General features: G+C 65.4%; 221 protein-coding genes, 4 tRNA genes and 4 pseudogenes (2 of these 229 running past the window's edge). 148 read left to right on the plus strand and 81 right to left on the minus strand.

The annotated features are described in order from the left end of the window. The 3 genes in view from NY08_RS22540 to NY08_RS22550 are tightly spaced (at most 22 nt apart) and all read left to right on the plus strand, a layout consistent with a single transcriptional unit that may run on beyond the window. Positions 1-442, plus strand: the 3' portion of a protein-coding gene (locus NY08_RS22540; RefSeq protein WP_256981153.1) for an NAD-dependent epimerase/dehydratase family protein. 686 nt of this gene lie to the left of the window's left edge; only the last 442 of its 1,128 coding nucleotides appear in the window; its start codon lies off the left edge, out of view; the stop codon is at positions 440-442. Further along, positions 439-1,488: a lysophospholipid acyltransferase family protein gene (locus NY08_RS22545; RefSeq protein WP_045198911.1), complete on the plus strand. Its 1,050-nt coding sequence runs from the start codon at positions 439-441 to the stop codon at positions 1,486-1,488. The genes NY08_RS22540 and NY08_RS22545 overlap by 4 nt, the downstream gene beginning before the upstream one ends. A gap of 22 nt (positions 1,489-1,510) precedes the next feature. Next, positions 1,511-1,999 carry a GNAT family N-acetyltransferase gene (locus tag NY08_RS22550; RefSeq protein ID WP_045200986.1) on the plus strand — a complete coding sequence of 163 codons (489 nt, stop codon included), beginning with the start codon at positions 1,511-1,513 and terminating at the stop codon, positions 1,997-1,999. A gap of 19 nt (positions 2,000-2,018) precedes the next feature. Here NY08_RS22550 and NY08_RS22555 read toward each other — a convergent pair whose 3' ends face one another. Further along, the gene (locus NY08_RS22555) at positions 2,019-2,954 is read right to left on the minus strand and encodes an HAD family hydrolase (RefSeq protein ID WP_045200988.1); all 936 of its coding nucleotides are present in this window, start codon (positions 2,952-2,954) and stop codon (positions 2,019-2,021) included. A 205-nt stretch (positions 2,955-3,159) separates the two neighbouring features. Between NY08_RS22555 and NY08_RS22560 the strand changes: the two genes are divergently transcribed. From NY08_RS22560 to NY08_RS22635, 17 genes and pseudogenes are all read left to right on the plus strand, one after another. Further along, positions 3,160-3,441, plus strand: coding sequence for a glutaredoxin family protein (locus NY08_RS22560; RefSeq protein ID WP_032393880.1), 282 nt, complete (start codon positions 3,160-3,162; stop codon positions 3,439-3,441). A gap of 156 nt (positions 3,442-3,597) precedes the next feature. After that, positions 3,598-4,427, plus strand: a pseudogene (locus tag NY08_RS22565) (redox-sensing transcriptional repressor Rex). After that, positions 4,424-5,836, plus strand: coding sequence for a glutamyl-tRNA reductase (locus tag NY08_RS22570; RefSeq protein ID WP_032393882.1), 1,413 nt, complete (start codon positions 4,424-4,426; stop codon positions 5,834-5,836). The pseudogene NY08_RS22565 and the gene NY08_RS22570 overlap by 4 nt, the downstream one beginning before the upstream one ends. Beyond that, positions 5,833-6,810 carry a hydroxymethylbilane synthase gene (gene hemC / locus NY08_RS22575; RefSeq protein WP_045198913.1) on the plus strand — a complete coding sequence of 326 codons (978 nt, stop codon included), beginning with the start codon at positions 5,833-5,835 and terminating at the stop codon, positions 6,808-6,810. Before NY08_RS22570 ends, hemC begins: the two co-directional genes overlap by 4 nt. Then, positions 6,803-6,973, plus strand: a complete 171-nt coding sequence (locus tag NY08_RS26155; RefSeq protein ID WP_156516050.1) for a hypothetical protein — start codon at positions 6,803-6,805, stop codon at positions 6,971-6,973. The genes hemC and NY08_RS26155 overlap by 8 nt, the downstream gene beginning before the upstream one ends. Next, entirely contained in the window at positions 6,970-8,532 is a 1,563-nt protein-coding gene (locus NY08_RS22580) for a uroporphyrinogen-III synthase (RefSeq protein ID WP_032401867.1), read from the plus strand. The genes NY08_RS26155 and NY08_RS22580 overlap by 4 nt, the downstream gene beginning before the upstream one ends. A gap of 49 nt (positions 8,533-8,581) precedes the next feature. Beyond that, positions 8,582-9,556, plus strand: a complete 975-nt coding sequence (gene hemB / locus NY08_RS22585) for a porphobilinogen synthase (protein WP_045198919.1) — start codon at positions 8,582-8,584, stop codon at positions 9,554-9,556. Then, positions 9,553-10,191: a hypothetical protein gene (locus NY08_RS22590; protein ID WP_052683915.1), complete on the plus strand. Its 639-nt coding sequence runs from the start codon at positions 9,553-9,555 to the stop codon at positions 10,189-10,191. Before hemB ends, NY08_RS22590 begins: the two co-directional genes overlap by 4 nt. Positions 10,192-10,288: 97 nt before the next feature. Further along, positions 10,289-10,462 (plus strand): hypothetical protein, encoded by a 174-nt coding sequence (locus NY08_RS26160; RefSeq protein WP_155290783.1) that lies wholly within the window; start codon positions 10,289-10,291, stop codon positions 10,460-10,462. 71 nt (positions 10,463-10,533) lie between these two features. Next, complete coding sequence (locus NY08_RS22600; RefSeq protein ID WP_052683916.1) at positions 10,534-10,974, plus strand: hypothetical protein; 441 nt, start codon at positions 10,534-10,536, stop codon at positions 10,972-10,974. A 52-nt stretch (positions 10,975-11,026) separates the two neighbouring features. Further along, positions 11,027-11,452, plus strand: coding sequence for a hypothetical protein (locus tag NY08_RS22605; protein ID WP_045200992.1), 426 nt, complete (start codon positions 11,027-11,029; stop codon positions 11,450-11,452). Next, complete coding sequence (locus NY08_RS22610; RefSeq protein WP_032393889.1) at positions 11,449-11,700, plus strand: hypothetical protein; 252 nt, start codon at positions 11,449-11,451, stop codon at positions 11,698-11,700. The genes NY08_RS22605 and NY08_RS22610 overlap by 4 nt, the downstream gene beginning before the upstream one ends. A gap of 16 nt (positions 11,701-11,716) precedes the next feature. Then, complete coding sequence (locus tag NY08_RS22615; protein ID WP_032393890.1) at positions 11,717-11,998, plus strand: metal-sensitive transcriptional regulator; 282 nt, start codon at positions 11,717-11,719, stop codon at positions 11,996-11,998. A 20-nt stretch (positions 11,999-12,018) separates the two neighbouring features. Then, positions 12,019-12,222, plus strand: a complete 204-nt coding sequence (locus NY08_RS22620; RefSeq protein ID WP_032394170.1) for a heavy-metal-associated domain-containing protein — start codon at positions 12,019-12,021, stop codon at positions 12,220-12,222. A 117-nt stretch (positions 12,223-12,339) separates the two neighbouring features. Continuing rightward, the gene (locus NY08_RS22625; protein WP_082074076.1) at positions 12,340-13,515 is read left to right on the plus strand and encodes a PQQ-dependent sugar dehydrogenase; all 1,176 of its coding nucleotides are present in this window, start codon (positions 12,340-12,342) and stop codon (positions 13,513-13,515) included. A 163-nt stretch (positions 13,516-13,678) separates the two neighbouring features. Further along, positions 13,679-14,857 (plus strand): PQQ-dependent sugar dehydrogenase, encoded by a 1,179-nt coding sequence (locus NY08_RS22630; RefSeq protein WP_045198926.1) that lies wholly within the window; start codon positions 13,679-13,681, stop codon positions 14,855-14,857. Further along, positions 14,857-15,654 (plus strand): cyclase family protein, encoded by a 798-nt coding sequence (locus NY08_RS22635; RefSeq protein WP_045198928.1) that lies wholly within the window; start codon positions 14,857-14,859, stop codon positions 15,652-15,654. Before NY08_RS22630 ends, NY08_RS22635 begins: the two co-directional genes overlap by 1 nt. Positions 15,655-15,667: 13 nt before the next feature. On the opposite strand, the gene NY08_RS22640 is transcribed toward NY08_RS22635, so the two are convergent. Genes NY08_RS22640 through NY08_RS25325 form a run of 3 tightly spaced genes read right to left on the minus strand, consistent with a single transcriptional unit; the run spans position 15,668 to position 19,275 of the window. After that, positions 15,668-17,635 carry an acyl-CoA dehydrogenase family protein gene (locus NY08_RS22640; protein WP_045198929.1) on the minus strand — a complete coding sequence of 656 codons (1,968 nt, stop codon included), beginning with the start codon at positions 17,633-17,635 and terminating at the stop codon, positions 15,668-15,670. Positions 17,636-17,678: 43 nt separating this feature from the next. After that, positions 17,679-17,885 (minus strand): hypothetical protein, encoded by a 207-nt coding sequence (locus NY08_RS22645; RefSeq protein ID WP_045198931.1) that lies wholly within the window; start codon positions 17,883-17,885, stop codon positions 17,679-17,681. A gap of 46 nt (positions 17,886-17,931) precedes the next feature. Beyond that, positions 17,932-19,275: a serine hydrolase gene (locus tag NY08_RS25325; RefSeq protein WP_052683917.1), complete on the minus strand. Its 1,344-nt coding sequence runs from the start codon at positions 19,273-19,275 to the stop codon at positions 17,932-17,934. Between the two features lie 87 nt (positions 19,276-19,362). On the opposite strand from NY08_RS25325, the gene NY08_RS22655 reads away from it, so the two are divergent. The 4 genes from NY08_RS22655 to NY08_RS22670 are packed head-to-tail and all read left to right on the plus strand — an operon-like array spanning position 19,363 to position 23,114. Continuing rightward, positions 19,363-20,634: an adenosylmethionine--8-amino-7-oxononanoate transaminase gene (locus NY08_RS22655; RefSeq protein ID WP_442970853.1), complete on the plus strand. Its 1,272-nt coding sequence runs from the start codon at positions 19,363-19,365 to the stop codon at positions 20,632-20,634. A gap of 24 nt (positions 20,635-20,658) precedes the next feature. Further along, a complete protein-coding gene (locus tag NY08_RS22660; protein WP_045198932.1) occupies positions 20,659-21,792 on the plus strand; it encodes an 8-amino-7-oxononanoate synthase in 1,134 nt (377 codons plus the stop codon). After that, positions 21,789-22,487 (plus strand): dethiobiotin synthase, encoded by a 699-nt coding sequence (gene bioD, locus NY08_RS22665; RefSeq protein ID WP_045200999.1) that lies wholly within the window; start codon positions 21,789-21,791, stop codon positions 22,485-22,487. The genes NY08_RS22660 and bioD overlap by 4 nt, the downstream gene beginning before the upstream one ends. A 42-nt stretch (positions 22,488-22,529) precedes the next feature. Continuing rightward, a complete protein-coding gene (locus NY08_RS22670; protein WP_045198934.1) occupies positions 22,530-23,114 on the plus strand; it encodes a hypothetical protein in 585 nt (194 codons plus the stop codon). Between the two features lie 46 nt (positions 23,115-23,160). On the opposite strand, the gene NY08_RS22675 is transcribed toward NY08_RS22670, so the two are convergent. Beyond that, positions 23,161-23,667 (minus strand): pyridoxamine 5'-phosphate oxidase family protein, encoded by a 507-nt coding sequence (locus NY08_RS22675; protein ID WP_032394174.1) that lies wholly within the window; start codon positions 23,665-23,667, stop codon positions 23,161-23,163. Between the two features lie 117 nt (positions 23,668-23,784). Here NY08_RS22675 and hemL point away from each other — a divergent pair, with 117 nt between their 5' ends. From hemL to ccsB, 6 genes are read left to right on the plus strand one after another with little or no spacing between them, the layout of a single operon-like run. Then, a complete protein-coding gene (gene hemL, locus NY08_RS22680; protein WP_045198936.1) occupies positions 23,785-25,104 on the plus strand; it encodes a glutamate-1-semialdehyde 2,1-aminomutase in 1,320 nt (439 codons plus the stop codon). A gap of 35 nt (positions 25,105-25,139) precedes the next feature. Next, positions 25,140-25,802: a histidine phosphatase family protein gene (locus NY08_RS22685; RefSeq protein ID WP_045198939.1), complete on the plus strand. Its 663-nt coding sequence runs from the start codon at positions 25,140-25,142 to the stop codon at positions 25,800-25,802. After that, positions 25,795-26,391, plus strand: a complete 597-nt coding sequence (locus NY08_RS22690) for a TlpA disulfide reductase family protein (RefSeq protein ID WP_045198940.1) — start codon at positions 25,795-25,797, stop codon at positions 26,389-26,391. Before NY08_RS22685 ends, NY08_RS22690 begins: the two co-directional genes overlap by 8 nt. Beyond that, positions 26,388-27,206 carry a cytochrome c biogenesis CcdA family protein gene (locus tag NY08_RS22695; RefSeq protein ID WP_032393900.1) on the plus strand — a complete coding sequence of 273 codons (819 nt, stop codon included), beginning with the start codon at positions 26,388-26,390 and terminating at the stop codon, positions 27,204-27,206. Before NY08_RS22690 ends, NY08_RS22695 begins: the two co-directional genes overlap by 4 nt. After that, the gene (gene resB, locus NY08_RS22700; RefSeq protein ID WP_045198942.1) at positions 27,203-28,822 is read left to right on the plus strand and encodes a cytochrome c biogenesis protein ResB; all 1,620 of its coding nucleotides are present in this window, start codon (positions 27,203-27,205) and stop codon (positions 28,820-28,822) included. Before NY08_RS22695 ends, resB begins: the two co-directional genes overlap by 4 nt. Positions 28,823-28,825: 3 nt before the next feature. Next, positions 28,826-29,791 (plus strand): c-type cytochrome biogenesis protein CcsB, encoded by a 966-nt coding sequence (gene ccsB / locus NY08_RS22705; RefSeq protein WP_032393902.1) that lies wholly within the window; start codon positions 28,826-28,828, stop codon positions 29,789-29,791. Between the two features lie 186 nt (positions 29,792-29,977). On the opposite strand, the gene NY08_RS26520 is transcribed toward ccsB, so the two are convergent. Beyond that, positions 29,978-30,208, minus strand: a complete 231-nt coding sequence (locus NY08_RS26520; protein ID WP_235386998.1) for a hypothetical protein — start codon at positions 30,206-30,208, stop codon at positions 29,978-29,980. Between the two features lie 331 nt (positions 30,209-30,539). Here NY08_RS26520 and NY08_RS26525 point away from each other — a divergent pair, with 331 nt between their 5' ends. Next, positions 30,540-31,766 (plus strand): nucleotide-binding protein, encoded by a 1,227-nt coding sequence (locus NY08_RS26525; protein WP_442970854.1) that lies wholly within the window; start codon positions 30,540-30,542, stop codon positions 31,764-31,766. A gap of 12 nt (positions 31,767-31,778) precedes the next feature. Here the strand turns inward: NY08_RS26525 and NY08_RS22720 are convergent, their stop codons facing one another. Both NY08_RS22720 and NY08_RS22725 read right to left on the minus strand, forming a co-directional pair. Further along, positions 31,779-31,976: a hypothetical protein gene (locus NY08_RS22720; RefSeq protein ID WP_032393904.1), complete on the minus strand. Its 198-nt coding sequence runs from the start codon at positions 31,974-31,976 to the stop codon at positions 31,779-31,781. A 135-nt stretch (positions 31,977-32,111) separates the two neighbouring features. Continuing rightward, positions 32,112-32,327: a BldC family transcriptional regulator gene (locus NY08_RS22725; protein ID WP_008713732.1), complete on the minus strand. Its 216-nt coding sequence runs from the start codon at positions 32,325-32,327 to the stop codon at positions 32,112-32,114. Between the two features lie 199 nt (positions 32,328-32,526). Between NY08_RS22725 and NY08_RS22730 the strand changes: the two genes are divergently transcribed. Together NY08_RS22730 and NY08_RS22735 are read left to right on the plus strand one after the other, a co-directional pair. After that, positions 32,527-32,880, plus strand: coding sequence for a DUF4229 domain-containing protein (locus NY08_RS22730; RefSeq protein ID WP_082074078.1), 354 nt, complete (start codon positions 32,527-32,529; stop codon positions 32,878-32,880). Then, positions 32,877-33,959, plus strand: a complete 1,083-nt coding sequence (locus NY08_RS22735) for a PLP-dependent cysteine synthase family protein (RefSeq protein WP_045198946.1) — start codon at positions 32,877-32,879, stop codon at positions 33,957-33,959. The genes NY08_RS22730 and NY08_RS22735 overlap by 4 nt, the downstream gene beginning before the upstream one ends. A 6-nt stretch (positions 33,960-33,965) precedes the next feature. Here NY08_RS22735 and NY08_RS22740 read toward each other — a convergent pair whose 3' ends face one another. From NY08_RS22740 to NY08_RS22750, 3 genes are read right to left on the minus strand one after another with little or no spacing between them, the layout of a single operon-like run. Further along, on the minus strand, positions 33,966-34,277 hold the full coding sequence (locus NY08_RS22740; protein ID WP_082074079.1) for a hypothetical protein: 312 nt from the start codon (positions 34,275-34,277) through the stop codon (positions 33,966-33,968). Positions 34,278-34,282: 5 nt separating this feature from the next. Next, on the minus strand, positions 34,283-36,742 hold the full coding sequence (gene pepN, locus NY08_RS22745; RefSeq protein ID WP_045198950.1) for an aminopeptidase N: 2,460 nt from the start codon (positions 36,740-36,742) through the stop codon (positions 34,283-34,285). Positions 36,743-36,768: 26 nt separating this feature from the next. Then, entirely contained in the window at positions 36,769-38,163 is a 1,395-nt protein-coding gene (locus NY08_RS22750; protein WP_045198953.1) for an HNH endonuclease signature motif containing protein, read from the minus strand. A 254-nt stretch (positions 38,164-38,417) separates the two neighbouring features. On the opposite strand from NY08_RS22750, the gene NY08_RS22755 reads away from it, so the two are divergent. From NY08_RS22755 to NY08_RS22770, 4 genes are all read left to right on the plus strand, one after another. Next, on the plus strand, positions 38,418-38,759 hold the full coding sequence (locus NY08_RS22755; protein ID WP_045198955.1) for a nitroreductase/quinone reductase family protein: 342 nt from the start codon (positions 38,418-38,420) through the stop codon (positions 38,757-38,759). A 65-nt stretch (positions 38,760-38,824) separates the two neighbouring features. Then, positions 38,825-39,040, plus strand: a complete 216-nt coding sequence (locus NY08_RS22760; protein WP_032393909.1) for a hypothetical protein — start codon at positions 38,825-38,827, stop codon at positions 39,038-39,040. A gap of 6 nt (positions 39,041-39,046) precedes the next feature. Further along, a complete protein-coding gene (locus tag NY08_RS22765) occupies positions 39,047-39,556 on the plus strand; it encodes a Clp protease N-terminal domain-containing protein (protein WP_045198957.1) in 510 nt (169 codons plus the stop codon). A gap of 32 nt (positions 39,557-39,588) precedes the next feature. Next, on the plus strand, positions 39,589-39,969 hold the full coding sequence (locus tag NY08_RS22770; protein ID WP_032393911.1) for a phage holin family protein: 381 nt from the start codon (positions 39,589-39,591) through the stop codon (positions 39,967-39,969). Here the strand turns inward: NY08_RS22770 and NY08_RS22775 are convergent. Beyond that, the gene (locus tag NY08_RS22775) at positions 39,966-40,835 is read right to left on the minus strand and encodes a 1,4-dihydroxy-2-naphthoate polyprenyltransferase (protein ID WP_032393912.1); all 870 of its coding nucleotides are present in this window, start codon (positions 40,833-40,835) and stop codon (positions 39,966-39,968) included. The two genes, NY08_RS22770 and NY08_RS22775, sit on opposite strands and share 4 nt — an antisense overlap. A gap of 47 nt (positions 40,836-40,882) precedes the next feature. Continuing rightward, positions 40,883-42,139: an Hsp70 family protein gene (locus tag NY08_RS22780; protein ID WP_144407417.1), complete on the minus strand. Its 1,257-nt coding sequence runs from the start codon at positions 42,137-42,139 to the stop codon at positions 40,883-40,885. 159 nt (positions 42,140-42,298) lie between these two features. Here NY08_RS22780 and NY08_RS22785 point away from each other — a divergent pair, with 159 nt between their 5' ends. Further along, complete coding sequence (locus NY08_RS22785; protein WP_144407418.1) at positions 42,299-45,544, plus strand: BTAD domain-containing putative transcriptional regulator; 3,246 nt, start codon at positions 42,299-42,301, stop codon at positions 45,542-45,544. Here NY08_RS22785 and NY08_RS22790 read toward each other — a convergent pair. From NY08_RS22790 to NY08_RS22800, 3 genes are all read right to left on the minus strand, one after another. Further along, positions 45,541-46,374, minus strand: a complete 834-nt coding sequence (locus tag NY08_RS22790) for an ABC transporter permease (protein WP_032393914.1) — start codon at positions 46,372-46,374, stop codon at positions 45,541-45,543. The genes NY08_RS22785 and NY08_RS22790 overlap by 4 nt on opposite strands. Continuing rightward, positions 46,371-47,324 (minus strand): ATP-binding cassette domain-containing protein, encoded by a 954-nt coding sequence (locus NY08_RS22795; RefSeq protein ID WP_235387000.1) that lies wholly within the window; start codon positions 47,322-47,324, stop codon positions 46,371-46,373. Before NY08_RS22795 ends, NY08_RS22790 begins: the two co-directional genes overlap by 4 nt. 68 nt (positions 47,325-47,392) lie before the next feature. After that, a complete protein-coding gene (locus tag NY08_RS22800) occupies positions 47,393-48,172 on the minus strand; it encodes a PIG-L family deacetylase (protein ID WP_045198964.1) in 780 nt (259 codons plus the stop codon). A 62-nt stretch (positions 48,173-48,234) separates the two neighbouring features. Here NY08_RS22800 and NY08_RS22805 point away from each other — a divergent pair, with 62 nt between their 5' ends. After that, positions 48,235-49,911, plus strand: coding sequence for an alpha/beta hydrolase (locus NY08_RS22805; protein WP_235387001.1), 1,677 nt, complete (start codon positions 48,235-48,237; stop codon positions 49,909-49,911). 145 nt (positions 49,912-50,056) lie between these two features. Next, positions 50,057-50,431: a nuclear transport factor 2 family protein gene (locus NY08_RS22810; RefSeq protein ID WP_045198965.1), complete on the plus strand. Its 375-nt coding sequence runs from the start codon at positions 50,057-50,059 to the stop codon at positions 50,429-50,431. 177 nt (positions 50,432-50,608) lie between these two features. Here the strand turns inward: NY08_RS22810 and menE are convergent, their stop codons facing one another. Then, the gene (gene menE, locus NY08_RS22815; protein ID WP_045201009.1) at positions 50,609-51,697 is read right to left on the minus strand and encodes an o-succinylbenzoate--CoA ligase; all 1,089 of its coding nucleotides are present in this window, start codon (positions 51,695-51,697) and stop codon (positions 50,609-50,611) included. Between the two features lie 147 nt (positions 51,698-51,844). Between menE and NY08_RS22820 the strand changes: the two genes are divergently transcribed. Further along, positions 51,845-53,194, plus strand: a complete 1,350-nt coding sequence (locus tag NY08_RS22820) for a hypothetical protein (protein WP_045201011.1) — start codon at positions 51,845-51,847, stop codon at positions 53,192-53,194. Between the two features lie 105 nt (positions 53,195-53,299). Then, complete coding sequence (locus tag NY08_RS22825) at positions 53,300-54,583, plus strand: sensor domain-containing phosphodiesterase (protein ID WP_235387003.1); 1,284 nt, start codon at positions 53,300-53,302, stop codon at positions 54,581-54,583. Here the strand turns inward: NY08_RS22825 and NY08_RS22830 are convergent. The 3 genes from NY08_RS22830 to NY08_RS22840 are packed head-to-tail and all read right to left on the minus strand — an operon-like array spanning position 54,580 to position 57,031. After that, the gene (locus NY08_RS22830) at positions 54,580-54,960 is read right to left on the minus strand and encodes a VOC family protein (protein ID WP_032393920.1); all 381 of its coding nucleotides are present in this window, start codon (positions 54,958-54,960) and stop codon (positions 54,580-54,582) included. The two genes, NY08_RS22825 and NY08_RS22830, sit on opposite strands and share 4 nt — an antisense overlap. 48 nt (positions 54,961-55,008) lie before the next feature. Then, the gene (locus tag NY08_RS22835; RefSeq protein ID WP_235387005.1) at positions 55,009-56,130 is read right to left on the minus strand and encodes a GGDEF domain-containing protein; all 1,122 of its coding nucleotides are present in this window, start codon (positions 56,128-56,130) and stop codon (positions 55,009-55,011) included. A gap of 7 nt (positions 56,131-56,137) precedes the next feature. Beyond that, entirely contained in the window at positions 56,138-57,031 is an 894-nt protein-coding gene (locus tag NY08_RS22840; RefSeq protein ID WP_032393921.1) for a 1,4-dihydroxy-2-naphthoyl-CoA synthase, read from the minus strand. Positions 57,032-57,098: 67 nt separating this feature from the next. On the opposite strand from NY08_RS22840, the gene NY08_RS22845 reads away from it, so the two are divergent. The 3 genes from NY08_RS22845 to NY08_RS22855 are packed head-to-tail and all read left to right on the plus strand — an operon-like array spanning position 57,099 to position 59,208. After that, positions 57,099-57,743: a PaaI family thioesterase gene (locus tag NY08_RS22845; RefSeq protein ID WP_045198970.1), complete on the plus strand. Its 645-nt coding sequence runs from the start codon at positions 57,099-57,101 to the stop codon at positions 57,741-57,743. Beyond that, positions 57,740-58,711, plus strand: coding sequence for an o-succinylbenzoate synthase (locus tag NY08_RS22850; RefSeq protein WP_045198972.1), 972 nt, complete (start codon positions 57,740-57,742; stop codon positions 58,709-58,711). Before NY08_RS22845 ends, NY08_RS22850 begins: the two co-directional genes overlap by 4 nt. Before the next feature lie 53 nt (positions 58,712-58,764). Continuing rightward, positions 58,765-59,208 carry a DUF6918 family protein gene (locus NY08_RS22855; protein WP_032393924.1) on the plus strand — a complete coding sequence of 148 codons (444 nt, stop codon included), beginning with the start codon at positions 58,765-58,767 and terminating at the stop codon, positions 59,206-59,208. A 42-nt stretch (positions 59,209-59,250) separates the two neighbouring features. Here the strand turns inward: NY08_RS22855 and NY08_RS22860 are convergent, their stop codons facing one another. From NY08_RS22860 to NY08_RS22875, 4 genes are read right to left on the minus strand one after another with little or no spacing between them, the layout of a single operon-like run. After that, entirely contained in the window at positions 59,251-60,648 is a 1,398-nt protein-coding gene (locus NY08_RS22860) for a DUF2252 domain-containing protein (protein ID WP_045198973.1), read from the minus strand. A gap of 22 nt (positions 60,649-60,670) precedes the next feature. Continuing rightward, positions 60,671-61,501 (minus strand): siderophore-interacting protein, encoded by an 831-nt coding sequence (locus NY08_RS22865; protein WP_045198975.1) that lies wholly within the window; start codon positions 61,499-61,501, stop codon positions 60,671-60,673. A 46-nt stretch (positions 61,502-61,547) separates the two neighbouring features. Next, positions 61,548-62,612 (minus strand): AbrB family transcriptional regulator, encoded by a 1,065-nt coding sequence (locus tag NY08_RS22870; RefSeq protein WP_045198978.1) that lies wholly within the window; start codon positions 62,610-62,612, stop codon positions 61,548-61,550. Next, a complete protein-coding gene (locus NY08_RS22875; RefSeq protein ID WP_032393928.1) occupies positions 62,609-63,196 on the minus strand; it encodes a flavin reductase family protein in 588 nt (195 codons plus the stop codon). The genes NY08_RS22870 and NY08_RS22875 overlap by 4 nt, the downstream gene beginning before the upstream one ends. A 62-nt stretch (positions 63,197-63,258) precedes the next feature. On the opposite strand from NY08_RS22875, the gene menD reads away from it, so the two are divergent. Continuing rightward, positions 63,259-64,869 (plus strand): 2-succinyl-5-enolpyruvyl-6-hydroxy-3-cyclohexene-1-carboxylic-acid synthase, encoded by a 1,611-nt coding sequence (gene menD, locus NY08_RS22880; protein WP_045198981.1) that lies wholly within the window; start codon positions 63,259-63,261, stop codon positions 64,867-64,869. Between the two features lie 14 nt (positions 64,870-64,883). Here menD and NY08_RS22885 read toward each other — a convergent pair whose 3' ends face one another. Further along, the gene (locus tag NY08_RS22885) at positions 64,884-65,387 is read right to left on the minus strand and encodes a DUF2505 domain-containing protein (protein WP_045198983.1); all 504 of its coding nucleotides are present in this window, start codon (positions 65,385-65,387) and stop codon (positions 64,884-64,886) included. Between the two features lie 55 nt (positions 65,388-65,442). Between NY08_RS22885 and NY08_RS22890 the strand changes: the two genes are divergently transcribed. From NY08_RS22890 to NY08_RS22905, 4 genes are all read left to right on the plus strand, one after another. Then, entirely contained in the window at positions 65,443-65,883 is a 441-nt protein-coding gene (locus NY08_RS22890; protein WP_045201015.1) for a hypothetical protein, read from the plus strand. Next, positions 65,876-66,334, plus strand: a complete 459-nt coding sequence (locus NY08_RS22895; RefSeq protein WP_045198984.1) for a glutaredoxin domain-containing protein — start codon at positions 65,876-65,878, stop codon at positions 66,332-66,334. The genes NY08_RS22890 and NY08_RS22895 overlap by 8 nt, the downstream gene beginning before the upstream one ends. Before the next feature lie 63 nt (positions 66,335-66,397). Further along, positions 66,398-67,537 carry a glycosyltransferase family 4 protein gene (locus NY08_RS22900; protein WP_200893146.1) on the plus strand — a complete coding sequence of 380 codons (1,140 nt, stop codon included), beginning with the start codon at positions 66,398-66,400 and terminating at the stop codon, positions 67,535-67,537. A gap of 48 nt (positions 67,538-67,585) precedes the next feature. Further along, positions 67,586-68,281, plus strand: a complete 696-nt coding sequence (locus NY08_RS22905) for a demethylmenaquinone methyltransferase (RefSeq protein WP_082073920.1) — start codon at positions 67,586-67,588, stop codon at positions 68,279-68,281. A 6-nt stretch (positions 68,282-68,287) separates the two neighbouring features. Here the strand turns inward: NY08_RS22905 and NY08_RS22910 are convergent, their stop codons facing one another. Then, on the minus strand, positions 68,288-69,535 hold the full coding sequence (locus tag NY08_RS22910) for a geranylgeranyl reductase family protein (protein WP_082073921.1): 1,248 nt from the start codon (positions 69,533-69,535) through the stop codon (positions 68,288-68,290). Between the two features lie 128 nt (positions 69,536-69,663). On the opposite strand from NY08_RS22910, the gene NY08_RS22915 reads away from it, so the two are divergent. The 8 genes from NY08_RS22915 (at position 69,664) to htpX (ending at position 76,731) form a co-directional block, all read left to right on the plus strand. Beyond that, entirely contained in the window at positions 69,664-70,350 is a 687-nt protein-coding gene (locus NY08_RS22915; RefSeq protein WP_045198988.1) for an HAD family hydrolase, read from the plus strand. After that, positions 70,347-71,360: a phosphate/phosphite/phosphonate ABC transporter substrate-binding protein gene (phnD, locus tag NY08_RS22920; protein WP_045198991.1), complete on the plus strand. Its 1,014-nt coding sequence runs from the start codon at positions 70,347-70,349 to the stop codon at positions 71,358-71,360. Before NY08_RS22915 ends, phnD begins: the two co-directional genes overlap by 4 nt. Positions 71,361-71,364: 4 nt before the next feature. After that, positions 71,365-72,153 carry a phosphonate ABC transporter ATP-binding protein gene (gene phnC, locus NY08_RS22925; protein WP_045198993.1) on the plus strand — a complete coding sequence of 263 codons (789 nt, stop codon included), beginning with the start codon at positions 71,365-71,367 and terminating at the stop codon, positions 72,151-72,153. Continuing rightward, positions 72,150-72,944, plus strand: coding sequence for a phosphonate ABC transporter, permease protein PhnE (phnE, locus tag NY08_RS22930; protein ID WP_045198995.1), 795 nt, complete (start codon positions 72,150-72,152; stop codon positions 72,942-72,944). The genes phnC and phnE (NY08_RS22930) overlap by 4 nt, the downstream gene beginning before the upstream one ends. Beyond that, a complete protein-coding gene (phnE, locus tag NY08_RS22935) occupies positions 72,941-73,777 on the plus strand; it encodes a phosphonate ABC transporter, permease protein PhnE (protein ID WP_045198997.1) in 837 nt (278 codons plus the stop codon). The genes phnE (NY08_RS22930) and phnE (NY08_RS22935) overlap by 4 nt, the downstream gene beginning before the upstream one ends. A gap of 7 nt (positions 73,778-73,784) precedes the next feature. Continuing rightward, positions 73,785-74,642, plus strand: a complete 858-nt coding sequence (locus tag NY08_RS22940) for a MurR/RpiR family transcriptional regulator (protein ID WP_045198998.1) — start codon at positions 73,785-73,787, stop codon at positions 74,640-74,642. Between the two features lie 126 nt (positions 74,643-74,768). Beyond that, positions 74,769-75,788 carry a polyprenyl synthetase family protein gene (locus NY08_RS22945; protein WP_032393941.1) on the plus strand — a complete coding sequence of 340 codons (1,020 nt, stop codon included), beginning with the start codon at positions 74,769-74,771 and terminating at the stop codon, positions 75,786-75,788. Positions 75,789-75,861: 73 nt separating this feature from the next. Further along, complete coding sequence (gene htpX, locus NY08_RS22950; RefSeq protein WP_045199000.1) at positions 75,862-76,731, plus strand: zinc metalloprotease HtpX; 870 nt, start codon at positions 75,862-75,864, stop codon at positions 76,729-76,731. 79 nt (positions 76,732-76,810) lie between these two features. On the opposite strand, the gene NY08_RS22955 is transcribed toward htpX, so the two are convergent. Further along, positions 76,811-77,311 (minus strand): YajQ family cyclic di-GMP-binding protein, encoded by a 501-nt coding sequence (locus NY08_RS22955; protein ID WP_045199002.1) that lies wholly within the window; start codon positions 77,309-77,311, stop codon positions 76,811-76,813. Between the two features lie 174 nt (positions 77,312-77,485). Between NY08_RS22955 and NY08_RS22960 the strand changes: the two genes are divergently transcribed. The 11 genes from NY08_RS22960 (at position 77,486) to rplA (ending at position 82,196) form a co-directional block, all read left to right on the plus strand. Beyond that, positions 77,486-77,568 (plus strand) — tRNA-Tyr (locus NY08_RS22960). Positions 77,569-77,717: 149 nt separating this feature from the next. Next, positions 77,718-77,790, plus strand: a tRNA-Thr gene (locus tag NY08_RS22965). 62 nt (positions 77,791-77,852) lie between these two features. Then, a tRNA-Met gene (locus NY08_RS22970) sits at positions 77,853-77,925 on the plus strand. 81 nt (positions 77,926-78,006) lie between these two features. Then, a complete protein-coding gene (gene rpmG / locus NY08_RS22975) occupies positions 78,007-78,174 on the plus strand; it encodes a 50S ribosomal protein L33 (protein ID WP_027498281.1) in 168 nt (55 codons plus the stop codon). Between the two features lie 141 nt (positions 78,175-78,315). Further along, positions 78,316-78,828: a (3R)-hydroxyacyl-ACP dehydratase subunit HadA gene (gene hadA / locus NY08_RS22980; RefSeq protein WP_045199004.1), complete on the plus strand. Its 513-nt coding sequence runs from the start codon at positions 78,316-78,318 to the stop codon at positions 78,826-78,828. Further along, complete coding sequence (hadB, locus tag NY08_RS22985) at positions 78,815-79,240, plus strand: (3R)-hydroxyacyl-ACP dehydratase subunit HadB (protein WP_032393945.1); 426 nt, start codon at positions 78,815-78,817, stop codon at positions 79,238-79,240. Before hadA ends, hadB begins: the two co-directional genes overlap by 14 nt. A 186-nt stretch (positions 79,241-79,426) precedes the next feature. Then, positions 79,427-79,499 (plus strand) — tRNA-Trp (locus tag NY08_RS22990). A 30-nt stretch (positions 79,500-79,529) separates the two neighbouring features. Beyond that, a complete protein-coding gene (gene secE, locus NY08_RS22995) occupies positions 79,530-80,006 on the plus strand; it encodes a preprotein translocase subunit SecE (protein ID WP_045201020.1) in 477 nt (158 codons plus the stop codon). Between the two features lie 65 nt (positions 80,007-80,071). Next, positions 80,072-80,896, plus strand: coding sequence for a transcription termination/antitermination protein NusG (gene nusG, locus NY08_RS23000; RefSeq protein WP_045199006.1), 825 nt, complete (start codon positions 80,072-80,074; stop codon positions 80,894-80,896). Positions 80,897-80,960: 64 nt separating this feature from the next. Next, positions 80,961-81,395 carry a 50S ribosomal protein L11 gene (gene rplK / locus NY08_RS23005; protein ID WP_008713829.1) on the plus strand — a complete coding sequence of 145 codons (435 nt, stop codon included), beginning with the start codon at positions 80,961-80,963 and terminating at the stop codon, positions 81,393-81,395. Between the two features lie 81 nt (positions 81,396-81,476). Beyond that, positions 81,477-82,196: a 50S ribosomal protein L1 gene (gene rplA / locus NY08_RS23010; protein WP_027498276.1), complete on the plus strand. Its 720-nt coding sequence runs from the start codon at positions 81,477-81,479 to the stop codon at positions 82,194-82,196. A gap of 77 nt (positions 82,197-82,273) precedes the next feature. On the opposite strand, the gene NY08_RS23015 is transcribed toward rplA, so the two are convergent. After that, positions 82,274-83,179, minus strand: coding sequence for an alpha/beta fold hydrolase (locus NY08_RS23015; RefSeq protein ID WP_045199008.1), 906 nt, complete (start codon positions 83,177-83,179; stop codon positions 82,274-82,276). Between the two features lie 10 nt (positions 83,180-83,189). Further along, the gene (locus tag NY08_RS23020; RefSeq protein ID WP_045199010.1) at positions 83,190-85,136 is read right to left on the minus strand and encodes a CocE/NonD family hydrolase; all 1,947 of its coding nucleotides are present in this window, start codon (positions 85,134-85,136) and stop codon (positions 83,190-83,192) included. Positions 85,137-85,372: 236 nt separating this feature from the next. Between NY08_RS23020 and NY08_RS23025 the strand changes: the two genes are divergently transcribed. The 5 genes from NY08_RS23025 to NY08_RS23045 are packed head-to-tail and all read left to right on the plus strand — an operon-like array spanning position 85,373 to position 90,942. Beyond that, on the plus strand, positions 85,373-86,611 hold the full coding sequence (locus NY08_RS23025; protein WP_045199011.1) for an SDR family oxidoreductase: 1,239 nt from the start codon (positions 85,373-85,375) through the stop codon (positions 86,609-86,611). Between the two features lies 1 nt (position 86,612). Further along, positions 86,613-86,810 (plus strand): hypothetical protein, encoded by a 198-nt coding sequence (locus tag NY08_RS23030; protein WP_032393950.1) that lies wholly within the window; start codon positions 86,613-86,615, stop codon positions 86,808-86,810. Beyond that, positions 86,810-87,550, plus strand: coding sequence for a phosphatidylserine decarboxylase (locus NY08_RS23035; protein ID WP_045199012.1), 741 nt, complete (start codon positions 86,810-86,812; stop codon positions 87,548-87,550). The genes NY08_RS23030 and NY08_RS23035 overlap by 1 nt, the downstream gene beginning before the upstream one ends. Further along, complete coding sequence (locus tag NY08_RS23040; RefSeq protein ID WP_045199013.1) at positions 87,547-88,701, plus strand: hypothetical protein; 1,155 nt, start codon at positions 87,547-87,549, stop codon at positions 88,699-88,701. Before NY08_RS23035 ends, NY08_RS23040 begins: the two co-directional genes overlap by 4 nt. After that, positions 88,702-90,942 carry an MMPL family transporter gene (locus NY08_RS23045; RefSeq protein WP_045199015.1) on the plus strand — a complete coding sequence of 747 codons (2,241 nt, stop codon included), beginning with the start codon at positions 88,702-88,704 and terminating at the stop codon, positions 90,940-90,942. Here NY08_RS23045 and NY08_RS23050 read toward each other — a convergent pair. Next, positions 90,921-91,661: a hypothetical protein gene (locus NY08_RS23050; protein ID WP_045199017.1), complete on the minus strand. Its 741-nt coding sequence runs from the start codon at positions 91,659-91,661 to the stop codon at positions 90,921-90,923. The genes NY08_RS23045 and NY08_RS23050 overlap by 22 nt on opposite strands. Continuing rightward, a complete protein-coding gene (locus tag NY08_RS23055) occupies positions 91,658-92,191 on the minus strand; it encodes an RNA polymerase sigma factor (RefSeq protein WP_045199019.1) in 534 nt (177 codons plus the stop codon). Before NY08_RS23055 ends, NY08_RS23050 begins: the two co-directional genes overlap by 4 nt. 144 nt (positions 92,192-92,335) lie before the next feature. Here NY08_RS23055 and NY08_RS23060 point away from each other — a divergent pair, with 144 nt between their 5' ends. The 18 genes and pseudogenes from NY08_RS23060 (at position 92,336) to NY08_RS23145 (ending at position 118,164) form a co-directional block, all read left to right on the plus strand. Further along, positions 92,336-93,085, plus strand: coding sequence for a CHRD domain-containing protein (locus NY08_RS23060; protein WP_045199020.1), 750 nt, complete (start codon positions 92,336-92,338; stop codon positions 93,083-93,085). A 98-nt stretch (positions 93,086-93,183) separates the two neighbouring features. Beyond that, entirely contained in the window at positions 93,184-93,684 is a 501-nt protein-coding gene (locus NY08_RS23065; protein ID WP_235387007.1) for a class F sortase, read from the plus strand. Between the two features lie 339 nt (positions 93,685-94,023). Next, positions 94,024-94,605 (plus strand): 50S ribosomal protein L10, encoded by a 582-nt coding sequence (rplJ, locus tag NY08_RS23070; protein WP_045199024.1) that lies wholly within the window; start codon positions 94,024-94,026, stop codon positions 94,603-94,605. Between the two features lie 93 nt (positions 94,606-94,698). Further along, positions 94,699-95,088: a 50S ribosomal protein L7/L12 gene (gene rplL / locus NY08_RS23075; RefSeq protein WP_032393957.1), complete on the plus strand. Its 390-nt coding sequence runs from the start codon at positions 94,699-94,701 to the stop codon at positions 95,086-95,088. A gap of 446 nt (positions 95,089-95,534) precedes the next feature. Further along, the gene (locus NY08_RS23080; protein ID WP_094718929.1) at positions 95,535-96,710 is read left to right on the plus strand and encodes an ABC transporter ATP-binding protein; all 1,176 of its coding nucleotides are present in this window, start codon (positions 95,535-95,537) and stop codon (positions 96,708-96,710) included. Positions 96,711-96,715: 5 nt separating this feature from the next. Then, positions 96,716-97,510: an MlaE family ABC transporter permease gene (locus NY08_RS23085; protein ID WP_027498224.1), complete on the plus strand. Its 795-nt coding sequence runs from the start codon at positions 96,716-96,718 to the stop codon at positions 97,508-97,510. Between the two features lie 5 nt (positions 97,511-97,515). After that, complete coding sequence (locus NY08_RS23090; protein WP_027498223.1) at positions 97,516-98,376, plus strand: MlaE family ABC transporter permease; 861 nt, start codon at positions 97,516-97,518, stop codon at positions 98,374-98,376. Further along, positions 98,373-99,728 carry an MCE family protein gene (locus tag NY08_RS23095; protein ID WP_008713865.1) on the plus strand — a complete coding sequence of 452 codons (1,356 nt, stop codon included), beginning with the start codon at positions 98,373-98,375 and terminating at the stop codon, positions 99,726-99,728. Before NY08_RS23090 ends, NY08_RS23095 begins: the two co-directional genes overlap by 4 nt. Beyond that, the gene (locus NY08_RS23100) at positions 99,725-100,792 is read left to right on the plus strand and encodes an MCE family protein (protein WP_027498222.1); all 1,068 of its coding nucleotides are present in this window, start codon (positions 99,725-99,727) and stop codon (positions 100,790-100,792) included. The genes NY08_RS23095 and NY08_RS23100 overlap by 4 nt, the downstream gene beginning before the upstream one ends. After that, a complete protein-coding gene (locus NY08_RS23105; RefSeq protein ID WP_045199027.1) occupies positions 100,789-101,787 on the plus strand; it encodes an MCE family protein in 999 nt (332 codons plus the stop codon). Before NY08_RS23100 ends, NY08_RS23105 begins: the two co-directional genes overlap by 4 nt. Further along, on the plus strand, positions 101,787-103,070 hold the full coding sequence (locus NY08_RS23110) for an MCE family protein (protein ID WP_027498221.1): 1,284 nt from the start codon (positions 101,787-101,789) through the stop codon (positions 103,068-103,070). Before NY08_RS23105 ends, NY08_RS23110 begins: the two co-directional genes overlap by 1 nt. Before the next feature lie 29 nt (positions 103,071-103,099). After that, the gene (locus NY08_RS23115) at positions 103,100-104,368 is read left to right on the plus strand and encodes an MCE family protein (RefSeq protein WP_027498220.1); all 1,269 of its coding nucleotides are present in this window, start codon (positions 103,100-103,102) and stop codon (positions 104,366-104,368) included. Next, complete coding sequence (locus NY08_RS23120; RefSeq protein WP_045199029.1) at positions 104,365-105,612, plus strand: MCE family protein; 1,248 nt, start codon at positions 104,365-104,367, stop codon at positions 105,610-105,612. The genes NY08_RS23115 and NY08_RS23120 overlap by 4 nt, the downstream gene beginning before the upstream one ends. Positions 105,613-105,696: 84 nt before the next feature. After that, positions 105,697-106,374, plus strand: a complete 678-nt coding sequence (locus NY08_RS23125) for a hypothetical protein (protein WP_045199031.1) — start codon at positions 105,697-105,699, stop codon at positions 106,372-106,374. A gap of 58 nt (positions 106,375-106,432) precedes the next feature. Next, a complete protein-coding gene (locus tag NY08_RS25705) occupies positions 106,433-107,323 on the plus strand; it encodes a hypothetical protein (protein ID WP_045199033.1) in 891 nt (296 codons plus the stop codon). A gap of 212 nt (positions 107,324-107,535) precedes the next feature. Beyond that, complete coding sequence (locus tag NY08_RS23135; protein WP_045201022.1) at positions 107,536-110,112, plus strand: aminotransferase class III-fold pyridoxal phosphate-dependent enzyme; 2,577 nt, start codon at positions 107,536-107,538, stop codon at positions 110,110-110,112. A gap of 492 nt (positions 110,113-110,604) precedes the next feature. Next, positions 110,605-114,111 carry a DNA-directed RNA polymerase subunit beta gene (gene rpoB, locus NY08_RS23140; RefSeq protein ID WP_032393968.1) on the plus strand — a complete coding sequence of 1,169 codons (3,507 nt, stop codon included), beginning with the start codon at positions 110,605-110,607 and terminating at the stop codon, positions 114,109-114,111. A gap of 97 nt (positions 114,112-114,208) precedes the next feature. Beyond that, positions 114,209-118,164 (plus strand): annotated as a pseudogene (locus NY08_RS23145) (DNA-directed RNA polymerase subunit beta'). A gap of 135 nt (positions 118,165-118,299) precedes the next feature. Here the strand turns inward: NY08_RS23145 and NY08_RS23150 are convergent. Continuing rightward, on the minus strand, positions 118,300-119,124 hold the full coding sequence (locus tag NY08_RS23150) for an alpha/beta fold hydrolase (protein WP_045199036.1): 825 nt from the start codon (positions 119,122-119,124) through the stop codon (positions 118,300-118,302). 22 nt (positions 119,125-119,146) lie between these two features. After that, positions 119,147-120,175, minus strand: a complete 1,029-nt coding sequence (locus NY08_RS23155; protein WP_082073923.1) for a GlxA family transcriptional regulator — start codon at positions 120,173-120,175, stop codon at positions 119,147-119,149. Positions 120,176-120,234: 59 nt separating this feature from the next. Between NY08_RS23155 and NY08_RS23160 the strand changes: the two genes are divergently transcribed. Continuing rightward, positions 120,235-120,624, plus strand: a complete 390-nt coding sequence (locus tag NY08_RS23160; RefSeq protein ID WP_045199038.1) for a VOC family protein — start codon at positions 120,235-120,237, stop codon at positions 120,622-120,624. A gap of 12 nt (positions 120,625-120,636) precedes the next feature. On the opposite strand, the gene NY08_RS23165 is transcribed toward NY08_RS23160, so the two are convergent. Beyond that, the gene (locus NY08_RS23165) at positions 120,637-120,834 is read right to left on the minus strand and encodes a hypothetical protein (protein WP_045199040.1); all 198 of its coding nucleotides are present in this window, start codon (positions 120,832-120,834) and stop codon (positions 120,637-120,639) included. A gap of 252 nt (positions 120,835-121,086) precedes the next feature. Beyond that, complete coding sequence (locus NY08_RS23170) at positions 121,087-121,509, minus strand: VOC family protein (protein ID WP_045199043.1); 423 nt, start codon at positions 121,507-121,509, stop codon at positions 121,087-121,089. A 121-nt stretch (positions 121,510-121,630) separates the two neighbouring features. Here NY08_RS23170 and NY08_RS23175 point away from each other — a divergent pair, with 121 nt between their 5' ends. Next, a complete protein-coding gene (locus NY08_RS23175; RefSeq protein WP_045199045.1) occupies positions 121,631-123,250 on the plus strand; it encodes an alkaline phosphatase D family protein in 1,620 nt (539 codons plus the stop codon). A gap of 6 nt (positions 123,251-123,256) precedes the next feature. Here NY08_RS23175 and NY08_RS23180 read toward each other — a convergent pair whose 3' ends face one another. After that, complete coding sequence (locus tag NY08_RS23180; RefSeq protein WP_045199047.1) at positions 123,257-123,598, minus strand: hypothetical protein; 342 nt, start codon at positions 123,596-123,598, stop codon at positions 123,257-123,259. A 47-nt stretch (positions 123,599-123,645) separates the two neighbouring features. Beyond that, complete coding sequence (locus NY08_RS23185; protein WP_045199049.1) at positions 123,646-125,286, minus strand: GMC oxidoreductase; 1,641 nt, start codon at positions 125,284-125,286, stop codon at positions 123,646-123,648. 132 nt (positions 125,287-125,418) lie between these two features. Here NY08_RS23185 and NY08_RS23190 point away from each other — a divergent pair, with 132 nt between their 5' ends. Beyond that, complete coding sequence (locus NY08_RS23190) at positions 125,419-126,357, plus strand: endonuclease/exonuclease/phosphatase family protein (RefSeq protein ID WP_045199051.1); 939 nt, start codon at positions 125,419-125,421, stop codon at positions 126,355-126,357. On the opposite strand, the gene NY08_RS23195 is transcribed toward NY08_RS23190, so the two are convergent. Beyond that, complete coding sequence (locus NY08_RS23195) at positions 126,358-126,732, minus strand: VOC family protein (RefSeq protein ID WP_045199053.1); 375 nt, start codon at positions 126,730-126,732, stop codon at positions 126,358-126,360. Between the two features lie 93 nt (positions 126,733-126,825). Here NY08_RS23195 and NY08_RS23200 point away from each other — a divergent pair, with 93 nt between their 5' ends. After that, positions 126,826-127,788 (plus strand): MsnO8 family LLM class oxidoreductase, encoded by a 963-nt coding sequence (locus tag NY08_RS23200; RefSeq protein WP_176459368.1) that lies wholly within the window; start codon positions 126,826-126,828, stop codon positions 127,786-127,788. Here NY08_RS23200 and NY08_RS23205 read toward each other — a convergent pair. Next, positions 127,764-128,663 (minus strand): LysR family transcriptional regulator, encoded by a 900-nt coding sequence (locus NY08_RS23205; RefSeq protein WP_032393977.1) that lies wholly within the window; start codon positions 128,661-128,663, stop codon positions 127,764-127,766. The genes NY08_RS23200 and NY08_RS23205 overlap by 25 nt on opposite strands. A 130-nt stretch (positions 128,664-128,793) precedes the next feature. Here NY08_RS23205 and NY08_RS23210 point away from each other — a divergent pair, with 130 nt between their 5' ends. Next, positions 128,794-130,116, plus strand: coding sequence for an NAD(P)/FAD-dependent oxidoreductase (locus NY08_RS23210; RefSeq protein ID WP_045199057.1), 1,323 nt, complete (start codon positions 128,794-128,796; stop codon positions 130,114-130,116). A 10-nt stretch (positions 130,117-130,126) separates the two neighbouring features. On the opposite strand, the gene NY08_RS23215 is transcribed toward NY08_RS23210, so the two are convergent. Genes NY08_RS23215 through NY08_RS23225 form a run of 3 tightly spaced genes read right to left on the minus strand, consistent with a single transcriptional unit; the run spans position 130,127 to position 132,662 of the window. Continuing rightward, positions 130,127-130,777, minus strand: coding sequence for a response regulator transcription factor (locus NY08_RS23215; RefSeq protein ID WP_045199058.1), 651 nt, complete (start codon positions 130,775-130,777; stop codon positions 130,127-130,129). Beyond that, positions 130,774-132,072, minus strand: coding sequence for a sensor histidine kinase (locus NY08_RS23220; protein WP_052683918.1), 1,299 nt, complete (start codon positions 132,070-132,072; stop codon positions 130,774-130,776). The genes NY08_RS23215 and NY08_RS23220 overlap by 4 nt, the downstream gene beginning before the upstream one ends. Continuing rightward, positions 132,072-132,662, minus strand: a complete 591-nt coding sequence (locus NY08_RS23225) for a hypothetical protein (RefSeq protein WP_052683919.1) — start codon at positions 132,660-132,662, stop codon at positions 132,072-132,074. Before NY08_RS23225 ends, NY08_RS23220 begins: the two co-directional genes overlap by 1 nt. Positions 132,663-132,824: 162 nt before the next feature. Between NY08_RS23225 and NY08_RS23230 the strand changes: the two genes are divergently transcribed. Then, positions 132,825-133,025, plus strand: a complete 201-nt coding sequence (locus NY08_RS23230; protein ID WP_032393980.1) for a hypothetical protein — start codon at positions 132,825-132,827, stop codon at positions 133,023-133,025. Positions 133,026-133,042: 17 nt separating this feature from the next. Here the strand turns inward: NY08_RS23230 and NY08_RS23235 are convergent, their stop codons facing one another. The 3 genes from NY08_RS23235 to NY08_RS23245 are packed head-to-tail and all read right to left on the minus strand — an operon-like array spanning position 133,043 to position 134,762. Beyond that, on the minus strand, positions 133,043-133,567 hold the full coding sequence (locus NY08_RS23235) for a SixA phosphatase family protein (RefSeq protein WP_032394193.1): 525 nt from the start codon (positions 133,565-133,567) through the stop codon (positions 133,043-133,045). Continuing rightward, positions 133,554-134,096 (minus strand): GtrA family protein, encoded by a 543-nt coding sequence (locus tag NY08_RS23240; protein WP_032393981.1) that lies wholly within the window; start codon positions 134,094-134,096, stop codon positions 133,554-133,556. Before NY08_RS23240 ends, NY08_RS23235 begins: the two co-directional genes overlap by 14 nt. 60 nt (positions 134,097-134,156) lie before the next feature. After that, the gene (locus NY08_RS23245) at positions 134,157-134,762 is read right to left on the minus strand and encodes a TetR/AcrR family transcriptional regulator (protein ID WP_045199059.1); all 606 of its coding nucleotides are present in this window, start codon (positions 134,760-134,762) and stop codon (positions 134,157-134,159) included. A gap of 66 nt (positions 134,763-134,828) precedes the next feature. Here NY08_RS23245 and NY08_RS23250 point away from each other — a divergent pair, with 66 nt between their 5' ends. The 3 genes from NY08_RS23250 to NY08_RS23260 all read left to right on the plus strand — a co-directional run bounded on the left by NY08_RS23250 (position 134,829) and on the right by NY08_RS23260 (position 136,848). Further along, the gene (locus NY08_RS23250) at positions 134,829-135,485 is read left to right on the plus strand and encodes a GAP family protein (protein WP_045199060.1); all 657 of its coding nucleotides are present in this window, start codon (positions 134,829-134,831) and stop codon (positions 135,483-135,485) included. Positions 135,486-135,520: 35 nt separating this feature from the next. Then, positions 135,521-135,787, plus strand: coding sequence for a hypothetical protein (locus NY08_RS23255; protein ID WP_045201033.1), 267 nt, complete (start codon positions 135,521-135,523; stop codon positions 135,785-135,787). A 140-nt stretch (positions 135,788-135,927) separates the two neighbouring features. Further along, entirely contained in the window at positions 135,928-136,848 is a 921-nt protein-coding gene (locus NY08_RS23260) for a CPBP family intramembrane glutamic endopeptidase (RefSeq protein ID WP_045201034.1), read from the plus strand. Here NY08_RS23260 and NY08_RS23265 read toward each other — a convergent pair. Then, on the minus strand, positions 136,838-137,347 hold the full coding sequence (locus NY08_RS23265; protein WP_045199061.1) for a GNAT family N-acetyltransferase: 510 nt from the start codon (positions 137,345-137,347) through the stop codon (positions 136,838-136,840). The two genes, NY08_RS23260 and NY08_RS23265, sit on opposite strands and share 11 nt — an antisense overlap. A gap of 98 nt (positions 137,348-137,445) precedes the next feature. Between NY08_RS23265 and NY08_RS25335 the strand changes: the two genes are divergently transcribed. The 7 genes from NY08_RS25335 (at position 137,446) to NY08_RS23300 (ending at position 145,188) form a co-directional block, all read left to right on the plus strand. Continuing rightward, the gene (locus NY08_RS25335) at positions 137,446-139,482 is read left to right on the plus strand and encodes an HNH endonuclease signature motif containing protein (RefSeq protein WP_052683921.1); all 2,037 of its coding nucleotides are present in this window, start codon (positions 137,446-137,448) and stop codon (positions 139,480-139,482) included. Between the two features lie 151 nt (positions 139,483-139,633). Beyond that, positions 139,634-140,185: a biotin transporter BioY gene (locus NY08_RS23275; RefSeq protein ID WP_200893149.1), complete on the plus strand. Its 552-nt coding sequence runs from the start codon at positions 139,634-139,636 to the stop codon at positions 140,183-140,185. Continuing rightward, complete coding sequence (locus NY08_RS23280) at positions 140,182-141,303, plus strand: AMP-binding protein (protein WP_045199063.1); 1,122 nt, start codon at positions 140,182-140,184, stop codon at positions 141,301-141,303. The genes NY08_RS23275 and NY08_RS23280 overlap by 4 nt, the downstream gene beginning before the upstream one ends. Next, positions 141,300-142,433, plus strand: coding sequence for a thiolase family protein (locus tag NY08_RS23285; RefSeq protein ID WP_144407419.1), 1,134 nt, complete (start codon positions 141,300-141,302; stop codon positions 142,431-142,433). Before NY08_RS23280 ends, NY08_RS23285 begins: the two co-directional genes overlap by 4 nt. Positions 142,434-142,443: 10 nt before the next feature. Beyond that, on the plus strand, positions 142,444-143,124 hold the full coding sequence (locus NY08_RS23290; protein WP_032393986.1) for an energy-coupling factor ABC transporter ATP-binding protein: 681 nt from the start codon (positions 142,444-142,446) through the stop codon (positions 143,122-143,124). Further along, positions 143,121-143,747, plus strand: a complete 627-nt coding sequence (locus NY08_RS23295; RefSeq protein WP_045199066.1) for an energy-coupling factor transporter transmembrane component T family protein — start codon at positions 143,121-143,123, stop codon at positions 143,745-143,747. Before NY08_RS23290 ends, NY08_RS23295 begins: the two co-directional genes overlap by 4 nt. Then, the gene (locus tag NY08_RS23300) at positions 143,737-145,188 is read left to right on the plus strand and encodes an AMP-binding protein (protein ID WP_045199068.1); all 1,452 of its coding nucleotides are present in this window, start codon (positions 143,737-143,739) and stop codon (positions 145,186-145,188) included. Before NY08_RS23295 ends, NY08_RS23300 begins: the two co-directional genes overlap by 11 nt. Here the strand turns inward: NY08_RS23300 and NY08_RS23305 are convergent. The 5 genes from NY08_RS23305 to aroQ form a co-directional block, all read right to left on the minus strand. Further along, positions 145,092-145,883, minus strand: coding sequence for an acyl-[acyl-carrier-protein] thioesterase (locus NY08_RS23305; protein ID WP_371828352.1), 792 nt, complete (start codon positions 145,881-145,883; stop codon positions 145,092-145,094). The two genes, NY08_RS23300 and NY08_RS23305, sit on opposite strands and share 97 nt — an antisense overlap. Positions 145,884-145,919: 36 nt before the next feature. Beyond that, positions 145,920-147,458, minus strand: a complete 1,539-nt coding sequence (locus tag NY08_RS23310) for a C40 family peptidase (protein WP_045199071.1) — start codon at positions 147,456-147,458, stop codon at positions 145,920-145,922. Positions 147,459-147,577: 119 nt separating this feature from the next. Then, on the minus strand, positions 147,578-148,150 hold the full coding sequence (locus tag NY08_RS23315; RefSeq protein WP_032393990.1) for a vitamin K epoxide reductase family protein: 573 nt from the start codon (positions 148,148-148,150) through the stop codon (positions 147,578-147,580). Positions 148,151-148,169: 19 nt separating this feature from the next. After that, on the minus strand, positions 148,170-148,919 hold the full coding sequence (locus NY08_RS23320; RefSeq protein ID WP_235387009.1) for a DsbA family protein: 750 nt from the start codon (positions 148,917-148,919) through the stop codon (positions 148,170-148,172). A gap of 64 nt (positions 148,920-148,983) precedes the next feature. Continuing rightward, positions 148,984-149,463, minus strand: a complete 480-nt coding sequence (gene aroQ / locus NY08_RS23325; RefSeq protein ID WP_045199075.1) for a type II 3-dehydroquinate dehydratase — start codon at positions 149,461-149,463, stop codon at positions 148,984-148,986. A gap of 44 nt (positions 149,464-149,507) precedes the next feature. Here aroQ and NY08_RS23330 point away from each other — a divergent pair, with 44 nt between their 5' ends. Both NY08_RS23330 and NY08_RS23335 read left to right on the plus strand, forming a co-directional pair. Beyond that, the gene (locus NY08_RS23330) at positions 149,508-150,788 is read left to right on the plus strand and encodes an MFS transporter (RefSeq protein WP_032393993.1); all 1,281 of its coding nucleotides are present in this window, start codon (positions 149,508-149,510) and stop codon (positions 150,786-150,788) included. Positions 150,789-150,879: 91 nt separating this feature from the next. After that, the gene (locus tag NY08_RS23335; protein WP_045199077.1) at positions 150,880-152,574 is read left to right on the plus strand and encodes an MDR family MFS transporter; all 1,695 of its coding nucleotides are present in this window, start codon (positions 150,880-150,882) and stop codon (positions 152,572-152,574) included. Positions 152,575-152,652: 78 nt separating this feature from the next. On the opposite strand, the gene NY08_RS23340 is transcribed toward NY08_RS23335, so the two are convergent. Continuing rightward, a complete protein-coding gene (locus NY08_RS23340) occupies positions 152,653-153,333 on the minus strand; it encodes a TetR/AcrR family transcriptional regulator C-terminal domain-containing protein (RefSeq protein WP_045199079.1) in 681 nt (226 codons plus the stop codon). Between the two features lie 390 nt (positions 153,334-153,723). Here NY08_RS23340 and NY08_RS26320 point away from each other — a divergent pair, with 390 nt between their 5' ends. The 3 genes from NY08_RS26320 to NY08_RS23355 all read left to right on the plus strand — a co-directional run bounded on the left by NY08_RS26320 (position 153,724) and on the right by NY08_RS23355 (position 158,091). Next, positions 153,724-155,181, plus strand: a complete 1,458-nt coding sequence (locus NY08_RS26320; RefSeq protein ID WP_235387011.1) for an ice-binding family protein — start codon at positions 153,724-153,726, stop codon at positions 155,179-155,181. A 3-nt stretch (positions 155,182-155,184) separates the two neighbouring features. Then, complete coding sequence (locus NY08_RS23350) at positions 155,185-155,862, plus strand: class F sortase (protein WP_052683923.1); 678 nt, start codon at positions 155,185-155,187, stop codon at positions 155,860-155,862. A 102-nt stretch (positions 155,863-155,964) separates the two neighbouring features. Next, on the plus strand, positions 155,965-158,091 hold the full coding sequence (locus NY08_RS23355; protein ID WP_200893150.1) for a glycosyltransferase family 39 protein: 2,127 nt from the start codon (positions 155,965-155,967) through the stop codon (positions 158,089-158,091). A gap of 83 nt (positions 158,092-158,174) precedes the next feature. Here the strand turns inward: NY08_RS23355 and NY08_RS26620 are convergent, their stop codons facing one another. From NY08_RS26620 to NY08_RS23370, 3 genes are all read right to left on the minus strand, one after another. Continuing rightward, complete coding sequence (locus tag NY08_RS26620) at positions 158,175-160,052, minus strand: DUF222 domain-containing protein (RefSeq protein ID WP_144407420.1); 1,878 nt, start codon at positions 160,050-160,052, stop codon at positions 158,175-158,177. A gap of 181 nt (positions 160,053-160,233) precedes the next feature. Then, a complete protein-coding gene (locus tag NY08_RS23365; protein WP_235387013.1) occupies positions 160,234-160,530 on the minus strand; it encodes an ASCH domain-containing protein in 297 nt (98 codons plus the stop codon). A 108-nt stretch (positions 160,531-160,638) separates the two neighbouring features. After that, entirely contained in the window at positions 160,639-161,691 is a 1,053-nt protein-coding gene (locus NY08_RS23370; protein ID WP_235387269.1) for an endonuclease/exonuclease/phosphatase family protein, read from the minus strand. A gap of 100 nt (positions 161,692-161,791) precedes the next feature. Between NY08_RS23370 and NY08_RS23375 the strand changes: the two are divergent. From NY08_RS23375 to NY08_RS23460, 18 genes and pseudogenes are all read left to right on the plus strand, one after another. Further along, positions 161,792-162,603: pseudogene (locus tag NY08_RS23375) on the plus strand (TIGR03084 family metal-binding protein). After that, a complete protein-coding gene (locus NY08_RS23380) occupies positions 162,600-164,294 on the plus strand; it encodes an acyclic terpene utilization AtuA family protein (RefSeq protein ID WP_045199082.1) in 1,695 nt (564 codons plus the stop codon). The pseudogene NY08_RS23375 and the gene NY08_RS23380 overlap by 4 nt, the downstream one beginning before the upstream one ends. Then, positions 164,291-165,439, plus strand: coding sequence for an acyl-CoA dehydrogenase family protein (locus NY08_RS23385; RefSeq protein WP_045199084.1), 1,149 nt, complete (start codon positions 164,291-164,293; stop codon positions 165,437-165,439). The genes NY08_RS23380 and NY08_RS23385 overlap by 4 nt, the downstream gene beginning before the upstream one ends. Next, positions 165,436-167,034 (plus strand): acyl-CoA carboxylase subunit beta, encoded by a 1,599-nt coding sequence (locus tag NY08_RS23390; RefSeq protein ID WP_045199086.1) that lies wholly within the window; start codon positions 165,436-165,438, stop codon positions 167,032-167,034. Before NY08_RS23385 ends, NY08_RS23390 begins: the two co-directional genes overlap by 4 nt. 4 nt (positions 167,035-167,038) lie before the next feature. Beyond that, a complete protein-coding gene (locus NY08_RS23395) occupies positions 167,039-169,009 on the plus strand; it encodes an acetyl/propionyl/methylcrotonyl-CoA carboxylase subunit alpha (RefSeq protein ID WP_045199088.1) in 1,971 nt (656 codons plus the stop codon). Further along, the gene (locus NY08_RS23400; RefSeq protein ID WP_045199090.1) at positions 169,006-170,166 is read left to right on the plus strand and encodes an acyl-CoA dehydrogenase family protein; all 1,161 of its coding nucleotides are present in this window, start codon (positions 169,006-169,008) and stop codon (positions 170,164-170,166) included. Before NY08_RS23395 ends, NY08_RS23400 begins: the two co-directional genes overlap by 4 nt. Continuing rightward, on the plus strand, positions 170,166-170,918 hold the full coding sequence (locus NY08_RS23405) for an enoyl-CoA hydratase family protein (RefSeq protein ID WP_045199092.1): 753 nt from the start codon (positions 170,166-170,168) through the stop codon (positions 170,916-170,918). Before NY08_RS23400 ends, NY08_RS23405 begins: the two co-directional genes overlap by 1 nt. Before the next feature lie 55 nt (positions 170,919-170,973). Continuing rightward, positions 170,974-171,597 carry a TetR/AcrR family transcriptional regulator gene (locus NY08_RS23410; protein WP_032394207.1) on the plus strand — a complete coding sequence of 208 codons (624 nt, stop codon included), beginning with the start codon at positions 170,974-170,976 and terminating at the stop codon, positions 171,595-171,597. 47 nt (positions 171,598-171,644) lie between these two features. Continuing rightward, the gene (locus NY08_RS23415) at positions 171,645-173,063 is read left to right on the plus strand and encodes a guanine deaminase (RefSeq protein ID WP_235387016.1); all 1,419 of its coding nucleotides are present in this window, start codon (positions 171,645-171,647) and stop codon (positions 173,061-173,063) included. Between the two features lie 42 nt (positions 173,064-173,105). Continuing rightward, a complete protein-coding gene (locus NY08_RS25345; RefSeq protein ID WP_052683924.1) occupies positions 173,106-173,627 on the plus strand; it encodes a hypothetical protein in 522 nt (173 codons plus the stop codon). A gap of 14 nt (positions 173,628-173,641) precedes the next feature. Continuing rightward, positions 173,642-174,160, plus strand: coding sequence for a DUF3558 domain-containing protein (locus tag NY08_RS23425; RefSeq protein ID WP_032394208.1), 519 nt, complete (start codon positions 173,642-173,644; stop codon positions 174,158-174,160). Continuing rightward, the gene (locus NY08_RS23430) at positions 174,157-174,684 is read left to right on the plus strand and encodes a DUF3558 domain-containing protein (RefSeq protein WP_045199094.1); all 528 of its coding nucleotides are present in this window, start codon (positions 174,157-174,159) and stop codon (positions 174,682-174,684) included. Before NY08_RS23425 ends, NY08_RS23430 begins: the two co-directional genes overlap by 4 nt. Before the next feature lie 293 nt (positions 174,685-174,977). Next, entirely contained in the window at positions 174,978-175,352 is a 375-nt protein-coding gene (rpsL, locus tag NY08_RS23435) for a 30S ribosomal protein S12 (protein ID WP_008714048.1), read from the plus strand. 1 nt (position 175,353) lies between these two features. Next, complete coding sequence (gene rpsG / locus NY08_RS23440) at positions 175,354-175,824, plus strand: 30S ribosomal protein S7 (RefSeq protein WP_003941856.1); 471 nt, start codon at positions 175,354-175,356, stop codon at positions 175,822-175,824. Between the two features lie 95 nt (positions 175,825-175,919). Next, the gene (gene fusA, locus NY08_RS23445; RefSeq protein WP_045199098.1) at positions 175,920-178,022 is read left to right on the plus strand and encodes an elongation factor G; all 2,103 of its coding nucleotides are present in this window, start codon (positions 175,920-175,922) and stop codon (positions 178,020-178,022) included. Between the two features lie 102 nt (positions 178,023-178,124). After that, the gene (gene tuf / locus NY08_RS23450; RefSeq protein WP_008714056.1) at positions 178,125-179,315 is read left to right on the plus strand and encodes an elongation factor Tu; all 1,191 of its coding nucleotides are present in this window, start codon (positions 178,125-178,127) and stop codon (positions 179,313-179,315) included. Between the two features lie 203 nt (positions 179,316-179,518). Continuing rightward, positions 179,519-180,814 (plus strand): 3' terminal RNA ribose 2'-O-methyltransferase Hen1, encoded by a 1,296-nt coding sequence (locus NY08_RS23455; protein WP_235387017.1) that lies wholly within the window; start codon positions 179,519-179,521, stop codon positions 180,812-180,814. Continuing rightward, a complete protein-coding gene (locus NY08_RS23460) occupies positions 180,811-183,336 on the plus strand; it encodes a polynucleotide kinase-phosphatase (protein ID WP_045199102.1) in 2,526 nt (841 codons plus the stop codon). Before NY08_RS23455 ends, NY08_RS23460 begins: the two co-directional genes overlap by 4 nt. 65 nt (positions 183,337-183,401) lie before the next feature. Here NY08_RS23460 and NY08_RS23465 read toward each other — a convergent pair whose 3' ends face one another. The 6 genes and pseudogenes from NY08_RS23465 to NY08_RS23485 all read right to left on the minus strand — a co-directional run bounded on the left by NY08_RS23465 (position 183,402) and on the right by NY08_RS23485 (position 187,229). Further along, positions 183,402-183,791, minus strand: a complete 390-nt coding sequence (locus tag NY08_RS23465; protein WP_045199104.1) for a hypothetical protein — start codon at positions 183,789-183,791, stop codon at positions 183,402-183,404. Positions 183,792-183,824: 33 nt separating this feature from the next. Continuing rightward, complete coding sequence (locus NY08_RS25350; protein ID WP_052683925.1) at positions 183,825-184,343, minus strand: hypothetical protein; 519 nt, start codon at positions 184,341-184,343, stop codon at positions 183,825-183,827. Between the two features lie 276 nt (positions 184,344-184,619). Next, entirely contained in the window at positions 184,620-185,237 is a 618-nt protein-coding gene (locus NY08_RS26535) for a hypothetical protein (protein WP_144407421.1), read from the minus strand. A 135-nt stretch (positions 185,238-185,372) separates the two neighbouring features. Beyond that, positions 185,373-185,858 (minus strand): annotated as a pseudogene (locus NY08_RS26750) (GAF domain-containing protein); the annotation flags it as partial. Then, positions 185,746-186,297 (minus strand): hypothetical protein, encoded by a 552-nt coding sequence (locus NY08_RS23480; RefSeq protein ID WP_045199109.1) that lies wholly within the window; start codon positions 186,295-186,297, stop codon positions 185,746-185,748. The pseudogene NY08_RS26750 and the gene NY08_RS23480, both read right to left, overlap by 113 nt. Beyond that, positions 186,297-187,229, minus strand: a complete 933-nt coding sequence (locus NY08_RS23485; protein ID WP_045199110.1) for a DUF6286 domain-containing Asp23/Gls24 family envelope stress response protein — start codon at positions 187,227-187,229, stop codon at positions 186,297-186,299. The genes NY08_RS23480 and NY08_RS23485 overlap by 1 nt, the downstream gene beginning before the upstream one ends. Before the next feature lie 185 nt (positions 187,230-187,414). On the opposite strand from NY08_RS23485, the gene ilvA reads away from it, so the two are divergent. Next, on the plus strand, positions 187,415-188,578 hold the full coding sequence (gene ilvA / locus NY08_RS23490; protein WP_217901372.1) for a threonine ammonia-lyase: 1,164 nt from the start codon (positions 187,415-187,417) through the stop codon (positions 188,576-188,578). Positions 188,579-188,600: 22 nt separating this feature from the next. Here the strand turns inward: ilvA and NY08_RS23495 are convergent, their stop codons facing one another. Continuing rightward, positions 188,601-189,737 (minus strand): hypothetical protein, encoded by a 1,137-nt coding sequence (locus NY08_RS23495; protein WP_235387020.1) that lies wholly within the window; start codon positions 189,735-189,737, stop codon positions 188,601-188,603. Positions 189,738-189,856: 119 nt separating this feature from the next. Between NY08_RS23495 and NY08_RS23500 the strand changes: the two genes are divergently transcribed. From NY08_RS23500 to NY08_RS23510, 3 genes are read left to right on the plus strand one after another with little or no spacing between them, the layout of a single operon-like run. Beyond that, entirely contained in the window at positions 189,857-192,988 is a 3,132-nt protein-coding gene (locus NY08_RS23500) for an arabinosyltransferase domain-containing protein (protein ID WP_052683926.1), read from the plus strand. 55 nt (positions 192,989-193,043) lie between these two features. Then, the gene (locus NY08_RS23505; RefSeq protein WP_045199112.1) at positions 193,044-194,012 is read left to right on the plus strand and encodes a daunorubicin resistance protein DrrA family ABC transporter ATP-binding protein; all 969 of its coding nucleotides are present in this window, start codon (positions 193,044-193,046) and stop codon (positions 194,010-194,012) included. Next, entirely contained in the window at positions 194,009-194,803 is a 795-nt protein-coding gene (locus NY08_RS23510) for an ABC transporter permease (protein WP_032394017.1), read from the plus strand. The genes NY08_RS23505 and NY08_RS23510 overlap by 4 nt, the downstream gene beginning before the upstream one ends. Before the next feature lie 69 nt (positions 194,804-194,872). Here the strand turns inward: NY08_RS23510 and greA are convergent, their stop codons facing one another. Both greA and NY08_RS23520 read right to left on the minus strand, forming a co-directional pair. Further along, a complete protein-coding gene (greA, locus tag NY08_RS23515) occupies positions 194,873-195,367 on the minus strand; it encodes a transcription elongation factor GreA (RefSeq protein WP_032394210.1) in 495 nt (164 codons plus the stop codon). A 225-nt stretch (positions 195,368-195,592) separates the two neighbouring features. Further along, complete coding sequence (locus NY08_RS23520; RefSeq protein WP_045199113.1) at positions 195,593-196,033, minus strand: DUF4307 domain-containing protein; 441 nt, start codon at positions 196,031-196,033, stop codon at positions 195,593-195,595. Between the two features lie 103 nt (positions 196,034-196,136). On the opposite strand from NY08_RS23520, the gene mca reads away from it, so the two are divergent. From mca to NY08_RS23540, 4 genes are all read left to right on the plus strand, one after another. Next, positions 196,137-197,012, plus strand: a complete 876-nt coding sequence (mca, locus tag NY08_RS23525; RefSeq protein WP_179275446.1) for a mycothiol conjugate amidase Mca — start codon at positions 196,137-196,139, stop codon at positions 197,010-197,012. Continuing rightward, entirely contained in the window at positions 197,009-197,281 is a 273-nt protein-coding gene (locus NY08_RS23530) for a hypothetical protein (RefSeq protein WP_045199114.1), read from the plus strand. The genes mca and NY08_RS23530 overlap by 4 nt, the downstream gene beginning before the upstream one ends. After that, positions 197,281-199,290 carry a thioredoxin domain-containing protein gene (locus NY08_RS23535; protein ID WP_045199115.1) on the plus strand — a complete coding sequence of 670 codons (2,010 nt, stop codon included), beginning with the start codon at positions 197,281-197,283 and terminating at the stop codon, positions 199,288-199,290. Before NY08_RS23530 ends, NY08_RS23535 begins: the two co-directional genes overlap by 1 nt. A gap of 111 nt (positions 199,291-199,401) precedes the next feature. Then, entirely contained in the window at positions 199,402-200,322 is a 921-nt protein-coding gene (locus NY08_RS23540) for a sensor domain-containing diguanylate cyclase (RefSeq protein WP_052683927.1), read from the plus strand. A 7-nt stretch (positions 200,323-200,329) separates the two neighbouring features. On the opposite strand, the gene trhA is transcribed toward NY08_RS23540, so the two are convergent. Continuing rightward, positions 200,330-200,995 carry a PAQR family membrane homeostasis protein TrhA gene (gene trhA / locus NY08_RS23545; RefSeq protein ID WP_032394022.1) on the minus strand — a complete coding sequence of 222 codons (666 nt, stop codon included), beginning with the start codon at positions 200,993-200,995 and terminating at the stop codon, positions 200,330-200,332. A 133-nt stretch (positions 200,996-201,128) separates the two neighbouring features. Between trhA and NY08_RS23550 the strand changes: the two genes are divergently transcribed. After that, a complete protein-coding gene (locus NY08_RS23550; RefSeq protein WP_032394023.1) occupies positions 201,129-201,911 on the plus strand; it encodes an isoprenyl transferase in 783 nt (260 codons plus the stop codon). 12 nt (positions 201,912-201,923) lie between these two features. Here NY08_RS23550 and coaA read toward each other — a convergent pair whose 3' ends face one another. Beyond that, entirely contained in the window at positions 201,924-202,847 is a 924-nt protein-coding gene (coaA, locus tag NY08_RS23555; RefSeq protein WP_037191653.1) for a type I pantothenate kinase, read from the minus strand. Positions 202,848-202,982: 135 nt separating this feature from the next. Between coaA and NY08_RS23560 the strand changes: the two genes are divergently transcribed. The 3 genes from NY08_RS23560 (at position 202,983) to NY08_RS23570 (ending at position 207,265) form a co-directional block, all read left to right on the plus strand. Continuing rightward, positions 202,983-204,179 carry a hypothetical protein gene (locus NY08_RS23560; RefSeq protein WP_045199117.1) on the plus strand — a complete coding sequence of 399 codons (1,197 nt, stop codon included), beginning with the start codon at positions 202,983-202,985 and terminating at the stop codon, positions 204,177-204,179. 47 nt (positions 204,180-204,226) lie between these two features. Beyond that, the gene (gene glyA / locus NY08_RS23565; RefSeq protein ID WP_045199118.1) at positions 204,227-205,510 is read left to right on the plus strand and encodes a serine hydroxymethyltransferase; all 1,284 of its coding nucleotides are present in this window, start codon (positions 204,227-204,229) and stop codon (positions 205,508-205,510) included. Between the two features lie 429 nt (positions 205,511-205,939). Further along, positions 205,940-207,265, plus strand: a complete 1,326-nt coding sequence (locus tag NY08_RS23570) for a PhoH family protein (RefSeq protein WP_176459373.1) — start codon at positions 205,940-205,942, stop codon at positions 207,263-207,265. A 117-nt stretch (positions 207,266-207,382) separates the two neighbouring features. Here the strand turns inward: NY08_RS23570 and NY08_RS23575 are convergent, their stop codons facing one another. Beyond that, a complete protein-coding gene (locus NY08_RS23575; protein ID WP_082073927.1) occupies positions 207,383-207,790 on the minus strand; it encodes a limonene-1,2-epoxide hydrolase family protein in 408 nt (135 codons plus the stop codon). Continuing rightward, positions 207,787-209,379, minus strand: coding sequence for a serine hydrolase (locus NY08_RS23580; RefSeq protein WP_045199120.1), 1,593 nt, complete (start codon positions 209,377-209,379; stop codon positions 207,787-207,789). Before NY08_RS23580 ends, NY08_RS23575 begins: the two co-directional genes overlap by 4 nt. A gap of 129 nt (positions 209,380-209,508) precedes the next feature. On the opposite strand from NY08_RS23580, the gene NY08_RS23585 reads away from it, so the two are divergent. Further along, entirely contained in the window at positions 209,509-210,366 is an 858-nt protein-coding gene (locus tag NY08_RS23585; RefSeq protein WP_045199121.1) for an acyl-ACP desaturase, read from the plus strand. Positions 210,367-210,467: 101 nt separating this feature from the next. On the opposite strand, the gene NY08_RS23590 is transcribed toward NY08_RS23585, so the two are convergent. Beyond that, positions 210,468-211,868 carry a class II fumarate hydratase gene (locus NY08_RS23590; protein ID WP_032394030.1) on the minus strand — a complete coding sequence of 467 codons (1,401 nt, stop codon included), beginning with the start codon at positions 211,866-211,868 and terminating at the stop codon, positions 210,468-210,470. Between the two features lie 47 nt (positions 211,869-211,915). Then, the gene (gene glpX / locus NY08_RS23595; RefSeq protein ID WP_045199122.1) at positions 211,916-212,956 is read right to left on the minus strand and encodes a class II fructose-bisphosphatase; all 1,041 of its coding nucleotides are present in this window, start codon (positions 212,954-212,956) and stop codon (positions 211,916-211,918) included. Between the two features lie 135 nt (positions 212,957-213,091). Between glpX and NY08_RS23600 the strand changes: the two genes are divergently transcribed. Further along, the gene (locus tag NY08_RS23600) at positions 213,092-213,664 is read left to right on the plus strand and encodes a DUF4245 domain-containing protein (protein ID WP_045199123.1); all 573 of its coding nucleotides are present in this window, start codon (positions 213,092-213,094) and stop codon (positions 213,662-213,664) included. Here NY08_RS23600 and NY08_RS23605 read toward each other — a convergent pair. The 3 genes from NY08_RS23605 to NY08_RS23615 are packed head-to-tail and all read right to left on the minus strand — an operon-like array spanning position 213,661 to position 215,773. Next, positions 213,661-213,882 (minus strand): exodeoxyribonuclease VII small subunit, encoded by a 222-nt coding sequence (locus NY08_RS23605; protein WP_032394033.1) that lies wholly within the window; start codon positions 213,880-213,882, stop codon positions 213,661-213,663. The genes NY08_RS23600 and NY08_RS23605 overlap by 4 nt on opposite strands. Before the next feature lie 14 nt (positions 213,883-213,896). Beyond that, entirely contained in the window at positions 213,897-215,159 is a 1,263-nt protein-coding gene (gene xseA / locus NY08_RS23610) for an exodeoxyribonuclease VII large subunit (protein ID WP_045199124.1), read from the minus strand. Then, a complete protein-coding gene (locus NY08_RS23615) occupies positions 215,156-215,773 on the minus strand; it encodes a lipid droplet-associated protein (RefSeq protein WP_045201051.1) in 618 nt (205 codons plus the stop codon). Before NY08_RS23615 ends, xseA begins: the two co-directional genes overlap by 4 nt. A gap of 122 nt (positions 215,774-215,895) precedes the next feature. On the opposite strand from NY08_RS23615, the gene NY08_RS23620 reads away from it, so the two are divergent. Continuing rightward, the gene (locus NY08_RS23620) at positions 215,896-216,903 is read left to right on the plus strand and encodes a 4-hydroxy-3-methylbut-2-enyl diphosphate reductase (RefSeq protein ID WP_045199125.1); all 1,008 of its coding nucleotides are present in this window, start codon (positions 215,896-215,898) and stop codon (positions 216,901-216,903) included. A gap of 86 nt (positions 216,904-216,989) precedes the next feature. Here NY08_RS23620 and NY08_RS25355 read toward each other — a convergent pair whose 3' ends face one another. After that, entirely contained in the window at positions 216,990-218,105 is a 1,116-nt protein-coding gene (locus tag NY08_RS25355; RefSeq protein ID WP_052683928.1) for a DUF6542 domain-containing protein, read from the minus strand. A gap of 20 nt (positions 218,106-218,125) precedes the next feature. After that, a complete protein-coding gene (locus tag NY08_RS23630; protein ID WP_045199127.1) occupies positions 218,126-219,292 on the minus strand; it encodes a DNA recombination protein RmuC in 1,167 nt (388 codons plus the stop codon). Between the two features lie 123 nt (positions 219,293-219,415). On the opposite strand from NY08_RS23630, the gene NY08_RS23635 reads away from it, so the two are divergent. Next, positions 219,416-220,606: an exonuclease SbcCD subunit D gene (locus tag NY08_RS23635; protein WP_045199129.1), complete on the plus strand. Its 1,191-nt coding sequence runs from the start codon at positions 219,416-219,418 to the stop codon at positions 220,604-220,606. Further along, positions 220,603-223,611 carry an AAA family ATPase gene (locus tag NY08_RS23640; RefSeq protein ID WP_045199131.1) on the plus strand — a complete coding sequence of 1,003 codons (3,009 nt, stop codon included), beginning with the start codon at positions 220,603-220,605 and terminating at the stop codon, positions 223,609-223,611. Before NY08_RS23635 ends, NY08_RS23640 begins: the two co-directional genes overlap by 4 nt. On the opposite strand, the gene NY08_RS23645 is transcribed toward NY08_RS23640, so the two are convergent. The 6 genes from NY08_RS23645 to NY08_RS23665 form a co-directional block, all read right to left on the minus strand. Then, positions 223,593-224,834 (minus strand): AI-2E family transporter, encoded by a 1,242-nt coding sequence (locus NY08_RS23645; protein WP_045201053.1) that lies wholly within the window; start codon positions 224,832-224,834, stop codon positions 223,593-223,595. The two genes, NY08_RS23640 and NY08_RS23645, sit on opposite strands and share 19 nt — an antisense overlap. 106 nt (positions 224,835-224,940) lie before the next feature. Continuing rightward, positions 224,941-225,438 carry a methylated-DNA--[protein]-cysteine S-methyltransferase gene (locus NY08_RS23650; RefSeq protein WP_045199133.1) on the minus strand — a complete coding sequence of 166 codons (498 nt, stop codon included), beginning with the start codon at positions 225,436-225,438 and terminating at the stop codon, positions 224,941-224,943. Continuing rightward, entirely contained in the window at positions 225,435-226,901 is a 1,467-nt protein-coding gene (locus NY08_RS23655; RefSeq protein WP_045199134.1) for an AlkA N-terminal domain-containing protein, read from the minus strand. The genes NY08_RS23650 and NY08_RS23655 overlap by 4 nt, the downstream gene beginning before the upstream one ends. 57 nt (positions 226,902-226,958) lie before the next feature. Then, positions 226,959-227,129, minus strand: coding sequence for a YbdD/YjiX family protein (locus NY08_RS25710; RefSeq protein WP_072692145.1), 171 nt, complete (start codon positions 227,127-227,129; stop codon positions 226,959-226,961). Then, positions 227,130-229,403, minus strand: coding sequence for a carbon starvation CstA family protein (locus NY08_RS23660; RefSeq protein ID WP_045201055.1), 2,274 nt, complete (start codon positions 229,401-229,403; stop codon positions 227,130-227,132). Positions 229,404-229,545: 142 nt separating this feature from the next. Beyond that, positions 229,546-230,686: the 3' portion of an ROK family protein gene (locus NY08_RS23665; protein ID WP_442970766.1), read on the minus strand. Its footprint extends 50 nt past the window's final position; only the last 1,141 of its 1,191 coding nucleotides appear in the window; its start codon lies beyond the right edge, outside the window — the gene reads right to left on this strand; the stop codon is at positions 229,546-229,548.

Below are 230,686 nucleotides of genomic sequence, written 5' to 3' on the forward strand. Positions count from 1 at the left end.
CGAGCGCGCCACTCTCGGCGGGTCGGCGGGCACGTTCAACATCGGAGCCGACGGCACGATCATGCTCTCCCAGGCGATTCGCCGAGCCGGCCGCGTTCAGGTGCCGGTACCGTTCCCCCTCTTCAAGAGCGTCGGCCGCGCCCTGATGGGCGGCATGATGCGCGAGTTCACCACCGAGCAACTCGACTACTTCCACTTCGGCTGCGGACTCGACACCACCCGCATGCGGTCCGTCCTGGGATTCGAGCCGCGGTGGACCACGGTTCAGGCATTCGACGACTTCGTCCGAGGCGCAGCGCTGCGGCCGGTCATCAGAACCGAATGGGTGGACAGCGTCGAGGATCGACTGGTCTCGGCCGTCGAGACGGGCGCGTCCACGGCGCGTGCACTGGCAGCACTGCCGCGTTCCGGAGCGGTACGTAGTTCGGGAGGGGACGGGTGAGCGAAGTGGCCAAAGTGATTCCATTGCACGGCGGCACCTCGGGACGCTCGGCCCGAGCGGCTGCGGGCTCGCGTGAGCGGCACCCCTCCGCCTACACCGATCCCCGAGAGCCGACGCCGTTGCTGGACCCGGCGCCTACCGCCGCATCGACCGTGACGCCGTCGATACCGGCTCCGCTGCTGTCGATGATCGACGACACCAAGTCCACGATCGTCGACCAGATCTCCTCGGTCGCCGAGTTCGTACGCAGGCGGCTGGCCGGTGACTACAGCGTCGACGAGTTCGGCTACGACCCGCACTTCGCCGACGCGATCTGGCTTCCGTTGCTGCGGCCGCTGTTCGACAAGTGGTTCCGCGTCGAGGTCAAAGGCATCGAGAACATTCCGTCCGACGGCGGCGCACTGGTCGTTGCCAACCATGCAGGCGTGGTGCCCGTCGATGCGTTGATGGCGTCGGTCGCCGTGCGCGATCACCACCCGGCGCACCGGCCCCTGCGAATGTTGGCCGCCGACATGGCATTCGAGATGCCCGGCGTCGGCACGATCGCCCGCAAGGCCGGGCACACGCTGGCCTGCAACCCCGACGCCGAGCGTCTGCTGCGTACCGGCGAGGTCGCCGCGGTGTTCCCCGAGGGGTTCAAGGGCATCGGCAAACCGTTCAGTGAGCGCTACAAGTTGCAGCGATTCGGCCGCGGCGGATTCGTCTCGGCTGCATTGCGGACGGGTGTGCCGATCATCCCGTGCTCCATCGTCGGCTCGGAGGAGATCTACCCCAAGATCGGCGACATCGCACCGCTGGCCCGACTGATGGGAATGCCCTACTTTCCGGTCACGCCCTTCTTTCCGCACCTCGGTCCGCTGGGTCTGATTCCGATGCCGTCCAAGTGGTACATCGAATTCGGCAAACCGATCCCCACCGACGGGTACGACTCCACCGCGTTCGAGGATCCGATGGTGCTGTTCGAGTTGACCGACCACGTCCGCGAGACCATCCAGCACACGCTGTATCGACTGCTTGCCAAGAGGCGCAACGTCTTCCTGGGTTAGACGCTCGGGTTACCCTGTGGCAGTGCATATCCGCGACACCACCGCTGCCGATCTACCCGAGATTCTCGACATCCACAACGATGCGGTCGCCAACACCACCGCCATCTGGGACGAGGAACAGGTCGATCTCGCCGATCGCACGGCCTGGTTCGAGGGCCGGATCGCCGCGGGATACCCGGTCCTCACCGCAGAGGTCGACGGACGGGTGGCCGGATACGCGTCGTACGGGCAGTGGCGGGTCAAGAGCGGCTATCGGCATTCGGTGGAACACTCGGTGTACATCCACCGAGACTTCTACCGTCGCGGACTGGCCAGTGCGCTCCTGAGCGAACTGATCGAGCGGGCCGAGGCGAGCGAGGTGCACGTGCTGGTCGGGTTCATCGAATCCGAGAACACCACGTCGATCGCACTGCACGAGAAACTCGGGTTCGTCACCGTCGGGCAGATGCCGCAGGTGGGCGTGAAGTTCGGTCGCTGGCTGGACCTGACGCTGATGCAGCTCACGCTCTGACCGTCGTCACCGGGATGGATCAGGACTTGCGACGGCCGATCACCGCGGCGAGCCCACCGCCCACCGCTCCCAGGGCCAACGCCGTGGGCACTCCGATCTTGGCTGCCTTGCGTCCGGTGCGGTAGTCGCGGATCTCCCAACCCCGGTTCTTGGCCAGCTCACGCAGGTCGGTATCGGGGTTGATCGCCACGGCGGTGCCGACCAGGGAGAGCATCGGCACATCGTTGTGGCTGTCCGAGTACGCGGTGCAGCGCTTGAGGTTGAGACCTTCGCGCACCGCCAGCGAACGCACCGCGTGCGCCTTACCGATGCCGTGCAGGATGTCGCCGACCAGACGGCCGGTGAACACCCCGTCCTTGCTCTCGGCGACCGTTCCCAGAGCCCCGGTCAAGCCGAGGCGCTTGGCGATGATCTGGGCCAGTTCGAGAGGAGTGGCCGTCACCAGCCAGACCTGCTGACCGGCGTCGAGGTGCATCTGCGCGAGAGCCCGGGTACCGGCCCAGATCTTGTCCGCGATCAACTCGTCGTAGATCTCCTCACCGAGCCGGGTCAGCTCCGAGGTGGGACGGCCGGTGATGAACGAGAGCGCCTTCTCGCGGCCACTGGCCACGTCCTCGCTGTTCTCCTTGCCGCTGACCCTGAATTTGACCTGCTGCCAAGCGAATTGGGCCAGATCGCCGCTGGTGAAGTACTTTCGCGCGGCCAACCCGCGAGCGAAGTGAATGATCGACGCGCCCTGCACCATCGTGTTGTCCACGTCGAAGAAGGCGGCAGCAGTCAGATCCCGCGGAACGGCCGCCTCGGACTCGATCTGCAACGCCAGGGCGGCATCGGCACTGGCCTGGCCTGCCACGTTGGCGCGGACCTCGGCGTCGGTCGGACCGAATGGATTGCGAATCCTGCGGATGCGGCGTTTGAACTGCTTGTCCTCGCTCGGATCGTTGGTATCGACCATGTCGATATCGGGCGTGTTCTCGATCGGCAGGTCTGTTCCCCCGTCGCTCACCATGTCCACCTCCCAGTCGAGTCGCTCGCCGCAAGCCTAGTCGGGGTCGTCCGGACGACAGGCGAAGGGCAGTACTGCGCGCCCGTCGTTCGGCCCCCGATCGGACCGGGGACTGTGACCTTCGTCTCCACCGAGCTCGTGTCACAGTGGATTCATGCAGACGACTCCCACCGGCGTGGCTCTTCTCACCCGCGCAGGCTGCCATTCCTGCACGCACGCGTTCGAGGTCTTGAGCGAGGTGTGCCGCGAATTCGACGTGCCGGTCACCGTCGTCGACGTCGACGAGGCTGCAGCGGAATCGCCTGACCTGCGTGCGGAGTACGGGGATCGAGTGCCCGTGGTGCTCCTCGACGGCATCGAACACAGTTACTGGGAGGTAGACGTGCCGCGGTTGCGAGCCGATCTCACCCGGGCAGGACACCCTAAGAACGTGTGATTGCTCTCGCGTGTGCAGGTGAGGGCCGGTGTGCGCAACTTTGTTCATTCGTTCACAAGCAGTTACCGTGGTGTGAACAGCGTCCGTGAAATAGACACGAACGCAGGATCAGCGTGAAGACCGGCATCGACGCCGTTCGGACGAGGAGCCCCAGACGTGACCGAAGAGCGCCCGTCGCCCAGCGGCGTAGAGCGGGTCATCCCTCAGGCTACGGTCACCCGTCTGGCGACGTACCTGCGGGTCCTCTCCATCCTCGCAGACGAGGGCGTTCTCATCGTCTCCAGTGAAGAACTGGCCACCGCAGCAGGCGTCGGATCGGCCAAACTCCGCAAGGATCTGTCCTTTCTCGGCCCCAACGGCGTTCGCGGAGTCGGCTACGACGTGGCGCGCCTGCGCGCCAAGATCGACAGCGCACTCGGACTCGATCGCGGCCATCGCGTCGTCCTGGCCGGAGTCGGCAACCTCGGACAGGCGCTGGCCGGCTACGGCGGATTCGCCCGACGCGGCTTCACGATGGTCGGACTGTTCGACAACGACCCGGCGCGCGTCGGCATCGACATCGACGGACTGACCGTCCGGCACGTCGACGAACTCGTGGTCGCCTGCCGTGAACTCGAAGCCACTATCGGCGTCATCGCCACCCCCGACGAATCCGTGCACAGCGTCGCCGAGCAACTCGTCTCCGGTGGCGTCGAATCCATCCTGAGCTTCTCGCCGATGGTTCTCGACGTCCCCGAGCATGTCGAGGTGCGGCGCGTGGACCTGGCAGTGGAGATGCAGGTGCTCTCCTTCAACAGCTCCCGCAACGTCTCGGGACCGACCGACATCGACGGTCCGGCCATCGTCACCGCCCCCCGGCCGCAGCCGGTATCGCCGCCCCGCTCACCTCAACGGCACGCCTCGGCCGCAGTCACGGCCCGCGCATCGCCGGCAATCCAAGCCCAGTCAACAGTTCGACAAGAAACGGATCGGTGATTGCACCGTGAGTGTCCTTCTCGTCGGGATTTCGCACCGTAGCGCTCCCGTCGCAGTTCTCGAGCGTGTCGCCATCACGGACACCGATCGCCCGAAACTGACCGACAAGCTGATGGCCAGCGGAAGCATCTCCGAGGTCATGGTGGTGTCCACCTGCAACCGGGTCGAGATCTACGCCGTAGTCGACGCCTTCCACGGCGCGCTGACCGCCGTCGGCGAAGTTCTCGGCGAACACTCGGGGCTCGAGATCGCGGACCTGACCAAGCACGCGTACGTCCGCTACAGCGAGGCCGCTGTCGAGCACCTCTTCGCCGTGGCCAGTGGCCTCGACTCGATGGTCATCGGCGAGCAGCAGATCCTCGGCCAGATCCGTTCGGCCTACGCCGCCTCGGACGGCCAGCAGGCCTCGGGCCGCGTGATGCACGAACTGGCTCAGCAGGCCCTGCGCGTGGGCAAGCGCGTGCACAGCGAAACCGGAATCGACGCCGCCGGAGCCTCGGTGGTCTCGGTCGCCCTCGACCGCGCCGCCGACAAGTTCGACGGCTCCCTCGCCGGCCGCAAGGCCGTCGTCCTCGGAGCCGGAGCGATGGGCGGCCTCGCCGTCGCCCACCTCGGCCGCGCAGGCATCGGCGCGCTGACAGTCGTCAACCGCACCCGTGAGCGAGCCGACCACCTGGCCGAGAACGCCGTCTCCAACGGGATCGCAGCAACCTCGGTCGCCATCGAGGACCTGGCCGACGCAGTCGCCGAGGCCGACATCCTCCTCACCTGTACCGGAGCGGTGGGGGCCGTGGTCTCCATCGCCGACGCCCACCTCGCGCTCGCCCGCCGCGGCTCGGATCGACCGTTGGTGATCTGCGACCTCGGTCTGCCGCGCGACGTCGACGCCGCGGTGTCGGGTCTGCCGGGCGTCACCGTCTTCGACATGGAGTCCCTGCAGCGCGATCCTGCTGCCGGTGCCGCGGCCAACGACGCGTCGGCCGCCCGCGAGATCGTCTCCAGTGAACTCTCGGGTTACCTTGCCGGACAACGACTTGCCGAGGTCACCCCCACCGTCACGGCGCTGCGCCAGCGCGCTGCCGAGGTGGTCGAGGGAGAGCTGCTCCGTCTCGAATCGCGACTGCCAGGGCTCGACTCGCCGCAGCGCGACGAGGTGGCGCGCACCGTGCGCCGCGTCGTGGACAAGCTCCTGCATTCGCCCACCGTGCGGGTCAAGCAGCTCGCCAGCACACCGGGTGGAGATTCCTATGCCGCTGCGCTGCGGGAGTTGTTCGAGCTGAGCCCCGGCTCGGTCGATGCCGTCGCCACACCCATGGAGATCGGCTCGCTGGAACTGGTGGACGATTTCACCGCCAGCCGCACCGATCTACGCTCGGACTCCTACCCCGGCGGAACCACCGGTCAGGAGCGTGCCGAATGACCGCCGTCGTCAAGATCGGTACTCGCGGAAGTCTTCTCGCGACCACCCAGGCCGATACCGTTCGGGTGGCCCTGGCCGCAGCCGGAGTCGAAGCGGAACTGGTGATCGTCAAGACAGCGGGCGACCTGTCTGCTGCTCCCGTGCAGACGATCGGCGTCGGTGTCTTCACCGCGGCGCTGCGTGAGGCGCTGGCCGACGGCACCGTCGACATCGCCGTCCACTCGTACAAGGATCTGCCGACTGCGGCCGACGACCGGTTCACCATCGCCGCCATCCCCGCTCGCGAGGACCCGCGCGATGCCCTGGTCGCCCGTGACGGTCTGGTTCTCGGCGAGCTACCGGCCGACGCGAAGGTGGGTACGTCCGCACCCCGACGCATCGCTCAATTGCACGCTCTCGGACAGGGATTGGACGTCCGTCCGCTGCGCGGCAACCTCGACACCCGGATCGGCAAGGTGGCCTCGGGCGAGCTCGACGCCGTCATCGTCGCCCGCGCCGGACTGGCCCGTATCGGTCGGTTGGATGTCGTCACCGAAGCGCTCGACCCGGTGCAGTTGCTCCCGGCACCCGCACAGGGCGCGCTGGCAGTCGAATGTCGCGTCGAGGACACCGATCTGGTGACCGCAATCGCCACCCTCGACGACGCACACTCGCGCGCCGCGGTAGCAGCCGAACGCGGACTGCTGGCCGAACTCGAAGCCGGCTGCACCGCTCCGGTCGGCGCAATCGCCGAGGTCGTCGAATCCATCGACGAGGACGGTCGCATCTTCGACGAACTGTCCTTGCGGGGCTGCGTCGCCGCGATCGACGGCAGCGACACCATCCGCGCGTCGATCGTCGGATCACCCGACCGAGCCGAGGAGCTGGGCCGGGAATTGGCCCGCGAATTGCTCGATCTCGGTGCGCGCGAACTCGTTTCAGTCACCGAACCAGCGCAGGCCGGTTCTCAGGTACAGGGTGGATCTCATGTCTAGGGCCATAACGGCACCCGTCCGCGGACGCGCCAAACGCAAGGCGACTCGTCCGGTGGTGCGAAGAGAGTCGATCGCCACCGCTCGACTGATTCCGAAACGGGGCACCGCAACCCCGATAGAACTGCAGTACCCACACAAGACAGCACTGGAGAACAACCGATGAGCCCAGTCCGCAAGAACACCAACGGACGGATCCTGTTCGTGGGATCCGGGCCGGGTGACCCGGCTCTGCTCACGGTCCGGGCACGGGAAGTGCTCGGAGCGGCCGAGCTCGCATTCACCGATCCCGACGTCGACAAGGGCGTCACAGCGCTCGTCGGTGCCGATGTCCCCAGGGACGCGGAGACGGGCGAGAACGGTGTCGAGGTTCGTCCGGCACTCGGTGAGCCTGCCGAGGTCGCCAAAACGCTTCTCGCCGAAGCCAAGAACGGCCACGACGTGGTTCGCCTGGTCTCCGGTGATCCGCTCACGACCGACTCGGTGATCGCCGAGGTCAGTGCTGTCGCTCGCACCCACGTGCCGTTCGAGGTGCTTCCCGGCCTGCCCGCAGGATCGGCCGTCCCCAGCTACGCCGGAATGGCACTCGGTTCGGGTCACACCGAGGCCGATGTCCGCGGCGAGGTCGACTGGGCAGCGCTCGCTGCTGCTCCCGGCCCGCTGGTGCTGCACGCGACGTCGGGTCACCTGGCCGAAACCGCCAGTGCCCTCGTCGAACACGGATTGGCACCGCAGACGCCTGCAGCCATCACCGTTCGTGGCACCACCCGTCAGCAGCGGACGGTCGAGGCCACCCTCGCCACCCTGAACGACGCCGGATCCGAGCTCGTCGGTTCCCTCGTCGTCACCGTGGGCAAGGTCGTCTCGGGCCGAAACAAGATGTCCTGGTGGGAATCTCGTGCACTGTACGGCTGGACCGTGCTGGTGCCGCGCACCAAGGACCAGGCCGGCGAGATGAGCGATCGCCTCGTCACCCACGGAGCCATCCCCATCGAGGTTCCGACCATCGCCGTCGAGCCCCCGCGCAGCCCGGCCCAGATGGAACGGTCCGTCAAGGGCCTGGTCGACGGTCGATACCAATGGGTCGTCTTCACCTCCACCAACGCCGTGCGCGCCGTGTGGGAGAAGTTCGAGGAGTTCGGTCTCGACGCTCGCGCGTTCTCCGGCGTCAAGATCGCGTGTGTCGGTGAAGCAACCGCGGCGAAGGTGCGTTCGTTCGGCATCAACCCCGAGTTGGTGCCGTCGGGTGAGCAGAGCTCGCTCGGACTGCTCGAAGACTTCCCGCCGTACGACGAGGTGTTCGACCCGGTCAACCGAGTCCTTCTTCCCCGCGCCGACATCGCCACCGAAACCCTCGCCGAGGGTCTGCGTGAGCGCGGCTGGGAAATCGACGACGTCACCGCGTACCGCACCGTCCGGGCAGCACCGCCCCCCGCCGAGACCCGCGAGATGATCAAGACCGGCGGCTTCGACGCAGTGTGCTTCACGTCGAGCTCCACCGTCCGGAACCTGGTCGGCATCGCCGGAAAGCCGCACGCTCGTACCCTGGTGGCGTGCATCGGCCCCAAGACCGCCGAGACGGCCGTCGAATTCGGTCTGCGCGTGGATGTGCAGCCCGAGTCGGCACAGGTCGGACCGCTGGTCGAGGCTCTCGCCGAGCACGCGGCCCGCCTGCGGGCCGAGGGCGCACTGCCCCCGCCGCGCAAGAAGTCGCGCCGCCGGTAACTCGGCCGCCGATCTCACGCTCAGCACACCCGGTCCGTAAGGAGTTCGCTTGTTCCCCACCGACCGTCCCCGACGCCTGCGCCGCACCCCGGCACTGCGTCGACTCGTGGCCGAGACCTCGCTCGAGGCACGGCATCTGGTGCTGCCGATGTTCGTGGCCGACGGCATCACCGAGCCGCGGGCCATCGGCTCGATGCCGGGAGTGTTCCAGCACACGCTGGATTCGCTCAGTGCTGCCGCCGAGGAGGCCGTCTCGGCAGGCGTCGGCGGCGTCATGCTGTTCGGAGTACCGAGACCCGAGGACAAGGACGAAACCGGCTCGGGGGCAACCGACCCGGACGGAATCCTCAATCGCGGCCTGGCGCGGCTGAAGGCCGACCTCGGGGATTCGACGGTCATCATGGCCGATACCTGCCTGGACGAGTTCACCTCCCACGGGCACTGCGGAGTCCTGGGGGAGAACGGTTCCATCGACAACGACGCCACCCTGCTGCGCTACGTCGACATGGCCGTCGCGCAGGCGGAGTCCGGTGCGCACCTGCTCGGACCCAGCGGAATGATGGACGGGCAGGTCGGGGCCATTCGCGCCGGACTCGACGCTGCCGGCCACGTCGAGGTCGGTCAGCTGGCGTACTCGGCGAAGTACGCCTCGGCGTTCTACGGACCGTTCCGCGAAGCAGTGGGGTCCTCGTTGCAGGGCGATCGCCGGACGTACCAACAGGATGCAGCCAACCGCCGCGAGGCCACCCACGAGGTGGAGCTCGATCTCGCCGAGGGTGCCGACATGGTGATGGTCAAGCCGGCGATGTCGTATCTCGATATTCTTCGCGACGTCGCCGAGATGTCACCGGTTCCGGTTGCGGCGTATCAGATCTCCGGGGAATATGCCATGATCACCGCCGCCGCTCAGAACGGGTGGATCGACCGCGACGCAGCGGTGCTGGAATCGCTCGTCGGCATTCGACGCGCCGGTGCTGATGTCGTACTGACCTATTGGGCTACCGAAGTGGCGGGCTGGTTGTGAACGAATTTCCTCCGAACAACAACCCGGACGGCACCAACCCAGACAGCAACAGGCCGGGTAACCCACCGCCGCAGCCGGATTGGCAGCGCTGGGAGCTCGAGCACGGGTTCCCTCAGACAGGACCGGAGCTCGAGCCGACCCCGCGTCCGGCGCCCGTCGACGTAGAGACCGCACGCCACCTGTGGTGGGGAGTGGCGCTGATCGGGGCGCTCTCGGCGCTGTTCTCGGTGTGGACGCTGTTCGGTGCGCGCGAGGAATTCGCGCAGTCCCTGCTCGACGACCTCGCGGCGCAGGACGCGGCCGCCGACATGACGGTGGAGTCCACGCAGTCGATGGTGACGGTGATGCTCGTCGTCACGGTGTTCGTGGTCATCGGTTTCGGGGCGTTGTTCCTGCTCTGGGTAGAGCGAATGCGCGCAGGCAAGATGTGGGCGCGCATGCTGCTCACCATCATCGGATCGTTCACCGTGTTCACCATGATCCTCGAACTGTTCGCCATTGCGTCGAGCGCAGGAGCAATGAACATCGTGATGAGTGTGCTCGGCATCGGCCAGGGAGTGCTGGCCGCCGGGGCGATCTATCTGATGCACCGTCGGGAATCCAACGAATACTTCGTCGCTTCGGGGCAGTGGTAGTTTTCAGAACTCGATAGTTTTGGGCGCGTTCGAGGCTGCGGTACCGGCTGTGTGACTAGCATCACTGTCGATATCGTCTCGAGTGATCGGAACCGACATGGCAGAGCACACCCCTGCAGCAGCGAGCATCACGCAGCCGACCGCAGCACCGGCCGTCGATCGCGAGCCCTGTCCCGCCGAGAGCGGTCGCCCCGGCTGGGCCCTGCTCGGGCTGCTGCTCGCCGTCTCGGCCGCCATCGCGATCATGGCACTGGGAATTTCTGCAGGCTGAGCACGTCGCGTCGGCGCGGAAATCTCTGCCGGCCGAACGCACAGCTCGCCCCCGGTGGCAGGATGTCTGGCGTGAGCGCAGACACCGACACACCGATCGCCCGGCCCCGAGTGGTTTCCGCCGCCTACTGGCTGTGGCTGACCTCCGCGGTGCTGCTGATCGTCGTGTGCATGATCGCCCTGACGCTCCCCGCCGACCAGATCCGCGCGTCGTTCACCACCGGCGGTGCGACGGACGAACAGGTCGATTCCTTCCTGACTGTCTTTCGTGGACTCGGCGTGATCTTCGGTGTGGTCGGGCTGGCCGTCGGCCTGATGTCGGGCCCGGTCCGGGGCGGAGATCGCCGTTTCCGACGCGCCCTGGTCGCCCTGTCCGGAGCCGCCGCGCTGCTGCTGACCTTCGCCGCGCTGGTGTTCCCGTTCGTGCTGCTGGTGATCACGGTCGCGTTGGTGGTCGCAGCGGTCCTGGTCTACCGGCCGTCGGCACGGGAGTGGTTCGTCCGTGAGCAGTGATACCCCCGCCGACGAGACCGTGCTCTTCCACGAGCCCGGTGGCCGGTGGCGGATGCTGGCCTGGGGGCCGGTGTTCTGCCTCGTGGTACTCGCGGTCGAGCTCGCATCAGGACCGGTGGTCCACTGGTTCGCTCTCGCTCTCTTCTCGCTGATTCTCGTCGGTTTCACGTACGTCCAGCTCCGCGCCGCGCGGATGCACGTCAGCGTCGAACTCACCACCCGTCGGCTGCGCCAGGGAACCGAGACCGTCGACCTCGACGAGATCGACGACATTCTGCCCCCTGCCGAGTACGCCGACGGCGAATACGAGCCGAAGAAGTGGGAGACCGCGCGGGTACTCGGCGAGCTGTCGGGCGTCCCGCGCAAGCGGCACGGCATCGGGCTGCGTCTGGTGGGCGGCGGACTGGTGCAGGCCTGGGCGAAGGACGACGACGGTCTGCGCGCGGCTCTCGAAACGGCGAAGCGGGAGTACCTGTGAGGAAGTCCCTCGGGTGGGCGGAGTTGGTGCTGGCTCTGCTCGCGGTGATCGGAGCGGTCGCGTGCTGGAACGCCGGGGTGCGCACCACGGAGTTTCCCGCGGTTCCGGAGGTGTCCCCGGCATATTCGGGGACGTTCTACTCGGGGTCCTGGATCGCGCTGGCCGCTCTCGCCGCCATCGTGGCCGGACTGCTGACGGTCGACGGCGTCCGTCGACTCGTGTCCGGAGGCGCACCCCCTACCGGGTAGGGGTATCATGGCCGGTATGAGCAGCTACAGCGCCGAGCAGGACGACCTGCTGAAGCGATTGCGTCGTATCGAGGGCCAAGTGGCCGGGATATCGAGAATGGTCGCAGACGATCGCTACTGCATCGACGTTCTCACCCAGGTGTCCGCGGTGACCAAGGCTCTGCAGTCGGTGTCGTTGAAGCTGCTCGACGCCCACCTCGCTGGATGCGTGGTGGAAGCCGCGAAACACGGCGGACCCGAGGCGGACGCGAAAGTGAAAGAGGCCTCCGAGGCCATCGCGCGCCTGGTTCGTTCCTGACTCGAGAGGGAAGAGTGAAGATGCAGACGACATATTCGGTCGAGGGCATGACGTGCGGGCACTGCGCCGCATCGGTGACGGAAGAAGTATCGGAGATCTCGGGAGTCACCGGCGTCGACGTCGATGTGGATTCCGGTGCGGTCGTGGTGAGCAGCGATTCGACGCTCGACACCGCGGCGGTGGACGCCGCAGTCGCCGAAGCCGGGTATCGACTGGTGTCCTGACGCACTCGGTCGGTGGTTCGGAAGTCGCGAAAACGGTGATACCGGAAAAATGGGACTCATCGAACATCGTCAGGAGCGCTCGTGAAGAAACCTGTCACCGGCGCAGCCGTCCTCGCCATGAGCGTCGCCCTGGTGGCGGCCTGTTCGGCGGACACCACCGACCAGGGCAGTAGCGCAGAGCCGAGCGAGTCGTCCGCGACCGCGTCGCAGAGCTCTTCCGACGCTGCTCCCTCCCCGGCCGCGCCTGCCGGGCCGCTGCCGAACCTGTCGGTCACCACCGTGCTCGATGGCCTCGACAAACCGTGGGACGTGGTGGTCGCTCCCGATGGAACGGTGCTGACGGGGGAGCGCTCCGGCCGGTTCGTCATCCGCGACTCGGCCGGAGTCCAGCGTGAACTGAATGCGGACCTCGGCGATCTCTACGCCGCCGGTGAGACCGGACTGATGGGGATCGCACTGGCTACCGATTTCGCTGCGTCGCGAACGATCTACACCTGTCAGGGTGTGCGCGGCGACGACGGTAACCACATCGGCGTCATGTCGTGGACCGTGGACCCGCAGTGGACGGCCCTCACGCGCACCGGCACCCTCGTCGACGACATTCCCGTTGCCGACGGCGGGCGTCACGGTGGCTGCCGCATCCTGGCCCATCCCGACGGCACGCTGTACATCGGCACCGGGGACACGGCGAGCCCCACTGTTCCTCAGGATCGAAACTCACTGGGCGGCAAGGTGTTACACGTCAACACAGACGGCGCCGCCGCAGCCGATGCCCCGGATCGGATCTTCACTCTCGGTCATCGCAATGTGCAGGGATTGGCGATCCGTCCCGGAACCGACCAGATCTTCGAGGTCGAGCAGGGGACGAGCCGAGACGACGAGCTGAACCTGTTGGTGCCGGGCGGCAACTACGGTTACCGCCCCGATCGACGGTCGTCGGTCTACGACGAATCGGTCCCCATGACCGACCCCGACCGGGTTCCCGGTGCCCTGCCCGCAGTGTGGAGTTCGGGTGATCCCACCATCGCCACCCCCGACGTCACGTTCACCGACGGTGAGCAGTGGGGTTCCTGGAACGGTGCGGCGGTGATCTCGAGTCAGCAGGGCGAGAAGCTCGTCTTCCTGGCACTGTCAGACGACGGAACCGAGTACGTCGCCGAGGCCGAGGCACTGGAGGGCACGTACGGCAGGCTGCGGTCGCTGACCCCCTTCGGAAGCGACGGCGGCTTTCTGCTCACCACCGACAACGGCTCCGACGACCAGGTGCTGCTCGTCACCCCCGAGGTCGGCTGACCAGGGGTTGCCGCCACTACGTGGGACGGAGGATTGCCGGGGATTCGTTCTGCTGCCGGGAACCGAATCGCGTCATGAGTCGGCGGTTTGCCCGAAGAGTGTGTTTAAGATCATGTGATACCGGTCATATCGGGCCGGTCGCGGATCGTCGTCAGGAGTGTGGATGAACAAGCTGGTGTCCAGTTCCGGAGTGATCGCTGCCAGCGTCTTCCTGACGCTCGCCGGTACGACCACCGCGACGGCGCAGGCCGACCCGCTCCCCGATCTGACGGTCACCACCGTGCTCGACGGACTCGCCAAGCCGTGGGATGCGGTGGTCGCGCCGGACGGAACGGTGCTGACGGGTGAACGCTCGGGACGGTTCGTGATCCGCGACGTCGGCGGTGCCACCCGCGAACTCGCCGCGGACCTCGACGACCTGTACGCGTCCGGCGAGACGGGCCTGATGGGCATAGCTCTCGCGACGGATTTCGCCGCATCCAGAACCATCTACACGTGCCAGGGTGTGCAGGGCGGCAGTAGTGGCGGTACCGGTAGCGCCGGAACCGGAAGTGCGGGAGGCGCGAGCGAGAACCACATCGCCGTGCTCTCGTGGACCGTGGATCCGGAGTGGACCGCTCTGACCCGCACCGGCACCCTCGTCGACGACATTCCCGTTGCCGACGGCGGTCGTCACGGTGGCTGCCGCATCCTGGCCCACCCCGACGGCACCCTGTACGTCGGCACCGGAGACACGGCGACGCCGACGGTTCCGCAGGATCGGAACTCGTTGGGCGGCAAGGTGCTACATATCAATGCAGACGGCACCGCCGCACCCGACGCCCCGGATCGCATCTTCACTCTGGGACATCGGAACGTGCAGGGCCTGGCGATTCGACCCGGCACCGGTCAGATCTACGAGGTGGAGCAGGGCACGACCCGAGACGACGAGATGAACCTGCTGGTGCCCGGCGGCAACTACGGCTACCGCCCAGATCGACTCCCGTTCATCTACGACGAGTCGGTACCGATGACCGATCCGACCCGCGTGCCCGGTGCACTCGCCGCCGTGTGGAGCTCGGGTAGTCCCACCATCGCCACACCCGGTCTGACCTTCGCGAACGGCGCGGGATGGGGTTCCTGGAACGGGTCCGCGGTGATCTCGAGTCAGCAGGGCGAGAAGCTGACGTTTCTGAAGCTGTCCGAGGACGGCACGGAATACGTCGACGAGGCCGACGCCCTGGTGGGTACGTACGGTCGACTGCGCTCGCTCACCAGCTTCGGCGACGACGGCGCATTCCTCCTGACCACCGACAACGGAGCGGACGACAAGGTCCTGCTGGTCACCCCCGCTGCCGACTGATGTGCGGCCCCGAGGTCATCGAGACCGTTCACCGCAGAATCGGCCGTAGGGCGCTGTTCGGATCGTTGGGGGCCGCCGCGTTGACCGTTGCGACGGCCGGGGCGGTGCGCGCCGAACCCGTAGTCGGTTCGGCGGTTCCGGCGGGCCGCCTGGTCGATCTGACCCACACCCTGAGCCCGACGTTTCCGGTGTGGCCGGGCAGCGAACCGTTCACGATGCGGCCGGTCGCCGCCTACGAACTGGGCGGGTTCCTGGTGAACGAACTCTCGTACTGGGAGCACACGGGAACGCACATCGATGCCCCGGCGCACCGCATTCGGGGCGGCGCGACGGCCGACATCCTGCCCCTGGAGGATCTGATCGCACCGCTGGTGGTGGTGGACATCTCCGCCCGGGCCGCGTCCGACCCCGAGGCCGTGGTGACGAGCGGGGACATCGCGCAGTGGGAGCGCGAGCACGGCCGGATTCCGGACCGCGCGTTGGTGGTGATGCACAGTGGCTGGCAGAACAGGCTGGCCGAACGTGCGGCCCCCGGCTTCGGCGCGGACGCGGCGCAGCTGCTGGTACGCGAGCGGGGCATCGTCGGAATCGGAGTGGACACCCTGAGCCTCGACCGGACGAACGACCGCGAATACCCGGCTCACACAGCGGTTCTCGGGGCAGGCCGATACGGAGTCGAGGCACTGGCAAATCTGGACGCGGTGCCCCCGGCAGGGGCGACGGTCGTCGTCGGCGCTCCGAAGCACGCAGGCGCGACCGGCGGTCCCTGCCGGGTCTTCGCAGTGACTCCCGGCTGAACCCGGCTACGCGTCAGTGCGCGTGACTGGGGTTCGCGGCCGGCTCTTCCTCGGTTCCGGCCCCGGGCTCACCGAGCATCGCGGCACCGACCAACGCCTCGGGCACTCCGAAACCGTCGACGAGCAGTTCGGCGTGCGGACGCAGGGTGCGGCACCGCTCGTTGATGGCGCGGGTGACGGCCTTGGATCGCTCGGTGGACAGGTAGCGGTGTTCGATGAACCAGGCCTTGTCCGCCTCGATCACCGACAGCGCGTAGAGGTCGCAGACCTCGTCGAGCAGATCCTTGGTGGTGGGGTCCTCACACGATTCGATGCCGGCGATGAATGCCTCGAAGATGATCCGATCGATGTGCGCGCTCGCGGCATGCAGAACGTGATCCTGCACCGCGTTGAACGCCTCGAACGGGCTGGTCTCCTTGGACTTGGACTGCAGCCGGCGGGCGACGGTGGAGAGCAGGTACTCCTCGCGATCCTCGAACATCTTGACCTGGGTGCCGCGGTTGAACAGCGAGCCCTCTTCCTCGTTGTCCTGACGCCGATCGAGGATGGTCTGCATGATCGCTTGGGCCGCAGTGCGTTTGACGACGCGGTCGCCCACCATGTCGGCGGCGAACTTGACCCATTCGACCGGGCTCATGGACTTGACGTCGTCGGCGTACGCGGTGAGCAGCTCCTTCGCGACCAGCTGCGTCAACACATGATTGTCGCCCTCGAACGTGGTGAACACGTCCGTGTCGGCCTTGAGCGAGATCAGCCGGTTCTCGGCGAGATAGCCTGCGCCGCCGCACGCTTCGCGTGCCTCCTGAATCGCGGCGGTGGCGTGCCAGGTGTTCGCCGCCTTGAGGCCGGCAGCCCTCGATTCGAGCTCGCGCTGCTCCTCGGCGTCGGGATTGTCCGAGGTCTGCAGCTCGTGCATCTTCGACACGAGCTCGTTCTGCGCGAACTGCAGGGCGTAGGACTTGGCGATGAGTGGGAACAGTCGACGCTGATGCACCAGGTAGTCCATGATCAGGACCTCCTGATCGGAATCGGGCGCGGAGAACTGCCTGCGCTGCAACGCGTATCGCGTCGCGATGTCGAGGGCGACACGGGCAGCCGCCGCGGCACTGCCGCCGACCGTGACACGTCCGCGGATCAACGTGCCGAGCATCGTGAAGAACCGTCGAGACTTGTTCTCGATCGGGGAGGAGTACGTACCGTCGTCGGACACGTCGGCGTACTTGTTGAGCAGATTGTCTCGCGGGATGCGGACGTGATCGAACATCAGGCGGCCGTTGTCGACTCCGGGAAGACCGCCCTTGTACTGGCAGTCCGAGGTGGTGACACCGGGCAGGTCGTCGCCGTTCTCGTCGCGCAGTGGAACGAAGAAGCAGTGCACGCCGTGGCTCTCGGGCTCCTCGCCCGGGCCTGCGGTGATGAGTTGGGCGAACACCGCGGCGACCGTCGCCGTTTCGGCGGCACCACCGATGTAGTCCTTGCGCGAGGACGGCGTGGGGGAGTTGATGACGAACTCGTCGGTCTTCGGGTCGTACGTCGCCGTGGTCTCGAGCGACTGCACGTCACTGCCGTGTCCGGTCTCGGTCATGGCGAAACAGCCGAGCAGGTCGAGACTGATGATCTTGGGGACGTAGGCCTCGTGGTGGCGTTCGGTGCCGAGATTCTCGATGGCACCGCCGAACAGCCCCCACTGGACGCCGGCCTTGACCATCAGCGACAGATCGCTCATCGCGAGCATCTCGATCATCGTCACCGCTGCACCGACATCACCGGTGCCGCCGTGTTCCTTCTTGAAGCCGTTGTCGGCAGCGCCTGCAGCGGCGAGAACCTTGAGCTGTTCCATCGCCTTGGTGCGGGCGATGACGGTGTTCGGCGTGTAGTGCGGACGGAACTCGTCGCGGGCAAGCTGCCTGCGCGCCTCGTTCTTCACATCTCGCCAGCGGCCGTCCAGAGTGTTCCGAAGGTGATCCGTTGTGGTTGCCATACTCGACGGTAACCTTTTGCAGCCGCCTGTGAAGGCCGGAAACTCAGACCGGCCAGACGAATTCTTTCCACACCGCGCGGACGGTGCGCCAGAAGCCCGATTTCGCGTACGGACCGTCGTGGAACAGGGACGCGCAGTTGTCCTCCAGAGCCCTGTTCACCAGGGGGCTGAAGTCGGTGAACTCACCGACCAGGAACTCCTTGAAGCCCTCCGGCCACGCGTATTGGGCTGGTTCGTGTTGTGCCTCCACGACCGCGAGTGTAATGCAGCAGTAACACCGATGTTACAAATCCCACTCACTTCAGCAGTGCGAAAGCCTGCTGGGCGACGAGGAACGCGTAGCTGGACGGGATCGGATCGATCGCGTCGTCGGCCCGGAACTGCTCGGTGACGATCCAGTCCTGACCGGAGGAATCGGTGGCCAGGAACGCGCCCGCCAGATCGCCGGGAGCGCTGCCGCCCTTGAACCCCGAATACGGCCACAGCGCCGCATCGAGCTGCACCCCCGGAGTGATCGCCAGGATGCGACGGTTCTCCTCGGCCGACTCACTCGTCGCCAGGTAACCCATCGCGGCACAGACGTCCTGCGCGTTGGCGAACCATTCGACCCCGTCGGCCGACGCCGGGTTGTCCAGGAAGTTCTCGAAGTCGATCTCGAGCGGCCTCGCGTCCGCCTGCGCCAGCAGCTCAGCCCGGGTGTCGGGGTCGGCCGCGGACCACTCGGCCCGCATGTTCGGATCGCCGAACCCGATGACGAAGAACTGCCGAGTGTCCATCATCGGCGTCATCACCGACGGATCGTGATGACCCATGACCGAGAGCTGGCGCTCGACCCGGTCGCGGCCGAGGCGATCCATCAACAGATCCGTTGCGGTGTTGTCGGACAACGAGATCATCTTCTCGGCCGCGTCGCGGACCGACACCTTCGTGCCGTCGGGCAGATTCTGCAGTTCGCCGGACGGCGCGCTCTTGGTGGCGTCGCGAACGGTGAGCTGCTCGTCCCATCGGACCGTGCCTGCCTCGATCTCGTCGGTGAGAGCGCCGAGGACGTACAGCTTGAACACCGACCCGAGGGGCAGCACCGAGTCCGCATCGGTGGAGTAGATCGACTCGCAGTCGCCGCCGTTGAGCCGTGACGCGCTGTAGGAGTAGTTCGGAGCCACCTTCGACAGTGCCGCGTCGAGATCGTCGAACGACGAGATCGTCGGAAGGTCCGGCCGGGCCAGGAAGCCGTCGAGCTTGCCGTCCGCATCGATCGACGTCGTGATCGTGGCCGGGATGCCTGCGGTGGTGAAACGCAGAACGCCGGAATCGGGACCGGCCTCGAACCCCATGGCCACGTTCGGAGCGCCTGCGCGCAGCTGTTCGAGTGGCCCGGCGAGACCACCCAGCGGAGCGACAGCCTCGGCCAGCTCGGGTCCGGTGACGGCGTCGACCTCGGCGGGGTCGGGTGCCTCCTCGGCGTTGATCCATCGCAGGATGCGTTCGTTGAGGGCACCGACGGGGGTGGAGGTGTCGACGGCGAAGTCCGGAACGGTCGTGGTGGGCACGGGCGCTGCGGCCGTGCCCCCGCAGGCGGCAAGCGTCAGCGTTGCGGCCACGACCACCCCCACGAGTCTCGTCACGGTCCGCGTCGTCATGCTGCGATGCTAATGGATTCGGACATTTCGCCACCTCGCCAGTCTCGGGACGGCCGGTCGGGTGCTGTGGCAGTGTGCTCTGGCGTGCTGACTTCCGAAGACGTCCGTCGACTCGACTCCGACCATCTCTGGCACCCCTACAGCCGGTTTCCGGCGAGTGCGACCCCGCTGGTGGTCGACAGTGCGTCGGGCGTGCGGCTGACGTTGGCCGACGGTCGGCAGCTCATCGACGGCATGAGTTCGTGGTGGGCGGCAGTGCACGGCTACCGCCATCCTGTGCTCGACGCCGCCGCGCACGATCAGCTGGGCCGGATGAGCCACGTCATGTTCGGCGGACTGACACACGCTCCGGCGGCCAGGTTGGCCGAGTTGCTGGTCGACATCACCCCCGCCGGGCTCGACAAGGTGTTCCTCGCCGATTCCGGCTCGGTCTCGGTCGAGGTCGCGGTGAAGATGGCGCTGCAGTACTGGCGTGGGCGCGGCGAGAACGGCCGCACGCGGCTGTTGACCTGGCGCGGCGGGTACCACGGAGACACCTTCGCTCCGATGAGCGTGTGCGACCCGGACGGCGGGATGCACACGCTGTGGACCGATGTTTTGGCGAAGCAGGTGTTCGCTCCGGCCCCGCCCGTGGCGTTCGACGCCGACTACGTCGCCGAATTCGAGAAGATACTCGGTGAACACGCGAGCGAACTGGCAGCGATCATCGTCGAGCCGATAGTGCAGGGCGCCGGTGGAATGCGGTTCCACGACCCGCGCTACCTCGTGGAACTACGCCGCCTGGCCGACGAGTACGGCCTCCTGCTGATCTTCGACGAGATCGCCACCGGCTTCGGCCGAACCGGGGAGTTGTTCGCAGCCGACCACGCCGGTGTCGCGCCCGACATCATGTGCATCGGCAAGGCGTTGACCGGCGGATATCTGACCCTGGCGGCCACGCTGTGCACCACCGAGGTGGCCGAGACGGTCTCGGCCGGCGAGGCCGGCGGCCTGATGCACGGGCCGACGTTCATGGGCAATCCGCTCGCGTGCGCGATCGCGGTGGCCTCGGTGGATCTGTTGCTCTCGCGTGACTGGCGCGCCGAGGTCGCGGCTCTGGCATCGGGACTGGCCGCCGGCCTCGCGCCGGCCCGGTCGCTGTCGGGAGTCGCCGATGTTCGCGTTCTCGGCGGCATCGGCGTCGTCGAGATGCACAGTCCGGTGGACATGGCACGGGCCACGGCAGCGGCCGTCGACGCGGGAGTGTGGCTGCGGCCGTTCGGGCGTCTGGTGTACGCGATGCCGCCGTTCATCTGTACCGATGCGGAGGTGGCTACCATCGCCGAAGCCCTGGTGGCGGTGGCGCGGCACCATACTTGAACGGCGTTCAAGTATGGTGCTGCCATGACCGCTCTGGACTGGCTCGACGCCACCGCGCACGCCCGACGCGAGGACGGTCTCGAGCGCATCGTGATCGCCCGCACCGCCGAGGACGACATCCTCGATCTGGCGTCGAACGACTACCTCGGACTGTCCAGGCATCCGGCCGTCATCGACGGAGCCTGCGCCGCTGTGCGCCGATGGGGCGGCGGATCCACCGGATCGCGGCTGGTCACCGGGACGACGACCGCACACGAGCGCCTCGAGGAGGATCTCGCGGAGTTCGTCGGAGCCGAGGCCGGACTGGTGTTCTCCTCCGGTTACACCGCCAATCTCGGGATCGTGACGGCACTGGCGGGCCGAGACGCGCTGGTGATCTCCGATGCCGCGTCGCACGCCTCGCTCATCGACGCCTGCCGCCTGTCGCGGGCCCGGGTGGCCGTCGCTCGACATTGCGATACCGGCCACGTCGACCTGCTGTTGCGCGAGCGTCGCGAACAGCGGGCCCTCGTGGTGACCGATTCGGTGTTCAGCGCCGACGGCGATCTCGCGCCTCTGGCCGAGCTGTACGCGGTGTGCCGGAGACGGAACGCGGTGCTCGTCGTCGACGAGGCGCACGGATTGGGTGTACGCGGGGACGGTGGCAGGGGAGCCGTCCACGAAGCAGGCCTCGCCGGAGCGCCGGACCTGGTGATCACCGCAACGCTGTCCAAGGCCCTCGGATCGCAGGGTGGAGTGGTGCTGGGGCCTGCAGCGGTGCGCACGCAGGTGATGCACGGTGCACGCACGTTCGTGTTCGACACCGGACTCGCACCCGCCTCCGTCGGAGCGGCGTCGGCCGCGCTGACCGTCCTGCGGGGCGAACCCGACCGGGTGCACTCGATCGGTATACGTGCAACACAACTCGCCGCCGCAGCAGGCGTCGAACCGACGACATCGGCGGTCGTTCCGGTGATCCTGGGCGACGCACAGCGGGCAGTGCGCGCGGCGGCGGACTGCCTCGAGCTCGGCGTCCGCGTCGGATGCTTCCGGCCGCCGTCGGTTCCGGCCGGCGGTTCTCGACTGCGACTGACCGCGCGCGCCGATCTCACCGACACCGACATCGATCGTGCCGCGTCGGTCCTCGCGGCGGTGTCGAATGCGGCGGTTGTGTGGTGACGGTTCTGCTGGTGACCGGAACGTCGACCGGCGTCGGCAAGACCGTGATCACCGCGGCACTCGCGGCGGCAGCGCGGGCAGGCGGGCGGTCCGTCGCGGTGTGCAAGCCGGCGCAGACCGGCGTCGGAGACGGTTACCCTGACGAAGCCGATATCGATGTGGTGCAACGCCTTTCGGGCGTTCGGGGAGTGGAGCTGGCGCGGTATCCCGAGCCGCTGGCCCCGGACGTCGCGGCCCGCCGATCGGGTCGGCCGATGCTCGAACTCGACGCTGTGATCGGAGCCGTGCGCGAGCTCGACGCAGCCAACGACCTCGTGCTGGTCGAAGGCGCAGGGGGAGTGGCGGTGCGTTTGGGCGCAGGAGGGTTCACCGTGCTCGACGTCGCCAAGGCCATGTCTGCGCCGATCGTGATCGTGGCCGGTGCGGAGCTGGGAACGCTCAACCACAGTGCTCTGACCGTTGCGGCAGCGCGGGCGGCCGGCGTCGACTGCGCAGGTCTGGTGATCGGGTCGTGGCCCGCCGCACCGAGCCTGGCCGCGCGGGTCAACCTCGACGAGCTGCCGCTCGTGACGGGTGTCGGGCTCATCGCGTGTATCCCGGAGGAGGCGGGTCTGCTCCCGTTGCGCGCTTTCGAAGCCGTGGCGGTCGGTGCCTTCGGTGAGTTTGTCGAGTCTTTACTCGGGTACCCGGCATAGATCGACTGCCGGTCCGGCAGTCGAGAACATGGGAGTCCGCCAATGAGCACCACCGTATGGATCATCGTCGCAGTAGTAGTCGTACTCGTCGTCGTTGCCCTCGCCGTCGTCGTCGCACGCAAGGGCAAGGAACGTAAGAGGTTGGAAGCGAACGAGATTCGCGAAAAGGCAGCCAACGACGCAGCAATCGTCGAAGAGCGTGAACTGCTGGCGAGGGAAAGCGAGGCCAAGGCACGCCGGGCCCGGGCAGAAGCGGATGTCAAAGCAGCCGAGGCCGACAAGCTCGCGCAGCAGGCTCAGTCACATCAGGGTGTTGCGGCGAAGTCGCGCGATGAGCTGGACGCCGAATTCGCTCGCGCGAACGAACTCGATCCGGACGTCGATCACCGATCGGGTGCCGAGGCCGCACACACGGACAACGACGGCCGGTCGGATGATCACGATCGAGCGCATCACCGCGGGGCAGACATCGGCGAGACCTTCCCCGGCCGGCACGACTCCGGGACACGAAACGCCGCTGATCATGATGCCGCCACGCACACCAGCGCCGACCCGCGTAGCACCGGGGAGAAGGTTCGCGACACCGTCGACCCACGCACGGACAACGGACACCACCGCACGAACTGACCGGTAGAAGCTGCTGCCGTCCGGGGCGAGCCCGGCACGATCGGTACTAGCCGGTCGAATTGTGCGGTAATTCGAGTTCGACGACGTCGTGCTCGCCGAGGTCCGGTCGCTCGTTGGTGATCTTGGCCTTGGCGTAGGCCAACAGGTTCGAGACCTTCGACCCAGGGGTGGACCAGTACTCGGCTCCCTCAGCGGCCACGTGGATCAGGTCGACCTCGCGCGAATCGGGGTTCTTCTCGAACCACGCGGCCGCTCGGGTGTTCCACAGTTCCTCGGCCTTGGTGGTGTTGTCGACCACCGCGGCCGTACCGGACAACGACACCCAGCCCTCGCCGGACTGGAACGAGACGTTGACGGTCGGGTTCGCCGCGATGTCGCTCACCTTCCGCGAATCGTGAGCGGCGAAGAACCACAGGTCGCCGTCGAACTCGGCTTCCTGCAGCGCCATCGGGCGCGAGATGAGGTGACCGTCTCGGCCGACGGTGGTGAACATGCAGAGCCCGGCTTCGGACATCAATTCGGCGACTTTGCTGACGCCATCGGTGTTGGTCATCGGCATCGATTACCCGGCGCACTCGCCGTTCAATCACCGAAACAGGCCGATCGCCCGCTTTCCGGATTATTACGCCCTGTAGTTGGTGATTTCGCCGAACCTGGGACACTGGAAGTCGTGACTGTTTCCCCCGGCAACGACGCCCCCGTATCGGCCCAACTCTTCGCCCGCGCGAGCGCGGTCATTCCCGGCGGCGTCAACTCGCCGGTACGTGCCTTCGCGTCGGTCGGCGGAACGCCCCGCTTCATCACGCAGGCCAGCGGATACACCATGACCGACGCCGACGGAAACTCCTACGTCGACCTCATCTCGTCCTGGGGTCCGATGATCCACGGACACGCCCACCCGGCCATCGTCGAAGCCGTCCAGAAGGCAGCCGCGACCGGCCTGTCGTTCGGTGCACCCACGCTCCGCGAAATCGAACTCGCCGAGGAAATCGTGCGTCGCGTCGGCCCCGTCGACCAGGTTCGTCTTGTGAATTCGGGCACAGAGGCCACCATGAGCGCGGTGCGTCTGGCTCGCGGCTTCACCGGCCGCACCAAGATCGTCAAGTTCTCGGGCTGCTACCACGGCCACGTCGATGCCCTCCTGGCCGACGCAGGCTCGGCGCTCGCCACGCTCGGACTGCCGACCTCGCCCGGCGTCACCGGCGCACAGGCGTCGGACACCATCGTCGTTCCCTACAACGACCTCGCCGCCGTCACCGCGGCCTTCGAGGCCAACCCGGGCCAGATCGCGTGCATCATCACCGAGGCAGCCGCAGGAAACATGGGTGCCATCCCTCCGGTCACCGGCTTCAACGAGGGACTGCGCCGCCTCGCGACCGAGCACGGCGCACTGCTGATCATGGACGAAGTGATGACCGGCTTCCGCGTCAGCGCATCCGGCTGGTACGGCATCGACGGAATCGCAGGCGACCTCTACACCTTCGGCAAGGTCATGTCCGGCGGATTGCCGGCCGCGGCATTCGGCGGTCGAGCGGACGTGATGGCCTATCTCGCGCCCGCCGGACCGGTGTACCAGGCAGGCACGCTGAGCGGTAACCCCGTCGCCGTCGCGGCCGGACTGACCAGTCTGCAACTGGCCGACGCAGCCGTCTACGAGAAGCTGCAGACCAACTCGCAGCGACTCGGAACACTGCTCGGCGACGCCCTCACCGCCGAAGGCGTCACCCATCACGTGCAGTTCGCGGGCACTATGGTGAGTGTGTTCTTCGCCGATGGACCGGTCACCGACTACGCGCAGGCCAAGGCCGCGCAGACGTGGCGATATCCGGCGTTCTTCCACGCCTTCCTCTCCCGCGGGGTGTACCCGCCGCCGAGTGCATTCGAGGCCTGGTTCGTCTCCGCTGCCCTCGACGACCGAGCCTTCGAGATCATCGCCGACGCGGCCCCGGCCGCCGCGAAAGCCGCAGCTGCCGCCACCGCAACGAACTGATTCACCACCCGACTAGCGAGAAACAGGACCCCGACGTGACCGAGGCCCCCGCAACACATCCGCACTCGACGACGCGCACCATCGTGCACGTCCTCCGGCACGGCGAGGTGCACAACCCCAAGGGCATCCTGTACGGGCGGTTGCCGGGCTTCAAGCTGTCGGTGACCGGCCAGTCGCAGGCCAAGGCAGTGGCCGATGCGCTCTCCGGCCACGACATCACTCACGTCGTGGCATCACCTCTGCTGCGCGCGCAGCAGACCGCCGCGCCGATCGCAGCGGCCCACGGTCTGTCGATCGCCGAGGACGAGAACCTCATCGAAGCAGGCAACGAATTCGAGGGCCTGCGCGTGGCCGTCGGTGACGGTGCCCTGCGCCGACCACGGCACTGGTGGAAGCTGCGCGACCCGTTCACCCCCTCCTGGGGCGAGCCGTACCTGCAGATCGCGCACCGCATGCTCGCCGCCGTCAACGCGGCCCGCGTCGAAGCCGTCGGGCACGAGGCCGTGTGCGTGAGCCACCAGCTCCCGGTGTGGACGCTGCGCCGGTTCCTGCAGGGCGACCGGCTCTGGCACGACCCGCGCAATCGTCAGTGCGGGCTCGCGTCGCTGACCTCGCTCGTCTACGAGGGCGATCAGCTCGTGGACCTCGTCTACTCCGAGCCCGCGGGAGCATCCGATCCGAGGATCACCGGTGCGTAGATTTTTCCTCGCCGTCTGTGCAGCGTCTGCCATCGCTCTTGTCGCAGGATGCTCGACCGGCACCGACGCGGTGGCGCAGGGCGGCACTTTCCAGTTCGTCTCACCCGGCGGGCAGACCGACATCTTCTACGAGCCCGACGAACGCGGCACCATCGGCGAACTGTCCGGGCCGGATCTGATGACCGAGGGCAAGACGACCTCGTTGTCGGACTACGACGGTGACGTCGTGGTTCTCAACGTCTGGGGCCAATGGTGCGGTCCGTGCCGCGGTGAGGCCGACGACCTCGAGGACGTCTACGAGGCCACCAAGTCCCTCGGCGTCGAGTTCCTCGGCATCAACGTGCGCGACGAGTCGCAGACCGCCGCACAGGACTTCGTGGTCAGCAACAACGTGAGCTACGCCTCGATCTACGACCCGCCCATGCGCACCCTGACCGCGCTCGGCGGCGTCCCCACCTCCGTCATTCCGACGACCGTCGTGCTCGACCGACAGCACCGAGTCGCAGCAGTGTTCCTGCGTGAGCTGCTCGCCGAGGACCTGCAACCCGTCGTCGAACGCGTGGCAGCCGAGGAGCCAGTGCAGCAGTGAACGTGACTCACCTGGCCGGGATCGGCGCGAGTTTCCAGGAAGCTGCGGCCTCCGGGCCACTGATCCTGGCCCTCGGAGCCTGCGTGCTGGCCGGGCTCGTCTCCTTCGCGTCGCCGTGCGTGGTGCCCCTGGTGCCCGGCTACCTCTCGTACCTCGCCGGAGTCGTCGGAGCCGACGCTCCGGCCGTCAGCGCCGACGAGGCAGCTGTGCAGACGAAGGTGCGCAGCGGTCGATTGCGCGTCGCCGGGGCGGCGGGACTGTTCGTTCTCGGATTCACCGTCGTCTTCGTTCTCGCCACCGCGTCGGTGTTCGGAGCGATCTCCGTCCTGGCGATCAACCGCGAACTGCTCATGCGGATCGGCGGCGTCGTCACCATCGCCATGGGCCTGGTATTCGTCGGACTGATCCCGGCCCTGCAGCGCGATGTGCGCTTCGAGCCGAAACAGATCGGCTCACTGGCCGGAGCACCGCTGCTCGGCGGCGTCTTCGCACTCGGATGGACCCCGTGCCTCGGGCCGACGCTCGCGGGCGTCATCTCGTTGGCCGCAGGTACCGACGGTACGACGGCAGCGCGCGGCGTCGTCCTGATCGTGGCGTACTGCCTCGGTCTCGGCTTACCGTTCGTGATCCTCGCGTTCGGTTCGGTCAGCGCGCTGCGAGGCGTCGGCTGGCTACGTACACATGCACGACAGATACAGGTGTTCGGCGGAATCATGTTGATAGCAGTAGGAATTGCACTGGTCACCGGTGCCTGGGATCAGTTCGTCGGCTGGGTGCGCGACGCCTTCGTCTCCGATGTGGTGTTGCCGATATGACCGCCGACACCGAAGAGCGCACCGAAGCGTCGCCGCCGCACAAGCAATCGGTGCTGGGCAGGGGAGTGGCCCTGGTTCGCAACACCTGGCGCGGCCTGACCAGCATGCGCACCGCGCTGGTTCTGCTGTTCCTACTTGCCTTCGCCGCTGTGCCCGGTGCCCTGGTGCCGCAGCGCAGCCTCAACGCGGGCAAGGTCGACGAGTACATCGCCAACCGCCCGACCCTCGGCCCGATCATGGACAAGCTGGAACTGTTCGACGTCTTCGGCAGCTTCTGGTTCACCGCGATCTACGCACTGTTGTTCATCTCGCTGATCGGCTGCATCCTGCCGCGCTGCATCGAGCACGCGAAGCAACTGCGCACCAAGCCGGTTCGCGCGCCCCGTAACCTCTCCCGCCTGCCGCACCACACCCGCTACGACGTCGACGGAACGCCGGAGGAGATCGCCGCACAGGTGCGCACTCAGTTGCGCGGTTGGCGCGTCGCCCAGAGAACCGAGGACAGCGGAGCAGTGACGCTGTCGGCGGAGAAGGGCTACGTCCGCGAACTCGGCAACCTCGTCTTCCACCTCTCCCTCGTCGGACTGCTCGCCGCCATCGCCATGGGCAAGCTGCTCGGCTACGAGGGCAACCGCATCGTCATCGCCGACGACGGCCCGGGCTTCTGCACCTCGACCCCGGCGAACTACGACTCGTTCCGCGCAGGCAACCTCGTCGACGGCACCGACCTCGAGCCACTGTGCGTGCGCGTCAAGGACTTCACTGCCGACTACCTCGACACCGGCCAGGCCGAGATGTTCACCTCCAACATCGAGTACCAGGCGGGCCAGGACCTCACGAACAACGTCTGGCGCGACGACCAACTTCAGGTCAACCACCCGCTGCGCGTCGCTGGAGACCGCGTCTACCTGCAAGGGCACGGCTACGCACCCACCTTCACCGTGACGTTCCCCAACGGCGAAACCCGCACCGACACCATCCAATGGCAGCCGACGGACGCCACGACCTTCCTCTCCAGCGGAGTGCTGCGCGTCGACCCGCCCGGCGGCCTGTATCCCGACCCTCTGGACCGGCGCAAGAATCAGATCGCCATCGAGGGTCTGTTCGCGCCGACGGCGTCGTTCCACGGCAGCCTGCTGTCGTCGAGCTTCCCCGCCATGAACGACCCCGCCGTCGCCATCGACATCTACAAGGGCGACACCGGACTCGACACCGGACTGCCGCAGTCCATCTTCTCGCTCGATCAGGAAATGATCGCCCAGGGCAGACTCGTGAAGCAGGACCGCGTCAACCTGATGCCGGGAGAATCCGCGACCCTGAGCGACGGAACGATCGTCACGTTCGACGGAGCGGAGGAATTCGTCAACCTTCAGGTCTCGCACGACCCGGCTCAGACCTGGGTACTCGTCTTCGCGCTCACGATGATGGGCGGACTGCTCGTCTCACTGGTGATCAAACGTCGCAGAATCTGGGTCCGACTCACCGCCGACGCCCAGGCACGACGTACTGTAGTAGACCTCGGCGGACTTGCACGCACCGATCAGGCGGGGTGGGGCGAAGAGTTCGACCGCCTGTGCACCCGCCTGCTCGGCGATACCTCGAAACAGGAGAACTGACCGATGCCGATCAACGAGACCCTCTCGCAGTACAGCGACTGGTCCTTCGAATCAGCGTTCACCATCTACGTGCTCGCATTCGTCCTGCTCATCGCCCAGTACGCCTCCGCCAAGGCGACGGCAGTACAAGCCAAGGAACTCGTCGGTGCCGGTGCCCCCATTGCCGACAGCCGACCCGGACGCGTCGTCGAAACACCGAAGCGACCGCTGTCCGAACGACTCGCAGGCATGGGCTTCGCGTTGCTCGCCCCAGCCCTCGCCCTGCACGTCGCCTCGGTGGTACTCCGCGGCTTCGCCACCCACCGCTTCCCGCTCGGCAACATGTACGAGTTCGTCACCATGGCCACGGCAGCCGCCGCCCTGACCTCGGTGATCGTGCTGCGCAAGAAGACGATGCGCCCGATGCTCGTGTTCGTCCTCGCGCCGATCATCGTGCTGATGTTCTTCGCCGCCACCAAGCTCTACGCCGACGCCGCACCGGTCGTCCCCGCTCTGCGCTCGTACTGGCTGCCCATCCACGTCACCATCGTCAGCGTCGGAAGCGGCATCCTGCTGGTCTCCGGCGTCGCGAGCCTGCTGTTCCTGCTCCGCATCAAGCAGCCCCTGGGAGAGGAAAGCGTCGGTTTCTGGGGCAAATTCGCCTCCAAGCTGCCCGACGCCCAAGCTCTCGACCGACTCGCCTACAAGACGACGATCGTCGCCTTCCCGCTCTTCGGAGCAGGCGTCATCCTCGGCGCAATCTGGGCCGAAGCCGCATGGGGACGTTTCTGGGGCTGGGACCCCAAAGAGACCATGTCGTTCATCACCTGGATCATCTACGCCGCCTACCTGCACGCCCGCGCCACCTCCGGATGGCGCAACACCCGCGCAGCGTGGATCAACATCGCCGGATTCACCGCCATGCTCTTCAACCTCTTCATCATCAACATGGTGGTCTCGGGACTGCACAGCTACGCGGGACTGAACTGACCTTCGCTCGTTCCACAGCCTCCACGCTGGACCTCCAGCTGGTAGCGTCCGATCCGGCTCGATGGGGGACACATCCGAGCTCGGATCTTCGATGTGGGACGCGAACTGGGGGGAATCGGTCATGGCCGATCGGCACGAGGACAACTGGCAACCCGTCCGGCCACTGGACGACGATGTACCGGAAGATCATGCAGCGCCGCCCACGGGGTCCGAACCGATCGCCGTCGCAGCGACGACGGAGGCCATACCCACACCGCCGCGCGAGCCCTTTCGATCGACCCCCATCACCATGCCGCCCGAGAGCATCTCGAGCCCGCCCGCGCCGCAGTCCGAGACCGCGCCGACACCTCCGCCGAATCCTGCACCGCGCGCTTCCCGACCAAAAGACCCGTCTGGGCCGGTAGAAGGTGACGGCAAGGATGCCGGGGTCGCCGCGACCCCGGCCGAGGAAGGCAAGACCGCGACGGCAACACCGACGACACCGGTGCAAGCGCCGAAGGCTCCCGTGGCGCCGACCGTGAAACCGACTCCTCCACACACGCCCCCCGAGGCGAGCCCGCCCGTCGCGTCGGCACCACCCCCGCCGCAGGGTCCGATGCCGTCAGGCCCGGTGCCTTCGGGCCCGGTGCCTTCGGGCCCGGTGCCTCAGAACTCGGCTCCGCAGAACTGGGCTCCTCAGAATTCGCTGCCTCAGAACTGGGCCCCTCAGAACCCGGGGCCCCAGAACCAGTGGGCTCCGCAAAATCAGTTGGCTCCGCAGAATCAAGCTGGGCCGCAACACAATTGGTCACCGCAGAACCACGGCGATCCGCAGCAGCACTCGGTGGCGGAGGGCCAGTGGCATACCCAGAATCAGTGGAACCCTCAGACACAATGGGGACCTCAGCCCGGCCAGTGGCCCGGTCGGCAACATCCGAATCAGCCGCATCCTGGTCAGCCCCAGCAGCTCAGGCAAGCCCCGGGTGACGCGATGGTGGTCGCACCGGCACCGGCACCGGCGGCCTTCGACCAGAGTCGGTCGGCGGAGCAGCAGGTCTCTTCACTCGATCTCGGCAGTTCGTTGCTCGTCCGATCGGGGAATGCGCCGCCGCTGGGAGGGTGGCGTCGGGCGTTGTATCTGATGACGGGTGGTCGTGTGGATGTCGGAAACAGTGCCGCCCAGCAGCGACGCTCGGCCTTGACCGCGCAGGTGGATCGGCCTCTTGTCGGATGCCATCGCGTCGCGGTGCTGTCGCTGAAGGGCGGTGTCGGCAAGACCACGACGACGGCCACCCTCGGCTCGACGTTCGCCGAGATTCGAGGTGATCGGGTGATCGCGATCGACGCCAACCCCGATCGCGGAACGCTGGGTCAGAAGGTGCCGCTCGAGACGACCTCCACCGTCCGTAATCTGTTGCGCGACATACAGTCTCTGGACCGCTACAGCGACGTGAGGGCATACACGTCGCAGAACGTGCATCGACTGGAGGTGTTGGCATCCGATTCGGATCCGGCAGCCTCGGAGGCATTCAGCGGTGAGGATTACGATCGTGCGGTGTCGCTGTTGGAGAAGTTCTACAGCATCGTCATCACCGATTGCGGCACCGGTCTGATGCACTCGGCCATGGAACGAATTCTCGAGGGAGCCGACACTCTGGTGGTGGTCAGCTCGGGGTCGGTGGATGGTGTGCGCAGCGCGTCGGCAACGCTGGATTGGCTCGATGCGCACGGCTACCGGGAACTGGTCGCCACATCGGTTGCGGTCGTCAACGGCGTTCGGCAAAGGGCCGGAAAGGTCGACCTGCAGAAAGTTGTCGAACACTTCGAGCAGCGTTGCGCTCGGGTTCGCACGATCCCGTTCGACCCGCATCTCGAGGAGGGGGCGGAAATCGAACTCGATCGTCTTCGTGGGCGCACACGAAAGGCACTGCTGGAAGTCGCGGCGGCGGTAGCGGCGGGATTCCCCGACGCGCCCACCGCTGCCCAATGCAACTGAGAACCACCGGACCTATTCGCTGGGTTCGGTGCCGGCCTCGGTTCCGTCTTTCCCTCCGCGGCGAGCCTCACGGTTGATCCGCCACAGAAAATCGGGATCGTCATCGGGTCCCACAGTGCGGGTGGGTGGAGCCTGCGTACTGGGTCCGAATGCCTTCCAGAACAGCACGATTACTGCCACCAAGCCGATCAACGCCAAAAGATAGATCACGACGCACCTCCTACTACGAGAGTAGCTGTGATGCAACCACCTCCGCACCCGTCGAGCGTCGAAGATTCCTGAGAATGTTCGATGAGTTCGTACGGGTGCGGATACTGCGGGTGGATCGGCCTCAGAGCCAGCCGATCAGTGGTGTGTGCCGGCTTCCGTCGTCAGTGAGGTCAGCAACTGCATGACCTCGGTCTCGCGGAATCGACGGTGCCCGCCCGGAGTGCGGAGGGATCCGAGGCGGCCGGCATGTGCCCAGCGCGTCACTGTCTTGGGGTCGACGTGGAAAAGCGCGGCTACCTGACCCGGAGTGAGCAGTGAGTCCTGAGCCTTGTGAAATGTGGGTGCGCTCATCTTGTCGTGTCCTCCTACGATGCGGTTCGGTGCATATGCGTCGAACCGGAGATATCGGTCTGCTGCGTTCGATCCCCATGGTTGCACTCGAACCCCTAGGTACTCGACTGATACAAGGTTGGTAAAGGGGAGGTAATGGACAAATCGGTCATGCCGGGGGTGGGTCGGAGTGGCTGCCGAGCCCGGTAGATTGGGACCCGTGAGCGACGCGACGAATGCCGAGAGCAACGATCCCACCAGCGGAAATGCCGCGCCAGGAAGGTCGGCGAAGAAGTCACTCGCCGTGAACCTCGGTGTCTACACCTTCGCGCGACTGGCGCTCGTCGTCGTGATCGCGGCCGTCATCGTCGGCGTCGGTTTACTCTTCGGCGTCGAGGTCCCGGTACTCGTGGCCGCGATTTTTTCGGTGCTGATCTCACTACCTCTCTCGCTGCTCCTGTTCAAGAACATGCGCATCCGCGTCAACGAGTCCATCGCAGCCGTCGACGAGGACAGGCGCGCCGCGCGCGCGGACCTGCAGTCGAAGCTGCGCGGTGAAGACGGCAAGAAGTGACCAGGTCGGTCGATCATTCGGGATCCCGGGAGTGGGTCGACAACGCGGTCCGGTTGATCGAGGCCGATTCCCAGCGCAGCGCCGACACGCACCTGCTGCGATACCCCCTCCCCGCGGCCTGGGGAATCTCGCTGTATCTGAAAGACGAGTCGACGCACATCACCGGCAGCCTGAAGCATCGGTTGGCTCGGTCGCTCTTCCTGTACGCGATCTGCAACGGCTGGGTCACCGAACGCACCACGGTGATCGAGGCCTCGTCGGGCTCCACTGCCGTCAGTGAAGCGTATTTCGCCGGACTGCTCGGACTGAAGTTCGTCGCCGTGATGCCACGCAGTACCAGTCCCGCCAAAGTCGCACTCATCGAGTCTCACGGCGGAAGATGTCACTTCGTCGACAAGCCCGGTGAGATGTACACCGAAGCGCATCGACTCGCGGCCGAGCCCGACAGTCACTACATGGACCAGTTCACGCACGCCGAACGAGCCACCGACTGGCGCGGAAACAACAACATCGCCGAGTCCATCTTCGACCAACTTCGGCTCGAGGAGTGCCCCATTCCCGACTGGGTGGTCGTCGGTGCGGGGACCGGTGGGACCAGTGCCACCATCGGCCGCTACATCCGATATCGAAGGCATGCAACGCAACTGGCCGTGGTCGACCCCGAGAACTCCGCGTTCATCGGCGGCTACGAGTCGGGAGACGCGGGCTACGAAACAGGGCAGTCTTCACGCATCGAGGGCATCGGTCGACCGCGCGTCGAACCCTCGTTCGTCGGCCAGGTGATCGATCGAATGATCGCAGTACCCGACGCCGCCTCCGTGGCCGCCGCACGATTCACCTCGGACGCACTCGGCAAACGAGTGGGCGGATCGACGGGCACCAACATCTGGGGTGCGTTCGGATTGATCGCGGAAATGATCGCCGCCGGCCGCAGTGGGAGCGTGGTGACACTGCTGTGCGACGGCGGAGATCGGTATTCGCAAACCTATTTCGACGACACATGGGTCTCGAACCAGGGCATGGATCTCGACGAACCAACAGCAGCGCTCGAACAGTTCGTTCGTACCGGGGTGCTCTGAGCGGACCTACTTGCTCACCGCCATCGATGCCGCTGCAGTTGCGGCAGACACCGCGGCGACCGCCGGCCAGGCACCGATCTTCTTGGCCAGCGGGTGCGAGGCACCGAACGCGACGAGGTAGGTCCCGAGCAAGGCGCCGGCACGGACCGAACCCGAGGATCTCTGCCAACGGGTCGTGCATACCACCCCGACGGCTGCGAGCACCGCTCCGCCGAGCTGACGATTGTGAGACTGCCGGGCAACGGCGAAGCCGCCGAGCAGACCGCCGGCAGCGAGCGCAGAAGTGGCAAGCGAGCGGCGAGTGTCGTTGGTGGACATGGCCATCACCCTAGCCGCGCCTGCACTCGGAGGCTTCTCGCCAGGTGGTCTCGTTGCTCGATCACCAAGCGCCGCAGGGCAGCCGGTGCCCACTCGTGCTCGGCGAGCCAGCTGTCCGCGGCCTCCGTCGACGACTGCTGCGGGAACAGACGGACCACGATTCGCCTGGCGATCTCGATGCTGCGCGAGGTCCACAACGAGGAGATGGTCTCGAAGTAACGATTGCCGTAGGGCTGGGTCAGATCCGGTCTGTGCCCGGCCCCGAAACCGGTGATGAAGGCGTCGAGAACGTCGTTGGACGCATCGTCGCGCTCGGTGATGGCAGTCCACGCCCTCGCCTTGACCTCGGCATCGGGTATCGCCGTCGATGCCGCGGTGTGTGCGGTGCGTCCCGACAAGGTGTTGTCGGTGGCCAGCTCGGCGTCGAGCTCGGCTGCGGTCGCGTTCCCGGTTGCGGCCAGGGCCAACCAGAACGACCAGCGCTGATCGGGATCGAGACGTAGACCTGGCACCGTCGCTGTGCCGTCGAGAAGTGCGCGCAGTTCGGCTGCGCGGGAACCGTCGAGTTGGGCGGCGGCCGCGGTGGCTCGCCCCCACACCAACTGGGCGTCGCTCCCCGGCTCGCTCGCGTGCAGTTGCGTCCACGACGCCTCGAGCCACTGCCGGGTCGGTTCGTCCCGTCGGTCCTCCGGGAGGTAGTGCTCGAGGGCGTACGCCACGTTCGCGGTGACCGCCGACAGAAGGCCGATCTTGGGCTCGTTGGGCGCGAATCTGGTTGCGATGTCGATGTATTCGAGTGCGGACATCTCGGCGTCGCGGGTGGAGTTCCACAGTGCCGACCACACCAGGCCTCGGGCGAGGGGATCGACGATGCGATCGAGGTGGTTCCGCACGGTGGTGATCGAGCGCCCGTCGAATCGGATCTTGGCGTACGTCAGGTCGTCGTCGTTGAGCAGCACCAGTGCGGCATCGGGAAAGTCGACCGGCGTTCGTGCATCGGTGATGTCGAGTTCTCGGCGGTGCGTTCTCGTCAAATCCCCCGCTTCGTCGAGATCGTAGAGCCCGACGGCGATTCGGTGAGGCCGCGGGTCTGTCTGCTCGACGGCATCGCCGGTGTAGCTGAGCGTCGAGACGCCGGTGGTCTGCAGCCATGCTGCAGCCCAGGTATCGAGGTCGCGCCCGCTCGCCGCGGACATCTCGCTCAGTAGATCCGTCAGCGTGGTGTTTCCGAAAGCGTGGGTGCGAAAGTAGTTGCGGGAAGCGGCGAAGAAGGCATCTGCACCCACGAAGGCTCCGAGTTGTTTGAGGACGCTCGCCCCCTTGGCGTAGGTGATGCCGTCGAAGTTGAGCTTCGCAGCCTCGAGGTCGGTGATGTCGGCGACGATAGGGTGGGTGGTCGGCAGTTGGTCCTGCAGGTATGCCCACGCTTTTCGTCGGTTGGCGAAACTGACCCAGGCATCGGTGAATCGGGTCGCCTCGGCCGACGCGTACGCACCCATGAAGTCCGCGAAGGATTCCTTGAGCCACAGGTCGTCCCACCACTGCATCGTGACGAGGTCGCCGAACCACATGTGCGCCATCTCGTGCAGAATCGTGTTTGCGCGGGCCTCGTACTGAGCTTCGGTTGCCGCAGAACGGAATACATACGATTCGGTGAACGTGACGAGGCCGGGATTCTCCATCGCGCCGAGGTTGTATTCGGGGACGAAGATCTGGTCGTACTTTCCGAACGGGTACGGGTAGTCGAACTTGTCGTGAAAGAAGTCCAGCCCCCGCTTCGTGATGTCGAAGATGTCCTCGGCATCGAAGTACTCGGAGAGAGACGCCCGGCAGTACGCACCGAGAGGGACGGTGAGTTCGCCTCGCGTCCAGGACGATTGGACGCAGTGATACGGGCCTGCTGCAACTGCGGTGATGTACGTCGATATCGGCAGGGTCGGCACGAAGGTGGTGACCGAGTCGGCAGTGATTCCCTCTCGGTTCGACAGCACGATCCACGTCGGCGGAGCCGTGACCGTCAGGGTGAAGGGGGCTTTGAGATCCGGTTGCTCGAAGTTCGCGAACACCCGGCGTGCATCGGCCGGTTCGTACTGGGTGTAGAGATAGACGTTATCGTCGACGGGATCGACGAATCGGTGCAGTCCCTCGCCAGTCCTGCTGTACCGTCCGTGCGCGCGAATCCGAACGATGTTCTGCTCGGTGAGCCCGACCAGTTGAATGCGGGAGCCGTCGTAATCGACCGCCGCGTCGATGCCGTTGACGGTGACTTCGTCGACTGTCGCACCGATGAAATCCACCCATGTCGTAGCGGTCGTCGCGTCGAATTCGATGGTCGTCACGGTCTCGAAGGTGTCGAGGTCCATGTCTTCTGCGCGCAGAAGGTCCAGGTGAACGCGATAGTTCACCCCGCTGATGTGGCGCGATCGCCTGCGAGTTTCGGTCCGGGTCAGATTCGCGGTGCTCACCGAACCAACCCTATGCGATGGAATCATCACAGAGTCGGCGCAGTGAAGTAGTGGCGTCCGAGTGGATCGACGATGTGCAACACCCCCTCCGGCAGCAGTTCGGTGTGCCAGAGTTTGCGTGTTTTCAGGTTGTGGTGGAGCCGACAGCGCGGGCCGATGTTCGTCGGGATCGTCCAGCCGCCTCGCTTCGGATTCTGTCGGTCGAACTCGACGATGTGGTCCAGATCGCACCGATCCGAAGGCACGTCGCAGCCGGGATGCAGGCAGTACGGATGGTCGGCTCGTACCCGCGCCGCGAGTGCCCTACTCGGTTTGTAAGACAGTGCCCCCGGCGGCGGAACCGTCATGCCTCCGTGTCCGTCGGGGTAGAGCGCGTGCTCGCCGAGAGTATTGCGCTCGACGACGGCCCGCCAACGTTCGATCAGCGTCCCTCCTCCCGGTCGCGGGCGCGGTCTATCACCGGGCGGCGACGCCTGGTCGGGTCGTGCTGTGTTCTCGGGTGGTGCTGTGTCCTCGGGTTGTGCTGTGTTCTTGGGTGGTTGCCTGGCCGGTGGCGGTTGCCCAATCGGTCGAACAGGCCCCTGCGGCACGGGTTCACCACTTGCGGTAGATGTCTCGTGGGCTGTGTCGCCGGCCGAAGCGTCGGTCGCGCCGGTGGGCTGCGGGTCCTCGGACTCGGGAGTGGCGGTGTCACCACGATCGATCAGGCACGTCGCGCACTGGCAGACCAGTGTTTCGCCACGCATCAAGGCAGTGTGTGCTTCGCCTCGTCGTTGATCGGGGGATCGAGGGTCCTCCGGGTGCAGTCGCGCGATCACGGCGTCGATTCGTGAAATCTGTTCGTCGGCTTCACCGTCGGTCATCACCGCGGTCAGGCTGGACAGGCCCCGTGCTCGTCTCCGCAACCGGATTCTCTTCTCCGTGCGCGCGGCACGCTTGCGCACGTCGCGGTCCCACTCCGGATCGGCCTCGGTGAGCAACCGATCGATCTCGCGCCCCAGGGCACCGGGCGCCATTTCTCCAGCGGCCTTGAGAACCTCGGCTTCGATATCGACCACCGTGCTCGGACGAGCGTGGAGCAAGTGATCGTGAATCGTCCTGACCCGCTCCATGTCGAGCGAACCGTCGACGAATCGACGCTTCACCGACGGCTGCAATCGGCGCCACATCTGCACCCTGTTGTTGACCGATGCGAAGGTGGACGAGAGAGCCGCTGCCAGCTCGCAGATCGCGGAGCTGTAGAGATCCTTTTCGGTTACTCCCGTGTCCCACGGGGATGCGCATGCCGTTCGGCCGCGAACGTAATCGTCCATGAGGGACAGTTCCGATGCGAGAGCAGCGTTTATCCTTCTGCGCGCACCGAGGACGTCGGCGAGAGCAGAGTGATCGTCCGCCATCCACGTCGACTCGCGTAGCCCCATGTCACCCCCCAGCGACGAAGGGCCGAACACGTATTCGACCCGATGCCGAGAAGTGTAGAACCGGCCACCGACAAGTTCTGCCGTCCTTTTCGAGCATCCGACGAGGTCGACTACCGCAATCACGCGAGTCCTCGAAGCCCTGGACGTAGTGGCCGAGTCGATGGAGGGCGGTGTGTCCTCGCAGTGACGATGCCGTAGAGCAGCAACGCCGCTACGCTTTTCCTCACGTGCAGGGGGACTCCGGAGGAGGCGAAGTGAACACCTTCCAGAAATCGGCAGCAGCGTTCAACAGGGTTTTCATGGTCGTGATGAAAGCGCCCGTGCTCGACAGGGTTCTCGGACGTTCGATGGGGATCCTGACGTACACCGGCCGAAGGTCCGGCAAGAAGATCTCGCTACCGCTGGCTATCGGCCGGAAAGGTGATCACCTGAAAGTCAGGGTGGCCATGCCGGACAAGAAGAACTGGTGGCGAAACTTCACGAACGACGGCGGTCGCGTCGACGTCGACCTCGGCGGCGTTCACTACTCCGGCCTGGCGACGGCGACCCGCGACGATCGCGGGCGGGTGACTGTCGACATCGCTTTGGATCGCTGACTGCGTCGTATACCAACGCGTCAACTGGGGTTGACAGCTGCCTCCTGTCAACTTAGATTGACATCATGACCGAAGCCACTGCACTTGCCGCCGCAGCCGCCAGTTCCGATCCGGGGGAGGGGCTGCGTGCGGTAGCCGCTCTTCGGCGGTTGCTCGAGCGCCTGGAGGCCGTTCAGGTCCAGAACGCTCGACGCAACGGTTGGGCCTGGCAGGCAATCGCCGACTCGCTCGGAGTCAGCAGGCAGGCAGTCCACAAGAAGCACGGCGGAAAGGGAAGGTAGGCAACAATGTTCGAGCGATTCACCAAGTCGGCCAGATCTGTCGTCATCAGCGCTCAGGGTCACGCAGGGACTCTGCGCTCGCCCCGAGTGGAGCCTGTCCATCTGTTTCTCGGAGTGCTGTCCGTCGCCGACGAGCCATTACAGACGGCGCTGGGCGAGGCCGGGTTCACCGTCGACGGAGTGCTCGCGAACGTGCAGTCTCAGGATGCGCGTGCGTTGAGGTCCCTGGGAATCGACCTGGACGCTGTCGTCTCGACGATCGACTCCGCTCTCGGTTCGGGTGCGCTGGAGGGCGCACAGGCGTCACCGCATCATCTCCCTTTCGCCCCATCGGCGAAGGACGTGTTGAAGCTGTCGCTGAAGGAAGCCGTCGAACGACGGGACCGCGAGATCGGCGTCGAACATATTCTTCTCGGTTTGGTTCGCGGTGCCGATCCTTCGTTCACCGAACTGGTGCAGCAGCATGGTTCGCTCCAGCAGTTGCGATCGATCGTCTCGCTCGTTCGGACGTCGTAGCTCTCGGCCGTCTGCGACCCTACGATGGCGCCATGAACTTCTTGATTCGGCTCGTGATCAACGCCGTTGCCATCTGGGTTGCCAAAGAATTCGTGGATGGCATCACTGTCACCAGTTCGGGGCGCGGCGACGGGTGGGACATCGTGGTGCTGCTCGGTATCGCGGCGGTGTTGACGATCGTCAATGCGTTCATCAAGCCGCTGGTGCAGCTGCTGTCCTTGCCGTTGCTGATTCTGACGCTCGGGCTGTTCACTCTCGTGATCAACGCGTTGATGCTGTTGTTGACGGGCTGGCTGTCGTCGCAGACCGGCTACGGTCTCGAGATCGTCGGGTTCGCCGCCGCGTTCTGGGGTGCGATCATCATCTCGATCGTGAACTTTCTGCTGGGTGCGTTGGTGCCCGACAAGCGTTAGGCGAAGGCCAAAGCCACGCCGGTGCTCGCGCCCCAGACGAGCATCGCCAGGCCCGAATCACGCAGCGCCGGAATCAGCTCGAATCCGTGAGCTCCCTTGCGTACCGGGGAGTTCGCGCGAGCGGCGAAGGGCAGTGCGAGCAGGCCGACGAGTGCCCACGGGGTGCGAGCGATCAGAACGACGGTCATCGCGAACGGCACCACCAGTAGCGCGAGATGCAGGTAGCGGGTGCGGGCGTCGCCCAATCGCACTGCGAGGGTGAGCTTTCCCGATTCGGTGTCGGTGGGGATATCACGAAGGTTGTTCGCGACGAGGACCGCGCTCGAGAACGAGCCGACGGCGACCGCTGCCAGCACTCCGGCCCAGTCGATCTGCTCGGCCTGTACGAACTGGGTGCCGAGAACCGCGACGAGACCGAAGAACACGAACACGGCTATCTCGCCGAAACCGCTGTAGCCGTACGGCTTCGAGCCACCGGTGTAGTACCAGGCTCCGGCGATGCAGACCAGTCCGACGACGATCAGCCACCACGCGCTGGTCGCAGCCAGGACCAGTCCGGCCACAGCGCCGACAGCGAAGCAACCGATCGCGGCCTTCTTGACGGCCCCGGCGGACGCGGCCTTCGAGCCGACCAGTCTCAGGGGCCCGACTCGATCGTCGTCGGTACCGCGGATTCCGTCGGAATAATCGTTGGCGAAGTTGACGCCCACGATCAGAGCCAACGAGACGACCAACGCCAGCAGTGCCTTCCACCACACTCCTCCGTCCAGCGACACGGCCGCGCCGGTGCCGACGAGGACGGGGGCGATCGCATTCGGGAGTGTGCGCGGTCGCGCACCTTCGATCCATTGCGCAGTGGTGGCCATGAGCGACGATCTTTCCGTATCTGTCCGACGGGTGAGAACGCGGCCGGTCAGAACGGTAGGCGCGGCAATACCGGCAGCGGGATCACGGGCATCTGGACACCAGGAATCTGGGGCAGGGGCACCGTGGGGGCGGGCGGAGGTGCCGGCGGGTAGTAGTGCGGCTGCTGGTACTGCACGTAGGGCGCGGAATTCGCGGCAGCAGGCGCAGGCGCGGTGGTGGTCGGCGGGGGAGGTGGGATGTCGGGCGGCGGTGACGATGTGGGCGTCGTGGTCCTGGTGGCAGCGGGTGTCGTGGTCTGTGGAACCGATTCGCCGACGCTGGCGGGGGTGCTCAGTCGTTGATTCTCGTCGCTGGATCCGAGTGCGGTGAACAGTCCGATTGCGGCGATGACGCCCGCGATCGGCAGCGCGATCATGCCCAGTCGAGTCAGGGCGGGACGGTGCGAGACGACGGGCGGCACGTGGGTCGCGTCGACGTGGGTGGCGTGTACCGCGGCACCACCGGCGATGACCAGTTCGGGCCGGTCCGGGACGACGACCGGCAGTTGCAGGAATCGTTCGAGGGTGGCCCGGACCAACGGGACGTTGGACGTGCCGCCGATGGCGATGACGGCGTCGGGATAGAACTCGGCCTCCAGGCCGAGCCTGCGCACCGTCTCGGCGGCCTGTTCGGTGGAGCGTGCGATGGACAACTCGAAGATGTGCCGTTCGAGGAGAATGTGCTCGCCATCGGGTGTGCTGGTGGTCAGGTGCGAGGACAGAGCTTCCTTGATTCCGCGGCAGAAGGCCGTCAGCGCGCTGTCCTCGTCGGGAGAGTGGGGCGGACGCACTATGCCGAGTCCGAGTATGTGTTCACGGACCACTGCGTCGAAGGAGGCACCACTCATGGCGGTGGTCCGCGCCGAACCGTAGGAGCGGCCGGTTTCGACGTCCACGATGTCGACGTCGACTCCGGTCTCGCCCGCGTCGAACAGCGCGATCGTTCGATGGTGGGAGGGAAGCCCTGGGCGCAGGTATTCCATTGCCGCGCCGGTTCTGTCGATGAGATGGACGTCGGAGACGTACTCCTCGGCCAGCGCGTCGGCGATCCCGGTACGTTCCGCGGGGGTGCGATAGGCGACGCCGAGTGATTGGGGCGCGTCCGGGCTGTCGACGATGCCGCGCACGACGCGGGCGACGTCCGCGGCCGTGGGGGAGAGCTGCCAGTCGTCGAACGGGGTGCCGTCGGTCCATGCGCCGTCTTCGGTGGTCCGAGCCGTGCGAATGCCGCACGTGCCGAGGGACACACCCACTGACGAACGCATCGCTTCTCCGGCCTCTCCATTTCGGTGACGGTGTCCAGGTCTGACGTACTCGCCCTCGTGACAGGCGACGTGGACACTGTACCGTCTCACGGTTTGGTTAGAGGCTCGAAACAATCCGAACGTCAGGTCGAAGGGGTCGCGTCATCGGCCTACGATCTGGTGGCAGTGCCCATCGATATCGCGCATCCTCGGACGAAGGACCTCACGACCGACCTCCCGGTGGTGGGGATCCTCGGCGTCGTCGCGACCCGAATAGACAGCGAGCTGGTTCCGGTACCGGGTGTGCGGGCGCAGGCCTTGTTGGTGGCCTTGGCGCTGGCACCGGGGCGGATACGGTCGGCACAGGCCCTCATCGACGAGGTGTGGCCGGGCGAGACGCCCCGTTCGCCGAAGAACGCTCTGCAGACGCAGATCTCTCGGCTGCGGTCGGTGTTGCCCGCAGGTGTTCTCGAGAGCGACCGCGGTGGCTATCGGTTGGCGCTGGGCAGCGACGACACCGACCTCGGACGCGCCCGCGTCCTCACGCGGGCCGCGGAGGGTCGACTCGCAGCTTCGCAGTGGCAGGACGCCCTCGACGGTGTGCTCGACGCCTCTGGCCTGTGGCGAGGGGAGCCGGCGGAACCGGTCCGGGCGCAGGCCGAACTGCTCGAGGTCACGCTGAGGTCCGTCCAGATCTCGGCGTTGCTCGGGTTGCGCCGTTTCGACGACGCCATTCCGCTCGCGCGGGCGCGAGTCGCCGCGGACCCGACCGACGAGCTCGCCACCGCCGACCTGATTCGTGCACTGCACGGCGCGGGCAGATCCAACGATGCCCTCTCGGTGTTCGCGGCACTGCGATCCGAACTCGCCGACCGTCTGGGAACGGACCCCTCGCCGGCCGTGACCGCGTTGAACACCGAGATTCTGGGGCACACCGCGCCGAAGATGCTGCAGACCATCGGTCTGCGCGCCGCACCGAACGCACTGATCGGACGAGGCGAGGACCTCGACGCGATCGAGGTACTGCTCGGCAGTTCTCGCGTCACCACTGTCCTCGGACCCGGCGGCGCGGGTAAGACGCGGATCGCACACGAACTCGGTCGCCGCGCCGGTGCCCACATGTCGGTGGCTTTCGTCGAACTGGCATCGCTGCGCAGCGAAGAGGACGTCGCGTCGGCGATCGGAGCGACCCTGGGGCTCACCGAGGCCGACATCAAGGTCGGTGGCCTCCCGGTCACCCGGGTCCATTCGATTCGGGAACGACTGGTCGACGTCTTCTCGTCGCGGCGGGGATTGCTGATTCTCGACAATTGCGAGCACGTGATCGACGAGGTCGCGGTGGTGGTCGACGCCCTGGTGGCGTCGTCCGACGCGGTGACGGTGCTGGCGACGTCACGTTCCCCGATGGGGATCACGGCCGAGTCGGTCTTCCCGCTACCGTCGTTGGGTGTCGTCGGCTCGAATTCGCCTGCGACGGAACTGTTCTGCGTCAGGGCCCGGGCGGTCCGGCCGTCGGCGCGCCTCGAACCCGACGCGGTGAACCGATTGTGCCGCACCTTGGACGGACTGCCGTTGGCGATCGAACTGGCTGCGGCGCGGGTCAAGTCGATGAGCGTCGAGGAGATCGACGCGAGGCTCGATCATCGCTTCACGCTTCTGAAATCGGCGGATCGAACCAGGCCGGAACGGCATCGGACGTTGCACGCCGTCATCGACTGGAGTTGGAATCTGCTCGACGCCTCCGAACAAGCGGCCTTGCGTCGATTGTGCCGGTTCCCGGCGGGATTCGATCTCGACGCGGCGAGGCAGGTGGCGCAATGGGCTGCGGTGGAGGATATTTCGGCTGCGCTCGACGGTCTGGTCGATCAGTCCATGCTCAGCGTGGTCGAATCGCCGACCGGAATTCGGTACCACATGCTCGAGACCGTCCGCGAGTACGGCGAGGAGCAGCTCGACGCCAGTGGCGAGGCCGAAACCGTCGCAGCTCGACTGCGGGAGTGGTCTGCGTCCGTCGCCGTTCGGGTGTCCGCGGGCTACTCGGGTGGGCGTCCGGCCGAGATGGTCGCCCTGATGGAGGCCGAACACGACAACCTGCTGTCGGTGATGAGACATTCTTTTGCGCAACAGTTTTCGGACCACGTGTGTACCTTGTTCTCGGTACTGGGCTACTTCTGGGCCATGCGTGGGGCGCATTCGGAGGTGCTCAACTGGGCAGACAGAGTGATGAGCAGCATGCGTGGCGGGATGGGCGGCACGCCCGACGACAATGCCGTGATGGCTCTGCTGGTGCTGGCAGCCCACTTCGCCTACGGCGGGAATCTACGTCGGGTAGCGCGCATTCGCACAGATCTCCGGCACTTGCTGAACAGTCGGTCAGCGGTGTCGCCGGGGTTGCGCTTCGACTCGGAGGTTGTGGTCCACCACGCCGGGGGTCGAGGCCTGGCCCGAAAACTGGCCCGTGCCGTCCGATCCGAGCACGACGACGTTCGCTGCAACGCGTACGTCGTTCGCTCGATGATGGCGCAGAACTCGGGTCGCCTGTACGAGTCGATCCGAGACGCGGAGCAGGCGCTCGCCATCGCGCGCCGTCGAGGCGATCTGTGGGCCGTCGGCTCGACGTCGCAGACGCTGGCGAGCTCGTACGGGCTCTCGGGTGACTACTCCCGGGCTGTGGAGTACTACCGGACCTCGGCCGACGTCATGTGGGAGCTGCACGCGTTCGAGGAGAGTATGCAGACGCGCGCTTTTCTGGCGATGGCGTTGATCGGAGCCGGTCGCGTGGACGAGGGACGCGAACTGATCGACGAGTTGGAGGCCGCGGCGCAGGGACAGGAGTTCACCCTCGATCCACCCTCGGGCGACGACGTCGGTGCCCGCTGGGATCACGCTCAGCAGCGGTCGAATTCAGCGTCGCTGACGGCGGTGCGGGCGGCGGCGGATCTCGAGGACGGTGCCGTCGAGCAGGGTCTCGGGGGTCTTCGTGCGGCGTTGGCGTTGGGCGGGTGGCCGTCCGAGGATCCGAGCGATCCGTTCATGACGATTCTGGTGTGTGCGGCTGTCGGTGCGCACGTTCTGCACGGGCGCGCCGAGGACATGGACGACGCGGTGGCTGCGTTGACACGCAAGCCGTGGAATATGTTGGTACCGGGCGGTTTCTACGACGTTCCGATGCTCGGCGCAGTGGCGTGTGCGGTGGGTTCGTTCGAGATTCACCGCGGAAACCGGGCCGTGGGGGTGGAGTTGCTGGCGGTGTCGAGCAGGGCGGTGGGTCGGCAGGACTTTCCGTCGATGCGGATCGATCGACATGTGCGTGCGGCCCGAGCGGTTGCCGGTGACCGTGCGGTCGATGCCGGGCTCGCTCGGGCCGCTGTATTCACCAGAAACGGTGCGCTGCGCGAGATTCTGCGGTTGCTTCCACTCGTCTAGGCCTTGCGCATGTACATGCGGACGGTCAGTGGGGCGAAGATCGCGACGATGACGGCACCGCCGACGAGGGAGTACACGACGTGAATTCCGAAGTGCCCGTTGTTCGCCAGCTCACGAACGGCCGTCACCAGGTGCGAGACGGGGTTGACGTCGGCGAAGGCGCGCAACCAGCTCGGCATGGTGCTGGTGTCGACGAAGGCGTTGGACAGGAACGTCAGTGGGAACAACACCAGCATCGAGATGCCCTGAACCGATGAGGCTTTGCTCATCAGGGTGCCCAGCAGTGCGAAGATCCAACTGATCGCCCATGCACAGAACATCACCAGCAGCACGGCTCCGAGGAGACCGAGTGCTCCGCCCGCCGGGTGGTAGCCCATCGCGAAGCCGGTGGCGAAGCAGACCACGGCGGCGATCAGGTAGCGGATGACATCGGCCATCAATGCTCCTGCGAGCGGGGAGATTCGAGCGATCGGGAGTGATCGGAAGCGGTCGAAGACGCCCTTGTCCATGTCTTCTCGCAGCTGGGTGCCGGTGACGACGGACCCGGTGATGACCGTCTGGACCAGGATTCCCGGCACGATCATCGGCAGGTACGAGGTGACGTCGCCCGCAACCGCACCGCCGAAGATGTAGCTGAACATCAGGGTGAAGATGACCGGCAGCAGCACCACGTCGGTGAGCTGTTCCGGATTGTGGCGGAGTTTGAGCAGCCCGCGGTATCCCATGGTGATCGACTGGGTGACGGTGCGGGCCAGACCGATGTGGCGCACGACCGGTCGGTCGGCGGGGTCGATGTATGTCGAAGACCGTCGGGTGAGTGTGGTGGTCATGCTGCGTCCTCGTCTGCGCTCTTGCCGGTGAGAGTCAGGAAGACCTCGTCCAGGCTGGGTTTGGTGACGGTGATCTCGCCGACCTCGATGCCGAAGTCGCGCAAGCGAATCAAGATGTCCGGGGTCATCGACGTGTCCGTCATCGGTGCGGTCAGTCGAGCGGACTCGGGGCTGACCGACACATCTGTGCCCAGTTGCGTCGCGACGAGCGCTCGGGCGTCGTCGATCCGGTGTCGGTCCGTGAGGGTCAGAGACAGTGCGGAGGTGCCTACCGACGACTTGAGCCCGTCGGCGGTGTTCTCGGCGATGACACGACCGTGGTCGATCACCGCGATTCGATCGCACAGTTGGTCGGCCTCGTCGAGGTACTGGGTGGTGAGCAGGACGGTCGAGCCCTCGGCGACGAGTCGACGGATGGTGTCCCACATCTGCGCTCGGGTGCGGGGGTCGAGGCCGGTGGTCGGCTCGTCGAGGAACAGCAGCGGCGGAGCCGAGATCAGGCTCGCGGCCAGATCGAGGCGTCGACGCATCCCACCGGAGAACATCTTCAACGGTCGGTGTGCCGCTTCGGTCAGCCCGAATTCCTCGAGGAGTTCGACGGCTTTGGCTTTGCTCTCGCGGCGGCCGAGTCCGAGCAGCCGGGAGAAGACGACGAGATTTTCGGTTGCGGTGAGGTCCTCGTCGACCGAGGCGTACTGGCCGGTGACACCGACGAGAGACCGGACGGCGGTGGCGTCGGCGACGACATCGTGGCCGAAGATGCGGGCCGAGCCGCCGTCGGGTCGCAGGAGGGTGGCGAGCATGCGGACCGTCGTGGTCTTGCCCGCGCCGTTGGGGCCGAGGACGCCGTAGACCGCCCCGGTGGGAACGGTCAGGCCGACGCCGTCGACGGCGCGTTGCTTACCGAATGTCTTGACGAGGTTCTGGGCCTCGATTGCTGGTGTGGTCATGGGGCCAACCATCGCCCCGGGCGCTTGCACGACGCGTACGTCGCGCTTGCGTCCGCTGTCCGGCCAGGTCAGAGTGGGAGCGAGGTCTCCGTGAGCCCGACGCCGCCGGTGCCGCGGAGCTTTCTGAACCATTCGGTGCCGAACGTGGTGGCGAGGTCTTCCGGAGACATCTGCAGAAACGGTCCGAAGTCGCCGATCTGTGTTTCGTGGGCTTCCATCGCTGCCCGTTTGGCGTCCATCGCGCCGGACACGTCGACCACCGTCGTGATCTCGGTTTCCGGCAGACCGAAGGTTTCCAGGTCCGGCGGTGACGCTTCCTCGCCCCAGTGCGGATTGGCCTCCATCAGTCTGCGCATGTGATCGCGGTTGGTGGTGGTCTCGTACACGAAGCGAGTCTCGGCGATCTCGGTGGCGCGCTTGCCGACGACGTGAACCTGGATGTGGTCCGGGTGACCGTAGCCACCGTTCGGGTCGTAGATGGTGACGACGTCGGCCTTCTCTTCGAGCAGCACCTCGGCCAATCGCTGGGCCGCGGTGTCGACATCGACGTTGCAGAACGCGTCGGGGTTCGCGTTCTCTGCAGTGCCTGCCATACCGGAATCGGCATAGTGCAGCCGCACGATGCGGGCGACACCGAGAGCGGCCGCCGAACGATCGAGCTCGATGCGCCTGCGCTCGGCCAACGTCTCGCCCTCGGCGAGGATGCCGTCGGGATATTCGCCGAGGGCACCGTCGGTGGCGGTGACCAGGACGACGCGATGGCCGGCGTCGGCGGCGAGGCGCATCACCCCGCCGGTCCCGAACACCTCGTCGTCGGGATGTGCATGGAAGCAAACCAGGACACTCATGTCCTGAATGCTTGCACGTCGAAGCAGGTGCAGCCCACTCGGCCGAGAAATACGATCAGGACGTGACCACACGGCGGTTGGCCCGGATCGGCTCCTTCTGGCAGGACTCGCGAGCGGATCGGTACTGCCGCGCGCTCCATCCCGTCGGCCTGTTGTTCGCCGTGGTGTTCTTCGCGCTGTCGATGACGCCGTCCCTGTTGCCCCGCGTCTGGTACCTGCAGGCGGTGGCCACCGGTATCAGCATCGCGATCGGATACGGCGTCGGCTGCCTGATCGCGTGGGTGGTTCGAACCTGCGGGGTGTCGCCGGACTGGTCCGAGCAGTGGCGTCGACGCGGGTGGTGGGCGTTGGCTGTTGCTGCGGCGGTGGCCGTTCCGTTGTTTCTGATCCTGGGATCGTGGTGGCAGCAGATCGTTCGCAAGCTCGTCGGTGTGGAGGACCCCGGCAGGCCGCTGTACATCGCGGTACTGGTCGTCTCCGTGGTGGTGGCCGTCGCTGTCTTGGCGTTGGGTCGTCTGCTGCGGCGGGCTTCTCAGGCCTTGACGCGGTGGGGCAAGCAATATGTGCCGAAGCCGGTCGCACGGATCGCCAGCGTGATCGTCGTGGCCCTGTTGGTGGTGTTCGCCGTCAACGGCGCACTCGTTCGCGGCATCGTTGCGGTCGCGGAACAGTCGGCCTCGACTGCGGACCGCGGCAACCACGAGGGCGTCGAGAAGCCCACCGCGGCCGAACTGTCGGGTTCGGACGCCTCGAACGAGGAGTGGGAATCCCTGGGGCAGGAGGGGCGACGCTTCGTCGTGTCCGGGGTATCACCGGACGAGATCAGTGAGTTCACCGGAAGGCCTGCGGTGCAACCGATCCGTGTCTACGCGGGCGTGGAGTCCGCGGACACCGTCGAAGGCGTCGCCGATCGGGTGGTGGCCGAGCTCGAACGCACCGGCGCATTCTCCCGCGCTGTACTGGGCGTCGCGACGACGACCGGACGCGGGTGGGTGAACGAAAACGTCGCTCGCCCTCTGGAATACCTGTACGACGGCAACTCGGCGATCGCGTCGATGCAGTACTCGTTTCTGCCGAGCCCGATGGCATTTCTGGCCGATCGACAGACTCCGCAGGACGCCGGACGAGCCCTCTTCGAGGCGGTCTACGAGGTGTGGAGCGAACTCCCCGAGGATGCGCGACCCAAGCTGGTGTTGTTCGGTGAAAGCCTCGGTGCCTACGGCGGACAGGACGCGTTCAGCGGCGCGCAGGACATGATCGCGCGCATCGACGGTGCCCTGTGGGTCGGCAACCCGAACTTCACCCCCCAATGGGCACGCATCACGGCCGGACGCGACGCCGGTTCTCGCGAGATACTGCCTGTCGTCGACGGCGGCGAACACGTGCGCTTCGCGAGTTCGTCCGGTGACCTCGACATCGACGGACCGTGGGAAGAGCCGCGAATCGTGTACTGGCAGCACGCATCCGACCCGATCGTGTGGTGGTCACCGGATCTGATCCTGAACCGGCCCGACTGGTTACGCGAACCCCGCGGTGCCGACGTCGACCCAGGAGTGCAGTGGTTCCCGTTCGTGACCTTCTGGCAGTTGACGTTCGATCAGGTCTTCTCCACCGACGTCGACGACGGACACGGCCACAGTTACGGAGCCGACGCCGTGAACATGTGGGCCGACATCCTCGAGCCGCCCGGCTGGTCCGACGCCGATGTGACGCGGTTGTACGAGAAAATGGCGGGCTGAGGCGTCGGGTGTTCGGTTTACCGCCCACCTCTGCCGCAAACGCGCGCGCGTTTGCCGAACGCGCGCAGGTTCGCCACCTGTTCGGTCACTGTTTCGCGCGCACCTGGCAATTGCGCGCGCATTCGTGCGTGAGACAGTGCATCCCATGCCGCCTGCCTCCGCCGGTCGACCCAGCGCTGACAACGACGTGTCGACGGTTCTCGACCTCGAACGAGAGCTGCAGACTGCCGAATGTCGACGCGACCGCGAGCGGCTTGCCCGTCTGCTCGCCGACGACTTCACCGAGGTCGGAGCGTCGGGCACGGTGTGGGACAAGTCGTCGATACTCGACATGCTCGGTAGCGAAGGCTCCGTCGAGATCGAGATGATCGAACCCGTCGGACGGGTGATCGGTCCAGATTATGTTCTGCTGCAGTGGATTTCGCGAACGTCGAAGATGCACGCCCGTAGAACCTCGCTGTGGCGGCGTACGAACACCGGATGGGAACTGGTGCACCATCAAGGCACGCCGCTCGAATGACCACCCCGGCGCAAACGCGCGCGCGTTTGCCGAACGCGCGCAAGTTCGCCGCCTGTTCGCCCACTATTGCGCGCGCACCTGACAACTGCGCGCGCGTGTGCGGTCGACCCGACGCCCCAGCGGCCGATCGAAGACCACCGCGCACAATTACAGTGCTCGACGAGAGTGCGCCGCAACTCAGAGTTTCTGCAGCACGGTGCGCAGTTCGGCCCTGTTCAGTTTTCCCGGACCTCGTGTGGGTAGTGAGTCGAGTAGATACAACTCGCGTGGTGCGGCGGTGATGTCGAGCGAGGCAGCAACGTGGGTGCGTAGGTCCGCCAATGTCACCGGAGCAGAGGCGACGACTGCGACCACCACTTTCTGGCCCAGTCGCTCGTCGGGCAATCCCACGACGGCGCATTCTCGTATTGCGGGGTGTGTTGCCAGTGCAGCCTCGACGACCTGCGGCACGACGGTCAGCCCGCCGGTCGAGATCGCTTCGTCGAGTCGTCCGGAGATGCTCAGGACCCCGTCGACGATGGTTCCGGCGTCGTCGGTGCGGAACCATCCGGGTTCGGCGAACGCCGGATGATCGGGTAGCCCGCGGTAGCCCGAGGCCACGGTCTTTCCACCCAGCACGACCCTGCCGTCGTCGATGCGTACGACGGTGCTGTGCAGTGGAACTCCGTCGTACACACAGCCGCCTGCCGTTTCGCTCATTCCGTAGGTCCGCACCAATCGGATGCCCGCGTCCTGTGCCTTCTCTCGCAGCGGTGCCGGTGTCGCGGCCCCGCCGAGGAGGACTGCGTCCAGTGAGGCGAGGGCCGCGATCGCTTCGGGGATCTCGAATGCCTTCAGCAATTGTCCGGGGACCAGTGAGGTGTAGCGCAGGGGTCCCGACATCAGGCCAACCGCGTCGATCAGAGCGGAGGGATCGAAACCTCTCGACACGTCCATCACGACGGGCGAGGTTCCGGCGAGCACACTGCGAAGCAGCACCTGCATTCCGGCGATGTGGTGTGCGGGCAACGCCAGCAGCCACGACCCCGGTCCGCCGAGTCGTTCCTCGGTGGCCGTCGCCGAGGCCACCAGTGCAGAAGCGGACAACATGGCTCCCTTGGGGACACCCGTCGTTCCCGAGGTCGCGACGACCAGGGCGACGCCGTCGTCGATGGGAGTCCCCGGTGCCAGCGCGTCGTGCAGGCGCTCGGTCTCACGCGGATCGTCGGTGGGCACGGGAAGCAGGGCCGGGCCGTCGCCTGCGAGCATGCGGCTCAGCCGCGGCATGATCTCCGCCGCCGCAGGCCCCGACGGAATGGATACGCTCTCGAGCACGGACTCGAGGCTAGTCGCACGGCTCGATCGCGGACGGGAGCACCTACGGGGTCCGCGGTTGTCACCCGAGATCGAGTCGCTGTGGAACAGTGGAACATCGTGAAGGGATCGGGCATGGACGACGCGGTGTGGGCAGCTCTGTCGTACTTCGATTCCGTCGATCCCGCGCTCGCCGCCGACGCGCGTCTGGGCTGGGACGGTCTGGTGGATGTGTCTCCGCCTGCGGGCCCGACGCAACATTCCGTACAGACCTATCTGTGGGTGTATCTGCGTCACGCGGCCGAGGGGCCCGATCGCGCGGTCGACATCGCACATGCCCTCGGTGACCTGCTCGACCGGCTCGGACGCGTCGGATACGCGGAGATCGCCCGAAGCGCCGTCACCGAGGAGCTGGTGCGAGCACCCGACGACGCCGCGTGGTTGCAGCACTATCGCGCCGCCACCGAACAGTCGGGCATCGGTGCCGTCGATACCGAGCTCGTCACCTGGCAGGACGCCCCGACCGGTGTCGAGCGGGCCATCGTGGAAAAGATCGGTGAGACGCTGGAAGTGGCGACCATCGCCGGCGAGTTCGAGCCGTCGAAGCCCGGTGGGCGACCGCTCGGCACCAACGCTCTGGCCATGCGTCGACGCGGCGTCACCGATGCCGTGCTGACCTCCGATCGAGGCAAGGACGACTCCGAGGCAGTTCTGCTCGAACAGCTGCTCGACCACCGCATCGAGTTGTGGAGCAACTACAGCGCTCCGCGGGCCGAGCTGTATCTGGGGCTGCGCGAGGCTCTGCACGAGGCCGCCGAGCCGGTGTACGGGTGTGTGCGCAGGCTCGAGAGTTTCATCGGATGCATCGGGGACGGCGTCGCGTTGACCGACGCCGGGTACCTGCCGGACGAGGTGGTGGCCGGCATCGCGAACACGGTGTTTCCTCCGGCCGAACGTCCGTTGTATGTCGGCCGCGAACTCGACACGGAGAAGGTACTGATCGTCCGACGCCTCCTGATGAGGGTGCGTCTGCTGCGTCGGTCCGCCGGGCGGTTGGTACCGACGGCCCGAACTCGGCAGCTCAGCTCCGACGGGCTGTGGCGCGTGCTCACCGCAGGCATCGTCGGCACCGAATATCACCCGGACACGATTGCCGCGGAGGTCGTTCTGGCTCGCATGATCGTCGGTCACGATGTCGCCGACGTGGAAGCGACGGCAGACGACCTGTCGCGTCTGCTGCGGGCCGAGGGGTGGACGCATTCCGGCGAGGAGCCTGCTGCCGAGCATGCCGAGCCGCTCGCTCGGACCCTGGTCGCCGAGTTGAGCGCCCTGGGGGCGTTCGAGTTGCCGGAACCGGCTCACGCGTCGGGGCCGCAGCCGTCCGGCTCGGTCGCGACTGACGAAGGCAAGCGACTCGCCGCGGCGGTGCTGCGGCATCGGCTGCTCCATACGCGCTATCCGTCGTTGTGACCGCTCTCGGATGGCCTATCGGTCGAAACTGCAGATGTGGCCCGGTTAAGCTCACCTGGATCCGGTTCCAGAACGGGCCCGGCGGTTCGTTGCGAGGTGATGCCGGTGGACGGTGAGGTCGCGGACACCGCGCGCTCTCGGTCTCGCCGGCAGAGCGACTCGGCTCGTCGATACCTCGATGTCGAGGCGACGACGCCCGCTCTGCGGTCGACGGTCGAATTCGCCGCACGCAGCGTCGGATTCGCCATCGCGCAGCTCAACGTGCTCGACGAAGACACTCAGTACACGCTGGTCAACGTCGGCGGACCGCCGGTGTCGACGGTCGTACGAGCCGACACCCTCTGCGACGACGTGGTGCGCTCCGGCGAACCCGCCGTCGTGGCGCACGGTCGCGTCCATGCCACCACCCGGCAGCGCGCCATCCTCGACGACAACGGCATCGCGTCCTACGCGTCGGTTCCGCTGCGCGGGCGCGAGGGCCTGGTGATCGGCACCCTCTGCCTGCTCGATCGCACGACGCGCTCGCTCTCGGGTGAGCAGATGCGCGAACTCGAACAGTTCGCGTCGGTGCTGGAGGAACAACTCGACCTGCATCGCCGCGTCGGATCGGGCGTCAGCCGGCTCGGGAGCGACAACGACATCGCCGACTCCATCGCCGACGGCCACATCGTCCCCTGGTTCCAATCGATCGTGGATCTGCGGACCGAGAAGATCGTCGGCTTCGAGGCCTTGGCGCGTTGGCATCACCCCACTCGCGGGATGGTGGTGCCTGCGGACTTCGTGCCGTTCGCCGAAGCCAGTGAACTGATCATCGACGTCGACCTCAGTGTGCTCGCGCAGGCCGCGGTCGAAATGAAGAAGTGGCACGTCCATCGTCCGGACCTGCGGCTGACCGTCAACATCTCGGGACGCCACCTGGCCCATCCCGACGGGGTCAGTCAGTTGCAGCGCGCCATCGCGTCCTCCGGTGTGTCGCCGTCGTCGATCTCGCTCGAGCTCACCGAGACCACCGCCGTGACGCCGGGGCCGTTGCTGCGCAGGCACATCGACGACGTGCATCGGCTCGGCTTCAGGGTGCTGCTCGACGATTTCGGTTCGGGCTGGTCCTCACTCGAACGGCTGGTGACCCTTCAGCCCGACGGCATCAAGATCGACGGGCACCTGACGCGATTCGTCGACACCGTGGCCGGACGGGCGATGATCAGGTCGTTGGCCGGAGTGGCGAAGGATCTCGATCTGACGATGATCGTCGAGGGCATCGAGAGTCGCGAACAGGCCGACGCTGTGCTCGAACTCGGCTGCACTCTGGCTCAGGGGTATCTGTGGTCGAGGCCGCAGTCGGCAACGGCGGTGCTGCGCGCGACCGCCGACGACGCGTCGACGGGCTAGCGGTTGTCCTTTCGCAGCGGATGATCCTGCGGGATCTGCACCAGCACGATGGGAATCGCGTCCGGATCCTCGATCCACATCTCGATCAGGCCCCACGGCTCGGTGCGTGCCTCACGCACGATCTCGATCCCGGCGGCCGTCAATTCCTCTGTAGCAGAGGCGATATCGCGTACCTGCAACCACAGCGCGCCGGAGAACGAACCCGATTCGTCGCCGCGATGATGCGCAGCGATCTCGAGCAGACCCTGACCCGCGAAGAACACCGTTCCGCCGGGGTATTCGCGACATACTGCCAACGACAGACCGTCACGGTAGAACGCGAGTGTCCTCTCGTAGTCGACGGGTCGCAGAATTGTCCGAGAAGCGAGGATGTCCACCCCGCATGGATACCACGGTCACCCGAGGTGGTTCCGCAGGCTCCACTCTCACAGTTCGGTCGTCGCGATTCGGTTACCGCCGGCAGCCTTCGCCTCGTACATCATCGAATCCGCCATCCGCGTTGCCCGTGTCACGACTTCGATGTTCTGATCCCACACCGGTGAACCCGCGTGCACGATCGCAGCCCCCACGCTGACCGTCACCGCAATCGGATCCTCGGGATCGCGCAGTGCTCGGCGCACCCCGTGGACCAGCGCGTCGATGTGGAGGCGGGACGTCGAGACGACGGCGAGGTACTCCTCCCCGCCGGTGCGTGCGACCACACCGTATTCGCCCAGATGTGCGCGTAGACGTTGGGCGACGCGCAGGATGACCGCGTCGCCTTCCTCGTGCCCGTACAGATCGTTCACCGATTTGAACCGGTCGATGTCGATCATCACTGCCGCCGAGCACTGATCCTTCTCTCGGCCGCGTGGCCACACATCGTCGATGGCAGCGTCGAGACCGCGACGATTGGCCAGGCCGGTCAACGGATCGAGCAACGAACGACGCGCATCGTCGGTCAGGATGGTGATCAACAGATGCGAGACGAGCGGAACTGCGGCGATCGTGAGCAGCACGACGTTCGTCCGGAAGATCAGTGATGCGATGTCCACCTCCCCGCGGGAGTACGTCGCTGCGGCGGCAACGAGAGTGCATGTCACCGCGAACACCAGGTGCGCCAGCAGCCAGCGGGGGCTGAGGCAGAACGTGCAGAACGTTCCGATCACGGCGAACAGCGTGCACGTCAGCAGGGCGTCCGTGAGCGGGTTGATCCACAGCGTCGACGCCGTCCCCAGATCGGCGAAGACCGCAAAGGCCACCACCCCGAGCCGGCCGGGAAACGGTCTGGTGATCCAGGCCGCGCTGACGGCCACGACCATGACGATCAGAGCCGATTTCCAGGCGATGGCGAGCGGGCTGCGTGTGGTGTCCTCGGCGAACAACGACACCACCGCCAGCACACCGAAATTGAGCGTCAGGCATGCCAACACCCACCGGATGATTCTTCCGGCGGGCCGGGAGTTCTGGAAGTCCGCCATCCAGCGATAGTCGTAGGGCTGGGTGAACCAGTCTCGCAGAGCGCCCGCAGCACTGTGGTGGTTTCGGCGGTTCGACGTCGAAATCACCGGTAGGTCAGAAGTATCGGGGGAACGGCGACCAGTCGGGCTCGCGCTTGTCGAGGAACGCGTCGCGACCCTCCACGGCCTCGTCGGTCATGTAGGCCAGGCGGGTGGCTTCACCGGCGAACAGTTGCTGACCCACCAGGCCGTCGTCCTGCAGGTTGAAAGCGTACTTCAGCATTCGTTGTGCCTGAGGTGATTTCGCGTTGATCTTGGCAGCCCACTCGATCGCGGTGTTCTCGAGCTCGTCGTGATCGACCACCTTGTTCACTGCGCCCATCCGGTGCATCTCCTCGGCCGAGTACGTCTCGCCGAGAAAGAATATCTCGCGGGCGAACTTCTGACCGACCATCTTCGCCAGATACGCACTGCCGTAACCACCGTCGAAGCTGCCGACATCGGCATCGGTCTGCTTGAACCGGGCATGCTCGCGGCTCGCGAGAGTCAGATCGCACACCACGTGCAGGCTGTGCCCGCCTCCTGCCGCCCAGCCGTTGACCAAGCAGATGACCACCTTGGGCATGAAGCGAATGAGGCGCTGCACCTCCAGGATGTGCAGGCGTCCGGCGCGGGCCTTGTCGACGGTGTCGGCCGTCTCCCCGTCGGCGTACTGGTAACCACTGCGACCGCGAATGCGCTGATCGCCACCGGAGCAGAACGCCCAGCCGCCGTCCTTGCTGCTCGGACCGTTGCCGGTGAGCAGCACCGTTCCCACGTCGGAGCTCACCCGTGCATGCTCGAGGGCGCGGTAGAGCTCGTCCACGGTGTGCGGCCGGAAAGCGTTGCGAATGTCGGGCCGATCGAACGCAACTCGCACGGTCGCGTCGGACACGTGGCGGTGATACGTGATGTCGGTCAGGTCTTCGAAGCCGGGAACGGGACGCCACAGTGCGGGAGTGAAGGTCACGGGCGCCAGCTTAACGGTGGCCGGGGTTGGCTCCGTGCCGAACGGTCGGTGCAGCTAGCGTGCAGTCATGACCGACCCGATCGAGCTCGACCGAGATTCCGACCCCGAATACGACCACCACGGGGGCTTCCCGCGTTTCGTGCCGGCGAAGGTGGGCCCGGAGTACGGGCAGCTGCTCGAGGCGCTGCGCACGGTGCAGGACCTCGCGGTGTCCACCTCGTTGCCTGCCGACGTGACCGAGGCGGCAGCGGACAAGGCCAGGGAACTGATCGAGCTGTTGAGCCCGCACGTGGTGGCCGAGGGGCGTCAGACCGCCGGACGAGTTCCTCGGCTGCCCGGTCGCGGTTCGCTGCTGTTGCTGCCGTGGATCATCGAGAAGATCGACGCCGAGGGCGTGCGCAGCAGAGGCATGTTCCGTCGTTTCCACCTCGGTGGCAACTCCGCCGCGCACGGCGGCACTTTGCCGCTGCTGTTCGACGACCTCTTCGGCCTGATCCAGCACGCCTACGGCAGGCCCATCAGCCGGACGGCGTACCTGCACATCAACTACCGCAAGGTGACGCCGCTGAACACCGAGCTGGTCGTCGAGGGCGCGGTGGATCGGGTCGAGGGGCGCAAGACGTTCATCAACGCTCGGCTCACCGATCTCGACGGCACCCTGTTGGCCGACTGTGAGGCGTTGATGGTGCAGTTGCTCCCGGGGCAGCAATGATCCCCTCGATCGACGACGTTCTGGACGGCGCGCATGTGCTCTCGATGCCCATGCGGACCAAGTTCCGCGGCATCACCACCCGCGAGGTGATGCTCGTTCGTGGGCCGGCCGGGTGGGGTGAATTCTCACCGTTCCCCGAATACGACGACGTCGAGTCGGCACCCTGGTTGGCGTCGGCGATCGAGGCAGCGTGGGACGGCCCGCCGAGCCCACTGCGTCGACGCATCCCGGTGAATGTGACGGTCCCCGCCGTGGCGGCCTCGGAGGTGGCGTCGGTGCTGAGCCGATCTCCCGGGGCCGAGACCGCCAAGGTGAAGGTGGCCGAGAAAGGGCAGACGCTCGCCGACGACGTCGCCCGGGTGCGCGCGGTGCGCGAGCTGGTCCCGCGGGTTCGCGTCGACGCCAACGGAGGCTGGACCGTCGACGAGGCGGTAGCGGCGCTGACGGCCCTGACCGCCGACGGTCCGCTCGAGTACGCCGAGCAGCCGTGCGCCACCGTTGCCGAACTCGTCGAACTTCGTCGCCGGGCTCCGGGAGTTCGCGTGGCAGCGGACGAGAGCATTCGCCGAGCCGAGGATCCGATGAAGGTCGTCCGGGCAGGCGGAGCCGACATCGCGGTGCTCAAGGTCGCCCCGCTCGGTGGGATGCGCGCGGTGCTCGAGCTGGCCGGCGAGCTGGGGGAGTACGGCGTTCCGGTGGTGGTGTCGAGTGCTCTGGATTCGGCGGTGGGAATCTCGGCCGGTCTGGCCGCTGCCGCGGCGTTGCCGCACCTCGAATTCGCCTGCGGTCTGGGAACGGGCGCACTGTTCGTTCGAGACGTCGCACCTGCGCCGGAGGTGGTCGACGGAACGTACCCCGTCGGCAGCCTCGAACCCGACGCCCAGGCGCTGATCGACCTCGATGCCGATGCCGATCGCACGCAGTGGTGGATCGAGCGAGTTCGGCGTTGCCACGCCCTTCTGCGGTAGTGTTGCGGCCGGTCCGCGACGGGGCCGCTGACACATCTGGGAGGAAGTTCGAAGTGGTTGCTGCACTCAAGGATTCGCTGCTCGACGAGTCGAAGGCCGACGCTCTGCGCGTCGACGTTCTGGCTCTGATCGATGCCGAGGTCGCGGACAAGAAGGGCGCGAGTGGCCTCGCGGTCAAGGGGGGATACGGCGCAGTGAAGAAGGTCGGGCCGTCGTACATCGACAGCGCGGTCTCGGCTCTGTGGCCCGATTTCGTCGACAAGCTCGACCCGTTCTGGCAGTCGTACAACGCTGCCCCGCAGGGCACGTTCGGTGACTATCTCGTCGCCAACGGCGACGCCGCATCGGACGCGCTGCTCTCGGTCACCGATGCACGCATCGAGGAGACCGACAAGTCCGTCGTCAAGAAGTTCTACGGCAGCCTGCGTGGCTCGGCGAAGAAGAACGTCATCGAGGCACTGCCTCGCGTGGGTGACCTGGTCGCCAAGCACGCGTAGTGCGCTCCGCGCAGTGGCGTGGTTATGTGCCCCCCACGGCACTCAACCACGCCACTGCCGTAGGCACTCCCAGTCGGCTTCCGTCTGATCCGCGTACAGCTGCGCGAAGCGGCACAACGCCACCTCGAGGGCATCGGAATCGCCGGTGTACCCCGAGATCATCGACGCGCCACTGGTGCGCGCGTGACCCTTGGCCAGCAGACGGCCCACCACCCGTGCGTAGTCGACCAGCGCGGGTGCATCGATCGACGACAGGTCGATCGTTCCCTTCATGTTGCGGAACTGCCGCACGTAGTACTGCCGTCCGGCGATGGTCGTCCAGCCCAGTAGCGGATCGCTGACGGTCTGCAGATCCTGCTGATACTCGACGACGCGTTGCCCCTGATGGTCGTGCCAGGCCGATTCGCCGTGCACGTACGGTGCCAGCACCGAGCGTCTGGCCTGCTTGAGCTGGAGAAACACCACGTCGTCCTCGCTGGTGCCCTCGAGCAGAGCCACATACGCCCGCAGGCCGACGCTGCCGACGCCCACCACGCGGTGCGCCACGTCGATCAACGTGTATCCACCGAGCACTCGACGCCAGTGCGGGGTCAGGGTGAGCAGATACTCGTCCAGTCCGACGGCGAGAAGTTCCTCGTCCTTCGCCGAGATGCGCGTGGTGATCGGCGGCTCCTCGACGATTCTGCGCTTGCCCTCGTGCTTCTCGGTGAAACGCGGCAGAACGCGGTCACTGGTGCGCCGACGCGCCTTCTTGGTGGCGCGTTTGATCTCCTTGCGCAGCGACCCTTCGGTGGCGTCACGCTGCAGCTTCTCGGCGGTCAGACGCTGGAACGAACGCGACATCAGCGGCTCGTCGGCAAGTCTGGCCACCTCGATGCGGTACGCGGACACACAGGCGGTGACGGCGTCACGGCACTGATCCTCGGTGCGGCCGTTCTGCCGCCCGGCCACCCAGATGCTCGCGGCGAGGCGTCGTAGATCCCACTCCCAGGCTCCCGGGTGGGCCTCGTCGAAGTCGTTGAGGTCGATGACGAGGTCACGTTCCGGTGAGGCGTAGAAACCGAAGTTGCCGAGGTGGGCGTCGCCGCTGATGACCGGGTTGATGCCGGTCGACGGCAGCATCGCCACGTCTCGGGCCATGACGATGGCCGTGCCGCGCAGAAAGCCGTAGGGGGACTCGACCATCCGCTCGAGGCGCGTCGGTATCAGCCACTCGATGCGGCCCTGGTGCGAGTAGTCGATCTGCTTGACCGGGTCGGGTCGATCCGGCGGTGCCGCCCAGTCACCCAGGGAGGCGATCGGAACCTTCTCGCGTAGGCGTCGACCCAGTTCGTAGCGCTCGGCGCGGGGGAGAGGACGGGCTCGCAGCGAGGCGAACGACGCGCCGTCCACCTCGACCGAGTCGGTGACGACCGTGTGACCTTTTCCCAAGCCGGACATGTGAGATGACACTAATCCAGTGCTATCCGGCGGCTTTACCGAACTTCCAGTATCCGGTGAAGCAGATGCTGGATTTCGGTACTGCGCGGTCGTTCACCAGGTATCTGCGCAGGCCCGTCGCCAGGCCCTGCTCGCCTGCCACGTAGACGTACGGGGTGCCGCCGGGAAGTTCGGCCTGCTGCACAGCGGTCAGTGCGGCCTCGCCGGGTTTGGCATGCCGGTCGGGACGGACGATCCAGTTCAGCTCGACGTCCGGCGGCACGTCCTGATGCTGGATGTCTGCCTCGGTGGGGACTTCGACGAACACCACGGCCCGCAGGTCCGCGGGCGAGGATCGCAGTATGCCGAGAATTGCCGGAGCAGCACTTTCGTCGCCGACGAGCAACTGCCACGAGGGTTCGGTGTCCGGGTTGTAGATGCGCCCCTCGTCGAGAATCGCGACGCGGTCTCCGGGTACGGCCTGCGCAGCCCACGACGACGCCGGACCTGCCTCGCCGTGTTCGCCGCCGTGTGCGACGAAGTCGACGTCGAGCTCCGCACCCTCGCTGAATCGGCCCTGGCCTGCGGGCCGGAAGTCGCGGACGGTGTAGTTGCGAACCACCGGTCTGGTGTCCTTCGAGAAGGTCAGATACTGGGCGTACCAGAGCTTGGAGGTCGTGCTGGGTATGCGGGGTTCGCTCTGCCCCGGTTGCGGCAGGAACAGTCGAAACCACTGGTCGTAGCCCATGTACCGGTAGTCCGCGAGCGACTCGCCCCCGAGGGTGATTCTGACGAAACCGGAACTGATCTTCTCGGCGGCGAGGACGTGCAGACGGTAGAACGCCGGGTGATCGGGTTTGACGTACTTGGCCATGCCGGTGAGATTAGTGGACCCTAACTCCGAATGGGGTCGCGTCGATTCACTCGGGTCGATCTCGTCGGTAGTGCTGGACGACCTTCGCTCCCATCGGCACCGCGAACAGCATCATGAACACTCGGATCACCTGCGCTGCCACGACGAACGTGACGTTCGCTCCGGTCGATGCCGCGATCGCCAGTACCGCGTACACCCCACCCGGGGTGGTGGCGAGGTAGCCCTCGTATCCGCTGGTGCCCGTCGACGAGGCCAACCACAGCCCCAGCAACGCGCACCCGACGGTGACGGCGATGATGAGCAGCAACGCGGACGGCAGCACCCGCGAGATGGACTTCAGGCTCGCGACGGTGAATCGCAGACCCGCTTGCCACCCGATCACGATGTACGCCGCCCACAGCAGCAACGTGGGAACCGATGCGTCGAACGAGAACCCGAGGACATCGGCGCACGTGGCGATGATCAGTGGGCCCAGCAGTGCGGGGGCAGGAAAGCGCAGCGCACGCGCGAGCAGTACGCCGATCGCGCCGCAGACCAGCACGAAAACCAGGTCCACGTACAGCGGAGCTCCGGAATCGGCGATCGCGGTCGAGTGCCCTGGCTGCGCCCGGAACACCAGCGTCGCCACCAGCGGCAGGGTGGTGGTGACGAGAACGACCCGCAGGTACTGCACCACCGCAACGACGCGTTCGTCGCCGCCGAGTTCCTGGGCGATGGCCACCAGGCCCGACGCGCCGCCCGCGACCAGTGCCAGCGCACCGGTCAGTGAATCGATGTCCTTGCGCAGTCCCAGCAGCGCGCCCGCGGCGATGGACAACAGGAGCGTTCCGACGCATGCCAGCAGCACCGGCAACCACGCATCGCCCAGTGAGCCGAGTGTGTCTCGTTGCACCAGCGTCCCGATCTCGACGCCCAGCACCGCCTGAGCCGCCATGCCGAGCCGTCGCGGCAGCGGAGCGCGCTCGGTGCCCGTGGTCGGTGCCCAACCTGCGAGAGCGAAGATCACCCCCACCAGCAACGCGACGAACAGGGCTGCCGATGGAACCCCGAGGGCGTCCGCACCGACCGTCAGTCCGACGGTGACGAGAACCAGCAGCGACCAGCGAATCAAGAAGGGCGCTCGATTTCGCGAACCTCGGGCGGCAAGCCCCACTCGGTACGGCCGAGGCGGCTCAGCGGGGCGATGGCGTCGAACTCGGGGAGGCCGTCCTCGGCCAGATATTCGGGACGTACCGACAGAGCGACGACGGTGCCCATGACGACGAAGCAGTTACCGACTTCGACGACGCGATGCAGCGTCGCCTCGATGGCGATCGGAGCGGCGGCCACGCGCGGTGGTGTCACGACGGTGCTGGGCTCGCTCTCGATCCCGACGGCTTCGAATTCGCTGACGCCGTGGTCGAAGCTCGCCGAACTGCTGTTGACCTGATCCACCAACGGTGCCGTCGCCAGGTTCACGACGAACTCGCCCGTGGCCTCGATGTTGCGAAGACTGTCCTTGCGGGTCACCGAGGTGAACTGCACGACGGGCGGTACCACCGAGGACACCGTGAAGAAGCTGTAGGGGGCGAGGTTCGCCACACCGTCGGCGGAGACGGTGGAGATCCACGCGATGGGCCTGGGTACCACCGAAGCGGTCAGGAGCTGGTAGAAGCGACCGGGAGCGACCTCGTCGGGCCGAAAGACTGTACGCACACCTCAATACTGTCAAAGCCCGGTTGCGGCGGCTGACCGACGCATCTGACACTCTGGAAACTGTGAATCCGTCCACCGCACAGGCCACCGCAGTCGTCGACGAATTGGCGCGCAGCGGGATCCGAGACGTCGTGCTCTGTCCCGGCTCGCGGAACGCTCCGTTGGCGTTCGCGTTGCAGGAGGCGGACGTCGCCGGTCGTCTGCGGTTGCACATGCGGATCGACGAGCGAACCGCCGGCTTTCTGGCCATCGGGCTGAGCCTGGGCAGCGGTCAGCCCGTCCCTGTGGTGATGACGTCGGGAACCGCGGTCGCGAATCTGGGGCCTGCTGTTCTCGAAGCGAACTACGCACGCATTCCGCTGATCGTCATCAGCGCCAACCGCCCGTACGAGATGCTCGGGACCGGCGCGAACCAGACCATCGAGCAGCTCGGCCTGTTCGGATCTCAGGTCCGCGCGACGATCAGCCTCGGGCTCGCCGAGGAAGGGCCCAAGCAGAACAGTCAGTGGCGCAGTGCGGTCTCACGGGTCATCGCCGCAGCGCGCGGCGCACGCTCCGGCAACGCGGGCCCGGTGCACTTCGATATCCCGCTGCGTGAGCCGTTGGTGCCTGCGATCGGAGACCCGGGTGCCCGTCCGGAGGGTCGGCCCGACGGAATGCCGTGGACCTCGACCACCCAGGCGACACTGGACGTTCCCGTCGAACTGGATCTGACGATCGACACCGTGGTCGTCTCCGGTCACGGCGGTGCCGTGCGTCCGGAGCTCGCCGGGCTGCCGACCGTCGCCGAGCCGACGGCGCCCCTGCACGGAATCCCGTTGCATCCCTTGGCTCTCGCGCAGTTGAAGCCGCGCCAGGCAGTCATCACCGGGCGGCCTACGCTGCATCGCCAGGTCTCGGCTCTGTTGGCCGACCCTGCGGTCGACGTCATCGCGCTGACCACCGGACCGCGCTGGCCCGACGTCTCCGGCAACGTCCTGGCCACCGGCACTCGGGCAGTCACCACCGGCGCGCCCGACCCTGCCTGGATCGCGCGCTGCGCCGCTCTGTCCGAGAAGGCCGAACTGGCTGTGCACGAACAACTTCGAGAGCATCCCAAGCCGGCGGGGCTGCACGTTGCCGACGTGGTGATGTCCGCGCTGCAGCCCGGAGACCAGCTGGTGCTCGGAGCGTCCAACCCCGTGCGCGACGCGGCCCTGGTGGCGACCCCGACCCCGGACGTGAAGGTTCTCTCCAACCGCGGCGTGGCCGGCATCGACGGCACGGTCTCGACGGCCATCGGTGCCGCGATGGCCGGAAAGCGCCGCACCATAGCGCTTCTCGGCGATCTGACATTTCTGCACGACGCGGCGGGCCTGCTCATCGGCACCGGTGAACCGCGTCCCGACGACCTGACGATCGTGGTCGCCAACGACGACGGCGGCGGCATCTTCGAGCTCCTCGAACAGGGCGACCCGCAGTACGCGGGGGTGTTCGAGAGAGTGTTCGGCACACCCCACGGCATGGATCTCGGCGCGCTGTGCGGTGCCTATCGTGTGGAGCATCGACTGGTCGACTTGGCCGATCTGGCAACCGAACTCACCGGCCGTGCCACGGGAATCAGAGTGCTGGAAGTGACCACCGAGCGATCGGGACTGCGGGATCTACATGCAGCGATCAGGGCGCGGCTGTAACGCGTGGTAGGTCGTCAGCCCTGTTGCGCCGCAACCCATTCGAGGGTTTCGCCGGTTTCCTGATCGATCATGTCCTTGATCATCTTGTTGATCAAGTCCTCGATCTTGCCGCCGACGAGTGGAATCTTCACCGTCGATTCGCCCTTGACGATCAACTTCGCACCGGTTCCGTCGGGTCGAAGAGACAGCGTGCCGTTCACCTTGGCCGGTAGACCGGTGGTGCCGCCGATGAGGGTTCCCTCGGCATGGTCGCCCTCGAGCGGACCCCAGTGATCGGTGCGGGAGACGATCAGCTTGCCCTTGATCACCTTCGTGACGAAGCCGGGGAGTTCGGAGGTGCCGACCTCTTCGGTGATGTCGACCGTCAGACCGCCGTCGTCGTGCTTGGTCATTTCGTACCCGTCCGTCTTCTTCGCTTTGGCGAAACGGGCTGCCCACTGGGCCTCGCTGGTGAGTGCTGCGTGCACGTCGGCGGGGGGATTGGACGATTCGACGGTGAACTCGAAGCTGCGCGACATGAGTGCAGACGCTACCCGAGCGGCGTCGTGTCGGCTGCGAAGTAACCTGATCGCTGTGACCGCTACCGACAGAGCCAGCCGAACGCTGTACCGGACCCGGCTGGTCGTGCTCGTGGTCGCCGGCGCGATTTCGGTCCTCGCCGTGCTTCTGGTGGTCGGAGCCTGGCGCAACGACGTCACCATCGATTCCGACAAGGGCACCGCCACCGCCGAGGTGCTGTCCGCGGGCAAGTTGCGCTCGGCCGTCAGCTTCATCACCCCCGACGGCGTGACACACAACCCGGCGCTCGGCGTGCTGTACCCCACCAACCTCATCGCCGGTCAACGCATCGAGGTCGAGTACTACAAGGCAGACCCGGACGTCGAACTGGTGCGCGTCGCCGGCCGCGACGCTACCGTCGCTATCGTTCCGGCCGGGTCGGTCATCGTCGTCACCTGGCTGATCGCCGGGCCGGTGCTGTTCTGGTTACGACGCAAGGAGGCCCGGAATGCGTAATGCCAAGCAGTGGATCATCGCAGCCCTCGCCGCGGTGGCCGGGTTCGCGCTGATGAACTTCGGCAACATCGCGTCCTCGATCGTGATCTTGGTGCTCGCCGTTGGGTTCGTTCTCGCCCTGACGACGCCGGTGCTGTACCCCCGGTCCCTGTCCGACGACGCCTCGCGCACTCTGGCGACTCGGAATTCGGTGCCGTTGGTCTACTGGCGTCCTGGATGCATCTTCTGCCTGCGGTTGCGGGTAGCGCTGCTGCTGCGCGGAAAGAAAGCCGTGTGGGTGAACATCCGCAAGGATCCGGCAGGAGTGGAGCCTGCGGAACGACCATTCAACGCTGCGGCCGCGCGGGTTCGGTCGGTCAACGACGGCAACGAGACGGTCCCGACCGTGTTCGTGGGCTCCGAACACCGCACCAACCCCGATCCGTCGTGGGTGCTCGCGCAATTCGTGTGACGTTGGCCCACACGTAACGTTGTCCATACCTGGCCGACTGCGGGGCCGCCCACACTGAGGACCGTGCGAGTAGCCATCGTTGCGGAATCGTTCTTGCCCAACATGAACGGCGTCACCCACTCGGTGATCCGTGTCCTCGAACACCTCGACAAGACGGGGCACGACGCCATCGTCATCGCCCCGGACAATCCGTCCGGCCCCAGAGCCGCGACGTGGCACGACGACGTTCCGGTGCACCGGGTGCCGTCGATCATGGTCCCCAAGGTCAGTTCGCTGCCCGTCGGAGTGCCGGGCCTCGGCATGGTCTCGGCGATGCGCGCCTTCGCCCCCGACGTCGTCCATCTCGCGTCACCGTTCCTGCTCGGAGCAGGCGGTCTCGCCGCCGCCAACCGACTGGATGTGCCTGCTGTTGCCGTCTACCAGACCGATGTCGCCGGTTTCGCCGCCAGTTACGGCCTCGGCCTGACGTCCAAGGCCGCGTGGCGCTGGACGAGGAGACTGCACCGCGGCGCGGCCCGCACCCTGGCACCGTCCACCTCCGCCGTCGACGCACTGGAGCTGCACGGAATTCCGCGCGTGCACCGATGGGCCAGGGGAGTGGACGCCGTCCGCTTCGCACCCTCGGCCACGTCGCAGACGCTCAGAACCCAGTGGGGAGCGAACGAGAAGCTGATCGTCGGATTCGTCGGCAGGCTCGCCCCGGAGAAGCACGTCGAGCGGCTCGCCGTACTGGCCACCGACCCGTCGATCCAGTTGGTGATCGTCGGCGGCGGACCCGACACAGCGGCGTTGCAGACCCTGATGCCCGGCGCGATCTTCACCGGTCAACTCGGCGGCGACGAACTCGCTCGGGCCTACGCCAGCTTCGACATCTTCGTCCACCCCGGCGAACACGAAACCTTCTGCCAGGCAGTCCAAGAGGCCCTCTCCAGCGGCGTCCCCGTCATCGGACCCGACGCCGGGGGCCCGCGCGACCTGGTCTCGCACTGCCGCAACGGATACCTGCTGCCGGTCGACAAGTTCACCGAGCTGCTGCCCAGTGCCGTAGGTGCCCTCGCCGAACCCACCACCCGCGCACGATTCGGCGACGCGGCCCGCAAATCCGTTCTGCACCGAACCTGGCCGGCCATCTGCGACGAACTGATTTCGCACTACTACGACGTGCAAGGCATCACAGCTCCGCAGGTGCAGAAGATTGCGTAGCGTCTTCTGGTCGCTCCGCAGGCTCCGCTCCTGAGTAGTCTGGACCCTGTGGCCCAGACATCACGCGCAACCCTGGCAAAAGAGCCCCACGAGGTGGCGTCGATGTTCGACGGCGTCGCCCGTCGATACGACATCACCAACACCGTTCTCTCGTTCGGGCAGGACCGCAGTTGGCGCAAGCTCACTCGGCGAGCGTTGGATCTGAAACCCGGCGAGCGTGTTCTCGATCTTGCTGCAGGCACCGGTGTCTCCACCGTCGAACTCGGTCGCAGCGGAGCCTGGTGCGTGGCCACCGATTTCTCCAAGGGCATGTTGCAGGCCGGATTGCAGCGAGGTGTTCCGATGGTCGCAGGCGACGCGATGGCACTGCCCTACGCCGACGCCAGCTTCGATGCCGCCACCATCTCGTTCGGCCTCCGCAACGTCTCGGACTTCGATGCCGGACTGCGCGAGATCGCCCGCGTCACCAAGCCCGGCGGCAGGCTCGTCGTCTCGGAATTCTCCACGCCGGTGTTCGGTCCGTTCCGCACCGTGTACATGGAGTACCTGATGAAGGCGTTGCCGAAAGTCGCACGCGCGGTGAGCAGTAACCCCGACGCGTACGTCTACCTCGCCGAGTCCATCCGCGCTTGGCCGACGCAGGAACAGTTGGCGCAGCGCATCGCCGACGCCGGCTGGACCGACGTGCAGTGGCGCAACCTCACCGGCGGAATCGTCGCGCTGCACAAGGCAACTCGACCGTAGCGCGGTTCACGAGAACGGCGGCCGGGAATCGACTTTCAACGATCCGCTTCCCGATGCCCGCCACGTGCGCGCTACGAGGTCGCTGTCGGCCTCGGTGATGAGGTTGCCCATGCAGCGGACGGCAACTTTCATCAGCGCCCGCGAGCGCATGCCCACCGGTCCTGCAGCCGGTAGGAATCTCGGCACGGTCAACAGTCCGGCGAGGCGTCGGGCGATGGAGAAGGCCTGCCCGTAGTGCTCGCGCAGCAGGCTCGGCCACGCGTCGGTGAGGTCGGGGTGATCGAGCAGGTCGACGACCATGCGGCCGCCTTCGAGTCCGTAGTCGATGCCCTCGCCGTTGAGTGGGTTCACGCAGGCTGCGGCGTCACCGATGATGGCCCAGTTGGTGCCTGCGATGCCCGAGACCGCTCCGCCCATCGGCAGCAGCGCCGACGCCACCGAGCGCAGTTCCCCGCCGAGGTCCCATTCGCCGCGACGCTGGTGGGTGTAGAGGTCGAGAAGCGGGCGCAGCGCTCCGGGTGCAGGCCGCTTGGCGGTGGCCAAGGTGCCGACGCCGATGTTGATGGTCCCGTCGTTCAGCGGGAAGACCCAGCCGTAACCGGGCTGCAGAGTGCCTGCGGCGTCACGTAATTCGAGGTGTGAGCTGATCCATTCGTCGTCGCTGCGGCCCGAGTCGATGTAGGCGCGAGCCGCGACGCCGAATGCGGTGTCGCGATGCCACTGTCGCCCGAGTTGCTTGCCCAGAGTGGAACGGACACCGTCGGCGACGATCAGTGTGCGACAGGAGATCTCGTGGGCTCCGGTTGCGGTCTGGAGTGTGACAGAACGGACCGAATTGCCGTCGCGGGTGACGGCGACAGCCTTGGCTCCCTCGGCCATGACGGCCCCGGATTCGACCGCGACGACGCGAATCCTGTCGTCCAATTCGGTTCTGGGGACGGCACTTCCGATGGTCGGCAGCGATCTGCTCGGCCACTCGAGTTGTAGTTCCTGGCCGAATCCGCTCAGTCGCAGTCCCCGGTTGCGCGCCTTGCCGCGCACCCACTCGCCCAGACCCAACTGATCGAGCTCGGCGACGGCACGTGGCGTCAACCCGTCACCGCACGTCTTGTCGCGGGGAAAGACTGCCGCGTCGGCCAGGACGACGTCGCGGCCGGATCGCGCGGCCCATGCCGCAGCGGACGATCCTGCGGGGCCCGCGCCCACGACCAGAACGTCGGTCGCGGTGGGTGGGACGGGGTGGGGGGTGCTCACGAGTTCCAGTATCCCGACCGGAGCGACTCGGTGCCGTGAAGGGGCTCCGGTTAACGCCGTGTGAACGCTTGTTTCATAGATTCAGAATCTATGGACGGATCGTTCATGGCGGGTCTAGCGTCTCTCACGTGCACCAACCGATCCTCCTCCTCGACTTCGACGGCACCGTCTGCCTCGGTGACGACCCGGTCTGGGCCTACGCAGACGCGGTGGCCGAATCTCTCGACCGCATCTCCGCCGCAACTCTCCGTGCCGGGTTGACGGCTTTCCTGGACCGCGGCGCGGGGGAGTACCTCGACGGCTACTCCGCCGTCCAGCAGCTGTCGGTGGGAGTGGACGCTGCTGTTCTCGCCGCCGCATACGCGCAGTCCCGCGAGCGCCTCGCCGCAGGTGAGCTCGAGGTGTGGGCACCGGCCGGGCTCGCGGATTTTCTCGATCTCGTCCGCGCCGACGTGGTTGTGGCCACCAATGCCCCGCGGCGCGGCGTGATCGAAACCCTCGACCGGCTCGGTCTGACCGCGGCTGTCGATCATGTCGTCACCGATGCAGGCAAGCCCGAGAAGATGCCCGCGCTGGTGGACTCGCTACTGGGCGCGCGATCACCCCATCTGTTGGCCAGTGTCGGCGACATCTGGCGCAACGACCTCGACGCACCGCATCGGCGCGGTGCCGTCACCGCTTACATCGACCGCCACGGTCACCCCCGCCCTGAAGCGACGTTCTCCGCCTCGTCGTTTCCGGCGTTGTACGACGAACTTCTCGAATGGTCGACCGATCCAGCAGCATTCGCACTCACCCACGAAGGACAGTCATGAGAATCCGCACTCCCTTGCTCGCGGTGGTTGCCACCGGACTGCTCGCCGCCTCGCTCGCCGGATGCGGAGCCCGCGACGAGTCCACCACCGAATCCTCGGCTGCGTCGCCCTGTACCGGGTCCAGCTCGGCAGATGCAGCCGACCCGTCGGAGCTGACGCTGGCACTCGTCCCCTCGGGCGACGCCAACAAGCTCGTCGAAACCGTCAAGCCGCTGCAGGACGCGCTCACCGAGCGCCTCGGCATCCCGGTCCGCGGCGTCATCACACAGGACTACCAGGCGGCGGTGGAGGCCATCGGTGCCAACCAAGCCCAGATCGGCATGCTGCCGCCGCTGCAGATGGTGCAGGCCTGCAACAAGTACGGGGCCGAGCCGGCTCTGCAGACCGTGCGCAAGGGCAAGACCACCTACGCCGCGCAGTTCTACACCAACAACCCCGACAAGTACTGCGACGACGCTCCCGTCACCGGAGCCAACGGCCTGCTGTACTGCAACGGAACCGAAAGCGGCACGGGTCCGGCCGGATTGGACTCGCTGAGCAAGATGAACGGTGCCAAGACCGTCATGCTGCAGTCCGCGTCCTCGGCCGGATTCGTCTTCCCCTCCGCCGCATTGAAAGAGGCCGGTATCGACTCCACCACCGATCTGGACCTGACCCAGGTCACCTCGCACCCGGCGGCAGTGCTGTCGGTGAACAACGGCGACGACGAAGTGGGCGTGTCGTTCTGGGACGCCCGCGAGACCGTCGTCGCCGACACCCCCGATGTGGCGAAGAACCTGGTGGTGTTCGCACTGACCAACGAGATCCCCAACGACGGCGTCTCGATCAGCAGTTCGCTGAGCCCTGATCTGCAGCAGCGCATCTCGGACGCGATGGAGGACTACGCGTCCACCCCCGAGGGCGTCGAGGCCCTCACGGCGATCTACCAGATCACCGGTCTCGACAAGGCGGACCCTGCAGCGCTGCAGCAGGCGCAGACCGAGGCGGACACTATCGGCCTGGGGAACTGATCGAATGAGCGGCGACGGCATCGCATTCGACAACGTCTCGGTTACCTACGCGGGCGGCCACACCGCGCTCGACGGAGTGACTCTCGATATTCCGGCGGGTCAGATGGTTGCCGTCGTCGGCTTGTCCGGGGCAGGAAAGTCCACGTTGATCCGCACCATCAACGGCCTCGTGCCGGTCACCTCCGGCACCGTGACCGTCGGTGATCGCGCCGTGAACAATCTGAGCAGCAAAGGGTTACGCGATCTGCGCGGAGACGTCGGAATGATCTTCCAGGGCTTCAACCTCGCCAAGCGCACCAGCGTGCTGAACAACGTGATGATGGGCCGGCTGCACAGCTCGCCGATGTGGCGAACCCTGCTCGGTGCCTGGTCCGCGGAAGACACCGAACTGGGCATGCAGGCGCTCGAGCGAGTCGAGATAGTCGGCAAGGCCTACGCGAAGGCGTCGTCCCTCTCCGGCGGTCAGCAGCAACGGGTCGCCATCGCCCGGGCACTGGCACAACAACCGCGAGTGATCCTCGCGGACGAACCGGTGGCCTCGCTCGATCCGCCGACGTCGCACGTCGTCATGCGAGACCTGCAGCGCATCAACGCAGAACTCGGCATCACCGTGGTGGTCAACCTGCACTTCCTCGATCTCGCCCGCCGCTACGGCGACCGGCTGATCGGGTTGCGCGACGGCAAGGTGGTGTTCGACGGCCATGGCCGCGACGCCGACGAATCGGTGTTCGAGAGCATCTACGGCCGCTCGCTGACCGCCGAGGACGTGCTGGAAGCCAAGGCAGAGCTGTGAGCGCTTCTGTTTCCACTCGGCCGGTGAAGCCGCGTTCGGCATGGAAAACCGTTGTGACACTTGCCGTCATCGGACTGATCACCGTCTGGGCGGGCGTCGGTGTCGGTGCCGACCTGGGTGACATCATCGACAACTGGGGCAACGCCACCGGCAAGCTGATCCAGTTGATGCAGCCGGACTACTGGTTCTTCCCCGAGACCGTCGACGCCATCCTCGAGACCCTGCAGATGGCCGTCATCGCGACCGCCATCGGTGCCGCGATCTCCTTTCCGCTCAGCTTCGCGGCCTCACGCGTGACCAACCCGAATCGGCCGCTCCTGACGGTCGTGCGCGGAATCATGAATGTCGTTCGCGCCGTACCTGATCTGTTGTACGCAGCGGTGTTGGTCGCGGTGGTCGGGACGGGAGCGCTGTCGGGAATTCTGGCGCTGATCGTGTTCAACGTCGGCATCATCGTCAAGCTCGTCTCCGAGGCACTCGACTCCGTCGATCGCGGTCCGCAGGAAGCGGCCCTCGCTGCCGGAGGCACCTGGATTGCGGCCGATCGCAGTGCTGTTGCGCCGCAGATCTTTCCGGCGTTCGTCTCGCAGAGTCTCTACACGTTGGAGCTGAACGTCCGAGCCTCGGCGGTCATCGGACTCGTCGGCGCAGGTGGCCTCGGCATGCTCATCGACAACGTCCGCACCTTCTACAAGTATCACCAGCTCAGCCTCATCATCCTCGAGATTCTCGTCATCGTCCTGGCGCTGGAACTGATCTCGTCCTGGGCCCGTCGAAAGTTGGTCGGATGAGCGTCATCGACCGCACCACCCGTGCCACTCCGGCCCGGCCGCGCAAACCACGCAACCCCCTGCGCACCGCCGTGTGGGTAGGCATCCTCGCCGTGTTCGCACTGTCGTTGTACGGCATCGAGATTCGCTGGGACAGATTGCTCGACCTGCCACAGAACCTGGTGCGCTACGCCGGCCTGATGTTCGCGCCACCGGACGTGTCCGCACTCGGCAAGGCCGTCTCGGCCACCATCGAATCGGTGCAGATGGCCTGGTTCGGAACGGTGCTCGGCATCGTCGTGTCGTTTCCGCTGAGCTTCCTCGCAGCCGCGAACATCGGGCCGCTCTGGCTGCGATGGCCGCTGCGCATCGTGTTCGCCGTCATTCGTGCAGTCCCCGAGGTCGTCATTGCCATCCTCATTCTGTCCGTCACCGGGCTGACCGCGTTCACCGGCGCACTCGCGATCGCCATCGGCTCGGTCGGCACTCTCGGCAAGTGGGGCTACGAGGCCATCGAAGGCGCGGAGAAAGGTCCGATCGAAGCGGCCCGAGCGGCAGGCGGCTCGACGGCCCAGATCGTGCGGTGGGGACTGTGGACCGACGTCGCACCCGAGGTGTTCGCCTTCTGGCTCTATCGCTTCGAGATCAACGTCCGCGCATCGGCCATCCTCGGTCTGATCGGTGCAGGCGGCATCGGCAGCATGTTGGTGGACAACGTGCAGTACCGCCAGTGGGGCGCGGTCGGCATGCTGCTGATCGTCGTCGTGGTCATCACCGTGCTCATCGACCAGGTCTCCGGTCAGGTGCGTCGACGCATCATCGACGGGAGCTGGGGATGGCAGAGAAAAGTATGAGCAAGATATGAGCATGGATCTCGCGCCCGGTGGAGTCGTGCCGCACATCCGATCGATCATTCCGTCGTTGCTGCCGGCCGAGCGGGCCGTCGCCGAGGTGTTTCTCCGACGTCCCGCCGACATCGTCGAGATGTCCTCGCAGCAGGTCGCCGACGCGGCCGGGGCGTCACGGGCGTCGGTGGTGCGTACCTGTCAGAGTCTCGGCTTCGGTGGTTATCAGCAGCTGCGAGTCTTGCTCGCGCGCGATGCGGCCCGGGCGTTGCCCGCGCAGGAGCGGTCGGCGGACGGTCCGTTCGCGATCGTGACGGAGACCTTCGCCCATGTCGGAGATTCCATCGCGGCGATGACGGCACTGTTGACCACCGAGGATGTCACTCGCGCGGTGGCTGCGCTCGCCGGTGCCGAGTCCGTCGTGGTCATCGGCAACGGACTCTCGGCCGCGTTGGCCGCCGATACCGATGCCAGGATGCGTTCGGTCGGCCTGCGCTCGCACGCACCGACCGACTCGATCGCGCAGCAGGTCGCCGTCCGGCTTCTCACCGATCGCGATGTGGCCCTGATCATCAGCGGATCGGGTGCCACGAGTGCATCGACCAAGGCCGCTCAGGCCGCTCGGGATCGGGGAGCCACCGTGGTCTCGGTGACGTCCTTTGCTCGCTCGACCCTGGCGGCCGCGTCGGACATCGCACTGGTGGTGGGCATGCGCGACCTCAGCTTCCAGCGCGAACTCGCCGTCACCAGCCGGATTCCGCACGTGATCCTGCTCGAAGGTCTGATGGCCGCTCTGACGGACGCCTTGGGTGACAGAGCGTCGGCAGCGATGGCCGCGACGCTGGAAGTCATCTCCGGCAACCTCGGTGAGTGAAGCGTCACCTGTGGTCGGTGACACCGTCGCACCGGTGTGCACGCTAGGTTCACTACGGTAGAAGGCGAGCAGCGGCGCTGAAGTCGCTGCTGCCGGCATGTCGACGACAGGACAGGGACCAACATCGTGAGTACAGACGACGCTGCCGTAGCAACGGTCGTTGCCGGAGTCGACCTGGGTGACCCGGAGCTCGCGCGATCCGTCGCCGACGGCCTCGCACGCGTCGAAGAGCTGATGATCAGTGAGCTCTCCGACGGTGAGGAGTTTCTCACCGAGGCTGCGTTGCACCTGGCCAAGGCCGGCGGAAAACGATTCCGGCCCCTGTTCACCGTGCTCACCGGCCAGCTGGGACCGTCGCCGACCGATCCGGCGATCGTCACCGCGGCCACGGTTGTCGAACTGGTCCACCTGGCGACGCTCTATCACGACGACGTCATGGACGAGGCGTCGATGCGTCGAGGTGCCGAGAGCGCGAACTCACGCTGGGGTAACAGTGTGGCGATCCTCGCGGGCGACTACCTGTTCGCGCACGCGTCTCGTCTGGTGTCCACCCTTGGACCCGACGCCGTGCGCATCATCGCCGAGACCTTCGCAGAACTCGTCACCGGTCAGATGCGCGAGACCATCGGAGCCAAGAGCACCGACGATCCCGTCGCGCACTATCTGAAGGTCGTGTGGGAGAAGACCGGTTCGCTCATCGCATCGTGTGGACGCTTCGGCGGAACCTTCAGCGGCGGCGATGCCGAGCACGTGGGACGACTCGAGCGCCTGGGCGACGCGGTCGGTACCGCCTTCCAGATCTCCGACGACATCATCGACATCTCCTCGGCCACCGAGCAGTCCGGCAAGACTCCCGGCACCGACCTGCGGGAGGGCGTACACACTCTGCCGGTGCTCTTCGCGCTGCGCGAGGACGGTGCCGACGGCGATCGACTGCGCGAGATCCTCGCCGGTCCGGTCACCGAGGACGCTCTGGTCACCGAGGCTCTCGAGCTGCTGCAGCGGTCACCGGGAATGATCTCGGCCAAGAGGACACTCGGCGAATACGCCGCTCGGGCACACGCAGAACTCGCACTGCTGCCGCAGGGACCGGCCAACGATGCGCTCGGCCGGTTGGTGGATTACACCGTCGAACGCGTGGGCTGACGACCGGGAACTGCCGGTCGGGGTGTTTTCGTTGATCGGGTAGTAGCACCCGGTACGAGGAGGCACTTCGGACATGAACGGTTACGCGAACGGCGCAAAGACATTCGGCCTGCTGGTCGGGATGTCGGCGCTCATCGTCTTCATCGGCTCGCTGTTCGGTAACGCGACCATTCTGATCGGCTCGATCGTCCTGGCGGTTGGCGTCAACGGTTACGCGTACTTCAACAGCGCGAAGATGGCCCTGCGATCGATGCACGCGGTGCCGGTGAGCGAACTCGAGCAACCGGCGATGTATCGGATCGTGCGGGAGTTGGCGACGACGGCTCATCAGCCGATGCCTGCGCTGTACGTCAGCCCCACCAACAACCCCAACGCGTTCGCCACCGGACGCAATCCGCGCAACGCCGCGGTGTGCTGCACCGAGGGCATCCTGCGCATTCTCGACGAGCGTGAACTACGAGCGGTGCTCGGTCACGAGCTCTCGCACGTCTACAACCGCGACATTCTGATCTCGTCGGTTGCCGGGGCGATGGCTGCCGTCATTTCGGGCCTGGCCAACCTGGCCTTCTTCGCCAACGTATTCGGCGGACGCGGCAACGGAGGCGCGAACCCGATCGCGCTGCTGCTGGTGTCGATGCTGGGGCCCATTGCGGCCACCCTGGTACGGCTGGCGGTCTCTCGTTCGCGTGAGTATCAGGCAGATCAGTCGGGGGCCGAGCTGACCGGAGATCCGCTGGCGCTGGCCTCGGCGCTCCGCAAACTCGAGCGGGGCGTGCAGTTGGCACCGTTGCCGCCCGAGCCACGATTGGCAGCCGAGTCGCATCTGATGATCGCCAATCCGTTCCGCATCGGCGACAAGGCGGGTCGACTGTTCGCCACCCACCCGCCGATGGCCGACCGCATCGAGCGACTCGAGCGGATGGCAGGCCACCGGCCGTACTGACGGAGCCTGCGGGAACGACCCATGTGAGCAGAAATTCGTAGCGTGCTACGAATTTCCGCTCACGTGCGGCGAAGCCGCTCTAGCGGTAGTTGACGAACTGCAGTGCGATTCCGAAGTCCTCGTTCTTGAGCAGCTGCTGGATGGCTTGCAGGTCGTCGCGCTTCTTGCTGCTCACGCGCAGTTCGTCGCCCTGGATCTGGGCCTTGACGCCCTTGGGGCCGTCGTCGCGGATCTTCTTGGTGATCTTCTTGGCGTTCTCGGTGGTGATGCCCTGCACGAGCTTGCCGGTGACCTTGTAGACCTTGCCGGACGCGGCCGGATCGTTGGCTTCGAACGCCTTGAGGGAGACATCGCGTCGGATGAGCTTCTCCTTGAACACGTCGAGGGCGGCCTTGACCTTCTCCTCGGATTCGGAGGTGATCACGATGGTCTCGGACTCGCCGCTGCCGGACCATTCGATGCTGGTGTCCGATCCTCGGAAGTCGAAGCGGGTCGCCAGCTCCTTCGCGGCCTGTCCGAGAGCGTTGTCCACTTCCTGTCGGTCGACCTTGCTCACTACGTCGAAGGACGAATCAGCCACTTCTCACACTCTCCAGTCGAATCGAAATGTTGTTTGGCGGTGGTGTCGGTCCACATCCCGCAGGGACTTTATCGGCCCGCTACCGACCGTATCCACCCGGTTTGCGTTCCGGGGGGACGTTCGTTGTATTCTTCTCACCGCGCCGAAGAGCAGTACGGGCTTCGATCGCATCACGGCAGATTGCCCGAGCGGCCAATGGGAGCGGACTGTAAATCCGTCGGCTTATGCCTACGTAGGTTCGAATCCTACATCTGCCACACCTGGAACCCCGGCGAGGATTTTCCTCGCTGGGGTTTCCATGTGAAGAGGGACATGTTGGGCTCGCTGACCACGCAATTTGGTACTGGGCGCTCCGAATGTGTAACCTCTTGAAGGCTTCAGCGCACGGCAACATGCGTAGTTGCTCGCCCCCTTAGCTCAGTCGGTAGAGCGTTTCCATGGTAAGGAAAAGGTCAACGGTTCGATTCCGTTAGGGGGCTCGCTGGATTGGATGGCTCGACGTCGCGTTCCCCGCGTGGGATGGTGGACGGTGAGCACCTGAGGCGGTGTAGCTCAGTTGGTAGAGCAAACGACTCATAATCGTTGCGTCGCCGGTTCAAGTCCGGTCACCGCTACACAGTAGGCAAGCACGACCCGTAGCACTCATGAACAGTCCTGATTGACCCTGATCAGATTTACCCGAAAGTAGGCGTCCAGTGGCCTCCTCCACCGATGTGCGGCCCAAGATCACCTTGGCCTGCGAGGTTTGCAAGCACCGCAACTACATCACGAAGAAGAACCGTCGGAACGATCCCGACCGCATCGAGCTGAAGAAGTTCTGCTCCAACTGCGGCACGCATCGGGCTCACCGCGAATCTCGCTAGTTCCGCTCGGCTCGCTGGCTCGCAGATCCGTTCACCAGTCGGCGCCCGGCGTTAGGACACACTTCTCCCCCTAACGGCTCTTGCGTCCAGGGTAGAAAAGGTTGTCTTTCCGTGTCACAAGCTCAGCACGACGTCCCGGCCATGGATGCGTCCGCTCACGCGGCGTCCATGGTCGGTTCTCATTTCCGCGTCGACGACTTCTACGAGGTCGGCCGCGAGAAGGTTCGTGAGTATGCGCGTGCCGTCCAGGATTTTCATCCCGCGCATCACGACGAGGACGCAGCGAAGGGCCTCGGCTACGACGGTCTCATCGCGCCCTTGACCTTCGTGTCGCTGCTCGGAATCATGTCGCAGACCCGGATGTTGCAAGAGGTCATCACGGGATACGACCCGAGTCAGATTCTGCAGACCGATCAGAGGCTGGAATTCCATCGCCCGCTCCAGGTGGGCGATCGAATCTTCTGCGACGTGTATCTCGAGTCGTTCCGGCAGATGAGCGGCAGCGACATCATGACCACCAAGAACATCATCACCGATCAGAACGGCGATCTCGTTCAGACGACCTGGACGACCATCGTGGCGCGTACCGGCGGTGAGATCGACGAGAACATCGCCCATGCGGTGAAGGAAGTGATCAGGCATGGCGCTTCGTAACTTCGACGACGTGTCGGTCGGCGACGAGCTTCCCGAGCGCGTCGTTTCGCTCACCCGCGGTGACCTGGTGAACTATGCGGGCGTGTCCGGCGATCCCAACCCGATCCACTGGAGCGACGAAGTCGTCGAATTGGCCGGATTGGACGACGTCATCGCTCACGGGATGTTGACGATGGGTCTCGGTGCCGGTTTCGTCACCTCGTGGCTCGGCGACCCGGGTGCGGTCACCGAGTACAACGTGCGCTTCACCAGTGCGGTGCTCGTCCCGGTCGATTCGCCTGCGTCGGTGGAGTTCACCGGCAAGATCAAGGCAACCGACGCCGAGACGCGAACCGCGACCGTCGCCATCGTCGCCAAGTCCGCCGGCAAGAAGATCTTCGGGCGAGCCACCGCAACGGTGCGCTTGGCCTGAGCACGGGTCGGTCCGGTCGAGCTCGTTCACGGCCGGGACGACGGGATTTATCTGTTCCGAAGGGTGTGCAGTACACTGAGATTTCTGGGGTAATTCGGCGCTCTGCGCTGCCCGCGTCCTCTTCCAGAGGTAGTGCGGCAGCGACCGGCCGAATGGACACCAGAGCGGCCGAGAAGTTTCGGCCGAAGGGGCGTAGCTCAATTGGTAGAGCAACGGTCTCCAAAACCGTAGGTTGCAGGTTCAAGTCCTGTCGCCCCTGCCCAAGGTGTCAGCAACTGAGAGGAACGACGTGAGCGAGGAGCGCGGTAAGCGCGACGGTCGATCGGAGGAGTTCGAGAACTCTTCGGCTTCAGACGACGTCGCACCTGGCTCCGAGGGCCGTCCTTCCGATGCTGACACCACTGCCGGTGAATCCGCTGCAGACGCCGTGGTGCCCACCGGCAAGCGATCGACCAGCAGGTCCCGCGGCAGCGCTGCGGGCGTGTCGATGTCCAAGGCTCCGGCCGCGACCACCACGCCGGCGAAGGTCAAGACCGGTAGGACGCGATCGGGCAACGTCAAAGCCGACAAGCGGCCGAACGTGTTTCTGCGTCTGTTGCAGTTCTTCCGTGAGGTCGTCGCCGAGCTTCGCAAGGTCATCTGGCCGAACAAGAAGCAGATGGTCACCTACACCACCGTCGTGCTCGTCTTCCTGACGTTCATGGTCGCGTACATCAGTGGCCTCGACGTGCTCTTCATCCAGGGCGTCGGCTGGCTGTTCGGCTGACCGATCGCAGCTGCGTGACCCATCGACGATCGAACCGAGCAGGAAACTAGAGAAAGGGTGCTGACGTGAGCACGCCGCACAACGACGCCACCGAAGTGGCCGCATTCGACGCCGATGTCGAGGCGACCAAGCAGGGCCTCGAAGCGGAGCAGGCCGCTCAGGACCGCGAGACCGACGAAGCAATCAAGGCCGATGTCGCCGCTGCCGCCGGTGAGGATGTCCCCGCCGAAGACGGCGAGACTGCCGACGCAGATGTGACAGCCGAGCCCGAGGATCCCGTTGCCGAGATGAAGGCGGCTCTGCGCCGCGCTCCCGGTGACTGGTACGTCATCCACTCGTATGCCGGATACGAGAACAAGGTCAAGGCGAACCTCGAGACCCGCGTGCAGAACCTCGACGTCGGTGACTACATCTTCCAGGTGGAAGTTCCCACCGAAGAGGTCACCGAGATCAAGAACGGTCAGCGCAAGCAGGTCAACCGCAAGGTTCTGCCCGGCTACATCCTCGTTCGCATGGAGCTCAACGACGAGTCCTGGGGAGCGGTCCGCAACACCCCGGGCGTCACCGGCTTCGTCGGTGCCACTTCGCGGCCGTCACCGTTGACCATCAACGAGGTCGTCAAGTTCTTGATGCCGCAGGAAGGTGCCAAGAAGGACGCGAAAGCGACCGCAGGCGCAACCGATCAGGGCGGCGACACCACGTCGAAGCCGGCCATCGAGGTCGACTTCGAGGTCGGCGAGTCGGTCACCGTCATGGACGGCCCGTTCGCCACCCTCCCCGCCAGCATCAGCGAGGTCAACGCCGAGCAGCAGAAGCTCAAGGTGCTGGTATCGATCTTCGGCCGTGAGACACCGGTCGAGCTCGGCTTCACGCAGGTCTCCAAGATCTAGTAGCCGAGCACACAGACTTGCAGTAGCAACCGCAAGAAACCCGAGCGAATACAAGGAAAAAGAAATGCCCCCGAAGAAGAAGAAGCTAGCCGGGATCATCAAGCTTCAGATCCAGGCCGGTGCCGCCAACCCGGCACCGCCCGTCGGCCCCGCGCTGGGCCAGCACGGCGTCAACATCATGGAGTTCTGCAAGGCGTACAACGCCGCGACCGAGTCGCAGCGCGGCAACGTCGTGCCGGTCGAGATCTCGGTCTACGAAGACCGCACGTTCGACTTCAAGCTGAAGACTCCCCCCGCTGCCAAGCTGCTGCTCAAGGCCGCAGGCGTGGCGAAGGGTTCCGGCGAGCCGCACAAGACCAAGGTCGCCAAGGTGACCATGGACCAGGTGCGCGAGATCGCCAAGACCAAGCAGGAAGACCTCAACGCCAACGACATCGATCAGGCCGCGAAGATCATCGCCGGCACTGCTCGCTCGATGGGCATCACCGTCGAAGGCTGATTCTCAGCCGTCAAGCAAGACACGTGGGAGAGCCGGCCAGGCTCGTCAACCACACTGAACTCGAACGAAGGACAGTAAGACATGGCAAAGCGCAGCAAGGCCTACCTCGAGCAGGCCGCAAAGATCGACCAGGACAACCTCTACTCGCCTCTCGAAGCCGCGAAGCTGGCCAAGGAGACCGCGTCGAGCAAGTTCGACCCCACCGTCGAGGTCGCAGTGCGTCTCGGCGTCGACCCTCGCAAGGCCGACCAGATGGTGCGCGGCACCGTCAACCTTCCCCACGGCACCGGCAAGACCGCTCGGGTTATTGTTTTCGCCGCTGGTGAGAAGGCTGCAGAGGCCGAGGCAGCAGGAGCCGACGTCGTCGGCGCAGAAGATCTGATCGAGCGCATCCAGGGCGGATTCCTGGACTTCGACGCCGCGATCGCCACCCCGGATCAGATGGCCAAGGTCGGCCGTATCGCCCGTGTCCTCGGACCGCGTGGCCTGATGCCGAACCCGAAGACGGGCACGGTCACCAACGATGTGACCAAGGCCGTCAACGACATCAAGGGCGGCAAGATCAACTTCCGCGTCGACAAGCAGGCCAACCTGCACTTCGTCATCGGCAAGGCCTCGTTCGACGAGACCAAGCTGGTGGAGAACTACGGCGCTGCGCTGGACGAGATCCTGCGTGCGAAGCCGTCGTCGGCCAAGGGTCGTTACGTCAAGAAGGTCACCGTCTCGACCACCACCGGACCCGGCGTCCAGGTCGATCCGAACCGCACGCGCAACCTCCTCGAGGACGACGCGAACGCGTAAATCAGTTCAGCATCATCACGAAGGCCGGCACCGATTCATCGGGTGCCGGCCTTCGTTGCGTGATGAGGTCCGTGGTGCTACGCAGCTCGCGCGAAATTGGCCAGGATGATCCCGGCGATGCGGTCCAGCAGTGCTGCGGGCAGGTCGTGGGCCATGCCGTCGATCAGCGTCAACTCGGCCCCGGGGACGGCACGGGCGATGGCCTTGCCTCCCGACGGTCGCACCAGTTTGTCCGCGGTGCCGTGGATGACCGTGGTGGGTGCGGTGATTTTCTTCGTGTACGGCCGCAGACTGCCGGTGCCGGTGATGGCGGCCATCTGCCGGACGACACCGGACGGGTTGTAGTTCCGCTCGTACATCACCTGTGCGATCTCGAGCTGCTCTTCCGGCGGAGTGCGGTAGCCGGGGGAGCCGATCGCGGCGAGCGTCTTCGCCGAGTGCGCGATGATCTCGTCCTTGGTGGCGTCCTTCCCGACGCCGCCGATGAGCGGCAGCAGCGCGCGTGGGTCGGGTGGCGGTAGAAACGGCTCGTTGGTGCTCGAGAAGAGGATGCCCACAGACTTCGTTCGGTCGGGATAACTTCCGGCGAACACCTGGGTGATCATTCCGCCCATGGAGGCACCGACGACGTGCGCCGAGTCGATGTCGAGATGGTCCAGCACGCCGACGGCGTCGGCCGCCATGTCCGTGATCGTGTACGGCACGTCCGAGGACATCCCGAACTCGTGCCGGATCAGCCGAAGGATCTGGGAACCTCGTACCTTCTGCCCGGTCATCTTGGTGGACAACCCGATATCGCGGTTGTCGATGCGGATCACCCGGTAGCCGGCGTCGACGAGACGGGTGCAGAAGTCCATGGGCCACAACGTCAATTGCGCGGACAGGCCCATGATGAGCAGCACTGCGGGATCGTCGGTCGACCCCATGTCCTCGTATGCGATCTCGACGGAGTTCGTCGGCGCGACACCTTGTTCGATTCTCATGGTCTCGTTCCTACCAGCCTGGCTCACCGAGTACCGGCACCACCAGGTAGCTCGGATCGTCCGGGTCGATGTCGATGTCCTGTCGGCGCAGACGCGTACGCACCAGATCCGGCAGAATCGGGATGAACCGCGGTGTGTCGGTGGCGAATACGCTCACGCGGAGGCGGTGGCCGGATGCGATGACGGCTTCGGTGGTGAGGATGTCGATGTCGAGTTCGATGGGTCTGCCGACGGGCACCGGGAGCAGCGCTGCCTCGGTGAGCGGATGGTACGGGCGGGTGTAATCGCCGTTCGGAGCGAACAGTGAGCGTTCGTCGTCGACGGCACGGCGTGAGGCGAGCAGGGCACCGTTGCTCAGCACGATCGACCGGCCGCTCGGGGAGACGTCGCAGACCATGACGGCCCACATCGCTTCCGGCGCATGGCAGACGACGCGCACATGCAGATTCATGGGGCCGGACAGCACGGTGTCCGACTCGGCAGGCGCGGTGGTGAAGGTGACTGCGCCGCCCTCGGCGAATCGATTGTCGTAGGTGAAGCCGCCGCCCAGGACTGCCGTCACACCGGCGAGAACCTGTGTGGTGTCCCGAGATACGACGGCTCGCAGCGAGGGGCGCACCGTCAGGACATCGGACTCGGCGCTCGGCAGGCCGGTGAGGCTGCCGTCGGCGACGGCGTGGGGCGCGGTGCCCGATGCCGCTGCCGACAGGTAGAGCCGGCGCGGTTGCGCCTGGGGAGCCGGAAAGCGCCCGTGCGCAGTCCAATTGCCGCCCTGCTGACGCAGGGTGACGGGGCCGTAGTTCTCGATTCCGTTGTCGACGTCGCGCAGCCACTTGTCGAACCAAGCGCGTTCGAGTACGTCCAGGCGAGGTGGAAAGCCCGGCTCGCCGAACCCGATTCCCGGGTTGCCGTGGTATCCGTCGCCGACGAGCAGCTGCTTGTATCCGCGTTCGAGAGGGAGGCGGTTGTAGATGTCGGGTGCGGACCCGCCGAAGATGTCGTGCCAGCAGCCGTACAGAAATGTCGGTGCCGCGATGTCTTCGATGACGGCATCGATGGTGTCGTAGTACTCGTTGTCGTAGATTCGCGGGTCTCCGCCCGAGACAAAGCCTTTGGCCAGGTCGAGCAGATTCGTGGCCGGGGATCGAGCGCGATCGCGGAGCCAGGCGAGCGGGTCGATTCCGCCGATCGCAGGTGCCCATTTGAGCCCGTTGACGGCCGCGAGCCACAGCGGAATGAACGCCGAGGTGGCACCTCCGGTGGCGAAGATCTCGCGCACGATGTCCACCGACCCCTCGACCGCGAACACCGCGTCGAGGCCTGCAGGCTGCTTGGCTGCGGCCTGCAGGGCGTTGATGGCGGAGTACGAGATTCCGGCCATCCCGATCCTGCCGTTGCACCACTGCCTGCGTCGGGCCCATTCGATCACCTCGAGCGAGTCGAGCTGTTCCCGGCGGCCGAGCACGTCCCAGGTGCCCGAGGAACTTCCGGTGCCGCGGACGTCGACGATCATCTGCACGTACCCGCTGCGCACGAGATGACGGTTGACCGAGAGCAGGTCGGCCGCCCCGCCCGCTACCACCCGGGTGAGCTCGGTGATGCCGTCGAACCTGGTTCCGGTCAGGTCGAACGCGGACGAGAAAGCTCGGATCGCACGACCCAGAACCGGGGTCTCGAGGATGGTGTCGATGCCCTTGATCAGCAGCTTGTTGTAGGGCGTGAGGTTCAGGACGGTGGGAAACGCGCCCTCCACCGCTCGTCCCGACGCGTCCGCGGGGCGAAAGACGTATGCGCGCAGCACAGTTCCGTCGCTCATCGGAATGCGGACGTTCGCCGCGACCGACACTCTCGGGTAGCGCGGCTCCTCGCGCACGATCGCCGCCCATGCAGCCGCAGCGTCCCCGCCGCTCGGATCGCGTACGGGTTGCAGGAGGGGGTGTGGCTCTACGGCAGTCATGAAGACCGATTAGACCTTCGAACGACCCATCTTGTCCTGCATAACGCGTTTCGGTCGTAACGCGTACCAATCAGAACGCCGACTTTCTGTGTCTTGTTGGGAATCCTCTCAACGGCAGTTGAGCGTCACTGTGGGCTATACCAGACTTTCTCGGTCATCCGGTTGTCCGGCTCCGTCATTGCTAACGTCTGCCCGTCCGAGTGATGTGGGACACCGACCGTTGCAGGGGAGCACGAATGCACGTAGAAGCACTGTTCGGAGACGGATCGTTGCGTCCGATCTGGCCGCACGCAGACGCTTTGATCACCAACGAATGCCCGGGGCTACGGTTCGCCGGGAAGTACGCCGACGTCGTTGCTCTGAGCAACGGCGATCCGACGGCGCTGCGACCGTTCGTCGACGAGGACACTCGCAGACGGGTGGCAGACATGGCAGCGCCGCGCACCGATACCGCACTCGTGTTCGGAGCCAACGGCTTTCTCGGTGCTCACCTGATCGGCCGCCTCACTCGTGATTCCGCCGTCGAGGTCGTCTACGCGATGGTTCGTTCCACCGAGGAAGAGACGGCTCTCGAGCGTCTGCAGCGCACGTTCGATCAGTACGAGATCGTGGTGGACGCCGGCAAGATCCGCATCGTCGAGGGCACGCCGACGAAGTTCCGGTTCGGTCTGGACAAGGCCGCCTACTACGACCTGGCTGCCGGAGTGGGGCAGATCTTCAACTGCGCCAGTTCGACCGACTACACCGAGAGCTACGCCGAGCTGCGCGACGACTGGTTCGTCAGCGTGCTGCGGATCCTCGAATTCAGCATCACCTCCACCCGTAAGCACCTGACGTACGTGGGAAGCATCGGTGCCCACCTGTACCAGAAGCCCGAGGACTTCCGTCGTCCCGATTCGTGGTGGTACTCCGGATACGCGCAGATGAAGTGGGTCAACGCAACGCTGCTGGGCTGGCTGTCGATGTCGGACACCTACTCCGTCACCCTGTGCGAAGCCCCCTACATCCTGGGCAGCACCGAACTCGGGCGTGATCCTGGCCGGGTCTACAGTTTCTGGCGGATCATCGAACTGGCGATCGCTGCCGGTGCCATCTGGGACGGCCCTGGCATGAACTACGTCCCCGTCGACGTGATGTGTGACGTGATGGCGAGCAACTCGCTGCGCGGTCATCCTCTGACGAGACTGTTGCCGAGCAATCCCACCGGCTACGGTCACGATCTCTATGCCGAACTGTTGGGGCTCGATCTGGTGAGTTGGGACGAGTTCAAGGAGCGCGTCAGCGTACGCATCTCACCTCGGTTCGCCGAGACGATGCTGGCCGACAACATCGACAAGCTCATGCGCCTGGTGCACAAGCCCGAGGCCATCCTGCCGGTCGACCACGACATCTCGTGGTGCGATCACCGTCGCCTCTTCGAGCTCTACTTCGACAAAGCACAGCTCAAGACGCTCACGCCCGCCGCCGTCAACTGACGTGTCGGAGGGATTCGAACCCACCTCGGTGCGCCTACGGGACGTACCCATCGGCCGTGAGGTGACCAACGGCGTTCTCTCGCTCGGGTTCTACGTGGTGTGCGGGCTGATCGGGCTGCTGCCCGCCTCGGTGCGGATCCGGGCGGCCGATGCCTTCGTGACCTGGTCGGAGAGCGTCGACGAACAGCGGCACAGCTGATGTCGTGGATTCGGTGGACACTCGGCCTCGCCGTGGTGCCGGCAGCTCCGTTCGCGCTGTTCGTGTACTGGCGAACGCGGTTCTTCTTCCGTGACCCGCACCGCGAACCGCCCGCCGATCCGCGGGCGGTGGTCGCGCCGGCCGACGGGTTCGTCACGTACGTCAAACGCGTGGAGGCGGGCAGTACCGCGTTCGCCGTCAAGAAAGGGCGGACGATCGTTCTCGACGAGATCGCCGGAGTCAGCTCGACCGACAGCGGTTACCTGATCGGGATCTACATGTCCGAATATTCGGTGCACCGCAATCGAATTCCGGTTGCGGGCACCGTCGGCATGCGTCGCCACCGGTCGGCTGCACCGTTCAACAAGTCGATGGCCAGGGTCGGCGCGAACCTGTTGACCCGACGCACTCCGTACGACGAGGGCTGCGACTACCTGCTCACCAACGAGCGGCTCACCATCTCGATCGAGCACGAGTCCGGTGCCGTGGTGACGGTGACGCAGATTGCCGATCTCTGGGTCGACCGCATCGTCGCGCACGTCGCCGTCGGTGACACCGTCGAACGCGGCGAGCAGTACGGGATGATCCGCTTCGGTTCTCAGTGCGATGTGTTCGTGCCGGACGCACTCGTCGACGAGATCACCGTCCGGCCAGGCAATTACGTGTTCGCCGGGGAGACGACGGTGGCCCGTTCACCGATCCTCGTCGACGGCAGTCAACAGAACGAAGAGGAACGATGATCACGATCGAAGAGGTCGACGGCAAAGCAGGCTGGCGCGAGTTCGAGGCCGTCTCCGACCTGGTCTACCAAGGCGATCCGCACCGCCTTCCCGACGAGTCGATAGACCTGCGTCGAGTGCTCGTCGCACCGCCGTCCTCGGTCGCCGCCACTCGCATCACGAAAGCATTCCTGGCGCGCGAGAACGGAATCGCCGTCGGTCGCGTCGTGGCCATCCACGACCTGTCGTTCACCGAGTACACGGGGGAGTCGATCGGCTTCTTCGGCTTCTACGAGGCCGTCGACGATCACGACGTTGCGAGAGCATTGCTCGACGCTGCGGCGCAATGGCTTTCGGCTCGCGGGCTCGCGACCATCTCCGGCCCCTTCGGGCCGTCGATGTTCTACAGCGCAGGCATCGTCGTCGACGAGACCCCGGCACTGCCGCTGGTGGGGATGCCGCACAATCCGCACTACTACGCCGCCCACTTCGAGAAGTGGGGTCTGATGGCGGTCAAGGACTTCTACAGCTACCTCTTCGACGACCCGTGCATCATCTACAACGACCCCAAATACGCGCGGCACATGCAGATCTTCGAGAAGATCAAGGCGCGATCCGAGGTGACGTTCCGGTCGATGAAGTACCGGACGCTGCGGCGCGACGCGCGCATCGTGCGGGACCTCTACAACAAGACGTTCGTGAACTTCTGGGGCTTTTCGCCGCTGTCCTACACCGAGCTGTTCGAGTTGCTCAAGATGATGCTTCCGGTCATCGACCGCAGGCTGACCCTGCTGGCCGAACTCGACGGCAAGCCCGTCGGCTTCCTGATGGGAATCCCGGACGTCAATCAGGCCGCCGCGAAGGCGGCGCACCTGAAGTCTCGCTGGGCGCGAGACCTGGTGACGCTGTGGCACGTCAAGCGTCCGGGTCGAACCGAGGTCATCGACGGCGTGCGGGTGGACATGCTGTTCGTCGATCCCGATTGCCCCGATCGAGCCGTGTCCTCCCTGCTGATCATGGAGATGTCGGTGCGCATGCGCGACCTCGGGTTCACTCGCGTCGAAGCGGCTCCTGTGCTCGACGACAGTCCGTGGATGAGGGGCTCGGTCCTGACCCGAACGAAGCTCGCTCCGCATCGCACCTACCGCATCTTCAGCCGGGAGTTGACGTAGATGACCGACACGATCTCGCGATTCGACCCGCAGGTGACGAGGGGAAACATCGGCGACCGGTGGGGTCGGCTCGTGGCGCGTCGGCGTTGGGTGGTGCTGGCGATCTGGACGCTGCTGGCGGTGGGATCGGCGGTTCTGTATCCGGCGCTGCAGAATTCGCTGGTCGGAGCCAACTTCTCGGTGCCGGGCACCGAATCGAGCCGGGCCGACGATCTGATCGAGCGCCACTTCGAGTCGTTCGGCTCGGAACAACTCGTCGTCACGTTCACCTCCGAATCGGTGAACACATCCGACCCGGCGTTCCGTGAGCGAGTGGGGGAGGTCGTGGGTCGGCTCCGGCAGTCCCCGGACGTGCTGCGGGTCGTCGACCCCTACGAGACCGCGGGCTTCGTCCCGACGATTTCGCAGGACGGCACGTCGGCGCTGGCGTTCGTCGGTATCGGCGGAGAGGCGAGCGATCGGATCGCGGTCGCAGAACGCGTGCAGGAGATGATCGACGCGGCATCCGGCGACGGCGTCGAGGTGGCGGTGACGGGGTATTCCCCGATGACGGTCGATCTCACCCGCGTCGAATCCGAGGATGCCGTACGGGCCGAGAGCATCGGTCTTCCCATCGCTTTCGTGGTTCTGATCCTGGCGGTGGGGTCGATGGTCGCAGGTATCGTGCCGTTGGTCTCCACCGGCATCGGCGTGCTGGCGGCATTCGGAATGTTCGCGCTGTTGTCCAACGTGATGACGTTCGACGTTCTCGTCACCACCGTCGCGGCGATGTTCGGTCTGGGTCTGGGAATCGACTATGCGCTGTTCATCGTCAGTCGATTCCGGGAGGAGATCGGGCGAGCCGGACCCTCGGACGATCCGGACCGGACGGAGCGCGCCGTCGGGGCGGCCATGGGCACCGCCGGGCACACCATCGTCATCTCCGGACTGGTCGTGTTGATCGCACTCGGAGCCCTGGCCATCGTCGATGTCCCCGCGGTACGCAGCATCTCGCTGGTCGTCGCACTCACCATCGCCACCGTGGTCGTGGTCGCCTGGACCCTGCTGCCGGCGATTCTCGCGGTACTGGGCACACGCATCGGAGCGTGGTCGCTGCCGCGCAGATTCCAACCCCCGTCGGTCGACGAGCACGACGCCGCGGTGCCCACGTGGTGGTCGAGATGGGCGCAGCACGTCATCGAGCGCCCGTGGCGTTACACGGCCGCGTCGGCCGCGGTCCTCCTCGTCTGCCTGATTCCCATCGGTTCCATCTCGTACGGTGTCGACCTCGGTGCCGAAGCGCTGAGCGCCGAACCGTCGGGACGGGCCAACACGGTCCTGACCGAGAAGTTCGCGCCCGGGACCATCTCACCCATCACCATCGTGTTCACGGGTGAGAACGACAGTCCGTTGGAACCGCAGCAGATGGCCACCGTCAACGCGTTCGCCGACTCCGTGCGCGGGGACGATCGCGTCGCCTACGCTTTGGCGCAGCCGGAGGCCGGGCGGTCGCTGCTGATCGTGGTTCCGTCGGTGCCGATCGACTCGACTCAGGCCTCCGATCTCGTCGGATCCCTGCGTGAGCAGGCGGTCGCTGCAGGCGAGACGGACGGCACGAGCGTCTCCGTGGGTGGCACCACCGCACTGGTGGTCGACGCCTCCGACGAGATCTCGGGCAAGTTCGGCTGGGTCGTCGCCGCTGTTCTCGGCTTCTCGCTCGTGTACTTGGCAGTCGTCTTCCGCAGCGTGGTGATTCCGCTCAAGGCGGTCGCGATGAACCTGCTCGTCACCGGAGCAGCGTTGGGTGCGACCGTCGCCGTCTTCCAATGGGGTTGGGGGTCGAGCCTTCTCGGCTTCGAGAGCCCGGGCTACATCCAGGTGTATCTACCGGTGACGGTGTTCGCGGTGGTCTTCGGCCTGTCGATGGACTACGAGGTGTTTCTCATCGGCCGCATGCGTGAGGTGTTCGTGCGGGGAGCGAGCAACGACGTGGCCGTCGTCGACGGCATCGAGCACACCGCCAGGCCGATCACGGCCGCCGCCGCGATCATGATCGCCGTGTTCGCCAGCTTCCTCACCGCCGACGTTCTCGAGCTCAAACAGTTCGGCTTCGCTCTCGCCATTGCAGTGCTGTTCGACGCGGTGCTGGTGCGGATGATGATGGTGCCCGCGATGATGAAGCTCTTCGGTGAGCGGAACTGGTGGCCCGGGTCGAACCGCAGGAGAGTCGACTCCGGGCGCTACGAGGCCGTCGGCAGCTGAGCGCTCGCCAGGATTTCGCCGCCGGCCGAGCGGATCTCGATGTCGGTCACGTCCTGGCGCAGTACCGCGGCGTTCATGCGGCACTCGATGGTGATGTCACTACCGAGAAACGTGCCGGACGGGCGCTCGACACCCGACCGGTCGACGAGAACCACCTCGTACGGTCCACGATCGGAGATGCCCTCCATCTCCAGAACGGTCTCGGTGCCCCAGGTGTGGGCGACCAGACCTCCTTCTACGTCGACGCTCGGCGCACTCGTCGTGAACGCGACTTCCTCGTACGCGCCGAGGGTTCCGGGTGGACCGGTGATCGCGGTGGGTGGATCCGCGGGCTGGCGGTAGGCGTCCACCCCGAGCACGGCCCCACCGCCGACCACCACCCCCACGATCGCGGCCGCAGCGGCCAGACCTGCCGATCTGCGCTGCACACCGAATCGCTGCATACCGAATCGCGGCGATCCGGATCCCTCTCGCGGGGAGCGGCCCGTTGCGACGAGGATTCGCTCGCGCAGGTCGGGTGGCGTCGCGGATTCGAGCCAGGGCTCGGTCGGTCCACGGCGGCCCAGGATGTCCGTCATCTCGCGCAATTCGGCGATCTCGGTGTCGATCGTGGGGTCCGCCGCAGCGAGTTCGCGCAGTTCGGCGGCTTCGGCGTCGTCGAGATCGTCGCCGACGGCAGCGGCGATCAACTCGGCTCGGCGATCGGGTGATGCGCTCATGATTCCTCCTGTCCGTCGAGGTGGTCTCGTAGGGCCCGCAGTGCATAGAAGGTGCGGGTGCGCAGTGTTCGTACGGCAACTCCGGTCGATTCCGAGAGTTCGGCGTAGGTGCTGCCGCCGAGGTGCACTGCGACGACGACCTGCCGATGCTCGGGGGAGAGCAGGGCGAGTGCGGCGACGATTCGGAGCCGCTCGTCGACGTCGGGACTGGTGTCACGCGTGACCCCACCCGACCCCCGATCGATGTCCTCGATCCGGTCCGACGCCGGCATCGGCATCCTGGTCAGCGACCGTTGCACATCGACGATCACATTGCGTTCGATGGCGAACAACCACGTTCGCAGCGACCCGCGCCTCGGCTCGAATCGGGATCGCGCTCGCCATGCCCGAAAGAAGGTCTCCTGAACGCAATCCTCGGCCAGAGTTCTGTCGCGCAGAGCGTTGACGGCGAACCCGAGCATGGCCGACGCGTGCTCGTCGTACGCGGCAGCGACGTCGAAGTCCAGTTCGATCACGCTCCCGATGCTCATGACAGTGGATACGTCGGTGGACCCTCGAACGTTCACGACGAGGGCGGAGAATATTTCTTTACCGAGCTTTGAACATTCTGGCATCGGCACTCGTACACCTTGCACGGGCTCGCTTGCCCGATACTCCCACGGAAGGCACACGAGATGACCAGACGCTCGATTCCACGCCCGGCCACGTCGATCCGATCCACCGCCACAGCGCTCGTCGGTGGTACCGCGGCCCTGATGCTGTTCGCCGCTGCCCCGGCCGGTGCCGATACGCCTGTCGCCGAACCGGATTCGTTCACCAGCGCGTTCACGGCCATGGCCACTCCCGACCAGGTGCTCAACGGTGAGGGCGTCGCCACTCCGGGGCAGCCCGGCGCGATGGGTACCTTCACGCTGCGCATCAACTCCGACCTCGACATCGTCTGCTACGACATTGCGCTCGAAGGTGTCACCGGCGACTACATGAGCCCGGCCAAGACCGCCACGCACATTCACCAGGCTGCGGCGGGCGCAGCAGGACCTCCGCGTCTGGCATTCCCGAACCCGACGCCCATCGGCGACGGCCCACGCACCAGCAGCGGCTGCATGCAGGGACCGTTCACCACCGGGCTCACTCCGGCCGGCGCCACCGCCGACAGCGGTGCCGGATTCACGCTCGATCGGATCGAAGCCGATCCCGCGGCCTTCGCCGCCGACACTCACACCGTCGATTTCTCGGCGGGAGCGGTGCGCGGCCAGCTCACCCAGATTCCGGTCGGGTCCGTTGCGACCGGAGGCGGTGGATCGTCGCTCGCGGCGGCGGATTCGGCGTCGAGCTCGGTGCTGCCCGTCGTCGGTGCAGTGGCTCTGGGTGCGATGGTCGTCGCGGGCGTGACGTTCGCGGCTCGACGTGAGGTGCGGAGCTGAGATATTCGGTTCTGATCGCGGCAGCGGCGGTGATGGTGGTGGTGGGCTGTTCCTCACCGTCACCGCAGCCGTCGCAGCCGTCACCACCGGCCGTCCCCGTGTCCTCGCAGCCGTTGTCGGGCACTGCCCCGACTGCGCCCGCAGTGGACTCGGTGACACCGGCCCCGACGCGGGTGAGCGCCGTGGACATCGGTCTCGACGAGCCGTTGATCGGCCTGGGGCTCACCGAGTCGGGGGAGATGCAGGTGCCCACCGACTACGACGACGTCGGGTGGTTCACCGGAGGTGGCCGACCCGGTGCGATCGGCAGTCCGACGGTGATAGCCGGGCACGTCGACTCGACGACCGGTCCTGCGGTGTTCGATCGCCTCTCGGAACTCGGAACCGGAGATGTCGTCGAGGTCGAGGACGAGGCGGGTGGCCGAACCACGTACCGAATCGATCGGATCGGTGACTACGGCAAAACCGAGTTCCCGACCGCACTGGTCTTCGGAGCGGTGCCTGCCGACGAGATTCGGCTCATCACCTGTTCGGGTGACTTCGATGCAGCGGTGGGCAGCTACGAGCGCAACCTGGTTCTCTACGGGGTGCGCATCTGACGGTGCGAACGCCGAACGTTTTGGAGTTGGCACCGAACGTGTTGTAGCCTGGTCGACGGTCCGGAACACGAATGCTCGCACTCGTGCCCTGATCGCCCAATCAAGTTCTACCCAAGACCGTTGGTCACCGCCTTCTCGAAGGATTCACTTCCGGGAGTTGCGCGGTTGAAGGTCCGAGATCGCTTCGGACGGCCCACGCAGGAGAACGAGGTAGGGAACCTGTATGCAGCCCTCGTGGCTGCCCGCTCGTTCACGCCCCGTGTGCTTCTTGCGCCGGGGCGTTCGTCGTTTTCCGGCCCTCTCGCGATCGACACAACTTCCCACGAGAGGAGGCGAAGTATGGCAAAGCCCGAAAAGGTCTCAGCAGTATCGGAGATCACCGAACAGTTCAAGGGTTCGACGGCTGCCGTCGTCACGGAATACCGTGGTCTTTCGGTGTCCGGTCTGACTCAGCTCCGGCGTGCGCTCGGCGAAGGTGCCACGTACTCCGTCGCCAAGAACACCCTGGTCAAGCGCGCAGCAGCCGAGGCCGGCGTCACCGGCCTCGACGACTTGTTCGTCGGACCGACCGCCATTGCATTCATCAAGGGCGAGCCGGTCGACGCAGCGAAGGCCATCAAGGCCTTCGCCAAGGACAACAAGGCCTTGATCGTCAAGGGCGGCTACATGGACGGCGCAACGCTGTCCGTGGACGAGATCAACAAGATCGCAGACCTCGAGTCGCGCGAAATCCTGTTGGCCAAGCTTGCCGGCGCCATGAAGGGCAACTTGTCGAAGGCTGCAGGCCTGTTCAACGCTCCCGCATCGCAGTTCGCGCGTCTGGCGTTCGCGTTGCAGGAGAAGAAGGCTGCCGGCGCACCCGCCGCAGCCGAGGCACCTGCAGAAACAGAAGCACCGGCGGAAGCTCCCGCCGAAAGCTGATCCGCTGGTATTGGCGAACAGCTCAGCTCCACACCATCACCGAACACCAGTCGCGGATCAGCGGTTAGGTACTTACAGGAAGGACCCGCCACCATGGCGAAGCTCAGCACCGAAGAATTGCTCGACCAGTTCAAGGAGCTCACCCTCCTCGAGCTCAGCGAGTTCGTGAAGGCATTCGAGGAGACCTTCGAGGTCACCGCAGCTGCCCCCGTCGCCGTTGCTGCTGCCGGTGCACCGGCAGCCGGTGGCGCTGACGCTGCCGAGGAGCAGGACGAGTTCGACGTCGTCCTCGAGTCGGCCGGCGACAAGAAGATCCAGGTCATCAAGGTCGTCCGTGAGGTCGTTTCCGGCCTGGGCCTGAAGGAAGCCAAGGATCTCGTCGAGAGCGCTCCGAAGGCAATTCTGGAGAAGGTTGCCAAGGACGCAGCCGACGCCGCCAAGGAGAAGCTGGAAGCTGCCGGCGCGAAGATCTCCGTCAAGTAGGACCGCTTCGTTGCAGTCGTGCTTCGTGCTCTGAATTCGAGAGCGAGTCGAGGGGCCGTTCCCACTCAGGTGGGGGCGGCCCCTTTTCTGTGTTTCCGGTAGCTCCGACCGACTCGTCGTTGTGATCGGTCACGGACTCCGCCGGATCGCGTGACACCCGCTCCGCGCCGCTGTTTACTCGACCTCGCCGAAGTCCGAAGCGTTCCGAAGGGTTTCGGCCGTCATTTTTTGTGGTGTGTCACAGCTTCCTCACGCAGGGACTTGTCACAGTTCTGGCGAGTCGGCGTCCGTGTCGCGTGAGATGAGCCACACTGATGCAAGCTCTACAGCCTGACTCGGGGAAGTTCTTACTGGGCGGTAAGCTCCCGTGTCGGTGCGGACACGTGCATGGGATACAGTGACACAACCCACATACGGGTCGATGTGTACGAATTGTGGAGGTCAGCGTGGGAGTCGAGGTTTCGGTCGAGGGATTGACCAAGTCTTTCGGGGTACAGAAGATCTGGCAGGACGTGACGTTGACCCTGCCGAAGGGTGAGGTCAGTGCGCTCCTCGGTCCTTCCGGTACCGGCAAGTCGGTCTTCCTGAAGTCCTTGATCGGCCTCCTGCGTCCCGAACAGGGCAAGATATTCATCGACGGAACCGACATCCTGCAGTGCTCCTCCCGTGAGCTCTACGAGATCAGGAAGCTCTTCGGGGTGCTGTTCCAGGACGGCGCACTGTTCGGCTCGATGAACCTCTACGACAATGTCGCGTTCCCGCTCCGCGAGCACACGAAGAAGTCCGAGTCCGACATCCGCAAGATCGTCATGGAGAAGTTGGAACTGACGGGTCTGCTCGGTGCCGAGGACAAGCTGCCCGGCGAGATCTCCGGCGGTATGCGTAAGCGCGCCGGTCTCGCCCGCGCTCTGGTTCTCGATCCCGAGATCATCCTGGTCGACGAGCCGGACTCCGGCCTCGATCCCGTTCGCACTACGTACATCTCGCAGACCCTGATCGACATCAACGCCGAGATCGACGCCACGATCCTGATCGTGTCGCACAACATCAACCTCGCTCGGACGGTGCCCGACAACATCGGCATGCTCTTCCGTCGCCAGCTGGTCATGTTCGGCCCCCGCGAGGTGCTCCTGACGAGCGACGAGCCGGTAGTCAAGCAGTTCCTCAACGGAACGATGATCGGTCCGATCGGCATGTCGGAGGAGAAGGACGAGGCGCAGATGGCGCAGGAGCAGGCCATGGTCGACGCCGGCCATCACGCCGGCGGCGTCGACGACGTCGAAGGCATCGTGCCGCAGATGAAGGCCACTCCCGGAACTCCGGTGCGCGAAGCCGTCGGGCGTAGGCAGGAGCGCGTCCGCCAGATCATGCACACCCTGCCGCACAATGCCCAGGTTGCGATCCAGGAAAGCCTCGACACCACCGACCCGGGTCAGCGTTACCCCGCGTATGCAGACCAGCAGCAGGGTTACGACCAGCAGGGATACGACCACCAGGGTTACGACCACCAGGGTTACGACCACCAGGGTTACGACCAGCAGGGTTACGACCAGCAGAGTTACAGCGGGCAAGGTCATGATCAGCAGGGCTACCAAGCTCCAACACAAGGTCGGGGTCAATAGCAGACATGGGGGGATCGAAGAAGTCCACGTTCGCTCCGGCGAGCGCCGCTCTGACACAAGCCGGCAATATCGTCGAACTGTTCGTCGAGGTGGTTCGCAACACCTTCCGTAGGCCGTTCCAGTTCCGCGAGTTCATCGAGCAGGCCTGGTTCATCGCCAGCGTCACGATTCTGCCGACGGCGCTCGTCGCCATTCCGTTCGGCGCGGTCGTGGCGCTGCAGACCGGATCGCTCATCAAGCAGCTTGGTGCCGAGTCGTTCACGGGTGCGGCCAGCGTGCTCGCGGTCATCCAGCAGGGCAGTCCGATCGTGACCGCACTGCTGGTGGCCGGCGCTGCCGGTTCTGCTGTGACTGCAGACCTCGGCTCGCGCACCATCCGCGAGGAGATCGACGCCATGCGAGTGCTGGGTATCGACCCGGTACATCGTCTCGTCGTTCCCCGAGTGCTCGCGATGATCCTCGTCGCACTTTTGCTCAACGGCCTGGTCTCGGTCGTCGGCATCGCCGGCGGTTACTTCTTCAACGTGATCCTTCAGGGCGGCACCCCCGGTGCATATCTGGCGTCGTTCTCGTTTTTGGCCCAGCTGCCGGATCTGTATGTCGCCGAGGCGAAAGCAGCAATCTTCGGACTCATCGCGGGCATCATCGCCTCCTACAAGGGCCTCAATCCCAACCCCGGACCCAAGGGCGTCGGCGAGGCAGTGAACCAGACGGTTGTCATCACGTTCCTGCTGCTCTTCTTCGCCAACCTCATCCTGACCCTGGTCTATCTCCAGGTCGTCCCAGCGAAGGGAGCGTAACCGCGATGACGATCGCACGAGGTCGCGGTGACCGCACGCTGATGCGCGTCAAGCGCGTCGGCAACGCCCCGCTCAACGTGCTCGACCGCGCAGGCGAGCAAATGTCGTTCTACCTGCGGGCCATCGGGTGGATTCCCAAGACCGCAGTGCATTACAAGAAGGAGGTGCTCCGCCTGCTGGCGGAGGTCACCTTCGGCAGCGGTGCGCTCGCCGTCATCGGTGGGACCATCGGCGTGATCGTGATGATGTCCGGCTTCACCGGCATCGTCGTCGGTCTACAGGGCTATGCAGCCCTCGAACAGCTCGGTAGCTCCGTGCTCACCGGATTCCTGTCCGCGTACGTCAACACCCGTGAGATCGCGCCGATTGTCGCAGGACTGGCACTCTCGGCCACCGTCGGCTGTGGTTTCACCGCCCAGCTCGGTGCCATGCGAATCTCCGAGGAGATCGACGCGCTCGAGGTGATGGCCGTACCCAGCGTGCCGTTCCTCGTGACCACCCGCATGATCGCAGGCTTCGTGGCCGTCATCCCGCTGTACATCGTCGGGCTGTTGGCGTCGTACGTCGCATCCCGAGGGATCAGCACCATTTTCAACGGGCAGTCCACGGGGTCCTACGACCACTACTTCAACCTCTTCCTACCTCCGGAAGACGTGTTGTATTCGTTCTTGAAGGTGCTGATATTCGCCTTCGTCCTGATCATGATCCACTGCTATTACGGCTACCACGCCTCTGGCGGACCTGCCGGTGTCGGCGTCGCAGTGGGCCGTGCCGTTCGTACCGCGATCGTCACGATCGCCGTACTGGACTTCTTCTTGAGCCTCGCCATCTGGGGCACGACCACCACAGTGAGGGTTGCGGGATGATCGACTCGCCGTCGCGACTGAAGCGAGTACTCCTCGGTTTGGCGTTCTTCCTGGTGCTCATCCTGTTCCTGGGGTGGAGCATCACGTCCTACAACAAGACGTTCAAAGATGTGGTGAAAGTCAGCCTCGAAACCGACTCGGTCGGCAACGCGCTGCCGATGAACGCGGATGTCAAGGTGCGCGGAATGATCGTCGGCGAGGTGCGCTCGGCGTCCACCGTCGACGGCGTCGTGACCTCGCAGCTCGCCATCGATCCGGACAAGGCACCGCTGATTCCGTCGAACGTGACGGCACGGTTGCTTCCCAAGACACTGTTCGGTGAGCGCTACGTCTCGTTGATCGTGCCCGAGAACGATGCGGCGTCGCCGATCTCCGAGGGCACGGTCCTCAAACAGGACACCAGCGGAAACGCCATCGAGGTCGGGCAGTTGCTCGACGGCTTGCTTCCACTGCTGCAGGCGATTCCGCCACAGGATCTGGCGAACACCCTCGGGTCGTTGGCGCAGGGCCTCAGCGGGCGCGGTGAGCAACTGGGCCAGACCATCGACAACCTGACGAACATCGTGTCGGGTCTGAACACGGAGTTGCCGAACATCCAGCAGACGTTGGTCGGGCTGGCCGACTTCTCGCAGACCTACGCAGACGCGGCACCGGACTTGGTCTCGGCGCTGGACAACTTGCGGACGACGGGCAACACCGTGGTCGAGCGGCAGTCCAGCCTCGACACGCTGTACGGCTCCCTGACCTCGGCGTCGTACACCACTGCGGACTTTCTACAGACCAACTCCGAGAACCTGATCGGATTGGCCGCGAACTCTCGGGAAGCGCTCGAGCTGCTGGCCGAGTTCTCCCCGACGTTCGGCTGCACGTTCACTTATTTCGCCGAAGGTGCCAGGCGCGGAAAAGTCGTACTCGGTGAGGGCGACGAGTACCCCGGCATCAACGTCTCCGCACCGTTCGTCAACCCGAAGGGTCGTTACTTGCCGAACCAGGACGAGCCGCGCTTGTTCGACGATCGCGGAGCCACCTGTTTCGAGCCCGCGGCGCCGGGGGAGTTCTTCCCGCAGTATCCGGGAGGCTCGATCAACGACGGTTCCTACCAGGTGCCGACCCGGAACCCGGGCCCGCAGGTGATCGAAGGACAGGGACCACCGAAGTCTGCCCAGAGTTCCATCGTTCCCGCCGTCTCCGCATCCGCGCAGCCGGCGAGCTACGAGGGCTCCGACTTCGAGCGCGACACTCTGGCCGTGATCTACGGACAGGCGAGTGGTGTTGCACCGGACAGTATTCCGTCGTGGGCGGCCGCTATCGGCGCACCGGCACTGAGAGGAGTGGAGGTGACCGTGCCATGAGAGGCCTTCTCGCGCCGATCATCAAGTTGGTCGTGTTCGCCGTGATTACGATCATTGCTACGGCCACCCTTGCCTTCACCATCGCCAATTCCAGCGGCGGCGGCGGCACCAAGTTCTCGGCTGTGTTCACGGACGTCACGTCTCTCAACGAGGGCGACGAGATTCGTATCGCGGGCGTTCGTGTCGGCCAGGTCGACAAGATCGAGATCGCCAACGAGCGCGAAGCCAAGGTGGACTTCACTCTGAGCAGTCGTGATTGGCTCCCGGCCAGTTCGACGGCGACCATCCGATTCCGGAACCTGGTGGGCCAGCGCTACATCGCCATCGAGCAGGGTTCGGGAGATCAGGGTCGGAAGATCACCGACGGTGCCACCATTCCGTTGGAGCGGACCAAGCCTGCGGTGAACCTGACCACGCTCTTCGACGGCTTCCGCCCGCTGTTCACCACGCTCAGCTCCGATGACGTCAACAAGCTGTCGTACCAGATCATTCAGGTGTTCCAGGGGGAGTCGGGCACCATCAACGAACTGGTCACCAATACGGCGACCCTGACCAACACCGTCGCCGACAAGGATCAGGTCATCGGGCAGGTCATCACCAATCTGAACAACGTGTTGGAGACGGTGAACCAGAACGACGGGCAGCTCGACAGCCTGATCGTCAACACGCAGCAGCTCGTCTCGGGCCTGTCGGCCGACCGTGGTGTCGTCGGCTCCGCCGTGACGTCGCTCGCCGGCCTGACCAACGCGACCGCCGACCTGCTCGAGCCGACCAGGCCGTCGATCCAGGGTTCGGTGACTGCGTTGAACACGTTGGCCGAGACAGTCAACCGACGAAGCGACGACGTGGACACGGTCCTCGGAATTCTGCCCGTCAAACTCGAGAAGCTCATTCGCACGGCCCAGCAGGGATCCTGGTTCACCTTCTATCTGTGCGGTATCGACATCGTCGCCGGACCGGGTAGTTCGCCGAATCTGAATCTGCCGACCGGGCTGCCGACCGTCAACCAGCCGCTGTACACGAACTCCGCAGCGCGTTGCAAAGCTGGGGGGATCAAGCAATGACATCTCGTCGTAGTCCGGCCACCATCGGTGCGCTAGGTATCGCAATCATCCTGCTCGCCACGATGTCGGTCTTCTTTCTCGACCGGCTCCCGATCATCGGTGCGGGTTCGGTGTACACCGCCGAGTTCAGCGAGGCAGCAGGGCTCAAGCCGCCCAACGAAGTGCGCATCGCGGGCGTCAAGGTCGGCAAGGTCACCGATGTGCGTCTCGAAGGCGACCGGGTGCTCGTGGACTTCACGGTCAAGGACGCCTGGGTCGGCAACGAGTCGCGAGCGGCCATCGCCATCAAGACTGTGCTGGGGCAGAAATATCTGGCGCTCGACCCGAGCGGTCCGGAGACGTTGAGCCCCAAGGACCCGATTCCGCTCGAGCGCACCACGTCCCCGTACGACGTGATCGACGCGTTCTCCGCTGCGGCCTCGACCATCAGCGACATCGACACCGATCAGCTGGCGACGAGCATGCGGACCCTGTCCGAGGCGTTCTCCGAGACGCCTGCGAACATCCGTGCCTCGCTCGACGGTGTGACTCGGTTATCGCAGACCGTGGCCAGCCGTGACGAGGAACTGAAGAAGCTGTTCGAGGCCACCGGCGAGACCTCGAAGGTGCTGGCCGACCGCAACGAGCAGTTCAACCAACTGATCACCGACGCGGGCCCGCTTCTCGAAGAGCTCAACAATCGGCAGCAGGCCATCTCGCAGCTGCTCACCGGCACTCAGCGAGTGTCGCAAGAGCTGACCGGCCTGGTTCGCGACAACGAGGCCACCATCAACCCGATGTTGCAGCAGCTCAACGGCACCATCGAGATCCTGCAGCGCAACAACGACAACCTCGACCGTGCGCTGAAGCTGTACGAACCGTTCATTCGGCTGTACACGAACCTGACCGGCAACGGCCGGTGGATAGACATCACGCTGGCAAACCTCACACCGCCCGGAGTTCCGTTGATACCTGGTTACCGCCAGCCCTCGCTCGATACGTTGGCGGGGAACTGATGACAGACACGCAGACAGCACCGAGAAGCAAGAACAAGCTCGCGCTGATCGCCGTCGTCGTGACCGTGGCGCTCGTCCTCGCGGTCGCCGGCTGGTGGCTGTTCACCAGGGCCGGAACGACCAAGATCACCGCCTACTTCGACAAGTCGATCGGCATCTATTCCGGCTCGGAGGTGCGCGTGCTTGGCGTCAAGGTCGGTACGGTCGACTCCGTGACGCCGCAAGGCGAAGACGTGGAGGTCGTCCTCCGCGTCGACCGTGGGGTCGACATTCCTGTGGACGCAAAGGCCGTGCAGGTCACCCCGTCGCTCGTCGCCGACCGCTACGTCCAGGTTTCACCCGCCTACACCGGCGGCGACACCATGGCCGACGGCGCGACGATCGGTCGCGATCGCACCGCAACCCCCGTCGAGGTCGACGAGCTGTACAAGTCCATCGACGACCTGTCCACCGCCCTCGGTCCGGACGGCGCGAACAAGGACGGCGCTCTCACAGATCTGGTCAACACCGGTGCAGCCAACCTCGACGGCAACGGTGAAGCGTTGGGCAACAGCATCACCCAGCTCTCGGCCGCCGGTCGAACGTTGAGTGACTCGCGCACCGACGTGTTCGACACGATCAAGAACCTGCAGACGTTCGTCAGCGCCTTGGCCGTCAACGATCAGCAGGTACGCAACTTCAACACCCAGTTGGCCGACCTGACCGGTTTCCTGTCGGGGCAGCGAGAGGACCTCGGAGCTGCACTCCAACAGCTGTCGGTCTCGCTCGGCGACGTGGCGACGTTCGTCGCGGACAACCGGACCCAACTGACCGATGCCGCGAACGGTCTCACGGTTCCGACGCAGACACTCGCCGACAACCGCGAGCAGCTGGTGCAAACGCTCACGTTGCTGCCGCTGGCCATCAGCAACCTGGTAAACGCCTACGACGCCGAGTCGGGAACGCTCGCCACGCGCGCCAATCTCCAGAACGAGACCCAGGATCCGCTCGGCACCCTGTGTCAGCTCATCGATCTCGGAAAGCTGGTTCCCGGTGATCCGCGCTTCGAAGCACTCGGTGCGCAGATTCAGCCGATCATCGATCAGTGCTCCAACATCACCACGATGATCCAGGCCCCGATCAAAGACCAGAACCGGATCGTGCTGCCGTTCGGCGTTCTCACCAACGACATCGAGCAGAACGTGTCCGTGCCGGGCACCGTGCCTGGCGTCGTCTCGCCCAGGCTCGGAAACAGCTCGATGCCCGGACTGGAGCAGTCGTACATCGGAGGTGGGGGACAGTGAGAGCCTCTGTGAATCGGAATCGAGCTCGAGTGAAGCGTTCTTTGGTGGTCGGAGCCGGTGCGTGCGTGGTGGCGCTGTCGGCCGGAGCATGCTCGTCGGCCGGCATCTACGCGATACCGCTGCCCGGCGGTGCCGACGTCGGTGAGAACCCGTTGAACCTGACGGTGCAGTTCGACGACGTACTGGACCTCGTCCCGCAGTCGACCGTGAAGGTCGACGGCGTCTCGGTCGGCCGCGTCGACTCGATAACGGTCCCGAACGACGGCTGGACCGCCGACGTCAACGTCATCTTGAATTCCGACGTCGACCTTCCGGCCAACGCGATCGCATCGGTGCAACAGACCAACCTGTTGGGCGAGAAGTTCGTGCAGCTCTCGGCACCTCCTGGCGACGAGGAAGCAGCGCGTCTGCAGGACGGGGCCACGATCCCGCTCGATCGCACCCGCCATGCCACCGATATCGAACAGGTACTCGGTGCGCTCTCGCTGCTGCTCAACGGCGGCGGTGTCGGGCAGCTCTCGCCGATCGTCAAGGAACTGAGCACGGCGTTCGACGGTCGCGAAGGCAGAACCAAAGAGCTTCTGCAGCAAGCGAACACCCTCATCGACGGCCTCAACCAGCAGCGTGACGACATCACCCGCGCCATCGACGGGCTGGACACTCTCAGCGGCCGCGTCAACACGCAGACCGACAAGATCGACGCAGTGCTGAAGGATCTGCCGATCGCCACCGAGGTTCTCGAGCAGCAGCGCCCGCAGCTGACCGAGATGCTCGGAGCGCTCGACCGTCTCGGAGCCGTCGGCACCGACGTGATCGACCGTTCCAAGGACGATCTCATCGCGGACCTGCGGGCACTACGCCCCACGCTCCAGGCCCTGGCCGATTCGGCGGACGACGTGGTGAGCTCGCTCGCGGTGATCCCCACCCTGCCGTTCGCGGACGGCACCGAGAAAATCATCGAGGGCAACTCGGCGAACCTGTTCCTTTCGCTCGACCTGTCGATCGGAACTGCGTTGCGCAACTTCGGCGTCGGGGAGGGCGATCCGGTCTACATCCAGCCCAAGTACGGCAACACGCTGCCCGTCGTCGACCCGTCGAATCCGTACTACAACGGCAACGGACCGCGCCCGGGTTGGCCGACGATCTCGCTGCTGCCGTTGCCGCCGATCATCCCGTCACCGGTTCCCGGTCCGGGTGCACCTGCGAACGAGCAGGCAGCGGCGGCCGCCGCGCCCGCACCGGCCGATCCGTTCGCACCGTTGAACGATCTGCTCGAGCGATTCGGAGTTGGACAGTGAGATCGAGACTGGTTCGCATTCAATTGGTCCTCTTCGTCGTGGTCGCCGTAGTGGGGTCGGTCTATGTCGGTGCCAAGTACGTGCGACTTGACAACATGCTCGGCTTCGGGCAGTACCAGGTCGATCTGAACCTCGCCGATTCCGGTGGCATCTTCTCCAACGCCGAGGTCACCTACCGAGGTGTCCCGGTGGGAACCGTCGGAGATCTGGAACTGACGGAAGACGGGATCCGAGTCGCGCTCATGCTCGACGACGGCGGCCCGGACATCCCTGCCGACACCAAGGCCGTCGTGGCCAACAGGTCGGCCATCGGTGAGCAGTACGTCGACCTGCAACCCGAGACCGACCAGGGCCCGTTCCTGGTCGACGGTTCGCAGATCGCGGAGGCCGACACCACCACACCCGTGCCGGTGGAACAGGTTCTCGCCAACACGAACACGCTGGTTCGGTCGGTACCGCTGGATACGTTGACGCGAGTCGTCAACGAGCTCGGTGTGGCGTTCGACGGAAAGGGCACGGATCTTGCGTCTCTCGTCGATTCGCTCGGGAACATCTCGGAGGCAGGCAACGAGGCGCTGCCGCAGACGCTCGCGCTGGTGCGCGACGCGGTGCCGGTGCTGAACACGCAGTCCGAGCAGTCGGATCTGATTCGGCAGTTCAGCACCAGCTTGGATGAGGTGACGGCTCAGCTGAAGTCCAGCGATCCGGACATCCGTCGCCTGATCGACACCGGCACAGCGGCGGGCGATCAGCTCGGTGGTCTCATCACCGATGCCGGTCCGGCTCTGACGACCGATATCAACAACCTGGCACTTGTTGCTGCGCAGGCCGAACCCCGGTACTTCGCGCTTCGTCCGTTCCTGACGTTCCTGCCTGCCCTCGGTGCCGGCATCTCCACCATCGTCCCGGACGACGGCACGATCCATCAGGGCCTGTTGCTCGAGACCAACAACCCGCCCCCGTGCACGGTGGGCTACGAGGGCAGCCAGGCGATCCTCGACGAGGAGAAGCGCAAGAACCCGAACTTCGATCCGACTCGGGAGAATTACCCGCTGAACCTCGACGCGAACTGCGCCACACCTCAGGGCAGCGTGACGGGCGTTCGTAGTGCGAACCGCATCGTGTTCGCCGATCCGGATGTGCCGCAGCCGTGGGACCTCAAGCCCAAGGTCGATCCCGAGAAGTTGAACCTCAACCCGATCGCCACCCAGTTGGCACCGCTGATCGGCGTCACGCCGAAGTAGTGAAATCGGAGAAACTGCTGCTCAGCACTATCGTCGGGCCGAGAGCGGTTCGGCCAGATATTACCGAGTAGTAGGGTGGAAAGTGTGAACTCGAGCACCGAAGCCCCGGAGTCCCCAGCGACTCCGGGGCAGAACAAGACAGCGAAGATTCTGCTTGCGGTCGTGACCGTGATCGCCGTGGTTGCGCTCGCAGCGGCAGTGTTCTTCGGTTACGGCTGGGGCAAGGCGTTGTTCAGCCAGAAGCCCATGGCGGACACCCGCGACGCGGCTCTCACCGGCGCTCAGCAAGCGGCCGTCAACCTCAACACGGTCGACGCGGCCACCATCGATCAGTCGTTCGACAACATGAAGTCGTCCATCACCGGCGACCTGATGCTCAACGACCTCGAGCAGACGCGGTCGGGCATTACCGACCAGGTTCGTCAGTCCGGTGCCAAGAGTGAGGCAGAGGTTCTGCACGCAGCGATCACCGAGCTCAGTACCGACGAGAACACCGCCGAGGCGCTCGTTGTCATCGCGACGACGACCACCTGGCCCGATCGCGTCGAGCGGAGCAAGCTGACGATGCGATTGGCCATGGAAGAGATCGACGGGGTGTGGAAGACCAACAAGGTCGACCCCATCGGTTCACGGATCTCGCTCGACAACCCGAACACCAACCCCGTCGTCCCGACCGATCCGGGCGGCCCCGCCGACCCGAACGCGGCCGACCCCAGTGCGGAAGCGACGCCGGCTCCCCAGCCGGACACCGGCGGCAACTGAGGTACCCGGCAGTGGTGTCTTCCGTCTGTACCGAAGTGAGTTTCGAAGGAGTTCTGTAGTGCCTCCCCAGCGTCGCAAGATCGTTCCACCCACCACCACCAGCAAAGTACGCCGCAAGGTGGCCGGCACCGGGAAGCCGACTGCTGCATCCACCGTCACGGGCTCGACCACCGAGGGATCCGCTGCCGACGACACGACGGCTGTCACGACTCCGCCGCCGAGCACGCCGATTCTCGACAAGCCCGCAACGGACAAGCCCGCAACGGACAAGCCTGCAACGGACAAGGCTGCAACGGACAAGCCTGTTCTCGACAAGCCTGCACTCGACAAGGTCGCGACCGAGGAACCCGCACTCGACAAGCCTGCAGAAGGCGAATCTGCCGACGAATCCACCGCAGCCGAGTCGTCCACCGCCGCTGAGTCGTCCACGGTCGCTGGCTCGTCCACCGCGTCGGGGTCGGGTATCGGCTGGAAGCACGTGATCGTCGTTGCGGTCATTGCCGTCGTGCTCGGCGCGTTCGCTGCCGTTGCCGCGTTCAAGCCGTTCGCCACGATCGACAATGCGGCCTGGGTGGATTCCGCGGCGACGCAGGAAGTCACCTCGGCTGCGACCGATGCGTTGCAGACTCTGTACACGTACAAGGCCGCCACGATCGACGCCGATTTCGACGCGGCGCGTGCAGTGCTCAATCAGTCGATGCTCGACGAGTTCAACTCCACTGCCGAAACCACCAAATCGGCTGTGGTGCAGACGGATACGGGGACCGAAGCGATGGTCACCGATATCGGAGTCACGCGGCTGGAGGACGGCATGGCCGAGTTGATCGCCAACGTGAACATCAGTGCCACCCAGAACGGCGTTGCCTCGGGCAGTGCCGAGGGTCCGTTGACGGTGAACATGGAGAAGGTCGACGGCACCTGGAAGCTGTCGGCCATCGACGATCAGTAGGAGCTCGGCCAGCATTCGATTCGGCCCCGTTCGACGCAGAAGCCCTGCTCGGACGGGGCTTTTTCGTGGGCTTTTCCGCCATCTGTCACCGGCTTTCCATCGCGTTACCATCGCGATTGCGTCCTGGCTTGGGACGAGCCCTGGTTGTTCGGGACAACCAATCGAAGCTCGACAGCCAGGGGTGGATCCGATGAAAACGGAGCATGCTGGTCATGACTGACACAACTATCGAATATTCCGTGGTGGAATCCAGGTCCGGTCGATCGGGGTTTGCCGAGCACGTCAATCCCGAACTGTATCGGCTGTTGTCTGCGCTGAATCTGGATCGCGAGTACGTGCGCGGCGACGGGACGGTCCTGTTCGACGCCTCGGGTCGTCGCTATCTCGACTTCGCCGGGGCGTACGGTGCGCTCCCGTTCGGGCACGGTCCCACTCCGATTTGGCAGGCGGTCAACGACGTTCGTTGCAGTGGAGAGGCGATTTTCGTACAGCCCTCGGTGTTGAGCGCGGCCGGTGAACTGGCAGATCGGTTGGGGCGCATCGCACCCGACGGATTGACGCGGACGACGTTCGTCAACAGTGGTACCGAGGCCACCGAAGTGGCGCTGAAGATCGCGCGAGCGCACACCGGTCGGTTGGGGGTGTTGACGACCGGGAACAGTTTTCACGGCAAGACTCTCGGTGCTCTTTCTGCGACGGGAAACGTCAAGTACCAGAGCGGTTTCGGCGCTCCGGTCGAGGGATTCGATCACATCGAGTTCGGTGATTCGGATGCGCTCGACGCGGCACTGGCGGCGGACCCCGGGCACTATGCGGTGTTTCTGGTGGAACCGATTCAGGGTGAGGGTGGCGTGGTGTGTCCGCCCGACGGTTACCTGCGCCGCGTGCGGGAGATCTGTGATCGGCACGGGGTGTTGATGGCCCTCGATGAGGTGCAGACCGGGCTCGGCCGGACCGGCAGGATGTTCGCGGCGGAGCACGAGGGCGTGGTGCCGGACATCCTGACCGTCGCCAAGGCGCTCGGTGGCGGCATCGTGCCGGTGGGTGCGGTGTTGTGTGCGCCGAGGCTGGTGAACGAGAGTTTCGCGCTGCGCCACACGTCCACGTTCGCGGGCAACGCATTGGCTGCGCGGGTGGGTATCGCGGTTCTCGACGAGTTGACCCGGGACGACTGCGCGGTGGTGGAGAACGCGGCCGTTCTCGGGCGGCAGTTGAAGCACGATCTGAGTGCGTTGGCAGAGAAGTACCCGTCGGTGGTCACCGAGGTGCGCGGACGCGGGTTGTTGCTCGGCATGGAATTCACCGCGGACGTCAACATGGTCGGGCGGCAGTCGTTGCTGGGATCGATTGCCGATCAACACAATCTGGCCGTGGTGATCTGCTCGTACCTGCTCAACGTCGAGGGGATTCGAGTGGCTCCGACCCTGTTCGGTAACAGGGTGATTCGGATCGAACCGCCGCTGACGGTGTCGGCGGTGCAGTGCTCGCGGCTGGTCGCAGCACTGGATCGGGCGTTGGGGTACGCGGCAGCGGGGGACATGGACGGGTTGTTCGGGCATCTGCTCGGCCGCCCGACCGTCGCCACTCCGCCTGCTCTCGAGGCGTTGCGTCCGGGTCGAACGCCCGATATCGCGGTGCGGGCGACGGATCGGCGCTTCGCGTTCATCGCGCACCCTCTCGATCTGGGGTTCTTCGCGGCGTTCGATCCGGCACTCGAGGTGTTCGATCACGGCGAGCGGCAGGATCTGCTCGAGCGGTTCGCGGCGTCGACGTCCGAGCTCGAACCTGCGTCGTTCGTCATCGGCAGTGGCCGGGTCGTCGGAGGTGGGGATGCGACGGCGCACGGCGATCTGGTCGGGCTGCCGTACACCTCCGAGCAGTTGCTGCGTCTGCCGACCGAGCGTGCGCTCGCTGTGGTGGGCGGGGCCGTCGAGCTGGCGATCTCGCGCGGTGCGACGGTTGTCGGGTTGGGCGGCTATTCGTCGGTGATCACCGGGAACGGGTTGGGCCTCGGCGCGACGACGCGACCGATCACCACCGGCAACACGTTCACCGCTGCGGCGAGTCTGCGGGCTGTCCGACGCGTGTGTCGTGAACGCGGTATCGATGTCGCGCGGGCTCGGGTGACGATTCTCGGTGCCGCCGGGGCGATCGGGCGAACCATCGGCAAGCAGTTGGCCGGCGAGGTCGGCGGCATCGTGTTGGTCGGCAGGAAGGGGGAGAGTTCGGTCATCGCGCCCAAGTTGTGGGCGGCCGCGCAGGAGATGGTGTCGAGTGCTCGGGTCGGTGCGGGTTCGGGGGATCTGGCCGGGGCCGCGCACGCGGTCGACGGCGATCTGGACGATCTGATCAGATCGCGCCATGTCGAGTTCTTCACCGATCCTGTTGCTGCGGTGAAGGATTCGTTGATCGTCATCGCTGCCACGTCGGCACCGCATGCGCTGATCGATCCGACGGATCTGATGGAGGGTGCCATCGTCTGCGATGTGGCGCAGCCACCGAACATCGGCCGGGACGTGCGCAGTGAGCGGCCCGACGTCACGGTGTTCGACGGCGGCATCGTGCGGGTGCCGTCGGGTTCGGATTTCGGGTTGACCTACGGGTTGGCACCGGGGTTGACGTACGCCTGCATGGCCGAGACGATGCTGATCGCGTTGTCGGGTGAGTTCGGTCTGCGCAGCATCGGGACCACCCTCGACGGCGACAGCGTGGAGCGGTTGGGTGAACTGGCAGATGTCCACGGGTTCACGCTCGCCGAGGCCACGCGGTGGCGCGAGGCCGACCGGTAGACGACAGGGGGCGGGGCGCGTCGGGGTCCCCGCCCCCGGCTGCGTCAATGGACCATTGCATACGTCTCGGCGGTGCAGTGGTCCATCGACGCGACCGGTTCGAGTGCGGTCTCACGGAAAACGGATCGGGCCGAACCTCTTGACGAAGGGGGCGGCACGGGTCAGTCTTGTCGTCAGGAGCACCCCCAGTGGTTTTTCGAAGCGCAGTGGTTTCGGCATCGGGCGTCCGGCAGGCGACACGCTTTCGCCGAGTCAGCGCGTGAATGGACCCCGGGTGCTACTTTTGATGCCCCCGTTGCGCTGTGCGCACATTTGGGGTACCTTTGGACGTTGCGCTGGCTGCCTCCTGTCCACCTCTCGATCGCTGTTACCCGAAAGCACGTTTTCGGGCCGCTGTGATGGGGATTCGGTCTGGTTGCACCAGCCGAAATTCGCCCCACATATAGCAAACAGATACAGCGGCGGTCGCACTGCACGAGCGACCCGCGTGAGGTGCTGGAAGGACGCATCTTGGCAGTCTCTAGCCAGACCAAGGCAGTTGTCGGAACACCGGGAGCCCCGAGGAGGGTTTCGTTCGCGAACATTCGCGAGCCGTTGGAGGTACCCGGTCTCCTCGATGTACAGACGGATTCGTTCGAATGGCTGGTAGGTGCGCAGAGTTGGCGTGACCGTGCCGCCGCCCGGGGAGACAGCAGTGTCGCCGGTGGACTCGAGGACATCCTGACCGAGCTCTCTCCGATCGAGGATTTCTCGGGCTCGATGTCTCTGTCCTTCTCCGACCCACGGTTCGACGAGGTCAAGGCCTCGACGGATGAGTGCAAGGACAAGGACATGACGTACGCGGCTCCGCTGTTCGTCACGGCCGAGTTCATCAACAACAACACCGGTGAGATCAAGAGCCAGACGGTCTTCATGGGTGATTTCCCGATGATGACCGACAAGGGCACCTTCATCATCAACGGCACCGAGCGTGTCGTGGTATCGCAGCTGGTGCGTTCTCCGGGCGTCTACTTCGATCATTCGATCGACAAGACCACCGAGAAGGACCTGCACAGCGTCAAGGTGATCCCCGGCCGCGGCGCATGGCTCGAGTTCGACGTCGACAAGCGCGACACCGTCGGTGTCCGTATCGACCGCAAGCGTCGCCAGCCCGTCACGGTGCTGCTCAAGGCTCTCGGCTGGTCCACCGAGCAGATCACGGAGCGCTTCGGCTTCTCCGAGATCCTCATGGCCACCCTGGAGAAGGACAACACCGCCGGTACCGACGAGGCACTCCTCGACATCTACCGCAAGCTGCGTCCGGGCGAGCCGCCGACCAAGGAGTCGGCGCAGACCCTGCTGGAGAACCTGTTCTTCAAGGACAAGCGCTACGACCTCGCTCGCGTGGGTCGCTACAAGATCAACAAGAAGCTCGGCCTCAACTCGGGTCAGCCCATCGTGGCGTCGACCCTCACCGAGGAAGACATCGTCGCGACCATCGAGTACCTGGTGCGTCTGCACGCAGGTGAGACCTCGATGACCGCACCCGACGGCGTCGAGGTTCCGGTCGAGGTCGACGACATCGACCACTTCGGCAACCGTCGTCTGCGTACCGTCGGCGAGCTCATCCAGAACCAGATCCGCGTGGGCCTGTCCCGCATGGAGCGCGTCGTGCGCGAACGTATGACGACTCAGGACGTCGAGGCGATCACGCCGCAGACCCTGATCAACATCCGTCCCGTCGTCGCTGCGATCAAGGAGTTCTTCGGAACGTCCCAGCTCTCGCAGTTCATGGACCAGAACAACCCGCTGTCGGGCCTGACACACAAGCGTCGTCTGTCGGCACTGGGACCCGGCGGTCTCTCTCGTGAGCGCGCCGGCCTCGAGGTCCGCGACGTTCACCCGTCGCACTACGGCCGCATGTGCCCCATCGAGACCCCGGAAGGCCCGAACATCGGCCTGATCGGATCGCTCTCGGTGTACGCACGCGTCAACCCGTTCGGGTTCATCGAGACCCCGTACCGCAAGGTCGTCGACGGCAAGGTCACCGACGAGGTCGATTACCTGACCGCCGACGAGGAGGATCGCCACACGCTCGCGCAGGCGAACTCTCCGGTCGACGATTCGGGCCACTTCATCGAGGACAAGATTCTCGTCCGTCGTAAGGGTGGAGAGGTCGAGTTCGTCTCGTCCGACGACATCGACTACATGGACGTCTCACCGCGACAGATGGTTTCCGTCGCGACCGCGATGATTCCGTTCCTCGAGCACGACGATGCCAACCGTGCCCTGATGGGTGCCAACATGCAGCGTCAGGCCGTCCCGCTGGTTCGCAGCGAGTCGCCGATCGTCGGAACCGGCATGGAGCTGCGTGCAGCCGTCGATGCCGGTGACGTCGTCATCACCGAGAAGACCGGTGTCGTCGAAGAGGTCTCCGCCGACTACGTCACGGTCATGGCCGACGACGGATCGCGCAAGACCTACCGGATGCGCAAGTTCGCGCGCTCCAACCAGGGCACGTGCGCCAACCAGCGTCCGATCGTGGACGAGGGCCAGCGTGTCGAGTCCGGCCAGGTCCTCGCCGACGGCCCCTGCACCGAGAACGGTGAGATGGCACTCGGCAAGAATCTGCTGCTGGCGATCATGCCGTGGGAGGGCCACAACTACGAGGACGCGATCATCCTGTCGCAGCGCCTCGTGGAAGAGGACGTTCTCACCTCGATCCACATCGAGGAGCACGAGATCGATGCTCGCGACACCAAGCTCGGTGCCGAGGAGATCACTCGCGACATCCCGAACGTCTCCGACGAGGTCCTCGCAGACCTCGACGAGCGCGGCATCATCCGGATCGGTGCCGAGGTTCGTGACGGCGACGTGCTGGTCGGAAAGGTCACGCCGAAGGGCGAGACCGAGCTGACCCCCGAAGAGCGCCTGCTGCGCGCCATCTTCGGTGAGAAGGCTCGCGAAGTTCGCGACACCTCGCTCAAGGTTCCGCACGGCGAGAACGGAAAGGTCATCGGCATCCGCGTCTTCTCGCGCGACGACGACGACGATCTGCCTCCCGGCGTCAACGAGCTGGTCCGCGTCTACGTGGCTCAGAAGCGCAAGATCCAGGACGGCGACAAGCTCGCCGGCCGTCACGGCAACAAGGGCGTCATCGGCAAGATCCTCCCGCAGGAGGACATGCCGTTCCTGCCCGACGGCACCCCGATCGACATCATCCTCAACACCCATGGTGTTCCGCGTCGTATGAACATCGGTCAGGTCCTCGAGACCCACCTGGGTTGGATCGGCAAGACCGGTTGGAACGTTCAGATCGCCGCGGACGGCACGAAGCCCGATTGGGCCGAGCGTCTGCCCGAGGAGATGTTGGCGGCTCCGGCCGACAGCAACATCGCCACTCCGGTGTTCGACGGTGCCAAGGAGAATCAGCTCGCCGGCCTGCTGGAGAGCACGATCCCCAACCGCGACGGCGAGCAGATGGTCGGACCCGACGGAAAGGCCACGTTGTTCGACGGCCGTTCCGGCGAGCCGTTCCCGTACCCGGTGTCGGTGGGCTACATGTACATCATCAAGCTGCACCACTTGGTCGACGACAAGATCCACGCTCGTTCGACCGGGCCGTACTCGATGATCACGCAGCAGCCCCTCGGTGGTAAGGCACAGTTCGGTGGTCAGCGCTTCGGTGAGATGGAGTGCTGGGCCATGCAGGCCTACGGTGCCGCGTACACGCTGCAGGAGCTTCTCACCATCAAGTCGGACGACGTTGTCGGCCGCGTGAAGGTGTACGAGGCGATCGTCAAGGGCGAGAACATCCCGGAGCCCGGTATCCCCGAGTCCTTCAAGGTGCTCCTCAAGGAGCTCCAGTCGCTGTGCCTCAACGTGGAGGTGCTGTCCTCGGACGGCGCAGCCATCACGATGGCCGACGGTGACGACGAAGACCTCGAGCGTGCCGCAGCCAACCTGGGAATCAACCTCTCCCGCAACGAAGCTGCCACGGTCGACGACCTCGCTCAGTAGTTCTGTGATCCCCGTGCCTGCGTCACTGCAGGCACGGGGGTGATCACGCTTTTTCTGATTCGGTATCACAACACCCATAACGGGGAAAGGAAGTTACGTGCTCGACGTCAACTTCTTCGATGAACTTCGCATTGGCCTTGCCACTGCGGACGACATCCGTCAGTGGTCCTACGGCGAGGTCAAGAAGCCGGAGACCATCAACTACCGCACGCTCAAGCCCGAGAAGGACGGCCTCTTCTGCGAGAAGATCTTCGGCCCCACTCGGGACTGGGAGTGCTACTGCGGCAAGTACAAGCGCGTCCGCTTCAAGGGCATCATCTGTGAGCGCTGTGGCGTCGAGGTCACTCGCGCCAAGGTGCGTCGTGAGCGCATGGGCCACATCGAACTGGCGGCTCCCGTCACGCACATCTGGTACTTCAAGGGTGTGCCGTCGCGTCTGGGCTACCTGCTCGACCTGGCTCCGAAGGATCTCGAGAAGATCATCTACTTCGCTGCCTACGTCATCACGACGGTCGACGACGAGCTCCGTCACAACGAGCTCTCGACGCTCGAGGCCGAGATGGAGGTCGAGAAGAAGGCCGTCGCAGATCAGCGCGACGCCGATCTCGAGGCTCGTGCGCAGAAGCTCGAAGCCGACATCGCCGAGCTCGAAGCCGAGGGTGCCAAGTCCGACGTGCGCCGCAAGGTCAAGGACGGTGGCGAGCGTGAGATGCGTCAGCTCCGTGACCGCGCGCAGCGTGAGCTCGATCGTCTCGAGGAGATCTGGACCACGTTCACCAAGCTCGCTCCCAAGCAGCTCATCGTGGACGAGCTCATCTACCGCGAGCTCATCGACCGGTACGGCGAGTACTTCACCGGTGCCATGGGTGCCGAGTCGATCCAGAAGCTCATGCAGACCTTCGACATCGATGCCGAGGCGGAGTCTCTTCGCGAGACCATCCGCAGTGGCAAGGGTCAGAAGAAGCTGCGTGCGCTCAAGCGTCTGAAGGTCGTCGCTGCGTTCCAGGCCGGCCGCAACTCGCCGATGGGCATGGTTCTCGACGCTGTCCCGGTCATCCCGCCGGAACTTCGTCCGATGGTGCAGCTCGACGGTGGACGTTTCGCGACGTCCGACCTCAACGACCTGTACCGCCGCGTCATCAACCGCAACAACCGCCTCAAGCGTCTGATCGATCTCGGTGCCCCGAGATCATCGTCAACAACGAGAAGCGGATGCTGCAGGAGTCGGTCGACGCCCTGTTCGACAACGGCCGTCGTGGGCGTCCGGTCACCGGACCGGGTAACCGTCCGCTCAAGTCGCTGTCCGACTTGCTCAAGGGCAAGCAGGGTCGCTTCCGTCAGAACCTCCTCGGCAAGCGCGTCGACTACTCGGGCCGTTCGGTCATCGTCGTCGGCCCGCAGCTCAAGCTGCACCAGTGTGGTCTGCCGAAGCTGATGGCTCTCGAGCTGTTCAAGCCGTTCGTGATGAAGCGCCTGGTGGATCTGAACCACGCGCAGAACATCAAGTCGGCCAAGCGCATGGTCGAGCGTCAGCGTCCGCAGGTGTGGGACGTTCTCGAAGAGGTCATCGCCGAGCACCCCGTGCTGCTGAACCGTGCACCCACCCTGCACCGGTTGGGCATTCAGGCGTTCGAGCCGCAGCTCGTCGAGGGCAAGGCCATCCAGCTGCACCCGCTCGTGTGTGAGGCGTTCAACGCCGACTTCGACGGTGACCAGATGGCTGTCCACCTCCCGCTGTCCGCCGAGGCTCAGGCCGAGGCACGCGTGTTGATGCTGTCCTCGAACAACATCCTCTCGCCGGCATCGGGCCGTCCGCTCGCCATGCCGCGTCTGGACATGGTGACGGGTCTATACCACCTGACGCGTCTCGACGCCGGTGCTGTCGGCGAGCGCGTCGACGCATCGACCGATCAGGCCGAGTTCGGGGCGTACTCCTCCCCGGCCGAGGCTCAGATGGCCGTCGACCGTGGAGCGCTCACGGTGCAGTCGCAGATTCGGGTTCGTCTCACCACACAGCGCCCGCCGCGTGACATCGAGAACGAGTTGTTCCCCGAGGGCTGGAACCGCGGCGACGCGTGGACCGCGGAGACCACTCTGGGACGCGTGCTGTTCAACGAGCTGCTTCCGGCGGACTACCCGTTCGTCAACGAGCAGATGCCGAAGAAGCGTCAGTCGACCATCATCAACGATCTCGCCGAGCGTTACCCGATGATCGTGGTCGCGCAGACCGTCGACAAGCTCAAGGACGCTGGCTTCTACTGGGCCACCCGTTCGGGTGTCACCATCTCGATCTCCGACGTCCTCGTGCCGCCGGAGAAGCCGCAGATCATGGAGACCTTCGAGGCTCAGGCCGATCAGATCGAGAAGAAGTACCAGCGTGGCGCACTCGACAAGGTCGAGCGCAACTCCGCACTGGTCAAGATCTGGCAGGACGCGACCGAGCAGGTCGGTAAGGCCATGGAGGCCCACTTCCCCGACGACAACCCGATCCCGATGATCGTGAAGTCCGGCGCAGCCGGAAACATGACTCAGGTTCGCTCGCTCGCCGGCATGAAGGGCTTGGTGACCAACCCGAAGGGTGAGTTCATCCCGCGTCCGATCAAGTCCTCCTTCAAGGAAGGCCTGACGGTTCTCGAGTACTTCATCAACACGCACGGTGCTCGTAAGGGTCTGGCCGACACGGCGCTTCGTACCGCCGACTCGGGCTACCTGACGCGACGTCTGGTCGACGTCTCGCAGGATGTCATCGTTCGGGAAACCGACTGTGGCACCGAGCGCGGCATCGTCACGACGATCGCCGAGAAGACCGCCGACGGCAAGATGATCCGCGACGCTCACGTCGAGACCAGCACGTACGCCCGCACGTTGGCGAACGACGCTGTCGACGAGAACGGCACGGTCATCGTCGCTCGCGGACACGATCTCGGTGACCCGGCCATCGACGCGCTGCTCGCTGCGGGCATCACGTCGGTCAAGGTTCGCTCGGTGCTCACCTGCACCACGGGAACCGGCGTCTGCGCCACCTGCTACGGCCGCTCGATGGCCACCGGCAAGCTGGTCGACATCGGTGAGGCCGTCGGTATCGTTGCCGCGCAGTCCATCGGTGAGCCCGGAACCCAGCTGACCATGCGTACCTTCCACCAGGGTGGTGTTGCCGGAGATGACATCACCGGTGGTCTGCCTCGCGTGCAGGAGCTGTTCGAGGCACGTGTGCCGAAGGGCAAGGCTCCGATCGCGGACGTGTCGGGACGCATCCAGCTCGAGGACGGCGATCGTTTCTACAAGATCACCATCGTCCCGGACGACGGCGGCGAAGAGGTTGTCTACGACAAGCTCTCCAAGCGTCAGCGTCTGCGCGTCTTCAAGCACGACGACGGCACCGAGCGCCTTCTGGCGGACGGTGACCACGTCGAGGTCGGCCAGCAGCTCATGGAAGGTGCTGCCGATCCGCACGAGGTCCTGCGTGTGATGGGTCCCCGTCAGGTGCAGATCCACCTCGTCAACGAGGTCCAGGAGGTGTACCGGTCGCAGGGTGTGTCGATTCACGACAAGCACATCGAGACGATCGTGCGTCAGATGCTCCGTCGCGTGACGATCATCGACAGCGGCTCCACCGAATTCCTGCCCGGGTCACTGACCGAGCGCAGCGAGTTCGAGTCGAGCAACCGTCGCGTCGTCTCCGAGGGTGGCGAGCCCGCAGCCGGACGTCCGGTCCTGATGGGTATCACCAAGGCATCGCTGGCCACCGACTCGTGGCTGTCGGCTGCGTCCTTCCAGGAGACCACTCGTGTGCTGACCGATGCGGCGATCAATTGCCGTAGCGACAAGCTCATAGGTCTCAAGGAGAACGTCATCATCGGTAAGCTCATCCCGGCTGGTACCGGCATCAACCGGTACCGGAACATCACGGTGCAGCCGACCGAGGAGGCGCGTGCCGCGGCATACGCGGTGCCGTCGTACGACGATCAGTACTACAGCCCGGATGGCTTCGGCCAGGGAACCGGCGCTGCAGTGCCGCTCGACGACTACGGTTTCTCCAACGAATACCGCTAGAGCGACTCCGTCGCATGTGAGCAGAACTTCGTAGCCCACTACGAATTTCCGCTCACGACGACAGAGCCTGCAGACAAAGCCCCGCATCGACTTCGGTCGATGCGGGGCTTTGTCGTCGGTTGTGACCGTGATGCGTCAGGACCGGAAGAACTCCAGCATGTCGGCGTTGATCGTCGCTGCTTCCGTCGTCGGCATGCCGTGCGGGAAGCCGGGGTAGGTCTTCAGCGTGCCGTTGGGCAGTAGCTTCGCCGAGAGCACACCCGCGTTCTCGTAGGGCACCACCTGGTCGTCCTCGCCGTGTAGCACCAGCGTCGGAATGTTCACCCCACGCAGGTCGTCGGTGAAGTCGGTCTGTGAGAAGGCGACCACGCCGTCGTAGTGGGCTTTCGCACCCCCGATCATTCCCTGACGCCACCAGTTGGCGATGACGCCTTCCGACGGGGTGGCCCCGGGCCGGTTGTAGCCGTAGAAGGGGCCCTCGGCGAAGGTGCGGAAGAAGTCGGCGCGGCGCGTGGCGACCTGAACCTGGACGTCGTCGAAGAACGACTTCTCGATACCGCCGGGGTGGTCGTCGGTCTTGACCATGATCGGCGGTACCGCACTGATCAGCACCGCCTTGGCTGCGCGTTCCTCTCCGTGGCGCGCCAGGTAGCGGACTACCTCGCCGCCGCCGGTGGAGTGGCCGACGTGGATCGCGTCGGTCAGATCGAGGGCTTCGACCACGGCGGCGAGGTCGTCGGCGTAGTGGTCCATGTCGTGCCCGTCACCGACCTGTTGGGACCGCCCGTGACCGCGTCGATCGTGGGCGACGACGCGATAGCCGTGCTCGAGGAAGAACATCATCTGGGCGTCCCAGTCGTCCGACGACAGTGGCCAGCCGTGGCTGAAGACGACAGGCTGACCCGACCCCCAGTCCTTGTAGAAGATCTCGACGTTGTCCGGTGTTGTGATGGTTGGCATGAAAGCAGTCTTGCCCGGACTGCTAGCTGCGCGGTACCACCGTGTGGGTCGAGAACCGCTCGTTTTGCGACATCGGCAGTTGGGGCGCGAACCGCTGCTGATAGCTGCGCGGGGAGGTCCCGATTCGGGCGACGAACGCTCGTCGCATCACTTCGCAGCTCGAATACCCGGCTCGACGGGAGGCCTCGCCGACGGTGTACCCGGTGTGCAGGGCCTCACGAGCCAACTCGAATCTTGTCGACGCGACGAATTCGGCCGGCGAGCTGCCGAGTTCGGACTGGAACAGGCGGGTGAGCTGACGGGTGCTGAGTGCCGCGAACCGAGCCAGCTCTGCCACGGTGTGGGGTAGCCGGGGGTTGTCCCGGATGTGGTCGGCCACTCGGCGGACTGTTCCGGTACGGGGGATCGGGCCCGACAGCGACGACGAGAACTGCGATTGTCCACCGCCTCGCTGCATGTACACCAGCAGTCCCTGCGCCGCAGCCCGCGCCACTTCGGGGCCGTGGTCGTCCTCGACGAGAGCCAGTGCGAGGTCGATGCCGGCCGCAACGCCCGCCGAGCTGTACAGGCGGCCGTCTCGGACGAAGATGGCGTCCGGATCGACCGTGAGGGCGGGGTAGAGGCGTTGCAGGTCGGACGTGAACTTCCAGTGCGTCGTCGCTCGCCGGCCGTCGAGTAGTCCGGCCGCGGCGAGTACGAACGCCCCTGTGCACACCGATGCCATCCGACGGGTCCGTGCAGCGAGATCGGCTGCGGCTCCGACGAGTTCGGCCGTGACCAGGCGAATCGGATCGAATTCACTACCGGCGATGATCACGGTGTCGAATCGTCCGGATTCCGCGACCGGACGAGTGGACACCGTCGTCCCGATCGAGGTGCTGACGTCTCCGCCGCCGGGTGAGAGGATCACCACCTCGTATTCGACGGCGGGCTGCTGATTCGATTCGACGAAGACCTCGGCGGGTCCGACGAAATCGAGCATCTTCACCCCGTCGAACACCAGGAAAGCGATCCGTCGTGAGCCGACGGATCGCGAGAGCGCATCGTCCATGTACAGAAGCTACCGCCGTGGGGCGCTTAGTTTTCGGCGTGGCTCGGGTCTGTATCGCTATGACCAACCAAGAACCCAGCACCATCGTGAACATCGGCGTGGCCATGTTCACCGTCGCAGATCAGGACGCAGCTCTCGACTTCTATTCATGCGTGCTCGGCTTCGAGATTCGCGGCGATCTGCGGTTCGGCCCCGAAAACGAATACCGGTGGGTCGAGGTGGCTCCGCCCGGTTCGACGGCGCGGCTCGCCCTGAATCCGCCGATGGGAGGAACGCCCGGCGGCGGATCCATCGGTGTCGAGACAGCCGACGTCGCGGCCGAACACAAGCGTCTGAGTGCACTCGGCGGAGTCGATCTCGACGACTTCATGGAAGAAGTCGACGGTGTTCCGCCCATGTTCGCGCTGCGTGATCCCGACGGCAATTCGGTGTGGGTCGTGCAAGCCTGACGGTTCGACCGGCTATCTCCGGTCGATGAACGTGTACAGCTCGGCGATCGTGCCGTCCTCGATGACGGCGAAGTCCTGGCCGGTGACGACGGCTGGGGCGTCGGGTGGCGAGAGTGCCCAGGAGATGCGTGCGACGTCGCCGAGCACGGCGGGTTCGACTGTGACGGAGAAGGACAGGCCGGCAGCGTCGGTGAGGAGTGCGGTGATCACTCACCGAGCGGACGGTCTCGACCACCGACGGCCGCGCCACGGATGCCGTTCCGACCGAGGCGGGTCGGGCGGCGCTGGGCGCGTCGGCACCGGGTCACGTCGAGCTGGTGCATCGATTGTTCTTCGACGGGTTGGCAACCGAGGAGGTCGACGCTCTCGGATCGATTCTCACTCGTCTGCGCGACCACGTGCGAACCAACGGGACGCTGCCTCGGCCGCAGTGACACCTTCATCAGGTGGCTACGGGGCGAATCACTCGTGATGGCAGACGGCTTCGAGGTCGATGCCGTTGAGGTCGCGCACGAAGGATCCGTAGTACGTGGCGTGGTATTCCGGCTGCAGTCCCGGCGGCCGGAGCTCGACTGCTCCTGCCGAGACTGCTGCCGCGTGGAAGGCGTCGACGGTGGCGCGATCGGGGGCGCTGAACGCGAGATGGGTATGGGGTCCGATAGCCGATCCCGGTGCGTCGACGATCCAGAAGAAGGGCTTCACGTTCGCCCAGCCGAACGCGATCATGGCGAGCTGATTGGCCTCGGGGGTGTGCGGTACCCGCATGATTTCGCTGATCCCCAGCGGTGCGAGTGCAGCACCGTAGAACTCGGCGCTGGCGGCGAGATCGGTGACGCCGATGTTGAGGTGGTCGATTTGGGAGCCGGTGCGGTCGATGTTCGTCATGCGCTCGAGTGTGGCCGAGGTCGCGGACGACTTCGGTCCTGAATCGAATGACAACGTCGTGTTCACTTTCCCGTTCGACCGATGACGGGCACAGTTCGCTCGGGCGCGAGAGCCTCGAAGGATGGTGAGACGGGGTAACGAGATACGGTTCGGGCAGGACATCTCTCTGCGTGCCGGGGCCACGCGTCGACAGTTCCTGACATGGAGTGCGCTGGTGGGGGCGCTGGCGTTCACTCCCGAACTCGCGGGAACCACGGCGACGGCAGGTGCGCAGTCCGTGGTGACCCCGGACTACCCGTTCCGCCTCGGCGTGGCATCCGGCGACCCACTGCCCGATTCGGTGGTGCTGTGGACCAGACTCGCCACCGATCCCTTCGCGCCACGTGGTGGAATGACTCCCGGCGTGGTGCCGGTGCGGTGGCAGATCTCGGCGGACGAGCGATTCGCGAGCATCACCCGCGAAGGTATCGAGCTGGCCACCGAGTTCGACGGCTGGTCGATTCACGTCGACGTCCGAGGTCTCGAGCCAGCTCGCGAGTACTTCTATCGCTTCCTCGTCGGGCCGCATGCCAGCCCGGTGGGCCGCACCAAAACTGCACCGGCACTGGGTCAACCGTTGAGCAAGCTCGACTTCGCGTGGGCGTCGTGCCAGAAGTGGGAGGACGGCTACTTCGGCGCGTACCAGGACTTGGCCGCGTCGAATCTCGATGTGGTGTTCTTTCTGGGCGACTACATCTACGAGTACGCGATCAAGGACGAGGGTGCCAGGCAGGGCGAGCCGCGCACCGAATCCGCTGCCCGAGAAACCATGGGGCTCAGCGACTATCGCGACCGATATGCGCTGTACAAGGCGGACGAGAATCTTGCTGCGGCCCACGCGTCGGCACCGTTCGTCTCGACGTTCGACGATCACGAGGTGGACAACAACTGGGCCTCGCAGATCAGCCAGGACGACGACGATCCGCGAGAGTTCCTGTTGCGCAGAGCCGATGCGTTCAAGGCGTGGTGGGAGAACACTCCGGTTCGGGCGAATCTGAAGCCCGTCGGACCGGACATGACGGTCTATCGCCGGTTCTCGTTCGGAGATCTGGTGGACTTCTCGGTACTGGACACGCGGCAGTACCGCAGCGATCAGGCGCACGGCGACGGCGAGCATGCGCAGGACGCCGAGACGGCAGATCCGTCGCGCACGATCACCGGTGCAGCGCAGGAGAAGTGGATACTGGACGGTTTCGGATCACCGTCGAGGTGGAACTTCCTGGCGCACCAGACGGTCATCTCGGACCTGGCCCGTGGGCTCGGCAGCGATCGCAAGGTCGGGATGGACCCGTGGAGCGGATACGAGGCATCGCGGCACCGAATTCTGGACGGGGCCAGGGATCGCGGCACGAAGAACGTCGCGTCGATCGTCGGCGACATTCATCGCACGATCGTCTCCGAACTGCGCCGCGACTACCAGGATCAGGCGTCGCCGATCCAAGGTGTGGAGATCGCGACCACCTCGATCGCGTCGGGTAAGGACGGTGCCGATGTCGACTCGGCCGGTGCGGCCATCGCCGAAGGTTCTCCGCATGTCAAGTACGGAAATGCTCGGCGCGGCTATCTCCGTGGCACGCTGACGAACACCGAATGGCGTTCGGAGGTCAGGGTTCTCGATCGCGTCTCCACACCGGGGGCATCGGTACGAACCGCAGCGACGGTCACCGTCCCCGAAGGCCGCCCCGAGATTCAGCTGGGCTGACGCCGGTCATTGACGGATCGCGAACATCGGCATCGCCAGACCGAGCAGCATCACGGTGAACAGCAACCATGCGGCGCCCTGCCAGATCGGCCACGTGCCACCGGCACGGTAGGACCTGTATCCCAACGTCAGAGCTCCGATGCCGCCGAGGAAGCACACTGCGGGCACCGACGCGGCCAACACGGGATTCGTGCGGTCGACGACCAGGAACAGTGCGGTCAGTGCCGCAGCCACCGCCACCACGACCGCACAGTATCCGGCCGCTCTGCGAAAGACGACGGGGTCGTTCCAGCGCTTTTCGACGTCGCGGTCGGCGATGGTGCGTTCGGTCGGATCGTTGGCGGGCATACCTGTGGGTTACCCGCTGCGCGCGGGTCTACCCACAGGTCTGCCGGTCAGCGACCGTCGGCGATGATCTGTGCGACGTTGCGTTCGGCGAGTGCGGTGATGGTCAGCGACGGGTTCGCGGCTCCGGTGCTGCCCGGGATCAACGCACCGTCGACGACGTAGAGCCCGGGGTGACCCTTCACCCGGCCGTAGCCGTCGGTGACGTCGCCCAGTACCGCGCCGCCGAGGGGGTGGGCGGTGAAGGTGTCGTCGACGTCGCGGGTGAACGGTTCGGCCGCGACGATGGTTCCGCCGGCCTGGGCCATCCGATTCTGAACTGCGCGTAGGGCTTCGACGGTGTCCCGGCTGCCGCCCTTCGGCCAATTCAGCGTCAATCGGTCTGTGGCGGAATCGAATCCGAAGTTTCCGCGCAGTGGGTCGATGGTCATGCCGAGTGAGCCGATGAATCCGAGGTTCACGGGAACGCCTGGCACGTACCAGTTTTCGACGGTCAGTGGCAGTGAGGAGTCGTCGACGATGCGGGAGGCGCAGGGCGCACCTTGCGGTCCGGCGGACATCGGCCCCAGCGACCGTGTCATCGACGCGTCGCCGTTGGTGCCCCAGCCGGTGCCGACGAATTCGTTGAGGTTCGGCAGTGCGCCGGTGGTGCGGGCGCGCATCAGCAGTTCGGTGGTGCCGATGGATCCGGCTCCGAGGACGAGCGTGTCGCAGGTGACGGTGCGTGTCTCGACGATGTTGCCGAACGGGTCGAGGCGTTCGATCTCGACGCGGTAGCGGTCGCCGGATTCGGTGCCGATCGCTGCGACGCGGTGGCTGTGGCACACCGTCGCGCGGCCGGTGGCCTCGGCCTGGGGGATGTAGTTCTGCGTCAGGTCGTGCTTGGCGCCGTTGGAGTTGCCGAAGGTGCTCGCGCCGACGGTCGCGGACGGTCGCGAGCGTCCGGCGAGCTCGTCGCGGACGACGTTCCAGTTCCAGTTGCCGTCCACTGCCTGTGGGGTGAACCCGGCCCGCCGGGCGTGGTCGTCCCAGGTGCGCGAGTGCGAGAAGTTCGGGCTGTTGTAGACGTCCTCGGGCATCGGCGACGGCCGGAGCATCGAGCGCGCCTTCGGGTACCAGGTGGCCGCCATCTCGTCGTAGTTCAGGCGTCCGCCGAAGGAGGCGTCGAAGAACTTCTTGTCGGGGGCGATGGTGACGCCGGTGTAGACGATCGAGCCACCGCCGACGGCAGCGCCGCGCCAGACCGAGAGGTTTTCGTACCGGGTGGTGTCGAGTACGCCGCCGAACAGGTCGACCGGTCCGACGGGCATTCCGGTGATGTTGGTGAACGAGGTCTGCTGCCACAGTCCGCGTCCGTCGGCGGTCATGTCGGCGGTGAAGATCTCGCGCCACGGGTCACGTGGCCAGCGCAGTCCACGTTCGAGGACGGTGACCTGGGTGCCGGCCTGTGCCATACGAAGGGCGGCAGCGCTGGCACCGAATCCGGAGCCGATGACGAGGACGGGAGAGTGGTCCGGTGGGCGCGGGGGATCGGCGAACAGCTCGGGGACCAGTGATCGGATTCGTTCGGCGCCGATGGGGAGTGCGCCTGCTGTGGAAGAACCCGGTGCCCCGGCGGAGCCCAGGACCGGAGCGGCGGCAGCGCCGAGCATTCCGGCAGCGGCCAAACGCAGCAGTTGCCTTCGATTCACGGAAAACTTCCCCCTAGTACGTGCGGACAGCGCTCTCGATTGTGTCGTGTTTGCTGTAAGAAAGCGAACACTTCGGTCGGATATAGGGACGGCTCCCAGCTCGGCCTCAGGTTTGCCTGTCACACTCCGCTCATGGTTTCGGCATCGGTGGCTCTGTTACTGCTCTTGGCAGCGGTAGTGGGCATCGCAGCGCACCTTGCCGACGCCCGTGGGCAGGCGATGCTCGTCTTCGGTGCTTTGGCACATGTCCTCATGCTCGCCGCGGTGCCGGGCACTGTTCTCGCGGCCGTGGCGTTCGGTTGGTGGGGGCTGGCGGCGGGCGCGGTTGTATCGGTGGGCGCCGCCGCCACACAGATTCCTCTGCACAGGCACCGCTCCCGGACGGCGGCCGAGTCGGAGCTGACGGTGTTGCATGCCAACATCTGGTTGGGTCAGGCCGATCCCGACGCGTTGGTCGCGCTGGTCGAGCGGCACCGACCCGACGTGCTCACTCTCGTCGAACTGACGCCGGAGGCCGACGCCCGCCTCCGCCCGGTGCTGTCCGGCTCGTTGCCGTACGCGCACGTCAGCGCTGCTCCCGGCGGCGAGGGCACCGGAATCTACAGTCGCTTCCCGCTCGTCGACGAGCAGCGTCACGACGGTTTCGTGACAGAACTGCTCTCCGCGCGGGTGGAGATGCCGGGCCGGCCGCTGGTGTTCGCAGTCCATCCGGTGCCGCCGTGGCCGCGGGAGCCGTCCGAATGGGTACGTGAGCTGGGGCTGTTGCGCCAGCTGCTGGCCAAGATCCCCGTCGACGACGGTCCGGTGGTGGTGGCGGGCGACTTCAACGCGACGCAGGACCATCGGCGGTACCGAGATCTCCAGGACGGCCGGTTCGTCGATGCGGCGGTGGCCACAGGGGCGGGCATGCTCAGGACGTACCCGGCGCACACGTGGTATCCGCCGGTGATCGCCATCGACCACGTTCTGGTGGCAGATCTGGCCGTTGGATCGGTGGAAGCCGTGACGATTCCCGGCTCCGACCACCGCGGCATCCTGGCTCGGCTGGCCTTCGGTCCCGGTCAGCGCTGATCAGGACTGTGCGGGCAGTTGCTGCACCGACCACTTGTTGCCGTCGGGGTCGGCGAAGTACACGAACGTGCCCCAGCCCTCGTCCTTCGGCGGGTCGATGCTCAGGCCGGCTGAGGTGAGGTGCTCGTAGGCCTGCTGGACGTTGTCGACAACCATCAGGATTCCGGCGCCCTTGCCCGGCTCGGCGTCGGTGATGTTCTCGCCGATCGCGATGGAGCACGCCGAGCCCGGGGGAGTGAGCTGGACGTATCGGATGCCGTCCCAGGGGCGGGCATCGTGGTCGGCGTCGAAACCGATCGATACGTAGAAGTCCTTGGCGCGGTCCACGTCGGTGACTGCGAGGGTGACGAGTTCGAGCTTCATGGTGAGGTTCATGACGCAATGATGAGCGCCATTGCGGACACATTCGGTCCGCGTCGAACGAACAGTTCGAGAAATATGCCCGACGCCTCGTCGGTTGAGATATCCGTGTTCTTCTCATTGCTCGACAGGTCCCGCACGCGATCCGGTTTCGACGACGCCTCGGCGCTGCGCCATACCGTCGAACGAGCGGTACATGCGGAGAAGATCGGGTTGCATCGGTTCTGGGTGGCCGAGCATCACGGCGTTCCCGGGATCGCGTCGGGTGCGCCGGCGGTGCTGGCTGCGGCGGTGGCGTCGCGCACCTCGCGCATCCGCGTCGGATCCGGCGGAGTGATGCTGCCCAACCATCAGCCGCTGGTCGTGGCCGAGCAATTTCTGATGTTGGAGTCTCTGTTTCCCGACCGGATCGACCTCGGTGTCGGTCGCTCCCTCGGTTTCACCGAACCGGTTCGGGCAGCATTGCGCAGTGAGCGGATGGACACGTTCGAGGCCGACGTCGCCGAATTGCGTTCCTATCTGGACGGTTCGGGTTCGGTGACGGCCCGGCCCGCTGTCCCGTCTCCACCGGTGTTCGTACTCGCGACGGGAGCCGGTCTCGAGGTTGCCGCTCGCGCCGGGCTTCCGGTCGTCGTCGGCGGACCGATAGTGCATCAGGACGATCCATTGGCGCTCTACCGCAAGCATTTTCGTCCCTCGCCGTCGAATCCCTCACCGTACGTGATCGTTTCGTTGGACGTGACCATCGCAGCGGACACCGCCGATGCCCGCAGGCTCGCCGTCCCGGAGGCGTGGGCGATGGCCAGATCCAGACGTGAGGGTGAGTTCCCGGCTCTGCAACCGGCGTCGGGGATCGATGAATCACAGTGGACGCCGCAGACGCGGAACCGAATCGAGGCGTCGTTGGCGTCGAGCATCCTCGGCACGGCAGGGCAGGTCCGTCCGCGGCTGGAGGAGGTGGTCGAGCGCACCCGCGCGAACGAGATCATGGCGTCGACGTCGACGTACGATCGCGCCGAATTGTTCGACGCCGATGCCGCGTTCGCTCAGCTCGCAGGGGTGGCGGGTTGAACCGGTGCCGTCGCTGCCAGGGCGGCCACCAGGTCGCGTTGAATGTCGGTGATGGGCACGGTCGCGTCGACCACTGCCGATACCGGTAGTCGCAGCCTGCGGTCGGCCTCGGTGCGGAAGACCAGGCCGGTCTTGGGGGTGCTGTCGGCGGTGCTGGCGTACAGGATGGACCAGCATTGTGGGTTCTTGAGGAGTTCGGCGCTCGCGGTGTGATCGGACGCGACGGGCGGTCCGAAGCTCAGTGGCAGTCCGCTCCGTTTCATCTCACGCTCGATCACCCGGTGCAGCAGGATCTGCTCGCTCCGTTTGGGAAGTAGCAGGGGGTAGCCGGCGAGCTGACTCAGACTCGGGTTGCTCTCACCCGCCAGAGGATGCCCCTCGGGGAGGACGACGACGAGGTCTTCGGTCCACAGCTCGGTGACGTGCAGACCGGAGCGTTCGACGCTGCCGCGGATCAACGCCACCTGGCAGTCGCCGGACGTCACCGCTTCGATCTGTTCTGCGAATCGTTTCAGGACGAAGTCGATCTCGGCGTCGGGATGGCGCTCGCGTACCGCGACGATGGCGGAGATGGCGTTGGCTGCGAAGGTCATGTTTCCGGTCAGGCGCAGCTGATTACGTTTGCGCGTCGTCAGCGCCAGGGCGGCTTGCTCCAGCTCCACCATGTGCCGGGCGATGGACACCAATTGTGCTCCGACAACGGTCAATCGGACGGTACGAGAGGTTCGCTCGAACAGGGGCTCACCGATTTCTCGTTCCAGCTTGGAGATCTGCAGGCTGATCGCCGATTGCGAGACGTAGCAGCGTTCGGCAGCGCGGGAGAAGTTCAGTTCCTCCCCGACCGCGAGGAAGTATTTCAGCTGCCGCAGTTCCATGCGGCCATTCAATCATGAGTTCTGCTCATAGATGCTATTTCAACTTCCGCGTTGATAGAGCATCGCGGTCGGAGTTTCATGGAGGTAGTTCTTCGTAGAGGAAAAGACTCGAGCCGAAAAGGAAAGTGCTGTGCAAACGTACGACGTCGTCATCGTGGGATCGGGATTCGGAGCATTGGCCGCCGCCAAGTCTCTGGGCAAGGCCGGTGTGACGTTCTCGCTGATCTCCAGCACCACCGAACACCTCTTTCAGCCGCTGCTCTACCAGGCCGCAACCGGAATGCTCTCGACGGGCGAGATCGCCCCGCCGATCAGGCGCATTCTCGCGCAGTACGAGTCGGCCGACGTGCGTCTCGGACGCGTCGTCGATGTCGATCCCGAGGCGCACCAGGTCACCTACATCGGTGCCGGGCAGAGCCACACCATCGGCTTCGGTCGTCTCATCGTCGCCACGGGAGCCACGCAGGCGTACTTCGGTCGTGACGAGTTCAAGGACCGCACGTTCGCGCTCAAGACCGTCGACGACGCGATCGCTCTGCGTGAGCAGATTCTGAGCTGCTACGAATCCGCGCACCTGACAACCGATTCGGCTGCTCGTAAGGAGCTGTTGAGCTTCGTCGTCGTCGGTGCAGGCGCGACGGGTGTCGAGCTCGCAGGTCAGATCAGGGATCTCGCGCACCGCTACTTCGCCGGTTCGTTCCCGGACATCGATCCCGACGACGTCACGGTGACCCTCGTCGACGGTGTCAAGGAAGTGCTGCCGGCGTTCGGCGGCAAGCTCAGCGCGTACGCCCGTACGAAGCTCGAGAAGTCGGGCGTCGACGTCGTCACCGGTGCCATGGTCACCGATATCGCCGACGACGTGGTGACGGTGCAGGACGTGGACACCAAGACGTCGAAGACGTTCGCCGCCAAGACGGTCATCTGGTCGGCGGGCGTGCAGGCCAGTGATCTGGCGGCCACCGTCGCCGAGCGGACCGGGTGTGAGACCGACCGTGCCGGACGGCTTCTCGTGCACGACGACCTGACGGTCGGTTCGGCGAAGGACATCTACGCGATCGGCGACGTGACATCGCTGAACAAGTTGCCCGGTCAGTCGCCGGTGGCGATGCAGCAGGGCAGGCACGTTGCGAAGATGATCATCGGAAAGGTCGACGCGGGAACGCCGTTCGAGTACACCGACAAGGGCAGCATGTCGATCGTCGGCCGCTTCAGCGCGGTGGCACGACTGTTCGGCAAGGTCGACATGTCGGGACCGATCGCGTGGATCATGTGGCTCGCGGTGCACCTGATGTACCTGGTCGGCTTCCGGAACCGCTACGTTGCGGTGGTGTCGTGGATGACCTCGTACATCGGCGACAAGCGACCGCACTTCCAGTACACCGACCATTCCGCTTCGCTGGAGGAACACATCAGCGACACTGCCGACGAAGACGAGCGCAGAGCGGCCTAGTTGTGAAGACCTAGGTCGCGATGCCGTTGCGGTAGGCCCAGATCACCACGTGCACTCGGGTATTGACCTCGAGTTTGCGGCAGATGTTGCCGATGTGGGTCTTGACGGTGCTCTGTTCAACCTGCAGTGAACGGGCGATCTCGTTGTTGCCCAGTCCCTCCGCAAGTAGTCGAACCACTTCCATTTCGCGCAGACTCAGGTCGTGTTGCGGTGCAACGGGAGTGGTTCGACTCGGCCTGCCCCGGCGAGCGAACTCTGTCATCAAGCGCGGGGTCAGTCGTGGAGAGAGGACCGCTCCGCCGTCGGCGACGGTGACCACCGCGTCGGCGAGTTCGTCGGGGTCGGCGTCCTTGAGCAGGAAGCCGGACGCTCCGCTGTCGAGAGCTGCGAACACGTACTCGTCGAGGTCGAACGTGGTGACGACGATGACGCGAACGGCCTCGAACTGTGCCAGTATCTCGCGCGTTGCGGTCAGTCCGTCGCCGTCCGGCATCCTGATGTCCATCAGTACGACGTCCGGTCGCAGTGCCGACACCTGCTGCACGGCATGCCTTCCCGAGCTCGCGTGCCCGACGACCTCGATGTCGGGATGGCCGGCGAGGAACAGCTCGAATCCCTGCCGAACGACGGGCTGATCGTCCGCGATGAGTACGGTGATCATGCCGGCATCTCCTGTGGTCGAGAGATCTTTCCGCCGACAGGTAGTCGAGCACGCACGGTCCACGTCGCTCGGTCGTCGGACGATCCTGCATCGAGGGTGCCGCCGAGTAGTGCGGTGCGCTCACGCATTCCGGGGATGCCGAACCCCTGACCCGAGGACTCGCGCAGCTCGGAGCTGTCCGGCGTGAGCGTGTTGGTGACGGTCACCTCGATGGCCGAGTTTAGGTTGGATACCTCGACGTAGACATCGCAGTTCGGCGCATGGCGTCGGGCGTTGGACAGCGATTCCTGAACGACGCGATAGCACGTCAACTGCACCGCGCTGTCGGTGTCGTCGCTGTCTGCGAGGATGCTCGTGTCGATGCGCCCGAACGACATTCGTGACTGCTCGATCAGTTCGGGAAGGTCGGCGATCATCGGCTGCGGAGCGCTGTTGTTCGTCTCGCTTGGGCGCAGTATGCCGACGATCTGGCGTAGGCTGTCGAGGGTCCGTTGGCCGTGATCGATTGCGCCGGTGAGTAGTTCGCGTGCCTCCTCGGGGTTGCTCGTGATGAGTGTCTTGGTTGCCTTGGCTTGGATGAGCATGCCGGTCAGGTGGTGGGCTGCGACGTCGTGTAGTTCGCGTGCCATGGCTCTTCGTTCGTTGTCCAGGGCTGCGTTCAGCTGTTGCCGGTGTTCGAGTTCGGCTCGGCCCAGGGCGGCCTCGCTCTCGAGTTCCTGCGCGCGGTTTCGTGCGATGTACTTGCCCAGTGCGATGAGCACCGTGTAGTTGATGGCGAGGTTCGCGATCTGTTCGGCGACCACGCCGATCGTGCCTCCGGGGCCGGCCGCGGCATCCGGGTAGGACAGGCGGGTGTCGACGCTGACTGCGATTTCGAGAATCAGCCCGACGGCGATGGGGGCGAACAGGCGTGGCCCGGTCACCCGAATTGCCAAGGCGACGATGGCGAACCAGTACAGCGGGGTGAACCCGAGAGTCCGGTCCGGCAGGACGAGAATGAGCGCGACGCTGATCGCCACCACCGACAGGTATGCCGTGACGGGAAAGGATCGGCGCACGCACGTCACCGCGGTCATCGCCAGCAGGGCAACGACACTCACTGCGATCAGGGGTGGGCTGCTGACCAGTTCGTCCCGGGTGTCACCGACGGTGCCGGTGGAGAGTTGGAATCCGGCGTAGAAGAGAGTGGCCAGGAGCATTTCGATCGGCAGTACCACGGGATTGCGCGGCCGCCAGGACGGGCGAAACGTGCGCACTACGCGGTGAAAGCCCGGTACCCGGGAATCACCCAGCATCAGAGTCGACTCCGTTCTCCTGCCGCATCTTTCGAGCTCGAGCTCTTCGTACCCGCAGTTTTGGAACCCAGCACCCACAGCGGTCCGGTGACGAACCAGAAGAACGTGATGACGCCCAGTGGCTGGATCACGGTCTTCAGCGCTGCTGCCTGCTCCGAGTCTGCCACGGTGTAGGCCAATGCGTAGGTGATCACCAGCGCGATGGCGGCGGCGCACAGCCATTTCACGAATCCCCGAATCTCGTTGCGGTAGGCCCGCGGGCCGGTCTTCGGGGGCTTGACCGGTGCAGGTCCGCCGGCGAATCGGTGCGCGAAGCGTACATCGAGCCAGGCCACGGTGGAGTGCGCGAACACGACCGTCCAGCCGAGGTAGATCCCCGCGAGGCGATGCGCAAATTCGACGTCGCCGCCGCGGTGCAGGTCGAGTGCCACCGCGGCGACGAGGACGACATCGAGGACCGGGAGCAGAGCCAGGGTGACGGTGCTGGCGCGTCGCATGCGTGCCACGTAACGCAGGCACAGGCCACCGATCACCAGAACCCAGAAGCCGACCTCGCAGATCGCGATCGTCAGCAGAATCGGATTGTTCATGGACCCGATCTCACCGCAGCGGACGCCGCTGCGATACCCCCGCGGAGGCGTCGTACCTGGTGGTTCGGCCGAAGGTACGACGCGGCGCTCCACCGAAAGTCGTAGCCGAACGCGCTACTGTGGAATTACGCATACAGGACATACGAAATTCGGGAGTCGACGATGGCAGGCAAGAAGATCGACAGAGTGCACGCACAGTCCGCGTTGGAGACGGTGCGCGAGAACCCCGGCATCGCATTGATCGCCGCCGTGCCAGTACTGGCGGTAGCGGGACTGGTCTGGTGGCTGCTCGGGTTCCCCGCGTTCCTGCTGCTTCTCATCGCAGCAGGCGGAGTTCGGTACCTCTACGCCGGGCGTCGCTGACTACCGACAAGCACTGATCACTGATCGGCGCGCGGGATGCAGAACTCTGTGATGGTTGCCGAGCCTGCGGCCAACTCTGCCCAGGACGCCTCGGTGGTCAGCACTGCGATGGCCGATGTGGGAAAGCGGTGTCGCACCTCGCGGGCCAGGTCGGTGTCGTCGTCGGCCGCCAGTTCGAGTGCGGTCCAGGGGATTCCGGGTTCGTGCCCGACGACCAGCAAGGTCGATACCGTCACGTCGTCGAAGTAGGTGTCGGCCAACCGGATCTCGTCGATGATCTCGTCGGCGGATCCGCCGTAGATGTCTCGCTCGAAGCGGGTGGGTAAGTCGCCGAGACCGGTAGCAGCCAGGGTCTCGCGGGTGCGCAGAGCCGTCGAGCACAGCACTGCGTCGACTGTGCCGACGTGCTCGCCGATCCAGGCTCCCGCGAGCGCCGCCTCGCGTTGGCCGCGGGCGGCCAGGGGGCGTTCGTGATCCGGTACTCCGTCGGGGTAGCCGGATTTGCCGTGCCTCATCAGCACGAGGGTCCTAGTGGTCGCCATGCCGTCCACCGTAAACGGTCAGGGCGGCGGGATCGGGAAGAACGTCCACCTGCTCCGGGAAGACGAACTTGCGCATCGCCCACCATCGGAAAGCGGTTGCCAGCAACGTGCCGATGATGGACCCGCTGACGAAGTCGGCGATGTTCTCGGTGAGGAAGGACACGTTCGGCGACCGCAGATCCAGCATGTAACTCGACACCCACAGCGGTAGCTGGTTGATTGCCAGGCCGGTTCCGGCGACGGCGAAGAACAGCGCTGCCTCGTGGTGGCGACGTCGTCCGCCGCGTGCTGTGAACGACCATTCCCGGTTGAGGATGTACGACACGATCGTCGCGATCAGCACGGCCAGAACGTTCGCTGTCACCGGCTTGTCCTGCAGGATCGTCCACTTCAGGCCGAAGAACAGTACGACGGTGACGACGAAGGTGATCGCTCCGACGATGAGGAACTTGAGGGCCTCGGCGTGCTTGACGAGGGGCTCGAGCCAGCGCTGGGGAACGTGGTCGGTGAGGCGGTCGGACACATGCATCCCATCGACGTTACCTCGAGTAACGGATCGGGCCGGATTCGTCGCGGCTGCGAAGAGGGCCTAGAGCCGCGTCTTCAGGTGGTCCCGCAGCATTCGACGGACCTCTTCGGTCGCGAGTTGCTCGGGATATGTCACTGCCTGCAACGTCAGTCCGTCGACGAAGGCGTGCAGTTCGGCTGCTGCACGTTCGTCCGTGGCGGTGTCGAAGGTGAAGGCGGGGGAGTTCGGTCGATCGAGGTCGTGCAGGTGTGCCCACGCGAGTCGGCACAGATACCGGCTGCCGAACCACCCGGCCGTCTTGAGGGCGGAGAGTCGTTCGTCGACTCTGGCTCGCACGATCGCTTCGAGCCACACCGACGCCTCGGCGCGGCGGTCCTCGTCGAGTGGCAGCATTTCTTCGAGGACGCGGATAGCTCGCGCCAGGCCGTCGCCCTCGGTGGAGTGGGCCTCCAGCCGCGTTACGACGCGTTGCGTCATGGCCTCGGCCGCGAACAGGACGAGTTCTCCTTGGTCGGAGAAGTAGTACCGCAGTGATCCGGGGGACACGCCGGCTTCGGCGGCGACGCTGCGTACCGTCGCCCCGTCCATTCCTGCTCGTTCGATGACGCGCCATACGGCGGCGACGATCTCCGCCCGGCGCGCATCGTGGTCGACGATCTTCGGCATCGGTCTGTTCTAGCACGAGCAAATCGTTTTCACACACTTGTACTGAAATCCTGTTACGGTACAGCTGTGTCAATACAGCTGACCGGACTCGCGCTGGTGGACAGCATCGGCGTCGGGACCCTTGCGGTTCCGCTCTGGATGATGCTGCGGCCGTCATTTCGAGTTCGAGTGGTACTGGTGCACCTCGGCGTGCTGGGGCTGCTTTATCTCGGGGTCGGGCTCATGCTGCTGACGCTGCTCGAAGACGTGACCCTTACGTCCATGGCCCATGCCGTGCCCGGAAATGCGTGGGTGCGGATGACAGTGGGTGTGGTCGTTCTGGTTGCGGGCCTCGTCTGCGATCGGCGACGTCGACACCCGAGCGCTACGTGGTGGATGCGGGCACCGGCGAGCGCTCGAGGGGTGGCCCTCCTCGCTGTTGCAGTGGGCACGGTCGAGGTGGCGACGATGCTGCCTTACGTCGCCGCGATCGACGCGGTGGCCGCGTCCGGCCGGGGACGGGCGTTCTCGGTCTCGATTCTCGCGGTCTACGTACTCATCACCCTGCTGCCTGCTCTGCTTCTGCTAACCGTCAGAGTGGCTGCATCGCAACAGTTTCCGTCGCTTCAGCGGCGTCTGATGCACCGCGTCCAACGCTGGAGCCAGGACATGGTGGGAACGGTGCTGCTCGTCGTGGGTGCGCTGCTGGTCGCAGATGCGGCCATCGAGATGAACCTGGTGTGACGTCGGCCCCGGTCGACTCGAGGAAAGGATGGGTCATGAGGGCAGGAAAATTTCGGGTAACCGATGCGCGCAGCATCGTCATGATGGTCGTCGGGGCAGTCTTGGCGCTGTTCTTCTGGGACCTGCGGGTGTTCTGGTTCCAGGGCGGACCACTCGGTTGTGTCCTGATGGTCCTCGCTGTGGTGGACGTATGGGACTCGCGGCGCGCCACCGGCAGGCGAGCAATTGTCGGGGAGTTGCGCGACGACATTTTCGGACGCGAGGATTCGACCGACACACCGGACCGCGATGGTCGACGGTGACTCACATCCCCGCGACGGTACTGAATTTTCGGTCCCCCCGTGATAAACAGGTCCGGGGGTCGACAGCTGTTCGATAACAGGCGATGCGGTGCTGAGTGGATGGTGGTGACCTGGTGGCGAGCAGTCTTGATGCGAATGCCATGGCTCACTCGCGCCGGCGAGGCCTGACTGCAACCGGTACTACGGTGATGATTCTGTGCCTGGTGGCCGGTTGGGGCGTCGTCTACTTCATCGGCCTGGTGGGTGCGCTGTGGCGTTTCCGCGAGCCGAATGCACCTGCGCCCGTACTCACGTTGTCGGATCAATGGATGGACCTTGCGGTCGGTCTGGTGCAGGTGGCGGTAGGGGCGGCGGCAATCGCTGCGGTGTATTTCGTTCGTCGTCGCACGTTGCCCGCGGTGTGGCCGATGCGTCGCGGCACTGCGCTCGAGGCCGCGCTCACCTGGTGCGCGGCGATCGGTGCCGCGTCTGCTGCGCTGCTCGTCTTGTCTCGCATGGACATCGTCCGATTCAGCTTCTCGGTTCCGGCCTCGGTCGAATCCGATTGGCTCGCAGTAGTTTCGGCTCTCACCGTGGGCCTACGCGAGGAGCCGATTCTGGTGGCGCTACCGGTGTTGCTGCTCGTGGGCCGGCTCCCGATCTGGGCAATCATGGCGTTGTCGGCGACGATGCGAGGCCTCCTCTACATGTACTTCGGTGGCGGCGGATTTCTGTGGGCATTGTGCTGGGGTGCCGCGGCGGTCTGGGTGTTCTACCGCTACCGGCGGCTGTGGGTGTTGATCGCCGTCCACGGACTGGTGATGAACATCCAGGTGTTCGATCGAGTGATTCCATCCGAGAATTCGGCGACCGTTCTGCAGTGGATCAACATTCTGATCCTGTTCGCGGCACTGCTGTGGTGGCTCACCCCGCGTGCGCTGGAGGCGTTCCTGCCGAACACGGTGGCCGTTCGGTACGGCGATGCGACCGTCGAGACGACTCCGGTGGTGGCCGAGGTGGTCCTGAACCCCGAGAAACTCGACCCCGACGAGTCCAGACGAGAGCCGCCGGTCAAGCCCTGACCATGCGGGCTTCGAGGCACTCCCAGATCGGGTCGAATTTCTCGGTGCCGTCCAGCTCGAATCGATGTTTGCGGTAGAACGCCACCGCACGATCGTTGGCCGCTGCCACCCATAGGTATGTCGATGCCTCCCGGTCGACGACGGTGGCCATGAGTTCTGTTGCGACTCCGGTGCCGTGGTGCTCGGGCACGACGTTCAGTGACCACAGTTCGGTCGGTGCCGGCGGATCGTCGTCGCGTGGTGGTCCGCCGGTGGCGAAACCGACGATGCGTGAACTACTGGTGTCGACGGCGCAGCGGGTCCGCACGCCGCGGCTCGACTGCTCGTCGCGGCGGGCGATGATCTGCTCCCATCGTTCGATGCGGTCGCGAGGGCGGATTGCATCGAGCTTGGCTCTGTTCATCATTCCCGCGTACGTCGCTTTCCAGATCGCCACGTGCGCTGCACCGAGCTGTTCTTCGTCGCCTGGGCGGATCTCGCGAATCGTGTAGCCGGCCACGGTTGTAGTTGTACCGCTACGGCTCGGGTTGTTCGTCGGATTTTCTTGTCGGACCCCTCTCGTACTATCGAATGCATGTTCGATAACGGTGGGTGGGGGTGGCGCAGACGCCGCCGGTCGACGACTGTATCGCGGGCTTTCTCGACGTCATTGCACTCAACCGTGTCAACGAGAACCTTGCTAGGGCGGCGACCGTGCTTGCGTACTGCGACGTGCTCGAGATGCGCCTCGAAGCAGCCGAAGCCGACGGCGGAGATCCGGGCGAGACCGTCCGCGGTGCCCTGTGCGATCTCGCCGTGACGATGACCGGAACGTGTCGCGATGCGTCCGTTGTGCACGATGTCGCGGAGCGTCTGCATCGAATGCCGTTGACCGCCTTACGTTTCGTGACCGGCAGCTTCGACTGGTCGACGGTGGTCACGATCACCTCGGTGCTGCACCGCGCCGGTGACGAGGTGATTGCGGCAATCGAGCACGAGGTCTGTGCGGCGGGTGGCCGAATGCGTCCGCAGGCGTTGCGCAACCGGATCTGGCGGCTGTGGATGAAAGCCGATCCGGTCGGAGCCGCAGCTGCCCGAGAGACCGCGAAGTCCGAGGAGGTCGGTGTGCGAATCGACCGCACCGGTCCGGGTGGGATCGCGTCGCTCATCGCGAAGATCACCGATCTCGAAGCAGCCGAAGCGGACGCCCTCATCGTCGAGATCGTCGGGACGGTCTGCAAGCGCGACCCACGATCGACGGGCACGCTGCGGGCCGCGGGTCTGATGGCGTTGCTGCACGGCGAGCATTCACTGGTGTGTCAGTGCGATCGCGGCGACGACTGCCCGGTGGCCGGCGCTGCCGACGATATCCCTCCTCGACGCGGGCATCTCCTCCAGATCGTGGTGGCGGTGGAGACGCTGCTGGGACTGTCCTCGGAGCCCGCAACCCTCGCCGACGGCACGCCCATCGACCCCGAAGTGGCGCGCATCGTTGCCACGGACGCGAAATGGCAGGCGCTGCTCACCGAGCTGGTCGAGATGCTGAAACCCGAACAGAGAAATTCGGGCGACGACGGATCGAACGACGATGGCCCGGATGACGACGGCCAGGGTAGCGGTGGCCCCGATGACGGCGGTCCGGACGATGATGGCCCCGATGACGGTGGTCCAGACGATGGTGGCCCGGACGGTCGTGGCAGCACGTGCAGCCCCCACGGACCGGCCCCGGAACGCCCCGATGGTGGTTCGGACTCCGGCCGCGGGAAGTCGAACGGTGATGGGGGCTTCGGCCCTGGCCGTGCCGACTCCCGCAGCGGCGATGTGTCTGGTTCGGTGTCGGGTCCGTTCGGGCCGTTCTCGACGGCTCCGCCGCTTTCGCGTCGGGTCGTCGGCATGGGCCGGGTGCGTGGTGCCGCCGAGCTTCCGTCCGCGCGTCTCGTGGATGCCCACTGTTGCCCACCCGTGAATCCGATACTGGGGGAGGAGTCTGTCCGTGACGGGCTCGTCGCACGGTGGCTTGCGTGGATTGCCGATCAGCCCGAGCGTGCTCGCGGCATCTTTCCCGACGGTCATGGCGGCGAATCGGCTCCGTCGCAGTCGGCGGTGACGTATCGGCCCGGTGCCCGCGTCGTCGCGTTCGTTAGGGCTGCCTATCGCACCTGTACGTTTCCGAATTGCGACGTGCCGTCGGCTCGGTGCCAGATCGATCATCTGGTTCCGTTCGATCACGGTGATCCTGAGCGCGGCGGTTGGACGATCGTGACCAATCTTCAGCCGGTGTGCGTGTTCCATCATCAGGCGAAGACCTCGGGGGCGTGGTCGGCGGTGATGCTCGCCGGAGGGGCCATTCTGTGGTCGAACTCTGTCGGTCTGCGCAGGGTCACGTTGCCGGAGTTGTGCATCGCAACCCCCCGGCCCTCCCGTCGACGGCGAAGGGCTTCGGCTCGGCCAGGGGCGAGTCCGGCCGAACCCACCCGTTGGGAGCTCGAGTACAGCGGGTGTGCACCGCCGACACTCGAGGACTTTCGTTGTGCAGCAACGGAAAACGAGAGGCAGAAGCTCGCGGTGAAGAGGCGGGCCTACCTCGAGCACTGTCGTGTCGTCCATGCGCGTGTTCGGTACGACCGCACCCGATACGACCCTCCGCCCTTCTGAACAACACCGTGCCGGTGTGGCACAGGCCGCTGGCCTGCTACCTTGAACGCCGTTCAAGTCTCTGGGGCAGGTCACCGTCCCACTCCTCGAGGAGCCACCCGTGTCAGATGTAGACCGCAGTACTCGCCGGCCGAGCCGTAAGGTCGGGCGAATGAACGTCTCGGCCCGCGACATGGCGCAGATCGCAGTGTTCGCAGCACTCATCGCCGCGCTCGGTCTGCCGGGATCCATCACGGTCGGATTCTCGGGTGTGCCCATCACCCTGCAGACCCTCGGCATCATCCTGTCCGGTGCCATCCTCGGACCCCGCAAGGGCACGGCGGCAGTCCTGGTGTTTCTCGCCCTGACGATGATCGGTCTGCCGCTGCTGGCGGGCGGGCGTACCGGCCTCGCAGCGGTGGCCGGGCCCACCGTCGGGTACCTCGTCGGCTGGATCCCGGCTGCATTCCTGATCGGCCTGCTCACTGCGCGAATCCTGCCCAAGTACACGATCGTGCTCGGCCTGCTGATCAACGCGGTCGGCGGAATCCTGGTCGTCTACGCATTCGGCATCATCGGGCTCGTTCTGCGCACCGACGTCGGACTCTGGGCCGCCGTCACGTCCAACGGACCGTTCCTGCCCGGTGACATCGCCAAAGTCGTCGTCGCGACCGTCGTCGCCAAGAGCGTCCACCGTGCGTACCCGGGCCTGATCAAGGCGTGACCCTCGAGCTGGGAGGTCGAGGCAACGGCACCGCGATCGTCCGGGCGGGTCGCGTGCTCACGTACACGGACCTCGACGCAGCCGTCGAGCAGTGGCCTCACCTCCCGGTGCACGATGCATCGACGCTCGATCTGCCCGAGGTGTTGATCTGTGTGTTCGCGGCGGCCAGGCAGGGCAGCGCGGTGCGGGTCGAGGATCCGGCCATCAGGCCGGAACGTGCCGACGAGCAGAGTCCCGACGCGTTCCTGCTGGTGGCGACGTCGGGCTCCACCGGTCGCCCGAAACCGCTCGCTCGCACCGTCGCGTCGTGGGTAAACAGCTTCCCCGAATTCACCGCCATCTCCGGTATCCGACAGTCCGACACCGTGCTGATCACCGGACCGCTGCACGCCACGATGCACCTGTTCGCAGCGGTGCACGCACTGTGGCTGGGGGCGTGCATCACCGATGATCCTGCGCAGGCCACTGCCGTTCATGCGGTGCCTGCGGTACTCCGTGACGTCCTCCGCCGGATGCCTCGCGCGAGGGTTGCCGTCGCTGCCGGCGCCGGCCTCGACGATGCTGCCGCGCAGACGATCTCGGCGCAGGACATCAGGCTGGTCGAGTACTACGGCTCGGCGGAGCTGTCGCTGGTGGCGGCACGAGTCGTGGGCGAGCACTCGTCACTGAGGCTGCTCCGTGACGTCGAAGCACGCACCGAGGACGGGTACCTGTTCGTTCGATCGCCGTACGCTGCACTGGGTGCGCGCGATTGGTTCGGCGTCGGTGATCTGGCCGAACTGAACGGGTCCGAACTCCTCGTCCACGGCCGCGGGGATGCAGCGATCAACGTGGGCGGAACCACCGTGATCGCCGAGGACGTGGAGAACATCCTGACCGCACTCGACGGCGTCCGAGCTGCGGCAGCGATCGGCACACCGCACGCGGTTCTCGGCGAAACAGTCTCTGCCATAGTCGAACTCGACGGAACCCGCGACCTCGACCTCGTCCGCGCCGACGCCCGCGCCATCATGGCCAAGGAAGCACTACCGCGACGCTGGACGGTGGTGCAGCAGTTGCCCCGCACCACGAGCGGCAAGATCGCGCGAGGGGCATTGCAGGGAACGGCCCTGCAATGATGATCCCTGCTGTGCATGCGCCCGTCATCGTTGCGGCGAAACGCACGGCAATCGGTATCGCCGGGCATGGCTTCGCCGATGTCACCGCCCCCGAGTTGGCCGCTCCTGTGCTGAAAGCTGTTGCGGCAGAGATCGACTCACTCGACATCCCGATCGACGACGTGATCCTCGGCAACTGCCTCGGTCCCGGCGGCGACGTCGCACGTGTCTCGGCGCTGCTCGCGGGTCTCGGTCTCGACGTTCCAGGTGTCACCGTCGATCGGCAGTGCGGATCCGGACTCGACGCCGTCGTGCAGGCCGCGTCGCGCATCCGCAGCGGCGACGAGACACTGATTCTGGCCGGTGGCGTCGAATCTGCCAGCACCAGTCCGTGGCGATTCTGGCCACCGGTCGACGGTGAAGCACCCGTCCGCTACACGCGAGCGCCGTTCGCGCCACCCGGCTTCGCGGACCCGGACATGGGCGTGGCGGCGGACGACCTCGCGCGAATCCGCGGTATCGGGCGCGAACGCCAAGATGCATACGCGGCACAGTCTTTCGCGCGCGCAGCGGTCTGCGACTTCTCGGCCGAGATCGTCACCGTGAACGACGTCGCAACCGACGAGCGTATCCGCCCCAACATGACCGCTCAGCGGCTCGGGAGGCTGCGCCCCACCTTCACCTCCGACGGTACCGTCACCGCGGGCAACTCCTGCGGAATATCCGACGGCGCAGCGATTCTGGCCGTCACCACGGCCGAGCGCGCAGCCGGGATGCCGGCGTTGCGCATCCTCGGTAGCGCGGTCGCAGGGTCCGACCCGGCTCTTCCGGGACTGGGTCCGGTGCCGGCGATCGAGAAACTGCTCGCCCGCACCGGGGTGCGCATCGCCGATATCGACACCGTCGAGATCACCGAGGCGTTCGCGTCGGTGGTGCTCGCGGTCTCGGACGAATTGGGCCTCGACGAAGGTCGCATCTGTCCGGAGGGTGGGGCCATCGCCATGGGGCACCCGTGGGGAGCGTCGGGCGCAATTCTACTGGTACGGTTGGCATCTCGAATGCTGCAACCCGGAGGACCGGCATTGGGCCTGGCGGCCTGCGCCATCGGCGGCGGGCAAGGGATAGCGATGCTGGTGGAGCGGGCAACATGAGCGAGGTTGTATGAGTACGGTCAGGTTCGAGAACATTTCGCACTCGTTCGGGGAGCGGCAGGTGCTCTGCGGCATCGACCTCGAGTTCGACGAGCGGCGCATCGGCATCATCGGATCCAACGGCTCGGGCAAGTCGACGCTCGCCCGGATGATCAACGGTCTGATCAAGCCCGATACCGGCCGCGTCACGGTCGACGGCGTCGATGCCGCGAAGAAGGGTGCGCAGGTTCGCAAGAAGGTCGGTTTCGTGTTCACCGATCCCGATTCGCAGATCGTGATGCCCACGGTCGCAGAGGATCTCGCGTTCTCGTTGCGCAGGTCCGGCCTGAGCAAGGCCGAGGTGGCCGAGCGGGTGGACGAAATTCTGGTCCGGTTCCGTCTGGATCGGCACCGCGACCATCCGGCGCACCTGCTCTCGGGTGGACAGAAGCAGCTGCTCGCCATCGGCGCGGTCCTCATCCGACGGCCGGAGGTGGTCGTTGCGGACGAACCGACAACGCTGCTCGATCTGCGCAATGGCCGCGTCGTCGCGCAGGCTCTGGATTCGATGGATCAGCAAGTCATCGTCGTGACCCACCAACTGGCACTGTTGGACAGCTTCGAGCGCGTCATCGTCATCGACGACGGGCGTGTCGCATTCGACGGGGCTCCCGCCGCGGCCGTTCCGGCCTACCGAGAGCTGATCGGATGATCGGTCTCTATCGGCCCGGGACCTCGCTGCTGCACCGGATGAGCCCGGGATCGAAGTTGCTGGCACTGATCGTCGCGATCCTGGCGACGGTGATCTTCGCGCGCACTCCGCTCGAAGTAGGTGTGGTGGCGCTGCTGGTCGCGGTGTTGTTCGCAGTGGCTCGCATTCCGGCGAAAGTGGCACTGGCGCAACTACGTCCGGTGCTGTGGATGCTGTTGATCATCGGTGTGTTCCAGGTGATCATCACTACCTGGCAGCGCGCTGTGGTGGTGTGTGGGGTGCTGGTGATCTCCGTTGCTCTGGCGTCTCTGGTCACCCTCACCACCCGGGTGACCGACATGCTCGATACCGTCACCAGGGCGCTCGGTCCCGTCCGACGCTTCGGCGTCGATCCGGATCGCATCGGACTGCTCCTGGCCCTCGCCATTCGGTGCATCCCGCTGCTCGCGTCCATCGTTCAGGAGGTGTCGCAGGCGCGTAAGGCACGGGGACTGCAGTGGTCGATGACGGCGCTGGCAACCCCGGTCCTGGTGCGTGCTCTCCGTACCGCCGACGCCATGGGAGACGCGCTCGTTGCGCGCGGTGTGGATGACGATGACGTGAGAAGAGACGATGACCAGTGAGTTGCTCGCCGCCCGGATAGCGCGGCATTCCGACAGTCCCGAGGCGGCGGTCGTCGATGCGACCGGGGGGATCTCCTATCGTGAATTCTGGGGTGCGGTGGAATGCACCGCGGGCTCGTTGGCGGGGTCGAGTCGCATCGCGGTGTTGCCGACGTCGGATATCGGGTCCTTGGTGGTCGTCGTCGCGGCGATGCGTGCCGGGGTGAGTGTCGTTCTGCTGCATCGACATCTGTTGGCTCGTGAATTCGCCGACGCCATGGCGGTGTGCCGGCCCTCGCTGATTGTCGCGCATCCGCGTCAGCACGGGCGGTTGCATGGTTGGGGTGCAGGCAACGTGGTCGCACCGGACGGTCTTGCGCTCGGGCCCACCGAAATCATCGCCACGCCCACACCGAAATCGGAGTTGCTCGTGGGCGTCACCTCCGGAACCACCGGTCCGCCCAAGTTGTTCGTGCGCAATCAGGCGTCGTGGGCGGCGACGCTGGATCGCTCCGATGCCCTGTTCGATCTCGGTCCGGGGGATCGGGTGTCCGCGCCCGGCACTCTCGATCACACGCACTTCCTCTACGGTGCGTTGCACGGACTGACCCGGGGTGCGACGGTCGACCTGCGGGAGCCGGCAGCGGCGCTCGAAGATGCTGCGACTCATCTGTATTCGGTCCCGACCATTGCCTGGGACATCGCTCGTTCGGGAGTGCGATCGGCGAGTGTCCGTGAGGTGCTCTCGTCTGCGGCGCGGTGGGCGGAATCGGGTAGGGCAGCGCTGGCGGCGGTACTGCCCAACGCTGGGCTGACACACTTCTACGGGGCGTCCGAGCTGAGTTTCGTGTCCTACGACCGAAGTGAACGCGATGGCGCAGAAATCAGTGGGCAGGTGTTCGACGGGGTCGAGATCGAGATCAGGGACGAGCTGCTGTACGTCCGCAGCGACATGCTGTTCGACGGCTATCTGAGCCGAGTGGGAGACCACATGACCCTGACGAACGGTCCGGACAACTACGGATGGATGACGGTCGGCGATCGCGGCAGGGTCGAGGACGGTCGCCTGACCTTGCGCGGCCGCGGCAGCGAGACGATCGTCCGTGCCGGTCTCACGGTGGAGTTGACTCCGATCGAGGCAGCCCTGCTCGCAGTTCCCGGTGTGCTCGAGGCCGGGGTGGTCGGGTTGCCCCACGACCGAACCGGCGAGGAACCTGCGGCCGGAGTCGTTGTTGCGCAGAACGATCCGATATCGGTGGCTCGGATTCGCCGGCACCTACGCACCGTACTGCCGGGTCCCAGCCTGCCGGTGGTGCTTGCCGTCGTGGACAGCCTGCCGCGTACGCCGCGCGGCAAGCTCGATCGTCAGGCTCTGGCGGCGACCTTGGCCACGGTGCGCACCGTCGGCTCGCCCGACGCTCCTGTGACGACGAACCAGACGGTGAGCGCCCCTCCGTCGTAGCGGTGGCGCAGAGTGACACGCTCGTTCGCCAACACCGGGCTCAGGTATTCGATGACGGCTCGGTGCGGCGCGGCAGCCAGCTCGGGCACGTCCACCAGCAACTCCTCGATCGCATGCCAGTAGACAGCGTTGTTGAGGTGGTTGAACGGATCGATATCGGTTGCGCGCAAGGGAAATTCGAGGTCGGTCGGCGATTCGGCCTGCACCGGCTCGGTCAACCACGCCTTCCATCGCAACCGGTGCTGATCGGTGGTGCGTCCCAGCATTTCCAGTGCGCCGTCACTGATGCGGGTCGGCATTCCGGTGTCCTTGCTGATGTTGATCCAGAAGCCCTCGGTCTCGATGCGCCCACCCTTCGGTGTCGTCAGTGCCACCCGCATGTTGGACCATCGCGTGGACATCGAGGAACACCAGCGCCGCATGTGGACGCGGTCCGGGAAGTGGATCGGCTCGAAGACGTCGATGACGGTGCGTCGCACGATCCACATCGGATCGGTCTTGCCCAACGGTGTGGCATCGAGGTTGTCGGTGCCGATGTCCTGCAGGTAGCGGGCAACGCCGTCGAACCGCAGTCGGTTGTTCGGATCGATGTCGCCGGTCCGCACCGGCCAGCTGGCCTCGAAACCCTCACCGGGCGGCGGCTCCGGTGCCAGTTCGTCGTCGAAGCCTGCCGGTTCCACGCGTGCATTGGTCACGATGGCACTGTACGCGGACAGGCCGAATGTGCACTGTCAGACGATGTGCCGGGCCCGCATGCCGTCGAACACCGGTGCCACACGCACCACGTCTCCGGTGGTGGGAGCGTGCACCATCTGCCCGTTGCCCATGTAGATCGCCACGTGACCCGGCCCGGCCGGGCCGAAGTTTCCGAACAGCAGGTCGCCCGGTTGCGCGAGCTCCATCGGGACCTCGGTGCCCACGTTCCACTGGGTTTCCGAGGTGCGGGGCAGTGTCACTTTCCCGCCCGAGGCCTTGTACAGGGCATACGACGTCAGGCCTGAGCAGTCGAATCCACCGCCGGATGGTCCGTTGATGTTTCCGCCGCCCCATACGTACGGCAGTCCCAGGTAGTCCATCGCCAACTGCACCGATCGGCCGCCGATTCCGGTGAGGTCGAGTCCGGCGAAGGGCGTCAGGATCGCGGCGAACTGCGCTTCGGTCGCTCGGATGCGAGAGACGTACGGCTTGGTCTGCGTCTCGTAATCGAATGTGCCCGAGGGCATGCCGCCCGATCGCAATACAGCCCCTGCGCCTGCGTTGTATCCGGCCAGGGTCAGATCCAAGGTGTCACCGGACACCTTGCCCTCCCGCTTCCACCCGTCGACCTGTCCGTAGATATCGCACAGCAGTGTGCCCGACGCCATCACCGAATCGCCGATGCTGTTGACGTCGGCGACGCCGTTGCCGTCGTAGTCCTTGCCGTACGTGGCCCATGTGCCGGGCATGAACTGCCCCGGTCCCTGCGCGCCGGTGCTCGAGACCGGAGCGGTTGGGCCGTGTCGAAAGCCGTTCTCGGCGGCATACAGTGCCGCGATGGTCGTCGCCTTGACGCCGCCGCAGATGTTGCCTGCCTTCTGCAGCCACGGCACGAAGGCCGTGATGGCTCCCACTGCACCCAAACCGATCGGGCCCACGTTGATGCCGGTGAACGTGGCGGGTTGACCGGGGAACAGCGCACGCCGAATGGCCTCGGCCGACGCCATGAACGCGGTCTGGGTGGCGATGTCGGCGGCGGTGTACGTCCGGCCGGCGAATTGAACGGCACCCGCCCCGAGGGCGGCTGCGGTGGTGGACACCGCATTCGACGAGAACACACTGAACGGCAGTGGCGCAGAGGGGGAACCGGCAGTCGACGTGGTCGACAGTGCGGCGGGCAGGGCGGCAGCAGTCGTCGGGTCGGTCGGTATCGCAGAACCCTCGGCTGTATCCGTGCCTGCTGCTTCTGCGCCTGCCGCCTCCGCGTCGGCTGCTTCGATGTCTTCCACCGTCGGCAGAGCGGGGAGCATCGGTTCGGCGGCGGTGTGTATGCCCTCGGCGGCGTCGGAGAGGGTGCGGTCGGCGATGTCGGCGGCAGGTTGGGGCAGGGTCCCCAGGAGTTCGGTCCACTGATCACTCATCGTGTTCGCCTGATCCTCGGCATCGGCGGCAATCGCGGCCGCCTGATCCTTCACCGCCTGGTCGGGAATCGGAGCCGGGGCGTCGGTTCCGGCGACAACTCCGGCGGCGGACACGATGACGGCAACGATGACTGCGAATGGATCGCCTGCCATGTATCGACTCCTGCTACTCGAACGACCTTCCCCGAGCCAGTGGCTGTGATCAGGCTCACTCGGGTGCTGCTCCCATCATGCACGGTGCAGACGTTCGACTCATGAGTTTTGCGAAACTGTCAGAACAGGGATGCCCAGTAGTCCGAGAAGCGGATTCCGATGAGCGCGACGACGATTGCGTACCACACCGCGAGCAGCGTCCACCGCCATTCGAGGAAGAGGCGACCGACGGTGCCGCCGTTGTTCGGTCCGGAGCCGATCAGTCGGCTCAGAGCCAGCACGAACAGCGGCATCGTCACCGCCCAGACCACCATGCAGTACGGGCACAGGGCGTTGATCTCGTACAGGCTCTCGAAGATCAGCCAGTGCACGAACACTTCACCGAGCAGCAGGCCGCCGCTCATGCCGAGCCAGAACCAATGCGGCAGTTCGACGCGGCCGAGCCACAGCACCCCGGCGACGAGCGCGACGGAGAACGCGACGATACCGAGGATGGGGTTCGGAAAACCGAACAGCGCAGCCTGTTTCGTCACCATCACCGACCCGCACGAGAGCACGGGATTCAGGCTGCACGACGGGACGTACGACGCGTCCTCGAGCAGTTTGAATCGCTCGATCGTCAGCGTCAGCGCTGCGAGCAAGCCGAGAGCGCTGAACAGGGTGAAGACAGCGGCACCAGCGCGGGTTCTCATGTCGGTCGTCGGATGCTGCTCAGCTACCGGCGGCGGCGGTGAGAATGTTCTCCGGCGTCGGGTTGGCGATGTCGGTGCCGTTGACCCGCACGTTCGGTGTTCCGTTGATGCCTTCGCCGAGGACCGACTGTGTCTGGGTGGTGACCCAATCGGTGTAGCTGCCGTCGGTGATGCACGACGCGACGGCGGGGGAGTCGGCACCTGCAGCGGCGGCGATCGCGACGAGTTCGTCGTCGGTCAGTCCGGTACCGCCCTCGGACGGCTGCTGCTCGAACATGGCGGTGTGCCAGTTCATCCAGTTGTCGCGGTCGTTCTCGGCGACGCAGATCGACGCACTGGCCGCGCGGGTCGAGTACATGGTTCCGTTCGAGAACCGGTCGAGAATGGAGATGGGCCGGTAGTCGACGGCGACATTGCCTGCGTCGGCCAGCTGCTGCAACGTCGATCCGCTGACGGACTCGAAGTTCTTGCACGCCGGGCACTGGAAGTCCTCGACGACGCTGATGACGGTGGTGGCGTCGGGATTGCCGAAGCGGATGGCACCGTCGTCCGTCAGCGACGTGGGGGTGAGCTGGGCACCGGTCGACCCGCTGGAGCCGGCGGCCGATGCATCCCCCGACGTCGAATCTCGGTTGACGATGAAGAGAGCGATCGCTGCCACGAGCGCGATCAGAACGACTGCGACGACCACCTGAACGAGAGTCCGACGATTCTTGTCGCCGTTCTGCATGGCCTTGATGTCTTTGGAGACGTTCTTGCTCGTGTTCACGGCGACCAGTTTAGGCAGTCGATCCTGAGTGCCGGATGAGAGCCGGCGTCAGCCCAGAGATGTGTCAGACCAGGGATGCGAGTCGTTGGATGGCGAAGCGATATCCGTCGATCCCGAGCCCGGCAATGACGCCGCTGGCGATGGGGGAGACGAAGGAGTGATGCCGAAATTCCTCGCGGGCATGCACGTTGGAAATGTGCACCTCGATGATCGGCACCTCCGGGATCACGAGCGCGTCGCGCAGCGCCACGGACGTATGCGTCAACCCGCCCGGATTGATGACGATGCCCGACGCCACCCCGCGGGCCTCGTGGATCCAGTCGATGATCTGACCCTCGTGGTTGGACTGCTCGGCTCGGACGGTGAGACCGTGCTCGGCACCGGTCTTCTCGCACAGGGTGACGACGTCGGCGAGGGTGGCGTGGCCGTACACCTCGGGCTGCCTGGTTCCGAGCATGTTCAGATTCGGACCGTTGAGCACCAACACCTGCTTGGCCACGACGTCACTCCTTTTCCTGCTTCGGGTACTACCGAGTCCGATCATTTCACAGCGGGTTGACACAATCGTCCGGTGAAGGCAGTGACCGCGTGAGAACAGTGTGGGTGGTGTGGGGCATCGGTGTCTTCGCCTACATCGTCGGGGTGCTGCATCGGACGTCCTTCGGCGTCGCGGGCCTGAGTGCGGCCGATCGGTTCTCGGTGTCGCCGTCCTTGCTGTCGTCGTTCGTGGTGCTGCAGGTGGTCGTGTACGCGGGGATGCAGATCCCGGCCGGGGTACTGCTGGATCGCATCGGTTCGCGGAAGATGATCGCCGCGGGCGCGCTGATCATGGCGACGGCTCAGATCACGCTGGCGCTCACCGAATCGCTCCCCGTCGCCGTGGCCGCGCGAGCGTTCGTCGGCGTGGGCGATGCGCTCACCTTCATCTCGGTGCTGCGATTGGTGCCGCGCTGGTTCACGCCCCGGCGAGTACCGATCGTCTCGCAGCTGACGGGTCTGCTGGGCCAGCTCGGCCAGGTGCTCTCGGCGGTCCCGTTCCTGATCCTGTTGAACGGACCCGGCTGGACGTTCGCGTTCGGCAGCGCAGCGGCGCTCGGGCTGCTTGCCCTGGTGCTGGTTCTCGCCCTCGTCCGAGATCGGCCCGACGACGGAGCTGCTCCCGTGTTCGAGCCGACGACGTTGCGACAGACCCTCGCCTCCATCGCCGAGGTGTGGCGACGGCCCGGCACGCGGCTCGGCTTCTTCTCGCACATGGGCACCCAGTTCTCGATCACGGTCTTCGCGTTGCTGTGGGGTGTGCCGTATCTGACGTCGGCGCAGGGCCTGTCGGCGTCGACGGCCGGAGCGTTGCTGACGGTGTCGGTGGCGGCCGCGGTGGTGTCGGGCATCGTGGTCGGGCTCCTCACCGGGCGTTACCCGATGCGGCGGTCGTGGCTGGTGCTGGCGATCATGATCAGCAACGCCGCGATGTGGGCCATCGTGCTGTCGCTTCCCGGGCCTGCGCCACTGTGGTTGCTGGTGCTGCTCGTGGTGGTGATCTCCGTGGGTGGTCCCGGTTCGGTGATCGGTTTCGACCTCGCCCGCACGTTCAATCCGAGCGCCAACCTGGGGACGGCTCAGGGGATGGTGAACATCGGCGGCTTCCTGGCGTCACTGTTGGTGATCGCGGGGATCGGATGGATTCTCGACGCGATGGGTGGCTACACGTTCGACAGCTTCCGGGTCGCATTGCTCGTGCAGTTCCCGGTGTGGATCATCGCGATCACCGGAGTTCTGCTCACGCGCCGCAAGACCAGACGAGTGCTCGCGGCCGAGGGAATTCATCCGCACACGATGCGTGAGGTGCGGGACCGGATCCGGCGCAAATAACTCTTTGCACCGACGGCATTCTGCGCGCATGCTGGTGTCCCAATATCGTTGTAGGACACAAACAAATGCTACGTAAAGGTGCGTCAAAGAGATGGTAACCGAGCCTGAAGTGACCCCCGCGTCCGGCGAGTATTCGCATCGCGAGATCATGACGATTCTGTCGGGCCTGATGATGGGCATGTTCCTCGCGGCGCTCGATCAGACCATCGTCTCGACGTCTGTCCGCACCATCGCCGACGACCTCAACGGGTTCTCGGTGCTGGCCTGGGTCACCACGGCCTACCTCATCACCTCGACGGTCTCGACCCCGTTGTACGGCAAACTCTCCGACCTCTACGGGCGCAAGCCGTTCTTCATGACGGCCATCTCGATCTTCGTCGTCGGATCGATGCTGTGCGGCATCGCGACGTCGATGTACGAGCTCGCCGCCTTCCGCGCCATCCAGGGCCTCGGTGCAGGCGGTCTGATGTCGATGGCGCTGGCGATCATCGGCGATATCGTGCCTCCGCGCGAACGTGCCAAGTACCAGGGCTACTTCCTGGCCGTGTTCGGCACGTCCAGCGTGCTCGGACCGGTCATCGGTGGCCTGCTCGCCGGGCAGTCGTCGATTCTCGGAATCACCGGCTGGCGTTGGGTTTTCTACATCAACGTCCCCCTCGGCATCATCGCGCTCGTGGTGGTGTGGCGAGTGCTCAATCTGCCGGTGTACCGCCGCGAGGCGCGCGTCGACTGTTGGGGCGCAGTGCTTCTCAGCGTCGGCCTGGTACCGCTGCTCATCATCGCCGAGCAGGGTCGCGTGTGGGGATGGAGCTCGCCGCGGGCCCTGCTGTGTTTCGGAATCGGCATCGTCGGCGTCATCGCGTTCGTGCTCGCCGAGATCAAGATGGGCGACGACGCCCTGATTCCCATGCGATTCTTCCGAAACCCGTTGTTCTCGTTGTGTATTGCCGTCAGTGTCATCGCCGGTGCGGCCATGTTCGGTGGCATCTCGCTGCTGCCTCAGTATCTGCAGGTGGTCAAGGGATCGTCGCCGACGCTGGCCGGCTACCAGACTCTGCCCCTCGTCGGTGCCCTGATGGTCGCGTCGATCGTCTCGGGTCGGATGATCTCGAAGACGGGACGCTACAAGATCTTTCCGATCGTCGGTACGGCACTGATGGCGCTCGCGATGTTCGTCTTCCACTACGTGCACGCCGATACCCCGCTGTGGCAGACGATGGTCGTCATGGGCGTGTTCGGCCTCGGGCTCGGTTCGATGATGCAGCCGCTGACCCTGGCCATCCAGAATGCGATGCCGCCCAAGGACATGGGTGTATCCACCTCTGCCGCAACGTTCTTCCGGCAGATCGGTGCGACGGTCGGCGTTGCCGTCTTCCTGTCGATGCTGTTCACCCAGCTCACCCCGAAGACGGGAGACGCGTTGATCGCCGCCAGTTCGACCCCGGCATTCCAACAGGCAGTACAGAGCGCCGCCACGAGTTCCGATCCGCTCGAATCGGGTTTCGCTCGAGCCATCGCCTCGGGTGACGCCTCCGTCGCAGGCAGTGCACTGCAGGACAGCTCGTTCATTCAGAAGCTCGAACCGGCTCTGGCCGAGCCGTTCCGCATCGGGTTCTCCGACGCCATGGATTACGTGTTCCTGGCCGTGTCGATCCTGATGGTCCTCGGATTCGTACTGGTGCTCTTCCTCAAGGAGGTTCCGCTGCGCACGATGTCCGGCCTGGCCGCTGCGCAGCAGGAACGAGACGAAGAACGAGCGAACGAGGCAGGCACCGGACTGCTCTGATGGCGTGAAGTCCGATGCCGTGAATCCTGGGACCAGGTACGGCTCGGTCCGGTGCGGGCCCCGGGAGCGTCGATCCGCTCAGGTCGAAGGTGCGGTGATGCCTCGGAACAGCACGTCGAGACCCAACTCGAGTTCGAGGGCACCGTCGTACTCGGTGATCAGAGGTGGCAGCGTCGACAGCAGGGGAAATGTGTCGATGGGGAGTCGGCGCAGAGCGAGGCTGAGGCGGTCGCCGGTCTCGTCCGGGTTGGCGGTCGTTTCCTGGGTCTCGCTCAGTAGATGGCCGCGTAGGAAGGAGATCATCAGCCGATAGCTCGTCAGGGCCTCGGGCAGCGTGAATCCCGCGGTGGTCAGCAGAATCAGAATGTTCTCGAGTGAGGCCAGTGACCGGGGCGTGCCCAATCCCAGTGGAGTCGCCTGAGGGCAGGTGGTCAGCAGCACCGCCGCGTGTGGGTGTTGGAGGGCGAGCTCACGGTAGTGCCGCGCAAAAATTCTGAGCTGACGCTGCCAATCGGGGTCTGAGCCGTCGACGCAGACGAGTGTGCCCAGTACCGAATCTGCGATGGCGTCGAGCAACGCCTGTTTGGTGGGCAGGTATCGGTAGACGGTCATCGGATCGCGATCGATCGATGCCGCGAGGCTCCGGATCGTCAGGCTGTCGAGGCCGGTTCGATCGACGATGCTCAGGGCGGCGGACACCACGTACTCGCGGTCGATCTTGATATTGGAGTGTGGGCCGGGTCGGTTCGTCGTGGACATCGGTAGGCAACCTCTCGAAAGCAGTGAACCGACCGGTAAGTAGGGGGCAAACAAACTTGTTGTTCGACAACACTTTTCGCTTGACTCATTATCCTACACATGGTGTGCTGTAGCTCTACACCGTAGAGATACGGGGAAACTCTTAGTTGCGGAGTGGGCACGAGCCTCCGCTGATCGCATAGTTGTGTCACCTTGCCGAACTCCGTCGGCCGGTGACGTCATCGAATACGGAACCGCGATACCTCCACGCACTCGGATCGGTCCGGGGCGGCCGTTGAGCGTCGCGACATCAATTGCTGCGCAATCGAACTCGTCGGGGGATCGATTGCGCGGTTCACGAAGTCCGGCAACAAGTCCGCTTCGCCCAACCAGCAGAACGGTATGCAATCCATGCCCGCTTCACAGCACACGTGCACGTCGACCCCCATCAGGCGCAGGGGCAGAACCCTCGTTCCGCTTGCCGGTTCGGTCGCTTTGGCCACCAGCGCACTCATGCTGATCAACGTCCCCGCAGCCGAGGCTCAACCCACCACCGTCGAACTCGGCACCGCGGAGAGTTATGCCGTTCTGGCCGGCTCCAAGATCACGAACACCGGCCCGTCGAGGATCGGCGGCAACGTCGGAGTGAGCCCAGGCGTCGGTGTCGAACCGTTCATCACCGGATTCCCACCGGGAGAGCTCACCAGTGGAGTTATCAACGACCGCAATTCGGTTGCAGCGCAGGCGAAAGCGGATCTGAGTACCGGATACGACGACGCCGCCGGTCGACCGGGAGCAACCTCGACCGGAGTCGAACTCGGCGGACAGACATTGTTGGCCGGGTTGTACGGTTCGGGCACGTTCGGCCTGACCGGAACCCTCACACTCGACGCGCAGGGCAACTCCAACGCCGTGTTCATCTTCCAGGCGGCATCGACGCTGATCACGGCATCCGACAGCAGTGTCTCGCTGATCAACGGGGCCAACCCGTGCAACGTGTTCTGGCAGGTCGGAAGCTCGGCCACACTCGGCACCGGTACCGATTTCGTGGGCACGATCATGGCACGAGCGTCGATCACCGCGACCACGAATGCCGATGTGCAGGGACGGCTACTGGCTCTGGACGGAGCTGTCACCCTCGACTCGAACACGATCACCAACCCGGGTTGCGGAACCACCGAGCCGCCCGTGACCACCACACCTCCGATAACGACCACGCCTCCGGTGACCACGACATCTCCGGAGACCACCACGCCTCCGGTGACCACGACATCTCCGGAGACCACCACGCCGCCCGTGACCACGACATCTCCGGAGACCACCACGCCTCCGGTGACCACGACATCTCCGGTGACCACCACGCCGCCCGTGACCACGACATCTCCGGGTGACGGTGGCGGTACGCCGGGTGACGGTGGCGGTACGCCGCCGATCGTCATCGAGGTGCCCCCGATTCCGGGTGTGCCGCCGGTGATCACCATCCCGCCGATCCCGGGTGTCCCGAACGTGCCGAACCAGCCGAACGTGCCGAATCAGCCCAACGTGCCGAATCAGCCCAACGTGCCGAATCAGCCGAACGTGCCGAATCAGCCGAACGTGCCGAATCAGCCGAACGTGCCGAATCAGCCGAACGTGCCGAATCAGCCCAACACGCCTGATCAGCCGATCACACCGGGTGGCCCGGATCAGCCGGGCACGTACAACCCCGGTGGCCAGATCACACAGATCCCGAACGGTGGTGTCGACACCGGTGACGGCAGTACCGTGAACCGTTCGACTGCAACGTCGTTCGCTCCGATGTGGACATTGCTGGCGGTACTCGCGGTCGGTGCTTTCTCTGCCTTGGCTCTGACTCGTCGTCGGAACTGATCGGTGAGACCTACCGTCGAGGTATCGGTACATTCGGCCGAATCCGCCCGCACCACGACCCGTCATCGGGTCGTGGTGCGGGCGGTGGCAGCGGCGTTCCTGGTGCTGCTGTCGCTGGTTGCCGGCTGCGCAACGCCCTCGGATGCCGGCCCCGCGCAGAACGAGTCGATGCCCTCGGCTTCTGGTCCCGCCGTCGTCACGCCGTCGGGTGAGGTCGGTGCCGAATCGTCGTCGGCGCCCGGGTCCCCGCCTGCGCGCCTCGAGATCGGTGCGATCGGCGTCGACTCCGATGTGATGGGTCTGGGTCTGCGTCCGGACGGATCGATGGAGGTACCCGCGGGCGGTTTCCCCGCCGGTTGGTACACCGGGTCGCCGGTTCCGGGGCAGCTGGGACCGTCGATCGTTGCGGGGCATGTGGATTGGGGCGGCAGCCCCGGTGTCTTCTACCGGCTGCGCGATCTCGAACTGGGCGACGATGTCACCGTTGTCAGCCAGGACGGCGGCACGGTCCGGTTCGTCGTCAGCGCGGTGGAGCAGTATCCGAAGGATGCGTTTCCCACCGACAAGGTCTACGGAGACATCGACCACCCAGGCTTGCGCTTGATCACCTGTGGCGGCCAATTCGACTCGGATATCTCCAGTTACGACGACAACATCGTCGTGTACGCCGATCGCGTCTGAGCGAGCTCTCTCGCTCACAGCAAGTTCGCAGGCTGCTCCCAGCCCGGCCGACGGTCCATCGCACATTCTCGTAGTCGACAACTTCGACGAACAGGATCTGCGATGACTGCCCAACTCGACCGACCGGCCGCGATGCCTCCGTCGCACGCCCGCCAGCCGTCCTGGCAGGACAGGTGGTGGTATCGCCGCCGGCACCTGCTCGGGCTGCTGGTTCTGCTCGCGGCCACGGCAACGCTGTACCTGTGGAACCTGACGGCAAGTGGCTACGCGAACACCTTCTACGCCGCTGCGGTGCAGGCAGGAACCAAGGACTGGACGGCGTGGTTCTTCGGATCGCTCGATTCCGAGAACTTCATCACCGTGGACAAGCCGCCGGCCGCACTGTGGGTGATGGGACTGTCGGCTCGGGTCTTCGGATTCTCGAGCTTCAGCCTGCTTCTTCCCCAGGCGCTGATGGGTGTTGCCTCGGTGGCGACGGTGTATGCCGCGGTCAAACGCGTCGCGAACCCCACGGCTGGTTTGCTCGCCGGCTTCGCCTTGGCGTCTGTTCCTGCGGCGGCGTTGATGTTCGACTTCGACAACCCCGACGCGCTGCTCGTCCTTCTCATGACACTCGGCGGCTACTTCGTCGTGCGGTCTCTGCAGACTTCGGCCGGGCGTCGGGCTGCGATGTGGCTCGCGTTGGCCGGTGTGGCGCTCGGGTTCGCGTTCCTCACCAAGATGTTGCAGGGATTGTTGGTGCTGCCCGCGTTCGGGTTCACGTATCTCGTTGCGGGACAACCGCAGTTGCGGGCCCGGTTGCTGCATCTCGTCGGCGCGTTCGCAGCGCTGATCGTCGCTGCGGGGTGGTGGGTGTTGACGGTTCAGTTGTGGCCGGAGAGTGCCCGACCGTACATCGGTGGATCCACCGACAACACCGTGATGGATCTGGTGCTCGGGTACAACGGGCTTGGCCGAATTTTCGGTAACACCGGCGGTGGCGGGATGGAGGCTCCGGCCGGAATGAGTGCCGGGGCAGCCGGGTCCAGCTTCGGCGGCTCGACCGGTCTGGACCGACTGTTCGGCAGCGAGATGGGAATCCAGATCTCCTGGCTCATCCCGGCGGCCCTGGTGGCGCTGGTCTTCGGGTTGATCGCTCGTGGCCGAGCGCCACGTACCGACCTTCTCCGTGCCTCGCTGATTCTGTGGGGCGGCTGGTTCCTGGTGACAGCGCTGATCTTCAGCTACATGTCCGGAACGATCCACCCGTACTACACCGTCGCGCTCGCCCCTGCACTCGCGGGCATGATCGGAACCGGCGGCTACGCGCTGTGGCTTCGACGCGAATCGATATGGGGCAGAGCCGGTATGGCCACCATGATGGTTGCGGCCGGTGCCTGGAGCTGGGTGTTGTTGCACCGCAACGCGGACTGGCTGCCGGCACTGAAATGGATCCTGTTGGTGGGAACAATCGTCGCTGCTGTGATGATTCTGTTCGCCGGGCGGTACCGAAAGCTCACCGCCGCTGCGTTGATCCTCGGAGCCGTGGCCGGTCTCGGCGGCGGCGCGTCGTATGCCATCGCTACGACGACGAACGCGCACAGTGGTTCCATCCCCACTGCAGGTCCGACCGGTGCAGTCAGCGACGGAGGCCTGGGTGGAATGCCGGGCGGCGGTATGCCTGGTGGTGGAATGCCGAGTGGTGGAATGCCGACGGGAGCGATGCCGGGTGATGCTGCTCCGAATGATGCTGTGCTGAATGATGCTGTGCCGAATGATGCTGTGCTGGAAGGTGATGCGGCCATGGCTGCCGATGCGGCCGATCTTCCGGCAGGCTTCGGCACCGGTGACGGCGGCACAGGCGGCATGCCCAGCATGGGTGGCATGGGCGGTGAGACCGACGAGGAGTTGACGGCTCTGCTCGAATCCACGACCACGAGGTGGTCCGCTGCGGTGAACGGTTCGATGTCCGCAGCCGGATACGAGTTGTCGTCCGATACGGCCGTCATGGCCATCGGCGGGTGGAGTGGTGATCCTGCGCCGTCGCTCGACGAGTTCATCGAGTACGTCTCCAACCACGAGGTGACGTACTACGTGTCCGGAGGAATGGGTGGCGGTATGGCTCGTGGAGGAATGGGCGGCGACTCGGAGAGTACGTCCTCACAGATCCAGGAGTGGGTCGAGGCGAACTTCACGGCGACCACGGTCGGCAGCGCGACGGTGTACGACCTGAGTACCTACGCAGGCTGACACCCACGAACGACTACGCACTGTTGTTCCGCCGCAGACGTATTCGACTGCGGCGGAACACCTGTGTGCACTCCCGGGTCCGGTCAGAAGGGCGGTGGCTCGTCGTCGGGTGCCGAGGCGGGCATCGGGGTCGGTTGTGGATCCGCCGGCGTCGGGGTCGGCGAATCGCGCCGAGGTGCCGACCCTCTCGGCTTCGAGTGGATCTTCGGTAGGTGGCTGAAGTCCGCGAGTTGTGTCGTGCCGGGAACCGTGATCGCGGTGGTGCCGGCGTTCGAGAGCCAGAACTCGACACCGTCGGCGAGCATGACGGGAGTCCACAGGCCCATGGTCTTGAGGCTGTGGTGGTAGCGGCACAGGCAGTGCAGGTTGGTGTCGATGGTCCAGCCTCCCGTCGAGGGGTCGCGATGGAGATACGGCACGATGTGGTCGATCTCGCATTGCTGGGCCGGGACATCGCAGCCCGGGTGTCGACAGGTGCGGTCGCGGTACCGAATACGTTCTGCGAGTGCAGTAGTGGGCCGATAGACGAGCGCTCCGGGTGGTGGCAGCACCAGGCCGCCGTGCCCGTCCGGGTGCAGCGCGAGCCCGAGGGTGGGTTCTGCTGCGATTGCCGCTTCGAGTTCGGCAACGAACGTGTAGGTGCCGCGATACGGGGTTGCGACACAGCTGTTTCGCGGTGATTGTGCGGACTTCGGGGCTTGCGGGGGCCGAGGAACAGTATCGCCGACCCGACGACGACTGCGCCCCAGGGGATGGAACACCACATGCGACCTGCTGCCCTCGGACCGGCTGTTCTTACGTGCCTTCGATCCTCGTGGCTTCGCACCTCTCGATCCGCCGTGGTTCTTTCCACCGCTGCCGCTGCCGCTGTCGGTCCTGTTGTCGACAGCCTTGTCTTCCTTACCTGCGTCATTCTCGGTGTCGGTGTCGGTGTCGGTGTCGGTGTCGGTGTCGGTGTCGGTCTCGAGATCGATGAGTGATTCCAGGTCGTCGCCGTAACCGAGTTTCTCGGCGAGGTTGCGTGCCTCGGTGAGAAGAATCTGCCAGTGCGCGTTGTCGGCGAGCTCCCGGGCGTATTCGGCATCGATGGTGCCGTGCCCGGACAGGTGCGCAGGATTGGACAGCAGACCGGCGAGCGTGGCGAGGTCGACCGTGATCACGGTCAGCGGCGCACGCCGATCCGGGCGTGAGGTATCGGCCGTGCACGGATTGTCATCGTCGGGCTCGCACAAGCATGCTATCGACGACTCCTGATGCAGCAGAGCAACATACGCGGCTGCGCGCTTCTGCCCTTTGTTTCGCGGATCGCGTCGGCAGACGGTAGCGGCCATCTCGTTGATGAGTTGCCAGGCCGCGGCGGCGTCCGCCGCGGTGAGGTCGGCCTTCAGCGTCGACAGCACATCTTTGTCGGTGTACGTGACGTTGGTGTGCCGTTCCAAGTCCTTGCGTAGAGCGGCAGCCTGTTCGGGTGCGATTCGAAACATGATCGACCAGATTTCCGTCGCCAGAGGACCGGGTGACAGGCGTCGGGCGGCGTACAGGACCTCGCTTTGGACGGCCGTCGCCGCGTCCTGAGTCAGGTTGTGGGTGCAGCGGTATATCGCGCGGACGCGGGGCAGATCGAGTTCGCCGGCCTCGAATGCTGCGGCGACGGCGGGAAGCCGGAGTCGAAGGTCCATTCCGACCTCGGCGTATGTGTTCGCAACGGTCTTCGAGCAACCCAGGACGTGCGCAATTTCGGAAGCCGCGTAGTTGCCCGCGTCCTGAATGACATCACCGACGAGGACGTTCTGATGAATGCATGTGTCCCAGATGGCGGCGGCCAGAGCGACCTTGCGAGCGCACGCCTGATTTTCCAGAATCGCGACATCTCGAATCTCGCCCAACGAAGCAGGCTCGATGTACGGCTTCGATTGCGGCCCGAGATAGGCCGCGAACCGACTGCGCGTCGATGTGGTCACTGTGTCATCGCCCCCCGGCAGATGGTCCAACAAAAAGTAGAACGTGTGTTCGATAGTACGCCGCTGTGAAACGTGCGTCAACACCAATAGTGTTGTGGCGAAACAGGATCGAACTGTAAGTGCCTATACACCAACCCACCGACACGAAGTTTTGACCCTGATGCTGCGTCAGGGCGCGCGGTCACACGAGTGCGAAGCGCTCCAGGACCACCTGGGTGTCGTCGTTCACGGTGAAGTGTGGATCGCCCAGTTCCTCGCGGACATCCGCCGACTGCCAGAACTTCTCGTGCCCGACCCGCCACTGCGCGACGTCGACGTATCCTTCGCCCTCGTCGAGCGCGTGTTGCAGAGAAACATCGCTCAGCGCAACGACATCGACGCCCGTCGTCTCGATGACTCCGACCACGACACCGGCCGAATCCACCACCGCGCCGCGTTCGCCGACTCTCGGCAGCTCCTCGTCGGCGTACTGCACCACAGGCTTGCTGTGCTGGTCTTCTCGCCGGAAAGAACGGCCGCGACCAGGGCATCCCGCAGGGGGCCGGGATACGCGAATTCGACAATCGGTAGATCGATCACGCACCCATCATATTTCGAGGTCGGCCCACACCAGTCGATGGTCCGAGGGATGCTCGGCCTGATTCGGCCAGTACACCTGCGAATCGATGACCGTCAGGTCGTCCGAGGGCAACACGTAGTCCACCCGCAGGTCACCCGGCGTCGGATCGGCGAAATCTGCTGTGTCCGTCCCATGTTCGGCCGACGTGGGTGCCGGATCCTGAACCCGCGGAAGGTCGAGAACCTGCGCGATGGCACCGGCAACCGAATCACCGTCGACCGGATCGCTGTTCTGATCACCCAGCATGACGAACGACGCACCGTCCTCGAGCCCACCGCGCACACCGTTGTCGTCGTAGAGGTAGTCCGCGCCCGAGATGTAGTCGGCACTGAGCCTGATCTCGTCGTGGTTGCGCTTGCCGTTGCGGTCCTCGGGTCCGTCGAAGGACGGGGGAGTGGGGTGCGACGCCAGCACGTGCAGCGTCTTCCCGTTCACGTCGATCGGCACGTCCCAGTGCGATTTGCTGGACAGTCGAAGCCGGTCGGACACGTCCCCGTAGTAGTCGCGCGGCAACAGCGAATCCGGCATGTCCTTCCACAAGAAATTCTGGAACGTGCGTACCGAATCGGTCGCGATCGGATATTTCGAGTACACGACCATCCCGTACTGGCCCGGGAACTGACCGAACCCCCAGGCGTCACCCGGTCCGCCGAGTTCGCCGTCCCGGTCGAGGTCGAGCCCCGAATCGACGCCGGTGTTCACGGGCGCGGTGAAGGAGTGCGGGTACTGCCCGTCGAGATAGTTGTCGTTGAACAAGGCCACTGCGTCGTCGACCGAATAGTCGAACTCGTTGACCAGCAACACATCCGGTGAGTTCGCGGCGATCACATCGGCTGCCGCGCGAGCCTGAGCGTTCTCGCCCTGCAGGTCGGTCATCAGCTGCCCGGCTGCGGATCGATTGAGGCTGGCGTTGAACGTCGCCACCCGGATGCTCGACGGTTCGTCGGTGGCGGTGTCCGCAGAGGAGCAACCGGCAGCCATGAAGGTCAGGGTAACGGCGACGGCCGCGAGTCTCGACATTTTCACGTTCCGCACCGTAGAGACGGCAAGCGAACGTAAGGTTACGAATTAACAAGCAAGCGTGCTTGCTTTTTTCAGGACCTCCTGTGAAGCTGGGCTCATGGCAGACCTCGACCCTCTCGTCGACGACCTACGCGCCGAGGGCAACGACCTCGACGCACTCGTGGCCGAACTGACTCCGGAGCAATGGGCGGCACCGACACCGGCCGCGGGCTGGACCGTCGCGCATCAGATCGCACATCTTTCCTGGACCGATCACGTCGCGGAGCGAACTACGTCCGCAGCGTCCGGCGATATCGAGGCCAAGGAGGAGTTCGCTCTCACCCTGAAGAAGGCATGGGAGAACCCCACCGGCTTCGTCGACGAGGCCGCCGAGGAAGAATCTCGTAACCCGAACCTGCTGAGCGAATGGCGAACCCGACGCCACGCGATGACCGATGCTCTCGTGCAGGTGCCGTCGGGGACCAAGATCGACTGGTTCGGCCCCCGATGAGCGCCGCGTCGATGGCCACAGCCCGGTTGATGGAGACCTGGGCGCACGGTCAGGATGTCGCCGACGCACTGGGCGTCACCCGCGTCGCCACCGACAGAATTCGCGGCGTCGCGCACATCGGCGTCCGCACAAGGGATTTCGCCTACGCCGTCAACGATCAGGCTCCGCCCACCGAACCGTTTCGCATCGAGCTCACCGCACCGTCGGGTGAGCTCTGGACGTGGGGGCCCGAGAACGCTGCCCAACGCGTGAGCGGACCGGCCCTCGACTTCTGCCTCCTCGTCACCCAGCGCGCCCACCGCGACGACCTCGACATCCGCGCCGAGGGAACCGACGCCGCGCACTGGATCACCATCGCCCAAGCCTTCGCAGGCCCTCCCGGGGCCGGACGGCCACAGTCAGGACGAGAGACAGCATGACCGTACGAATCGGCAACTGTTCGGGCTTCTATGGAGACCGGCTGTCCGCGATGCGCGAGATGCTCGAGGGCGGCGAACTCGATTACCTCACGGGCGACTACCTCGCCGAGCTGACGATGCTCATCCTCGGCCGCGATCGGATGAAGGACGCGACCCGGGGCTACGCCAAAACCTTTCTGCGCCAAGCAGAGGACTGCCTCGGATTGGCACTGGACAAGGGTGTCAAGATCGTTGCCAACGCAGGCGGACTCAACCCCCGCGGCCTGGCCGAGGCACTGGAGAAGCTGGACTCCGGCGCGAAGATCGCCTACGTCGACGGCGACGACCTCCTCGGCAGAGCGGCCGAACTCGGCCTCGGCAGCCCGCTGACCGCAAATGCCTACCTCGGCGCGTGGGGCATCGTGGAATGCCTCAACTCCGGGGCGGACGTCGTCGTCACCGGGCGCGTCACCGACGCCAGTGTCATCGTCGGACCTGCGGCGGCTCACTTCGGCTGGACTGCAACCGATTACGACGCATTGGCCGGGGCCGTCGTCGCCGGGCACGTCATCGAATGCGGAACACAGGCGACGGGCGGCAACTACTCCTTCTTCACCGAGATCGCCGACATGTCCCGTCCCGGCTTCCCCATCGCGGAGATCGAGTCCGACGGATCGTCCGTCATCACCAAGCACGAGGGCACGGGCGGTGCTGTCAGCGTCGGCACCGTGACTGCCCAGTTGCTGTACGAAATCACCGGCGGCCGCTACGCGAACCCTGACGTCACCGCACGGATCGACTCAGCGATCCTGACGCAGGAATCCAGCGATCGGGTGTCCATCACCGGTGTGACCGGCGAAGCGCCGCCGCCCACCTACAAGGTCTCGCTCAATGCGCTCGGCGGCTTCCGCAACGAATTCACCATGGTGCTCACCGGACTGGACATCGAAGCCAAAGCCGCACTGGCACAGCGTCAGTTCGAGTCCTGGCTCACGGCGCGGCCGACCGAGCTGGACTGGACGCTCGTACGCACCGACAAGCCCGATGCCGAGACGGAGGAGACGGCCAGTGCTCTGCTGCGCTGCGTCGCCCGCGACAGCAACCCCGACGCCGTCGGACGTCAGTTCTCCGCGGTGGCAGTCGAACTCGCACTGGCGAGCTATCCGGGGTTCTCGGTCACCGCGCCACCCGGGAACGGAGCCCCGTACGGAGTCTTCACCGCAGGCTTCGTCGACGCAGCCGAGGTACCGCACGTCGCGCACCTGGCCGACGGCACCGAGCGCGCCGTCGCACCGTCGACCGAGACGCGGGCACTCGAGCCCCTCACAGAACCGGCGCTACCGGCACCGCGACCGGACGAGGCGACCATCCGGCTCCCACTCGGCACCATCGCCGCGGCCCGAAGCGGAGACAAGGGCGGCAACGCCAACGTCGGAGTCTGGGTGCGCACCGACGACGAATTCGTCTGGCTCGTCCATGCACTGACGGTCGAGACCCTGAAGCAGATGCTTCCCGAGGCAGAACCGCTCACCGTCACCCGGCACGTACTGCCGAATCTGCGGGCCGTCAACTTCGTCATCGAGGGCATCCTCGGACAGGGCGTGGCATCGCAGGCCCGATTCGATCCACAGGCCAAGGGACTGGGCGAGTGGCTGCGGTCGCGGTACATCGACATCCCCGAAACCCTGGCATTCAAAGGAGACTTCACATGAGTATCTGGACGACGCCGGAGCGTCAGCAGCTTCGAAAGACCGTCCGCAGTTTCGTCGAGCAGGACATCGCTCCGCACATGAACCAGTGGGAGGCCGACGGCGAGATACCGCGTGAGCTGCACAAGAAGGCGGCCGCTCTGGGGTTGATCGGCGCAGGTTTCCCCGAGGAGGTCGGCGGCGACGGTGGAGATCTGGCCGACGCAGTCGTGATCTGCGAGGAGATGCATCAGGCCGGAGCGTCGGGTGGCCTGTTCGCATCGTTGTTCACCAGCGGAATCGCGTTGCCGCACTTGGTTGCAGCGGGTGACGCCGATCAGATCGAGAAGTGGGTGCGGCCCACGCTGGCGGGGGAGAAGATCGGCTCGCTCGCGATCACCGAGCCGGGTGGCGGCTCCGACGTCGGCCACCTCAGGACGAGGGCGGTCAAGGACGGCGAGCACTACGTCGTCAACGGATCCAAGACGTACATCACCTCGGGGTGCCGAGCAGACTTCGTCGTCACCGCGGTCCGCACCGGAGGGGACGGTGCAGCCGGTGTCTCGTTGCTCGTCATCGAGAAGGGCACACCCGGGTTCGAGGTCACCGGCAAGCTCGACAAGATGGGGTGGCGCGCATCGGACACCGCTGAGCTGTCGTTCGTCGACGCCCGTGTTCCCGTCGCCAACCTCGTCGGTGCCGAGAACAGTGGTTTCGCGCAGATCGCGCAGGCGTTTCTCACCGAGCGCATTGCGCTCGCGGCCCAGGCCTACGCCAGCGCCCAGCGGTGTCTCGATCTGACGCTGCAGTGGGTTCGTGATCGCGAGACCTTCGGAAAGCCGCTCATCGCACGGCAATCGGTGCAGAACACCGTCACCGAGATGGCGCGCAAGATCGACATCGCACGTGTCTACACCCGATCCCTCGTCGAGCGGTCCCTGCAGGAGAACCAGGACTTCATCGCCGAGGTGTGCTTCGCGAAGAACACCGCCGTCGAGTCGGGAGAGTGGGTCGCCAATCAGGCAGTGCAGCTTTTCGGAGGGTTGGGCTACATGCGCGAGAGCGAGGTCGAGCGGCAGTACCGCGACATGCGCATCCTCGGCATCGGCGGCGGCACCACCGAGATTCTCACCGGGCTGGCAGCAAAACGATTGGGGTATCAGGCATGAGCGTGCTGAAGTCCACGCTGGACACGGCCTCGGAGCAGTTCTCCGGGAATGTCGACGCGATGAACACCAAGCTCGACGAGATCGACGCCGAGCACTCGAAGGCTCTGCTCGGCGGCGGTGAGAAGTACATCGAGCGCCACAAGAAGCGTGGCAAGCTCCTCGCCCGCGAACGCATCGAGCTGCTGATCGACGAGGACTCGGCATTTCTCGAACTGTGCCCACTCGCGGCCTGGGGCAGCGACTTTCCCGTCGGAGCCAGCACCGTCATGGGCATCGGCGTCGTCTGCGGGGTCGAGTGCCTCATCGTCGCCAACGATCCGACGGTCCGCGGCGGAGCCAGCAACCCGTGGACGCTGAAGAAGGGTTTCCGCGGCAACGACATCGCCACGCAGAACCGGCTCCCGGTGATCTCGTTGGTCGAATCCGGTGGAGCCGATCTACCGACGCAGAAGGAGGTGTTCATCCCCGGCGGTCGCATGTTCCGTGATCTGACGCAGCTCTCGGCGGCGGGCATCCCCACGATCGCGTTGGTGTTCGGTAACTCCACCGCAGGCGGGGCGTACATCCCCGGCATGTCCGATCACGTCGTCATGGTCAAGGAACGTTCCAAGGTCTTCCTCGCCGGACCGCCGCTGGTGAAGATGGCCACCGGCGAGGACTCGGACGACGAGTCGCTCGGCGGGGCCGAGATGCACGCCCGAAAGTCCGGTCTCGCAGACTACTTCGCCGTCGACGAGCAGGACGCCATCCGCATCGGACGCAGCATCGTCTCCCGATTGAACTGGAAGAAGAAGGGCCCCGAGCCTCGCGCCGAGGTGATCGAGCCGTTGGCCGACCCCGAGGATCTGCTCGGCATCGTTCCCACGGATCTGAAGATCCCGTTCGACCCGCGCGAGGTCATCGCCCGCATCGTCGACGGTTCCGATTTCGACGAGTTCAAGCCCATGTACGGCGGATCGCTGGTCACCGGATGGGCCGAGCTGCACGGATACCCGATCGGCATTCTGGCCAACGCCCGCGGTGTGCTCTTCAGTGAAGAATCGCAGAAGGCGACGCAGTTCATCCAGCTCGCGAACCGGTCGAACACCCCACTGCTGTTCCTGCACAACACCACCGGCTACATGGTCGGCAAGGAGTACGAGGAGGGCGGGATGATCAAGCACGGAGCGATGATGATCAACGCCGTGTCCAACTCCACGGTGCCGCACATCTCCATTCTGCTCGGTGCGTCGTACGGTGCCGGTCACTACGGCATGTGCGGACGGGCATTCGATCCGCGGTTCCTGTTCGCCTGGCCGTCGAGCAAATCGGCCGTCATGGGCGGCGCACAGCTCGCAGGTGTCATCTCGATTGTCGGACGCGCCGCCGCCGAGGCTCGCGGCCAAGCGTTCGATGCCGAGGCCGATGCCGGAATGCGCGCGATGATCGAAGGCCAGATCGAGGCCGAGTCGATGCCGATGTTCCTCTCCGGACGCCTCTACGACGACGGCGTCATCGACCCCCGTGATACCCGCACGGTGGTGGGAATGTGCCTGTCGGCCATCGCCACCGCCCCGATCGAAGGCACCGCCAACTTCGGTGTCTTCCGGATGTGAAGCCATGACCATAACGTCCGTTCTAGTAGCCAACCGCGGCGAAATCGCCCGACGCGTCTTCACCACCTGCCGCGCCGAGGGCATCGACACGGTCGCGGTCTTCTCCGACGCCGATGCGAATGCCCCGCACGTGCGGGAGGCCGATGCGGCCGTCCGTCTGCCCGGCAACAGTTCGGCCGAGACCTACCTGCGCGGCGAGCTCGTCATCGCCGCCGCCTTACACGCCGGAGCCGACGCCGTGCACCCGGGATACGGATTCCTCTCCGAGAACGCCGATTTCGCGCAGCAGGTGCAGAACGCGGGCCTGACGTGGATCGGGCCGCCGGTCAAGGCGATCGAATTGATGGGTTCGAAGGTCGAGTCCAAGAAGATGATGGCCGACGCCGGAGTGCCGGTGCTGACCCAGCTCGATCCCGAGTCGGTCACCGAGAACGAACTGCCTGTGCTGATCAAGGCCTCCGCAGGCGGAGGCGGGCGCGGCATGCGCATCGTGCGCGACCTCGAGAACCTGGACTCGGAGCTCGAAGCGGCCGGGCGCGAGGCACTCTCGGCATTCGGCGACGGAACGGTGTTCGTGGAGCGGTACATCGAGACCGGCCGACACATCGAAGTGCAGGTCATGGCGGACCGATTCGGCACGGTGTGGACGGTGGGCGAGCGTGAGTGCTCGATCCAACGCAGGCATCAGAAGGTCGTCGAGGAGGCACCGTCGCCGCTCGTCGAACGTATCGACGGCATGCGCGAGAAGCTGTTCCATGCGGCGACGTTGGCCACCGAGGCCATCGGCTACGAGGGTGCAGGCACCGTCGAATTCCTCGCCGACGAGAAGGGCAACTTCTTCTTCCTGGAGATGAACACGCGCCTGCAGGTGGAGCATCCGGTCACCGAGTGCACGACCGGACTCGACCTGGTGGCCTTGCAGATCGGGGTCGCCGCGGGGGAGCGGTTGCCCGCCGAGCAGCCGGAGACCCGCGGACACTCCATCGAAGTTCGCCTCTACGCGGAGGATCCGGCTCATGACTGGCAGCCGCAGAGCGGTGCCGTGCACCGATTCGAGATCCCCGGTGCGCAGTTCGAGGTGCTGGACAAGTCCGGCATCAGAGTGGACTCCGGCGTCGAAACCGGCAGTGTGGTGGGAACCCACTACGACCCGATGCTCGCGAAGGTCATTTCGTTCGCGCCGACGCGGGATCAGGCAGCGAACTTGCTGGCGAAAGCGTTGCAGAAGGCCACCGTTCACGGTCTGAAGACCAATCGCGATCTACTGGTCAACATCCTGCGACACCCGGCGTTCCTGGCCGGGGACACCGACACCGCGTTCTTCGACACGCACGGGCTCGATGTCCTGGCTCGGCCGATCGCACAGGGCCGCGCCCAGGAGCTATCCGCACTCGCAGCGGCATTGGCCGATGCCGCGAGCAACGTCCGGAACGCCCGCGTGAATCGCGGATTGCCCGGCGGCTGGCGCAATCTCCGGTCCCAACCGCAGCGCAAGACGTACAACGACATCACCGTCGAATATTCGATCGGACGCAGCGGACTCACCTCCTCGGTGGGAGGCGTCGAAATCGATGGCGTCGAACTGGTCGAGTACACGCCGACCTCGGTGACGCTCGACGACAACGGAATCCGTCGCATCTTTCAGGTGAGCAGCTACGGATCGGACGTGTTCGTCGATTCCGCACTGGGCCCGGTCGGGTTGATCAAGGCCCCGCGGTTCACCGATCCGACCGACGAGGTCGCGGCCGGTTCCTTGCTCGCACCGATGCCGGGCAGTGTCATCAGAATCGCCGCTGCGCAGGGCGATACCGTGACGGCCGGGCAGCCGATCCTGTGGCTCGAGGCGATGAAGATGGAACACACGGTGACCGCACCCGCGGACGGTGTGCTCACCGAACTGAACGTCACAGAAGGTCAACAGGTCGAAGTCGGCGCAGTGCTGGCCGTGGTAACCGAAGGAGCAGAACAATCATGAGTTTCATCGAGACCGAAGAGCAGAAGGGACTGCGTAACGCAGTCTCGTCACTGGGCAAGCGCTACAACTACATCGACTACGTTCTGCCCAAGGCGCGCAAGGGTGAGCCGCTGACCGAACTGTGGAACGAGGCGGGCAAGCTCGGTTTCCTCGGCGTCAATCTGCCCGAGGAGTACGGCGGCGGTGGCGCAGGCATCTACGAACTCGCGCTCGTGCAGGAAGAACTGGCCGCGCACGGTGCCGGTCTGCTGCTGGTCGTGGTCAGCCCGGCAATCTGCGGCACCATCATCGGCAAGTACGGCACGTCCGATCAGAAGCAGGAGTGGCTCACCGCCCTCGCCGACGGGTCCAAGATCATGGTCTTCGGCATCACCGAACCCGACGCCGGATCCAACTCGCACCAGATCACCACCACGGCGCGTCGCGACGGCGACGAGTGGTTGTTGAGGGGCAACAAGATCTACATCTCCGGTGTCGATCAGGCCGATGCGGTCCTCATCGTCGCGCGCACCGAAGATTCCAAGACCGGCAAGCTCAAGCCGGCCCTGTTCATCGTGCCCACCGACGCTCCGGGTCTGCAGAAGACGCAGATGGAGATGGACATCGTCGAGCCCGATCATCAGTTCGTGCTGTTCCTCGACGACGTTCGGCTTCCCGCCGAGGCACTCGTCGGTGAGGCCGACGCCGCCCTGATGCAGTTGTTCGCGGGACTGAACCCCGAGCGCATTCTCGGTGCCGCGATGGCTGTCGGTATGGGTCGGTACGCAATCGACGCGGCAGTCAAGTACGCCAACGAGCGCACCGTCTGGAAGACGCCGATCGGAGCGCATCAGGGTCTCGCTCATCCGTTGGCGCAGTGCAAGATCGAACTCGAACTCGCCAAGCTGATGATGCAGAAGGCCGCGGTGCTCTACGACTCCGGCGACGACTTCGGCGCTGCCGAGGCGGCGAACATGGCGAAATACGCTGCGGCCGAGGCCAGTATCAAGGCGCTGGATCAGGCGATCCAGACCCACGGTGGCGCGGGCCTGAGCAGTGAGTACGGGTTGGCTGCGATGCTCGGGGCCGCCCGCATCGCCCGTGTCGCGCCGGTGAGTCGGGAGATGATCCTCAACTTCGTGAGTCAGCACTCGCTCGGACTGCCGAGAAGCTACTGATGGCCGTTCTCGTCGAATCGAGCAAGGACACGGCGTATTTGACGTTGGATTCGCCGCAGAATCGGAACGCACTGTCGTCGGTGTTGGTCGAGGAGCTGACGGCGGGACTCATCGCTGCGGCGCACGACGACGACGTCAGAACGATCGTGCTCGGCCACACCGGCACCACGTTCTGCGCCGGAGCCGACCTCCGAGAGGCCGGCTCGTCGCCGGAACTGCGCACCCGGCAGATGCTGGACCTGATGCGGTTGATCATCGACACCCCGAAACCCGTCGTCGTGCAGATCGACGGACATGTGCGGGCCGGCGGGATGGGCCTGGTCGCGGCGTGCGATATCGCGGTGGCCGGACCCCAGAGTTCGTTCGCGCTGACGGAGGTTCGCCTTGGTCTGGCCGCATCGGTCATCTCGGTGGCCGTGCTGCCGCGACTGAGCTCGCGGGCAGCGAGTCGCTACTTTCTCACCGGGGAGACGTTCGACGGTGCCACCGCCGAGGCGATCGGTCTGGTCACCGTGGCCGACGCCGTTCCCGCGGCAGCGGTGGCCGACTACATGATCATGTTTCGGAAGTGTTCGCCGCAGGGCCTGGCCGAGTCGAAGCTCCTCACCACGGCCGCGATCCGGCGCGAGATCGACGAACGCGGGTCGGCCGTCGCCGAGCAATCGGCCAGGTTGTTTGCGTCCGACGAGGCCCGAGAGGGGATGATGTCCTTTCTGGAGAAGAGGCCACCGTCCTGGGCGGCCGAAAAATAGAGCGGTCGAGAAGTAGGTCGGCCGAGCGTCGGTAGGAGGGAGTACGGCGATGGTGATGGCGCGCGAACCCAAGCAGGACCGCAGCAGGGTCACGCGTCAGCGACTGCTCGAGGCGACGATCGATTCGCTCGCGGAGCAGGGCTGGGGTGCAACGACGGTCGGCGTGGTCGCCGAACGTGCGGGCGTGTCCCGCGGCGCGACCCAACACCACTTCCCGACGCGTGAGGACCTGATCACCGGAGCACTCGAGTACATGTTCGACACTCGGATGGACAGTGCTCGCCGCGAGGCGCAGGAGATTCCGGCGGGCCCCGGCAGGACGAAACTGGTGGTGGAGCGGCTCGTGGAGTACTACACCGGACCGATGTTCAAAGCGGCACTTCAGGTCTGGACGGCGGCATCGGCCGACCCCGAGTTGCGCGATCGGATCGTCCCTCTCGAAGAGCGGTTCGGTCGCCGTGCCCACCAGATGGCCGTCGAGAACCTCGGTGTCGACGACAACGATCCCGTCTCGCACCGTCTCGTCCAGGCGACCCTCGACCTCGCGCGTGGATTGGGTCTGGCCGATGTCCTGACCGACGACGCACGACGACGAGCCGAGGTCGTGCGCTCGTGGGCAGAGGTACTGGATGCGTCGTTGAACGCTCGGCTGTCCGCAGCTCCGGCGGGAGCGCTCTAGACCCACACGGTCTGCAGCACTGCGCAACCTGTGCTTGAGTCTGGCGGGTGACTTCCGAAATCGCACGCGTGTACCGCGGCCACATCTTTCACGTCGCAGGCTCGCCCACGGTGACGGACGCGGCAGCCGCGTTGGTGTCGATTCCCGACGGTGCGCTCGCGGTGTCGGGTGAGGGGACGATCGAGTTCTGCGGCGAGTTCGCCTCTCTCCCAACCCAATTCGCGCAGGTCCCGGTTGTCGATCACCGACCGGGGTTTCTGCTGCCCGGTTTCGTCGACACCCACATTCACTTTCCGCAGACCTACGCCGGAGATTCCTACGGCGGCGGGCAACTGCTGGAATGGTTGAACACCTGCATCTTTCCCTCGGAGTCCCGCTTCGCCGATCCGGAGTTCGCCGCCGCTGCGGCCCGAGACTTCTGCGCCGCGCGCATCCGAGCCGGAACGACGCAGGCGATGGTGTTCGGATCGGCGTTCCCGCACGCGCAGGATTCGCTGTTCGCCGAGACGCTCGAGCACGGACTGCGGATCGTCAGTGGACGCGGGGTCCAGACCACCGGACCGGCGTCGGCGCAGGCCCTGATCACCGGCGAGGACGAGGCCATCCGGCTGGTGTCCGAGGAGATCGAGAAATGGCACGCAGCCGACACCGGCGACGTCGACACGGCGATGCTGCACGTGGCCGTCGTACCGCGGTTCTCGCTGTCGGTGACGACGGAAACGCTGAAGAACCTGGGTGAGCTCTACGATTCCGTCCGCGCGCGAGGTGTCTACTTCCACACACATCTGAACGAGAACAACCGGCCGGGAACCGGAGAGATCGACGCCACCAAGAACGCCTACGGCGTGGACACGTACCTCGACACCTACGACGGCAAGTTCCTGCCGGGCTCGCAGGTCGGCGGAAAGAGCTTCCTGGGTCGGCGCACCATCCTGGCCCACGCGGTGCACTGTCAGGACGTCGAACTCGCGCGAATGGCAGAGACAGGCACCTCCGTCGCGCACTGTCCCACCTCGCAACAGTTTCTGGGCTCGGGCACGATGCCGTGGCAGCGAACCGTCGCCGCCGGGGTGAACATCGCCATCGGTTCGGACTTCGGCGGTGGTGACGAGTGGCTGCTGCCGCAGGTTCTCGCCGATGCGTTCAAAGTGCACATCTCCGAGCCGGGCGACGCGGGTCTGTCGCTGCATCCGGCCGAACTGCTGTTCACCGGAACACTCGCCGGAGCCCGAGCGCTGGACATGGAGAACCGGATCGGCAATTTCGACGCGGGCAAGGAGGCCGACTTCGTCGTGGTCGATCCGTCCGCATGGCCGCAGCTCGCGGTGGCCGTCGACCACGGTGTCCGCGCCGACGATCCCGAGCTCGCCCGCGATCAGACCCTGTTCGCGTTGCTGATGGCGATGCGCGAACCCGCCATCGTCGGCGTCTACGTCCGGGGCCGGAAGCTCGCCGCTTCGCGGTAACGTATGGCGACTCGCGTCCACAGGATCAGGAGACACACAGGTATGGCTCGTCTGACTCGATTCGGTCTACTCACAGCTGCGTTCGCGGCTGTGAGCACGATGGCCTTCGCGCCGGTCGCACAGGCCCAACCGCCTGCCGATGCGCCGTCCGCACCTATCGAGAACGCGCCCCCGCCCGGACCGGTTTCGGTCCCCGTCCTGCAGATCCCCAACCTCGGCGTCACCGTCGGCGGGCTCGTCGTTCCGGATCAGTGGATCGGCACGATCGAGGTCGCGAGCACCGACACGCCGGGACAGACCCATATCTGGGGCCGCGCCGCCGAGCCGCGGATCTGCGCGTCCTACCAGAACTTCGCCAGCCTGCAGGTGGACTTCGTGAACATCGCCAACGGACGCACCGGGTCGGTGAACGCACCGATCTGCCAGCAGGGAAACGGCGTGTTCGTGCCTTCGGGCCCGGTCGTCGCGGACACCGGTAGCGGACCGATTCTGTTCACCGCTCATGTTCTGGCCTCCGGCATTCTGTTCGACATTCCGGGCGTCGGCGGATTCTCGGCCCCGTAGATGTGAGCCACTGGATGACGAGACGGTTCGCGATGGTTGTGGCGGCAACAGCGGTGCTGATCGCCGGGTGCGGCGGGGCGGAAGACGACGCTGCGCCGCCGGAGGACACAGCCCCGACCACCGCGGCATACGAGCCCGGTCCCTTCTTCGGCGAATGCGGATCGATCACCGACGCCGAGGTGCAGTCCGCGTTCGGCGCGGGCCCGTTCGCTCAGATCACCCGTAATTCCGTCGGTTGCCAGTGGGAGACGGTCGGGTTCGGCGGACCGGGTGTCAGCTTCTCCTGGTATCGCGGCAGCCCCATCGGACGCGAACGCGCCGGTTCCGAGCTGATCGGCCGTCCGGCGAAGGACATCGAGATCGACGGCAACCCCGGCTTCGAGGCCGAGCAGGGTGCGTTGTGCGAGATCGGCGTGCAGTTCGGCGACGACTTCTTCCATTGGTCCATCACGTACTCCGACCAACCTGCGGCGCGCCCGCCGTGCGAGGTCGGAAACGAGCTGGCGGCATTGACAGTGGAGCGCAAGCAATGAGAATCCGACGCGTCCTCGCCGCCGCAGCAACTCTGCTGCTCGTCGCAGGCTGTTCCCAGACCGTGCAGGGCACGCCGCGGCCGGCGAGTTTCGATGGGTCCGGTGGCCGAGAATTCACCGACTTGTTGACCGAGTGCGACGCCGTCTCCGACGACCAGATCGCCGAGACCACCGGTGCCGACGCCATCGAACGCGGCTTCTTCGGGGCAATCTGCCGGTGGGATCTCGTCGGTTCCGCAGGCACGGTGAAGGTCACGTTCAACTGGTTCGAGTCCGGAACTCTGGCGGCCGAACGAGCCGCCGACGAGAAGATGATGTACACCGTCACCGACACAACGGTGCAGGGCCGCAAGGCAATCCAGGCCCAGCGTCCCGACGACTCCGCGTCGTGTGGCGTCTCGGCCGGGGCGGATCGGGACGGCATCTTCGGATGGTGGGTGCAGTACCAGCCGGACGCCGCCCATCCCGATCCGTGCCAGGCCGCCGCGAAGCTCGCCGATCTCACGCTGAACCTCAGTCGTTGATCGCGTACCCACGCGAGGGGTGTTTTGACCCGAGGTCACGCCGCCGGGTATCGTTATGGGTCGTGTCCGGCCTGCCCGGACCGTTTGTGTGCCTATGCGAGGTACAGCCGTGCGCACGTTCGCCCCAAGAGCGCGCAACCGGCTGGACGTGTGGGGGTATGCGACACACCCGACCGCGGGGTGCAAGAGACCCGCAGTAGCAGTACTGGAGCAGCAGCAGTACCGGGTGAGGAGCAGTGTTCTCTTGCTCCAACTGCTAGATCCCTGTTTATCGACACGAAGAAAGCCGGTTCATGCCAACGATCAACCAGCTGGTCCGCAAGGGACGCACCGACAAGGTTGCGAAACTGAAGACCGCTGCCCTCAAGGGCAGTCCCCAGCGCCGTGGTGTGTGCACTCGCGTGTACACCACCACCCCCAAGAAGCCGAACTCCGCTCTCCGTAAGGTCGCGCGTGTTCGCCTGACCTCCTCGGTCGAGGTCACCGCATACATCCCCGGTGAGGGTCACAACCTGCAGGAGCACTCGATGGTGCTCGTTCGCGGTGGTCGTGTGAAGGACCTCCCGGGTGTGCGTTACAAGATCATCCGCGGTTCGCTCGACACCCAGGGTGTCAAGAACCGCAAGCAGGCTCGCAGCCGCTACGGAGCCAAGAAGGAGAAGAGCTGATATGCCACGCAAGGGCCCAGCACCCAAGCGGCCGCTGATCAACGACCCGGTCTACGGATCGCCGTTGGTCACGCAGCTCGTCAACAAGATCCTCCTCGACGGCAAGAAGTCGACCGCAGAGCGCATCGTCTACCAGGCGCTCGAGCAGGCTCGCGAGAAGACCGGCACCGACCCCGTCGTCACGCTCAAGCGTGCACTCGACAACGTCAAGCCGGCCCTCGAGGTTCGCAGCCGTCGCGTCGGTGGTGCCACCTACCAGGTGCCCGTCGAGGTTCGTCCCGGCCGCTCCACCACGCTGGCACTGCGCTGGCTGGTCACGTTCTCGCGCGCTCGTCGCGAGAAGACCATGGTCGAGCGTCTGGCGAACGAGTTACTCGACGCCAGCAACGGCCTCGGTGCCGCTGTGAAGCGCCGCGAAGACACTCACAAGATGGCCGAAGCCAACAAGGCGTTCGCCCACTACCGCTGGTGATCTCCTCGCTCGGGCGGCATCCGGAACTATCCGATGCCGCCGGAGCGTTGATCAGCTCAGGCAATACCTCTTCCAACACCAAGGCGGGTTAACTCGTGGCACAGGACGTGCTGACCGACCTCAACAAGGTCCGCAACATCGGCATCATGGCCCACATCGATGCCGGCAAGACCACCACTACCGAACGCATCCTCTTCTACACCGGTATCTCGTACAAGATCGGTGAAGTTCACGATGGCGCAGCCACCATGGACTGGATGGAGCAGGAGCAGGAGCGTGGCATCACGATCACCTCTGCTGCCACGACGTGCTTCTGGAACGACAACCAGATCAACATCATCGACACCCCCGGTCACGTCGACTTCACCGTCGAGGTGGAGCGCTCGCTCCGCGTCCTCGACGGCGCAGTCGCAGTGTTCGACGGCAAAGAGGGCGTCGAGCCGCAGTCCGAGCAGGTCTGGCGTCAGGCCGACAAGTACGACGTACCGCGCATCTGCTTCGTCAACAAGATGGACAAGCTCGGCGCGGACTTCTACTACACCGTGCAGACCATCATCGATCGTCTCGGTGCCAAGCCGCTGGTCATCCAGCTGCCCATCGGCGCAGAGAACGACTTCGAGGGCGTCATCGACCTCGTGCAGATGAAGGCTCTCGTGTGGAGTGGCGAGACCAAGCTCGGCGAGAAGTACGAGATCCAGGAGATCCCGGAACACCTCAAGGAGCGCGCGGACGAGTACCGCACCCAGCTGCTCGAGACCGTCGCCGAGTCCGACGAAGCGCTTCTGGAGAAGCACTTCGGTGGCGAAGAGCTCACGGTCGACGAGATCAAGGCTGCCATCCGCAAGATGACGGTCAACAGCGAGCTGTACCCGATCCTGTGTGGATCCGCGTTCAAGAACAAGGGCGTTCAGCCCATGCTCGACGCGGTCATCGACTACCTCCCGTCTCCCCTCGACGTTGCCGAGACCATCGGACACGCCGTCGGCGACGAGGAGAAGGAGATCACTCGCAAGCCGTCCGCAGACGAGCCGTTCGCAGCTCTCGCGTTCAAGATCGCGACCCACCCCTTCTTCGGCAAGCTGACCTACGTCCGGGTGTACTCGGGCAAGGTCGACTCCGGCGCTCAGGTCATCAACTCGACCAAGGGCAAGAAGGAGCGTCTGGGCAAGCTCTTCCAGATGCACTCCAACAAGGAGAACGCGATCGCGACCGCATCTGCCGGTCACATCTACGCCGTCATCGGCCTCAAGGACACCACGACGGGTGACACGCTCTGCGATCCGCAGAACCAGATCATCCTCGAGTCCATGAGCTTCCCGGACCCGGTCATCCAGGTCTCGATCGAGCCGAAGACCAAGTCCGACCAGGAGAAGCTGGGAACAGCGATCCAGAAGCTCGCCGAAGAGGATCCCACCTTCTCGGTGAAGCTGGACGAGGACACCGGCCAGACCGTCATCGGCGGAATGGGCGAGCTGCACCTCGACATCCTCGTCGACCGTATGCGTCGCGAGTTCAAGGTCGAGGCCAACGTCGGCAAGCCGCAGGTCGCGTACCGCGAGACCATCCGCAAGACGGTCGACAAGCACGACTACACCCACAAGAAGCAGACCGGTGGCTCCGGCCAGTTCGCGAAGGTCATCATCAAGCTCGAGCCTTTCGAGGGCGAAGACGGTGCGACCTACGAGTTCGAGAACAAGGTCTCCGGTGGTCGTGTGCCCAGGGAGTACATCCCCTCGGTCGACGCAGGTGCTCAGGACGCCATGCAGTACGGTGTTCTCGCCGGATACCCCCTGGTCAACGTCAAGGTCACACTGCTCGACGGTGCGTACCACGACGTCGACTCGTCGGAAATGGCCTTCAAGGTCGCCGGCTCACAAGCGTTCAAGGAAGCTGCTCGCAAGGCCAGCCCCGTCATCCTCGAACCCGTCATGGCCGTCGAGGTCATCACTCCCGAGGATTACATGGGTGAGGTCATCGGCGACCTGAACTCCCGCCGTGGTCAGATCCAGGCCATGGAGGAACGCAGCGGTGCCCGTATCGTCAAGGCATTGGTTCCGCTGTCGGAGATGTTCGGCTACATCGGAGACCTTCGGTCGAAGACGCAGGGCCGCGCTAACTACTCCATGGTCTTCGATTCCTACGCAGAAGTTCCTGCGAACGTCTCGAAGGAAATCATCGCGAAGGCGACCGGAGAGTAACTCTCTTCAGCTGCTGGACCACGCTCGACCTGTAATAAGTAACAACACATACGCGTGCTTGCCCCGTCGGGGCCGGCACAGATCAGTCCAGGAGGACACACAGTGGCGAAGGCGAAGTTCGATCGGACGAAGCCGCACGTCAACATCGGCACCATCGGTCACGTTGACCACGGTAAGACGACGCTGACGGCTGCAATCACCAAGGTTCTGCACGACAAGTTCCCGGACCTGAACGAGGCCTCGGCTTTCGATCAGATCGACAAGGCTCCGGAGGAGAAGGCTCGTGGTATCACGATCAACATCTCCCACGTCGAGTACCAGACCGAGAAGCGCCACTACGCGCACGTCGATGCACCGGGTCACGCCGACTACATCAAGAACATGATCACCGGCGCGGCACAGATGGACGGCGCAATCCTGGTCGTTGCAGCAACCGACGGCCCGATGCCGCAGACCCGCGAGCACGTGCTGCTCGCCCGCCAGGTCGGTGTCCCGTACATCCTGGTCGCACTGAACAAGGCCGACATGGTCGACGACGACGAGATCATCGAGCTCGTCGAGATGGAGGTCCGCGAGCTCCTCGCTTCGCAGGAGTTCGACGAGGACGCACCGGTCATCAAGGTCTCCGCACTCAAGGCACTCGAGGGTGACGAGAAGTGGGGCGAGTCGGTTCTGGAGCTCATGCAGGCCGTCGACGATTCCGTGCCGGACCCCGTCCGTGAGACCGACAAGCCGTTCCTCATGCCCGTCGAGGACGTCTTCACCATCACCGGTCGTGGCACCGTGGTCACCGGACGTATCGAGCGCGGCTCGGTCAACGTCAACGAAGAGGTCGAGATCGTCGGCATCCGCCCCGGCTCGACCAAGACCACCGTCACCGGAATCGAAATGTTCCGCAAGCTGCTCGACTCGGGTCAGGCAGGCGACAACGTCGGCCTCCTCGTTCGTGGCATCAAGCGCGAAGACGTCGAGCGTGGACAGGTCATCATCAAGCCGGGCACCACGACTCCCCACACGGAGTTCGAGGGCAACGCCTACATCCTCTCGAAGGACGAGGGCGGCCGCCACACGCCGTTCTTCAACAACTACCGCCCGCAGTTCTACTTCCGCACCACGGACGTTACGGGCGTCGTGACCCTTCCCGAGGGCACCGAGATGGTCATGCCCGGTGACAACACCGAGATGTCCGTCACGCTGATCCAGCCGGTCGCCATGGATGTCGGCCTGCGTTTCGCAATCCGTGAGGGCGGTCGTACCGTCGGAGCCGGTCGCGTCACGAAGATCATCAAGTGATCTAGTTCCACCAGCTGTACCGAAGCGGCACTCACCCGAAAGGGTGGGTGCCGCTTTTGCGTGCGCCCCGCCCATTGGCGTCAATGGACCATTGCACCGCTCAGACGTATGCTGTGGTCCATTGACGCGGCCCGAGGTGGCACCCGAAAAATGGGACGCATCGGGCTCGGCTGTCCCGTAACGTCGCTGCGGTGCTACTGACCGTGACTGCAAATGCCACAACCGATTTCCCGGACGCTTCCGACATCGGGTATTTGTTGCACAAGCACCCCGATCGCGTGCAGACGCGAAACCTGCCGATGGGCAACACGACCGTGCTGTACCCGGAAGTCTCGGCCACGCGCACCACAGTCGCAGTTCTCGCCGATACCGACGCCGCCTCGGGACTGGCGGTGGCTCTGTCTAGGCTGTTCAAGCAGACGCTGGCCGGCGTGTGCGGCCACAGACCCGAACTGGTCTCTGCTGCAATCGATCTGACTATTGCGCTACCTGCCGCGCCGTCGCGTGGTGCCGGTGATCTCGCGTCGCGGATGTTCGGTCCGCTCGGGTGGGGCGTTCAGGCGACGCCCATTCCGCTCGATTCGACGCAACCGCAGTGGGGCGACTCCGAATACATCGACCTCGTTCTCACCGGCACGTTCACACTGTCGGCTGCGCTGCGGCACCTGTACGTTCTTCTTCCGGTCCTCGACGACGCCAAGCACTACTGGGTGGGCGAGGACGAGGCCGACAAGCTCGTTCGAGCAGCAGGGGATTGGCTGGGAGATCACCCTGAGTCGGCATTGATCGCCTCCCGCTACCTGGCGCACCGTCGCGAACTGGTGGCGTCGGCGTTGGACCGGCTCGTCCCGGATGTGCCCGACGACGTTGCCACGCCGAGAGATCCGACGTTGGCCGAGCAGCGGGTGCGTGCCGTACTGGCGGCTCTGGCAGGCGTCGGCGCGAAGTCGGTGATCGATCTCGGTTGCGGTGAGGGCCGCCTGCTGCGAGAGCTGTTCGCAACCAACGATTTCGAGCGTATTGTCGGTGCCGACGTGAGTGATCGCGCACTTGCCAAGGCTCAGCGCAGGCTGCGTCTGGACGACATGTCCGATCGGCAGCGCGCTCGGATCGAGCTGGTCCAGTCCTCGGCCACGTACCGCGACGTTCGGTTGCACGGATTCGACGCAATGGTGCTCATGGAGGTCATCGAACACGTCGACCTCGACCGGCTCCCGGCGCTGGTGCGTTCGGTGTTTCTTCAGGCGCGTCCGCGTGCGGTTCTCGTCACCACACCCAACTCCGAGTACAACGTGCTCTATCCCGGCCTCGAACCGGGAGCCTTCCGTCACGTCGATCACCGATTCGAGTTCACCCGCGCGCAGTTCGAGCAATGGTGCTCGTCGGTGGCACGTGAACACGCCTATGCGGTGCGCGTCGAGGGAATCGGCCCCGTCGACGACATGCACGGCACCCCGACCGAGATGGCCGTATTCACCCGAGAGGAGCAGTCCCGATGAGTACCTTCGACATTCCGGATCGGTCCCTCGTCGTACTCGTGGGTATCAGCGGCTCCGGTAAGTCGTCGTTCGCCGCGCAGCACTTCGGTCCGTACGAGACGGTGTCCAGTGATGCCTGCCGAGGCATGGTGAGCAACGACCCCAATCTGCAGAGCGCAACCAAGGACGCGTTCGCGCTGCTGGAATTCCTGGTCGCAACCAGGCTTCGGGCCGGTCTGCTCACCGTCGTCGACGCGACGAACGTCCAACCGGCTGCGCGTAGAGCACTGATCGCGTTGGCTCGTGAACACGATGTACTCCCGGTGGCCGTCGTACTCGATGTGCCGGAATCTGTGTGTGCACAGCGGAATGCCGAACGAACCGACAGGACGTTCGGCCGAGAAGTGCTGCGTCGCCAGCAGTCCCAGTTGCAGCGCTCGATGCGAGGGCTGTCCAAGGAAGGTTTCCGCTCGGTCCACGTACTCGACGGTGTCGAGGCGGTTGCGTCGGCGACGTTCGTTCGCACCCTGCTGCGCAGTGATCGTCGCAACCTGACCGGGCCCTTCGACGTGATCGGCGACATCCACGGCTGCCTCGCCGAACTCGAAAGCCTGCTCGTAACAATGGGTTACGCGATCGAGCGGGACGATGACGGCCGCCCGGTCGGTGCGACGCCACCGCCTGGTCGTACCGCGGTGTTCGTCGGCGATTATGTCGATCGCGGACCGGACTCGGTGGGAGTCCTGCGGCTCGTTATGGGAATGGTCGGTTCCGGAACGGCATTGGCAGTTCCGGGTAACCACGAGAACAAGCTCGTCAAAGCACTGCGTGGGCGGAAGGTGATCACCTCGCACGGTCTGGCCGAGACCCTCGAACAGCTCGAATCGGAATCCGACGAGTTCCGCCGGGAGGTTCTCGAGTTCTGCGACGGCCTCGTCGCGCACCTCGTGCTCGACGGCGGCAAGCTCGTCGTGGCGCACGCCGGACTGATCGAGAAGTACCACAACAGGGCGTCGGGCAGGGTTCGAAGCTTTGCTCTCTACGGAGATACCACCGGCGAGACCGACGAATTCGGCTTGCCGGTGCGGTATCCGTGGGCGCAGGACTATCGGGGCTCGGCGACCGTGCTGTACGGGCACACGCCGGTGCCGGAAGTGGAGTGGGAGAACAACACTGCGTGCCTCGATACAGGATGCGTCTTCGGTGGGAAGCTCACGGCGCTGCGCTATCCGGAGCGTGAGGTGGTGTCGGTTCCGGCCGAGAAGGTCTGGTACGAGCCTGCCCGCCCGATGGGCACGTTCACGCGGGATGCGGCATCGCTCGATCTGTCCGACGTCATCGGCCCGACTGGCGTCGAGACGTCGCTGCGTGGACGGGTATCGGTTCGGCCGGAGAACGCCGCGGGCGCACTGGAAGTGATGAGTCGGTTCGCGCTGGCTCCGCAGTGGCTGCACTATCTGCCGCCGACGATGGCTCCGAGTGCAACATCGGAGCGCGAGGGTTATCTCGAGTATCCGACCGAGGCATTCGACGCGTATCGCGCGCTCGGTGCGTCGACGGTGATCTGCGAGGAGAAGCACATGGGCTCGCGGGTGGTTGTTGTGGTGTGTCGAGATTCAGCCACCGCTCGAAAGAAGTTCGATGCGCCGGAGGGAGTGCTCGGCACCGCGTACACGCGGACGGGTCGTCCGGTGTTCGACGAGTCGCTCACCGGCGAGATGATCTCCGGGGTGTCCGACGCGATCGAGAAGGCCGGTGTGTGGGACGAATTGGTCTCGAGCTGGCTGATTCTCGATTGTGAACTGATGCCGTGGTCCGCCAAAGCGGAGGGCCTGATCAAGACCGAGTACGCCGCGGTCGCCGCGGTGTCCAGGGCGAATCTCGGGGCCGAAGCTGCGGTGCTGGCGGCGGCCGGAGCGCGGGGTCTGGCTGTGCAGGAGTTGCAGGAACGCAACACCGTTCGGCAGGGCAACCTGGGCGAGTTCACCGACGCGTATCGCCGGTACATCTGGCCGACGGACGGACTCGACGGAGTTCGGATCGCGCCGTTTCAGGTGCTGGCGTCGAACGTCGAGACGTATGCGGATCGTCCGCACACGTGGCACCTCGACGTTGCCGACCGATTGGTAGCGGCAGCCCCTGAGGTGTTCGCCACCACCCGGAGAATCGAGGTCGATCTGTTCAACCCGGGTTCGGTTGCGGCAGCGGAGAAATGGTGGGAGGAGTTGACGGCGAAGGGCGGCGAGGGCATGGTCGTCAAACCGGCGGCGAACGCTCCGCGCGGAAAGATGCAGCCCGGCACGAAGGTTCGCGGCCGGGAGTACCTTCGGCTGATCTACGGTGCCGACTACACCGACCCGGATCGACTGACTGCACTGCGCAACCGAAACGTGGGACACAAGCAGTCGATGGCGCTACGCGAGTATGCGCTGGGAATGGAAGCACTGGATCGGTCGGTGCGCGGTGAGCCGCTGTATCGCATCCACCAGGCCGTGTTTGCGGTCCTGGCACTGGAATCCGAGCCGGTCGACCCGCGGTTGTAGGTGCCGTGGGCAGTGGTGTGGTCGAGTGCCACCTGGGGCCCTCGACCACACCACTGCCGCAGGCACTAACCCCTGGGCGACGAGAACGGACTGATGCCTGCGCTGATCGGTGCCGCAATTGCTGCAACGACGGCTATGGACGCCCAGAACGTCGGTGAGTCCAGCATCAGACCGCCTGCGAGACCACACACTGCGACGACGACGCCGCATCCCACCAGCAGTCCCGACCCGACCGTGACGTGAGCGAGGTGGTCTCGCGTCGGATCACGTCGGGCTGCGAGCCACACCATCGTTCCCGAGGTGACGAAGGCCAGAGGGGCGAAGAAGAAGAGGGAGCTACCACCGAGCTTCGACGAGACACTGACGATCAACAGCACGGCTCCGAATGCCACAGGGGCGGCGAGGGGCATCCCGCCGGACCATCGCTCGAACTTGTTTCGGGCGGGAGCTGTCATGGCAATCGTTCCTTTCCTGGGGAGAAGGGCATGTCAGAGTAGGTACTCCGCGAATATTCCGCCGCCGCAAAACAATGCCGCGATCAGGCCGACTCGCCTCAGGACGAACTTGGCCGCCTTGTCCCACGAGTTCACTTGGCTTTCGATCGCCTCCCAAGCACCGACTGCGCCGAAGAAGTCGATTCCGAGGCAGGCACCGACTACTCGCTTGATTTCATCGGTGACTCCACGCGCCTGAGGTCCCGTAGGAGTCGGCTGCCTGTCGAGGACCTTGCCGGTCTCGTCGACGATCGTCACAGTCGAATCATCGCTGATCTGAAAGCCGGCTGTGCCGGCGGGGAGTGGATTGCGTCCCTGTTCTGCCAGCGAAGCATTGAGCGAGGCAACTTCTTCTGCGCTCACGGGGACGAATTCCTCGACGGTGGAGGACACAGCGGGTGGCGCGGGTTGAGCAAGAGCAACAGCGGCCCCGCTCATCGACGTCACGGCGATCATCGAGCCGGCGATCAGGGCGATGGAGGCGGTGCGAGTCCGAGCAGAAATGCGGTTCATGATGTCTCCCGTTCGTGAGTATGGGGCGATTCGGCGACGTGATGCCGGCTGTCGTTCGGACCGAGCCGGGTGCAGTGCCACAACGGATCTGGGCCGGTTGCGTACTCGATGGGATCGGCCTGGAACGAGAGGGCACGCTCGTCCGGCGATCTGCAGTTGTGCGGACCATCCCGAGAGAGACAAGGTAGGTCGCGGGTTACGCCTCGTTGACCGAGTCTTTGCGTAACACACCGAACTTTAAACCCGTTGGTGCCGAAGCGCCAGCGCTGCGCGCGATCAGATGCAGGCCTCGGTCACCGTCACCAGCGCGAGCCGAGGTTCTGTATCGTCAGGGAGAATCGGCAGAGCACAAGCGGTCACCGTGTGCGTGGTGTAACCGCCGTCTCGGTCTCTGAATCGGACGGTAATGCTCGGTTCGTCTCCTGCTCCGCCTGCCCGGGACACTGATTTCGCGAGTGTTTCGACTGCTCCGTCGTCGTCCGGGTGCACTCGCGGTCGGGGGTCGGTCGGGTCGAGATTCCAGGCGATGGACGGCGGCGGCGGCCCGTGCCAGTACAAGGTTTCCAACGTGCACAGATCGACTACTGCGGTGTGGCGTCGTGCGGTGGCAGAGGCACCGGCTACGAGCCCGCTCATCGTTTCCTGGACTCCGGTAGGGGATGGATAGTTCATGACGAACGGACCGCGGTCGATTGCAATGCCGCGCAGATAGCGACCTTCGCCTTCGACGGTAGTGTGCGCCAGCACCCGAATTCGATGTAACTCGTCCGTGGTCCAACGCTGGGTGGCGTCGAGATCCACTGCGTCGCCGACTGCGCTGGATACCAGCATCGCGAGGACGTCGGTGGCTCGCAATCCGAAATCCAACGTCGCCATCGCTTCTGCTACCGACAAGTGCGCCACATCGGCATTCAGCGCCGGGGAGTCCTTGGAGTGGGCAGTGCCGCGAGTCAGATTCCAGCGAAAGGCCCAAGCATTCGACGGCGGGGAGTCGCACGTGCCTGGATGCATTCTGGCCCATACCGCCTGGACCGTACCGTCGTCCCCACTAATCGGACGGGCCGAGACGTACCTGCCCGACCCGCATTCGATGTCCACATCCCTGCCCGATTCTGCACACCGAGAAACCGCATCACGTGCGTGGATCGAGTCGGACGACCTCCTCAGGAACACCGCCATGGGAACCTTGCTCTTCTGCGTCGTCCCTACAGCCACCACGCACGCCGCCGAATCCGGTTCGAGAAGAATCAACAGCCAATCGCCGTTTCTACGCCCCATCGAGGCGGACTCCCTTCCACTCGAGTCGAGCTCCACGGATCTTCCCTGCTTCGGGTCGTGTACCGACACGGTACCGGTGAATCCGACAGAAGGGACAGGTGGCCGGGCCCGTCGCAGTGCCGCGCTACCGCCGCTTGTCGACGTGCAGTTGAATGCGGGTGGCGACGTGTGTATCGGCGAGTGATTCGGCCACGAATGCGGCCCGTGATTCGGCTCGGGCGGTGAATGCGACGACATCGAAATCTGCTGCAGCATAGACGGATACAGCAACAGTAGGCATCCCGCGATCGTCGATCGCCGTACCGCGGGCGCGTCGAACACCGGGGAACTCGGCCAACTCCGCGGCGACGCCCGAGGCGATGGCGCTCAGATCCACGTGCGCCGAGAAATGGGGCTCCTCGATGACGCTTGCTGTTCCGGTCGTGCGCGGAGAGAAGTTGCCGATCAACAGGAGCAGCGCCGCGACTACTGCGATGCAGACAACCACAGCCAGCGTCGGCTCCCACCAGCCCTGTTCCGGTAGTTCCGAAATTCGTGCACGGTCGAAGCGAGACAGCATTTCTCGCGCCCACGGAACGTCGTAGTGCCAGGCAAGCGCGAATCCGCCACCCGCGATCAACCCCACCCCGGCCACGATCGCGAGCAGTCGATCGACACCGGCGACGAACGTCTTCATCACGACACCCTCGTCGGAGCTGCCACCGACTGCTTCACCGTCAGGCGTCGCCCGCCCGCAGCAACCGACAGTGTCGGAGCGAGCGCCTCGCGGACGTCGACGTCGACACGGTCGGCATCGTAAGCAGCATCCCGCTCGACTCGCACCTCGATCTTCCTGCGCGTGACGACGCTGTGGGCGTCCACCACTCCGCGCGTGGACTGCGCTGCAGCACTGCACAATCGGGCGATATCCGTGGCTGTGGCCCAGACCGTCGACGCGCCCAGGCCGGAATGCGTCTTCGTGCGCGGCTTGACCCCGATGAACACGAGGATCAGCCCGGCGACGACGGCGGCGATCGCGGCGGCGATCATCCAACTCTGCCAGTGCAATCCGGCTGTCCAGGACACAGCGTCGGCGATCCATCGACGTCCGCCGAGGTGGCCGTGCGCGATCAGGAACTCCCTCCCGGCGACGAAGGCGAGACCGAGAAGCGCGAATCCCAACAACAGTGCCACCGGCATCGCTGCGGGCCCGGCCGTGGGTGGACGAGGTGGAATCGCCTGCGATTCTTCGGTATCCGAGCTCGACGAGGAACCGCTGTCCAGTGTGGCGTCCGATACCAGGACGTTCACTCGATGCACGTGCAGCCCCGTCATCGTCGCCAACGCGGCCTCGACGGCGGCGTGCACGGACGCGGTCACCTCGGTGATCTGCGACGGCCAGGTCACACCGATGTAGAGGTTGACTGCGATCGTGTCCTCGCCGAGGGTGACGTCGGCGCGGGGGAGTTCTCGGCCCGTCAGTCGCGAGAAGCCGCCGGTGGTGCGCGTGACCCGAGGATCCTTCAGTGCCGCCGCGATGGCGGTCCGAGAAATGGCCCGATCCTTGATCTCGACGCTGCCACGCATCTCGCGGCCGTCGTCGACCTCGTCGGGTCCAGCCTGCGTCATCACCGAGAATCCTTTGCGCCGGTCGCGGGTCGCTGTGGTGCGGCACGCGCTCCACAACTGTAGTGACGACCGTCTGCGGATGATGTCACGAGAGTAATTGTTCCTGGCATACTGCCACCGTGTCGGAAATTGTGCGGGTGACCGCGTCGGATATTGCGTCGGCCGAGGAGCTGCTGGAGCCGGTCATGCGCCGGACCCCCGTGGTGGCCTCGCGAATTCTGTCGGACCTCACCGGCCACGAGGTGCGCCTGAAGTGCGAGAACCTGCAGCGCACCGGATCGTTCAAGCCGCGCGGGGCGTACAACCGCATCGCCCGGCTCGACGCCGAGCAGCGTGCACGCGGGGTCGTCGCGGCCAGTGCCGGCAATCATGCGCAGGGCGTCGCCTGGGCCGCGTCGCAGGTGGGGATCGACTCGACTGTGTTCATGCCGGTCGGAGTGTCGCTACCAAAGCTCGTCGCCACCAAGGCCTACGGCGCAACGGTTCATCTGGTGGGCAACACGGTGGACGAGGCACTGAAGTCGGCGCGGGAGTTCGCCGAACGCACCGGTGCCACTCTCATTCATCCGTTCGACCATCTCGACATCGTCGCGGGGCAGGCGACGCTCGGTACCGAGCTGCTCCAACAGATGCCGGACGTCGGCACCATCGTGATTCCCACCGGCGGTGGGGGACTGCTGGCCGGCGTCGCCGCTGCGGTGAAGCTGACCAAACCCGATATCAGGATCGTCGGGGTACAGGCCGAGGGTGCTGCCGCTTGGCCGGCGTCGCTGAAGGCGGGCCATCCCATTGCGTTGACATCGATGTCGACGATGGCCGACGGCATCGCGATCGGCCTGCCCGGATCGGTGCCGTTCGATCACGTGCAGGGCTGGGTCGACGACGTGGTGACCGTGAGCGAGGATGCGCTCTCTCGCGCGTTGGTGCTGTGCATCGAGCGAGCGAAACTCATCGTGGAGCCGGCGGGTGCCGCGGCGGTGGCAGCGCTGATGACGCATTCCGCGGACGAACTCGGATTGACCGGCTCCGTGTGTGCCGTCCTCTCCGGCGGGAACATCGACCCGCTGCTGCTCACCCACGTGATCACCCACGGTCTCCGGGCGGGTGGACGTTATCTCGCTGTACGCGTGACCATTTCGGACAAGCCGGGCGGACTCACCGGCGTACTCGGAGTGGTGCGTGATGCCGGGGCCAGCGTCGTCGACGTCGTCCACTCCCGTACCGGCGGACGCCTTGGGCTCGAGGAGGTCGACGTGATGTTGACCGTCGAGACCCGCGGACCCGACCATCGAGGTTCGGTGCTCGACGCCTTGGGTGCGGCCGGCTACGCAGTGCACGTCGAGAACTGACCCGGTTATCGAGACGACCGATTCAACGACGCAGGCTTCGACGGATCACCTGGCCGACACGTGAACCTGCACTACGCAAGAAGAACAGTGCCGGTGTCCAGTAGCTTCGACGAATCGCTGTGTGCACGGCCCGCTGCAGGTCGACGTCGGTGACACCGGACGCGTCCATCGCGGCGAGTGCGGTTCTCAGGTAGCCGCGATCGCGGCTTCTCAGATCCATTCGATGAACAGCGCGTACATCGATGATCTCGGGGAACGTCGTGCACTGTGCACCTGCGGCCGCCAACCCGATCCGGGTGCGAACGCATTTGGCGCATCTGCCGCAGTTGGAGGCTCCATCGAGGTTCTCCCAGCAGACCCGCAGATGGTTCATCGCGGTCCGGTTCTCGCCGATCCGACGAATCTTGCCCAGACGGTGCAGTTCGAGTTCGTGGTGCTCGAACTCGACTGTGCCACTCGACCACAAGGGGTCGAGGTCGGGATGAGAGCCCCACGGTGTGAGTTCCTCGCGGCAGTTCGACGACGGGATGATGACAGTGCTCAGGTGTTGCGACAACGCCAGACCGACGTGCGCCAATGCGGCACCGTGAAAGTCGTATCCCCAGTCGAGCGGTAGTCGGTCGCCGAAGGCCGACCTCATCGTGGTCTTGACCTCGATCAACGGTTTGCCCAACTCCGCCGCCGACTCCCTGGCTGCGGCCGAGGCCCTGGCCGCCAGGTTCTCGTCGTCGACATCGATGTCGAAACCGTGCACGAAGATCAGGTGAGTGATGCGATCCGATTCCGTGATCGCCGAGTAGAAGCTGTCGACGCCGCCGCTGAAGAAGCACCCCACTCCTGTCGCGCCGGTGGCGACTCGGCCGGGTTCGGCGGAGATCGACACTTCTCGAAAACGCTTGGGATACCAGTCGAGGAAGACCTTCTGAGCCCCGGATGCACCTCGAAGTGCGGTCGAATCCACGGGGCCGTCGAACGTGATGTCCCAACCCTTGCGCATTCCGGCCGTCAGGAGCGGCGGAAGCCAGGGGGTGGCGGAATGGTCGAGCGAATAATTGGACTCCGTCGTCACTCGAGTCTCGACACCCGACGGAGTCGTTATTCGCGCGGTGATGCGGTCGGCGTCGGTGCCTTCGACATGCACCGCCATCGGGCTGATCACGGTGGAGAGTGTGCCACAGGGAGAGTTGTCCAGACCGGATTCGTCTCGACGGGCCCCTTCAGGACCGGCTGGTAGCTTGAGCAGCGACTTGAACCAGGACATCGGTGGGAGATATTTGCATGGCTCGGCTCGTCGCGATCGTCTCCGCTGTCCTGGGAATCCTGTTGACGATCGCGATACCGCTGCTGCCGATCGAGCAACAGCAGTCCTCCCTGACCTGGCCGCAGAGTGAGACGATCGGCAGCGTCGAAGCTCCGCTCGTCGGCTACACCCCCATCGGCGTCGACGCGACGATTCCGTGTGCTGCCGTCGAACAGTTGCCCGGCGGCGGTCTGTTGTTGTCGACCTCGCCCAAGGGATCGCCCGACGCCTATCGCTACGGTCTCGTTGCCGAGGTGACGGGCGGTGAGGCATCGCAACTGAAGGTGACGTTGCGTGATTCGGTCCTCCTCGAGAAGCCGGTCTCCGAACTGACCGACTGCGCGTTGACGATCACCTCGAACGGTACGGCGACCACGGTCGGGCTGACCGACGCCGAGACCACCACTCGCGAGGGCGATGTTCGGCCGCAGCTGGTCGGAGTCTTCAGCGATCTTCGAGGCACCGTCGACGGCCTCACGCTGACAGCCCAGCTCGACAGTCGATTCTCGTCGACCCCGAGCGCGCTGAAGTGGTTCGCGATGATCGTCGGTGTGCTCGCCACGGGCATCTCTCTGGTGGCGCTGCACCGCCTCGACCTGTCCGACGGCAGGCGCGCCCGACGCTTCCTCCCTCGTCGATGGTGGACGTTCGGCGTGGCCGACGGCGTGGTGATCGGGACCCTGCTGGTGTGGCACCTCATCGGTGCGAACACCTCCGACGACGGTTACCAGCTGGGCATGGCGCGCACGGCCGATCACGCCGGGTACATGGCCAACTACTTTCGCTACTTCGGCGTTCCCGAGACACCTTTCGGCACACCGCTGTACGACATGTTCACCCTCCTCTCGCACGTCTCGACGGCCAGCGTGTGGATGCGGTTGCCGACGCTGATCTGCGCTGTCGTGGCATGGCTCGTCATCAGCCGTGAGGTGATCCCGCGGCTCGGTGCGGCCGCTCGCGCGTCCAAGACGGCGCTGTGGACCGGCGGTCTGGTGATGCTCGCGTTCTGGCTGCCGTACAACAACGGCTTGCGCCCTGAGCCGTTCGTGGCGCTCGGAGTGTTGCTGACGTGGTGCTCGGTGGAGCGCTCGATCGCCACCCGCAGGTTGCTGCCCGCAGCCGCGGCGATTCTGATCGCGGCGTTGACGGTCACGTGCGGACCCTCCGGATTCATCTGCTTCGCGCCGTTGATCGCCGGGGCTCGGCCGGTGTTGCAGATCGTCGTCGCCCGCGCGCGTGACTTGGGTTATCGAACACCGGGCAGCACGACACTGGGAGCGGTGACGCTGCTCGCCCCGCTGGTCGCGTCGGGCACGGTTGTATTGGTGTTCGCGTTCGGCAACCAGACCGTGGCGGGCATGCTCGAGATGCAGCGTGTGCACAACGCGGCCGGTCCGAGCCAGGCCTGGTTCGACGAGTACCTGCGCTACCAGTGGCTGATGAACCTGGACATCGACGGCTCGCTCGCGCGTCGCTTCGGGGTGTTCGTCATGATCGTCTCGCTGATCGCAGTGGTCGTGGCGATGCTGCGCAAGGGCGGCAAGATCCCCGGTACCGCAACGGGTCCGGCACGGCGGATCGTCGGCATCACCGTCGGCGCGATGGCCCTGATGATGATCACCCCCACCAAGTGGACCCACCACTTCGGTGTCTTCGCCGGACTCGCCGCATCGGTTGCAGTACTGGCAGCGGTGGCGACCGGTGCCGCGGTGCTGCGCTCGCGACGCAACCGACTCCTGTTCGCTGCTGCGGTCTCGTTTCTGCTGGCCGTCGCGTTCACCGGAACCAACGGCTACTGGTACGTATCGGCGTGGGGAGTTCCGTTCTGGGACAAGCCGATCCTCGTTGCCGGCCTGGGCATCTCGACCATGTTCCTCGGCCTGACCCTGCTGCTGTTGCTCGCAGCGGTCTGGTTCCATCTTCGTGCGCCCTATGTGCGCACCGACACTCCGATGGCACGTTGGTGGTCGGTGCCGCCGATCGCGGTGGCGGCCGCTCTGATGGTGCTGCTGGCCGTGGCATCGATGGCCAAAGGCGCGGTGGCGCAATGGCCGTCGTACTCGATCGCGAAGTCGAACCTCTCCGCGCTGGCCGGGAACACGTGCGGTCTCGCCAACGACGTACTGCTCGAAACCGACCCCAATGCCGATGTGCTGCAACCGGTGAGCGGCGACGCATTCGCCGCGCTGGGTGCCGAGAACGACGGATTCACCCCGAACGGCGTTGCGGGTGATCTGACGGCCGACAAGGAGGCGTCGGCATCGGGTACCTCGAACACCGTCGACACCGAGGAGCAACAGCAGCCGGCGTCGACCACCGGTGCCGGAACCGGTGGCAGCGCACTGCCGTACGGCCTCGATCCGGAGTCCGTGCCGGTGCTCGGCTCGTTCGGGTCCGACACCCCCGCCACACTGACGACCGGCTGGTACGCGTTGCCTGCCGATCCGGGCGACCTGATCTCCATCGCCGCTGCCGGACGCATCCGCTCGGTGGACTCCGACGGCATCGTCACCTACGGGCAGAGCCTCGAACTCGAGTACGGAGTGGACGGGCAGGCGCAGGGGCGGGTGACGCCCATCGACATCGGTCCGACGCCGTCCTGGCGCAACCTGCGTGTACCCATGGATCGGATTCCGGCCGGCACCAACATGATTCGCCTGGTGCTCTCCGACACCGATCGCGATCCCGACCAGTGGTTGGCGATCACGCCGCCCCGAGTTCCGCGTACTCAGACGCTGAACGAGGTCGTCGGCCGTGACGCTCCGGTGATGCTCGACTGGGAGGTCGGGTTCAACTTCCCGTGCCAGCATCCGTTCGACCATCGCCTCGGGGTTGCCGAAATTCCGCAGTACCGGGTACTGCCGGACCGCAGCGGTGCCGTCATCACCAACGCATGGCAGGACCACTTCGGCGGCGGGCCGCTCGGGTGGATCGACATCGTTGCCTCCGCCCGCACCATCCCGTCGTATCTGTCCGGCGACTGGGACCGCGACTGGGGGTCGATCGAGCAGTACACCCCGTACGACGAAGCGGCGCAGGCGGCGCAGATCACAGCAGAAGAGGTGCAGCGTTCGGGTCTGTGGACGCCCGGTCCGATCAAGACCGGTTAATCTCTACGCGTTCGGAAGTCCTTACACCGACCAGGAGAGAAACGGGGATAGGGCAATGGCGAACGCTATAGAAGTAGAGGACCTCGTACTTCGGTACGGCAAGAACGTCGCGCTCGACGGGATCGATTTCACCGTTCCGGAGGGCACGGTGCTCGGTGTGCTCGGCCCCAACGGTGCCGGAAAGACCACGGCGGTCCGTATTCTCGCCACCCTGCTGCAGGCGACATCGGGCTCGGCCAGAATCTTCGGACTCGACGTGCATTCGCAGGCGAACGAGGTGCGGAGCACGATCGGACTGACCGGCCAGTTCGCGGCCGTGGACGAGTACCTGACCGGGTACGAGAACCTCGAGATGGTCGGCCGACTGTTCGGCCTCCGCAAGGCCGAAGCCAGGAAGCGCGCCGACGAGTTGCTCGTGCGTTTCGACCTCGAGTACGCCCGTGACCGCACCGCCAAGCAGTACTCGGGAGGTATGCGTCGGCGACTCGACATCGCGGCCAGCCTGATCGGGCGACCACGAGTGGTGTTCCTCGACGAACCCACCACCGGACTCGATCCGCGCAGCCGGATCACCATGTGGGAGTTCATCGCAGATCTCGTCCGTGACGGAACCACCATTCTGTTGACCACCCAGTACCTCGAAGAGGCCGACCGGCTGGCCGATTCGATCATCGTGTTGAACAAGGGCAAGATCATCGCCCGCGGCACAGCGGACGAGCTCAAGGCGCAAACGGGCGGCGAGCGAGTCGAATTCGTGCTCACCGATCGATCTCAGGCCGATCGCGCGATGCAGATCCTGGCCCCGATCGGCGTCGAGCCGCCCACTCTCGACGATCAGGTCGGCCGGATCGTCATGCCCGTCAACGGGGGATCGAAGGACCTGTCGACCGCACTGGTCGAGCTCGAAGCGAACGGAATCGAGGTCGTCGACGTCGGTCTGCGACGGCCGAATCTCGACGATGTGTTCCTGAGTCTGACCGGTCAGACCACCGGCGAGCCCGAGACGGCGGAGGAAGAGAAATGAGCAACGTCCTTCTGGATTCCGCGATCATCACCAAGCGAAATCTGATCAAGCTCAAGCGAGTTCCCGATCTGCTGTTCTTCGCCACGCTCTCCCCGATCATGTTCGTCCTGCTGTTCGCCTATGTCTTCGGCAGCGCGATCGAGGTACCCGGCATCGACTACAAGAGTTTCCTGATGGGCGGCATCTTCGTGCAGACGATGATCTTCGGTGCCTCCATCACCGGGTCTTCGCTGGCCGAGGATCTGCAGAAGGGCGTGATGGATCGGTTCCGGTCGTTGCCGATGGCACGTTCGGCCGTCGTCATCGGGCGCACCGCCGCCGATGTCGGAAACAACATCGTCACCATCACGATCATGTCGATCACCGGCCTGATCGTGGGTTGGCGAATCACGTCGTCGTTCTTCGACGCTCTGCTCGGGTACGTGCTGCTGCTGCTGTTCGCCTATTCGATCTCGTGGGTGATGGCGCTGGTGGGCTTGATCGTGCGCTCGCCGGAGATCTTCAACAACGCGTCGTTCATCGTGATCTTTCCGTTGACGTTCATCGCCAACACCTTCGTCCCGATCGACAACTTCCCCAGCGTGCTCAAGACGATCGCCGAGTGGAATCCGATCTCGTCGGTGACGCTGGCGGTGCGAGAGCAGTTCGGCAACACCAACCCGATGGCGCCGCCGCCGGAGGTCTGGCCACTGCAGAACCCCGTGCTCTACACCCTCATCTGGGTGGTGTTGATGCTCGTGGTGTTCGTGCCGCTGTCGGTACGCAAGTACCAGAAGACGATGACCGCCTGACATCGACGCAGAAAAGCACCCCCGGTCGCTCGGCAACCGGGGGTGCTTCGATGTCTTCTGGGGAAAGGCTTACGTGTGGTACGGCTCCGCGCTGACGAGCGTGACCTTCATGGTCTTGCCGTTGGGCAGTGTGTACTCGCGGGTGTCGCCGACCTTGGCGTCGATGAGCGATCCGCCCAGCGGTGACGCGGGGGAGTACACCTCGAGCTTGTTGTCGCGGGCACCCTCTTCGCGAGTGGCGATCAGGAACGTCTCCGTGTCGGACTCGTCGCCGTCGTAGTAGACCTTGACGACGGACCCGGGCAGTGCGACACCGGACTGAGTGGGTGCCTCGCCGACCTTCGCGTTGTTGAGCAGCTCCTGCAGCTGGCGGATACGTGCTTCCTGCTGGCCCTGCTCCTCACGCGCAGCGTGGTAGCCGCCGTTCTCCTTCAGATCGCCCTCTTCGCGACGCTCGTTGATCTCGGCGGCGATGACGGGGCGATTGGAAATGAGCTGGTCGAGTTCGCTCTTGAGCCTGTCGTGTGATTCCTGGGTAAGCCAGGTCACCTGGGTCTCGGTCATCTCGATCACTCCCTCGTAGTCGGAATCTCGAGTTCGGATTCCGGTTTCTGAGCAGGTAGGGCACGCAACGAACAGGGGACTCCAATGGTTGGATCCCCTTGGTCGGCCCACATCCTGGAGCCGTCGTCGTCGTTCGCAGGTGAACCCTGCCCGCAATGCAGCAATACACGGCACCTACTGCGGTGGCCGTGTATGGGCCGAGCTTACCACGAACAGGCAGTTCGCCTATCGGGCTCGTAAATATTCGGGAACATCGAGGCTGCAGCCGTAGACGTCGCCGACGGCGGGTGCGGCCGACGTCGTCACCTCGGTGGTCATCTCCACGGTGGTCGACGCCGACTCCGGCGGGATGTACACCTCACGTCTGCCGGTCTCGGAGCCGTCGCGCGATCGGGCGCGGACGATGCACACGGCCGGTTGCTCGGGATCCTGCCGGGTGACGCTGAACCTGATCGACATCGTCTGCTCGTCGACGATGTCGAACGAGAGCTGACTGCCCTCGATGGGTTTGACCGAGAACTTGCTGTACGCGTAGTAGGCCACACCCGTTCCGACCAGCAGGACCAACGCCACGAGTGCGATCTTCGTCGCACGTTTCGGGGCCTGCCGAACGCCGCTCGGACCGGAACCCGACGGGTATCTACCTGCGGGAAGTGCGTTGGTCATGTCAGCTCTCGGGGTCGATTCGGGGGTGCCGCTGGGTGCCTGTCGGCATTAGGTGGAACTATAGGTCAGGCAAGAACCAGGCGAATCCGAGGTGAGGAAGAACGTGTCCGGACTGCGGCTCATGGCAGTGCATGCCCATCCCGACGACGAGTCCAGCAAAGGTGCTGCGACAACGGCTCGCTACGCGGCCGAAGGGCACGAGGTTCTGGTCGTCACGCTCACCGGCGGCGAGCGGGGCGACATCCTCAATCCGGCGATGGACATACCGGGTGTGCACGAGCGCATCCGGGACGTTCGACGCGAGGAGATGGCGGAGGCCGCCCGCATCCTGGGCGTCCGCCAGACGTGGCTCGGCTTCGAGGACTCCGGGTTGCCCGAGGGCGATCCTCTACCGCCTCTCCCCGATGGCTGTTTCGCGCTGGTCCCGTTGGAGGTCTCCACCGAGGCGTTGGTGAAGGTGGTGCGCGAGTTCAAGCCGCACGTCATCACCACCTACGACGAGCGCGGCGGTTACCCGCATCCCGACCACATCCGCTGCCACGAGGTCTCGATGGCCGCATGGGAGGCCTCGGGCGATCCCGAACGCTTCCCCGACGCCGGTGAGCCCTGGACTCCGCTCAAGCTCTACTACTCGCACGGGTTCATCCGTAAGCGCATGCAGCTCTTCCACGATTGGTTCATCGATCGCGGTGAGGAGAGCCCGTTCGTCGACTGGCTCAAGCGTTGGGACGGCCAGCGGGACGAGATCATGGGTCGCATCACCACGCAGGTCACCGTCGGGGACTGGTTCGAGCAACGCGACGACGCACTGCGCGCACACGCGACGCAGATCGACCCCAACGGGTCGTTCTTCGCCGTGCCGCTGGACGTGCAGCGCAAGCTGTGGCCCACCGAGGAGTTCGAGTTGGCTCGCACTCGGGTCACGACGTCGCTGCCCGAGACGGACCTGTTCGCCGGAATAGAAGAGACCACCGAATGATCGTGTCGATCCTCGCCCAGCAGCCGACCGGCCCCGAGTTCGGTAAGTCATCGCCGATCGGCCTGGTGATCCTGGTTGCGCTGTTGGTCGGAACGGCACTGTTGATCTGGTCCATGAACAAGAAGATCAAGCGTCTGCCCGCCACGTTCGAGAAGGAGGATCCGACGTTGGATCAAGCCCTCGACGAAGGCACCGACCGCGGCGGGATCGCAGATCCGTCTGCGCCGGAACGGACTCGAACCGAACCCGCCGCCACCGACGAGCCCTGATGCTCGACGCCAATGCCCTCGGTGAGTCCACCAGCCCGTATCTGAGGCAGCACGCGGACAACCCGGTGCACTGGCAGCAATGGGGACCGCAGGCTCTGCAGTCCGCCCGTGATCGCGATGTTCCCATCCTGCTGTCGATCGGATACTCGGCGTGCCACTGGTGCCACGTCATGGCTCACGAGTCGTTCGAGGACGAGGCGACCGCGGCATCGATGAACGAGCATTTCGTGTGCATCAAGGTCGATCGCGAAGAACGACCCGACCTCGACTCGGTGTACATGAACGCCACCGTCGCGATGACCGGCCAAGGGGGGTGGCCGATGACGTGTTTCCTGACCCCCGACACCGAGCCGTTCTACTGCGGAACGTACTTCCCGCCGGCCCCGCGTCAGGGAATGCCGTCGTTCCAGCAGTTGCTCACCGCAATCGCCGACACCTGGTCGACGCGGCGACAGGAAGTGTTCGACGCCTCCGCCGACATCGTCACCGAACTGCGCAAACACAGCGCAGGCGTGCCCGCGGGCGGACGCCCGATCGACGCCGATGCTCTGGCGGCCTCGGTCTCGGCGATCTGCGCGGACGAGGACACCACCTACGGCGGCTTCGGCCGGGCACCGAAGTTCCCACCCGGCGCGCTGCTCGAAGGTCTGCTCCGGCACTACGAGCGCACCGGCGACACCGGGGTCCTCGGCGTCGTTCGCCGTACCGCGTCGGCCATGGCACGCGGTGGCATCTACGACCAGCTGGGCGGGGGATTCGCGCGCTACTCCGTCGATGCCGAGTGGGTCGTCCCGCACTTCGAGAAGATGCTCTACGACAACGCGCTGCTGTTGCGGTTCTACGCGCACGCGGCCAGGGTCGACGACGATGCGCTCGCCCGGCGGGTGGCGTCGGACACTGCGGAGTTCATGCTCCGTGAACTACGCACGGACAACGGTTGTTTCGCGTCGGCCCTCGATGCCGACACCGAAGGCATAGAGGGTCTGACCTACACGTGGACCCCGGAGCAACTGACCGAGACCCTCGGTTTCGAGGACGGCGTCTGGGCAGCGGGGTTGTTCGCGGTGAATTCGGCAGGCACGTTCGAGGCAGGCATGTCGGTACTGCAGCTGCCCGCCGAACCCGAGGACTACGACCGGTTCGCCCGGGTGCGCGGAGCACTGTCGGCCGCTCGCGCGACTCGGCCGCAACCCGGCCGCGACGACAAGGTCGTCACCGCGTGGAACGGGTTGGCGATCACCGCGCTGGTCGAGGCCGGAACCGGGCTGGGGCAGCCGCGTTGGGTCGACGCGGCAGTCGAGTGCGGCGAGCAGCTATTCGCCGGCCATGTCGAGTCCGGGCGGGTCCGCCGTGCCTCTCTCGGCGGAGCGGTGGGTGAGGCTACCGGTGTGCTCGAGGACTACGCGTGTCTCGCGGTCGCCGCGGCGGCGCTGTTCCAGGCCACCGGAGATTCGGTCTGGTCCGAGCGCATGACGTCGATCATCGACGCCGCGATCGAGCACTTCGCCGACCCCGACGACGTGGGCGGCTGGTTCGACACCGCCGACGACGCCGAGACTCTCGTGACCCGGCCTCGTGACCCGATCGACGGGGCCACCCCGTCGGGAGCATCCACGATGGCCGAGGCACTGCTCACCGCAGCTGCATTGGTCGATCACAGCTCCTCTGCGCGTTACGCCGAACTGGCGGCTGCCTCGCTGGCACGATCGGCGTCGATTCTCGAACGAGCGCCCAGGTCCGGCGGGCACTGGCTGGCGGTCGCAGAAGCGTCCGTTCGTGGCCCGATCCAGATTGCGGTGTCGACGGCACCCGGCGGTGATCTGCTCTCGGCCGTGCGGGCGCTGGCTCCTGGCGGTTCGGTCGTGGTGGCAGGCGTGACGGATTCGTCGGCGCTGCTGACCGACCGTCCACCCGTCGACGGCCTCGAAACGGCGTACGTGTGTCGTGGCTTCGTGTGCGACCGTCCTGTGACGTCTGCCGAAGATTTGCCGTTCGCACTGCAGAGGTGACGACGCTCGTCGATGCTTCGACGGGAGAACAGTACTGTTGCCGGGAGTTTCCTCGGCCTGGGGTGGTCGAACGTCTGTCAAGGGATCGACGGTGTCATGAGTGAAGGTGTCATGAATGAGGGTGTGATGCGTGCGGGCACCGTGTACGAGGCAGTGACCGACGAACAACGCGCTGCTGTCGCCGAGTTCGTGGCCGCGGTTCCGATGGCGGCCATGGTGCATTCGATGCAGTACGAGGTCGTCGGTGCAAACATCCTGTGCGAGGGTGTGCTCGGGTGCGCGGTGGACGACATGGTCGGTCGACCCGTTGCGGATTTCGTGCCGCTCGGCGATCGCGCGTCCGCGACGCGCATCGCGGTCGAACTCGAGCACCGGTATCCCGATGCGGGCTCCGCCGATCAGGGTCGACCGATCGGAGCGCTGCGTCGAGTGCGCCGCGGCGACGGGGAGGTCGTCTCCTGCTGGATGCATGTCGGAATCGCGAAGATCGCCGGGCGTCGGTTCATCGTTGCACTGCTGGATCTGGTCAATCCGGTCGCGGACGACACCGTTCGTTGGCGCGATCGCGCCGAGCGCGACGAGTTGACCGGATTGCTGCGACGTGGGCCCTTGCTCGCCCACGTCGACGAATGGATCGCCGGAGATCTGCCGGTCGCTCTGGCATTCGTCGACGTCGACAGGCTGAAATCGATCAACGACGTGCACGGTCACGCTGCGGGCGACGCCATTCTGGAGGCAGCGGGACGTCGCCTGCACCAGTGGTCGCCGCGCGGGAGCGTCGTCGGTCGGTACGCGGGAGACGAGTTCGTGTTCGCCGTGTCGTTCGACGGGGCGAAGGGGACCGACAGCGCCCATATCGCGGATTCGGTGCGATCGGCGATCTGCGGAGAGCCGGTGCCGTTCGGATCGAATCTGCTCGGGGTGTCGGTGAGTGTCGGCGTTGCCGTGCGTGAGCCGGGGGAGTCGAGAGATCGACTGATTCAGCGCGCCGACGCACTGATGTATCGAGACAAGGCAGCTCGAAGCAGCTGAGGGCGGATCAGAACAGTACGAGCCACACGGCGACCAGGTGGCAGGTTGCCGCCAGGACCGTCGCGGCGTGGAAGAACTCGTGATGGCCGAAGGTGGTGGGCCAAGGATTCGGCCACTTGGTGGCGTACAGCACGGCCCCGACGCTGTAGAACACCCCGCCCACGAGCAGCAACAGAAACGGTGCAAAGCCGACGTGCTCGATCAGCGCGGGTGCGACCGGGACGATCGCCCAGCCGAGGAGTAGGTACAGCGGTACTCCGACCCATCGGGGAGCTGTGGGCCACAACATCTTCAGTGCCACCCCGGCGAGGGCCCCGACCCACACGACGACGAGCAGCACGCGTCCGGTCGAGGCGGGTAGACCCAGCACGGCGAACGGGGTGTAGCTACCTGCGATGAACAGGAAGATCATCGAATGATCGGCGCGCTTCATCCAGATCTGCGACGCCGCGGTCTTCCAGTGCACGCGATGGTAGGTGGCACTGACCCCGAACACGCCGCAGACGGTGACGGAGTACACGCTCACGGCCACCCCCGCACTGACCGAGACCATGCTGAACGCGAGGGTGACGAGGGTGATAGCGCACACCACCGCCACGCCGAACGCGTACAGGTGAATCCAGCCGCGCATACGTGGTTTGACGGGAATCTCGTCCAGTCCGAACATCGTCATGAAAGATGACCTCTCCGTACCGCCGGCGAAACCTACGCCACCGTAGGTTCTGACGCTACTGTACCGGCGACCGGCTCGCAGACGTCGGCGTAAGGTGATCCTTCGTGGTGATGAGAGCAGCGGTGACGAAGCAGTGGTGATCATTCCGCAGAAGGTCCGCGGCGTTCTCTACAACGTGTACGAGCGGCGTCTGCTGAGCCAGCTCGAAGGGGTTCAGCACCCTCGGCACGTGGCGGTGATGTGCGACGGCAATCGCCGCTGGGCGCGCGAGAACGGATTCACCGACGTCGCGCACGGGCACCGGATGGGAGCCCTGAAGATCGCCGAGATGCTCGGCTGGTGTGACGCGGCCGGAATCGAGATGGCCACCATCTACCTGCTCTCCACCGAGAACCTGCGCCGAGACGCGGACGAATTGGATTCACTGCTCGATATCATCACCGACGTCGTCGAGGAGATCTGCGGACCCGAGATGAACTGGGGCGTCAAACTCGTCGGCACCCTCGATCTGCTCCCCGCGTCGACCGCGCGTCGGCTCAAGGAAGCAGCAGCGCTGACCGAGGGACGATCCGGAACGCACGTCAATGTCGCCGTCGGATACGGCGGGCGGCAGGAAATCGCCGACGCCGTGCAGTCCCTCGTCAGCGAGAAGATCGCCGAGGGCGTCAGTGGCGACGACCTGGTGGCGTCGATCAACGTCGACGAGATCGGCAGTCACCTCTACACCTCCGGCCAACCCGACCCGGATCTCGTCATCCGCACCTCGGGCGAACAGCGACTGTCCGGCTTCCTGCTGTGGCAGAGCGCGTACTCGGAAATCTGGTTCACCGAGGCCTACTGGCCCGAATTCCGTCGCGTCGACTTCCTGCGTGCGCTGCGCGACTTCGCGGCCAGACACCGACGTTTCGGTATCTGATCGAGTTCGGCTCTACAGCTTACGAAGCCGCAGCCGGTTGATCGCGTGGTCGTTGTCCTTGCGCAGCACCATCGTCGCTCGCGGTCGCGTGGGCAGGATGTTCTCCACCAGGTTGGGCAGGTTGATCGAATGCCACAGATCCTCGGCCGCGATCTGCGCGTGGTCGTCGGACAGGCCTGCGTAGTGGTGGAAGTGCGAGGACGGATCGGTGAAGGACGTCTTGCGCAATGCGAGAAAGCGTTTGACGTACCAACTCTCGATGTCCTCGATCCGCGCGTCGACGTAGATCGAGAAGTCGAACAGATCCGAGACCATCAACCGTGGTCCGGTCTGTAAAACGTTGAGCCCCTCCACGATCAGGATGTCCGGTTGACGGACCATGTGGTACTGGCCCTTGACGATGTCGTACGAGACGTGCGAATAGACCGGTGCGCCGACCTCTTCGGTACCGGACTTGACCTCGGTGACGAATCTGAGCAGTTTGCGCCTGTCGTAACTCTCGGGAAATCCCTTGCGGTGCAGTATGCCTCGACGCATGAGCTCGGCCGTCGGATACAGGAATCCGTCGGTGGTGACCAGATCGACCCGCGGATGGTGGTCCCATCGAGCCAGGAGTGCCTGCAGCACACGGGCCGTCGTCGACTTGCCGACGGCGACACTGCCCGCGACACCGATGACGAACGGGACCTGACGGTCGGGGTGCTTCTCGCCGAGGAACGTCGCGGTCGCGGCGAACAGTCGTTGCCGAGCCGCGACCTGGAGGTGAATCAGTCGTGCCAGCGGCAGATAAACCTCCGCCACCTCGTCGAGATCGATCTGTTCACCCAGACCACGCAGACCGACGAGTTCTTCCTCGGTCAGCACCAACGGCGTGGATTGGCGCAGCGTGCGCCACTGCACACGGTCGAACTCGACGTACGGACTGGACTCGCTCACGCACCGCTCCAACAGGTCGGAGCTGCGGAGGGTTCGGCTGAGCTCCTGTCGAGCGCGAGTCGCATGGTTCCAGATTGTGCTCGGTGCCGGTCGATCGCGCACGGGCGGGGTCGTTCGCCGTACTAGGGTTCGGTTATGGATGCTGCTTCCCTCGTTCGTGAATACCTGCTGCTGGGCCTGAGTTTCGACCGGCTCGAAGACGGATTCGTCGACGCGTACACCGGCGATCCCGAGTTGCGTCGTATCACCGAGAACGCCCCCGCGCCCGAGCCGCGTGAGCTGATCCGTCGGGCACAGACACTGCGCGCCGAGCTCGGCAACGTCGATCTGACGCCCGAGCGCACGACGTTCCTGGACGTCCACCTGCGCGCACTCGAATGCTCGGCACGCAAGTTCGCAGGCGAGGACATCGGCTTCGTCGACGAGGTCTACGCCTACTTCGACGTCCGAATCTCCGCGGGCGATCAGGACCAGTACCTGCAGGCACACCGCATGATGGACGAGGTCCTCGCCGGTCCCGGGTCGCTGGGCGAACGGTTGATCGCGCATCGCCGAGCCGACGTGATTCCGGCCGACCGACTGCAGGACTGTGTCGAGGCGTTCTCGTCCGCACTGCGCGACCGCGTCCGCGCCGAGTACACACTGCCCGACACCGAGAAAGTGACCTACGAGGTCGTCGGCGACAAGCCGTGGTCGGGGTTCAACTACTACCTCGGTGACTACCGGTCGACCGTCGCGATCAACTCCGACATCGAGCAGCAGATGGCCAATCTGCCGCACCTGATCGCGCACGAGTCCTATCCCGGCCACCACACCGAGCACTGCCGCAAGGAGACCGGACTGGTCGGTGCAGGCCAGCTGGAGCAGACGCTGTTCCTGGTCAACACCCCGCAGTGCCTGATGGCCGAGGGCCTGGCCGATCACGCCCTCGGGGCCATCGTGGGCGAGGGCTGGGGCCTGTGGGCGCAGGAGATCTACGCCGATCTGGGTCTGCGGTTCGACGGCGACAAGGCCGAGCGTCTCGCGGCCGCGTCGAGCCGGCTGCTGGGGGTGCGCCAGGACGCCGCGCTGCTGCTGCACGACCAGCACAAGAGCGAGGACGACGTAGCCGCCTACCTGGAGCGATGGTCGTTGGCATCGCCGCAGCGCGCCCGGCACAGCCTGCGGTTTCTGTCCTCCCCGCTGTGGCGGGCGTACATCAGCACCTACGTCGAGGGCTACAAGCTGCTGGCCGGCTGGCTGGACCGTGGCGAGACGGCGAGTGAGCGCGCGCAGCTGTTCGGCAGGCTGCTCGACGAGCCACTGACACCCGGTGCAGTGCGCGTCTCGTAAACTGGCCGAGCCCCCTTCATTCTGCTGTCCCTTTGGAGACTCCTGTTATGACTGACGTCAACAACCTGTCACTGGCCGAACTCGATCCCGAGGTCGCCGAGGCGATGGCCGGTGAGCTGGGGCGTCAGCGCGACACTCTCGAGATGATCGCCTCGGAGAACTTCGTCCCCCGCGCGGTGTTGCAGGCCCAGGGCAGCGTCCTGACCAACAAGTACGCCGAGGGCTACCCAGGCCGCCGCTACTACGGCGGTTGCGAGCACGTCGACATCGTCGAGGATCTCGCGCGCAACCGCGCGAAGGAACTCTTCGGTGCCGAGTTCGCCAACGTGCAGCCGCATGCAGGCGCACAGGCCAATGCCGCCGTGCTGATGGCCCTGATCAACCCGGGCGACAAGATCATGGGCCTCGACCTGGCGCACGGCGGCCACCTCACGCACGGCATGAAGCTCAACTTCTCGGGCAAGCTCTACGAGGTCGAGTCGTACGGGGTGTCGAAGGAAGACCACCGGATCGACATGGACGAGGTGCGCAAGCAGGCCATCGCCGCCAAGCCGCAGGTGCTCATCGCCGGCTGGTCTGCCTACCCGCGCCACCAGGACTTCGCTGCGTTCCGCTCCATCGCCGACGAAGTGGGCGCACTGCTCTGGGTGGACATGGCGCACTTCGCCGGACTCGTCGCCGCAGGCGTGCACCCCTCGCCCGTGCCGTACGCGGACGTCGTCTCCTCGACCGTGCACAAGACCCTCGGTGGACCCCGCTCCGGCATCATCCTGGCCAAGAAGGAATGGGCCAAGAAGCTCAACTCCGCAGTGTTCCCCGGCCAGCAGGGCGGGCCGCTGATGCACGCCATCGCCGCCAAGGCCGTCGCCTTCAAGATCGCTGCGATGCCCGAGTTCAAGGAACGCCAGGAACGCACCCTCCTCGGTGCATCGCTGCTCGCCGATCGCCTCACCGGTGCCGACGTCGCCGACAAGGGCATCTCCGTCCTCACCGGCGGCACCGACGTGCACCTCGCGCTCGTCGACCTGCGCAACTCCGAGCTCGACGGCCAACAGGCCGAGGACCTCCTGCACGAGGTCGGCATCACCGTCAACCGCAACGCAGTGCCCTTCGACCCCCGCCCGCCGATGGTCACCTCCGGCCTGCGCATCGGCACCGGCGCACTGGCAACCCGCGGATTCGGCGAGGCCGAGTTCACCGAGGTGGCCGACATCATCGGCACCGCCCTGGCCACCGGCGAGGCCAGCGATTCCCTCAAGGACCGCGTCGTGAAGTTGGCACAGAGCAAGCCACTGTACGAGGGCCTCGAAGACTGGGGACTGCTGGGCTGACCCAGCACTCGCGCCCACCCCGGTCCGCGTCAATGGACCATTGCACCGCTCGGACGTATGCAGTGGTCCATTCACGCAGAACCCTGGTCTGGGTCAATGGACCATTGCAGCGCCCAGACGTATGCAGTGGTCCATTGACGCATCCGGGGAGGGCACTCTCGGCACCGCTCGATTGCCGACCTGGGTCGATTCGGCCGTAACGCGTTGTTCACCGACACGCCAGACTTCCAACGAGCCGAACCTCGATTTCGGCGGTACCGTCGGCAGTAACAGGCAGCGGGGAAGCTACCTGTGCGGGAGGTTCTGATACGTGACTGAGCTAGTGAGCGCGAGAGGGCCGGTACCCGGTCCTCGTGTCACCTGACACATCGGACCCGACCGGCCGAGCGACAGAGTTTGCGCGGTACCGCGCAGACGTAGGAGCCCCACGTGACCACTTCACGCTCCGTTTCCGCCCCTCTTCGGACATTCGTGCTCGATACCTCGGTCCTGCTTTCGGATCCGTGGGCAGTCATCCGGTTCGCCGAGCACAATGTGGTACTTCCGCTGATCGTCATCAGCGAGTTGGAGGGCAAACGCCACCATCACGAATTGGGATGGTTCGCGCGGGAATCCTTGCGCATGCTCGACGACCTGCGCGTCGAGTTCGGTCGACTCGACCAGCCGGTTCCCATCGGAACATCGGGCGGCACACTGCAAGTCGAGCTCAATCACACCGATCCCTCGGTACTTCCCGTCGGATTCCGCACCGACTCCAACGATTCTCGAATCCTCGCCTGTGCCCTCAATCTGAAGGCAGAGGGCAAGGACGTCGTGCTCGTCAGCAAGGACATTCCGTTGCGCGTCAAGGCCGGTGCCGTCGGTCTCCCCGCCGACGAATACCACGCACACGACGTGGTGCCGTCCGGTTGGACCGGAATGACCGAACTCGAAGTACCGTCCGACGCAGTCGACACGCTGTTCAACGACGGCGTCATCGACCTCGTGGAAGCGCGAGACCTGCCGTGTCACACGGGAGTTCGACTGCTTGCCGGACGGCAGAGCGCGCTGGGTCGCGTCACGCCGGACAAGCAGATCCAACTCGTGCGCGGTGAGCGTGAGGCGTTCGGCCTGCACGGCCGTTCGGCGGAACAGCGAGTGGCGCTGGATCTTCTGCTCGACGAGAGCATCGGCATCGTCTCGCTCGGCGGAAAAGCAGGCACCGGTAAGTCCGCTCTGGCGCTGACCGCCGGATTGGAGGCCGTTCTCGAACGTCGCTCGCACCGCAAAGTCGTTGTCTTCCGGCCTCTCTACGCCGTCGGTGGCCAGGAGCTCGGCTACCTCCCCGGTAGCGAGAGCGAAAAAATGGGTCCCTGGGGTCAGGCGGTCTTCGACACCCTCGAAGGGCTCGCGAGCCCGGAAGTGATGGAGGAGGTCATCGCCCGCGGAATGCTGGAAGTGTTGCCATTGACGCACATTCGCGGCCGATCGCTGCACGACTCCTTCGTGATCGTCGACGAGGCGCAGTCACTCGAACGCAACGTGCTGCTGACGGTTCTGTCCCGGCTCGGTTCGGGCTCACGCGTCGTACTCACCCACGACGTCGCTCAGCGAGACAACCTGCGCGTCGGACGACACGACGGCGTCGCTGCAGTGATCGAAAAGCTCAAGGGTCACCCACTTTTCGCGCACATCACCCTCACCCGCAGCGAGCGTTCACCGATCGCGGCACTGGTGACGGAAATGCTCGAAGAGTTCGGGCCTTCGGGAGCCTGATCCCCCTGGGAGCGTGGAGCCTGCGGGTCGTTTCGCAGGCTCCACTCCTGCCTTCAGGGTCGTTTCGCAGGCTCCACTCCTGCCTCGTACCGCACTACGAAGTTCCGCTCACAGGGGTCACCGGCCGAGCACGGCCCGGAATGCCCCTCGCACAAACCCTTTCAGGAAGTCGACGTTGTCGAAGTAGTCCCGCCACACGGCTACTTTGCCGTCGCGCAGCTCGAAGGTTCCGCACACCCAGAACTCGATTCGGAGTCGTCGCCAGATCAGCACATCGGTGCGCTCGGTGAGCACGACGTCTCCGTCGGCAGCGATGTTGTGCACGACCACGTCGAAGCCGAACGCAGGCTTGGCGAGCGTCGCCATGAACCTGCCCACGTTCGAGTGGCCGCGAACCTTCGGTAAGCCGACGTTGTGCCACACGACGCGTTCGTCGAGGAGCGACATGGCGCGCTCGGTGTCTCGACTTCTCAACGCGTCGAACAGATTCACTACGGTCTCGGTTGCCTGCTGTGTGTCGGTCACTTGGTGAATCGTCCCAATCCATCGCCGTCGAAGAACTCCAGGGTCAGCGTGTTCCCGTCGAACGTCGCCTCGGAAACGGTTCCGTCGGGTGCATTCTCACCGGTCGGTTCGAACGTGAACGTATCACCGTCCCAGGGCGACAACTCGTAGGAGGTTCCGTTCGGCCGGATGGCCAACACCAGTTTCCCGTTGACCTCCGTTATCGTCGCAGGCCCCCAATAGCTGTTCTGGTACACCCCTGTGTACGACGTGAGAGGTTGTGGTGCAGCGGCATTCGTGGGCGGGGTCTTGCCTGCGAGCTCGCCCTCCGGTTCGCTCATGCCGGCAAAGGCGTTCTTGTACAGCGTTCGCCAGTCCTCCCGCACCTCGCCGAACTGGACGAGGTCAGCGAACTCGGCGGTCACCGTTTCGGCGATGCCGATGGGTGCGGCATTGGTCAGTACGACGATGGCCACGTCGAGGGATGGAATCCAGACGAAGTTGGTGCCCGCTCCGAGCGCGAATGCTCCCGAATGGCTCACCGTCGTGCGACCGGCCGCACTGGTGGAGACGTTGAATCCGTAGCCGTAGTAGCCGGCGCGTGAATCCGGTGTCTCCGACGGGCTCGAGACGATCTGCGCGCTGATCGCGGGCAGGAGGGCTTCGGGGTCCACGAGCTGTCGTCCGTCGTGGTTTCCGTCGGCGATCAGCATCGTCAGCCACTTCGCGAGGTCGTTCACCGAGGAACTGACGCCACCGGCCGGGGTCTGTGGATCGGGTTCCCGCTGGTACTTCGCCTGGTACTCGCCGTCGACGAGTACGTGGGGTACGGCCCGATCGGCCCGCGCGATGTAGTCCGCGAACGACGAGCTGGTCGAGGTCATGCCGAGCGGGCCGTAGATCGTGTCCTGGCTGAGGGTGTCCCAGTCCTTGCCCGACGCCGCAGCGACGGCCTCGGCCGCAGCCGTGATGCCGAAGTTGGTGTAGTGGTACGTGGAGCGGAACGGGTCGAGGGGGACCTCGCGCAGGCGTTCGAGAATCTGTCTGCGGTCGTAACCGAGGTCCTCGAGCAGATCGCCTTCGTGCTCGGGCAGCCCGCTTCGATGCGCATAGAAGTCGCCGACCGTGACGTTCTGGGTCACCCACGGGTCGTCGAGAGCGAACCACGGCAATTCCGAGACCACCGGCGTCGACCAGTCGATCACGCCCGCTCCCACCTGGGACGCGATGACCGTCGCACCCACCGATTTGGACAGCGACGCCAACTGGAACACCGAGTCACCGTCGACGGGTTCGTCCGAGCCCACTTCGCGGACGCCGAACCCCTTCGAGTAGACGACGTCGGATCCGTGCACGACGGCTATGGCCATCCCGGGGATGTTCGACGATGCCATCAGCTCCTCGGCGATGCCGTCGAGCTTGCCGACGGCATCGTCGACGCGGCCGGCCGGAACATCGACGCCCGCGACCTGACCTGGGGACAGGTCACTGGTCGGCGCGGGCTCGGATGTCGGGGGACTGTCTGCGGTCGGTGCGTCGTTCGAGCATCCGACCAGCACGATCAGAGAGCACACAGCAACAAGACACAGAGAATTTCGACCCGACCGCATCACGAGGAGTCCTCACTTCGATGATTGGATGCACATGAGAATAGACCCGCAACGACCTGGCGTTAGGAGAATTCACAATGGTCAGGGGCGCGACGTCGGGCACTCGGGCGCAGGCGCTACGGTTACCGCATGTCTACGAACCTGTCCGACGGTGATCTGCTGGTCCGTTTGGAGCCCGCGGTCGAAGAGAATCTACGACGCCACATCGAGGCAGCGAGCGATTGGCACCCCCATGACCTCGCGCCGTTCGACGACGGCAAGAACTTCGCGTTCCTCGGTGGCGAGGACTGGTCGCCCGAGCAGTCGCATCTCAGCGATGTCGAAATCCTGTCCGCCACGGTCGGCGTGCTGGTGGCCGACAACCTGCCTGCGTACCACCGCGAACTGGCCCACGCGCTCACCGGCCTCGGTGCCTGGTGGAAGTGGACCGGCCGATGGACGTCGGAGGAGAACCGGCAGTCGATAGTGTTGCGCAACTTCCTGGTGCTCACCCGTGCAGTCGATCCGGTCGCCCTCGAGCGGGTACGGATGGAGCACATGACGCTCGGATACGATGCGCCCAGCCAGCATCTGCTCGACATCCTCGCGCATTTCGCCATCGAGGAGGCCGCTGCCGCCCTGCGTAACCGCAACACCATCGCTCTCGGCAAGGATCCGGTGTTGGCCACCATCCTCGGCAAGATCGCCGACGACGACGCCCTGCAGTCGACGTTCTACGCCAATATTCTGAACGAGGCCTTCGCCGTGGTTCCCGATCAGGCCGCCCGCGCCATCGCAGACCGGGTCAACGGATTCAAGATTCCCGAGGTCGACCTGCCGGACCGCGGCAGCAGCACCGCCGCTCTCGCCGAAGCCGGAATCTACGACGCCGATCAGGAACGCGAGAAGGTGTTCAAGCCGCTGCTCGCGGGCTGGAAGATCTTCGATCGCACCGATCTGGGCGAGGACGGCCTGAAGGCACGCGAGGAACTCGCTCACCTCGCCTGAGGTTCGGCCCCTTTCGAAAGCGTGAATGGTCCATTGCACACGTCTCGGCGGTGCAATGGACCATTCACGCGTTCAGGGGTCCGACGGGGCGAACGGGAAAGCTAGTCCTTGACCTTCGCCATGGCGAGGACGTCGAGGCGCTTGTCGAGTTCGGCTTCGCTGAGCTTGTCGCCGATCAGTCCGCGGTCGATGACCGTCTGACGGATCGTCTTCTTCTCCTTCAGTGCCTGCTTGGCGACTGCGGCGGCTTCCTCGTAGCCGATCGCGGAGTTCAGCGGCGTCACGATGGACGGCGAGGACTCGGCGAGGGTCTTGAGGTGCTCGACGTTGGCTTCGAGTCCGACGACGCACTTGTCGGCGAACAGCACCGAGACGTTGGCGAGCAGCTTGAACGACTCGAGCACGTTGCGCGCCATCATCGGGATGTAGACGTTGAGCTCGAATGCGCCCGACGCGCCACCGAATGCGACTGCGGCGTCGTTGCCGATGACCTGAGCCGCGACCTGCGTAACAGCTTCGGGCAGAACGGGATTGACCTTGCCGGGCATGATGGAGCTGCCGGGCTGCAGGTCGGGGAGGGCGATCTCGCCGAGTCCGGTGAGCGGTCCCGATCCCATCCAGCGAATGTCGTTGGCAATCTTGGTCAGTGAGACCGCGATGGTGCGCAGTGCGCCCGAGGCCTCGACGAGTCCGTCACGTGCGGCCTGCGCCTCGAACGAATCCTTGGCGGCGGTCAGTGCGTCGATGCCGGTCGACTCGACCAGTGCTGCAACGACTTTCGGGCCGAAGCCGTCGGGTGCGTTGAGTCCGGTGCCGACGGCGGTGCCGCCGATGGGCAGTTCACCGAGCCGCGGCAGGGTGGCCTCGACGCGTTCGATGCCTGCTTCGATCTGACGGGCGTAACCGCCGAATTCCTGACCGAGGGTGACCGGAACGGCATCCATGAGGTGGGTGCGGCCGGACTTGACGACGTGCTTCCACTCCGTTGCCTTGGTCACGAGAGCCTCGTGGAGGTGACGCAGTGCGGGCACGAGCGAGGTCACGGCTGCCTCGGTGGCGGCGACGTGAGTGGCCGTCGGGAACGTGTCGTTGGAGGACTGCGACATGTTCACGTGGTCGTTGGGGTGCACCTCGACGCCTGCCGCCTTGGCGATCGACGCGATGACCTCGTTGGCGTTCATGTTCGAGCTGGTGCCCGAGCCGGTCTGGAAGACGTCGATCGGGAACTGGTCGTCGTGCTTGCCGTCGGCGATCTCGGTGGCGGCGGCGATGATCGCGTCGGCCAGCGTGCCGTCGAGCAGACCGAGGTCTTTGTTGACCTGCGCGCAGGCTGCTTTGAGCAGGCCCATCGCGCGAATCTGAGTGCGCTCGAGCGGGCGGCCCGAGATGGGGAAGTTCTCCACGGCACGCTGCGTCTGGGCACGCCAGAGCGCATCGATGGGTACGCGAACCTCTCCCATCGTGTCGTGCTCGATCCGGAACTGCTGTTCGTTCTCTGTCATTGACCTCTTGCCTCGGTAGGGGAGCGGAAACTTCGTCGAGCGGACGGTCAGAAGGACGGGATGGCGCCGGAGGTGTCGCCGTCGAAGTCGATGGTCGAGTACTCCTTGAGCTTGTTGAGCTGGTGGTACGCGTCGATCATGCGGACGGTGCCGGACTTCGAGCGCATCACGATGGACTGCGTGTGTGCACCGCCGCCCGAGTATCGGACGCCCTGGAGCAGGTCGCCGTCGGTGACGCCGGTCGCGGTGAAGAAGACGTTCTCGCCCGAGACCAGGTCCTCGGTGGACAGGACGCGATCGAGATCGTGTCCGGCGTCGATCGCCTTCTGGCGTTCGTCGTCGTCGGTCGGAGCCAGCATGCCCTGGTGGACGCCGCCCATGCAGCGCATCGCGGCCGCCGCGATGATGCCTTCGGGAGTTCCGCCGGTGCCCATGAGGATGTCGATGGGGGAGGTGGGTCGGGCGGCGGCGATGGCACCTGCGACGTCGCCGTCGGAGATCAGACGAATGCGAGCGCCGGTGTCGCGCACCTGCTGGATCAGTTCGGCGTGCCGGGGTCGGTCGAGGATGCACACCGTGACGTCGGAGGAGGATCCCTTCTTGATCTTGGCGACGCGGGCGATGTTCTCCGCGACCGGTGCGGTGATGTCGATGACGTCGGCGAAGTCGGGTCCGACGGCGATCTTCCTCATGTAGAAGACGGCGGACGGATCGAACATGGCACCGCGCTCGGCGACCGCGAGAACGGAGATGGCGTTGGGCATGCCCTTGGCCATCAGCGTTGTGCCGTCGACGGGATCGACGGCGAAGTCGACCTCGGGGCCGTTGCCGTTGCCGACCTGTTCGCCGTTGTAGAGCATCGGCGCTTCGTCCTTTTCGCCCTCGCCGATGACGACGACGCCGCGCATCGAGACCGAGCTGACCAACTGACGCATGGCGTCGACTGCTGCTCCGTCGCCACCTTCCTTGTCGCCGCGACCGACCCAGCGACCCGAGGCGAGCGCACCGGCCTCGGTGACGCGTACGAGTTCGAGTGCGAGGTTGCGATCTGGCGCCATGGCGCGAGTGGACTCGGTGCTGGCCGTCATCGGTTTGTAGCCTCCTGGTTGGTGGGGTGTTACCCAGGCGCGATTATCTCACTTCTGTGATGCCCGCGGTGGGGTCGGGTCGTCTGTGAGGCACGCGCCGACCGAGCACTGCTGCGCAGAGGGGATACTGGTGAGGTGGCGAACAGCAAACCCCGGATTCTCAACAACAGCCGCGACATGGTGTGGTCGCTCATACCGCTGGTCATCGCATGTTTGCTGATCGCCGGTATTGCCAGTCAGTGCTCGCTGAGCCCCGGTGGGCCCAAGCAGGGCCCCATCCCCAACTTCGACATCGACACTGCGCTGCAGTACGACGCGTCCGAAATCGGCTTTCCGGTGCGCAATCCGGCTGTTCCCGAGGATTGGACCCCCAACTCGGGCAGTCGTCCGACGATCGCAGGCGACAACGGCGGACAGGTGTCGACTGTCGGATACATCACCGGATCGGGTGCGTATCTGCAGCTGACCCAGACCAGCGCCGTCGAGGAAGTGTTGGTTCCCTTCGTCGCCGGCGAGGAGACGGTGTACGCGTCGGGCACACAGAACGTGTCGGGTCGGGACTGGGTCGTCTACGGCGAGGAGGGCTCGCGAAAGTACTGGGTCTCGGACTTCGGTGACGTGCGAATCCTGCTGGGCGGTACTGCCGGCACCGAGGACTTCACCACGCTGGCCGAGTCCCTCGAGGTGACCGAACCGCTCACGCCCTAGCTGTGCTTCTCGGTACTCGCGAGCGCGGTCTCGATTCGCTTGCGGGCACCGGCGAGCTGCTCCTCGCAGCGAGTGGCCAGCTGCTCTCCCCGCTCCCACAGGGCCAGGGAGGCATCGAGATCGAGCCCGCCCTGCTCGAGGATCTTCACCACGCCCACCAATTCGTCGCGGGCCTCTTCGTAGCCCAGTTCCGATACCGGCTTGTCGTTCTCGCTCATGCGTACTCCTTCTGTCATTTGACTCGCCCCATGACTGCGGCGGTGACGGCACCGTCGGCCACGCGCACTCTGATCTGTGTACCCGGTGGCGCGTCCTCGACCGAACGCAGAACCTCGGGATCCGAACCCGCGACCACCCGCTGTACGACGGCATAGCCTCGAGCAAGTGTGGCAGCAGGCCCCAGCGTCGACAGCCTGGCCCGCAGATGTTCGACGAGCGTGTCCTGTGTGGTGAGTTCGCGCTGTACGTCGCGTCGGGCCGCATCGAGCAGCCGCCGAATCTCCTCGCGACGCTGCTCGAGTGCGGCCAGTGGGTCCGCCAGCACCGGGCGGTGTCGAAGCATGTCCAGGCCGCGTGCCTCGCGCTCGACCCAATTGCGCAGCGCTGCAGCACTTCTCGACTTCAATTCCGAGACGAGAGCTTGTTCGGCGACGGCGTCGGGCACCACGAGTTTGGCGGCATCGGTAGGGGTTGCGGCCCGCAGGTCGGCCACGTGGTCGCTGAGCGGGCTGTCGGGCTCGTGGCCGATCGCACTGACGATCGGCGTGGTGGCGCGAGAGATGGCGCGGCACAGGGCCTCGTCGGAGAACGGCAGCAGATCCTCGACGCTACCGCCGCCTCGGGCGAGGATGATGACGTCGACGGCGGGGTCGTCGTTCAGCTCCTTCAGGGCGTCCAGAATCGCCGGCACCGATTGCGGACCCTGAACAGGTGTGTTGCGAACCTCGAATCGGACCGCGGGCCAACGCCTCTGCGCGACGGTGAGCACGTCCTTCTCGGCTGCGCTGGCGCGTGCGGTGATCAGGCCGATGGTGCCCGGCAGGAACGGCAGCGGACGTTTCAGGCGCGGGTCGAACAATCCTTCCGCGGCGAGCAGGGCTCTGAGTCGTTCGATGCGAGCCAGCAGTTCGCCGACGCCCACCGCGCGAATGTCCGTGGCGCGCAGCGAGATCGTTCCCCTGCCGGTGAAGAACGACAGCTTGCCGTAGAGGATGACGCGGGCACCCTCGGTCAGCGGAACGGGTGAACGATCGAGCAACTGCGGCGAACACGTCACCGACAGCGACATGTCGGCCGACGGATCGCGCAGTGTCAGAAAGGCCGTTCTGGTGCCGGGGCGAGCGTTGATCTGGGTGAGCTGCCCCTCCACCCAGATGGAGCCGAGCTTGTCGATCCAGCCGGCGACCTTCATGGCGACGGTACGCACCGGCCATGGCTGTTCGGCGGTGCTCGCGCCTGGTTGGGTGGGACCGGACTGAGTAGGGGGAGTGCTCACTTGGCCTTGGCGGTGGTGATGCGGTTGGCGAGCATCGTCTGGAACGGTGCGCGGGAGAGCGTGTCGTTCTCGTACTCGAGCAGGGTTTCGAGGTCCTCGATCGAGAGTGTGCGCAGGCGCGCGCGCAGCTGCGCCAGGGCGAGGGTGTCGAAGTCGATCATCTCGACGATCTCGGGCTTGTCGGCGGAGGGAGCGCGCTTGGCCGAGGTGTCCTGGACCGGCTCGTCCAGCGGAGGCGTCGAGTACAGAGCGAAGCGGCCGTTCGCAGCGACGGGCTCGGCCACGGTGGCGTCGGGCACATCGACGTCGTCGGTGATGACAGCGGCGTCGAATCTCGACTCGGTGTCGAAGGTCTCGTCTCCGTCGTCGTCGAAGCTGGCCCAGGCGGGCTGCTCCTCGGTCGGGGTCCCGATGACCGGCAGGGTCGCGATGATCAGATCGCCCTTGATGGCCAGCGCCGTCACCTGCTGCTGGAATCGCATGCCACGCGCCAGTGCCTCGCTGACGACCGTCATCGGCAGCATCAGGGCGGAACCGGGAAGCTTGCGAGCCTCTTCCACGACGGTCACGGCGACGCCTGCAGCCACGCGCGCTGCAAAGGGGACTCGAGTCATGTGCACCAGACTGCCCGAAACCGTGAACTTTGGGTAGCCGACAGGCGGTACGACCCACTCCAGCCGGTGCTCGAGGTCACGGAAACGAGGTAGCCGCGCTCGGTGCACGTATCCTGGTAGGTATGTCTTCGGCTGTTCCACTGAATCTTGGTATTGCACAGTCCGCCGGTACGGGTGCGTCCTCGTACGCCGGGGGTAAGCGAGTGTTGCTCGCGGAGCCGCGGGGCTACTGCGCGGGTGTCGATCGTGCGGTCGAGACCGTCGAGAAGGCGCTCGAACAGCACGGTGCGCCGGTGTACGTGCGCAAGGAGATCGTGCACAACCGGCACGTGGTCGAGACGCTGTCCGATCGCGGCGCGGTGTTCGTGGAGGAAACCGACGAGGTTCCTGAGGGATCGCTGCTGGTGTTCTCCGCGCACGGTGTCTCACCTGCCGTACACACCTCTGCGGCCGAGCGAAACCTGCGCACGATCGACGCCACCTGCCCCTTGGTGACCAAGGTGCACCAGGAAGCCAAACGCTTCGCCCGAGACGACTACGACATCCTGCTCATCGGCCACGAAGGTCACGAGGAGGTCGAGGGCACCGCAGGTGAGGCTCCCGAGCACATTCAGCTGGTCGACGGGCCCGAATCGGTCGACAACGTCACCGTTCGAGACGAGAACAAGGTCATCTGGCTGTCCCAGACCACGCTGAGTGTCGACGAGACGATGCTGACGGTCGCGAAACTGCGTGAGCGCTTCCCGACGCTGCAGGACCCGCCCAGCGACGACATCTGCTACGCCACACAGAACCGTCAGGTCGCCGTGAAAGCGATGGCACCGGAATGCGATCTGGTGATCGTCGTCGGCTCCAAGAACTCCTCCAACTCGGTGCGGTTGGTCGAGGTCGCGCTCGGTGCGGGTGCGCGAGCGAGCTACCTCGTCGACTACGCCAAGGAAATCGACCTGGCCTGGCTCGACGGGGTCGAGACGATCGGTATCACCTCGGGTGCGTCCGTACCGGAGATCCTGGTGCAGGGCGTCATCGAACTGTTCGCCGAGCACGGCTATGCAGACGTTCAGCCGGTCACCACCGCCAACGAGACCCTGGTGTTCTCTCTGCCCCGAGAGTTGCGTCCCGCTCGCTAGAAGCGACGTCAGCGAAAAGTCGACGCCTCGTATCGGAAACCTGCGCAGGAGCAGGAACCGATACGGGGCGTTTCTTCGTGTTCGGGCTAGTCGCTGTGGCGGTCGCGGTAGCGAACCCGCGGCACCGGATGCGGGGGAATGTCGTCCCGGTGCGGGGTGGGTAGAGCGTGATTGCCCTGGCCGTCCTCTGCGGGCGAACCGGGTGCCGCGGAACCGTTCGTCCGAGGAGTAACGACGGGCCTGGCTCCGGTGCTGTACGGATCGGCAACCTCGCGAGGAGCGTGAACCCGGGCCGAGCGCTCCCGACGAGGTTCGGTCGAATACCGGGGCTCTGCCGAGAAACGAGGCTCGGACGGTTGCGGTCGCTGTGCCTCACGGGACTGTCCCTGCGGATACTGCGTTCGCGGGTACTCGGGCTTCTGGTATTCGGGCTTGTAGTCCTGCCGAGGTGAGTCGGTGGCGGCGTATCGAGTCTGTGGTGCCGACGCGGCCGATCGTCGTGGGCTCGAACTCGAGCGAGGTTCGGTGTCGGGTCGCGGGCGGGAATCGGTGTTTCTGCGACCGACGTACGGCCCGGGCACGATGTCGGTGGCCTCGGCCGCGGAGTCGGTGCTGCGATCGGCTGCAGCTGCGCGCCTGCGGGACCGTTCCGGGCGCTCGTCCTGTGCCCGGCGCTGGGCTCTGGTCGCCTTGTCGTCGCCGGGCTTGCGGCTGCGTCGAACAGTGCCCTCGGTCTTCTGGCTTCGTCGAAGGGTGGGGGCATGCGTGTTCTGGCGTTTGAGCACGATGCGCAGGACTCCGAGTCCGACGGCGACCACGGTGCCGAGCAGCATCAGCGGAAACCGGTTGACCAGCGGAATGGCAACGTTGAGGATGATGTCCTTGAGGCTGGTGCCTGCGTTGTCGGTGAAGTACTGGTACGACAGCGGCACGGCCACGAACAGGATCAGTGGGGCTTGCACCATCGCCGTGAACAGTCCGCGGAAGCGGACCAGAAGGACGCCGGCGATGCAGCCGAGGATGTACATGAACGCGAACGCACCGGTCAGCTCGGTACCGCGTGCGGCATCGATCAGAAATCCGAGAAAAGTCAGTCCCGCGGCGATCGCGACGGCACCCCATGCGGGAACGCCGGGCAGGGTCGCGAGGATGGATCGGTGATCCAGCGGTACCCCGGAGCGGGCACGTTGGGAGGTAGACACCCCCCGAGGTTAGCCGTTGTTCAGCCGACTGCATCGCTGACATGACCGAAGTCGTGCCGGTAGCGGGACGAATCGGACAGTTTGGGACGCTCGTCGACTCGGGCGATGTCCACCGGCTCGGCGTCGAACAGTTCGAGCTCGTGCAGCTTTCTCGCCGTCACGCTCACCCGGGTGTCGACCGACCCGACGGTGGAGTTGAAGGACTCGACGGCCTTGCCGAGGTGGGCACCGAGCTTGTCCAGGTGCGTCGAGACGACACCGATCCGCGTGTACAGCTCACGCCCCAACTGCTGGATGCGTGCGGCGTCCTCGGCCAGTGACTCCTGCTTCCACGTGTAGGCGACGGTGCGCAGCAGCGCGACCAGGGTGGTCGGGGTGGCCAGGATCACGTTCCGGCCGAAGGCGTACTCGAGCAGACCGGTGTCCGATGTCAGGGCCGCGTCGAGAAACGGGTCGCCGGGAACGAACAGTACGACGAACTCCGGCGTCGGCTCGAACGCCTGCCAGTACGCCTTGTCGGCCAACTGGTCGATGTGGGTTCGCAGTTGCTTGGCGTGGCGTCGCAGATTCTTCTCCCGGGCGCCGGGATCCTCGTCCTGGGCGGCGTCGAGATACGCCGCGAACGGCACCTTGGCGTCGACGACGATCTGGCGTCCGCCGGCGAGACGAACGATCATGTCGGGTCTGATGCCGTCCTTGCTGACCTGAGTGTGGAAATCGCAGTGCTTGAGCATGCCTGCCAGCTCGACGACGCGCTCGAGCTGGATCTCGCCCCACCGGCCCCGGATCTGCGGTGCGCGCAGGGCGGTGACCAGCTGACCGGTCTGGGTGGACAGATGCATCGATGCACGGTGCATACCGGTGACCTGCTCCGACAGTCCCGCGTACGCCCGGATGCGATTGTGCTCGACCTGCCGGACGTGCTCGGAGAGCGCATCGACGGCGTCGTGCAACGGCTCGACCAGGTGCGAGACCTGTTGGCCGATCACGGTCGAATTGCGTCGAGCCGAGTCCTCGTTGACCGCACTCAGCGACTGCCGAAGGATGCCCTCGTGCTCGCGCAGCGCGGCCAGTTGAGCCTCGGCTCGTACGGCGCGATCGCCCATCCGGGAGGCGTGCAACAACCAGCCGACGACCGCGCCGATACCGAGTGCGACGAGCAGTCCGAACGCGGTGAGAATGTTCATGGGGCAGATGATGCAGGACGGTACCGACAACTTCGGTTCTCGATGGCTGTGGACCGCAGCTCACGTCCGACAGGCCGACGAGCCTCGAATAGTTTGTCGGTGCTTGCCGATAGCGTCGAACGCATGAGAATTCTGCACACCTCGGACTGGCACATCGGTCGCACCTTTCACGGTGTCGACCTGTTGGCCGATCAGGGCGCTGTGCTGAGGTCCATCGCGGAACTGGTTGCGGCACAATCGATCGATGTGGTGGTGGTGCCGGGCGACATCTACGACCGCGCTGTTCCCAGTGCCGATGCCGTCCTGGTCTGCAACCGCGGACTGGAGGCCATCCGTGCGGCCGGTGCCGTGATCGTCGCGACGTCGGGAAATCACGATTCACCCGCGCGACTGGGCGCAGGCGCGGCCTTCGCGTCGGCAGGAGGGCTGCATCTGATGACGCGGGTGGGCGATGTCGCGACCCCGGTCGTCATCGACGACGAGCACGGGTGCGTTGCGTTCTACGGCATTCCGTATCTCGAGCCCGAAACCACTCGCCTCGAACTCGACGTTCCCACTGCGCGTACTCATGCCGACGTTCTCGGTGCCGCGATGGATCGGGTGCGCGGTGACCTCGCGGCGAGAAGCGAGGCAGGGCAACGCGTTCGCTCGGTCGTGCTCGCCCACGCTTTCATCGTCGGCGGCGAAGCGACCGGATCGGAGCGGTCGATCTCCTCCGGCGGTATCGAGACCGCGCCTGCGTCGGCGTTCGACGGAGTCGACTACGTGGCGCTCGGACATCTGCATTCGCCCCAGACCCTCACCGACCGGGTGCGGTACTCCGGTTCGCCGCTGCCCTATTCGTTCGGCGAGCGGTCGCACCACAAGGCGGTATGGATCGTCGATCTCGATGCCGACGGGCTCGGCACTGTCGAGCGAGTGGATCTGCCGGTGGTCCGCGGCCTCGCCCGCATCGAAGGAACGCTCGAGGAATTGACCACGGACGCAGCGTATTGCGAGTTCGAGGATCACTACGTCTCCGCCGTGCTCACCGACGAGGTTCGACCGGTCGACGCAATGCGCTTGTTGCAGCAGCGTTTCCCGCACGCGATCCACCTGGAATGGCGTCGGCCGGAGGGATCCGGCGAGCTTCGCTACCGCGACCGTGTGCGCGGCCGCAGCGATCTCGACATCGCCACCTCCTTCGTGACGGACATGCGCAGCGTGCCGACGGCCGCGGAGTCCGCGCTCCTGTCCCGCGCTCTGGCCTCCGTGCAACGGGAGACCGAGGCCACCCGCGGGTCGGCCACCACGGCCGACCGCGGTGCTGCATGAGGCTGCATTCACTCGAGATCACCGCCTTCGGCCCCTTCGCGGGCACGGAGACGGTGGACTTCGATGCGCTGGGGGCCGACGGGCTGTTTCTGTTGCACGGTCACACCGGAGCCGGCAAGACGACGGTTCTCGACGCCGTGGCGTTCGCGCTGTACGGAACGGTGCCCGGAGCTCGTCGCGAGGGCAAGCGTCTGCTGTCCGATCACGCGGCCAAGGGTGCGGTGCCACAGGTCACGTTGGAAGCGACCCTCGGTGGGCGTCGGATCAGAATTGTGCGCAGTCCGGAATTCCTGCGGCCCAAGCTGCGAAGTACGGGTACCACCAAGCAACACGCCAAGGCCAGTCTCACCTGGCTCGACGGCCGCGGGCAGAACCTCACCCGGCTCAGCGAGATCGGTGACGCCGTCAACGCGCTGCTCGGGATGAGTGCCGACCAGTTCTTTCAGGTGGTGCTGCTGCCGCAGGGTGAGTTCGCGCGGTTCCTTCGAGCCGACAGCGACGAACGCGGGAACCTGCTCGAAAGACTCTTCGACACAGGCAGATTCGGTGATGTCGAGGAGTGGTTCGCGCAGCGCCGCCGGGAGCTCGCCGCCGAACTCGCCGACGCTCACCACGCCATCGACATCATGCTCGGCCGGGTGTCGCAGGCATCGGGTGTGCCCGAGCCCGCAGGCGAGGACGGCGAACAGCCGGACCCCCTCGAATGGGCGGCCGACGTCCTCGACGAAGCCCGGCAGAATCGGACCCTCGCGCAAGGTCGAGCGGTGCTGATCGACGCGGCAGCTCGGCGTGCGTCGGTAGCGCTGACGAAGGCCACCGCCGTTGTAGATCTGCAGCGTCGACGCGCACTCGCCGAGGGGCAACTCGTGCAGTATCGGGAGGGCGAGACGGTGCGAGCAGCGCGCAGAATCGAGCTCGCCGATTCCGCGGCCGCCGGGCCGATCGCGGACACTGCTGCAGACCTCCGTCTCGCACGACTGGCGACCGACGCCGCAACGTCCGCACTCGCGGCGGCGGAGCATGCCCTCCCGTCGACGGCGGAGGGCCGACGCTTCCACGCTGCACTGCACTGGCCACCGGCACCGGCGGATCCGTCGGCCGAGCGCACGGTCGTCGCACAGTTCGTGCGTGACTGGACCACCGATGTCGCGCGGTTACAGTCGCTGCTCGGTCTGGCCCGAGAAGCCGACCGACTCGACGGCACCCTCGCCGACTGTCGTGCGCAGCAACGCACCACCGCAGCGGCGATCGAACGCACCGTGCAGTCGCAGGCGTCGATGCCCGAGAAGATCGGAGCGGTCGAATCTCGGCTGGCACGAGCATCCTCGGCGGAGGCAGAGTTGCCGGGTCTCGAGGAGCGATGCGATCGTGCCCGCGCGGCAGCCGAGTCCGCCCTCGACCTGGTGCGCACACGCGCGACTCTGGCCGAGGCGGAGCGGGCCCGCGACAGCGCCAGAGCAGCGCACAACACGGCCTGGGCGCACCTACTCGATCTCCGTGAGCGACGCATCGACGGGATGGCGGCCGAGCTGGCGGCTCGTCTGGAGGCGGGAAAGCCGTGCGTCGTGTGCGGATCGGAGGTGCACCCGCATCCCGCTGCCGCGTCGACGTCGACGGTGACCAAGGCGCAGGAAGACAAGGCCGCCGCCGCGGAACGCAAGGCTGCTGCTGCGCTCGAACAAGCGGTCGCGGTCGTCGCAGAAGCGCAACGCGGCGTGGACCTGCTGCACCATCGCACCGGCGGGGAGTCCGCTGCGGAACTGACCCGGATTCTCGATGCCGCGACCACCGCAGTGCAGGACGCTCGTGCGCGTGCGGCCGATGTCGAACCCGCAACCGCGGAACTGCATCGGCTGCGGAGCGAGTCGGACGCGCTGACGGTCAGGCTCCACGACCTCGTCGCCTCGCGCAGTGCCGTCGACGAACGCATCTCGGCCACCGAGGAATCGCTGACGCAGATGCGAGCGTCGGTCGCCGAGGAAGTGAACGAGGGTGCGTCGCTGGTGGACCGAATCGCGGAGCGGGAAGCCTTGATCGACGGTGCCCGGCGAATTCAGGAGGCGCGTATCGCCTGGCTCGACGCCACCGCGCGGGCCGATGAGCTCACAGCCGAACTGGACCGGCGAGTGCAGGCTTCGAGCTTCGAGTCCGTCGACGCGGCAGCCGGGGCAGTACTGGCCGCGGACCGCGTCGAGCAGATCGAGACCGAACTGCGCACCGCCGAGGAGGCGCGCGCACATGCCGAGCACGTGTTGCGCGAGCCCGCCATCGTGGACGTGGCCGGCCGGCCGCCGGTGGATCTGGAACCGCTGGCACATGCGTGTTCCGAGCTGGACGAGAAGGTCAGGGCCGCTGCTGCCGAAGTGGCCGAATGCCGAAGGCGCGCAGACGATCTGGAACGACTGATCACCGAACTGTTCACCGCCGCCCAGGCCATCGCGCCACAACGCGCCGAGTTCGACGAACTGGCGAACCTGGCGGACGTCGTGGCAGGCCGGGGGCAGAATGCTCGCAAGATGTCGTTGCGCTCGTACGTCCTCGCGTCCCGACTCGAGGACGTCGCCGAGTCCGCATCCGCGAGGCTGCGTCGAATGTCCTCGGGGCGTTACGAATTCGTGCACTCCGACGAGGCTGGCGTCCGTGGCAAACGGGGCGGTCTCGGACTGGACATCAGGGACGACTACACCGGCGTCGTGCGCTCGGCGAAAACACTGTCGGGCGGTGAGGCGTTCCTCGCGTCGCTCTCGCTCGCCTTGGGCCTGGCCGATGTGGTGGCCGCCGAATCCGGAGGTGTCGTCCTCGACACGATGTTCATCGACGAAGGATTCGGCACGCTCGACGCCGACACCCTCGAATCAGTGATGTCGGTTCTCGACGAACTACGTGCGGGCGGACGCGTCGTCGGCGTGGTCAGCCATGTCGACGAGATGCGTCAACGCATTCCCAGCCGCCTCTACGTCAAGCGGGAGCGCACCGGATCGACACTTCAGGTCGTCGCGTCCTGACCTGACGCAGGTTTGTCGGACTTCGACTCGTCCTCGTCGTCCAGACCGGCCTGCTCCTCGGTCAACCCCTCGGGCGGCGGAATTTCGTCCTCGAGTTCGTCCTGGTCCGGTTCGTTCGAGCGGGCGTCGATCTGCTCGGACAGGTACCTGATCAGCACGGCAGCCACCGCGGCAGCCGGGACGGCGAGGAATGCGCCGATGATGCCGAACAGTGAGCTACCGCCGGTCACGGCCAGCAGCACTATCGCCGGGTGCAGGTTCATGCTGCGACTCTGCAGGATCGGTTGCAGCACATTGCCTTCCAGCTGCTGTACCGCGACGATGATGGCGAGCACGATCAGTGCAGTGGTCAGCCCGTTCGCAACCAGGGCCACCAGAACGGCGAGAGCGCCCGCCACGAACGCACCGACGATCGGGATGAAGCCACCGATGAACGTCAGGGTCGCCAGCACCAGCGCCAGCGGAACACCGAGAATTACCAGTCCCAGACCGATGAAGAAGGCGTCGATGAAACTGACGATGGCCTGAGTTCGGATGAACCCGCCGAGAGTCGCCCACATCCGTGAGAGCACCTCGCCCAGATGGCGTCCGGCGCGGCCACCGGAGAATCCGTGCAACCACGGCAGGAACTTCGGCCCGTCCTTGACGAAGAAGAACGTCAGTACCAACACCAGCGCCAGGGTCACCAACAGTGAGCCCGCAGCGGATACGCCGGTGAACACGCCGGTGGCGATGACCTCGCCGCTGTCCTGCAGCCGCGCAACGATGGCCGATACGGCCGAGTCGATCTGGTCGTCGCCGATGTTCAGCGGTGGACCCTTCAACCAGTCCTGAACCTGGGCGATACCGCCCGATGCCTGGTCGACCAACTCCGGTGCCTGCTCGGCGACCGACGGAACGATCAGAGTGATGATGCCGCCGATGACGACGAAGAACACCACGAGCGACACCGATGCGGCCAGAGCGGGAGGAAATCCCAGACGCATCATCAGCTTGGCCGGCGGCCACAGCACCGTCGCGACGATCACGGCGAGCAGGACCGGCAGCAGAATCACCCAGAGGTGCCCGATCAGCCAGCCCAACACCCACGCCCCGGCTGCGATGGAAATGAGGATCAGCGACCATTTGGCCAACCACACACCGCCGACCCCGATGAGGTCACCGCGATCATTGCCGGACGTCTCGGACTTCGACGTCTTACCGGGAACTGCCGATTCGGTCACTGTGGGGTCCTCACATTCGGCGGGTGGCGGTTCGTGAAGAACCATAACGTCCGGCGTACTCAGCCTGTATGTCACCGCCATCGGACGACCCGTCGACGAGACGTGCTCAGGCAGCCTCGTGTGCCAACAACCACTTCTTCACCGGCAGCCCCCACCGGAAACCGCCGAGCGCCCCGCCGATTCGAACCACCCGGTGGCACGGCACGAACAGCGCGGCGGCATTGCGCGCGCACGCCGACGCAGCACCGCGAATCGCTGCCGGTCTTCCGGACAGTTCGGCGAACTCGGAGTAGGTCACCGGTGCGCCGGGCTCGACGGTGCGCAGTACTCCCCAGGCGTGCATGAGAAATTCGCCTGATCGTTGCGCGACGGCAACGGAGTCGATGACGGTCAGCTCACCGCGGTGATAGTTCTCCACGGCGCGCGTCACGTCACCGAGATCGGCCACCCTGCGCACGGTGTCGGGTCGCATCGTCGGGTGGATCAGGACGCGGAGTTCTTCGACATCGGCGGTCCACCCGGAGGCGAGGACGCGCTGATCGTCGTCGACGATGGTGCTGAACGGCCCGATCGGAGTGTCCTGGGTGGCGGCGGTGGCAGTCATGGCTGTCTTCTTTCCAGTGCGGTGATCCACAGGTGCATCGAGACGTAAGAACGCCACGGAGCCCAGCGGGCAGAGTTGTCCAACGAGATGTCGAGTGCCTGAGCACCTTGGCGGACGACGAGATCGGTATCGAGCAGAACATCGGGATCGCCGAGTAGCCGCATCACGACGTACCGGGCGGTCCAGGGTCCGATTCCTTTGAGCGCGAGCAGCTCTCGCTCCAGTTCCGGCCCTTCTCGCGCGGGATGCAGCACGACGGTTCCCGACGCGATGGCGTCGGCGACGCGGATGACGGTCTGCACCCGGGCGGCAGGTCCGGTGAGAACTTCGTGGCCACGTTCGGCGATCACGGCTGGCTCGGGAAACAACCTGGTGACGGTTCCGTTGCCGAGATCGAGTGGCGCACCGAGAGCATCGACGAGCCGGGCGGTGTGGGTGGCCGCAGCCTTGAGCGAGATCTGTTGTCCGATCACGGTGCGCAGCAACATCTCTGCGCCGTCGACCACTCCGAGGGCGCGGATGCCCGGGTGGGCGTCGACGCTCGGTGCCAGCTGCGGATCCGTGCGCAGGGCGTCGTCGACGGCGAGTGGATCGGCGTCGAGATCGAGCAGGTGGCGAATCCGAGCGACGGCCGGGGCAAGATCGCGCATGTCCTGCAATGTCACTGCGGCGCTGACGAATCCGTCCATCACCCGCAACGCCACGAGCCCGGCGGCATGCGGCAGGCGCAGCGACCGCACGTATTCGCCATCCTCGGAGAAGGATTCGATGCCCTCGACCACGTGGCCCCGCAGGAACCACTCGATCCAGCCGCGATCCAGCGGCGGGCGGTACGGCAAGCGCAGGGTGACCGTTCCACCCGCGGTCGCAACGGCCGTGCGGTGTGCTTCTCTGCGCAGTGTCGACGGATCGACGGCGAAGACTTCTTTGATGGTGTCGTTGAATTGCCGAACGCTGGAGAAGCCGGCCGCGAAGGCGACGTCGGCCATCGACATGTCGGTGGTCTGAATCAGGGTGCGGGCGGTGTGGGCGCGGTGCGCGCGGGCCAATGCCAGCGGTCCTGCACCGACTTCGGCCGTCAGCACGCGCGTCAACTGACGGGTCGAGTAACCGAGGGTGCTGGCGAGGCCGTCGACGCCACCACGTTCGACGGCTCCGTCGGAGATCAGTCGCATGGCACGAGAACTGAGGTCCGAGTGGATGTTCCAGCGTGGGGAACCGGGGGTGGCGTCGGGCTGGCAGCGGCGGCAGGCTCGGTAGCCGGATTGTTGCGCCGCCGCTGCGGTGGCCATGAACGAGACGTTGCCGGGCTTGGGTGTGCGGGCCGGGCAGGAGGGTCGGCAGTAGATGCCGGTGGTGGACACGGCGGTGAAGAACTGGCCGTCGAACCGTGCGTCACGCGAGGAGACCGCGCGATAACACCGATCGAAGTCCAGTTCTTGCACCTGCCGTTCGCTGCTCATGCACCTACTGTGTCAGCGCGGACGCGTCGGTGCTAGCGGAAATCGGACATCACCGTGTCAGCAGCAGCGTGCCCCCGGGTTTCGGTCCGCCTCCGCGTGCCGATCCTTCCAGTACTGCCGCACGGTCGGCGGTTCCTGACCGGGGTGGTGGCGGGCCAGATGGGCGACGTATCGGTCGTAATCGTGGTCGCCCATCACCGAGGTGATCCACCACCACAGCCCGCGCATCTAGTGCGCCGATCCGGGGCGACGGACGGTGCCCGCGTCGATCAGCTCGTCCCATTCGGCCTGGATCTTCTTCTCGGCCGGGGTGAGGACGAAACCGGTGGGACCGAAGATCTTCGACGGCACCTCGGGCTCCTCGTTGTCGGGCAGGTTGTCTCCCCGAACGGCCTTGATGCAGACCCACACTCCGGCGAACACGACCACCAGGACGAGTGCCGCGAAGATGATCGACAGCGTGCCCTGAATGAAGGTGTTGCGGATGACGGCGTCGATGGCCTCGGGTGTCTTGGCGCTACCGAACTCGCTCAGGCCCTGCGCCTTGGCGTCGCGGAACTGCGAGTGCTGCGTCCAGTAGCCGATGGCCGGGATGGAGGAGAAGATCTTCTGGTACGACGCCGTCATGGTGACGATGAGGTCCCAGGCGAGTGGAACTCCGGGGATCCAGGCCCACTTGTAGAGGCCACGCTTGACCACGATGACGAGTACCACCGTCAGTGCGATGGCGGCCAGCAGTTGGTTCGCGATACCGAACAGCGGGAACAGGGTGTTGATTCCGCCCAGTGGATCGGTGACACCCATGAGAAGGATTGCGCCCCAGGCTGCGACGACGATCAGCGAGCAGATCCAGGCACCAGGACGCCACGACGGATCCTTGAACTTCTTGGCCGATGCGCCGGGCAGGTTGCCGATGCTGTCGGAGAGCATGAAGCGTGCGACGCGGGTGCCGGCATCGACCGTGGTGAGGATGAACAGTGCCTCGAACATGATCGCGAAGTGGTACCAGAACGACTTGAGCGATTCGCCGCCGAACACCTGGTGCAGCACCTCGGACATGCCGAACGCGAGTGTCGGTGCGCCGCCGGTGCGGGAGATGATCGATTCCTCGCCCACATCGGCTGCCGCCTGGCTCAATTCGGCAGGCGAGATGTCTCCGCCGCTCAGCCCCAGTCCGTTGACGTATGTTGCCGCAGTCTCCGGAGTGCCGCCGGTCAATGTCGCCGGTGCGTTCAATGCGAAGTAGATGTGCTGATCGAGAACGCAGGCGGTGATGAGCGCCATGATGGCGACGAACGACTCGGTGAGCATGCCTCCGTAGCCGATCATGCGCATCTGCTTTTCCTTCTCCAGCAGCTTCGGCGTGGTGCCGGAGGAGATCAGAGCGTGGAAGCCGGACAGTGCGCCGCAGGCGATGGTGATGAACAGGAACGGGAACAGGGACCCTGGGAATGCCGGCCCGTTGCCCTCGGTGGCGAAGCTGGTCATCGCGGGCATCTGGATCTCGGGACGCGCGATGAGGATGCCGACGGCCAGTAGGGCGATGGTGCCGACCTTCATGAACGTCGACAGGTAGTCGCGCGGGGCGAGCAGCAGCCATACCGGCAGGATGCAGGCGAGCAGACCGTAGCCGATCAGCAGCCAGGCGACGGTCACCTTGGAGAGGGTGAACCAGTCGGTGCCCCAATCGGTTTCGGCAACCCAACCGCCGGCCACGATGGCGAGCAGCAACAGGACGACGCCGATGAGCGAGACCTCGGTGACGTTGCCCGGCCGCAGGAAGCGTAGGTAGACACCCATGAACAGTGCGATCGGAATGGTCAGCGCGATGGAGAAGACACCCCACGGGCTTTCGGCGAGTGCGTTGACGACGACCAGGGCGAGCACCGCGATGAGGATGATCATGATGACGAACACCGCGACCAGGGCGGCGGTGCCGCCCACTACTCCGAGTTCGTCGCGGGCCATCTGGCCGAGGCTGCGGCCGTGGCGTCGCGTCGAGATCCACAGCACCAGGAAATCCTGTACGGCACCGGCGAACACGACGCCGATGATGATCCACATGGTGCCCGGGAGGTAACCCATCTGAGCGGCGAGGACGGGTCCGACGAGCGGGCCTGCTCCGGCGATCGCGGCGAAGTGGTGGCCGAACAGCACCCGACGGTCCGTCGGCATGTAGTCCTTGCCGTTCTCCAGAATCTCGGCGGGGGTGGCGCGGTCGTCGCGTGGGAAGACGATCTTGCGTTCGATCAGCCTGGCGTAGAAGCGAAAGGCGAAGATGTAGGTACACACCGCGGCGATGACGAACCAGACGGCGTTGGGATTCTCTCCGCGGACGATCGCGATGATCGTCCACGCAACACCGCCGAGAAGGCCGATGGCGACGAGCATGAGGCGCTTGATCGGGGTCATCGGATGTGACTCGACGACGCCGACGGGCGGCAGATCGGGATCTGTCTTCAGCAATTCGACGTGTGGTTCGTCGGCCGCTTTCAATGACATGTGTGGGGTCTCCAGGCTCGCAGGTGTGACAGCGATCACCCTATGTCCGCTGCGGGCGCACGTCCTCGAATCGACGCATCGCCGTGCGCCCGGCGGTCGCTGGAGTGCGACGAGCGGCAACCGTGCCGACGGCGCGTGCCGATCAGCCGCCGAGGGCGTCGTCGACGGCTCTGGCGCTGAGCACCTGATCCAGCACCAGCGCGGCGCTACCGATGACTCCGGAAAGGTCGCCATGGGTGGTGGCCTGAATGGTGAGGGCCTTGGTGGCCAGTGCGGTGGCGTTGCCGTAGACGGTTTCACGCAGCCCGGCGACGAAGATGTCGTAGGCGTTCGCCATGTCGCCGCCGATGATGAGTACCTCGGGGTTGAGCAGGTTCACGGCCCCGGCCAGGGTTTCGCCGATGTGGCGACCGCTGTCGCGGATGAGTCTGCGTGCCTCGGGGTCGCCGCTCACTGCGAGGTCGACGACGCCGCGGACGTGGCCGACTTCGCGGCCCTGTTCGTTGAGTGCGCGCACCAGTGCCCAGCCGCCTGCGATGGCTTCGAGGCAGCCGCTGTCGCCGCATCGGCAGGCGACACCTGCTGCAGCTGCGGTCTTGGTGTGGCCGAATTCGCCTGCAGCCCCGAGTGATCCGCGTTGCAGCGCGCCGCCTGCCACGATCCCGGCTCCGAGACCCGTCGAGGCCTTGACCAACAGGGCGTTCTGGAAGCGATCTCTGTTGTCGCGACGTTCGGCGAGGACCATCGCGTTGGCGTCGTTGTCGAGAAACACCGGAGCCGACGTCGTATCGGCGAAGAACGGGGCGAGCGGCACCCCGTCCCAGCCGTGCATGATCGGCGAGTCCAGGCTGCACCCTCGGTCGGTGTCGGCGGTGCCGGGGATGGACAGCCCGACCCCGAGGATGCGGTGGCCGGTTCGGTGCGATTCGTCGAGCAGTGCCTGCAGTCGCTTGGTGATCTGCGGCATCAGTTCGTCCGGGCCGACGCCGATCTCCTGGTCGACGGTGTCGCTCGCGAGCAACTCGCCGCCGAGGGTGAAGACGCCCAGCTGGGAGCGGCTGCGTCCGATCGCGGCGGCGAGCACGACTCCGGCGTCGATGTCGAACGACAGTCTCGCCGGAGGCCTGCCGCCGGTCGAGTGCGTGTCCTCGGTTTCGATGACCAGGCCGAGGCCGGTGAGCGCGGCGACGCGGGACGCGACGGCAGACCGTGACAGTCCGGTGATCCGGCCGAGCTCGGCCCGGGTACCAGCTTCTCCATCGCGGACCAGAGCGAAAACCTCG

The sequence above is a fragment of the Rhodococcus sp. B7740 genome, from assembly GCF_000954115.1.
GTDB lineage: Bacteria > Actinomycetota > Actinomycetes > Mycobacteriales > Mycobacteriaceae > Rhodococcoides.

Excerpts from the sequence above, each read along its gene's own strand:
- NY08_RS22865 (WP_045198975.1), bottom strand. The coding sequence starts at position 61,501 with ATGGCCAAGTACGTCAAACCCGATCACCCGGCGTTCTACCGTCTGCAC.
- NY08_RS23540 (WP_052683927.1), top strand. The coding sequence starts at position 199,402 with ATGAATGAGGGTGTGATGCGTGCGGGCACCGTGTACGAGGCAGTGACC.
- ilvA (WP_217901372.1), top strand. The coding sequence starts at position 187,415 with ATGCGCCGGACCCCCGTGGTGGCCTCGCGAATTCTGTCGGACCTCACC.
- rplJ (WP_045199024.1), top strand. The coding sequence starts at position 94,024 with ATGGCAAAGCCCGAAAAGGTCTCAGCAGTATCGGAGATCACCGAACAG.
- NY08_RS22895 (WP_045198984.1), top strand. The coding sequence starts at position 65,876 with ATGCGTAATGCCAAGCAGTGGATCATCGCAGCCCTCGCCGCGGTGGCC.
- rpsL (WP_008714048.1), top strand. The coding sequence starts at position 174,978 with ATGCCAACGATCAACCAGCTGGTCCGCAAGGGACGCACCGACAAGGTT.
- NY08_RS22740 (WP_082074079.1), bottom strand. The coding sequence starts at position 34,277 with ATGTCCACCAACGACACTCGCCGCTCGCTTGCCACTTCTGCGCTCGCT.
- NY08_RS23580 (WP_045199120.1), bottom strand. The coding sequence starts at position 209,379 with ATGCGGTCGGGTCGAAATTCTCTGTGTCTTGTTGCTGTGTGCTCTCTG.
- NY08_RS23230 (WP_032393980.1), top strand. The coding sequence starts at position 132,825 with ATGGCAGGCAAGAAGATCGACAGAGTGCACGCACAGTCCGCGTTGGAG.
- hadB (WP_032393945.1), top strand. The coding sequence starts at position 78,815 with ATGGCGCTTCGTAACTTCGACGACGTGTCGGTCGGCGACGAGCTTCCC.
- NY08_RS23630 (WP_045199127.1), bottom strand. The coding sequence starts at position 219,292 with ATGAACATTCTCACCGCGTTCGGACTGCTCGTCGCACTCGGTATCGGC.
- NY08_RS23245 (WP_045199059.1), bottom strand. The coding sequence starts at position 134,762 with ATGCCGAAGATCGTCGACCACGATGCGCGCCGGGCGGAGATCGTCGCC.
- NY08_RS23045 (WP_045199015.1), top strand. The coding sequence starts at position 88,702 with ATGACCGACACGATCTCGCGATTCGACCCGCAGGTGACGAGGGGAAAC.
- NY08_RS22615 (WP_032393890.1), top strand. The coding sequence starts at position 11,717 with ATGAGCAGCTACAGCGCCGAGCAGGACGACCTGCTGAAGCGATTGCGT.
- NY08_RS23660 (WP_045201055.1), bottom strand. The coding sequence starts at position 229,403 with ATGTCATTGAAAGCGGCCGACGAACCACACGTCGAATTGCTGAAGACA.
- hemC (WP_045198913.1), top strand. The coding sequence starts at position 5,833 with ATGACCGCCGTCGTCAAGATCGGTACTCGCGGAAGTCTTCTCGCGACC.
- NY08_RS22630 (WP_045198926.1), top strand. The coding sequence starts at position 13,679 with ATGAACAAGCTGGTGTCCAGTTCCGGAGTGATCGCTGCCAGCGTCTTC.
- NY08_RS23150 (WP_045199036.1), bottom strand. The coding sequence starts at position 119,124 with ATGCCAACCATCACAACACCGGACAACGTCGAGATCTTCTACAAGGAC.
- NY08_RS23465 (WP_045199104.1), bottom strand. The coding sequence starts at position 183,791 with ATGACAGCTCCCGCCCGAAACAAGTTCGAGCGATGGTCCGGCGGGATG.
- NY08_RS25710 (WP_072692145.1), bottom strand. The coding sequence starts at position 227,129 with ATGCGCGGGCTGTGGTGGTGGATCACCTCGGTGATGGGCGACCACGAT.
- phnC (WP_045198993.1), top strand. The coding sequence starts at position 71,365 with ATGAGCGGCGACGGCATCGCATTCGACAACGTCTCGGTTACCTACGCG.
- NY08_RS22640 (WP_045198929.1), bottom strand. The coding sequence starts at position 17,635 with ATGGCAACCACAACGGATCACCTTCGGAACACTCTGGACGGCCGCTGG.
- NY08_RS23590 (WP_032394030.1), bottom strand. The coding sequence starts at position 211,868 with ATGACAGAGAACGAACAGCAGTTCCGGATCGAGCACGACACGATGGGA.
- NY08_RS22800 (WP_045198964.1), bottom strand. The coding sequence starts at position 48,172 with ATGAGTGTCCTGGTTTGCTTCCATGCACATCCCGACGACGAGGTGTTC.
- NY08_RS22810 (WP_045198965.1), top strand. The coding sequence starts at position 50,057 with ATGCCGCCTGCCTCCGCCGGTCGACCCAGCGCTGACAACGACGTGTCG.
- NY08_RS23195 (WP_045199053.1), bottom strand. The coding sequence starts at position 126,732 with ATGAACCTCACCATGAAGCTCGAACTCGTCACCCTCGCAGTCACCGAC.
- glyA (WP_045199118.1), top strand. The coding sequence starts at position 204,227 with ATGACTGACGTCAACAACCTGTCACTGGCCGAACTCGATCCCGAGGTC.
- NY08_RS22860 (WP_045198973.1), bottom strand. The coding sequence starts at position 60,648 with ATGTCCGGCTTGGGAAAAGGTCACACGGTCGTCACCGACTCGGTCGAG.
- NY08_RS23275 (WP_200893149.1), top strand. The coding sequence starts at position 139,634 with ATGAACGTCTCGGCCCGCGACATGGCGCAGATCGCAGTGTTCGCAGCA.
- NY08_RS23285 (WP_144407419.1), top strand. The coding sequence starts at position 141,300 with ATGATGATCCCTGCTGTGCATGCGCCCGTCATCGTTGCGGCGAAACGC.
- menE (WP_045201009.1), bottom strand. The coding sequence starts at position 51,697 with ATGCCGCGGCTGAGCCGCATGCTCGCAGGCGACGGCCCGGCCCTGCTT.
- NY08_RS23315 (WP_032393990.1), bottom strand. The coding sequence starts at position 148,150 with ATGAGAACCCGCGCTGGTGCCGCTGTCTTCACCCTGTTCAGCGCTCTC.
- NY08_RS23300 (WP_045199068.1), top strand. The coding sequence starts at position 143,737 with ATGACCAGTGAGTTGCTCGCCGCCCGGATAGCGCGGCATTCCGACAGT.
- NY08_RS26320 (WP_235387011.1), top strand. The coding sequence starts at position 153,724 with ATGCCCGCTTCACAGCACACGTGCACGTCGACCCCCATCAGGCGCAGG.
- NY08_RS23170 (WP_045199043.1), bottom strand. The coding sequence starts at position 121,509 with ATGACGAACATCGACCGCACCGGCTCCCAAATCGACCACCTCAACATC.
- NY08_RS23050 (WP_045199017.1), bottom strand. The coding sequence starts at position 91,661 with ATGAGCGCATCACCCGATCGCCGAGCCGAGTTGATCGCCGCTGCCGTC.
- NY08_RS23225 (WP_052683919.1), bottom strand. The coding sequence starts at position 132,662 with ATGAACAATCCGATTCTGCTGACGATCGCGATCTGCGAGGTCGGCTTC.
- NY08_RS23650 (WP_045199133.1), bottom strand. The coding sequence starts at position 225,438 with ATGACTGCCACCGCCGCCACCCAGGACACTCCGATCGGGCCGTTCAGC.
- NY08_RS23410 (WP_032394207.1), top strand. The coding sequence starts at position 170,974 with ATGGCGCGCGAACCCAAGCAGGACCGCAGCAGGGTCACGCGTCAGCGA.
- NY08_RS22620 (WP_032394170.1), top strand. The coding sequence starts at position 12,019 with ATGCAGACGACATATTCGGTCGAGGGCATGACGTGCGGGCACTGCGCC.
- NY08_RS26155 (WP_156516050.1), top strand. The coding sequence starts at position 6,803 with ATGTCTAGGGCCATAACGGCACCCGTCCGCGGACGCGCCAAACGCAAG.
- NY08_RS23095 (WP_008713865.1), top strand. The coding sequence starts at position 98,373 with ATGATCGACTCGCCGTCGCGACTGAAGCGAGTACTCCTCGGTTTGGCG.
- NY08_RS23535 (WP_045199115.1), top strand. The coding sequence starts at position 197,281 with ATGCTCGACGCCAATGCCCTCGGTGAGTCCACCAGCCCGTATCTGAGG.
- NY08_RS22885 (WP_045198983.1), bottom strand. The coding sequence starts at position 65,387 with ATGTCGCGCAGCTTCGAGTTCACCGTCGAATCGTCCAATCCCCCCGCC.
- NY08_RS22795 (WP_235387000.1), bottom strand. The coding sequence starts at position 47,324 with ATGACCACACCAGCAATCGAGGCCCAGAACCTCGTCAAGACATTCGGT.
- NY08_RS23400 (WP_045199090.1), top strand. The coding sequence starts at position 169,006 with ATGAGTTTCATCGAGACCGAAGAGCAGAAGGGACTGCGTAACGCAGTC.
- NY08_RS23395 (WP_045199088.1), top strand. The coding sequence starts at position 167,039 with ATGACCATAACGTCCGTTCTAGTAGCCAACCGCGGCGAAATCGCCCGA.
- NY08_RS23430 (WP_045199094.1), top strand. The coding sequence starts at position 174,157 with ATGAGAATCCGACGCGTCCTCGCCGCCGCAGCAACTCTGCTGCTCGTC.
- NY08_RS23240 (WP_032393981.1), bottom strand. The coding sequence starts at position 134,096 with ATGCATGTGTCCGACCGCCTCACCGACCACGTTCCCCAGCGCTGGCTC.
- NY08_RS23110 (WP_027498221.1), top strand. The coding sequence starts at position 101,787 with ATGACAGACACGCAGACAGCACCGAGAAGCAAGAACAAGCTCGCGCTG.
- NY08_RS22845 (WP_045198970.1), top strand. The coding sequence starts at position 57,099 with ATGACCGACCCGATCGAGCTCGACCGAGATTCCGACCCCGAATACGAC.
- NY08_RS23290 (WP_032393986.1), top strand. The coding sequence starts at position 142,444 with ATGAGTACGGTCAGGTTCGAGAACATTTCGCACTCGTTCGGGGAGCGG.
- NY08_RS23635 (WP_045199129.1), top strand. The coding sequence starts at position 219,416 with ATGAGAATTCTGCACACCTCGGACTGGCACATCGGTCGCACCTTTCAC.
- NY08_RS23615 (WP_045201051.1), bottom strand. The coding sequence starts at position 215,773 with ATGACTCGAGTCCCCTTTGCAGCGCGCGTGGCTGCAGGCGTCGCCGTG.
- NY08_RS23355 (WP_200893150.1), top strand. The coding sequence starts at position 155,965 with ATGACTGCCCAACTCGACCGACCGGCCGCGATGCCTCCGTCGCACGCC.
- aroQ (WP_045199075.1), bottom strand. The coding sequence starts at position 149,463 with ATGATCGGACTCGGTAGTACCCGAAGCAGGAAAAGGAGTGACGTCGTG.
- NY08_RS23310 (WP_045199071.1), bottom strand. The coding sequence starts at position 147,458 with ATGGCAGGCGATCCATTCGCAGTCATCGTTGCCGTCATCGTGTCCGCC.
- NY08_RS23260 (WP_045201034.1), top strand. The coding sequence starts at position 135,928 with ATGGCTCACTCGCGCCGGCGAGGCCTGACTGCAACCGGTACTACGGTG.
- NY08_RS23215 (WP_045199058.1), bottom strand. The coding sequence starts at position 130,777 with ATGATCACCGTACTCATCGCGGACGATCAGCCCGTCGTTCGGCAGGGA.
- NY08_RS25350 (WP_052683925.1), bottom strand. The coding sequence starts at position 184,343 with ATGAACCGCATTTCTGCTCGGACTCGCACCGCCTCCATCGCCCTGATC.
- NY08_RS22790 (WP_032393914.1), bottom strand. The coding sequence starts at position 46,374 with ATGACCACCACACTCACCCGACGGTCTTCGACATACATCGACCCCGCC.
- phnD (WP_045198991.1), top strand. The coding sequence starts at position 70,347 with ATGAGAATCCGCACTCCCTTGCTCGCGGTGGTTGCCACCGGACTGCTC.
- NY08_RS23180 (WP_045199047.1), bottom strand. The coding sequence starts at position 123,598 with ATGCCCGCCAACGATCCGACCGAACGCACCATCGCCGACCGCGACGTC.
- NY08_RS23105 (WP_045199027.1), top strand. The coding sequence starts at position 100,789 with ATGACATCTCGTCGTAGTCCGGCCACCATCGGTGCGCTAGGTATCGCA.
- NY08_RS23175 (WP_045199045.1), top strand. The coding sequence starts at position 121,631 with ATGGTGAGACGGGGTAACGAGATACGGTTCGGGCAGGACATCTCTCTG.
- NY08_RS23480 (WP_045199109.1), bottom strand. The coding sequence starts at position 186,297 with ATGAAGACGTTCGTCGCCGGTGTCGATCGACTGCTCGCGATCGTGGCC.
- phnE (WP_045198997.1), top strand. The coding sequence starts at position 72,941 with ATGAGCGTCATCGACCGCACCACCCGTGCCACTCCGGCCCGGCCGCGC.
- NY08_RS23220 (WP_052683918.1), bottom strand. The coding sequence starts at position 132,072 with ATGCTGGGTGATTCCCGGGTACCGGGCTTTCACCGCGTAGTGCGCACG.
- NY08_RS22560 (WP_032393880.1), top strand. The coding sequence starts at position 3,160 with ATGCAGACGACTCCCACCGGCGTGGCTCTTCTCACCCGCGCAGGCTGC.
- NY08_RS22725 (WP_008713732.1), bottom strand. The coding sequence starts at position 32,327 with ATGAGCGCACCCACATTTCACAAGGCTCAGGACTCACTGCTCACTCCG.
- htpX (WP_045199000.1), top strand. The coding sequence starts at position 75,862 with ATGAACGGTTACGCGAACGGCGCAAAGACATTCGGCCTGCTGGTCGGG.
- NY08_RS22940 (WP_045198998.1), top strand. The coding sequence starts at position 73,785 with ATGAGCATGGATCTCGCGCCCGGTGGAGTCGTGCCGCACATCCGATCG.
- NY08_RS23055 (WP_045199019.1), bottom strand. The coding sequence starts at position 92,191 with ATGAGCATCGGGAGCGTGATCGAACTGGACTTCGACGTCGCTGCCGCG.
- NY08_RS23235 (WP_032394193.1), bottom strand. The coding sequence starts at position 133,567 with ATGGCGACCACTAGGACCCTCGTGCTGATGAGGCACGGCAAATCCGGC.
- NY08_RS26160 (WP_155290783.1), top strand. The coding sequence starts at position 10,289 with ATGGCAGAGCACACCCCTGCAGCAGCGAGCATCACGCAGCCGACCGCA.
- NY08_RS25325 (WP_052683917.1), bottom strand. The coding sequence starts at position 19,275 with ATGACGACGCGGACCGTGACGAGACTCGTGGGGGTGGTCGTGGCCGCA.
- NY08_RS23135 (WP_045201022.1), top strand. The coding sequence starts at position 107,536 with ATGACTGACACAACTATCGAATATTCCGTGGTGGAATCCAGGTCCGGT.
- NY08_RS23560 (WP_045199117.1), top strand. The coding sequence starts at position 202,983 with ATGGATGCTGCTTCCCTCGTTCGTGAATACCTGCTGCTGGGCCTGAGT.
- NY08_RS22765 (WP_045198957.1), top strand. The coding sequence starts at position 39,047 with ATGTTCGAGCGATTCACCAAGTCGGCCAGATCTGTCGTCATCAGCGCT.
- NY08_RS22750 (WP_045198953.1), bottom strand. The coding sequence starts at position 38,163 with ATGGGGCTACGCGAGTCGACGTGGATGGCGGACGATCACTCTGCTCTC.
- NY08_RS23015 (WP_045199008.1), bottom strand. The coding sequence starts at position 83,179 with ATGAGAATCGAACAAGGTGTCGCGCCGACGAACTCCGTCGAGATCGCA.
- NY08_RS23340 (WP_045199079.1), bottom strand. The coding sequence starts at position 153,333 with ATGTCCACGACGAACCGACCCGGCCCACACTCCAATATCAAGATCGAC.
- NY08_RS23530 (WP_045199114.1), top strand. The coding sequence starts at position 197,009 with ATGATCGTGTCGATCCTCGCCCAGCAGCCGACCGGCCCCGAGTTCGGT.
- rplL (WP_032393957.1), top strand. The coding sequence starts at position 94,699 with ATGGCGAAGCTCAGCACCGAAGAATTGCTCGACCAGTTCAAGGAGCTC.
- NY08_RS23370 (WP_235387269.1), bottom strand. The coding sequence starts at position 161,691 with ATGTCGAGACTCGCGGCCGTCGCCGTTACCCTGACCTTCATGGCTGCC.
- NY08_RS22775 (WP_032393912.1), bottom strand. The coding sequence starts at position 40,835 with ATGGCCACCACTGCGCAATGGATCGAAGGTGCGCGACCGCGCACACTC.
- NY08_RS23385 (WP_045199084.1), top strand. The coding sequence starts at position 164,291 with ATGAGTATCTGGACGACGCCGGAGCGTCAGCAGCTTCGAAAGACCGTC.
- NY08_RS22675 (WP_032394174.1), bottom strand. The coding sequence starts at position 23,667 with ATGACCAACACCGATGGCGTCAGCAAAGTCGCCGAATTGATGTCCGAA.
- NY08_RS22770 (WP_032393911.1), top strand. The coding sequence starts at position 39,589 with ATGAACTTCTTGATTCGGCTCGTGATCAACGCCGTTGCCATCTGGGTT.
- rplK (WP_008713829.1), top strand. The coding sequence starts at position 80,961 with ATGCCCCCGAAGAAGAAGAAGCTAGCCGGGATCATCAAGCTTCAGATC.
- resB (WP_045198942.1), top strand. The coding sequence starts at position 27,203 with ATGACCGCCGACACCGAAGAGCGCACCGAAGCGTCGCCGCCGCACAAG.
- NY08_RS23425 (WP_032394208.1), top strand. The coding sequence starts at position 173,642 with ATGACGAGACGGTTCGCGATGGTTGTGGCGGCAACAGCGGTGCTGATC.
- NY08_RS23155 (WP_082073923.1), bottom strand. The coding sequence starts at position 120,175 with ATGGACGATGCGCTCTCGCGATCCGTCGGCTCACGACGGATCGCTTTC.
- NY08_RS23255 (WP_045201033.1), top strand. The coding sequence starts at position 135,521 with ATGAGGGCAGGAAAATTTCGGGTAACCGATGCGCGCAGCATCGTCATG.
- rpsG (WP_003941856.1), top strand. The coding sequence starts at position 175,354 with ATGCCACGCAAGGGCCCAGCACCCAAGCGGCCGCTGATCAACGACCCG.
- NY08_RS22780 (WP_144407417.1), bottom strand. The coding sequence starts at position 42,139 with ATGCGTTCGTCAGTGGGTGTGTCCCTCGGCACGTGCGGCATTCGCACG.
- NY08_RS23040 (WP_045199013.1), top strand. The coding sequence starts at position 87,547 with ATGATCACGATCGAAGAGGTCGACGGCAAAGCAGGCTGGCGCGAGTTC.
- NY08_RS22670 (WP_045198934.1), top strand. The coding sequence starts at position 22,530 with ATGAGCACCACCGTATGGATCATCGTCGCAGTAGTAGTCGTACTCGTC.
- NY08_RS23520 (WP_045199113.1), bottom strand. The coding sequence starts at position 196,033 with ATGACCAACGCACTTCCCGCAGGTAGATACCCGTCGGGTTCCGGTCCG.
- NY08_RS22625 (WP_082074076.1), top strand. The coding sequence starts at position 12,340 with ATGAGCGTCGCCCTGGTGGCGGCCTGTTCGGCGGACACCACCGACCAG.
- NY08_RS23405 (WP_045199092.1), top strand. The coding sequence starts at position 170,166 with ATGGCCGTTCTCGTCGAATCGAGCAAGGACACGGCGTATTTGACGTTG.
- NY08_RS23090 (WP_027498223.1), top strand. The coding sequence starts at position 97,516 with ATGACGATCGCACGAGGTCGCGGTGACCGCACGCTGATGCGCGTCAAG.
- NY08_RS23035 (WP_045199012.1), top strand. The coding sequence starts at position 86,810 with ATGTCGTGGATTCGGTGGACACTCGGCCTCGCCGTGGTGCCGGCAGCT.
- NY08_RS22555 (WP_045200988.1), bottom strand. The coding sequence starts at position 2,954 with ATGGTCGATACCAACGATCCGAGCGAGGACAAGCAGTTCAAACGCCGC.
- NY08_RS23485 (WP_045199110.1), bottom strand. The coding sequence starts at position 187,229 with ATGACGCAGGCTGGACCCGACGAGGTCGACGACGGCCGCGAGATGCGT.
- NY08_RS23460 (WP_045199102.1), top strand. The coding sequence starts at position 180,811 with ATGAGTACCTTCGACATTCCGGATCGGTCCCTCGTCGTACTCGTGGGT.
- NY08_RS23295 (WP_045199066.1), top strand. The coding sequence starts at position 143,121 with ATGATCGGTCTCTATCGGCCCGGGACCTCGCTGCTGCACCGGATGAGC.
- NY08_RS23100 (WP_027498222.1), top strand. The coding sequence starts at position 99,725 with ATGAGAGGCCTTCTCGCGCCGATCATCAAGTTGGTCGTGTTCGCCGTG.
- NY08_RS23380 (WP_045199082.1), top strand. The coding sequence starts at position 162,600 with ATGACCGTACGAATCGGCAACTGTTCGGGCTTCTATGGAGACCGGCTG.
- NY08_RS23510 (WP_032394017.1), top strand. The coding sequence starts at position 194,009 with ATGAGCAACGTCCTTCTGGATTCCGCGATCATCACCAAGCGAAATCTG.
- NY08_RS23160 (WP_045199038.1), top strand. The coding sequence starts at position 120,235 with ATGACCAACCAAGAACCCAGCACCATCGTGAACATCGGCGTGGCCATG.
- NY08_RS25345 (WP_052683924.1), top strand. The coding sequence starts at position 173,106 with ATGGCTCGTCTGACTCGATTCGGTCTACTCACAGCTGCGTTCGCGGCT.
- NY08_RS23640 (WP_045199131.1), top strand. The coding sequence starts at position 220,603 with ATGAGGCTGCATTCACTCGAGATCACCGCCTTCGGCCCCTTCGCGGGC.
- NY08_RS23205 (WP_032393977.1), bottom strand. The coding sequence starts at position 128,663 with ATGGAACTGCGGCAGCTGAAATACTTCCTCGCGGTCGGGGAGGAACTG.
- NY08_RS23585 (WP_045199121.1), top strand. The coding sequence starts at position 209,509 with ATGTCTACGAACCTGTCCGACGGTGATCTGCTGGTCCGTTTGGAGCCC.
- NY08_RS23620 (WP_045199125.1), top strand. The coding sequence starts at position 215,896 with ATGTCTTCGGCTGTTCCACTGAATCTTGGTATTGCACAGTCCGCCGGT.
- NY08_RS23190 (WP_045199051.1), top strand. The coding sequence starts at position 125,419 with ATGGTTTCGGCATCGGTGGCTCTGTTACTGCTCTTGGCAGCGGTAGTG.
- NY08_RS23085 (WP_027498224.1), top strand. The coding sequence starts at position 96,716 with ATGGGGGGATCGAAGAAGTCCACGTTCGCTCCGGCGAGCGCCGCTCTG.
- glpX (WP_045199122.1), bottom strand. The coding sequence starts at position 212,956 with ATGACGGCCAGCACCGAGTCCACTCGCGCCATGGCGCCAGATCGCAAC.
- NY08_RS22605 (WP_045200992.1), top strand. The coding sequence starts at position 11,027 with ATGCTGGCCTGGGGGCCGGTGTTCTGCCTCGTGGTACTCGCGGTCGAG.
- hadA (WP_045199004.1), top strand. The coding sequence starts at position 78,316 with ATGGATGCGTCCGCTCACGCGGCGTCCATGGTCGGTTCTCATTTCCGC.
- NY08_RS23500 (WP_052683926.1), top strand. The coding sequence starts at position 189,857 with ATGGCTCGGCTCGTCGCGATCGTCTCCGCTGTCCTGGGAATCCTGTTG.
- NY08_RS22850 (WP_045198972.1), top strand. The coding sequence starts at position 57,740 with ATGATCCCCTCGATCGACGACGTTCTGGACGGCGCGCATGTGCTCTCG.
- NY08_RS23655 (WP_045199134.1), bottom strand. The coding sequence starts at position 226,901 with ATGAGCAGCGAACGGCAGGTGCAAGAACTGGACTTCGATCGGTGTTAT.
- NY08_RS23025 (WP_045199011.1), top strand. The coding sequence starts at position 85,373 with ATGCACGTAGAAGCACTGTTCGGAGACGGATCGTTGCGTCCGATCTGG.
- trhA (WP_032394022.1), bottom strand. The coding sequence starts at position 200,995 with ATGACGATGTTCGGACTGGACGAGATTCCCGTCAAACCACGTATGCGC.
- NY08_RS22635 (WP_045198928.1), top strand. The coding sequence starts at position 14,857 with ATGTGCGGCCCCGAGGTCATCGAGACCGTTCACCGCAGAATCGGCCGT.
- rplA (WP_027498276.1), top strand. The coding sequence starts at position 81,477 with ATGGCAAAGCGCAGCAAGGCCTACCTCGAGCAGGCCGCAAAGATCGAC.
- ccsB (WP_032393902.1), top strand. The coding sequence starts at position 28,826 with ATGCCGATCAACGAGACCCTCTCGCAGTACAGCGACTGGTCCTTCGAA.
- NY08_RS22760 (WP_032393909.1), top strand. The coding sequence starts at position 38,825 with ATGACCGAAGCCACTGCACTTGCCGCCGCAGCCGCCAGTTCCGATCCG.
- NY08_RS23335 (WP_045199077.1), top strand. The coding sequence starts at position 150,880 with ATGGTAACCGAGCCTGAAGTGACCCCCGCGTCCGGCGAGTATTCGCAT.
- NY08_RS23020 (WP_045199010.1), bottom strand. The coding sequence starts at position 85,136 with ATGACTGCCGTAGAGCCACACCCCCTCCTGCAACCCGTACGCGATCCG.
- NY08_RS23505 (WP_045199112.1), top strand. The coding sequence starts at position 193,044 with ATGGCGAACGCTATAGAAGTAGAGGACCTCGTACTTCGGTACGGCAAG.
- NY08_RS22580 (WP_032401867.1), top strand. The coding sequence starts at position 6,970 with ATGAGCCCAGTCCGCAAGAACACCAACGGACGGATCCTGTTCGTGGGA.
- NY08_RS22660 (WP_045198932.1), top strand. The coding sequence starts at position 20,659 with ATGACCGCTCTGGACTGGCTCGACGCCACCGCGCACGCCCGACGCGAG.
- NY08_RS23060 (WP_045199020.1), top strand. The coding sequence starts at position 92,336 with ATGACCAGACGCTCGATTCCACGCCCGGCCACGTCGATCCGATCCACC.
- NY08_RS23605 (WP_032394033.1), bottom strand. The coding sequence starts at position 213,882 with ATGAGCGAGAACGACAAGCCGGTATCGGAACTGGGCTACGAAGAGGCC.
- NY08_RS23390 (WP_045199086.1), top strand. The coding sequence starts at position 165,436 with ATGAGCGTGCTGAAGTCCACGCTGGACACGGCCTCGGAGCAGTTCTCC.
- greA (WP_032394210.1), bottom strand. The coding sequence starts at position 195,367 with ATGACCGAGACCCAGGTGACCTGGCTTACCCAGGAATCACACGACAGG.